Source organism: Mycobacterium sp. NGS57, assembly GCF_059812405.1.
This window is the reverse complement of the sequence record NZ_JCALCP010000008.1, coordinates 1-230686: the sequence shown is the minus strand read 5'-3', so window position 1 is coordinate 230686 and position 230686 is coordinate 1. Positions and strand designations below refer to the sequence as shown.

Sequence of the window (230686 nt, the reverse complement as noted above, 5' to 3'; positions counted from 1 at the left end):
GGCGATGCCAGCGGCACCTGTTCGCGCAGCGCGTCGCCGGCCAGCGCGGTGACATACACTGCCTGTCCGGCGTTTTCGAGTTCGCCAAGCTTGCCCAGCATGCGCTGCGCCTGCTGGGCGTCGCGGAACACCGCGGTGATCGGTGCGTCGGTCACCGGCGCGTCGATCCCGTTGGCGACCAGCACGTCCGACGCCTCCAGGCATTCCTCGTTGAGCGCCACGGTTCCCCTGCAGCCGGCGATCGGAAAGATCAGTCCCGGGGCGATCCACCCGGCGTTGGCCCACGAGGCGCCCGCGGCCATGCCACTGCGGTCCACCACCGTCACGTCGACTCCGTGCTCCTGCAGGAACCACGCCGTCGACAACCCGACGATGCCGGCGCCGACGACGATCACCGACTTGGGTCCGCCGTCAATCCGCCCGACGCCGCCCATCGCACACCTCCGTAACTGAACTTTCGCTTGGCACTTCCCATGGTGGTGCGCGCCGGCACCGGGGGGTTTGCCGAAACCGGACAACCGCGAGGTGGCCCGTTGTCCGGACTCGACAAGCTCGCTCAGGCGCCTCTCAGGTGCTCTCAAGGCTGCCCGACGAGCCTGTCGAAGTCCTGTTGCCATTGGGAGTCGCGCCGCCGGTCCAGGGCGATCCGGGCACCGGCGTACACCGCCACCGCGGACAGCGTCACGGCACACCAGATCGCCATCGCGGACGACACCGCCTCGTCAAGCGCCGTCATCGCCGGCCGTCCGATCGCGGCCCCCTCGTCGTCCACCCAGATCTCGACCTCGTCGCCGGCCTTGACGGGCCGCTTGGCGAGGACGTCGCCGCCGTGTTGGGCCCCGGCGGCAAACCAGCGCGCCGGAACCATAGCCGTTGGGCTCTCCGGGTTTTCGCGGCCGTCATCGCCGATGACCGTCGCGATCGCCGTGCTGCGTGATTGGGCCTGCTCGGCGTAGAGGCGGGTGCGCGAATCGTAGGTCGCGGTGCCGACGGCGGCGGCGATCGGCACGGTCAGCAGCGATACCGCCACGGCCAACGCCAAAATCAGCGCCTCCACCCGGTCACTGCCGCGGATCAGCGGGCTACGACCGAACAGCCGCCCAAATAGCCTGCGCGGCAACGGGACTGTGAAGGACTCCATCGCGGCGTGGTCGGGACGTGGGGTAGTCATTGGACATTCCTGCGCTCTCTCGGTCACCCCAATGGTGGCGCGGGCGGGCGCCGCATCGTTTGGCCGCACCGAACAACGGCACCGCCGCCCGTTGTGGTGATTCGACAGCGTCTCGGCTAATCGGCGTCGAGAGCTGCGAGTTCGATCATCATGGCCAACCGCTTTCGGGCGTCGTCCAAGGGGAGGTCGGTGATCTCGGCCATTTTGCGCAGCCGGTAACGCACGGTGTTCTCGTGCACGCCGAGGTGCTCGCCGGCCGCGATCGGGTCGCCCTGAGCCTCCAGCCAGGCCCGCAGCGTCGCCAGGTAGTCGGTCGCGTTGGCGTGGTCGTGGCGGCGCAGCTCGGCCACCGGTCCGCGGGTCGGGGATCGACCCGCGCGCGCGGCGGCGCGCAGCCGCTGCATCAGGATGTTGTCCCACGACTCGTCGTAGGCCGGCGGCGTGGCCGCGGGCGACGTCTCGTCGAGCCCCAGGCATTCGTCGGCTTCCCGGCGCGCCGCGGCGAGGTCGACGACGTCCGCGACCCCGCTGATGCCGGCCAGCACCGTCACCCGTTCGGGCAGGGCCGTCCGCAGATCCGCGATCCAGCGCCGCGCCGCGGCGGGCTGCTCGCCGGGAAGCACGGTGTAGACGGTGTTGCCCGCCAGCGCGCTGCGGCCCGGGCGCGACCAACCGAATCCGCTGGTGGCGCGTTCGAAGGCCAGCAGCAGGGCGGCGTCGCGGTCGTCGCCGATGAATGCCTGCAGCGCGATCACCCGCAGCCGGCCGCGCGGCAGGCCCAGCCTGCTGGCCAGCGTGGCGGCGTCGGCGGCGCCCTCGAGCAACCGGATCACCAGGTCGGATTCGACCTGCCGCTCCAGGTCGGCGCTGGCCTGCGACCGCAGTAGATGCAGGGCCACCGTGTGCGCCCCGTCGGAAAGGGCGCCGCGGGCGGCGCCGTCCAGCGCCGCCGAACACGCCACCCACACCGAGCCCATGAGCTGTCGTCCCGAGCGCACGGCCACGACCATGCGCCCGGCCAAGCCGGCTGCGGCGTCCTCGGCCACGAACAGCGGATCGTCGGACGCCGCCAGGTGCTCCGGTACCCCCCGCGCCTCGAACAGGGCACGCAACTGCTCCGGTGCCTGGCGGTCCATGATGGTGGCCGCCCACGCCGGGTCGGCGTGCTGCTGCAGCCGCGAATACGCCAGTACCCGCAGCAGGCGGTCCTGGATCGTCACCGCGCCGCCGATCGACTCCGCGAGGCTGTCGGCCAGCGCGAACAGGTCGGTGGGACCCCGGCCGGATTCCGTTTCGCGGCCCTCCAGCACCAGCCCGTAGACCACCGCGGCCACCTCGCTCCACGACACCGAGCCGTCGACGACCAGCACCGCGCCGGGCTCGCTGTCACCGTCGAACGTGATCGGCTCCTCGCCGCCGCGCGTGACCACCACGACCGCACGCGCGGCGGCCGCCCACCGCACCGCTTCGTCGAGTGAGCCGGCGCCGATGGCCAGCAGCACATCCCCCAGCACGGGGGTCTCGGGCTCGTGGATCACCACGCTGCGCAGTTCGGTCGACCGCGGCAGCGAGGACCAGCGCAAACGGACGTCGTAACCACCCAGCACGTTGACCAAGCGGTCCAAAGTGATCACTGACGCTCCCAGTCCGGCTGATGCGCTCGCTTCCAGGCTAGAAGGGCGGCGGCTCGTCACGCGCGGCGATGCGTTCGGCGCGCCGTTCGGCCGCTACGGCGAGGCGGGCTTCGTTGACGGCGCGTTCCCAGCTGACGCGGGCGGCGTGTTCCCGGGCGCGGGTTTGCTTGCGGGTGGGCATCATCATTCCGCGGTTTTCTCCCGGCGGCGGCATGCTCTCGGGCAACACGAGCGTCCCCGTCGGGACGGCCAGCGCCGGGAACAGCAGCGTCCCACCGGGTTTGGTGACGTATTCATGCCCCGACGGGGATGTCCATACCACGGTGCCGTCGGGCTCCTGGCGATCGTGCCATCCGCCTACCCGGGCGTAGAAAGTCTTGAGCAGGTGGTGATAGCCGCAGAGCAGTTTCAGGTTGGACGGATGGGTGGGGCCCAACGGGAACGGAACGGTGTGGTCGATATCGCAGACCGCAGCCGGCTCGTCGCAACCGGGGAACCGGCACGTCAAATCGCGAAAGCGAACGAACTCGGCCAGCGCCGCCGACGGGCGGTACCCGGCCTCTGCCACGTCCGGCGGGATCACCAGCGGCTTGATCTTCGCGAACGGGGCCACCTCGCCCAACAGTGGCGCGGGCAACGGGCCGTACCCGGCCAGATAGCCCGGGGTTGACGAGCAACCGTTGACGGCGGCCTTTTCGGCGAGCAGGTGGATGACAACGTTGGTGCTCGGCGGCCGTTGCGGCGCTGGGCAATTGGGCTCGCCACACTGACACCCCAGCACCTCGGCCCCGGCGACGAGCGCCCCCACCGCGTCGGCGCGGCGTTGGGCCTTGGTCCGCGGATCGGCTCCGCACACCGTGGCCGCCAGCGCATCGAGCCTGTGGTCCAATGCCGCCCCGTCGGTGGCGTGCAGCTGCGCCCACACCCCGGCCATCCCGGGTTCGGTGCAACCGATGTCGACGTAGCGATTCTCGTTGCGCTCCTCGGGCAGGCGCACCCCGGCCGGATCAAACCGCGCCACCCACATGTCAATGCGCTCGGCGGTTTTAGGACCCGACAGCCGCATCCAGTTCGCCGCATGGCGGGCGATGGCGGTGTCGATCTTGGCCATCACCGCTTCGTCGTCGATCAGCTCGGTGCGCGTCACCAGCGCGGCCACCAGCCGGAAATCGATCTCGCCGCGCCCGAACACCTCGGCCACCTTCGGCAGCCGCTCGCGCAGCGCGATTGCATGGCGCAACCGCCCGCGGGCCCGCCCCCGGCTGATCCGCAACGCGGCGGCCACCTCGGCCACCACGTTCTCGTGCCCATCGACGACCCAGGAGAACCGCTCCTCATCGTCGGCCGGAGCCCGTCGCGCGTACAGCTCGCCGATGGCCGCCATTTCCCGCGCGCATTGCACGCGTTGGCCGCGGCCCGCCTCAACGAGCGCGTCGACCACGCCGGCGGCATCGAGCGCATCGAACATATGTTCGAGTATACACCACTCCGGGGATAATTTCCCGGGATAATTTCTTTCGTCGCCGCGGCGGACTGGAGTCATAGGGTGGGTATGCGCTGCAGGGACTTCCAACAGAAGGGAATGCGTATGTTGCGCCATCGGGTCGTCATCATCGGAAGCGGGTTCGGGGGGCTGACGGCGGCCAAGTCGCTGAAACGAGCCCCCAAAGGTAGCCAAATCGACGTCACCCTGATCTCGAAGACGACCACTCACCTTTTCCAGCCACTGCTCTATCAGGTGGCCACCGGGATCCTCTCGGAGGGCGATATCGGGCCGACCACCCGGCTGGTCCTGCGCAAGCAAAAGAACGTTCGGGTGCTGTGGGGCCAGGTCAGCGATATCGACCTGAAGGCGAAGACGGTCACGTCGCACCTGATGGGCATGGACACGGTGACGCCCTACGACAGTCTGCTCGTGGCCGCCGGCGCCCAGCAGTCCTATTTCGGCCACGACGAATACGCCGCGTTCGCACCGGGCATGAAGTCCATCGACGACGCCCTCGAGCTACGCGGCCGCATCCTGGGCGCGTTCGAGGCCGCCGAGGTCGCCACCGACCCGGCCGAGCGACAACGCCGCCTGACCTTCGTGGTAGTGGGAGCCGGGCCGACGGGCGTCGAACTGGCCGGCGAGATCGTCCAGCTGGCCGAGCGCACCCTGGCCGGGGCGTTTCGGACGATCACACCCAGCGAGTGCCGCGTCATCCTGCTCGACGCCGCGCCCGCGGTGCTGCCGCCGATGGGCGAAAAGCTGGGCCTCAAGGCGCAACGGCGCCTGCAGAAGATGGATGTCGAGATCCAGCTCAACGCGATGGTGACCGCGGTCGACTACATGGGCATCACGGTCAAGGACAAAGACGGCGCCGAGCGCCGCATCGAATGCGCGTGCAAGGTGTGGGCCGCGGGCGTGGCGGCCAGCCCGCTGGGCAAGATGATCGCCGAACAGTCCGAGGGAACCGAAACCGACCGCGCCGGACGGGTGATCGTGGAGCCCGACCTCACCGTCAAGGGCCACCCGTACGTCTTCGTCGTCGGCGACCTGATGTCGGTGCCCGGCGTGCCCGGGATGGCCCAAGGCGCGATCCAGGGCGCGCACTACGCCACCACGCTCATCAAGAACGCGGTGAAGGGCGACGACGATCCGGCAAACCGCAAGCCGTTCAAGTACTTCGACAAGGGCAGCATGGCCCTCATCTCCCGCTACAGCGCGGTCGCGAAAGTGGGAAAGCTGGAGTTCGGAGGCTTCATCGCCTGGCTGGCCTGGCTGCTGCTGCACCTGTACTACCTGATCGGACATCGCAACCGCATCGCCGCCATGTTCGCCTGGGGGATCTCGTTCCTGGGACGCACGCGCGGCCAGATGGCCATCACCAGCCAAATGATTTACGCACGCCCGCTGGCGAATTGGGTGGAGCAGCAAGCCGAGGAAGGGGCGCTGGCCGCCACTCAGGCCGAGGCCGCCGAAAAGCAGGCCGGCTAACGCGCGCTAGTTCAGGGCCTGGTCGATATCGGCGATCAGATCGTCGGCGCCCTCGAGCCCGACGGAGATGCGAACCACGTTGTCGCCCAACCCGATCGCGGCGCGGCCCTCGGGTCCCATCGCGCGGTGGGTCGTGGTGGCCGGATGCGTGACAAGCGATTTCGCGTCGCCCAGATTGTTGGAGATGTTGATCAGCCGCAGCTTGTCCAGCACCTCGAAGGCCCGGCTCTTGGCGGCACTGCCGGGACAGTCGAGCGCGAAGGTGATCACGGTGCCGCCGCCCGCCATCTGACGCTTGGCCAAATCGTATTGCGGGTGCGACGCCAGATACGGATAGCGCACCCAGCTCACCGCCGGATGACCCTCCAGGAACTCCGCGATACGGTTCGCCGCGGAATTGCTGTGCTCGACCCGAAGCGCCATGGTCTCAAGGCCTTTCAACAACACCCAGGCGTTGAAGGCGCTCATCGCCGGACCGGTGTGCCGCATCAGCTTCTGCACCGGACCGTCGATGTACTCCTGGTCGCCGAGGATGGCGCCGCCCAGCACCCGGCCCTGCCCGTCGATGTGCTTGGTGGCCGAGTACACCACCACGTCCACCCCGAGCGGGAAGCCCTGCTGCAGCAGCGGTGTGGCAAAGACGTTGTCCAGCACCACCTTTGCACCCGCGGCGTGCGCCAGCTCGCTCACCGCGGCGATGTCGACCAGCGACTGCATCGGGTTGGACGGCGTCTCGAAGAACACCGCCGCGGTGGGCACCGAGAGTGCCTGCTCCCATTGCGCGAGGTCGTCGCCGTCGACGAAGACGGTCTCGACCCCCCAGCGCGGCAGGACCTCGTTGCACACCACGAAACACGACCCGAACAGGCTGCGCGCCGCGACCAGCCGGTCGCCGGCGCCCAGCAGCGCGCCCAGCGAGACGAAGACCGCGGCCATGCCGCTGGCGGTGCCGAACGCGGCCGGCGCGCCCTCGATCAGGCGCAGCCGTTCCTCGAACATCGTCACGGTGGGGTTGCCGTAGCGCGAGTACACGAAGTGGTCCACCTCGCCGGTGAACGACTGCTCCGCGACGGCCGCCGAGGAGTAGACATAACCGGACGTCAAGAACATCGCCTCGGCGGTCTCGTCGAAGCCGGAGCGCAGTATTCCGCCCCGCACGCCGATGGTGGCCTGGCTGACGCCGTCGGGCAGCGCCTCGGGTGATCGGACCGAGTCGCTCATCCGTGCTTCAACCCTGTTTCCAAGGCAAACCGACCGCGCGCCAGCCACTTTCACCGCGGTGACCGCCGGCATCGAGCTGGCCCTCGAAGCCGTCCAGCACGTTGTAGGCCGGGGTGATACCCAGCTCGGTCGAGACCTCGGCGGCGCCGATGGAACGGTTGCCCGAGCGGCACAGGAAGATCACCGGCCGCTCCTGGTCGGCCGGCGCGGGCGGGACGTTGTCCTTCAGCTCGTCGGCGAAGTTGCGGTTGGGCGCCCCGGCGCCGGTGTTCCACTCGATGTACACGGCGTCGCGGCCCAGGCTCGACAGGTCGGGCACCCCGACGAAGCGCCATTCGGCGTCGGTGCGCACGTCGACCAACACAGCGTTGGGGTTGTCGCTGAGTAGCTTCCACGCCTCGAGCGGGGTGATGTCTCCTGCGTAGCTCACCCGCGTGAGTCTCGCACATTCAAGCTGTTCGCCACCTGTCGGGCACGGTCACGCGCGGTCGCCACCTCGGGTGCGGTGGCCAGCGCGACGCCGGACCCGGCCCCGCCGTCGAAGATGCGCAGATCGCTTTCAGGCACCCGCAGGGCGCCGCTCAGCGCGCCGGCGGACGGGGACCCGCCGTCGGGAGCGATCGCGTGGGCGGCGGCCGGCGACATCATCATGGTGTCCACCGGCAAGCCCAGGATGGTCCGGGCGTGCAGCTCGAACGCCGAAAGCCGCTGGCTGCGCAGGGTCACCCAGACGCTGGCGTGCGGGCACGCGGTGACGTCGGCGAAATACACTTCGTCGCCCTTGATCATCAGCTCGACGGCGAAGACGCCGCGCCCGCCGAGCGCCTTGACGATGCGCGCGGCGATCGACCTTGCCGCGTCCATCGCCGCCGGGCTCATCTGCTGGGGCTGCCAGGATTCCAGCACGGCGCCGTCGGCGTCGCGATGGCCGATCGGCGAGCAGAATTCGATGGCGGGACCCTTCGGGCCGTCGCTGCGCACCGCGAGCAGGGTGACGTCGAAGTCGACCTCGACCACGGTTTCGGCCATCACCCGCCCCCCCGTACTGCCCTGCGCGCGCTGCCAGGCCGCCTCGAGGTCGCCGGCGCCGGAGACCACCGAGTGGCCGCGCCCCGACGCCGGCTTCACCAGCAGCGGATACCCGGCGTGCGCGGCCACCGCCTGCAGTTCGCCGACCGACCCGACGAACCAGAACGGCGCGGTGGGCAGCCCCAACTCGTCGGCGGCCAGCCGGCGCAGGGCCTCGCGGTCGGTGGTGAGCCGGACGGTGCGGGCGCTGGGCACGAGTTCGGCGCCGTCGGCGCCCAGCGCCTCGAGGGCCTGCACGGCGTCGGCGCCGAGGGTGCCGGTGGCGGTCACGACGAACTGCGGCCGCGCCTCGCGCGCCGCGTCGGACGGCTCGTCGGCGCCGGTCACCGCGGCGCCCAGGTGCCGCAACGCGAGCGCCAGCTCCCGGCTGAGTGCGCCGGAACCGAGCAGCAGCACCTTCGGGCGGCCCTCTTCCGGGGTTTGCTCGGGCACGACGAGCGCCGTCGTTTCGTCGTCCCGTCCTTCGGTCACGCCGTCAGTCACCGCTCAAGGATAGGTCGGCTGCGAGTGTTCTACGGCTGGCCGGGAAGTAGCCGCACCATCAGGCCGTTGCCTTCGGCCAACACGGTCTCGTCCCCGTCGACCAATTCCGCCGACACGAACGCCTTGCGGCCCTCGGCGCTGGTGAGGCGCCCCCGCACCAGCAGCGGCGCGTCGATCGGCGTGACCTTGCGATAGTCGACGTGCAGGAAGGCCGTGCGGCTGATCGGCCGGCCCGCGGCGTGGGAGATCATCCCGAACATGTGATCAAACAGCAGCGGCAGCACGCCGCCGTGCACTGCGTGGTTGCCCCCGACGTGAAACCGGCTGAAGTGTCCGGTCATCTCGACGCCGTCGGGGCTGAACCGTGTCAGCGTCCAGGGCGGCAGCAGCAGACTGCCCATGCCGGGCAAGTCGGGCGTGCGTCCGGCCGGCGCCGCGCCCTCGTCGGCCACGAACGGGGCCAGCGTCTGCGCCAGGGCCTCGGCCCGGTCGGCGGCGTCGTCCCAGACGCCTTGAGCGTCCGAGCCGGGGTCGGCGGACACGGCCAGGTCCTGCAGCCGGCGCATCGCCGCGACGAACCGGCCGAATCCCGGGCCGGGGGTGGCCGGCGCGTATTCCGGGAAGCCGCCGTGATGTTCGTAGTCGGGATCGAGTTGGGTGGGATCGAAATCCGTCACCGGCGGGCCGCCAGGACGTCGCGGCGCACGATGGTCTCGTCGCGTCCGGGGCCCACCCCGATGCACGAGATATGGGCTCCGGCAAGCTCTTCCAGCCGCAACACGTAGTCGCGCGCCTTGGCGGGCAGGTCGTCGAACTCCCGCGCGTCGGAGATGTCCTCCCACCAGCCCGGCAGTTCTTCGTAGACCGGCTCGGCGCGGCCCAGGTCGCTCTGGGTCATCGGCATGTCGTGGATGCGCTCCCCGTCGATGCGGTAGCCCACGCAGATCGGCACCGTTTCCAGGCTGGACAGCACGTCGAGCTTGGTCAGGAAGAAGTCGGTGATGCCGTTGACCCGGGTGGCGTAGCGCGCGACGACGGCGTCGAACCAGCCGCAGCGCCGGCGCCGCCCGGTGGTGACGCCGAATTCGCCGCCGGTCTTGGACAGGTACTCGCCGTGCTCGTCGAACAACTCGGTGGGGAACGGGCCGGAGCCCACGCGGGTGGTGTAGGCCTTGAGGATGCCCAGCACGGTGGTGATGCGGGTCGGGCCGATCCCGGAGCCGACCGCCGCGCCGCCCGCGGTCGGATTCGAGGACGTCACATAGGGATACGTGCCGTGGTCGACGTCGAGCAGCGTGCCCTGCGAGCCCTCCAGCAGCACCGTCTCGCCCGACTCCAGCGCGGCGTTGAGCAGCCGCCGGGTGTCGGCGATGCGGTGCCGGAAACCCTCGGCCTGCTCGAGCAGGGCCTCGACCACCTGGTGCGGGTCCAGCGCCTTGCGGTTGTAGATCTTGACCAGGATCTGATTCTTGAGTTCCAGCGCGGCCTCGACCTTGTGGGTCAGCTGGTCTGGATGCAGCACGTCGGCCACCCGGATGCCCATCCGGGCGATCTTGTCCTGGTAGCACGGCCCGATGCCGCGGCCGGTGGTGCCGATCTTCTTGCTGCCCATGTAGCGCTCGGTCACCTTGTCGATGGCGACGTGGTAGGGCAACAGCAGGTGCGCGTCGGCGGAGATCAGCAGCCGGGACGTGTCGACGCCGCGGTCCTCGAGGCCCTTGAGCTCGTCGAGCAGCACGCCGGGATCGATGACCACGCCGTTGCCGATGACGTTGGTGACGCCGGGCGTCAGCACCCCCGAAGGGATCAGGTGCAGCGCGAAGTTCTCGCCGCTGGGCAGCACCACGGTGTGGCCGGCGTTGTTGCCGCCCTGGTAGCGCACCACCCACTGGACGCGCCCGCCGAGCAGGTCAGTGGCCTTACCTTTGCCCTCGTCGCCCCATTGGGCGCCGATGAGGACGATTGCCGGCATGACTTGCTCCCGCCTGGTCTCGCCTATCTATTGTGGTCCAGCCGGTGACCCACCCTATCCCAGCAGGTTGCGAGGAGCGTCGTGAATTACAGCGTGGCGGTGTTGGTGTTCGGCGATCGGCGCGTGCCGCGGACCCTGAGTAGCCTGCCGGCCCACACGGCTATCGACGCCGCGATCGGGGACTGCTCGCGGCTGGTGGTCGTCGGCGCCGACGCCGACCTGGCCGCGGTGCTGGGCCGGTTGCTGCGCGCCGAGCGGCTCGACGTCGAGGTGGCATACGCGCCGCCGCGCCGCACCCACGCGACGCGGGTCTACCGCGCCCCGGCGGGGCGGCGGGCGGCGCGGCGCGCGGTAAGCGGGTCGGCCGAACGGGTGCCGCTGATCCGCGACGAGACCGGGTCGGTGATCGTGGGCCGCGCCGCCTGGCTGCCGCCGGAAGACGGGCAGCTGTTGCGCGGCGAGGCCGTCGTCGACGACACCACGCTGTTCGACGGCGAGGTGGCCGGGGTCTGGGTCGAGCCGACGCTGGCCGTGCCGGGTCTGCGGGCGCGTGTCCGCGGCGGGTGGCGCCGCTGGGTTCCCGGCCGCGCGGCCCAGCTGGGCAGCACCGGTGTCACCGTCGTGCGCGACGGCGTCGCCGCGCCGCGCAGCGCGCGCCGGTCGACGTTCTACCGCCACGTCGAGGGGTGGCTGCTGGTCCGGTAGCTTCGACCGGTGAGCTTCCCCGCCCGCCAGCACGAATCGGTGCGGCCCAGCCCGATCTTCCTGGGCCTGGTCGCGCTGACGGCGGTCGGCGGCGTGCTGGCCTGGCAGGCCGGCACGAGCGTGCGGCCGCTGTCGTATGCCGGGGTGTTCGTCTTCGTGATCGCCGGCTGGCTGGTCTCGCTGTGCCTGCACGAATTCGGGCACGCGGTGACCGCCTGGCGCTTCGGCGACCACGACGTCGCCGTCCGCGGCTATCTGACCCTGGACCCGCGGCGCTACAGCCACCCCGCGCTCTCGCTGCTGCTGCCGATGGTGGTCATCGCGCTGGGCGGGATCGGCCTGCCGGGCGCCGCGGTGTACGTGCGGACCTGGTTCATGACGCCCGCCCGCCGCACCCTGGTCAGCCTGGCGGGACCGGCGGCCAACCTGGTGCTGGCGGTGCTGCTGCTGGTGCTGACGCGGCTGCTGTTCGATCCGGCCCACGCGGTGCTGTGGTCCGGGATGGCGTTTCTCGGGTTCTTGCAGATCACCGCGTTGTTGCTGAACCTGCTGCCGATCCCCGGCCTGGACGGCTACGACGCTTTGGAGCCGCACCTGAGCCCCCAGACGCAGCGCGCGGTGGCGCCGGCCAAACAGTGGGGGTTCATTGCCGTGCTGTTCCTGCTCCTGGCGCCGGGGCCGGGCCGCTGGTTCTTCGGGCTGGTTTTGTGGCTGTTCGACTTCTCCGGGGTGCCGCACGCGCTGGTTGCCTGGGGCAGCGCGCTGACCCGCTTCTGGAGCGCCTGGTTCTAATGGGCGCCGGCCACAGCCACACCCCCACCGGGACCGGCGAGTCCCGGCTGATCCCGCGCATGGTCGTCGCCGCGGCGGTCCTGGCGGCGTTCTTCGTCGTCGAACTGACCACCTCGCTGCTGATCAACTCGATCGCGCTGCTGGCCGACGCCGGGCACATGCTGACCGACGTCGTGGCCGTGTTCATGGGGTTGGCCGCGGTGATGCTGGCCCGCCGCGGCAGCTCGTCGCCGGCGCGCACCTACGGGTGGCACCGCGCCGAGGTGTTCACCGCGGTCGCCAACGCCGGGCTGCTGATCGGGGTGGCACTGTTCATCCTGTGGGAGGCGATCCAGCGGCTCCGGGAAACCCCGTCGGTGCCCGGCGTGCCGATGATCGTGGTCGCGCTGGCCGGGCTGCTCGCCAACCTGGCGGTGGCCCTGATGCTGCGGTCGCACTCGGCGGCCAGCCTGGCGGTCAAGGGCGCCTATATGGAGGTGGTCGCCGACAGCGTCGGCAGCCTGGGTGTGCTGATCGCGGGCATCGTCACGGTCACGACGCGCTGGCCGTACGCCGACGTCGCGGTCGCGGTGCTGGTCGCGCTGTGGGTGCTGCCCCGGGCCATCGCGCTGGCCCGCGACGCGCTGCGCATCCTGTCGGAGTCGTCACCCGCGCACATCGACGTGGACGAACTGCGCAGCGCGCTGGGCGCCGTCGACGGCGTGACCGAGGTGCACGACCTGCACGTGTGGACGCTCTCACCGGGCAAGGACATGTGCACCGCGCACCTGATCAGCGACGGCGACTCCGCGCGGGTGTTGCGCGACGCGCGGGCGGTGCTGGCGGCGCGCGGCGTGGACCACGCCACGGTGCAGATCGAGCACCCGGGGCGGGACTGCACAGAGAGCTTCTAGAAGCGTTACAGGCCCAGCGCGGCGCGCGCGGCCGGGTCGCAGTCGTCGAGCAGGTCCAGGCAGCGCTGGTGTTCGTCGGTCTCGCCGATGGCGTCGGCCGCCTTGGCCAGCGCCGCCACGCACCGCAGGAACCCGCGGTTGGGTTCGTGCGCGTAGGGCACCGGGCCGAAGCCCTTCCAGCCGTGCCGGCGCAGCTGGTCGAGGCCGCGGTGGTAACCGGTGCGGGCGAACGCGTAGGCCGTGACGGCCTCGCCGTTGGCGAGCGCCGCCTCGGCGAGGGCGGCCCACGCCACCGACGCCGACGGGTGCGCGGCGGCGACCGCGTCGGGTTTCTCGCCCGCTTGCAGTCGCGTTTCGGCATCGCCGTCGCCGGACAGCAGGATCGGGTCGGGTCCGAGGAGATCTCCCATCGACGTCATGGCGTCTATTTTGCAGTCTCCCGGGTTCGGGTAGTTAAGCTCCTGTCATGCCCAATCCACCGGAACCCGACCGCGGGGGCGCGCCGAGGCGGCCGGGCGATGAGAGCGGCTTCGAGAACGGCGAACCGGGAACCGAGGGCCAGCCGATGGTGCCCAACGACCCCGAGACCGAAACCGTGGTGATCAACAAACCGGATCAGGACAACGACGCCGAGGCCAATCTCGAAGGCCTGCAGCGCGAGCGTCGTTTCACCGCACCGGGGTTCGACGCCAAGGAAACGACGATCATCGCGACTCCCGCCGAACCCGCGACCGAGGTATTCGCCTCGGCGCCGGGGACCGGGGGCGCTGCGGGGCCCGCGGGGTCCGGGGGACCGCCGGTGGCCGGCAAAGCCGCTGTCCCGCAATCCATTCCGCCGCGACTGGGCGCAAAGCTGCGGACCACCCGGCAGGTCAACTGGGGCTGGGTGCTGGCGCTGGTGGTGGTCCTGCTGGCGTTGGCGGCGATCGCGATCCTGGGCACCGTGTTGCTGACGCGCGGTAAGCACTCGAAAGCCTCTGAGGAAGACAAGGTTCGGCACACCATCGGCCAATACGACGTCGCCGTGCAACGGGGCGACCTGACCGCGCTGCGCACCATCACCTGCGGGACCTCCCGCGACGGCTACGTGGACTACGACGAACACGCGTGGCAGGAGACCTACCAGCGGGTGTCGGCGGCCAAGCAGTATCCGGTGATCGCCAGCATCGACCAGGTCGTCGTCAACGGCCAGCACGCCGAGGCCAACATCACCACGTTCATGGCGTACGACCCGTCGCTGCGTTCGACGCGCAGCCTCGACCTGCAATACCGCGACGACCAGTGGAAGATCTGCCAGTCCCCCAGCGGCTAGTAGGCGGCCACCGCCGGTATGTTGGGGCATCATGAGCACCGCCGTGCTGGCCCTGCCCAACATCCTCGACCCGATGACCTGGATCGGTCCCAGGGGTTACTTCGCGTCGGCGGTGCTGCCGACGATCCTGGCCATCGTCTTCGTCGAGACCGGGCTGCTGTTCCCACTGCTCCCCGGGGAGTCCCTGCTGTTCACCGGCGGGCTGCTCGCGGCCAAGGGGACGCTGGACATCTGGGTGCTGGCGCCGGCCGTCGCCGTCGTCGCGATCCTCGGCGACCAGACCGGCTACTTCATCGGCCGCCGGATCGGGCCGGCGCTGTTCAAGAAGGAAGACTCCCGGTTCTTCAAGAAGCACTACGTGACCGAGTCACACGCGTTCTTCGAGAAATACGGCGCGTGGGCGATCATCCTGGCCCGCTTCCTGCCGTTCGTGCGGACCTTCACCCCGGTGGTCGCCGGGGTCTCCTACATGCGCTACCCGGTCTATCTGGCGTTCGACATCGTGGGCGGCGCCCTGTGGGGTGGCGGCGTGACCCTGATCGGCTACTTCCTGGGCAACGTGCCGTTCGTCCACCAGAACCTGGAAAAGATCATCCTGGCGATCTTGTTTGTCTCGATGATCCCGGCGTTCATCGCGGCCTGGCGCGGGTATCAGCGGCGCCGCCGCGCGACCGACGAGGACCAGGAGCCGCTGCCGGTTCGCGACTGACGGCTCGACGTCACGCGAGGCGTCACGCGATGACGAAGTCGCAGCCGGTCTTCGCGCGGACGTCGTCGATCGACACCCCCGGATGCAGTTCGGTGAGCACCAGCCCGCGCTGCGGGTCGACGTCGAAGACGCACAGGTCGGTGATGACCATGTCCACCACGCCTTTTCCGGTCAGCGGCAGCGTGCACTGTTTGAGAATTTTCGGGCTGCCGTCCTTGGCGACGTGATCCATCACGACGATCACCCGCTTGACCCCCGACACCAGATCCATCGCGCCGCCCGGGCCCTTGACCATCTTGCCGGGCACCATCCAGTTGGCCAGGTCGCCGTTCTCGGCCACCTCCAGCCCGCCGAGGATCGACAGGTCGATGTGGCCGCCGCGGATCATCGCGAAGGAGTCGGCGCTGCTGAAGAAGCTGGAGCCGCCGATCGTGGTGATGGTCTGCTTGCCGGCGTTGACGAGGTCGGGATCCACGTCGTCGTCGGCCGGATACGCCCCGATGCCCAGCAGCCCGTTCTCGGATTGCAGGGTCACGTTGATGTCGTCGGGGATGAAGTTGGCCACCAGCGTCGGAATCCCGATGCCGAGGTTCACGTAGTAGCCGTCGCGCAGTTCCTTCGCGGCGCGCCTGGCCATGAGCTCGCGGATGGGGCTGTCCTTCTTGACCGCGGCGCCGCCGCTGGTGGTGCGGAATTCGATCCGCTTCTCGTAGCGCGGCCCCTGGATGATGCGGTCCACGTAGATGCCGGGGGTGTGGATGAGGTCGGGATCGAGCTCGCCGACCTCGACGAGTTCCTCGACCTCGGCCACGGTCACCTCGCCGCAGGTGGCGATCATCGGGTTGAAGTTGCGCGCCGTCTTGCGGTAGACGAGGTTGCCCGCGGTGTCGCCCTTCCACGCCTTGACGATCGCGACGTCGGCGCGGATGCCTTCCTCCAGCACGTATTCAGTGCCGCCGAAGACCCGCATGTCCTTGCCGTCGGCGAGTTGGGTGCCGAACGCGGTGCGCGTGTAGAAGCCGGGAATCCCCGCGCCGCCGGCGCGCAGCTTCTCGGCCAGCGTGCCCTGCGGGGTGAGCGCGAGGTCCAGCTCGCCGGCCAGCACCTGGCGCTCGAATTCCTTGTTCTCCCCCACGTAGGAGGCGATGACCTTCTTGACCTGCCGGCCCTTGAGCAACAGCCCCATGCCGAAATCGTCGACGCCGGCGTTGTTTCCGACGATCGTCAGGCCCGTGATGCCGCTGTCCACCAGCGCCTGGATCAGGTTCTCGGGGATGCCACACAACCCGAATCCACCGGCGGCGATGGTGATGTCGTCCTTCAACAGGCCGCTCAGCGCCGACTCGGCGTCGGGGTGGACCTTGCTGCCGGAGTGTTCGCTCATTGGTGGTTGCCCGTCGTCACGGCGGTGACGTTACAGGCGGCCTCCATCAGCATCCAACCGGAGAGCTGGACCGACAGATCCCGCTCGGCGACCTCCGACGCCGTCACCGCGCCCTCGACGAACTGTGCCTGCTGCCCGCCGGCGCTCGGCAGCTCGGCGTCGCGGTCCCAGGACGCGCCGAACAGCGGCAGCCCGTCCACGGTCTGCCGGTAGTCCCACGCCGACTTCGCCGACGCCAGCACGATGTTGCGGGCGGTGTCGCGGGCGACGGCGTCGTCGGCGGACTCGCCCGCCAGCGCGGTGGCGACCAGGGCGAGGTAGCGGGCGGTGATGCCGGCGAACAGGCCGCCGTCCCCGCCGCCGGAGCCCTTGAGCACGCCCGCCGGCGCCATGTGTTCGCCGACCGCCGCCACCAGCCGATGCACCCGTCGCGCGTGGCGGGTCCTGGCCTCGGCGCCGGTGCGGGCGGCCAGCTCGGTTTCCAGCCCGAGCACGACGCCCTGGCAGTAGGTGTACTGCGCGCGCACCAGCGAGCCGGCCTTGATGCCGTCGAACACGAGGTGCGTCTCGGGGTCGATCAACGTGCGGTCGATCCAGTCGCTCATCTGGTCGGCCCGTTGCAGGTGCTCCCCGGTGGAGGGGTAGCGGGCGAGGAAGATGCCCGCCGGCCCGTTGGCCGGGGCGTTGAAGAACCGGTCCTGCTTGCGCCACGGGATGCCGCCGCCGTCCTCGGGCGCCCAGGCGTCGACGAACTGGTTGGCGAGCTTGGGCAGCGCGCGGTGGCGCTCGACGCCGGCGATGCGGGCGGCGCGCTCCAGCGCCAGCGCCAGCCACGCCATGTCGTCGTAATAGCTGTTGATCCACGAGAAGTTGTTGCGCAGCCGGTGCGAGCGAACCTGACGGTTGATCATGGTGCGGCGCTCGGGCCGCGGGTCACGCAGCTGCGCGTCGACCAGGCAATCCAGCAGATGCGCCTGCCACCAGTAGTGCCAGGTGCCGAACGAGCGGTCCTTGCGGGTCGACGGCCAGGCCACCACCCCGAGCTGGGTTCCCGGCAGCGCCCAGAGTCTCTTCAGGTGCCGTTGCGCGACAGCCGCTTCGGCGCTGGCCGCGCGGTTGGCCCAGAGCTGATCCATACTGCCGATCCTGCCCTAACCGGCGGCGCGATCACCGGTCAGGGCGAGCAGCAATTGGCGCAGCCCGGTCAGCGAGTGCGCCGGCAGGAACAGGTCGCACTGGGGCAGCGCCGCCGCCATCGAGCCGGCCAGCGGCTGGAATTCACGTTGCGCCGCACGGGGATTGAGCCACACCAGCAGCGCGGCGCGGCGGCGCAGCCGGGCCATCGCGTGGGCGAGGATCTCCGGCGGGTCGGCATCCCAGCCGTCGGAGGCGATGATCACCACCGCGCCGCGCAGCGCGTTGCCGTGCCCGGAAAGGCCGGGCGCCAGCAGGGCGCCGATGCTGCGGCCGATGAATGTGCCGCCGTAGCGGTCGGTGACCTTCGCGTTGGCTTTCTGCAGCGCCACCTCGGCCGAGCGGTGCGAGAGCACCGGCGTGAGCCGGGTCAGCGACGTCGAGAACGCGAAGACCTCCGGGCGCATGCCCGGCTGGCGCATCAGCGCGCGCATCAGGTGCAGATAGACCGCGGCATACGGCTGCATCGAGCGGCTGACGTCGCAGGCCAGGACGACCCGCCGGGGCCGGCGGCGGGGCCGGGTTCGGGCCAGCAGCACCGCTTCCCAGCCGGTCGCGCGCGACGCGTTCATGGTGGCCCGCAGGTCGATGCGCTTGCCGGCCGCGCTGGGCTCGAAGCGCATGCTGCGGCGCCGCGGCCAGCGCGCGACCGTGGCCTCCAGCCAGGAGCCGAGCAGGCGCAGGTCGTCGGGGTCGAAGCGGTCGAACGGTTCGTCGGCGAGCGCGGCCAGGCGGCTGGGCAGCGGATCCGGCAGCAGGGCGCCCGCCTCCGCGGCCGCATCGGCGGTGGCGCGGGTGGCCCACGGCAGCTGTTGGCCGCCGGTGTTCGATGGGCCGCCCGCCCGTCGCAGCGTGCCGGCCGCGGGCGTCTTGGGACCGGGCAGCGGCAGGGCGGCGTCGGCGGGTACAGCGCCGGACCCACCGAACACCGAGGCGAACACGGCGTCGAAGGCGGCGAGGTCCTCCCTCCGGTTGACCAGGGTCAGCCGGGCCGCCCAGTAGAGCGTCGACGTGGTGTCGGGCACCAGCAGTCGCAGCGCCCGCACGAAGCCGGCCTGCCCGTTGGCGGACACCAGCACCCCCGCGCCGCGCAGCCGCGCCACCATCGCGGCGGCGAACGCCGCCAGGTCGACGCCCCGCAACAGCAGTGGGGTGCTCACGAGCCGCTAGCGCCGCCGGCGCAGCACCCAGATCAGGGCCAGCACGGCGAGCACCGCCGCGGCCGCGGCGCCGTACTTCTTGAGCTGGTCACCACCGGCGAGCTCGAGCAGATCGATCGGCTCCGGCTCGGCCGCGGGGGCCGCGTGGCGCGGCCCGGCGGCTTCCGGCTCAGTTGGGCCCGCCGGGCTCGCGGCCGTCGGCTGCGCGGGCGCCTGCTGGGCGGCCAGCTCGGCCTCCAGCGATTCGACGAACTGGCCCAGCAGCTTCTCCGAAACCTGTTGCAGCATTCCGCTGCCGAACTGGGCCAGCTTGCCGACGATCTTCAGGTCGGTGTCGACGGTGACGCTGGTGCGCTCCCCGTCCTCGTGCAGCTGGGCGGTGACCGTGGCGGCCGCGTTGCCGGTGCCGCGCGCCTCCTTGCCCTTGGCGTCGATGACGGCGCGGTGCGCGGTGCGGTCCAGCTCGACGAAGTGGACCTTGCCACTGAACTCGCTGGTGACGGGCCCGACCTTGACCTTCACCTTGCCGAGGTAGTCGTCGCCCTCATGGCCGGTCAGCTGCGCCCCGGGCATCAGCGGGATCACCTGCTCCAGATCGCTCAGCACGTCCCAGGCCTTCTCGATGGGCGCGCTGACGGTGAACTGGTTGGCGATCTTCATGCTGTGGTCCTCTCAGGTACGGCTGTAGTGGATGTACGCATCGCGAATCAGAGTACGGTCGTCCGGGGTCTTGGCCAGCGCCCCCAGGGTGGTTACGGCCGCATCGCCGGATTCATCCAGCAGGTCCGCGACGCGCAGCGACACCAGGGCGGCGACCCAGTCGATCGTCTCGGCGACGCCGGGCGGCTTGTCCAGGTCGAGTTCGCGTGCGCGGCCGACGAACTGGGTGGCGTGCTCGATCAGCGGCGCCGTCGCCCCGGGCACCGTCCGGCGCACGATCGCGGCGGCGCGGGCCGGCTCCGGGTAGTCGATCCAGTGGTAGAGGCAGCGACGGCGCAGCGCGTCGTGCAGGTCGCGGCTGCGGTTGGACGTCAGCACCGCGATCGGCGGGCGCTCGGCGACGAAGGTGCCCAGCTCGGGCACGGTGACCGACGCCTCGCCGAGGAACTCCAGCAGCAACGCCTCGAATTCGTCGTCGGCGCGGTCGATTTCGTCGATGAGCAGCACCGGCGGCGCCGACCCGCGATGGCGCACGCACCGCAGGATGGGCCGGTCCACCAGGTAGGCCTCGGTGTAGAGATCGGATTCTTCGAGGGTGTCGCCGCGAGCCTCGGCGAGCCGGATGGACAGCAGCTGACGCTGGTAGTTCCAGTCATAGAGCGCCTCGCCGGCGGTCAGCCCCTCGTAGCACTGCAACCGGACCAGCTCGGTATTCAGCACGCCGGCAAGGGTTTTCGCCGCCGTCGTCTTGCCGACCCCGGGCTCGCCCTCCAGCAGCAGCGGCCGGCCGAGCGTGACCGCCAGGTAGATCGCCGACGCGGTCCCGGTGTCCAGCAGGTAGTTCTGCGCGTCGAACCGGCGGACCACATCGCCGGGATCCGCGAATGGCGCGGTCATTCGCCGGCTAGCCGGTCCGCGAACGCCGTCCGGCAGCCCGCGCCGCAGAACCAGTAGTCCGCGCCGGCGACCCGCAGGTGCTCGGAGGCGGGCCCGATCGTCACCGTCATCCCGCAGACCGGGTCGACGGCCTCGCCCGGCGCGTCGGGAACGGCGGTGCGGCCCAGATCGCCGCCGCGAATGCCGGCGACGAGTTCGGCGGCGATCGACACCGCGATCTCGGCCGGGGTCTTGGCACCGATGGACAATCCGACCGGGGTGTGGATGCGGGCCCGCTCGGCATCGGACAGTTCGAGCTGCCCCAGAATCGAGGCGCCGCGCACCCTGCTGGCCACCAGACCGATGTATCCGACGCCGTGATCGATTGCCGCGCGGACGATTTCGGCCTCCGGTCCGCCGTGGCTGGCGATCACGACCGCGGTGGCGGCGGCGTCGGACGGGTCGGCGTCACCGTCCTTGCGTTCGACGTCGTAGCCCAGCACCGCGCACAGTTGGGCCAGCGCGTCGGCGATCGGGGTGGCGCCGTGGATGCGGATCAGCGGCGCCGGCAGCTGCGGGGTCAAAAAGATCTCCAGCGATCCGCCCGACAGGCAGGGGTTGACGACGACACACGCACCGGGGGCCTCCGGGAAGTGCACGTCGCCGTCGGGGAGCACGCGCAGCAGCACGCTTTCGCCCGCCTGCAGCGCGCCCAACCCCGCCTTGCGCACGGAGTGCTGCGCGCACTGGCCACCGACGAAACCCTCGATCGTGCCGTCCGCCAACACGATTGCCTCGTCGCCGGGGAAGGACGAGGTGGGCGGCTGGGCACGCACCACCGTCGCGTGCACGAACGGCGTCCGCGCCGCCAACAGCTGCTCAGCCCGCTCCCGAATGGTCATGGCTAGATCGGTGGCCGCGCTCTGCCCTGCATGGCCTCCCACACCCGAGACGGCGTCAGCGGCATGTCGGCGTGGCGAACCCCGAACGGCGCCAACGCATCCACCACCGCGTTCACCACGGCCGGCGGCGACCCCACGGTCGCCGATTCGCCGATGCCCTTCGCGCCGATCGGGTGGTGCGGCGACGGCGTCACGGTGTGCCCGGTCTCCAGGTGCGGTACCTCGAGCGCGGTCGGAATCAGGTAGTCCATCAGCGATCCGCCCAGGCAGTTGCCGTCGTCGTCGAACGCGATCATCTCCATCAGCGCCATCCCGATGCCGTCGACGATACCGCCGTGCACCTGGCCCTCGATGATCATCGGGTTGATCCGCGTGCCGCAGTCGTCGACGGCCAAAAAGCGCCGCACCTTGACCACCGCGGTACCCGGGTCCACGTCCACCACACAGAAATACGCGCCGTAGGGGTAGGTCAGGTTCTCCGGGTTGTAGCAGACCTCGGCGTCCAGCCCGCCCTCGATGCCCTCGGGCAGGTCGCCGGCGCCGTGCGCGCGCATCGCGATGTCGGCGATGGTCACCGACGCCGACGGGTCGCCCTTGACGTGGAAGGTGCCCTTCTCCCACTCCAGGTCGGCGACGGAAACCTCGAGCATGCCCGACGCGATGATCTTCGCCTTGTCGCGGACCTTGCGGGCGACCAGCGCCGCCGCCCCGCCCGACACCGGGGTGGAGCGGCTGCCGTAAGTGCCCAGCCCGAACGGGGTCTGGTCGGTGTCGCCGTGCACCACCTCGATGTCGTCGGGCGGGATGCCCAGCTCCTCGGCCACGATCTGCGCAAACGTCGTCTCATGGCCCTGGCCCTGGCTCTGCACCGACAGCCGCACAACGGCTTTGCCCGTCGGGTGCACCCGCAGCTCGCAGCCGTCGGCCATGCCCAGGCCCAGGATGTCCATGTCCTTGCGCGGCCCGGCGCCGACGGCCTCGGTGAAAAAGGACATGCCGATGCCCATCAGCTCGCCGCGCGCGCGCCGCTCCTTTTGCTCGGCGCGCAGCGCGTCGTAGCCGATCATGTCCATGGCCTTGCGCATGGTGGCCTCGTAGTCACCCGAGTCGTAGGTCCAGCCGGTCTTGCTCCGGTACGGAAACTGCTCGGGCCGCAACAGGTTTCGCAGCCGCAGCTCGGCCGGGTCCATCTTCAGCTCGAAGGCCAGGCAGTCCACCAGCCGCTCGACGAGGTACACCGCCTCGGTGATCCGGAACGAGCACGCGTACGCCACCCCGCCGGGCGCCTTGTTGGTGTACACCGCGGTCTGGTGGCAGTAGGCGGCCTCGAGGTCGTAGCTGCCGGTGAACACCCCGAAGAACCCGGCCGGGTATTTGGTGGGCGCGGCCTGGCCGTTGAACGCGCCGTGGTCGGCCAGCACATTGGTGCGTACCGCCAGGATTTTGCCGTCGGCGGTGGCGGCGATCTCACCGACCATGATGTAGTCGCGCGCGAAGCTGGTCGACGTCAGGTTCTCGCTGCGGTCCTCCATCCACTTCACCGGCTTGCCCAGCAGCAACGAGCCGACGATCGCGCACACGTAGCCCGGATAGATCGGCACCTTGTTGCCGAAGCCACCGCCGATGTCGGGCGAGATGACCCGGATCTTGTGCTCGGGCAGGCCGGCGACCAACGCGTACAGGGTGCGGTGGGCGTGCGGTGCCTGCGAGGTGGTCCACAACGTCAGCTTCCCGGTCACCGGGTCCAAATCGGCTACGGCGCCGCAGGTTTCCATCGGTGCGGGGTGCACCCGCGGGTAGACGATCTCCTGCTTGACGACGACGTCCGCCCGGGCGAACACCGCCTCGGTGGCGGCCGCGTCGCCGGTCTCCCAGTCGAAGATGTGGTTGTCGGTCTTGCCGTCGAGGTCGCTGCGGATCACCGGCGCCGACGGGTCGAGCGCCGCGCGGACGTCGACGACGGGGTCCAGCGGGTCGTAGTCGACGTCGATCAACTCCAGCGCGTCGCGGGCGGAATAGCGGTCCTCGGCGACGACGAACGCCACCTCCTGGCCCTGGAAGCGCACCTTGTCGGTGGCCAGCACGGCCTGCACGTCGCCTGCCAGCGTCGGCATCCAGGCCAGGCCCTTGTCGGCCAGGTCCGCGCCGGTCACGACGGCCTTGACCTTCGGATGCGCAAGGGCCGCAGTCACGTCGATGCCCGCGATGCGGGCGTGCGCGTACGGCGAGCGCAGGATGGCCAGGTGCAGCATGCCGGGCAGCGCGACGTCGTCGACGTAGATGCCGCGCCCGCGGATGAAGCGCGGGTCCTCCTTGCGCAGCATCCGGCCGTGGCCGCACGGCTTCTGGTCGTTGTCGGCGGTGTCTTCGGGTGAGGGCGGACGGGATTCGATGGTGGTCATGACGTGACCTCCGCCCCGCTGTGCTGCGCGGCCCACTGAATGGAGCGCACGATCGTGGTGTATCCGGTGCAGCGGCAGATCTGCCCGGAGATCGCCTCCCGGATGGTCTCCTCGTCGGGGTCGGGGTCGCGGTCCAGAAGCGCGCGGGCGGTGATCATCATGCCCGGCGTGCAGAAGCCGCATTGCAGGCCGTGACAGCGCATGAACCCCTCCTGGATCGGATCCAGGGATCCGTCAGCCCCCGCCAGTCCCTCGACGGTGCGCACGCTGTGGCCCGAGGCCATCACGGCCAGCATCGTGCACGACTTCACCGGCACCCCGTCGACGTCGACCACACACGTTCCGCAGTTGCTGGTGTCGCAGCCCCAGTGGGTTCCGGTGAGCCGCAACTGATCCCGCAGGAAGTGCACCAGCAGCATCCGCGGTTCGACGTCGGCGCTCACCTGCTCGCCGTTGACGGTCAGGTTCACCTGCATGGTGTCAGTTCCCTTCCGACTTGGGCGTGTCGCGCACACGCTCGGCGGCACTGCGCAACGTGCGGATGGTCAGCTCGGCGGCCAGATGCCGCTTGTACTCGGCGGTGCCACGGACATCGGTGACCGGCTCGCAGGCCTCCGCGGCGCGGCGGCCCGCCGCGGCGAAGGTTTCCTCGGTGGCCGGCCGGCCGACCAGGTCGGCGGCCAGTTCGGCCAGCGCGCCCGGGTCGGGGTTGACCGCCGTCAGGCCCACGCGCGCGGCGGCGATCGCATCGCCGTCCAGCGTGAGGCTCGCACCCGCCGCCGTCACCGCCCAGTCGCCGACGCGGCGCTCCACCTTGGCGTAGGCGCTGGAGGTGTTGAGCCGCACCGGGATTCGGGCCTCGACGAGGATCTCGTTGTGCGCCAGGGTGGTCTCGTAGGGGCCGGCGACGAACTCGTCGATCGGGATCTCGCGTTCCCCCGACGGGCCGCGGGCCAGGCACGTCGCGCCCAGCACGGTGCAGACCGTCACCAGGTCCTCGGCCGGGTCCGCCTGGCACAACGAGCCGCCCAGGGTGCCGCGGTTGCGGACCACCGGGTCGGCGATCACCCGTTCGGCGTCGCGGAAGATCGGGCACACCGCGGCCAGGGTGTCGGACTCGAGGATCTCGCGGTGCCGGGTCATGGCGCCCACGCGCACCAGGGTCGGATCGGTGATCACGTAGCCGAGCTCGGGTGCCAGGTCGTTGATGTCGACGAGGTACTCCGGGTTGGCGATGCGCAGCTTCATCATCGGCAGCAGGCTGTGCCCGCCGGCGATCACCCGCGCGCCCTCGCCCAGCCGATCCAGCAGCCCGACGGCGTGATCGACGCTGGTTGCACGTTCGTATTCGAAGGGTCCCGGTACTTGCATTGCAGCAGTGTCAGCCGCTGCCCAACACGCGTCAATAGCGAGTTAAGTAATCGTTTAAGTCGCTCTTGACGTGGGTGTCGTGGTGGATCCGCCCGGCCGTCTCGGTCAGCGGGCGGCCCCCGCCGCCCCAGCGCTTGGCGATGATGTCGGCGGCAATCGACACCGCGGTCTCCTCGGGGGTGCGGGCGCCGAGATCCAGCCCGATGGGGCTGTACAACCGGCCCAGCTCGGCATCGGTCAGCCCCGCGGCCCGCAGCCGGGTCATCCGGTCGTCGTGGGTGCGCCGCGATCCCATCGCCCCCACGTAGCCGACCCGGGGCAGCCGCAGCGCCACCTCGAGCACCGGGACGTCGAACTTCGGGTCGTGGGTGAGCACGCAGATCACCGTGCTCTCGTCGACGGCGCCGGCCTGCGCCTGCGCGGCGAGGTAGCGGTGCGGCCAGTCGACGACGACGCGGTCGGCCGTCGGGAAGCGCACCGGCGTGGCGAACAGCGCGCGGGCGTCGCACACGGTGACCCGATAGCCGAGCAGCGAGCCCTGCTGCGCCAGGGCGGCGGCGAAGTCGATGGCGCCGAACACCAGCATCCGCGGGCGCGGTGCGTAGCTGGACACGAAGACCTCCATGCCCTCGCCCAGCCGCTGCCCGTCGGGCCCGTACTCGAGGACCTCGCTGCGGCCCACCGCCAGCAGGCCGCGCGCGTCGTCGGCGACCGCGGCGTCGGCGCGCGCCGAGCCCAGCGAACCGGCCGTCCCGTCCGGCCGGATGACGAGACGCCGCCCGACCCACGCCGCGTCGGGGTGCGCGATGACGGTCGCGACCGCCACCGGGCGGTGCTCGCCGACGTCGTCGGCGACCGCGCCGAGTTCGGGAAACGTCGCCCGCGACAGCGACTCGACGAAGACGTCGATGACGCCGCCGCACGTCAGCCCGACGGCGAACGCGTCGTCGTCGCTGACACCGTAGCGTTCCAGCCGCGGCGTCCCGGTCTTGGCGACCTCGGCGGCCAGGTCGTAGACCGCGCCCTCCACGCAGCCGCCCGACACCGACCCCGTCACCGAGCCGTCGGGCGCCACCACCAGCGAGGCGCCCGGCGGCCGCGGCGCGGACCGGAAGGTCCGCACCACCGTGCCGAGGCCCGCGGTGTTCCCGGCACGCCAGATCGCCATCAGCTCGGCAAGCACGTCGCGCACGCATTAAACGTAAGCTCATGGCGTGACTCCGGCTCAACTTCGGGCCTATTCGGCGGTGGTGCGGTTGGGTTCGGTGCGGGCCGCCGCCGCGGAACTGGGTGTTTCCGACGCCGGGGTGTCGATGCTCGTGGCGGCGCTGCGCAAGGAGCTCGACGACCCGCTGTTCACCCGGACGGGCGCGGGCCTGGCGTTCACGCCCGGCGGGCTGCGGCTGGCCAGCCGCGCGGTCGAAATCCTGGGCCTGCAGCAACAAACCGCGATCGAGGTCACCGAGGCCGCCCACGGGCGCCGGTTGCTGCGCATCGCGGCGTCCAGCGCGTTCGCCGAGCACGCCGCGCCCGGGCTGATCGAGCTGTTCTCGTCGCGGGCCGACGACCTGTCGGTGGAGCTGAGCGTGCATCCCACGGGCCGGTTCCGCGACCTGATCGCCTCGCGTGCGGTGGACATCGCGATCGGACCGGCCGCCGACAACGGGGCGAACCCGGCCGGCCACGACGACGCGATATTCGTGCGGCCGTTTCTGAGATACCAGATCATCGCCGTGGTGGCGCCGAACAGCCCACTGGCCGCGGGGGTTCCGGCCCCGGCGCTGTTGCGGCAGCAGCAGTGGATGCTCGGCCCGGCCGCGGGCGGCCCAGTCTTTGGTGACGGCGAGATCGCAAACATGTTGCGCGACTTGGCGATTCCGGAGTCGCAGCAGCGGATCTTTCAGAGCGACGCCGCCGCGCTCGAAGAGGTGCAGCGCGTGGGCGGTGTCGCGCTGACGATCGGTTTCGCCGTCGCCAAGGACCTGGCGGCCGGGCGGCTGGCGCATGTGACCGGCCCGGGGCTGGACCGCTCGGGCGAGTGGTGTGCGTCGACGCTGGCGCCGTCGGCGCGCCAGCCCGCGGTGTCCGAGCTGGTCCGCTTCATCACCACGCCGCGATGCACGCAGGCGATGATCCGCGGCTCCGGTGTCGGGGTGACGCGGTTCCGCCCGAAGGTGCACGTCACGCTGTGGAGCTGATGCCGTTACCAGGCCCGTGACAGGTCGGCATGCCGGCGGACCCAGGCGTGCATGGCGATCCCGGCGGCGACGCCGGCGTTGATGCTGCGCGTCGAACCGAACTGGGCGATCGACACCGTCAGCGCCGCGCCGGACCGAATGTCGTCGGTGATGCCGGGCCCTTCCTGACCGAACACCAGCAGGCACTCGCGCGGCAGCGCGGTCTCTTCCAGCCGCGCGGCGCCCGGGACATTGTCGACCGCGATCACGGTCAGGCCGGCGGCCGCCGCGAAGGCGAGCAATTCGGCGGTGCTGTCGTGGTGACACAGCCGCTGGTAGCGGTCGGTGACCATGGCGCCGCGACGATTCCAGCGCCGGCGCCCCACGATGTGCACGGTGTCGACCGCGAACGCGTTGGCGGTGCGCACCACCGAGCCGATGTTGGCGTCGTGGCCGAAGTTCTCGATGGCCACGTGCAGCGGGTGGCGGCGCCGGTCGATGTCGGCGATGATCGCCTCCCGCGTCCAATACCGGTAGGCGTCGACGACGTTGCGAGAATCGCCGTCGCGCAACAGGTTCGGGTCATACCGCGGGTCGCCGGGCGGCTCTCCCGGCCAGGGCCCGACGCCGCCGGCCGTCGTCCCCCATTCGGTGGGCCCCGGTTCGCTCACCGCTGCGTCCACACGCCGGCGTGGGTGCCGTCGACCGCCACGGTCGCATACAGCAGCGCGTCGTTGATCTCCCCCTGGGTGCACAGCGACGCGTTGACGTGGACCGAATCCAGCGACGCGTCGGGCAGGATCAGCACCGACGACCCGTACGCCGCGCAAGCCGGGTTCAGCCCGCGGCCGGGTTGTGTCGGCGACGCGAGCAGCATCATCGGCCCGCCGCGCGCGGCGGAGTCGTCGCGGTACCGGGCCGCCACCGCGTCGGCCTGCAGGCCCAGGAGCATGTAGCCGTTGCCGTTGAACGCGGCGGGGTCGCCGAGCTGGGCCTTGGTCACCGGCGCGCCGTCGGCGCGCCAGGCCGACAGGTTGACGGTCCTGACCACCAGGCCGGTGTCGTTGGCGTTGGTCGGCGGCAGCCCCACCGGGAACGCCGCCGGGTACGCCGCCGAGGTGTTGGGGATCCGGTCGCGCGGCGAGTAGGCGTACACGCCGCGGACCTGGCTTCGATCCTTCAGCGGCCCAAGGCAAACCGTGCCCGTGAGCCGGTCCGGCGGAGCGGTCAGCGGGTGCTGGATGTCGCGCACGGACGTCATCGCTTCATCACAGCTGCCCAGGGCGTTCGACTCCATCGGGTGCGCCAGCGCGCCGTAGAGCCCGAACCGAATGTCCTCGGGCCTGGCGTGTCCCCCATGCGGATCCGCCGGCGACGCGTCAATGTCGGCCAGCACGTAGTCGCCGCCCCAGCGCAGGTTCGACACCGAGACGTTCCAGCCCAGCAGCGCCAGCGACTCCCCGAGCCGCGCACCCTGCGCGCCGTAGGGGCCCGCCGCGCCGTGCGATCCCGAGCAGCCGGTCAGGAAAAGGGCCACGCAGGCCGCCAGCGCAACGAAAATCCGCACGGCTATGACGGGCTCTAGCCCAGCCCCAGATCGGCCAGACCGAGCACGCTGCGGTAGGCCAACCCCTCGGCCTCGATGGCCTCGGCGGCGCCGGTGGCGCGGTCCACCACGGTGGCCACCCCGACCACCTCGCCGCCCGCCTCCTGCACCGCGCGCACCGCGGTCAGCGCCGAGGCGCCGGTGGTGCTGGTGTCCTCCACGACCAGGGCCCGCCGGCCGGCAACCTCGCAGCCCTCGATGAGGCGTTGCAGCCCATGGGTTTTCGCCGATTTGCGCACGACGAACGCGTCAATGGGCCGCCCGGGCGCGTGCATGACGGCCGTCGCCACCGGGTCGGCGCCCAGGGTCAGGCCGCCGACGAGCGCGTAGTCCCAGTCGCCGGTGAGGTCGCGCATCAGCCTCCCGATCAACGCGGAGGCGCGGTGGTGCAGGGTGGCGCGGCGCAGGTCGACGTAGTAGTCGGCCTCCTTGCCCGACGACAGCGTCACCCGCCCATGCACCACGGACAGCCGCCGCACCAGCTCGGCCAGCTCCTCGCGGGGGGCAAGCTCGTCGAGCGGCATCACCGCTGGTATTTGGTGGCCTGATGGCCGTTGCGCCCGGTCGGCGGCGGGCGGCGGACGGCGTCGCCCTGATCGCGGCGCACCGGCTCGGGGTTGCGGCGGGGCGCCTGAACGTCGGAGCCGAGCAAACCGGACACGTCCTGCTGCGGCCGCCGGGACGGCAACTCGACGCGGCCGGCGGGCGCCAGCGGGCGGCTCGGCGCCGCGCTGCGAACGGCGGCCGGCGCTCCGGCCTCCGCGGCGGGTTCCTGAGGCACCGGCGGCAACACCCGCAACAGGTCGTTGAACTGGCGCACGGTGCGCAGGCCTTCGTCCCACTGGGCGCGTGTGCTGGACATCGGCATGGCGACCAGCGTCCAGTTCTGCTCGTTCCACATGATCTCGGCGCAGTCGGGCGCGGTGTGCGCGAAGGTGACCATGCGGCGGTCGCAGGCCCGGCGCGCCGCGTCGAGGTTGGTCGAGTACACCATCCGCGGACCGATCGCGCCCAGCAGCCAAATGTCGCTCTCCCGTGGCTCTTTGAGCCCCTTGAGGCGCAGGTCGACGACGACGTTGGTGCCCACCTTGCGGTGCAGCGCGATCACGGTCGCGACTTCCTCGACGTCGAAGATGTAGACCGCCTCGCCGCGGATCTGGCCCAGCACGACGTTGTGGGCGGGGACGTCGCCCACCGTCGAGATCACGCCGCGCTTCCAGCGCTTGAGGACGTCGGTGGACTCACGCTCGTAGTCGAATCCGTGCGACCGCGCCCACGATCTGCGCCGCCTGCTGCGCCCGCGCCGCCGATCGATGTCGACGTACAGCAGCACCCCGGCGCCGACAAAGCACAGCGCGGAGAGCGTGAACCAAAGGGGGACCATCCCACACAGGGTATCTGCTGTTGCGCCGGAATGAAGAAACCGACCAGGTCACAACCCCGTCACAGGACGTGACGGGGTGCCACCATCTGGCTCAGCCGAGGATCAGCGCGTCGCCGTCCGGGCTGACGTTGACCGGCACGGTGTCGCCGTCGTGCACGTCGCCGGCGAGCAGCAGCTTGGCCAGCTGGTCGCCGATCGCCTGCTGCACCAACCGGCGCAGCGGCCGGGCGCCGTACACGGGGTCGAACCCGCGCTGCGCCAGCCACTTCTTGGCCGGCAGCGACACCTCGAGCGTGAGCCGGCGCTGGGCCAGCCGCTTCTGCAGCTGGGCCAACTGGATGTCGACGATGGCCACCAGCTCACCGGGCTCGAGGCCGTGGAAGATGATGACGTCGTCGAGCCGGTTGATGAACTCCGGCTTGAACGCCGACCGCACGGCGGCCATCACCTGCTCCTCGGTGCCACCCGATCCCAGGTTGGACGTCAGGATCAGGATCGTGTTGCGGAAGTCGACCGTGCGGCCCTGCCCGTCGGTGAGCCGGCCCTCGTCGAGCACCTGCAACAGCACGTCGAACACGTCCGGGTGCGCTTTCTCGATCTCGTCGAACAGGATCACCGTGTACGGGCGCCGCCGCACCGCCTCGGTCAGCTGACCGCCCTGGTCGTAGCCGATGTAGCCGGGCGGGGCGCCGACCAGCCGGGCCACCGAGTGCTTCTCGCCGTATTCGCTCATGTCGATGCGGACCATCGCGCGTTCGTCGTCGAACAGGAACTCCGCCAGCGCCTTGGCCAGCTCGGTCTTGCCGACACCGGTCGGGCCGAGGAACATGAACGATCCGGTCGGCCGGTTGGGGTCGGCGACCCCGGCCCGGGCACGCCGCACGGCGTCGGACACCGCCGTCACCGCCTCCTTCTGACCGATGACGCGCTTGCCCAGCTCGTCCTCCATCCGCAGCAGCTTGGCGGTCTCGCCCTCGAGCATCCGGCCGGCCGGAATGCCGGTCCACGCGGACACCACGTCGGCGATGTCGTCGGGGCCGACCTCCTCCTTGAGCATCACGTTCTCGCGGGCTGCGCCGCCGTCGGCGGCCAAAGGCACTGCGGCGTCGAGCTTCTTCTCCACCTCGGGGATGCGGCCGTAGCGCAGCTCGGCGGCCTTGGCCAGGTCGCCGTCGCGCTCGGCGCGATCGGACTCGCCGCGCAGCACCTCGAGCTGTTCCTTGAGCTCGCGCACGACGTCGATCGCGTTCTTCTCGTTCTGCCAGCGGGTGGTGAGCTCGGCCAGTTCTTCCTTTTTGTCGGCCAGCTCGGAGCGCAGCTTCTCCAGCCGCTCCTTGGACGCCTCGTCCTCCTCCTTGGCCAGCGCCATCTCCTCGATCTCGAGGCGGCGCACCAGCCGTTCGACCTCGTCGATCTCGACGGGCCGCGAGTCGATTTCCATCTTCAGCCGGCTGGCGGCCTCGTCGACCAGGTCGATGGCCTTGTCCGGCAGGAACCGCGCGGTGATGTAGCGGTCGCTCAAGGTGGCCGCGGCGACCAGCGCGGAGTCGGTGATGCGCACGCCGTGGTGCACCTCGTAGCGGTCCTTCAGCCCGCGCAGGATGCCGACGGTGTCCTCCACCGACGGCTCGCCGACGAACACCTGCTGGAAGCGGCGCTCCAGCGCGGCGTCCTTCTCGATGTACTTGCGGTACTCGTCGAGCGTGGTGGCGCCCACCAGCCGCAGCTCACCGCGGGCCAGCATCGGCTTGATCATGTTGCCGGCGTCCATCGCGCCCTCGCCGGTCGCGCCGGCCCCGACGATGGTGTGCAGCTCGTCGATGAACGTGATGATCTGCCCGGCCGAATTCTTGATGTCGTCGAGCACGGCCTTGAGCCGCTCCTCGAACTCGCCGCGATACTTCGCACCGGCCACCATCGAGCCGAGGTCCAGGGCGACGACGGTCTTGTCGCGCAGGCTCTCGGGCACGTCGCCGGCCACGATGCGCTGGGCCAGGCCCTCCACGATCGCGGTCTTGCCGACACCGGGCTCGCCGATGAGCACCGGGTTGTTCTTGGTGCGCCGGGACAGCACCTGCACGACGCGGCGAATCTCGTTGTCGCGCCCGATGACCGGGTCGAGCTTGCCCTCTTTTGCGCGGGCGGTCAGGTCGGTGGAGTACTTCTCCAGCGCCTGATAGGTGCCCTCCGGGTCGGCGCTGGTGACGCGCGCGCTGCCGCGCACCTTGACGAACGCCTCCCGCAGCGCCTGCGGGGACGCGCCGTGGCCGGTCAGCAGCTTGGCGACGTCGGAGTCGCCGGTGGCCAGGCCCACCATCAGGTGCTCGGTGGAGACGTACTCGTCGTCCATCTCGGTGGCCAGCTGCTGGGCGGTGGTGATGGCGGCCAGCGATTCGCGCGACAGCTGCGGTTGCGAGCTGGCGCCGCTGGCCTGGGGCAGTTGGTCGAGGATCCGCTGCGTTTCGGCGCGGATGGTGGCGGGCTCGACGCCGACGGCCTCCAGCAGCGGCGCGGCGATCCCGTCGTTCTGCGTCAGCAGCGCCAACAGCAGATGGGCCGGCCTGATCTCCGGGTTGCCGGCTGCCGAGGCGGCCTGCAGGGCCGACGTGAGCGCGGCCTGCGTCTTGGTTGTCGGATTGAACGAGTCCACGACGTGCCTCCATCGAGGTTAGAAACGGGGTAAGAGAAAATGCTTGTCGCGTTGTTCAACGCCGTCAAGGTTGAGTCTGTTCCGCTCAACCCTGACGAATTTTCACGTACCCGCGCGGGGTTAGAAGGACGCCCCGTTCTTCCCGTTGGTGCCGTAGAACAGCCCCGCGGTGCCCCCGATGCCGGGAATCCCGGCACCAAACGCAGTTCCGCCGGTGCCGCCGTTGCCGATGAAGCCGAGGGCGTTGCCGCCGTTACCGCCATGGCCGTCCAGAGCCGGCGTCGTGGAAAAGCCGCCGGCGCCGCCGTTGCCCCCGGCTCCGGCGAGGCCGCCACCCGGGCCGCCGTTGCCGCCGTTCCCGGCCTTGCCGAACCCAAGGCCGCCGACGCCGCCGTTGCCGCCGGGGCTCAGCAGGCCGCCGCCCCCGCCGTCGCCGCCGTCCCCGGCGATCGCGCCCAAACCGGGTTGACTTTGGGTGTTGCCGCCGTTGCCGCCATCGCCGCCGATGCCGACCAGGTAACCGCCGTGGCCGCCGGCACCGCCCTTGCCGCCGCTGCCCCCGCCGGCGTCGGCGTAGCCGCCGTTGCCGCCGTCGCCGCCGTGGCCGAACAGCACACCCGAACCGCCCACGCCGCCCATCGCGCCGCTCACACCGTTCAGGCCGTTACCGCCGGCCCCACCGTTACCACCGGCGCCATACAGCACGCCGCCCATGCCGCCGTTGCCGCCCCCGGTGGGCAGCACGCCGCCCGCGCCGTTGAAGCCGGGCCCGCCGTTGCCGCCGTTGCCCCAGAGGCCGGCCGCGCCCCCGTTGCCGCCGGCCGAGGTGGCGGTGCCTTGTCCGCCGTTGCCGCCGTTGCCGAACAGAAATCCGCCCGCCGAGCCGTTCTGTCCCGGCGCGCCGTTGGCGCCATTGCCGATCAGCGGGCGGTTGAACAGGGCCATGGTGGGCGCATTCACCACGTTCAGCAGATTCTGTTCGAAGCTGCCGAGCCCACTCAGCAGGACCTGTTGCACATTGACGTTCTCGGCGCTGGCGTAGGAGGCCGCGCCCCCGCTCATCAGCTGCACGAATTGGTCGTGAAACGCGGTGGCCTCGGCGCTGATGGCCTGATACGCCTGGCCGTGCGCCCCGAAGAACGACGCGACGGCCGCCGACACCTCGTCGGCCGCCGCCGGCAGCACGCCCGCTATGGATGACGCCGCGGCGGAGTTTGCCGCGCTGATCGTGGAGCCGAGATTCGCCAAATCCGAGGCTGCCGCCACAACGAATTCGGGCGCCGCGACCACATACGACATTCCATACCTCCGCATTTAGCGTGAACAAAAGTCATTTGGTACTGAAAACGGGCGATACGGGGATGATAGGCAAAAGTCAACGTTTGGCATAACCGTTTCAGGACGATTACCTGGGCCCACCTCCCCGCCCGGCGGGGCTGGCGTGACGCTCGGGGCTGATGGGGTTTGTGGAGCGGGGGCCGTCTTCCGGCGCGAGCCTAGAATCGGGGCCCGTGAGCCTCGAGGACCGGGACGCGTTGCGGGTGCTGCGCGACGCCTTCCGGCCGGACGGGCCGGGGGCGCCGCTGGTCCACCGCTTCTATACCGATTGGTTTGCCCTCGACGTCACGGTGCGCGACCTGTTTCCCCCCGAAATGGACGGCCAGCGGGCCGCTTTCGCGCACGCCCTGCACTGGGTGTACGAGCAGCTGGTGGCGCAGCGCGCCGCAGAGCCGGTGGCCTTCCTCGCCCAGCTCGGCCGGGATCACCGCAAATACGGGGTCCAGGCGGGCCACTACGACACGCTGCACCGCGCGCTGTACGCGGCCTTGCGCGCGCACGTCGGCGACGGGTGGACGGCCGCCGTCGACGCCGCGGCCGGCCAGTCGCTCAACCTGATCACCGGGGTGATGAGCGGGGCGGCCGACGCCGAGGAGGGCCCCGCCTGGTGGGACGGCACGGTCATCGAGCACATGCGGGTTTCGCGCGACCTCGCGGTGGTGCGGTTGCGGCCGGACCGGCCGATGCCCTACCACCCGGGCCAGTACGTCAACGTGCAGGTGCCGCAGTGCCCGCGCCGCTGGCGCTATCTGTCCCCCGCGATCCCGGCCGACCCGGCCGGCGTCGAGTTCCACGTCCGCCAGGTGCCGGGCGGCCTGGTCAGCACCGCGATCGTCGACGAAACCCGCCCCGGCGACCGGTGGCGGCTGTCCAGCCCGCACGGCGGCCTGCGGGTCGACCGCGACGGCGGGGACGTGCTGATGGTCGCCGGCAGCACCGGCCTGGCGCCGCTGCGGGCGCTGATCATGGACCTTTGCCGCTACGCGGTGAACCCGCGGGTGCACCTGTTCTTCGGCGCCCGCTACCGCTGCGAGCTCTACGACCTGCCCACCCTGTGGCAGGTCGCCCAGCACAACCCGTGGCTGTCGGTGTCGCCGGTGGCCGAGTACGGCCGCGACCCGTCGTGGGCCGCCGACTATCCCGACGCGACGCCCCCACGGGGGCTGCACGTGTGCCAGACCGGCCGACTGCCCGATGTGGTGACCAAATACGGCGGCTGGGGCGACCGGCAGATCCTGATCTGCGGCGGCCCGGACATGGTCCGCGCGACCAGGGCCGCCCTGATCGCCAAAGGGGCCCCGCCCGAGCGCATTCAGCACGACCCGCTATCGAGCTAATCAGGAGGCAGGCATGCGCGTGGTCACCCTGCGCGACCCGGCGGCACCGGTGGCGGCGCAGTTCGTGCCCGGGGCGGGCATGGTCGGCACCTCCCTGACCGACGCCGGCACCGAGCTGCTCGGGCAGCGGCGCGGCCTGGAAGCCTACCTGTCGGCGGCCAAGACGATGGGAATGCCGATCCTGTACCCGTGGGCAAACCGGTTGGGCGCCAACACCTATACCGCGCAGGGCGTGACGGTGTCCCTGACCCCGGGCGACAACCGGGTGCGCGCCGACCCCAACGGGCTGCCCATCCACGGCACCCTGGCCGCCTACCCCGGGTGGCGGGTCGCCACGGAGACCGACAACGAGCTGACCGCCGAGCTCGATTTCGCCGCCGACCCCACGCTGCTGGCGGCGTTCCCGTACCGGCACGTGCTGACGGTGGCCGTGCGGCTGGCCGACCGGGCCCTGACGGTGCGCACCACCGTCACCGCGACCGGCGACACGGCGGTCCCGCTGTGCTTCGGGTTCCATCCCTACCTGCACCTGCCGGACACGCCCCGCGCCGAGTGGGTCCTCGAGACGCCGGCGCTGCGCCATCTGCGCCTCGACGAGCGAGGGTTGCCCACCGGCGAATCGGAACCATGGCCGGCGCGCGAGGAAGCGTTGGGCGACAACGCCTTTGACGACGCCTACGACCAGGTGGCCGATGGCGCGGTGTTCGCGGTGTCCGGTGGCGGCGAAAAAAGCAGGCGCATGGAGGTGCGCTTCGAGCGGGGGTACCCCGCGGCGCAGATCTTCGCACCGCACGAAGACAGCGTGGTCTGCTTCGAGCCGATGACCGCCCCGACCGACGCGCTGCGCCGCGGCGGCTACCGGTGCGCGCGCCCCGGGGAGCCGGCGGTCGCGGCGTTCTCCATCCGGGTCTGATCACGAATCGCGCCGATCCGGCGTGTGACGGCCTGACCACGTTTTAAGGTGGTGCATCTGGCTGCCCGCCAGGAGGGACGGGGCCGCCACTGCGGCGGTCGCCTGGGTCCAGTTGGGACGCGTGATGAGTTTCGTTGTCTTACCGCCGGAGCTCAATTCGTGGCAGATATTCGTCGGCGCGGGTTCGGAACCGATGCTGTCGGCCGCGGTCGCGTGGGACGCGCTGGCCGCCGAGCTGAGTTCGGCCGCGACCTCGTTTTCGGCGTTGACCTGGGGCGTGGCCGGTTCGGCGTGGCAGGGCGCGTCGTCCAAGGCGATGGCGGCCGCCGCCGCGCCCTACCTGGGCTGGCTGCAGGCGGCGGCGGACGGCGCCGAGGAGACGGCCGCGCAGGCCCGGCTGGCCGCCGCCGCGTTCGAAGCGGCGCAGGCGGCCACCGTCAGCCCGGCGGTCATCGCGGCCAACCGCACCCGGCTGGTGTGGCTGGCGCTCTCGAACCTGCTCGGGCAAAACGCCCCCGCGATCGCGGCGGCCGAGGCGGAGTACGAGCAGATGTGGGCCCAGGACGTGGCCGCGATGTTCGGCTATCACGCCGGGGCTTCGGCAGCGGTGTCGGCGCTGACGCCGTTCGACCAGCCGCTGCAGGCGCTGGCCGGCCTGCAGCGGACCGCCGACACCCTGGGCAACCGGGGCGTGGGCAACATCGGGCTGGGCAACCTCGGCAACTTCAACATCGGCTTCGGCAATTCCGGTCCGGGGGCGTTGACCGCGGGGCTGAACAACATCGGGTTCGGCAACACCGGCAGCGGCAACATCGGCATCGGCAACACCGGCAACAACAACGTCGGCTTCGGCAACACCGGCAACGGCAACCACGGCATCGGGCTCAACGGCACCGGACTGTCCGGTTTCGGCGGCTGGAACTCGGGCACCGGCAACGTCGGGCTGTTCAACTCCGGCACCGGCAACGTCGGCATCGGCAACTCGGGAACCGGCAACTGGGGCATCGGCAACTCGGGCAACAGCTACAACACCGGCATCGGCAACTCGGGCGAGGCCAACACGGGCCTGTTCAACACCGGCATCGCCAACACGGGCATCGCCAACTCCGGCAACTACAACACCGGTAGCTTCAACCCGGGCAACAGCAACACCGGCGACTTCAACCTGGGCAAGTACAACACCGGCTACTTCAACAGCGGCAACTACAACACCGGCATCGGCAACTCGGGCAACGTCGACACCGGCGTCCTCATCTCGGGCAACTACAGCAACGGGTTCTTGTGGCGGGGCGACAATCAGGGCCAGTTCTTCGGGCAGGGTCCCGGCTACGGCAACACGACCACCATCCCGTCGTCGGGCTTCTTCAACAGCGGAACCGGCGCCGCGTCGGGCGTCTTCAACTTCGGCGCCAACAACTCCGGCTTCTTCAACACCTCCCTGGGCGTGATCGGGAACTCGGGTTTCGGCAACACCGGCGTGCTGGAGTCGGGCCTGATCAACTCGGGCAACACCGTGTCGGGCGTCCTCAACACGAGCCTGGCGGGGGTGGGGACCGCGGGCTTCGTCTCGGGCGTGTTCAACACCGGGACCAACCTGTCGGGCTTCTTCCAGGGCCCGACGACGTTCAACCTCGGCCTCGCCAACGACGGTGTCGGCAACATCCTCGCCAACGCCAACGTCGGCAGCTACAACATCCTGGGTAGCGGAAACCTCGGCAGCCACAACATCTTCGGCAGCGCCAACGTCGGCAGCGACAACATCTTCGCCAGTGGAAACCTGGGCAGCGGCAACATCTTCGGCAGCGGCAACATCGGCAGCCAGAACACCGGCAGCGCCAACATCGGCTCCTTCAACTTCGGTTTTTCAAACCTCGGCAGCTACAACGTCGGCTTCGCCAACGCCGGCAGCTACAACCGCGGGTTCGCCAACGCCGGCGGCAACAACATAGGCTTCGCCAACAGCGGCAGCGGAAACATCGGCATCGGCCTGTCCGGAAACGGCCAGATCGGTTTCGGCGCACTGAATTCCGGCGTCGGCAACACCGGGCTGTTCAACTCGGGCACCAACAACATCGGGCTGTTCAACTCGGGCACCGGCAACGTCGGAATCGGAAACGCCGGCATCGGCAACTGGGGCGGGGGCAACCCGGGCACCGGCAACACCGGCCTCGGCAACGCGGGCACCTACAACACCGGGCTGCTCAACGTCGGAAACTTCAACACCGGCTGGGCCAACCCGGGCAGCTACAACACCGGCGGCTTCAACGTCGGCAACACCAACACCGGCAGCTTCAACGTCGGCAACACCAACACCGGCGATTACAACCCCGGCAACATCAACACCGGCTTCTTCAACACCGGCGACGTCAACACCGGCGCGTTCGATTCGGGCAGCTTCAACAACGGCTTCTTCGTCTCGGGCAACAACGAGGGCCAGGTCGCGATCGACCTGTCCTACACCACCCCGTACGTCCCGATCGACGTGCACATGGACTACCCGGTGAACGAGGTAATGACCTTGGGCGGCATGACCATTCCGGTCACCCAGCCCCAGACGGTATTCCCGCGGACCTACTACCTGGGCGGACTGTTCTACGTCGGCCCCATCAACCTCACCGCCTCTTACCTCACCGTTCCCACGGTGACGCTGGCCATCGGCGGCCCGAACGTCAGCATCCCCCTCGACATCGTCGGCGCGCTGGAGAGCCGCACCATCACCTTCCTCAACATTCCCGCGGCGCCCGGCCTGGGGAACTCGACCACCAGCCCGTCCTCGGGTTTCTTCAACTCCGGACCCGGCGGCACGTCGGGGTTCGGGAACTTCGGCGCCGGCATGTCGGGAATGTGGAACAGTGGGCTGGCCAACGCAATTGGGAACTCGGGCTTCCAGAATTTCGGCTCGCTGGAGTCGGGCTGGGCGAACCTGGGCAACAGCGTGTCGGGCTTTTTCAACACCAGCACGGCCAACCTGTCGACGGTGGCCGACGTCTCGGGGCTGTACAACATCGGCACCGGCCTGTCGGGCGCATTCAGCGGCAACGCCGGCACCGTCTTCAACGCGGGCCTGGCCAACGTCGGCCACCTCAACCTCGGCAGCGGCAACATCGGCGACTTCAACGTCGGCAGCGGCAACATCGGCAGCTCCAACTTCGGCAGCGGCAACATCGGCGGCCTCAACATCGGCAGCGGCAACATCGGCAGCTTCAACTTCGGCTTCGGTAACGCCGGCCCGGGACTGACGGCCGCGCTGCACGACATCGGCCTCGGCAACACCGGCTCGCACAACTTCGGCTTCGGCAACACCGGCGACGGCAACATCGGCTTCGGCAACACCGGCAACAACAACATCGGCATCGGACTCACGGGCGACAACCAGCGCGGCTTCGGCGGATTCAATTCCGGCAGCGGCAATATCGGCTTCTTCAACTCCGGCACCAACAACATCGGCATCGGCAACTCGGGCAGCGACAACGTCGGTATCGGCAACTCGGGCAGCTTCAACACCGGCGCCGGCAACGCCGGCAACGTCAACACCGGCCTGTTCAACGCCGGCTCCGTCAACACCGGCATCGCCAACGTCGGCTCCTACAACACCGGGATGTTCAACGCCGGCAACACCAACACCGGCATCGCCAACCAGGGCAACTACGACACCGGCGCCTACAACACCGGCAACCTGAGCACCGGCTTCGCCACTCAGGGCAACATCGACACCGGCGCCTTCATGACCGGCAACATGGCCAACGGGTTCTTCTGGCGCGGCGATGAGCAGGGCCTCGGGGGCGCCACCTACGTGATCCACGTGCCCCAGATTCCCGGGCACGCCACGGTGACGGCCCCCATCAACATTCCCATCACCGCCGGCTTCACCAGCACCCTCTACAGCGGCATCACCCTGCAGCAGATCCCGTTCGGGCTGACGATCAACATCGGGCTGCCGCTCTTCACGGGCACGGTGAATTCGCTTACGCTGCCGCCGATCACGGCGACCGGGCCCGCGGTCACGTTCAACATCGGCGACCCCGGCGGCACCACGCTGGTCTCGATCCCCGCCACGTTCACCATCGGCCCGGTCGACTGGACGCTGTTCAACATCCCCAGCGGCACCGGCTTTTTCAACACCACCGCCAACCCGTCGTCGGGGTTCTTCAACGGCGGCACCGGGAGCCTGTCGGGCATCTCCAACATCGGGGCCAACCTGTCGGGCTTCGCCAACACCGGTTCCGGGCTGTCGGGCTTCGTCAACTACGGCGCGCTGCAATCCGGGCTGGCGAACCTGGGCAACACGGTGTCGGGCCTGTTCAACACGGGCATCGGGACACCCGCCAATCTCTCGGGCGTCTACAACGTGGGCAGCAACCTGGCGGGCGCGTTCTACAGCCAGCTGCCGGGGACGTCGACGTCGACGTTCAACATCGGCCTGGGCAACGTCGGCCACAACAACATCGGCTTCGGCAACGTCGGGGACAACAACATCGGCTTCGGCAACGTCGGCAGCTACAACCTGGGCAGCGGCAACCACGGCATGTTCAACGCCGGTTCCGGCAACACCGGCAGCTACAACCTCGGTCCCGGAAACCTGGGCAGCTACAACATCGGCGCGGGCAACCTGGGCAGCTTCAACGTCGGCTTCGCCAACGCAGGCGACTCCAACCAGGGCTTCGCCAACACGGGAAACTTCAACCGCGGCCTGGCCAATACCGGCGACTACGACGCGGGCATCGGGCTCACCGGCGACCGCCAGCAGGGGTTCGGCGGCTGGAACTCGGGCACCGACAACAGCGGCCTGTTCAACTCGGGCAGCGGCAACAGCGGCCTGTTCAACTCGGGCACGTCCAACACCGGGATCGGGAACTCGGGCTCCGGCAACTGGGGCATCGGCAACACCGGCATTACCAACACCGGCCTGTTCAACTCCGGTTCCGTCAACACCGGAATGTTCAACTCCGGCAACCTCAACACCGGCGTCGGCAACGCCGGCAGCTACAACTCCGGCAGCTTCAACACCGGCAGCTTCAACACCGGCGACCTCAACGCGGGCGCCTACAACACCGGCTACCTGAACACCGGCAACTTCGACACCGGCCTGGCCAACTCGGGCAACGTCGACACCGGCGCTTTCATCGGCGGCAACTTCAGCAACGGGTTTTTGTGGCGGGGCGACTACCAGGGGCTCTGGAGCGCGAACTCCAGCAGCATCATTCCCGACACCGCCATCCCGGTACACGTGGATGTGCCCATCTCCCTTGACATCCCGGTCACCGGCAGGCTGGGTGTCGTCAACATCCAGGGGTTCCGGATCCCGTCGCTCACCGTCGACCTGCAGATCGTCGGCTTCGGTTTCACCGCGGTCACGGTCAGCCCGATCAACATCCCCAGCATCTCGATCGCGCTGCCCGCCATCGGCGGCAACATCGGCACCGGCCCCGGACCGCTGATCCACATCATCGGCGACGGCGGGCTGCTGCCGATCACCATCCCGCTGCTGAACACCCCTGGCGGGCCGGGCTTTTGGAACACGACCACCAGCCCGTCGTCGGGGTTCTTCAACTCCGGCCCCGGCAGCGGGTCGGGCTTCGGGAACGTCGGCGGGAACCTCTCCGGGTTCTTCAACCTGGGTTCGGGCATGTCGGGGCTGTCGGGCTACGAGAACTTCGGCGAGCTGGTGTCGGGCCTGTCCAACTTCGGCAACAGCGTGTCGGGTTTCTTCAACACCAGCGCGCTGGGGCTGTCGATGCCCGCCAACATCTCGGGCCTGGAGAACATCGGCTCCAACATCTCGGGGCTGTTCAACAACAACCCGATCGTCAACGCGGGCTTCGCGAACATCGGACTCGGCAACGTCGGGGGCGGCAACACCGGCAACGCCAACTTCGGCTTCGGCAACCTCGGCAACGCCAACGTGGGCGACGGCAACCTCGGCAGCTCCAACTTCGGCAGCGGCAACCTCGGGCTGGGCAACGCCGGCTTCGGCAACCTCGGCAACGCCAACAGCGGCTGGGGCAACCTGGGCAACTACAACGTCGGCTTCGGCAACCTGGGCGACTACAACCACGGCTTCGGCAACGCCGGCGTCAACAACATCGGATTCGGCAACACCGGCAGCAACAACATCGGCATCGGCCTGTCCGGCAACGGCCAAATCGGTTTCGGCGCGTGGAATTCCGGTGCCGGAAACACCGGCCTGTTCAACTCCGGCACCGACAACGTCGGCTTCTTCAACTCGGGCACCGGCAACGTCGGGATCGGCAACTCCGGCACCGGCAACTCCGGCCTGTTCAACTCGGGTGTCGCCAACACCGGCATCGCCAACGCCGGCACCGGCAACTGGGGGATGGCCAACCCCGGCACCGGCAACACCGGCGTCGGCAACGTCGGCACCTACAACACCGGCGCCTACAACACCGGCAGCACCAACACGGGCGTCGGCAACCCGGGCGACTACAACACCGGCAGCTTCAACACGGGCGAGGTCAACACCGGCGACTTCAACACGGGCAACTACAACACCGGCGAGTTCAACTCCGGCAACTACAACACCGGCGTGGGCAACTCCGGCAACGTCGACACCGGCGCGTTCATCGCGGGCAACTACGACAACGGCATGTTGTGGCGCGGCGACTACCAGGGCCTGTGGGGCGCCCACGCCGAGATCGACATCCCGCAGTTCCCGGTCCTGACCTACGACATCAACATCCCGATCAACATCCCCATCCACTTCAACCTGGGGACCCTCGGGCTCAGCGGCTTCACCATCCCGGCCCTCACGCTGAACGCGTTGTCCATCACCAACTTCAGCCTCGGGCCCATCACGGTCCCGACCATCACCGGCACGCTGCCGATCGTGGACGTCACCATCGGCGGGCCGACCACCTCGATCCCGATCTCCATCCGCAGCGGCGCCGGCGCCATCAACATCCCGCTCTTCGACATCCCCGCCGCCCCCGGCTTCGGCAACTCGACCACCACCCCGTCGTCGGGATTCTTCAACTCCGGCACCGGCACCGCGTCGGGCTTCGGCAACCTCGGCGGCAACAACTCGGGGTTGTGGAACAGCACCCTGACCGCGCTCGGCAGCTCGGGCATGCAGAATTTCGGCTCGCTGCAATCGGGCTGGGCGAACCTGGGCAACACCGTGTCGGGCTTCTTCAACACCAGCACGGCCAATCTGGCCACGCCGGCGCACATTTCGGGCCTGCACAACGCCGGCACCGACCTGGCCGGCGCGTTCGCCGGCAGCAACGGGACGGTCTTCAACGTCGGCCTGGCCGACCTCGGGCAGCTGAACCTGGGCTTCGGCAACATCGGCGATCTCAACCTCGGCAGCGGCAACCTGGGCAGCTCCAACTTCGGATTCGGCAACGTCGGCAGCTTCAACATCGGCAGCGGCAACATCGGCAGCTCCAACTTCGGGTTCGGGAACGCCGGTGCCGGGCTGACGGCCGCGCTGCACAACATCGGCATCGGCAACACCGGCTCGCACAACGTCGGCTTCGGCAACACCGGCGACGGCAACTTCGGCTTCGGCAACACCGGCAACGGAAACATCGGGATCGGGCTGAGCGGCAACAACCAGATCGGGCTGGGCCCGCTGAACACCGGCATCGCCAACATGGGCCTGTTCAACGTGGGCGACCACAACGTCGGGCTGGCCAACGCGGGCAATTTCAACCAGGGACTGGCCAACACCGGCAACAACAACATCGGCGTGTTCAACTCCGGCTCGGGCAACGTGGGCATCGGGCTCACCGGCGACGGACTGGTCGGGTTCGGCTCGCTGAACTCGGGGCTGGCCAACACCGGCTTCTTCAACTCGGGGGTCTCGAACACCGGGCTGTTCAACTCCGGCACCGGCAACATCGGGCTGTTCAACTCCGGCACCGGCAACGTCGGGATCGGCAACATGGGCACCGGCGGCATGGGCATCGGGCTGTCCGGCGTCAACCAGGTGGGCATCGGCGGCACGAACTCGGGCAGCTTCAACGTCGGCCTGTTCAACTCGGGCACCGGCAACGTCGGCATCGGCAACTCCGGCACCGGCAACTGGGGCATCGGGAACTCGGGCAGCCACAACACCGGCATCGGCAACTCGGGCACGTTCAACACGGGCCTCTTCAACACCGGCACCTTCAACGCCGGCGTCGCCAACCCGGGCAACTACAACACGGGGCTGTTCAACATCGGCAACTTCAACACCGGCGCCGCCAACCCCGGCAACTACAACACCGGCAGCTACAACACCGGCGACTACAACACCGGCATGGCCAACGCCGGCAACCTCGACACCGGCGCCTTCAACACGGGCAGCATGGACAACGGCTACTTCTGGCGCGCCGACAGCCGCGGCCTGCTGTCGGCCAACTACACGATCACGGTCAAGGAGATCCCGGCCTTCCTCAACGTCGACATCCCGATCAACATCCCCGTCAGGGGCACGATCACCGACGTCAACATCCCCGCGCTCACCATCCCGGCGATCCCCGCGAGCGGGACGGTCGACCTGGCGATCGTCAAGGGCACCGTCTTCGCCCCCATCGGCCCGATCACCATCCACGGCGGCGACGCCAACGCCCCGTCGAGCACGCCCATCGTCATCGACTTCGGCGCCCAGCCCGCGATCAACATCAACATCGGCGCCCCCGACGGCTCGACGGTCATCCACATCGTCGGCACCGGCGGCTTCGGGCCGGTGATCGTCCCGCTCGTCAACGTGCCGGCGATGCCGGGGCTGTTCAACACCACGCTCAACCCGTCGTCGGGTTTGCTCAACTGGGGCGCCGGGCCGTCGTCGGGCTTCGGCAACTTCGGCCCCTACAACTCCGGGTTCCTCAACTACGCCCTTGGGGCCCTTGGAAATTCGGGCTTCCAGAACTACGGTTCGCTGCAATCCGGGCTGGCCAACCTCGGCAACACCATCTCCGGGCTGTTCAACACCGGCACCGGGACGCCGGCCAACATCTCCGGCTTCGACAACGTCGGCACCAACCTGGCCGGCTGGTTCCAGGACGGCGTCAACCAGACGACGAGCTTCAACGTGGGCCTGGCCGACCACGGGTTCTACAACCTCGGCGGCGCCAACTTCGGCAGCTTCAACCTGGGCGGCGGCAACCTCGGCAGCTTCAACCTGGGCGCCGGCAACCTCGGCGACTACAACGTCGGCGGCGGCAACGTCGGCGGCAACAACATCGGGTTCGGCAACTTCGGCAGCGGCAACATCGGCTTCGGGAACGTCGGCCCGGGCCTGACGGCGGCCCTGCAGAACCTCGGATTCGGCAACACCGGCAGCTTCAACGTCGGCTTCGGCAACACCGGCAACGGCAACATCGGCTTCGGCAACACCGGCAACGGCAACATCGGCATCGGCCTGTCCGGTGACACCCTGACCGGGTTCGGCGGCTGGAACTCCGGCAGCGGCAACATCGGGTTGTTCAACTCGGGCACCGACAACATCGGATTCTTCAACTCCGGCAACGCAAACTGGGGCATCGGCAACGCCGGCAGCTACAACACCGGGATCGGCAACACCGGCAGCACCAACACCGGCCTGTTCAACACCGGACTGGTCAACACCGGCATCGGCAACGCGGGCAACGTCAACACGGGCTTCTTCAACGTGGGCAACGTCAACACCGGCAGCTTCAACCCGGGCAACTACAACTCCGGCGACTTCAACTCCGGCAACTACAACACCGGCTACTTCAACACCGGCGACTCCAACACGGGCATCGGGAACTCCGGCAACGTCGACACCGGCGCCTTCATTTCCGGCAGCTACAGCAACGGCCTCTTCTGGCGGGGCGACTACCAGGGTCTGGGCGGCTTCTCCTACTCCACCACCATTCCCGAAATCCCTTGGCACTACGACGTCAAGTCCGACATCGAGATCCCGATCCAGGGCACCATCAACGCCGTCACCCAGGACCTGTTCACCATCTCGCAGTTCCCGATCCCGATCAGCCTCGAGACGACGATCTGCCTGCTCTACATCCCGTTCGTCGGGTGCGTGCTGCCGGTCTCGTTCACGGTGCCGATCACCACCGTCAACGTCGGCCCGTACACGATCGGTTCGAGCCAGATCAACCCGCAGACCCCGATCGACATGATGGTCACGCAGAACATCGACTTCCCCGGCAACGGAACCCTGGGCCCGTTCACCTTCGGCTTCGACTGGCAGCCGGGCCCCGGGTTCTTCAACACGACGACGACCCCGTCGTCGGGCTTCTTCAACTCCGGGTCCGGCGGCGCGTCGGGCTTCCTCAACGACGCCGGCGGGGCCGTGTCGGGCTTCGCCAACAGGTTCGCCGAGGAGTCCGGGCTGTTCAACAGCCTCGGCCAAGGGATTTCGGGCCTGCAGAACGTCGGGACGCTGGAGTCGGGCTGGGCGAACTTCGGCAACTTCATGTCGGGCTTCTACAACACGACCATGCTCAACCTGGCGACGCAGGCCTTCGTCTCCGGCCTGGCGAACTACGGCAGCCAGCTCTCCGGACTGTTCAACGCCACGCCGTAGCGGCGTGCCTACCCGCGCCCACGGGACGGCTTGCGCGGCTGCCACACCACCAGCGCGGTGCTCTTGGGCACCACCGCCACGTCGCGGCGCTGCCCGGCGCGCAGCACCGCCACCTCCTCGGTCAGCTCCTTGACGCGCTGCTGCAGCGCGTCGACCTGGTTGGTCAGCTCGATGATGCGTTTGATGCCCGCCAGGTTGACGCCCTCGTCCTGCGAGAGCCGCTGCACCTCGCGCAGCAGGTCGACGTCGTGTTCCGAATAACGGCGTCCCCCACCGGAAGTGCGCCTCGGGCTGACCAGCCCGAGGCGGTCGTAGGTGCGCAGGGTCTGCGCGTGCATGCCGGCCAGCTCGGCGGCCACCGAAATCAGGAAGGTGCGGGCCTCGTCGTGGGCCCGGTTTCTCGGGTTCCTGGCCATCAGCGATTACCTGCCCATCCCGCGCGCGGATTGAAACCACTGGACCGTTCGGCCGCCGCATAGGCCTCGAGCGCCTCCTGGGCGCCGCCCTCCAGGTTCGGCGGCACGGCCACCTTCACCGTGACGAGCAGATCCCCGCTGCCGCCGCCACGCTTGGGCACACCGCGCCCGCGCACCCGCAGGATGCGGCCGTCGGCGGTGCCCTTGGGCACCCGCACACCGACCTTGCCGTCCAGCGTGGGGACCGAAAGCGTTGAGCCCAAAGCCAATTCGGTGAAGCTGACCGGCACGGTCACCGTCAGGTCGTCGCCGTCACGGCCGAAAACCTTGTCCGGCCGCACGTGCACCGTCACGTACAGGTCACCCGACGGCGCGCCGCGCAACCCGGCCTCGCCCTGCCCCGGCAGCCGGATGCGCTGGCCGTCCTCGACACCGGGCGGGATCCGCACGTTGATGGTGCGGGTGCGGGTGGTCACGCCGGTGCCCTTGCACTCGTCGCAGGGGTGCTCGATGATCGAGCCGCTGCCCCGGCAGTCGGTGCAGGGCTCGGAGAAACCGAACGCACCCTGGTTGCGGTTGATCACGCCGGAGCCGTTGCAGCTGGGGCACACCTTCGGGCTGGTGCCCGGGCGCGCGCCGCTGCCATGGCAATTCGTGCACGGCGCCGGGCTGGTCAGCCGCAGCGGCATCGCGACGCCATTGGCCGCCTCGACGAAGTCCAGCTCGGTCTCGGTCTCCAGGTCGTTGCCGCGGCGCGGGCGGCTGGGGCGGGGACTGGCGCCGCGCCCGAACAGCCCGCCGAACAGGTCGCCGATGTTGCTGCCGCCGCTGCGGCCGGCGGCGTCGAACAGGTCGCTCAGGTTGAAGTCGGCGCCGTCCCCACCGACGTTGAAGCTGAAACCCCCACCGCCGCCGTCGAACCGGCGACCGCCGAACCCGCCGCCGGCGAACAGGCGGCGGGTTTCGTCGTACTCTTTGCGCTTGGCCGGATCCGACAGCACGTTGTGCGCCTCCGAGACCGTCTTGAAGCGTTCGCCGGCGGCCGGGTTGTCGGGGTTCGCATCCGGGTGCAGGTCGCGCGCCAGCTTGCGGTAGGCGCGCTTGATCTCTTCGGGGCTGGCGTCAGAGGAGACGCCCAGCTCCTTGTAGAAGTCCTTTTCGACCCATTCACGCTGGGCCATGTCGCGTCACCCCCTCTCGCTTTCTCTATCCATTTGTGTTGATTCTGGGCCTATTTACCTGCGGTGTCGGGCTTATCGCCCGTGTCGGGCTCGATTTCGGCGTCGCCGGCCCCGGGGACGCTGCCCGGGATGGTGTCTACGACGGCGACCATGGCGTGCCGCAGCACCTGCTCGCCCAGCTTGTAGCCCTGGCGCATGACCGTGCCGATCACCGGCGTGGAGCCGTCGGCGCCGTCACCCTCGTGCTGCACGGCCTCGTGCAGGACCGGATCGAACGCCTCGCCCTCCTCGCCGAACGGCGTCAGGCCCAGGCCCGTCAGCGTGCCCATCAGCTTGTCGGCCACCGACTTCAGCGGACCCGACTCCAGATCGCCGTGCTGGCGCGCCCGGTCGAGATCGTCGAGCACGCCGAGCAATTGGCTGACGACCGACGCCTTGGCCCGATCGGCCGCGGCCTGCTGGTCGCGCAGCGCCCGCTTGCGGTAGTTGGTGAAATCGGCCTGCACGCGTTGCAGGTCGGCGGTCAGCTCGGCCACCTTGCCGGTATCGGCACCGGCCGGCGCGGCCCCGCCCGGGTGAGCTCCGGGCTCAGCGCCGGGGGGGGCCTGCCGTACTTCGCCGGTCTCGGGGTCGATGCGCCGCTTGTCGGTGATCGTCACCTGTTCCGGGTTCGGGTTGCCGTCTGTCACTTGGCCTCCCGGTCGTCGTCGACCACCTCCGCGTCCACGACGTCATCGGCCGAACCGCTCGGGCCCGCGTCGCCGCCGGGGCCACCGGGCGAGGCGCCCTCGGCCTGGGTGGCCTCGTAGATCGCCTGGCCGAGCGCCTGGGACTCCTGGCCCAGCTTCTCCATCGCCGACTTGATCGCGGAGATGTCGCTGCCGCCCAGCGCCGACTTGGCCTCGGCCACAGCCTCGTCCACCTTGTTCAGGGTGTCCTCGGGGACCTTCGAGCCGCCCTCGGCTTCCCTTTGCTCCTTGACGAATTTCTCCGTCTGGTAGACCAGCGTCTCGGCCTGGTTGCGGATGTCGGCCTCCTCGCGGCGCTTGCGGTCCTCCTCGGCGTGCGCCTCGGCGTCCTTGATCATCCTGTCGATCTCCTCCTTGGACAGGCCGGAGCCCTCCTGGATCTTGATCGTGTTCTCCTTGCCGGTGCCCTTGTCCTTGGCGGTGACGTGCACGATGCCGTTGGCATCGATGTCGAAGGTGACCTCGATCTGCGGGACGCCGCGCGGGGCCGGTGGGATGCCGGTCAGCTCGAACGAGCCGAGCAGCTTGTTGTGCGAGGCGATTTCGCGCTCCCCCTGGTAGACCTGGATCTGCACCGACGGCTGGTTGTCGTCGGCCGTGGTGAAGGTCTCCGACCGCTTGGTCGGGATCGTGGTGTTGCGCTCGATGAGCTTGGTCATCACGCCGCCCTTGGTCTCGATGCCGAGGCTCAGCGGCGTAACGTCAAGCAGCAGAACGTCTTTCACCTCGCCCTTGAGGACACCGGCCTGCAACGCGGCACCCACGGCGACGACCTCGTCGGGGTTGACGCCCTTGTTGGGCTCCTTGCCGCCGGTGAGCTCCTTGACCAGCTCGGTCACCGCGGGCATGCGGGTCGAACCGCCCACCAGCACCACGTGGTCGATCTCGGAAACCGAGATCCCGGCGTCCTTGATCACCGACTGGAACGGCTGACGGGTGCGGTCCAGCAGATCCTGGGTGATCTTCTGGAACTCCGCGCGGGTCAGCTGCTCGTCGAGGAACAGCGGGTTCTTGTCCGCGTCGACGGTGATGTAGGGCAGGTTGATCGACGTGCTCTGGCTGGAGCTCAGCTCGATCTTGGCCTTCTCGGCGGCCTCACGCAGCCGCTGCATCGCCATCTTGTCCTTGGTCAGGTCGATGCCGCTGGTGCCCTTGAACTTGTCGACCAGCCACTCGACGACGCGGTCGTCCCAGTCGTCGCCACCGAGGTGGTTGTCACCGCTGGTGGCGCGGACCTCGACCACGCCCTCGCCGATCTCGAGCAGCGAGACGTCGAAGGTGCCGCCGCCCAGGTCGAAGACCAGGATGGTCTGCTCCTTCTCGCCCTTGTCCAGGCCGTAGGCCAGGGCCGCGGCGGTGGGCTCGTTGACGATGCGCAGCACGTTCAGGCCGGCGATCTGGCCGGCCTCCTTGGTCGCCTGACGCTGGGCGTCGTTGAAGTAGGCCGGCACGGTGATGACCGCGTCGGTGATGTCCTCACCGAGGTAGGCCTCGGCGTCGCGCTTGAGCTTCATCAGCACGCGGGCGCTGATCTCCTGCGCGGTGTATTTCTTGTCGTCGATCTCGACGGACCAGTCGGTGCCCATGTGCCGCTTGACCGACCGGATGGTGCGGTCCACGTTGGTGACGGCCTGGTTCTTGGCGGGCTGACCCACCAGTACCTCGCCGTTGCGCGCGAACGCGACGACTGACGGCGTGGTCCGCGAGCCCTCGGAGTTGGCGACGACGACGGGGTCACCGCCCTCGAGCACTGCGACGACGGAGTTGGTGGTCCCGAGGTCGATGCCGACCGCACGAGCCATAGTGATTCCTCCTGAGTGTGTAGAGCTTCTTTGGTGGCACTATGCTGAGTGAACCACGCTCAAGACTGCCCTGGCGAGCTCCCTGGTGTCAACCCAGGGTTGAGCCTTGTTCACTCAACTTGTTGACCATGCTAACGGCGGGCGCGGCGATCTTGTTCCCGGGGGGTGCATCGGGTGTGAATCCACGGCTTCGGGTGTGAACCCCGGGCGGAAAAATCGGCCTGGGGCCGCCACTGGTACACACTCGACGCCCTGCGCTCACACTCGACGCCCTGGGCTCACGCTCGGCGCACTGTCGCCGCGCCACGCTCGGGGATCATCTCCTCGATCAGCGACAACACCGCCCGGGTGGCCGCGCTGGTCGGCCGGACCGCGGACGTCGCGACGTAGAGGCGCCAGGTGAGGTCGCAGTCGGAGACGCGGACGGTGGCCAGGCCCGAGTCGCCGATCTCGTCGAGGATGAATCGGCTCAAAAAGCCGATGCCCAGGCCGTTGCGGATGTGGGTCGCGGTGGTGGCGATGTCGGCGACCTCGAGGGCGATCGTGCGCGACACCCCGGCGGCGGCGAACGCCCGGTCGACCACGGCCCGGTTGCCGTAGCCCGGCGGGCCGTCGACGAACGCCATCCCGGCCAGCTCGGCCAGGGTCACCGACTCCCGCCCCGCCAGCGGGTGGCTCGCCGGCACGACGAGCAGCAGCTGGAAGGCGGCCACCAGCCGGGTGTGCAGGTCGGCCGGCGGCCCGTCGGGAAACACGACCAGGGCGACGTCGAGGCTGCCGTCGCGCAGCTGCTGCGCCAGCCCCGCGGAACCGGCCCGCGCGGAACGCAATTGGACCAGCACGCCGGGGTGCCGGGCATGCAGATCGGCCAGCAGGGTCGGCAGGTCGATGACGTTGATCGACGTCAACGTCCCCAGGATGACCGAGCCGCGGATGGCCCCGCCGGCGGCGGCCACGGCCTCCCTGGCCGCGCGGGCGGCGTCGATGGTCGCGCGGGCATGGGGCGCCAGCTCCCGCCCCGCCGGCGTCAGCGCCACCCCGCCCGGCCCCCGGACGAACAGTTGCGCGCCCAGTTCGCGTTCGAGCGCCTTGATCGTGGCGGACACTCCGGACTGCACGACGTGCAGCCTCTTGGCGGCCCGGGTGAAGCTGAGGGTGTCGGCCACCGCGAGGAAGTAGTCCAGCTGGCGAAGCTCCACCGAGCCATTATCACCGTCGGTGATAAGCGCCATCAAAAAATGTTGTTGGCGCGTGACGGCGCCGTTAATTTAACGTTTGTCTAACTAACTTCGCGACCACCCAGCGTCAGTCCCACTCCCCCTCACTCGGACGGTGCGCCCTATGGATTTGTCGGCATCCACCCTCACCAAGACCCGGACCCGCTGGTCTTCGGCGTCCACCGACGATCAATTCGTCGTGGAAAACCCGGCGACGGGCCAGACCGTCACCGTCGTCCAGGGCGCCGGGCCGGACGAGGTGGACCAGGCCGTCCGCCGGGCCCACGCCGCGCACCTGCGGTGGAAGCAGCGCCCGGCGCGGGAGCGCGGCCGCCACCTGCGCCAGGTCGCCGAGGTGCTGCGCGCCCACGCCGACGAGATCGCCGCGCTCGAGACCCTCGAGATGGGCAAGCCCATCACCCAGGCGCGCAACTTCGACGTGGAATCGGCGATCGCCATCTTCGAGTACTTCGGCAGCCTGGTGGAGGTGCTGCCCAGCCAGGCCCGCGACTACGGCCCGGTGCTGGACCTGACCACGCTGGAGCCCTACGGGGTGATCGCGGCCATCGTGCCGTTCAACTGGCCCCCCATCCACACCGCGGGCAAGATCGCGCCGGCGCTGGCCGTCGGCAACGCCGTCGTGCTCAAACCCCCGGAGCAGACGCCCTCGGTGGTGTTGCGCATGGTCGAGCTGATCCAGTCGGTCCTGCCCGACCGCGTGGTGGAGGCGGTGCCGGGCAGGGGCGAGGTGGGCGCCGCGCTGGCCGGGCACCGGCTGGTGGGCAAGGTGTCGTTCACCGGATCGCCGAGGACGGGCGCGGCGGTGCTGCGGACCGCGGCGGGCAACCTGACCCCGACGCTGATGGAGCTCGGCGGCAAGAACCCGCTGGTGGTCTTCGACGACGCCAGCCTGCACGAGGCGCTGCTGGCCGCCGTCGACGGCGGCTTCTTCAACCAGGGCGAGGCCTGCACCGCGTCGTCGCGAATCCTGGTGCAGGACAACATCTATGCGGAGTTCGAGGCGAAGCTGTGCGCGGCGGTCGGCCGGCTGCGGGTGGGCGACGGCGCCGACCCCGCCACCGACGTCGGGCCGCTGGTCACCCGCCGGCAACAACACCAGGTGCTGGACTACCTCAGGGTCGGCGAGGCCGAGGGCGCCCGCATCGCGGCCCAGGCGCCGTTGCCCGACGATCCGCGGCTGGCCGAGGGCTTCTACGTCGCGCCGACCGTCCTGACCGGCGTCACGCCGGCCATGCGGGTGGCGCGCGAGGAGATCTTCGGCCCGGTTGTCACCCTGATGCCGTTCGCCGACGAGGACGAGGCGGTGCGGATCGCCAACGCCACGCCGTTCGGACTGGTCGCGGCGGTGTTCACGCAGGACAGCGACCGGGCGCTGCGGGTGAGCCGGCGCATCCGGGCCGGCGCCGTCTTCGTCAACAACTATCACCGGATCTCGCTCGGCACGGGCTTCGGTGGGGTCGGCCACAGCGGATTCGGCCGCGAGCACGCCCAGGAGACCCTGGCGGAGTACGGCTACACCAAGACGATCCGGCTGGCCGCCAAGCGCGACGAACTGCCGTACTGGAGCGCCGCCGCCCGGGTGCTGGCGGGCTAGTGCGCACGATAGCGCTTGAAGAGCATTACGCCACAACGGAATTCCTGAACGGCCCCGGACGCTGGCTGGCGTCGCGAACCGAAATCGCCGCGCCGATCAGCGATCTGGGCGACGGCCGCATCGCGGCGATGGACGACGCCGGCGTCGACGTGGCGGTGCTGTCGCTGGCCGCGCCGGGCGTCGAACAGCTGGACGGGCCGGAAGCCGTTCGGCTGGCCCGCGAATGCAACGACGAGCTGGCGACGGCGATCGCGCGGTACCCCGACCGGCTGGCGGGCTTCGCGGCCGTGCCGATCAGCGCGCCCGAGGCGGCCGCCGACGAACTCGAGCGCGCCGTGCGCGGCGACGGCTTCGTCGGCGCGGTGGTCAACGGGCACGGCCGGGGCCGCTACCTCGACGACCCCTTCTTCGACCCGGTCCTGTCGCGCGCCGCCGGGCTGCGGGTGCCGGTCTACCTGCACCCGACCATGCCGCCGCCGCGGGTGATCGAGGCCTGCTACGCGGGGTTCGCCCCGGAGGTGACGTTCGCGCTGTCCACGGTGGGCTGGGGCTGGCACATCGACACCGCCACGCACGTGTTGCGCCTGATCCTCGGTGGCGTGTTCGACCGCTACCCCGACCTGCAATTCATCATCGGGCACATGGGGGAGGCGACGTCGTTCATGCTGCCGCGGTTCGACGCGACGCTGAAGCCGGAATTGACCGGGCTGCGGCACCCGGTCAGCGCGTATCTGCGGCGAAACCTGAACTACACCTTCGCCAACTTCAACGACGAGGCGACCTACGCCAACCTGATCGCACAGGTCGGCGTTGAGCGCGTGTGCTTTTCGGCCGACTACCCCTTCGGGTCGATGCGCGCAGCCCGCGAGTTTTTCGACGGCCTGCCGCTGAGTGAGCACGATCGGGCGCTGATCGGCCACCGCAACGCCGAGCGGCTGCTGGGCCTCTAGCCGAATGGTCTGCGCCACTGCAGAATTGGAAACCTGGCGTAGCCGCGGTCGTTGGTTATCCAGGTGGCGCCGTTTTCGATGGCGAGCGCCGCGTGGTAGGCATCGGGAACCAAATTGGCCGTGGCGGACACCTCGCTGCACAACCGGGCAAAGATCCCCCAGTGTCTGACACCGGGCCGTAGCGGGACGGCGGCCGGGCCGCTCCGCACCGCCTCGCAGAACTCGAGGACGTCGGCGGTGCGGCTGGGCTGCCGATAAATCCGGTGGTTCGTGGCCAGGCGGACCACCGCCGAAAGGACCAGCTCGCTGACTCCGATGGGCTCATGGCCGGTCATCGAGCGTTGGAGCCAGTCGACGTATTGCGAGTGCGCTGTGCTGTCCCGACGGAACGCATAGAGCAGGACGTTGACGTCAGGGCACAGCATTGTCGCCCAGCAAATCCGCCAGCGCTTCGCGGTCCTCGAGGTTCACCCCGGGCTGCAGCCCGCCGTCGCCGCCAGTGGGAAACGACCACGCCGACGGCGGGGCGGCCGCCGGTTGACCCTTGAGCAGCACGCGCAACGCATCGTCGATCACGTCCCCGAGCGAGCGCCGAGTTTTGGTGGCCATCAGCTTCGCCTCGGCCAGGAGCTCATCGGAAATGTTCACGGTCGTGCGCATGGGTCATCATAGCATCATGGTTCTGCATCATGATGCGTCTCAGGCCGGCCCGAGGGGCTCGGCTCAGGGCTCGTCGATGTCGGCGCCGCCGGCGAGGTCGGTGCAGTCGACGGCCTCGACGTCACCCCGCTCGCGCAGGTACGCCCCCGCACCCTGATCCCCGGACAGCCGGGCCAGCACCCCGGGCCAGTGCCGGCGCGCCAGCACCACCGGATGCCCGGGCCGGCCGCCGAAGTACGCGCGCGCCAGGCCGGTGGCCGACTCCGCCGCACGGGCCAGGACCCGCGCCACCACGGCCGGGCCGACGTCGGGGGTGTCGATGACGTGCAGAGCCGCCAGATCCGCCTGCCCGCGGCCCGCCTCGGCCAGCCCGGCACGCACCGACGCGCTCAGCCCGTCGCGCCAATCCGCGGCGAGGACCGTGGTCGCTCCCGGCGGGGCGGCGACCTCCGCAGCGCCCAGGACCACGACGACGTCGGCGCAGCCACCGTCACGCAGCGCGCCCACCGCGGTCTCCAGCCAGCCGTCTACCAGGACTTTCGGCTTGCCGTAGCGGCGTCCCGCCCCCGCCGCGAGCAGCACGCCGACACTGCGCGGCACGAATGACGCCGAACCCGTCGACTGCGATAACGGCACTCTCCTATGATGACATTCAGCTTCTCATCCAGCGACAACCGATGGAGCGACATGACCCAGGACGTGCAAGGGGCCCCCGCGGCCGCCACAGCCCCGGCGCCGCGGTACGCCGGCACCCGCGTCCAGCGCGTGGAGGACCTCCGGCTGCTCACCGGACGCGGCGGCTTCGTCGACGACATCTCGCGGCCCGGCATGCTGCACGCCTGCTTCGTGCGCAGCCCGTTCGCGCGCGCGAAGATCAACGGCATCGACGCCTCCGCGGCCCTGGCGCTGCCCGGGGTGCGCGCGGTGTTCACCGCCGCCGACCTCAACCCCGACGTCAAGGAGGCGTGGCACGCCGTCGCGGGCAAGGACGTCGCCGACACCCCGCGCCCGCCGCTGGCCGAGGGCGAGGCGAAGTTCGTCGGCGACCCCGTCGCGCTGATCGTCGCCGAGAGCCGCTACATCGCCGAGGACGCGCTCGAGCTGGTCGACGTCGACTACGACCCGCTGCCCGCGATCACCGACTTCACCCGGGCGCAGTCCTCCGAGGTGCTGGTGCACGACACCTATGCCGACAACGTCGCGGGCGGGATGGGCGGCGCGCCGCCGGACGAGGAGCTGTTCGCATCGGCGGCGTGCGTGGTGAAAGAGAACATCTACCAACAGATCTACGCGCCGGTGCCGATCGAGACCCGCGGTCTGGTCGTCGAGTGGGAGGCCGCCTCCGGCGAGCTCACCCTGTGGGCGTCCACGCAGACCCCGCACGAGCTGCGGGCCTTCTGCGCGCGGCTGTTGGGCATTGCGGCACAACGGGTTCGGGTCATCATGCGCGACACCGGAGGCGCCTTCGGCCAGAAGGTGGTCCCGATGCGCGAGGACATGTGCATCATGCTGGCCGCCCGCAAGGTGCCGGCGGCGCTGAAGTGGATCGAGGATCGCCGCGAGAACCTGATGTCGGCGGGCCAGGCCCGCCACGTCGACGGGACCGGGCGCATCGCGTTCGACGACGACGGCAACATCGCGGCGGTCGACATCGACTTCGTCCAGGACATCGGGGCCTACCCGACGCCGTATCCGGTGCTGACGACGGCCGCGATCGGCATGTTCTTCCCGGGGCCCTACCGCGTGCCCAAGGCCAGCTTCAACTACAAGACGGTGTTCACCAACACCAGCGGCCTGCACGCCTACCGCGGCCCGTGGCAGTACGAGACGCTCGCGCGCGAAATCCTGCTCGACATCGCCGCGCGCAAGATGCAGATGGACCCCGTCGAGCTGCGCCGGCGCAACCTGTTGCGCCGCGACGAGATGCCCTACTTCAACCCCAACGGCATGCCCTATGACCACGTCGCCCCCAGCGAGACGTTCGAGCAGGCCGTGAAAATCCTTGACCACGAAGGGTTTCGCAAGGAACAGCGCGAAGCGCTCGCCCAGGGCCGCTACCTGGGCCTGGGCTTCTCGGCCTACATCGAGCCGACCGGCGCGGCGACGGGCCACCTGGCCACCGAGGGCTGCACCGTCCGGATGGAGCCGACGGGCAAGATCAACGTCTACGTGAACGGCGGCTCGAGCGGTAACAGCCTGGAAACCACCGTCATTCAGCTGACCGCCGACGCGCTGGGCGCCGACATCGACGACGTGTCCACCATCCAGGGCGACACCGCGATCACCCCGTACGGCGCCGGGACCCAGGGCAGCCGCAGCGGCCCGATGACCGCCGGGGCGGTCGAGGAGGCCGGCGGGATCCTGCGCAAGAAGATCGTCGCGCTGGCCGCGCACCATTTGAAGGTGGCCGAATCCGAAGTGGAGCTGGCGCATTCGGCCGCGGCGGTGCGCGACGACCCGTCGAAGCAGGTGAGCTTCGGGGAACTGGCCTACGTCGCGTACTACTCGCCGCAGGCGCTGCCGCCGGGGATGTCGCCCGAGCTGGAGGCCACCGCCCGCTACGTCGCCAAGGCACCCATCCTGTGGGCCAACGCCACCCACGCCTGCACCTGCGAGGTGGACGTGGCCACCGGCAAGGTCACCCTGTTGCGCTACATCGTCAGCGAGGACGTGGGGCCCATGATCAACCCGGCCATCGTCGAGGGCCAGATCGCCGGCGGCACCGTGCAGGGCATCGGCGGGGCGCTGATGGAGGACATGGCCTACGACGACGACGGCAACCCGCTGGCCACCACGTTCGTCGACTACCTGCTGCCGACGACCACCGAGGTGCCGCCCATCGAGTTCGGCCACGTCGAGATCCCCGGCCCCGGGCCCGGTGGGTACAAGGGCGCCGGCGAGGGCGGGGCCATCGGCTCGGTGCCCGCGGTGATCAACGCCATCAACGACGCGCTCGCGCCGCTGGGCGTCACGATCACCCGACTACCGGCCAGCCCCGCGTCCATCGCGGCGCTGCTGAACGAGGCGGCCCGATGAAGCCCGCCGCGTTCGACTACCACCGCCCGGACACCATCGAGGACGCGGTGCGCCTGCTCGCCGAGCTGGGCGAGGACGCGAAAATCATTGCGGGCGGCCAGAGTTTGGTCCCGATGCTGTCGATGCGCCTGGCGTACTTCGACCACCTCATCGACATCTCGAGGCTGAGCGAGCTGCGCGGCATCGAGGCGCGCGGCCAGGAGCTGTGGATCGGCGCGGGCACCACCGAGGCCGCCGTCGGCGTCGATACCCAAGTGCGCCAGGCGGTTCCGCTGCTGACCCGGGCGACGCCGTTCGTCGGACACTTCCAGATCCGCAACCGCGGCACCCTCGGCGGCTCGGTCGCCCACGCCGATGCCGCCGGCGAATACCCGGCGGCCGCGCTGGCGCTGGACGCGGTGATCGAGGTGCTGTCGCCGCGCGGGACCCGCGAGATCGCCGCCGCGGACTTCTTCGTCGGGCTGTGGGAAACCACGATGGCACCCGACGAGGTGCTGACCGGGGTCCGGTTCCCGGTGTGGAACGGCAGGTCCGGGTTCGCGATCCACGAATTCTCGCGCCGCCACGGCGATTTCGCGATCGCGGGCGCGCTGGTCGCCGTCTCGCTCGGCGACGACGACCGGGTGTCGCGCTGCGGGATCGGGCTGCTGGGCCTGGGCTCCACGCCCCGGCGCGCGACGGCGGCCGAGGCCGCGGTGATCGGCAAGCCGGTCAGCGAGCTGGTGCCCGAGGAGATCGGCCGGGCCGCGATGACCGGGCTCGACGACATTCCGACCGACCTGCAGGGGTCGGCCGACTATCGCACCCAGGTGGGCGCCGCCATGGCCGCGCGCGCCTGGTCGCAAGCCATCGAGGAAGCGAGGGCGCGCAATGCCTGAACAACCGGTCCAGTTGTCGGTCAACGACACCCCGATCACGGCCACCGTCGAACCGCGCATGACGCTGGCGGACTTCCTGCGCGACAAGTGCGGGCTGACCGGAACCCATCTCGGTTGCGAGCACGGGTCGTGCGGCGCCTGCACGGTCCTGGTGGACGGCGCGGCCGTGCGGTCGTGCCTGATGTTCGCCGTGCAGGCCGACGGCCTGGAGGTGACGACGGTGGAGGGCGTCGCATCGCCGGACGGCACCCTGTCGCCCGTGCAGTCGGCGCTGCGGGAGTGCCACGGGCTGCAATGCGGTTTCTGCACGCCGGGTTTTGTGATGTCGTTGACCGCGCTGCTGCGCGACAACCCCGACCCCACCGACGAGGAAATCCGCGAAGGCCTGTCCGGCAACTTCTGCCGCTGCACGGGCTATCAGGGCATCGTCGCCGCCGCGCACCGGGCCGCCGAGCTGCAATCGGTCACGCAGCGGTAAACCTGCGCCATCGACTCGGCATCGATAAGCCCGCGGTTGCAGCAACTTTCGCGCCGCCACGCGTACCCTATCCGCTGAGATCCGGGATTTCTCAGGAGTGGCGGGTGCAGGTATCGCGACAGGTACGGCGAAGTCTGGCCGGGGGCTCGCTGCTGCTGGCGAGTCTGGCGTTGGTGTCCGGCTGCAGCTCCGTGATCGAGGGCAAGCCCGTAGCCACGCCGGGGACCGGGCCGACCGAACCGGCCTTTCCCACGCCGCGACCGAGCACGGCGATGCCGGCGCCCGGCGGCCCGACCTCCGCCCCGCCGCCGGCCCCGGGTGCCCCGACCACGCCACCCGCGGGTTCCATCCCGCTGCCGCCCGACCACAACGGCTACGTCTTCATCGAGACCAAGTCCGGCATGACGCGCTGCCAGATCAACAAGGACGCCGTCGGCTGCGAGGCGCCCTTCACCAACTCCCCCCTGCAGGACGGTGAGCACGCCAACGGCGTCAGCATCAGCGCCGGCGGCAACGTGCAGTGGGTGCTGGGCAACCTGGGCGCCATCCCGACCGTCACGATCGACTACCACACCTACGCGGCGCAGGGCTGGACGATCGACGCCTCGGCCGACGGCACGCGGTTCACCAACGACCACACCGGCCACGGCATGTTCGTCAGCGTCGAGAAGGTCAACACGTATTAGCCGCATTTAAGACATTTGCGGCGGTGAATTCCCGCGGATTTGGGTCCGGTGGCGTTTAGCAGGCGGGCGCGATAGTCTTTGCCGTCCCGAATACGATCCATGACGCGTCAGGAGACGGCAATGTCGGAAGTGTTCGCGGCGCCGGAACTGATCGCGACGGCGGCAACGGATTTAACGAATATCGGCTCGACGCTGAGCGACGCGCACACGGCGGCGACGGCCTCGATCGCCAGCGTGGCGGCCCCCGCCGCCGACGCGGTGTCGGCGGGCGTGGCGCAGCTGCTGTCCGCGCACGGCCTGGACTACCAGGCAGTGGCCGGCCAGGCGGCGGCCTTTCATCAGCAGTTTGCGCAGAATGTCAGCGCCGGCGCGACCGCGTTCGCCAGCGCCGAGGCGGCCAACGCCGCGGCATTGCAACCCTTGAGCGCGATCGCGGGTTCCGTTGCCGGCGTCGCCGCGGCCGTCACCGATCCGGTGACCGCGTGGTTCGGCGCAGTATTGACGCAGTTGCAAAATGCGATAGGCGCCGCGATCTGGTTCGTGTTGTCACCAATTCTGACGCCAATTATCAACGCCATAGTCGGCGCGCTCGTCGGGGCGATTATCAAAGCGCTCTTCGGCACGCTCTGACCCAGCCGCCGGCGAAATCGGCATTTGCTCCCGGTGCGCCGCGGCCTGGGTCCGCGAGCTCGGCGCCCACGTAGCGCGCTGGCCCCCAGGCGGGGTCAGTACCATCGGGTCCGTGGCACGCAACGGCCCACCGGAGGACTTCCACAACCAGCAGACGCAGTACGCGAACTACGGCGCCCCGGGCGGACCCCCACCGCCCGGCGGAGAGCGTCCGCCCGCGTCCCCGCCACCCGGAGAACCGCCGCCCGGGGAGATCCCCCCCGACCAGGCGCCACCCGAGGAGCCCGACACCTTCGGGCAGGAACCCGAGCCCACCCCGTGGTACCGGCGGCCCGCCGGGATCGTCGCGTGGGTCCTCGCCGTGCTGGTGCTGCTCGCGCTGATCGTCTACGGCCTCATGCAGCTCACCCAGGGCGGTCAGGGCACTTCCCCGAGCACCAGCAGCACCACCCCGACGACCACCACGACGACGACGGCGCCGAGCACCACGACGACCAGTCCGTCAGAGGAGCCGCCCAGCAGCAGCGCCGTCGAGCCGCCCGCGCAACAGCCGACCCACCAGCCGACGCACGCGCCCACCCAGCAGCAGCCGACGCACCGGCATCACCTGCCGTCGCTGCCGCCGGTGATCACGATCCCCGGGGTGCCCAATCCGGTCACGCTGCCTCCCGGCCTGTCGTAACCGGCCGACGAGCGGGTCGCGCCCATAGACTCGCTGGGGTGGGGTGTGGAATATGAGCGATTCGCTCGGATTGTCGATCGGTGCCGCCAACCTGGTTGCGGCGCGCGCGGGCGGGGCGCCGGTGGCCCGCAGCGCCGTGCTGACGCTGTTCGAGCACCGGGCCACCGAAATCGGCCTGCCGGAAGAAAACCCGGGCCTGAGTGAACCGGGTCTGGTGCTGCGCGGATTCGTCGAACGGGTCGGGGACCCCGCGCCGTTGGTCGCGGCCGACGGGACGAAGTACCTGGGCGAGGTCTTGACGGTCGAGGCGATCGAAGCCATGGCGCGCACGGTCGGCTACGGCACACCGGTCACCGTCGCGGTCCCCGTGTACTGGTCGCAGGCCCAAACCACCGCGCTGCGTGAGGAATTCTTCGCCCAGCGGGATCTGACCCGCGGTGGGGTCGCGCCGGCCCTGGTCTCCGACGCCGTGGCCGCGGTCGCCGCCCTGCGCACCGGCCCGGGATTCCCGACCGGCGGCGTCGTCGCGGTGTGCGACTTCGGCGCCAGCGGCACCAGCCTGACCCTGATCGACGCCGGGAACTCCCGGCAGATCGGTCCGTCCGTGCGCGACACCGCCCTCTCGGGCGACGCGATCGATCAACTCGTCCTCGATCACGTCCGCGCCGCCTCGGACGCCGAGACCCGCGACGTGGCCAGCACCACTCGGATCGGGGCGGGGAGCCGGTTGCTCGGCGAGTGCCGTCGCGCCAAGGAACGGCTGTCGGCGGCGACGGCGGCGACGGTCGCGGCGGACTCGGGCGGCCAGGTCCGGCTCGCCCGCCTGGAACTCGAGCAACTCGTCGCCCCGCCGCTGGAGCGATTCCTCGACCGCGTGGACGACACCTTGCGGCGCAACGGGATTCAGCGGCCCGGCCTCGCCGCCGTCGCGGCCGTCGGCGGGGGCGCCGCCATCCCGCTGATCAACACGCGCCTGTCCGAGCGCCTGCGGGTGCCGGTCCACGCCGCGCCGCAGCCCGCGTTCGCCGCCGCCCTCGGCGCGGCCGTGCTGGGTCAGCAGCAAGCCGCGGCGGGCGTCGCGACCGCCGCGAGTCCCGTCGTCGAGAACCCGACCGAGGCGGTCGAGACCTCCCGGGTCTCGGGGGGCGATCAAGCCCTGGCGTGGTCCCAGGACGCCGACGACGCCGACGAGCCGGTGCCCTACACGGGACCCGACATGACCGGCGAATACCGGCGGGAGCCAACGGGACTGGGCCCGGCGCGCCGGGACGACGCCGACATCGCGCCACTGCCGTGGTACAAGCGCAGCGCGCTGGTTTTGAGCGTCGTCGGCGCGGCCGCGGCCGTGCTGGTCGCGGTGGTGCTCGCGCTGACCCTCGGCCACACGAAGACCAGCCCCGCCAACACCACCCCGCCCGGCCAGCCCGGGCCGCCCCCGACGTCGGAAACGGTGACCATCACCGGCCCGGACAACAGCACCACCGTCACCGTGGTCCCGCCGCCGTCGTCGTCGCCGCAGCCGCCCGCGCCGACGACCACCAGCGAGGCCGCCACCACGGCCACCACCACCAGCCAGGCCCCGACCACCACGACGGCGACCACCACGAGCGCCGCGCCGACGACGACGTCGCAGGCGACCACCACCGCGGCGCCGACGACCCGGTCCAGACCGCTGCCCCTATTCCCGCCCCAGCCGCCCCGGCCTTGAGTTAGGGCAGCCTTTCTCGCGGCCGAATGCGCGGTGATGTCACTATGAGCAGGGCCTAAGCAGGCAAAAGATGGGGGTCGAGTACCCCGAATGACTAGGCATTGGAGAAGTGTTCTGTGGACACCCAGATGCTCATCAGACTGGTAGTGGGCGTGGGCATGACGGCCGTCGTGCTCCTGTTCGCCGCGCGGCGGGTCCTGTGGCTGTTCAAGCTGGTCACCTCCGGCAAACCGGCCCCGGGGCACACAGACAACGTCGGCGAGCGGATCTGGACGGAGATCGCCGAGGTCTTCGGGCAGCGCCGGCTCCTCAAGTGGTCGATCCCCGGCCTGGCGCACTTCTTCACGATGTGGGGATTTTTCATCCTGCTCACGGTCTACATCGAGGCCTACGGGTTGCTCTTCCAGGACAACTTCCACATCCCGTTCATCGGCCGGTGGGACGCGCTGGGCTTCCTGCAGGACTTCTTCGCGACCGCCGTCTTCCTCGGCATCGCCACCTTCGCGATCATCCGCTTGCGGACCGAGCCGAAGGAATACGGTCGCTCGTCGCGGTTCTACGGCTCTCACACCGGGGGCGCCTGGCTGATCCTGTTCATGATCTTCAACGTCATCTGGACCTATGTGCTGGTTCGCGGGTCGGCCGTCAACAACGGCACACTGCCCTACGGCAAGGGCGCGTTCCTGTCGCAGTTGTTCGGCGTGATCCTGCGTCCGCTGGGCCACACCGGAAACGAAGTCCTGGAAACGGTGGCTCTGCTGCTGCACATCGGCGTGATGCTGGCGTTTTTGGTCATCGTGCTGCACTCCAAGCATCTGCACATCTTTTTGGCGCCGATCAACGTCATCTTCAAGCGGCTGCCCGACGGGCTGGGCCCGCTGCTGCCGATCGAGGCCGACGGCAAGCCCATCGACTTCGAAAACCCGCCCGACGACGCCGAATTCGGCCGCGGCAAGATCGAAGACTTCAGCTGGAAGGCAATGCTGGACTTCGCCACCTGCACCGAGTGCGGGCGCTGCCAGTCGCAATGCCCGGCGTGGAACACCGGAAAACCGTTGTCCCCCAAGCTCGTAATCATGGACCTCCGCGATCACTGGATGGCCAAGGCGCCCTACATCCTGGGCGACAAGCAATCCCCCGCCGAGAGCACGCCGGAGGGCGGGGTGGGCGAGAAGCTTTCCGGTGAGAAGCACGCCGAGGAGCACCACGTTCCCGAGTCGGGCTTCGGCCGCGTCCTGGGCTCCGGGCCCGAGCAGGCGACCCGGCCCCTGGTCGGCACCGAAGAGCAGGGCGGCGTCATCGACCCCGACGTGTTGTGGTCGTGTGTGACGTGCGGCGCGTGCGTCGAGCAGTGTCCGGTGGATATCGAACACATCGACCACATCGTCGATATGCGCCGCTACCAGGTGATGATGGAGTCGGAGTTCCCCTCCGAGCTGTCGGTCCTGTTCAAAAACCTTGAGACCAAAAGCAATCCGTGGGGGCAGAACGCCTCCGACCGGACCAACTGGATCGACGAGGTCGACTTCGACGTCCCGGTCTACGGTCAGGACGTCGAGAGCTTCGACGGCTATGAGTACCTGTTCTGGGTGGGCTGCGCGGGCGCCTATGACGACAAGGCCAAGAAGACCACCAAGGCCGTCGCCGAGCTGCTGGCCGTCGCCGGCGTGAAATATCTGGTGTTGGGGACGGGCGAAAGCTGCAACGGCGACTCCGCGCGGCGCTCGGGCAACGAGTTCTTGTTCCAGCAGCTGGCTCAGCAGGCCGTGGAAACCCTGGACGGGGTGTTCGAGGGCGTGGAGAGCGTCGACCGCAAGATCGTCGTGACCTGCCCGCACTGCTTCAACACCCTGGGCAAGGAATACCGGCAGCTGGGCTCCGACTACAGCGTGTTGCACCACACGCAGCTGCTCAATCGGCTGGTGCGCGACAAGCAGTTGGTTCCGGTCACCCCCGTCTCCCAGGACATCACCTATCACGACCCCTGCTACCTGGGCCGGCACAACAAGGTCTACGAGGCGCCGCGGGAGCTGATCGGCGCCGCGGGCGCCAACCTGACCGAGATGCCGCGGCACGCCGAGCGCAGCTTCTGCTGCGGCGCCGGCGGTGCCCGCATGTGGATGGAAGAGCACATCGGCAAGCGCATCAACCACGAACGCGTCGACGAGGCGCTGGCCACCGGGGCGACCACCATCGCGACCGCGTGCCCGTTCTGCCGGGTGATGGTCACCGACGGGGTCAACGACCGTCAGGAGGAGGCCGGCCGCAGCGGCGTCGAGGTGCTCGACGTGGCCCAGATCCTGCTCGCGTCCCTCGAGTACGACAAGGCGACGCTGCCCGAAAAGGGCACGGCCGCAAAGGAAGCCGAGAAGCGGGCGGCGGAAAAGCCTAAAGCGGCGCCGAAGGCGAGCGCTCCCGCCGAGGCACCGCCGCGCACCGAGGAGCCCGCGCCCGCCCCGGCCGCCGAGCCGGAGAAGGCCGCCAAGGCCGCCCCGGCCCCCGCCAAGGGGCTGGGCATCGCCGGCGGCGCCAAGCGACCGGGTGCGAAGAAGGCGGCCGCGGCTCCCGCGGCTGAGGCGGCTCCCGCGGCTGAAGCCACCGAGGCGTCCGCGGCTCCGGCCGCGCCGGCCGCCCCGGCCAAGGGGCTGGGCATCGCCGCCGGCGCCAAGCGGCCCGGCGCCAAGAAAGCCGCCCCGTCGGCCCCGGCGGCCGAGGCGGCCGAGGCGAAGACCGAGGCGCCCGCTGAGGCGGCCGAGGAGCCCAAGGCTGCGGCAGCGCCGGTCAAGGGGCTGGGCATCGCCGCCGGCGCCAAGCGGCCCGGCGCCAAGAAGACCGCCGCCCCGGCGGCCAAGGCGGAACCCGAGGCCAAGCCGGAACCCGAGGCCAAGCCGGAGCCCGCCGCGGAGTCCGACGGGGATCCGGCACCGCCCGCGGCGCCCGTTAAAGGGCTGGGCATCGCTCGCGGGGCGCGTCCGCCGGGCAAACGCTGACCGACCGCTTCACCGAGCGTGTTCTCAGGGCGCAAAAATCACGGCGGATCGCTAAATTCTCGCCCTGAGATCACGCTCGGCGAAGGCCGGCCTCGGGCCGGGGCCAATGTTGCACGAAAGGCACGATTTGGCGCCAACAGGGAAATTCGATTGGACACCGATGGCACCATAGGTGGGTGACCACGCACCACCTGCCCGCCCATAACGTCGGCCATCACCGGCAGCGGGCCTTCGCGCAGTCGTCCAAATTGCAGGACGTGCTGTACGAGATCCGCGGCCCGGTGCACCAGCACGCGGCGCGGCTGGAGGCCGAGGGCCACCGCATCCTCAAGCTCAACATCGGCAACCCGGCGCCGTTCGGCTTCGAGGCGCCCGACGTGATCATGCGCGACATGATCCAGGCCCTGCCGTACGCCCAGGGCTACTCCGACTCCCAGGGCATCCTGCCGGCCCGCCGCGCGGTGGTGACCCGCTACGAACTCGTCGAGGACTTCCCCCGCTTCGACGTCGACGACGTCTACCTGGGCAACGGCGTCTCCGAGCTGATCACGATGACGCTGCAGGCCCTGCTGGACAACGGCGATCAGGTGCTGATCCCGTCGCCGGACTACCCGCTGTGGACGGCCTCGACCTCGCTGGCGGGCGGCACGCCGGTGCACTACCTGTGCGACGAAACCCAGCACTGGCAGCCCGACATCGCCGACCTCGAGTCCAAGATCACCGAGCGCACCAAGGCGCTGGTCGTGATCAACCCGAACAATCCCACCGGCGCCGTCTACAGCCGCGAAATCCTCACCCAGATGGTCGATCTCGCCCGCAGGCACCAGCTGCTGCTGCTCGCCGACGAGATCTACGACAAGATCCTCTACGACGACGCCAAGCACATCAGCGTGGCCTCCCTGGCCCCGGACGTGCTCTGCCTGACCTTCAACGGCCTGTCGAAGGCCTACCGGGTGGCCGGTTATCGGGCCGGGTGGCTGGCCATCACCGGCCCGAAGGACAACGCCGGCAGCTTCATCGAGGGCATCAGCCTGCTGGCCAACATGCGCCTGTGCCCCAACGTCCCCGCGCAGCACGCCATCCAGGTCGCCCTCGGCGGCCACCAGAGCATCGAGGACCTGGTCCTGCCCGGCGGGCGCCTGCTCGAGCAGCGCGACACCGCCTGGACCAAGCTCAACGAGATCCCGGGAGTGTCCTGCGTCAAACCCGAGGGCGCGCTGTACGCGTTTCCCCGGCTGGACCCCGAGGTCTACGAGATCGCCGACGACGAGCAGCTCGTCCTCGACCTGCTGCTGTCGGAGAAGATCCTGGTCACCCAGGGCACCGGGTTCAACTGGTCGCAGCCCGATCACCTGCGCATCGTGACGCTGCCGTGGTCGCGTGACCTTGCCGCCGCGATCGAGCGGCTGGGTAACTTCCTGGCCAGCTATCGGCAATAAGCACGGCGACCGGGCGCCTCTACCCTCAACCGGGTGACGCACGCACACACGCACAACTTGCGCAGCTCGTCCCCCACGCCGCTGGGCCCGCTGCCCGCCCGGGTCGTCGTGGGGCTGCTGGCCGCCATCGGTGTGGCCGTCATCGCCGGGGCGGCGCTGCTGTGGCCGAGCCGCCAGCACGTCGAGATCCCGCTGCCGTTCCAGAACGCGGCCGGTGGGCCCGTCACCACGGTGACCGGCCACGTGCTGTCCAGCGCGCTGAGCGACTGCGGCAGCCCGTCGGCCAGCCAGGTGCTCACCGCCCCGCCCGAGCCGGCCCAGCCCGGCGCCGGGCGGTGCACACAGACCCTCGTCGCGATCGATTCCGGGCCCAACGCCGGCGCCAGGACGCTGTTGGAGTCCTCCCCCGGCCCGGGACAGCCGCACTTCGCGCCGGGCGACCGCGTCCGGCTCGTCCGCCAGGTCGACGACCAGGGCGCGACCAGCTACGCGTTCTACGACTTCGAACGGGGCTGGCCGCTCGTCGCGCTGGCGGTCGCGTTCGCGGTGGTGATCGTCGCCGTGGCCCGCTGGCGCGGGCTGCGCGCGCTGGTGGGCATCGCGGTCGCCTTCGGCGTGCTCGTCGTGTTCCTGCTGCCGGCGCTGCGCGACGGCGCGCCGGCGGTTCCGGTGGCGCTGGTGGCGTCGGCGGCCATCCTCTACGCGGTGATCTACCTCGCCCACGGGATCAACCTGCGCACCAGCGCCGCCCTGCTGGGCACGCTGTCGGCGCTGCTGCTGGCCGCCGGATTGTCTTGGGCCGCAGTGGATTTGGCGCACCTCACCGGCCTGTCCGACGACCAGAATTCCCGAGTGTCGGCGTATCTGGGCAACGTGTCGATCAGTGGGCTGCTGCTCGCCGGGTTCATCATCGGGTCACTCGGCGTGCTCAACGACGTGACCGTGACGCAGGCATCGACGGTGTTCGAGTTGGCGAACCTCGGCGGTGACACCTCCCGGCGGGCCATCTTCTCAGGCGCGATCCGGGTGGGCCGCGACCACATCGCCAGCACGGTGTACACGCTGGTGCTGGCCTACGCCGGGACCTCGCTGCCGTTGCTGCTGCTGTTCAGCGTCGCCAACCGCTCGCTGGGCGACGTGCTGGTCAGCGAGAGCGTGGCCATCGAGCTCGCCCGCTCGGCCGTCGGCGGCGTCGCGCTGGCGCTCTCGGTGCCGCTGACGACCGGGATCGCCGCCGTGCTGGCCAAACCGGCCGCTACCGCGGGTGTTCCAGCATCTGCAGCAGGTAGTCCCCGTAACCGGACTTGACCAGGGTGCGCGCCCGCTCGGCCAGCTCCTCGTCGCCGATCCAGCCCTGCCGCCACGCCACCTCCTCGGGGACGCTGACCTTGAGGCCTTGCCGGCGTTCCAGCGTGCGGACGTAGTCGCTGGCGTCGAGCAGCGAGTCGAAGGTCCCGGTGTCCAGCCACGCCGTCCCGCGGGCGAGCACCTCGACGGCCAGCCGGCCCCGGTTCAGGTAGATCTGGTTGACCGCCGTGATCTCGTACTCGCCGCGCGCCGATTTCTTCAGGCCCCTGGCGATCTCGATCACGTCGTTGTCGTAGAAGTACAGGCCCGGCACCGCGTAGTGGGACTTCGGTGTCTCGGGCTTTTCCTCCAGCGACAGCGCCATGCCGTCGGCCCCGAATTCGACGACACCGTAGGCCGACGGGTTGGCCACCCAGTAGGCGAAAATGGCTCCGCCGCTGATGGATTGGAAGCGGCCCAGGTTGGTGCCCAGGCCGGGGCCGTAGAAGATGTTGTCTCCCAACACCAATGCCACCGAGTCGTTGCCGATGTGATCGGCGCCCAGGACGAAAGCCTGTGCCAGCCCGTCGGGTTGGTCCTGTGTGACGTAGGTCAGGTTGATGCCGAACTGCGAGCCGTCGCCGAGCAGTCGCTGGAAGCCGGCCGCGTCGTGCGGGGTGGTGATCACCAGGATGTCGCGGATGCCGGCCATCATCAGCGTGGTCAGCGGGTAGTAGATCATCGGTTTGTCGTAGACCGGCAGCAACTGCTTGCTGATGCCGATGGTGATGGGATGAAGACGGGTGCCCGACCCGCCGGCCAAAATGATCCCGCGCATGAATGCTTCTCCTAGTTCGGGCCCCTACCGGACCCTAATTGACGAGGTCGGCCTCGGTGAGTTCGGTCGCCGCCAGCGCCGAGGCCAGATCGTCGTGCCGGAACACCGCGGTGACGTGATCGTGGACCACCCGGAACGCGGACGCGGTGTTGTGGACGCCCCCGTCCGGGGTGCCGACCTTCTGCTCGACGACCACGACGCCGTCGTGCACATACATCCGGCCCGGCTCGGCCGTGCCCTCGCGGGAGGCCGCCCACCTGCGCAGCGCCTCGTGGCCCTGCGCGGCGCCGTGCGCCTCGGCGATTTCGACGTCGTCGCTGGACAATGCCACCAACGTGTCCAGGTCGGCAGCGTTGAGGGCGTCATGCCACGCCAGAACGGTGGCGATCTCCGATGTGGTCATGGTCAGCAAGGTACCGCGTCCGGCCGAATTAGAAAGGGGTACGGTCCAGCCAGTTCTGCCACACCGCGTCGTCGCCGAACAGCTCGATGCCGGTGCCGGCCAGCGGGACCCGGCGGACGAAGGCCAGCAGCAACTCGGTGGCGCCCCCGCGCAGCGCCGCGCTGCCCTTGCCGTGCGCGTGCGACCAGGTGATCGCGCCGCCGTCGACGGCGATGGTCCATTCGCCGGCGTCGGCCAGCCCCGGATCGGTGGCGTGCAGGTGCAGCGTGTGGCCGTCGGCCAGCGGCAGCGGCGCCCCGTCGCTGCCGGCTTGAATCGCCACTCGCTCAAGCCATTCCGTGATCGCGTCGGCGGCAATGTGCGCGTCGAGCGGGAACTCGCCGCCGGTGGCGAGGGCGGCGTCGGCGCGGTGCACCACCGTTTCGTGCAGCCGCCGGCGGATCCACCAGTTCGCCGGGCGCGGGCCGAGGAAGGTCCACACCGGCGTTTCCACGCCCGCCAGCTCGACGGCGTCGACGAGGCGCTGCGCGCCGCCGTGCAGCCAGGAGATCACGTCGGCGGGATCCGGTGGCGGCTTGCCGCCCTCGACGGCGCGGGGGTCGAGGGCGTGATCGAGGTGGTCGCGCACGATCTGCGCGGCCCACCGGTCGCCGCGCCCGACGTGGCGCACCAGCTGGGTCAACGTCCAGCCCGGGCACGTCGGCACCGGCGTGGACTCGTCGGCGTCGCGGAAGAGTTCCGCAAACGCCCGGTTTTCCTCGAGGAACGCGGCCGCATAATCCACGCGGTCAGGCTACTCGCCGGGCCGTTGGGGCCGTGGCGCTCCCAGGCGAAACACCCGCCACCCGGCCCGCGTCCAGCGGGCGGCGTCCAGGCAGTTGCGGCCGTCGACGATCACCCGGGCCCGCACCCCGTCGGCCAGGTCGTCGGGGTCCAGCTCGACGAATTGCCGCCACTCGGTGAGCACCAGCACCGCGTCCGCGCGCTCGCAGGCCTCCTCGACCGAGACCGCGTAATTCAGCGTCGGGAACATCCGCTGCGCGTTGTCCAGCGCCTTGGGGTCGTACACGTTGACCGCGGCGCCGTTGAGCTGCAGCTGGCCGGCGACGTTGAGCGCGGGCGAGTCGCGCACGTCGTCGGATTCGGGCTTGAACGCCGCGCCCAGCACGGCGATGTTGGCGCCCAGCAGCGAGCCGCCGCAGGCGCTGGTGGCCAATTCGACCATCCGGGTGCGGCGGCGCATGTTGATGCTGTCCACCTCCCGCAGGAACGTCAAGGCCTGATCGGTACCCAGCTCGCCGGCGCGGGCCATGAACGCGCGGATGTCCTTGGGCAGGCAGCCGCCGCCGAAACCCAAACCGGCGGTTAGGCATTGGCGACCGATCCGCGGGTCGTGACCGAGCGCGTCGGCCAGCACGCTGACGTCCGCGCCCGTGGCCTCGCACACCTCGGAGATCGCGTTGATGAACGAGATCTTGGTCGCCAGAAAGGCATTGGCGGACACCTTGACCAGCTCCGCGGTCTGCAGGTCGGTCACCAAAAACGGGACACCGGCCTCCAGCAGCGGGCCGTACAGCTCGCGCACGGCCGCCTCGGCACGCATCGAATCCTGTTGCACCCCAAGGACGATGCGGTCGGGGTGCATGGTGTCGTGCACGGCGAGCCCCTCCCGCAGGAACTCCGGGTTCCACGCGATTTCGACGTCCACCCCGCGCGGTGCCAGCGCGGCGGCGCGCCGGCCCAGCTCGGCGGCGGTGCCCACCGGGACCGTCGACTTGCCGACCAGCACCGAGGGCCGGCTCAGCCGCGGCACCAGCGAGTCGATGACGGCGTGGACGTGGCGCAGGTCGGCACCGTATTCACCCTTCTTCTGCGGGGTTCCGACCCCGAGGAAGTGCACGTCGGCGAACTCGGCGGCCATGTCGTAGTCGGTGCTGAAGGTCAGCCGCCCGGCGGCCAGGTTGTCGGTCAGCAGCTTGCGCAGGCCGGGCTCGTAGAAGGGGATGTCGCCGCCGGCGAGCTTGGCGACCTTGCCGGGATCGATGTCGATCCCGACGACGTCGTGCCCGAGTTCCGCCATCCCGACCGCGTGGGTTGCGCCCAGATAGCCGGTGCCGAAGACGGTGCATCGCATACCACCGGTGTAGGGAGCCGCGATGAGCTGACTGCGTCGCAGCACTGAGCGGCAGACGAACGGCAGATGACAGGTGGCCGCCGGGTCTAGATACCGGGGATGCCCGGGATGCCGAACCCGCCGTGACCGTGACCGCCGCCACCGCCGAACGGGCCGTGGCCGCCGCCGGGGAAGCCGCCGCCGCCGTGACCACCGCCGTGGCCGCCGCCGGGCCCCCAGCCGCCGCCGGGCGGGCCGCCGAGGCCCGGGATCGGCAGCGGGATGGGCACGGGGACCGGCGCCACCGGCGGCGGCGCGGGGGGCGGGGCGGCCGGCACCGGGATCGGCGCGGGTGCGGGGGCCGCCGGGACCGGGGCCGGCGCGGGGGCCGGAACCGCCGCCGGCGGCGGGGCGGGCGCGGGCGCTTCGGGAGCCGGCGCCGGTGCGGGCGCCGCGGGCGCCGGCGCGGGGGCGGCGGGCGCCGGAGCCGGGGCGGCGGGCGCCGGGGCCGCCTGCGTGGGGGCGACGGCGTGCTGGCCGGGGTCGGGGCGCACGTTGGCGGTGGGCCGGATGGCAATCGCCAGGGACACCACCAGCGCCGTCACCCCGACGACGAAGGTCGCGGCCAGCGCACTGCCGACCAGCCGGAAGGACTTGCGGTCGCGATAGCCGCCGACGAGCTGGGTCGGCTGCGCGCCGGTGTAGGTCTCGTCGAAGTCGTCGGGCACCGCGCTGTAGGCCAGCGCGTTCGCCCCGGCCTCCGGGGTGTCGAAGTAGCCGGGGGCCACCGCGAACGGGTTGATGGCGCCGGTGCCCGGGTCCTGCGCATAGGCCAGCGCCGCGGTCGACGACGCGAACAACGGGGCGTGCGCCGACGCCAGCGCCGCGCCGCGGGCCAGCGCCGTGTCCGGTTCCTCGGGCGCCGCCAGCGGAAGCGTGGTGGCGGCCTCGAGTGCCGGCTTGATCATCGGGATGTCGATGCCGTTGCCGACGACGAACACGGCGTCGGGCCGCGTCTCCAGCGCCTCGGCGCCGGAGACCATGGAGGCCAGCTGGCTGACGGCCGCCTCGTCGTCGGCGGGAAGGGCCTGGCGGTACACGTCGGTGACCGAGCCGTCCGCGCTGTCGACGACCGCCAGGGTGGCGGTGTCGGGCTCGATGTAGAGCAGGGCCGTGCGCCCGTAGTTGGTCTGGTGACCGACGGTTTGGGCCAGTGCGGCCGCGGCCAGAAAAGCCGAGACCAACATCACGTTCTCGACCTTGTGGGCGGCCAGCGCATCGCGCAGTGCGGCGGCCTCGATGGGGTCGGTGAACGTCACGCCGGTCGAGGCCAGTTGGTAGCCGCCCTCGGCCGCGCCCTCGCGGGTGCCGAGGATCGCCGAGACTACCTGGTCGGCCGCGGTGACGGTTGCCACATCGTCCTCGGCCGCGACGTCGAAATTGTCCTCGTCGACGGTGGCGCCGTCCGCATTCTCGCCTTCGACCAGCACCATACGGACTGCCGTCGGCGCCATCGACACGCCAAGTACGGTGTCCAAAGCTCCTCCATCGTCGTTTGCTTGCCGGTGAGGGCAGAAACGTCATCGCCGCAAGTGATCGCAAGCCTCAACCGGCTGCCGCGAGTTGACAGTCCCCACCCGGATTCCCGTGCTTCCCAATTTTACGCCGGTCGGGCCGTGCCGCTACCGCCGCGCAGGGCGACGCCCGGTCATCAGCGCAGGGCTATCGGTGCCCGCCGCCCCCGCCGCCGCCGTGGCCGCCGCCGCCGCCCAGGCCGCCGCCGCCCAGGCCGCCGCCGCTGTGGCCGCCGCCGAAGCCGCCGCCCCCGCCGCCAAAGGGACCGCCACCGCCGTGACCGCCGCCGCCGAAGGGTCCGCCACCGCCGCCGAACGGACCGCCGCCACCGCCGTGACCGCCGCCGCCGAAGGGTCCGCCACCGCCGAACGGGCCACCCCCGGCGGGGCCGCCGGGCGTCGGGATGTGGATGGGCCCGCCACCGCCGAACGGACCGCCGCCGGCGGGGCCACCGGGCGTCGGGATGTGGATGGGCCCGCCACCGCCGAACGGACCGCCCCCGAGCGGCCCGCCGGGCGTCGGGATGTGGATGGGCCCGCCACCGCCGAACGGACCGCCCCCGAGCGGCCCGCCGGGACCGCCGGGACCGTTACCCGGCGCCGGGATGTGGATCGGCCCCCCGCCACCGAGCGGCCCGCCGGGACCGCCGGGACCGTTGCCCGGCGTCGGGAGGTGGCCGCCGCCGGGACCGCCGGGGGTGCTGGGGTTGGGCAGCGAGCCGTGCCCGGGTGGGTGCGGCGGCGAATGCGGAAGCGTGCCAACACCCTGCGGTGGTGACGGCGGCCGCGGAATGTGCACCGGCGCTGGGGGCGTCACGGGTTTCGGCGGCGACAACAGCGGGGGGACCGGGAGCACCGGCGGGTTCACGACGGGGTTGGGGACGGGCACGCGGAGCGGTGGCGCCGGGATCGGAGCCAACGGCGGAAGCACCACCGGGACCGGGACCGGCACCGGAATGGGAGCCGCGGGAATCGGCGGGGCGGCCGGAACCGGGGGCGCAGCCGCGGGCAATGGCGCGGGCGGCAGGTTCACCGGCCGCGGTGCCATGAGCGGCTGCGGGATGCTGACGTTCGGCTTCGGAGGGGACGCCTGAACCGGCGCGGGCGCCGGTGCCTGTTGCGTTGGGACGATGAGGCTTTGGCCCGGCGTCGGCCGCAACCCGACTGCCCCCGTCGTGCGGATGCCAACCGCCAGCGCGATCTCGAGCGCCAGCACCGCGCTGATGCCGACGACCGCCAGCCCGCTGCCGATCAATAGCGCCGCCCGGCGACGCGGCTGTTCCGGCTCCTGGGCAAACAGCTTTTCGATGACGACGGTTTGGGCGTCGGCGTCATCGTCCCCCAGGGCGCTGTAGGCGACGTCGTCGTCGCCGAATTCGGCTCCGACCCTGAGGTATTCGGGCAGGGCGTACTGGTCGACGACGCCGGTGCCCGGGTCCTGGGCGTAGGCCAGCGCCGCGGTCGACGACGCGAACAGCGGCGCGTTCGCCGACGCCAGGGCCGCGCCGCGGGCCAGCGCGGTATCGGGCTCCTCGGGCGCGCTGACGGTCAGCGACGTCACCGCCTCCAGTGCCGGTTTGATCGGGGCGATATCGACGCCCGAGCCGACCAAAAACAGCCCGCCGGGAGCCAATTCCGCGTGTTCCAGCCCGGCGACCATGCCGCTGAGTTGCGTGATCGCGTCGTCGTAGGACTGGGCATGGATCTGTTGCCTGCGGACGTCGACGATGGAGCCGTCGGAGGTCTCCACGACGGCCAGCGTCGCGGTGTCGGGCTCCACGTACAGCACCGCGGTGCGCTCGTAACCCACTGCCCCGCCGACACTTTGGGCCAGCGCCGCCGCCGCCAGAAACGCCGACACCAGCATGACGTTCTCGATCTTGTGGGCGGCCAGCGCGTCGCGCAGGGCGGCCGCCTCGAATTGATCGGTCCACGTCACGCCGATGGCGGAGAGCTCCAGGCCGGCATCCGCGGCGCCTTCGCGCGTGCCCAGGATGGCGGCGACGACTCGATCGGGTCCGGTCGCGGTGGTCGCGTCGTCGGAAGCGGTGACGTCGAACTCGTCCTCGTCCACCGTGGCGCCGTCGGCGTTTTCGCCTTCCAACACCACCATCTGGATCGATGCCGGTGCCATCGACACCCCGAGCACGATGTCCAAAACAAACGCCTCCAAAAGGTAAATGCATGGTGAACCACGGGCAAACAGGAGGTTAAAACCATGACTATCTAAGTATCGCGCAGAACGGAGGCGTGCGGGTCCCGCGGAACCTATGTAGACGTTATGAAGTTCTGGTAGGAGCGTGACGGTGTCGGCCCCCGCTGGCCCTGATACTTCGACCCCGCCCGGGAACTGCCGTAGGGGTGCTCCGCCGGGCTGGTCAGCCGCAGGATGCACAGCTGACCGATCTTCATGCCCGGCCACAGGGTGATCGGCAGGTTGGCGACGTTGGACAACTCCAGCGTGATGTGACCGCTGAAGCCGGGGTCGATGAACCCGGCCGTCGAATGCGTCAGCAGACCCAGGCGCCCCAGCGACGACTTGCCCTCCAGGCGCCCCGCGAGGTTGTCGGGCAGGGTGATCAGCTCCAGCGTCGAGCCGAGCACGAACTCGCCCGGGTGCAGCACGAACGGTTCCCCGTCGACCGGTTGCACCAGCGTCGTCAGCTCGTCCTGCTGCCGCGCGGGGTCGATGTGGGTGTAGCGGGTGTTGTTGAACACCCGGAACATGCTGTCGAGGCGAACGTCGATACTCGAGGGCTGCACCAGGGCGTCGTCGTACGGGTCGATGCCCAGCAGGCCGGCGGAGATTTCGGACCTCAGGTCACGATCGGAGAGCAGCACCGGATGAGCGTATCCGCTGGGCGTCTTCGGTCGGCTTCAGTCGGCTAAGTACGCTTCGCCGCCGGTGGGGTACCCACCGCCGGTGGTGGTGACGTGGACGTGGTCGTAGTGGCCGAGCCGGCTGGGCTGCGCGCTGCCGGGCGTGTAGTAGACGCCCCGCCAGATCGCGTCCTGGATCGCGAACCGCTTCGCGTTCTGCATCACGTAGGCGACGATCGCGTTGCCCAGCGCGATGCCGTCGGTGCTGCCGGGGTTGGGGATCATCACGTCGAGCGCCAGGCCGCGCGGGTGCCACGGCAGCGCATCCGGCCGCACACCGCCGATCTCGTGGATCTGGGGGAACGCCGCGCTGATGGCGCGTTCGGCCAGGATCGTCCTGACCTGAAGCCCCCGCTCCGACGCGACGCCGACGGGCAGGAACCGGGACCGGGTGTGGTACCTAGACGCCACCGGCTCGGCGTCGACGACACCCGCTTTAATGGGGGTATTGCGCGCCGCGGTGACGACTTCCAGGCAGCACGGCGTGCTGTCTTCGATAACGGGCTTGGCGACCTCGTGGGTGGGCATCGGGCGGTCGTCGCCGGCGGCCGCGAAGAAGATGGCGGCGGGAGCGAGCACTGCAGCCAGCACACCTGGGGACTTTCGCCGCTTCCTGGCTAATTCGTGCCGACCCACGGCAAGCACATTACGGGCAGATCACGAAATAATAAAATAGGCATTGTCTAAAAATGCTGCGCGGCATTTAATCGCGTTGCTTACGTCACATCTGCCGCGGCCGCGGCCGCGCCCGCATCCAGTGTGAAGCCATGGCGTCGAGCGTGAGCCCAGGGCGTGATCCGGGCCGCGAATCGCGCCCTGGACGCACAGCGGGAGCCGTGGACTCACAGTCGATCGGCCGGGCCGCCTCCCGGCGCTGGATGCTAGCCTTTCGAAGCAACCGCGCCGATGTAGTTCAATGGCAGAACATCAGCTTCCCAAGCTGAATACGCGGGTTCGATTCCCGTCATCGGCTCCACTCTGACCAGGGCATAACCGCCTTGCGGCCTGCGCTCGCGGCCCGGTGGTCCCCTAACGGTCCCTTGCATGGCCCGGCAACACGGCTCGCGCCACACGCCGGTGCGGCCCTGTGGTGCGCGACCTGGCGATGGCACTATCGACGCCATGGAACGGCGCACGTCGAGGCAGAGGCTTGAGCAGCTACCCGCCCTTCTGCGGATGAAGCTGGACAAGACCGGCCAAACCAGGGGCGCCACCCCTAATGAGATCTACCAGAATCGCGTCGGCCGCTACAGCACCGTGTTGATACCCCAAGGCCAATACCGCAACTGCGCCAAGCCAGACGACGGTTCCGATGGATACCAATGCGGCTTTATCGTCCTCATCGATCCCGATTGGTACATGTCGGAAAGTGCGGCCGATCAACAACTCGCCGCAGATGGTCTGATCATCGGCGAGAACGCCTTGCTCTACTTCCAGCAACCGGAGCAGTGGGAGGCCTATGGCAACCGACGCCGCTTGCGATCCGGGAAGGCACTCACGCCCGCGACTTCCCGACTGTCCCCGCTTGGCGGCACATTCGTCGCACGCGTGCCTGCCACCACCGCCCACGGTGTCGCGGTGATCGAGGGCTACGCGATGACCAACATGCGCGGTGCAGGCATTCGCGTCTACGAATACGCTTCTTCGACGACCGTCGCTGCCACCAAGCTGCAACTCGAAGCATTGGTCTGGATGTGTGCCGATAGCTTTAAAGTTGTTGTTCAAGCAGGCATGTCGAAGGCTGGTGCGCATGAACGCGCCCAAGCAAAGCTTGCGGAAGCTGAAGCGCAGGGATTGCTCGATGTTGAACGGTTGCGGCTCGTCCGAGCGATAAACGACGACAACCAAACAATCTGCCCCCTATGCCTGGAACTAGTTTCTGCCGGTGGCTTGATGAAGAGCAGCGAACAAGCCGAGGGAAGAGAAACATGGAACATCAGGATTACGCCCATCAATCTGTTCCACATCGAGGAGCTCCGTTACGGCACGCTGCTCCACCGACCGTACAACCTAGGCTGGGGGCACCATCACTGCAACGTGGTTGTCGGAGACAAGGGAATTCCAGAAACTCTAGACTGGATGAAAAGCGTAATCGAGAACAACGGCGGCATCGAAAAGATTGCCCACGAGAAGAAACTAATCGAAAAGGCCGTCGAGCGGTAACGCACCGTCGTGGAGGCCGTCGAGCGGTAATGCAAGGTTTTTACCTTTGGCGTGGTGGGTTCGTTTTGGCGGCTGGTAGTCAGCGTCCAGCCGCGCTTCTGTGATTTCCTTCGCCGCCCGCTTGACCCAGCGCTCGTCCAGCTCTATGCATACGGTTCGCCGACCAAGTCTCAGTGCCGCGACACCGGTCGATCCTGACCCAGCGAAACAATCGAGCACGATATCACCCGGATAGCTCGACGCCTGAATGATGTGCATCAACATATCTTGCGGCTTCTCCGCAGGATGCTTGTCTTTGAACGGTCGCACACTCATAAAGTTCCAGACATCGGTGAACTCGACGTCTTTACTAACGATCATGGGTCGGATCAGATCGTTGTAGTCAAGCATGTCGGTGACACCGTAGCCTTGGAGCGCGTCAACTAGTTTCCGGTACTGCTCTCGGCTCGGGATATTGCGCCCCGCCTCCCAGTTCGCCACCGCCCCACCGCGATTGATGTTTCCGTACTCACCGATATCTTCGGTCAGCTGGACCATTGAGACGCCCGCGCGCTTTCGGCAGTCGAGCAGATACTCCCCCATCGGTGACCGACGGTAGGCCTCCCATGTCCCATATCCGCCATGCTCGAATACGAGAATCCGTTCAGAATGCGGATACCAGGTCCGCAAAGACTCCTTTTTCATTTTGCCCTTCCAACCGTCATAACCCGGTTCGTTGGGCTTCGTCCATGTGACGTGATTGATCGGGCGAAGGTACTTCGCCATCATCACTTCAAGGCGGGCCGACATTTGCGCAGAGCAGAAGAGATACAGCGTTCCGCTGCGCTTAAGAATGCGCTTCCATTCGACGGTGTAGTCCTCTATCCACTGCAAGAACTCATGGTCTTCTTGAAAGGCAGTGTCGTTGTGGATGTTGCTCTTTTTGGTGCTGTGGTACGGCGGGTCAGTCACGATCAAACTCACGGACTGGTCGGGCATCCTCCGCAGCAGCTCTAAAGAGTCACCCATGCAGACAAGTGCCTCCGACGCCTCGTCGGCAACCGCACCGGCGAGTGCTCCGCGGATGCTCTGAAGGTCGATGCTGCGATCTGTCATGTTCTTCCTTCTCAAGGGCTGAACATTGTTTGAGTGAGAGTAACCCGTAGCGCCGTTGGAGTGAGGGAGACGCGCCCCGCCTGATTCGCACATGTGTTCGATTCTACGATTCGGCCCGACAACGGGCAGTGAACGACAACTCCGCCGGGCGCCCGCCTATCGCAGCAGCGGGATCACATTGGCGCCGTAGCTCGGCGTCGCGGGGGTGGCCAGCGCGCCGAGCGCCGCCATGTTGCCGGTGTGGTCGTCCGTGTCGATGAGGTGGGCGTAGACGGTCAGCGTCGTCTTGACGTCCCGGTGCCCCATCAACTCCGCGATGTCGATGGGCCGGATACCCGCCGCGAGGCACAAGCTCGCGTACGTGTGGCGCAAGGAGTGGAACGACTGGTCCGGGGACAGCTTCGCGGTTGGCGTTAGCCTGTTGGCGCGCAACACCGCTGGTCGGTAGACGGCTTTGTAGAACGTCGCGTGGCGTAGCGGCGAGGTCCAGTCGAGCACCAGCCGCTTCTCGGCGTCCTCCACCGACAGTCCGGCCACGGCGTCGGCCTGCCGCCGCGCGCGGGCCTTCGCGCCGGTGCTCGGTGGGGCAACTTCCACACCCGTAGTCGCCGCTCCTGTGTTGGCTGGTGTCGCCCGCACTCCGGTAGGCCGGGGCCGCGTCAGCGACATACCCGGCCAAAGCGGCGCGTCGAGTTCGTCGCGGCGCGGGTGCTGGGCGAGGTAGTCCCGCAGCAACGCCGTCGTCTCGGCGGTCAATGGCACACGGCGGTAGCTCTGCTTGGTCTTCAGCGGGCCGTACTCGACTACGGAACCGTTGGGCCGCACGGCCTGCTGGACGCGCAGCACGCCTGGCTTCGCTTGGACATTCGGGTTCAGCGGCGCGTCCGGCAGTTCGACGTTCCCGATGGTGAGCCCGCCGAGTTCCGCCGCGCGCAGCCCCGCCCATGCCGCGACGTGGACCAGGACGTTGTACGGCCAAGGCGTCGCGGTTACGAGCGCGGAAACTTGTGCGGGAGTGAGGAACATGGACCGGTCCACGACTACCCCAGCTTGGCCGCCGTTGGTGCCGGTCTCAGTGGGCAACTTGATGTATTCGGCGGGGTTCTTCGCCAGCCGGCCATCCACCACCGCCTGCTCCAACACCATGCGCACCGTCCAAAACGCGTGCCGCACGGTGGACGGCTTCTTGCCTGCGCCGGTGAGCCGGTTCACCCAGACCTGGATGTACTCGCGGGTGATCTTGTTGAGCGGGTAGCCGCCGAACACCGCGTCAATGCCGAGGGACTTGCCGTCGCCGCGCCGGGTTGCGGCCGGGGCGAGCGCATAGCGGTGGTTCTCGGCGTTGTTGCGGGTATCGGCCTTCCGGGACTCCAACCAGATAGCCGCCGCGTCGCGGAACAACATCTTGCCCTTGCCGGGGTCGAACTCCATGCCCGTCAACATCTCGGCATCGGCCTTCGCGGCGAACGCCTTGGCGTCTTTACGGCTGCGGAAGCCGCCCTTTGTGCGCTGAGCACCATCCGGCGTATACCAGCGAACGACGAATGTTGTTGTCCCGCTGCCGCGGATGCGTTTTTGAATACTTGCCATCAGCTTGCGTCCGTTTCTGTTGCGGCGGTGGCGCTCGCATAGATGCGCCGCACCGTCGAGGTCTGCCAGGTGGGGAGGCCAGCTGGACTCAAGATGCCCTCGGTCGCCAAGGTGGTCGCGATCTTGGCGAAGCTGAGACCGGTGTTGCGGTCCATGACGATTCGTCGCACGACGCCCGGTGGCGCCTGCCTGGGCCGGCCAATGCGCTCGCCGCGCGCCCGCTTCGCCGCGAGACCGGCCTTGGTGCGCTCGCTGATCAGCTCCCGCTCATACTCAGCGAAGTTGACGACCGTGCGGGCCATCATGCGACCCGCAGCGGTCGACAGGTCCAGGTTGATGTCGAGCACGACCAGCGACCAACCTTGCGCTTGCGCTGCGTCAATTATGTTTGCAGCGTGAACTATTGATCGCGCGAGCCTGTCGAGCTTCGCCACGATCAGGCCGTCGCCTTGCCCAGAGGCCAAGAGCTGCAGCACTTCTCGCAGATGCCCGTTGATGTACTTCCCGCTGGCGCCTGCGTCGGCATAGTGCTCCAGGGTCCAGCCTCGGCGCTTCGCCTCGGCGTCGATGGCGGCGCGCTGCGCCTCCAGTCCGTTGCCGCTGGCGGCCTGCTCCTCAGTGCTGACGCGGCAGTAGCCGAACATGAGCGTGCTCTGTGGATTTCGTGCCGCACTCATGCTTCTGGCTCCAGGTCCGCGTCGGGGAAAGCCACGGTCTCCACGAGGTGGTCTAGGCGAATGTTGTTGCGCGTCTGCCGGTCCGCGAACACGTTGGTCACAACGCCCACCGCGCCGATCAGCGGTGTTCCGGTCCAGTCGATTGCGTCGGGGTGTGCCGCGTCAGTGATTGGCTCGCGGCGCTCGTTGGTCACCGAGACCACGCGTACGCGGTCGCCGGGTTTGAATCTGCTCAACTTCGGTTCCTCTCGTAGGGGCGGAAACGACCGTCACCGCCTTACGCCCCGAACGCTACGCCAGCTAGCACACTCATATCTGCCCCTCACCTGCGCCTTCGTCTACGTTGGCTAACCGCTCCTGCTAGCCGGTTCGCCCGCGCTACGTCGGCCAGGGCATCTTCGGCTGTGCTTAGCTGGCGTCTCGGCGGCTCCGTAGGCTCTGCGAACACCGGTCGTTGAAAAGCGGGCCGCTCGACAGGCTTCATAGGCTCTACGGGCCGCTCGGGGGGCGCTACGGCAGCCTCGCCGAGCTTAGGCGGCCCTGCTGGCCGCGTAGCGGCGCGGCGGATCGGCTTCCCCGCCCGCTTGGCCACAGCATTCGCCAGCCGCTTGGCGGCCGGCGACACGCGCGGGTCAGGTGCTATACCACGTACCGCGCGCTCAAGCATGAGGGCCTTGGCGAAATCCAAGCGCTGCTTTGCTTTCCGTTGCGCTTGTGGCGATGCCCCGCACGGTTCACCATCGCGTTGTCTTCGCGCGGTACAGCGTGGCTACCCGGGTGAGCAGGTGGCCCCATGAGTCGTGGCCGGGGCGGGTTTGTGTACCCAGCGCCCGCCCTGGCCACCCAATGCGCCAGTGCCCGCCGAGCTGCTGATGCCCGGCGCACACGGCTACGGCCCCGCTAGGCCGCAGAACGGCACACCCGAGACGGCCCGCCGGGCGGGCACTCCACCGAGCCCCCACTGAGCAAGCCCGAATCCATCAACTGTCCCGAAGGCGCTCCAAGCATTCCTCGATGCGACGCATCCAGCCTGATTGGTCAGTCTTGAGTAAGCACCTGGACAAGAGCTCGATGGAAATTTCACGTAGTTCGTTTGTGCGACAGACATCTTCGTGCTCAATCAGAAGCCCGGATAGTCGCCGCCGCGCCCCAATTTCAGTGAGATCGAGGTTGACGGCGGCTCGAATAGCAGCGGAAACATCCAGCGCGAACAGCGATGGAATAAGGCGTCGCACCAGGCCAGTATCGTCCGAGTCATTGACGTAGCGAATACAATCGTCAAGGAAAGCAGAATCTGGCGGCCGATGAGGGTAGAGTTCCGCGAGCTTTTCAACAGTAAGTCGGCGGACGCCCTGCTCCCAGCTGCCCATTAAGGCAAGAACTGTTTCCACACTTGCTGAGCCGTGAGCAGCAAGCCTTTCAATCGCAAGCTTTCGCGGCGCTTTGTCCGCGAATTCGTCCAGTGCCAGTTTTTCGACTTCGACAAGGTCCTTGGTCGTCAGCAGAGCATTATTTTGCATCAGCATCGCGACAACGGATTCCCTCTGGGCCTGAGCCTTCAGAGCCTCCAATCCTCTGGCGAAGTAGTTCGCTGCTGCCGCCCGATAGACATCTGAGAAATATTCGATGTCGAATGGGATAACGGTCAACTGACGAGTTGCCGAGAGGAGTTCAGACAGCGTTTGGACGAGGTTACGTTCCCCCGGGTCCTTGATCGCCTCATCAACATCGTCCACCCACCGCGTTAGTGCCAGGTAGGCGTTGAACGTATCATCCAGACATAAGATTATGAATGGTATCCCGGCCGATAAGGCCTGCTGAAATTCCACAGTCCAAGTAATCTCGCCATAATGCTCAAGAATAACAAAGACGCATAAATGGGCATCCTTGACCGTATTTTCCGAGTTGATAGCCCAACTTGAAGTCGCCTTATTCTGAAACCAGATGCGACCGGAAAGGTAGTGCCACGGTTCGCCCCCGAGCTCATGTGTGATCCGGGCGAACCGGTTTCGCACAGACTTCGTGTCAGAGGCTCCGCACAGCATGATGCCCATCACCGACTCAGCATCTCACGGTGACGTTCGTCAGCACGCTCAAATTTTGCCGACGGCGCTCCGCGGCGTAGGAGACAGGCGCTACGTCCTATCGGCGAGGTTAGCTCGCGCTGCGCCGTGTCCGCCCACGCGCCGGGATACGCCGTCGTACTCGAAGCGACACTGGGCGAATTTTAAGAACGGATGTTCCAGCGGTCCCTTATCGGCCCCTTGAACGCAGCCGAACTGTGGGCGTACCGACGCCGTACCGGAGGCGTCCGCTAGCCGTACCGAATTTGCATCTGACCAGTGTCAACGCTGGGTCTCGGCAGCCCGCCTACCAGCCGCTTTCGCTCACCCGTTCGGGCGTCGAAAATACTTCCCAAGCTGAATACGCGGGTTCGATTCCCGTCATCGGCTCCACGACGACGTGCGCAGCCAGCTTGTGCAACCGGTCGCTCACAGGCCGGAAATATCGGCAAAACCCCTCGACGCTCCACCCGGCGCGAGATGATGAATTCATCCCGCTCGATCACCGGCGGTTTCCGGGGGGGCATGGCGTAGTCGCCATGGCTCACTGGGAGGTGTCCGATGTCATTTGTGAACGCGGTGCCGGAGGCGTTGGCAGCAGCAGCAGCGAATTTAAGCCAAATCGAATCGGCATTCAGCGCGGCCAACGCGGCAGCAAGCGCTCCGACGACGGCGGTGCTGGCGGCGGGCGCCGATGAGGTGTCGGCGGCCATCGCGGCGGTGTTTTCCGATCACGCGCAGCAGTATCAGGCGCTCAGCGCGCGGGCGGCGGCGTTTCAGGCCCAATTTGCCCAGAATTTGACCGGCGGTGCGGCGTCGTATGCCAGTGCTGAGGCCACCGCCGCGACGGTGCTACAGCCCGTTCTCACCGCAATCAATGCGCCCTTCCTCACACTGACTGGGCGCCCGCTAATCGGCAACGGCGCCAACGGTGCTCCGGGCAGCGGGGCCAATGGCGGGGCCGGTGGAATCTTGTTCGGTAGCGGCGGCAATGGCGGGTCCGGCGGGGTCGGCCAGAACGGCGGCGCCGGCGCGCCCGCGGGGTTGTTCGGTGTGGGCGGCGCCGGTGGCGCTGGCGGGCCCGGCACCACCGCCGGCGGCGCCGGCGGAGCCGGCGGGCTGCTGTTCGGGGCCGGCGGCAGTGGCGGTGCCGGTGGATTCAACGCCGCCGGCAGCGGGGGGAACGGCGGGGCCGGCGGAGCCGGCGGACTCTTCAGCTCTGGCGGCACCGGCGGCCCCGGCGGCAGCGGTAACGGCGCCGGCGGTAACGGCGGCGCCGGCGGCGCCGGTGGCACTGCGGGGCTGTTCGGCGTCGGCGGCGCGGGCGGCAACGGCGGGTTCACCGGTACCGCGGTCGCGGGTCCCGGTGGGGCCGGCGGAGCCGGTGGGCTGATCGGCAGCGGCGGCCCCGGCGGCTTCGGCGGCGCCGGCGGTGGTGCCGGTGCTATCAGCGGGAATGGCGGCGCTGGGGGCCAGGGCGGCATCCTCGGCGGCGATGGCGGGGCCGGCGGCACCGGCGGCGGCGGCGGCGCAATCAACGGCAAGGGCGGGGCCGGCGGCGCGGCGGGCATGTTCTTCGGCGATGGCGGGGACGGGGGCGCCGGCGGTGGTGGCGGCTCGATTGCCGGGGATGGCGGGGCCGGCGGCGCGGCAGGCTTATTCGCAGGCGCCGGCGGCGCCGGCGGGGCAGGCGGCACCGCGGGCGCCATTGGCGGGAAGGGCGGCGCCGGCGGCCGGGCCGGAATGCTCTTCGGCACCGGCGGCAGCGGCGGCGGCGGCGGTGCCGCCTCGGGCGCCGCGATAGGCGGGGACGGCGGAGCCGGCGGCAACGCAGGCATGCTCTTCGGCGACGGCGGTTCCGGTGGCGCCGGCGGTATCAGCGCCATCATCGGCGGGAATGGCGGGGCCGGAGGCATGGCCGGGTTGATCGGCAACGGCGGGCACGGTGGTGACGGCGGGATCGACGCCACGAACAACGCGAGCGGCGCGGGCGGGAACGGTGGTCGAGGTGGCAACGCCGTGCTGGTCGGCAATGGCGGTAACGGCGGCAACGGCGGGTTCGCCGTGACCCCGGGCAAAGACGGAAAAGCCGGAGTTGGTGGCACGGGCGGGCAGCTGCTAGGCCTGGACGGGTCACCCGGGCTCCCGTAGCCGCGGTCCGTAGACCAGCAGTCAGACGCCGCACGGCCGGCGCCGAGGGCGCCCGCATTCTCGACCGCTAAGCATCACAGGTGTGCCGGTCAAATGGTTCACCAAACCCTGAATGAACGTCTCCATCGACCGCGCCTTCTCGCGTACGGCCACGTCCTCCTGCACTGTTCCCACAGCGAGAGCATCATCTCCTGGCTCGCACAGCACGCGGGGCGGCGATGTCTACCGCGCTCAGCGTTGCGAGCCCCCCGGTCCACAGCGATCGCTCAGCTCTCCGCGCTGCACATCGGGCCGGCCGTTGGGCTGACCACTCATCCACGTTGACATGATCCCGACCGCATACGTGCCCTCCTGACCGTTCTTCTCGTAGAACCCCTGGGGGTCGTAGATCTTGGCCTCCGGATACGGCCAGGGGCATGCGACCGAGGTGGACAGATGGGCCGACTTGACGATCGCGAACAGGCCGCCGTAGCAGAAGTAGGCGACGTTCAGGATCACCAGCATCACGAGGAATGTGCCCAGTCGCGGGCGGCTCACCAAGATGCGGGCCCGCTGCGCGAGCCTCTCCGCGACCGCCTTGCCGGTGTCGTCGCGGTAGAGCAGCACGCCGGCCGGAACCATCACGAAGTTCACCGCCACCACTTCCCAGATGAGCGGGAACTGGTACGTCTCCCCCACGAACGCCGAAGCAAACGAGGGCACCTGGGAGTAGATGTACATCCCCGTGCGAACCAGCGTGATCTCCAGCGCCGCATCGACGATCACCCCGATGGGGAAGATGATGGCGGCCAGGCTTATCAGCGGGTGTCGCCAGAGGAACGAGTCAGCTGTTTTGCGCGCCTGCAGCTTTCGCAGAATCCAGATGGCCGGGAAGTACGGCCCGAGGTAGAACATGACGTAGCCGAGCACGACAAACGGCTCGACGGTCGGTGACAACGACACCAGTGGCCAGTCCTCGGGGAGATGCCACAGTTGCGGGTTGTAGACCGCGAACGGCGACCAGTTCATGATCGGGTCCTGCCACACAATCAGAGTGGTGACGATGGCCATCAGCAGCGCCGGGTTGCGCGGGTTCCGTCGCCAGTGCACCACCCACAAGATGACGATCGCGGTCATCGTGACGACTGTGAAGACCTCCAGGATGGTCAACCAGTTGGTCCAGCCGAACAGCGGCTCGACTGGACGCGGTGTGCCCTCGACTCCCGGGTTGGCGACGCGTGCCGACCCAATTCCCTTGCGCGCGTTGACCCCGAAGAGCACCGCAACCCCCACGACGGCCGCGAGGGCCAATCCCGCGCCCAGCCACGACCTCTTCTCGGGCCGCGCCAGATCCGGGCTGTTCTCGACTTGCGTTTTTGCAGTGGTCACTGCTTACCCCTCACCGGTGCGATCGACGCGATGCGAATTGACACTTTTGGCTGCCGGGCGGCGAGCTGGCCGGCCGGCCAGGCGCGGCGAGCCCACTTGCCGAACAACGGAATTCGGTTGCTCGCCAGCTGACCGGACTTGATCGGCCCGGCGGTGCTCTCGTAGGACATGTGACCCCCCATCGGCGTGCCACGTTTGGCGCTGCCCGAGATTTGTAACCTAATAGTTGTTCCGACCATAACCAGGGCGGGCGATACCGTCAATCATCCGGCCTGCGAATCATTCCGAATACATATCCATCATGGCGAACCGATCTACGGTGACCGGCGATCCGGCTGGTGGCCGATCGACCAAACATCTGTTCCGTTTTCCGCGGTGCTGGCCACGATTTCCTCAGCCACTCCCAGGAGCAACCGCTTCCCGTCGGCTCGCCTTGGTTCACGCCGGTGTCAACCCATTCGGACCGTTCAGGCCGCCGATGTAGTAGCCGCCGAAGCCGCCGGGGCCGCCGACCCCCGGGTTGACCCCGACGCCGCCGTTGCCGCCGGCCCCGCCGATGCCGAACAGCAGGCCCCCGTAGCCGCCCTGGCTGCCGTTGCCCCCGAACGCCAGGCCGGCCGCGCCGTAGCCGTTGCCGCCGTGGCCGCCGAGCCCGAAGAGCAGACCGCCGAGTCCGCCGAGCCCACCCGTGCCGCCGTGGCCGCCGCTCTGGGCGGCCCCGCCGTCGCCGCCGGCCCCGCCGATGCCGAAGAAGGTGCCGCCGTCGCCGCCGTAGCCACCGACCCCGCCGGTGCCGCCGGCGGAGTGGGCGGCCCCGCCGGGTCCGCCGTTGCCGCCGATGCCGAACAGGGTGCCGCTGCCGCCGCCGCCCTGGCCGCCCTGCCCACCGATGTTGGTGGCGCCGACGGCCGACCCGCCGGCGCCGCCGTCGGCCCCGGTGCTGACGAGGTTGAAGAGGATGTTGCCGCTGCCGCCGTTCCCGCCGAGGCCCGCGACCCCGACGTTGCTGGTGGCGGCGCCACCGGTGCCGCCGGTGCCACCGGCGCCGTAGAGCATGCCGAGGCCGTCGCCGCCGCTGCCACCCCAGCCGGCGACGATGTTGCTGGCCCCGCCGGTCCCGCCGAAACCGCCGTTGCCGAACAGGATTCCGCCGCTGCCGCCGAAGCCGCCGTCGCCGGCGACGCCGTTGGGGCAGGCCCCGCCGGTCCCGCCGGCGCCGCCGTTGCCGAACAGTCCGGCGGCGTTGCCGCCGTTACCGCCGAACCCGGCGAAGCCGGTGCCGATGGCCCCGCCGGTTCCGCCGCGGCCGCCGTTGCCGAACAAGAATCCGCCGCTGCCCCCGTTGCCGCCGTTCTGGCCGGGCGCGCCGGAACCGCCGGCACCGCCGTTGCCCCACAGCAACCCGCCGTTCTGGCCGTTGGCGCCGGTTCCGTTGGTGCCGTCGACGCCGTCGCCGATCAGCGGCCGGCCCAGCAGCGCCTCGAAGGGCGCATTGATCTGGTCGAGGAGATTTTGCAGGGGGTTGGCATTGGCGGCCTCGGCCGCGGCGTAGGAGCCCGCACCGGCATTCAGCAGCTCGACGAACCGCTGGTGAAATGTCGCCGCCTCGGCGCTGATCGCCTGGTAGGCCCGCGCGTGCGCGCCGAACAGCGCCGCGACGGCCACCGACACCTCGTCGCTACCCGCCGCCAGCACACTCGACGTCGACGACGCCGCCGCCGCGTTGGCCGCGCCGATCGCCGACGCGACGTCCGCCAGGTTCGAGGCCGCCGCCGTCACATACTCCGGGACCGCGATGACAAACGACATGACGACCTCCGCCCTATCGGCCGCCCAATGGCCGCCGAGTGGCGAAACCGTATCGATGTGTCCCGGCTACCGATCCCAAGTTTCAATCAACTCAACCCGCGAAAGTGCAACTGCCGACGCGTTTCTCGAGAACGGGCGTCGCCAGTTGCACCCTCGCGGTCGTGGGTTACGCCCTAGAACCAGCCGTTGGGCCCGGGGAGGCCGGGCTGGCCCGCGGTCCCGACGACAGTGCCCGCGACTCTAAAGAAAGTGACGACGCCGCTGGTATTACCACTGATAATGACGATTGTCACCGGGGTCGTGCTGCCGAAAGAGCCGGCCGCGCTCGGCGGACTCACGGAGTAGACGTTGGAGGTGGGCAGGAAGTTGACGATGTTGCCCGCTCCGGGGGCGTTGTTGAGGATCGTGAAGTCGCCGCCGACGGTGAGGTTCACGGCCGTGGATGGACTGCCGGTGCCCCCTTGCCCGCCGGCCCCGCCCTGACCGTGGAGCCACCCGCCGCGCCCGCCGTCGCCGCCGTTGCCGCCGTTCAGGACGAAGGGTGTGGTCTGTCCGGCGGACAGCGTCCCGGTGTTGGGTCCGGCGTTGCCGCCATTCCCGCCGCTCCCGCCGGCGCCCCACAACCCCGCCGCCCCGCCGGCCCCGCCCGTGCCGCCGGTGAAGGCGCCGACGCCGGCGTCCCGCAGGGCTAGCCCGCCGGCACCGCCGCCCCCGCCGTTGCCGTAGAAGATCCCGCCGGTGCCGCCGGCCCCGCCCGCCGCGCCGGCCCCGCCGGCGCCGCCGAGGCCGCCGTTGCCGACCAACCCCGCGGCTCCCCCGGCGCCGCCGGTCACCCCGGGGTTGCCCGTTTGCGCAAAGCCGTTGCCGCCGTTGCCGATCAACAACCCGCCGGCCCCGCCGTTGGGGCTGGCCGCCGTCCCGTTGGCGCCGTCACCGATCAGCGGGCGCCCGAGCAGCGCGTTGGTGGGTGCGTTGATGACCGCCAAAATGTCTTGCTCCACGGTCTGCAACGGCGAGGCGTTGGCCGCCTCGGCGGCCCCGTACGCGGCGCCCGCGCCGCTCAAGGCCTGCGCGAACTGGGCGTGAAACGCCGCGGCCTGGCCGCTGAGCGCTTGATAGACCCGCGCGTAGCCGGAGAACACCGACGTGATGGCCGCCGATATCTCGTCACCGGCGGCGGGCGCCAGCGCGGTGATCGGGGCCGTCGCCGCCGCGTGCGCCGCGCTCAGCTCCGAGCCGATATTGGACAGGTCCGATGCCGCCCGGGCCAGGAACTCCGGGGCCGCCGCCAGATACGACATCGCGTCCTCCCGCCGTCGGGTGAACGCCCAGCGTACGCGGCCAATTCAGCAGACGGGCCGAAAAACGGGCAGGACCCGGTACTTCACCACGAAGCGGGCCTCGTCGTACTCCTCGCCGATCTCGCCGTCGTGGGCGACGACGGTCGGGCCGTCGACGGCGGAGAAGCTGAACTCGGGCACCTGCAGCTCGTGGTAGAGCGGGCTGCGCCGCAGGCGTCCGAGGGCCAGCGCGGCCAGGATCCGCGTGCGCGCCCACGGGCGCCCGGCCTCGAGGATGCGCACGTCGATCAGGCCGTCGTCCATGCGGGCACGAACCGACGGGGCGAATCCGGCCGGCAGGTAGACCGAGTTGCCGAGGAAGAACAGCGACGTCTGCAGGGCCTTGTTGTCGTAGCGGATGGACACGGGCCGCTCGTTGCGCAGGGTGCGCAGCATCGCGTAGAAACCGGCGACCGCCTTGCCGACGCGCTTCTCCATCTTCTCGCGGCGCCGCACGAACGCCGGGTAGGCGCCGATGCTGGCGGTGTTGAGCACCATGCGAGTTTCGTTGAGGCACATCAGGTCAACGCGCGCCACGCTGCCGCGCCGGATCGCGTCGACCGTCTTGGCCACGGCGTCGCAGCCGATGTCCTTGGCGAAGTGGTTGAACGTCCCCGCGGGAAACACCGCCAACGGCAGCCCGGCGTCGATCGCGGCCGACGCGGCCGCCGCCACGGTGCCGTCGCCGCCGCCGACGGCCAGCACCTCGGCGCGCTCGGCGGCGCGGCGCAGCGCCGCCTCCGGATCGTCGTCGGGACCCAGTTCGACGATCTGCACCTTCGGCAGCGCGGCGCGCACCTCGTCGACGACGCGCGCCCCGGTGCCGCTGCCCGACGACGGGTTGATGACCAGGACGACGCCGGCCCCGTCGGGCCGGGGCGGCGTGTCGACCATGAGCGGCTCGGTTCTGGGCAGCGTGGTCGCGGGGATAGGCGGGACGACCCGCCCGCCCAGCACGGCCAGGCCCGCGCCGATGCCGAAGCCGGCGAGGACATCCCCGGGATAGTGCGCGCCGGTCGCCACCCGCGACAGCCCGACCATCCCGGCGAGCAACGCCAGCACGAAACCCAGCGGCGGATTCTCCAGCCCCACCCCGACGGCGAACGCGGCGGCGCTGGCGGAGTGTCCCGACGGCAGCGAATTGGAGACGGGACGGCGGCGCACCCGCCGGATCAGCGGCACCGAGTCGTAGAGGGGCCGCGGGCGCCGGCGGATCCGCTTGGCGAGCTGATTGGTGATCAGGCTGGTGGCCCCGAGCGTCACGACACCGCGAGTCGCGCCGCGCTGCGCGGACGGCTTGCGCGACGCCAGCAACGCCGCGGCAATGGCCAGCCACAGCTTGGAGTGGTCGGCGGCCCGGGTCAGCGGCGGCATGACGGTGTCGAGCAGCGGGGTGGGGGTCTCGGCGATCGCCTCGAACAGCTCGCGATCCAAAGTGCCCAGCCCGCGGGTGATCTGGTTAATGCCGCGCGGGCGTCGCCTGTTCATTACCTACACCCTAAATTGACAGCCATGCGCTACTCCACGGCGTGGCGGGAAAACGCCCGACGTCGCGGCGTGCCCGCCGAGGTCGTCGCCGAGATCGCCCGGTGGAACGCCCTCACGCCGGAGAGCTTCGCGGTCCTGGACGACACCGAGGAGATCACCGACCCGCACGGCAAGTCCTACTTCCTGCTGCCGCCCGACGTCGGTGGGCTCGACGCGCGCCGGGCCACGCTGCTGACCTACGTCCTCAACGCGGGCACCGACTACGGCAAACCCGGCCGGCGCACCGACTTTCCCCCCACCCCCTACCGCGCCGCCGAGGTCGCGCGGATCATGCACCGGCAGAACGCAAATCGCTGGAGCTACTCCCGCGACGTCGGGTTCGTGCACCGCAACGGGGCGCGCCTGGTGACGACCCCGCACGGCATCCTGATGGGCCTGGGCGGCAACTGGCTGCAGCGCCAGTTCAGCCGGCGCGGCGGCACCAACTGGGGCGACATCTTCATGGTCAACGGCGGCAAGCGCGCCGACCCCACGGAGCGGCTGCGCCGGATCGTGACAACCAGCCACGACCTGGATCGGGTGCTGCACCACGAGGAGCGCCACTGCCGGCAGTGGGCGGCCAGGGGCTACGCGGGCATGCTCGCGGCCTATGGCTGGGAACTGGTCCGCGAGCTGGGCTTCGGTGCGACCAACCGGCTGGAGGCCGACGCCGGGTTGTCCGACGGCGGCTACCGGTGATGCAGGCCGCGGATCCCGTTGTAGAGCACCATCAATCCGATCACGAACAGCAGCGCCGCCATCAGCGCGGCGTTGTTGCGGTCCATCCAGTCCTTGAGCCGCGCCAGCGGATCGTCGAGGCGCTCGCCGGCGGCCGCGTAGGCCAGCACCGGGACCGCGACCGTCGAGGCGGCGACGGCGACGAAGAACCCCGCCGCCACCCAGGCGCCGGCCGCGCCGAGCCCGGCCGCGCCCACCGCCAGCCCGGCCGGCACGCAGATCAGCAGCACGTCGGGCCTGATCACCACCAGCGCCAGCGCCATGGCCCCCGCGCGGGGCGGGGTGATGGTGGCGAACGAGCGCATCCAGCGCGGCGACTCGGTGTGGCCGTGCCGGGTCAGCCACCGGTAGATCCCGAGCGCGATCAGCGCCGCCCCGAGCACCACCCGCAGCCACGACGACCACCGCGGCGGCGAGCGGTCCAGCCCGCCGAGCAGGCCGGAGGCCGCGACGGCCAACGCCGTCACCGCGGCCAGGCCCAGCACCCAACCGGCGAGAAACGCCAGCCCGCTCGGCCGCGGCCGCGGCGCTTGGAGCACCAGCACCGCCGGGATGACGGTGATCGGCGAAAGCGAGACGACCAGCCCGAGCGGAATGAGCCCGGCCAGCGCGGAGCCCCAGCTGCCTGCCATGGGCGCCAATCCTTGCACGCCGCGGCGCGCTACAGCGCGCGAATGCCGTTGTAGAGCACCAACAAACCGATCAGGACCAGGATGACCGCGAGCATGGCGGCGTGGTTTTCCTCCATCCACACCTTGAGCCGTTCCAGCGCGTCGTCGAGGCGGCCGCCGGAGCCGACGTAGGCCAGGATCGGCGCGGCGACCGTCGACGAGGACACGACGACGAACACGGCCCCGGCTATCCAGCCGGCCGTGGCGTCGAGCCCGCCGGTGCCGATGGCCAGCCCGGCGATCGCGCTCAGTAGCAGCACCTCGAGGCGCACCACCGTCAGCACCACGCCGGTCACCCCGGCGCGCAGCGGGGTCAGCCGGGAGAACGAACGCATCCACGCGGGGGACTTGCCCTGCCGATGCCGGGTCAGCCAGCGGAACACGCCGAACGCGATGAGCGCCAGGCCCATCCCCACGCGCAGCCACGACGCCCACCTCGGCGGCGTCTGGTGCAAGCCGCCCAGCAGGTCGGAGGCCCCGACGAACGCCGCGGTGAGGACGCCCATGCCCGCGAGCCACCCACCGAGGAACGCGAGGCTGGCCGGGCGCGGCCGGGGCGCGTGCAGGACGAGCACCGCCGGGATGACCGTGATCGGTGAGACCGCGATGACCAGGCCGAGCGGAATGAGCTTGGTCAGCACCGAAACGAAGTTGCCTGCCACGGGCAGCAATCATCGCATTGCCGCTACCCTTTGCGGCGCAGCGTCCAGGCCGGCACCCAATGGGTCACGGTCTTGCGCTTCGAGCCGTACGCGATCGGATAGGTCACCAGCCCCCACCAATCGCCCTGCTCGCAGATGCCCCAGCAGCTCAGCCGGCCCTCGACGACCTTGTGCAGCTGCAGGCCGTTGGGCTGATAGCGGCCCGAACGGTGCGGTTCGCGGGGGAAGAGCACCGTCAGGTCGACCAGCACCGCGACCGGCGGGCGCACCGCCCGGAACGGGCTGCGCACCGGCTGACCGTTGTATCCGATCGACGCGAGCTCGCCCATCGATCGATCATACGTTCGAATAGATCGGGCTCTGGCAACATAGCGCTGTGCCGCGGCGTCTGGACCCGTTGATCGTCGGCGTCCTGGCCGCCGCGATAAGTCTGGGCGGCGCCGCCCGCCCGTCGTTCTGGTACGACGAGGCCGCCACGATTTCGGCGTCCTACAGCCGTTCGCTCGGCCAGCTGTGGCACATGCTGGGCAACGTCGACGCCGTGCACGGCCTGTACTACGCGCTCATGCACGCGTGGTTCCTTCTCGCCCCGCCGACGGAGTTCTGGTCGCGCGCGCCGAGCGGCCTGGCGGCCGGCGGCGCCGCGGCGGGGGCGGTGGTGCTGGGCCGGCAGTTCTCGTCGCGCACCGTCTCGGTGGCGGCCGGGGTCTTGTGCGGAATCCTGCCCCGGAGCACCTGGGCGGGCATCGAGGCCCGCCCGTACGCCCTGTCGATGCTGGCGGCCGTGTGGCTGACCGCGCTGCTCGTCGTCGCCACGCGCCGCAACTCGGCATGGTGCTGGGCGGCGTATGGCGTCGCGCTGGTCGTCTCGGTGTTGCTCGACGCCTACCTCGTGCTGATGGTGTTGGCGCATCTGGTCTTCGTCGGCGTCTGGTGCCGCACGCGAAACGTGCTGGCGCGATTCGCCATTGCGTCGGCGGCCGCGCTGGGCGCCCTGGCGCCGTTTTTGGCCACGGTCGCCGGGCAGTCGCATCAGATCAGTTGGGTCCCGGCGATCGGGCACCGCACGATCGAAGACGTGGTGGTGCAGCAGTATTTCGAGCGAAGCCCCCCGTTCGCGATGTTGTCGGCGATGGTGATCGTGGCGGCGATTGTCTTGTGGCTCAGCCGATCCGCACGGCCGGCCGAACCCGAACGGCAACTGTTGACCATCGCGGTCGCGTGGCTGGTGATCCCCACCGCCCTGATCGTGGCGTGGTCGGCGCTGGCCCACCCGATCTACACGCCGCGCTATCTGGCCTTCACGGCACCGGCGATGGCGCTGATCCTGGCGGTCTGCACCGCCGCGGTGGCCCGCAAGCCCTGGGTCGCGACGGCACTGGTCGGACTTTTCGCCGTCGCCGCCGCACCGAATTACGTTCGGGCCCAACGCAACCCGTACGCCAAGTACGGGATGGACTACAGCCAGGTGGCCGATCTGCTCACCGCGCAGGCGGCCCCGGGGGATTGCCTGCTGGTGAACGACACGGTGACGTTCATGCCCGCCCCGATGCGCCCGCTGCTGGCGGCGCGCCCGGATGCCTACCGCAAGCTGGTCGACCTGACGCTGTGGCAGCGGGCCACCGACCGCAACGACGTCTTCGACACCAACCTGATCCCGGAGGTGGTCGCCGCGCCGTTAAGCCAGTGCGGCGTCGTGTGGATCATCACCCAGGCCGACGAGACGGTGCCCGCCCACGAGCGAGGCCCGGCGCTGCCGCCCGGCCCGCGCTACGGGGCCACCCCCGCGTTCGCGGTCCCGCGCGAGCTCGGCTTCCGCCTCGTCGAGCGCTGGCAGTTCAACCTGGTCCAGGTGCTCAAAGCGCGGCGATAGTCACCAGATGCGGATGTAGTCGACGAGCATCGACGCCGGGTAAGTGCCCCCGGCGGGATCGCCGGCCCCCACCCCGCCGACCGCGAGCGTGAACATCGGCGTCATCCAGTAGCCGGGATTGTTGAACGGCCAGCGGAAGTCGTCGGGTGCGCCGCCGTGGACGTGGATGGGTTTGTTCGGCACGCTGAAGTACTGCGCCCCGTCGCGGGCGAACTGGAAACCTTCCTCGCCCCAATGCATTCGCCAGGTGTGCCAGCCGCCGTCCACCAGACCGGGGATGGATTTCCCCTCCCAGGTCTTCCCGTTGGACGCGGCGTGGACCGTGGTGCCCGGGGGCCAGCTGCCGTTGCCGTACCACTCGAAGATGTCGACCTCGCCGTCCGGCAGCGGGTCCTCGTTGACGCCCCAGAACGCCGACCACAGGCCGGGGAACAGGCAGTCCAGCTTGATGCGGGCTTCCCAGGTCTGGTTGATCATGCTGCGGAAGTTGCCCCGCAGCTTGCCGGTGTAGTACGTGCCCATCTCCTGCGTGGCGCACAGGACGAGGTTGGAGTTGCCGTCCAGGAACACGTTTCGGCGGTCGTCGCGGTAGATCCCCTCGACCGGCGGGAACACGTCGTCCTGCCAGGTCTGGATGGTCCACTTGCCCGGGTCGGGGGGCGCGCCGGCCGGGCCGTCGAACTCGTCGGAAAAGAGGTAGCCCCCACCGCCGGCCGACGGCGCCTCCTTGAGGGACGGGTGGGCGTCGGCCTCGGGGATCGGGATCGCCGTCCCCGCTGCCGCGGCCGCCAGCATGCCGAGGCCCGTGGTCAACAACATGCTGCGACGATCCATTTGCACTCCACCCATCTCTTGAAAGCCAGGACTCTTATGTCCCACGCACCCCCCTGGGGGCCCCTCGGCAACTCTCGCAAACGGTGTTATGAAACCACGCGCCGGGGGCCGTCCGCATCTCTGCCGGCGGCGCGTCCGGGACCCATTTCGGGGCAATATCCGCTGCTCGCGGCTCGAAGCCGCCCCAGCGGCGGCGGGGCGCCCGCCCGCCGCACGCCGGCCATCAACCTTCTTGACATCCGCGACGGCGGTAGTATCAAGGAAGTTGATACTCCGATGTGGAAAGGACGGCAGCGATGTCTGGAGGACTCTTTGGTGGCCCCGGCTTTGGCGGTTGGGGCGAAAAGGGCTGGGAGCACGGCGGGTTCGACGGTCCCGGCCGCACGGGCGGCTCGGGCTTCCAGGGCCCCGGCGGCCGGCACCCTCGGCACTTCCTCAAGCGGGCCGCGTTCGTGACCGCGGCGCTGCTCCTCGACGGGCCGGCCGACGCCGCGCAGGTCGTGCAGCGGGTCTCCGACGCGACCGGAGGCGCGTTCACCCCGCCGCAGGACGTGGCGGAGCTCGCCATCGGGCTGCTCGCCGGCCGCGGCGTCGTCGCGGTCGACGACGGCGTGGCGACCCTGACCGAACTCGGCCGCAACCTGCTGGCCTGGCGCGGCATCAGCAGCGAGACCGCGCACGCCTTCCTCGGGCGCGCGGCCAAGTTCGGCGACGTGGTCAAGATCCGTCGCGAGCTCTTCGAGATCGCCGGGCTGGCCCGCACCATCACCTGGACGGGCACCGACGAGCAGAAGCAGCGGCTCGCCGAGACCCGGGCCACGGTGCTCGAGGCGCTGACCGACGCGAAGAAGGCGCTGCACCGCGTCCTGGGCGAAAGCTAGCCGGCCGCCGGCTCGCTCAGCTTGACCAACATCTTGCCGATGTTGGCCCCGGTGAACAGGCCGTTGAGGGCGTCGACGCAGGACTCGACGCCCTCAAACACGGTCTGGCGGTGCCGAATCCGGCCCTCGTGCTCCCACTGGCGCAGCGCGGCGAACGCCTCCTCGAAGCGGCCCCAGTCGTCGAGCGCGTTGAACCCCCGCATCGACGCGGTCTTGGACAACAGATTGACGTAGTTGGCCGGTCCCGGGTGCTCCCCGCTGAGGTAGCTGGAGATCACGCCGCACAGCACCACCCGCGCCTTGGTCGCGAGCCTGCCCAGCACCGCGTTGAGGATCGGGCCGCCGACGTTGTCGAAGTAGACGTCGACCCGTTTCGGGCAATGCTGCTTGAGCGCGGCCGCCACGTCGTCGTTCTTGTAGTCGATGCACGCGTCAAACCCGAAGTCCTCCACCACCGCCCGGCACTTCTCCGGGCCGCCCGCGATGCCCACCACCCGGGCACCGGCGATCTTGGCGATCTGCCCGGCCACCGATCCGGTGGCCCCCGCGGCGGCCGACACCACCACCGTCTCCCCGGGTTGCGGCCGGCCGATGTCCATCATCCCGATGTAGGCGGTCGCCCCGGTCGGGCCGTACACCGACATCACCGCCAGCTGGTCGACCGCGGCTTTGCCGGGGATGGGCGTGCTGAACACGTCGTCGCGCACGATCACGTACTCCTGAAAGCCGGTCAGCGTGGTGATGACGTCGCCGACCTCGAAGGCGTCGCAGCGGGTGGCCACCACCTCGCCGATCCCGGCGGCCCGGATGACCTCGCCCAGCTGCACCGGCGGCAGGTAGCCGGGCTGGTCGTTCAGCCAGGTGCGCACGGCGGCGTCGAGCCCGACGTAGGTGGTCCGCACCAGCGCCTCGCCGTCGGCGGGCTCGGGGGCCGGCGTGGTGACCAGCTCGGTGTCGCCGGGCTGGACCAGCCCGGTCGGGCGGCGGCGCAACAGGATCTGGCGGTTCGGCAAGTCGGGCACGGTGCTGAAACTACCCATACGACGCGCGCCGCGGTGGGAGCATCACCTCATGAACTCGCAGGACGACCCGGAGGAACGCATCCGGGAACTCGAGCGCCCCCTGGCCGACGCCGCCCGCGCGTCGGAGTCCGGCCAGGCGCCGCCGCCCACGCCCAGCCCCTGGATGTACGGCGGGCCGCCGCAAAGGTCGTCGTCGGGCAACCGCGTGTGGTGGGTGGTGGGCACGTTCATCGTCATCGCATTCCTCGCCCTCGCGGGGGGCATCGCGGCCTTTGCGGCACACCAGCTTTCCGGTGTCCGGCCGATCATCAGCTCCCCGCCGACCGTCTCCGGGACGTTGGGCCCGCCGAGCACCCGGACCAGAACATTGGCGCCGCGGTCGACGTCACCCGCGCCACCGCCGGGCGGCAAGCTCAGCGTCGCCGGCGTCAACCAACACCGCACGATCGCCTGCAACGACAACGTCGTCGACGTGAGCGGCGTGTCCAACACGGTCGTGATCACCGGCCACTGCACCGGCCTCACCGTGTCCGGGGTGCAGAACGCCATCACCGTCGACGCCGTCGACAGCATCGACGCCTCCGGCTTCGACAACACGATCACCTACCACTCGGGCAACCCGAAGATCAGCAATGCCGGCGGTTCGAACGTGGTGCAGCGCGCGCCCTGAGGACACGCTCGGCGTGACGGAATCAGTCGCCGCCGGCTTCTTCCTCCGAATCGTCGTCGAGCACGCCGACCGCGATGCCGTAGGGCAGGAAGCGGACCTTGCGCTTGGGGTCGACGTTGTTCTTGTTGGCGCGCAGCGCGTCGAGCTCGGTCGCGTGGACCTGTTCGACGTGGGCGCCGCCGTCGGCGTCCACGGTGTAGATGGCCCACACCCCGTCACCGGCCTCGCCGGCGGTCTCCGGCGCCGGCCGGGGCCGCCGCGAGAGGTCCTCGAAGATCGCCGACCAGCCCGTCCGGACGCCGGGCCCGCCGACGAACCTGCCGACCCGCTCGAACACGTCGCGCAGACCCTCGCTGCCCTCCCTGATCAGGCGGTCGAACTCGTCGGGATCGAATCCGAACGCACCGTGCTCGCCCACGTAGGCCTCCTTGCTCACAGCGTCAATGCCCAGTGTGCGCTCGGGAGCGGCGTGTCGCCACCGCCGGGCCTAGGGGGCAGGCGGCGGGGGCGGCGGTGGCGGGTTGATCGGGATCGGCACCGTGACGAAGGGCAGGTGCAGGTACATGGTCAGCGGGGGCCGCGCGGGCGCCTCGGCCGGCGGCGGGGCGTCCGGCGGCGGGACCGGTGCCTGCTGCGGCGGCGGAGCCTGCTGCGGGGCCGGTGCCTGCGGCGGCGGCGCGGCCTGCTGCACGGGCGTGGGCACCGACGCCGGTGCCCGCCACGTCGACGCGTGGCGGGGCGGGGGCGCCGGCTCGGGGGACGGGGCCGCCACCTCGGGCGCGGGCGCGGCCACCGCGGGTGTGGGCGGCGGCGCGGGCGGGGCCGGGCTGGGGGCGGGCGGCTGCGCCGACGGCGGCGGCACCACATTCTGCGGGGCGGCCGCGTGCGGGCTGGGCTGCGGCGCCTGCACCGGCCGGACGTCCGAGGTCAGCGACACCACCACCGCCCCGGCCGCGACGGCCGCGATCCCCGCCAGTGCGCCTCCGACCAGCACGGCGGGCCCGCGGCGCCGCATTGCGTGCCGCGCGTCGTCCGCGCTGTCGGCCTCGTCGTTCAGGGCGCTGTAGGCCAGCGCGCCGGTGTCCGGGGCGGCGCCCCCGGAGACGTCGAGGTAGGTGGGGCTGAGCCCGCGCGGATGCACCTCGCCGGTGCCCGGATCCAGCGAGTAGGCCAGGGCGGCGGTCGACGACGCGAACAGCGGCGCGTTCGCCGACGCCAGCGCCGCCCCCCGGGCGAGGGCCATTTCCGGCTCCTCGGGCACGCTCACCTCGAACCCGGTCGCGGCCTCGAGCGCGGCCTTGATCGCGACGATGTCACCCCCGCGGCCTGCGCCGCTCCCCACCACGAATACGCCGTCCGCGCGCGACGTGGGCGCGTCCAGACCGGCGACCATGGCCGCCAGCTCGGCCGCGGTGCCCCCGAGCAGCTGTCGCCGGTGCAGGTCGACGATGGAACCGTCGGCGACGTCGACGACGGCCAGCGTCGCGCTGTCGGACTCGACGAACAGCAGCGCGATGTGCTTGTAGCCGATGGAAAGGCCGATCGCCTGCGCCAACGCTGCCGCGGCGAGCAACGGGGAGACCAGCATCACGCTGCCGACGTCGTGGGACGCGATCGCGTCGCGCAGCGCGCCGGACTCGGCGGGGTCGGTCCACGTCACGCCCGTCGCGGCCAGCCGATAGCCGCCCTCGGCCGCGCCCTCCCGGGTGCCGACGATCGCGTCGATCACCCCACCGGGCCCGCTCTCCGTCGCGGAGAGCGCGAATTCGTCCTGCTCGACTGTGACGCCGTCCGCATCCTGGCCCTCAACGAGCACCAGGCGGACGGCGGTCGGAGCCAGCGACACTCCGAGCACGATGTCCACGTTGCGCCTCCAAGGTTCCCCACGGGGGCATCACAGAATCGGCCCCCGCCCGAACTGGGTGACCACCACGCTACCCGCGTGCCACCCGGCGTGCTCGTGCCGGGACTCAGTAACCCGGGCTCAAGAACGGGTTCTGCGGGTTCTGCGGATACTGCGGATACTGCGGGACCGGCGGCGCCTGGGGCGCCTGGCTGGCGGGCACCGGCACCGGTATCGGCACCGGCAGCAACGGAACATGGATCCACTGCGTCGTCATCGGCACCGTCGTCGTGGGCGTCGTCGGGGGCGCGGTCGTCGTCGGCTCCGGTGGGGTGGTCATCGCGGTCGTGGTCGGCGGCGGCGGGGTCGTCATCGCGGTCGTGGTCGGCGGCGGGGCGGGGCGCCGCGTGGTGACGACCGGCGGCGCCGTGGTCACGACCACCGGCGGTGGCGGCGGTGGCGGAGACGGCGGGGGCGGCGGCATCGGGCTGGGCTCCGGTTGCGCGCTGGGCGGCGCCGGGGCCGGCGTGGGGGGCGGGGGCGGCGGGCTGGGCGCCAGGGAGCTGACGGGTGGCAGCGGCAGGGGCGCGACCGTAGGCGGCGGGGCCTGGCGGTTTTCGATGCCCGTCAACGTGTAGGCCACCCCGCCCACGGCGGTCATCGCGACCACGGCGCACATCCCGACGATCAACTGTGACAGCCGCAGCCGCCGCCACGGCTTTTCCCTGGGCGGGTCGATGATGTTCAGGCGCATCGACCAGCCGGCCGGGCCGTCCTCCTCGAAGGCGGCGGGGCTGTAGGGCACCCGGATGTCGCCGGGGAATTCCGTTTGCGACCAGGCCAATTCGCGGTCGGTGAGCGCCTCGTCGTCGATCACCAGCACGTCGCCGGCCGGCAGCTCGACGATTTCACCGGCGGCCGCCGTGAGCAGGCCGATGGACGTGCGGGTCCGCAGGTCCAGCTCCTCACCGCGGGAGGCCAGCGCCAGTGCGCCCAGGGCGGCGGCGTGCCCTGGCTGCGACGGGCTCACCACCGGTCTGCGGCCGTGCACCGAAAGGCGTTCGGTGACAAGCGGAATGCTCGCCCCGCCGCCGACGGTGACCACCGCCGACAGGTCCGCCCAGCCCCGCTTGTGGCGCACCAGCATCTCGTCGAACGCGTAGATGAAGCCCGACAACCGGTCCTGGATCAGGTCGCCCAGCTCGTCGCGGGTGAGCTTCATGGTGCACCGGCGTCCGCCGAGCTCGGCGGCGAATTCGGTTGCCGTTTCGGTGGACAGCCGTTCCTTGGCCGCGCGGCATTCTTCCCGCAGCAGGCCGAGTTGTCCGACGCCCGCGGTGGTGGCCGGATCGATGCCGCTGCCGTGGCCGAGTTCCTCGAAGACCTTCAGCAGCACCGCCTGGTCGATCTCGTCACCGGAGAACGCGGCGTAACGCATTGTGGGGCTGACGAGTTCGAAGTCGCCCTTGAGGCTGATCAGGGTCGCCGACGTGCCGCCGCCGCCGAAGTCGACCAGGGCCACGACGCCCGTCGCCGCCAGGCACAGCTCCGCGTTGGCCGCCGTCAGCGCCGCGATCGCGTCCGAGACCAGCGTGGGTGCCATGCCGCTGCGGACGAAGCCCAAATGCGTTCGCAGCGCGTTGCGCAGCGCCTGCACCGTGCCGGGTTTCCAGTATGCGGGGACGGCGATGGAGATCTCCGACGCGCCCGCATCCGCGCCGGCCGCCACCATCATCGCGTCCAATGCCTCGACCATGAGGAGGTCCGGGTCGTGCGCGGAGCCGTCGGGTGACACCAGCGCGACCGAGTCACCGATGCGCTCCACGAAGCCGCGCATGAGCACGCCGGGTTCGGACAGGGCCGGACCCTCGGTGCTGTTCGAAGGCAGGCCGATTTTCGGCGCACAGTGCGGGTAAAGCGTCAACACCGCACGCCGTGCAACCGGCGGACTTTCGTTACGCGCAGCGACCAGGTTCGTGGTCCCGATCGACAACCCCACTGGGTCGTACATAGAGCGAAAACCTTCGTCTACTGAGGGTATACAGAGGGTCTAGAGGGTCGATGGCCAGCGTTAACCATAGCCGCGGACACGCGCAAAGCCGATGGCTTGCAATGCCATTGGTATAGCCTCGATGTGATTGTGTCACCGAAGCGGTATCAAATACCCCTTGACAAAAGGGTTTACACCACGGTGAGCGGCAGCGAACGCCTCGGCTCGAACTGGAACGTCGATCCGCCGCTGACTTTGGCCACCGACACCTCGGGCAGTTCGGCTGCGGGGGCGTCGGTTTCGACAACTTCCGCGGTCCACTCGCTGCCCGTGCCGCTGATGCGGACCTCAAGGCGCGGGTCCACCGCGGTGGCGATCGCCTGCAGCGGCTGCACGGATTCCGGCGAGCACAGCGCGATCCAGGCGCCGTCGTCGTGCGCGGGCGAGGGATGCACGGCGATCCGGTTGTCCGCGAGCTCCGCGAACTCCGCGACAACATAGCCCGCGGGGTTGAGCAGCGGGTGCAACTCGAGCACCCGTCGCGCTCCCTCGATCCCGCCGGGCAGGCCCAGCGCGCGGTGGATCCGCTGCGCCCCCAGCCCGGCCAGGCCGATCAGGCCGCGGGTGCCTATCGAGATGGCCTCGGCCTCATCGGCGGCGCGTGCGCGCACCGCGATCGCGAACGACAAATACAGCAGATGCATCTGCAGGCAGACCTCGTCGGCCATGCGGACCAGCGCCGAATGCGAGAAGGCGGCGAAGTCGAGGTCGGACAGCAGCGGACCCGAGTAGTCGGCCAGGCCCTCCTCGGATCGGTCGATCGTGTCGAGTTCCCATGTGGCAGCACGGGTTTGACGAACGAGGTCCAGCGCGGGTATGCCCTTTACCGGCGGATAGGACTCGTCGATGATGACGGTCCAACAGCAGTGCGGTGTGCGATCGGCCGGTTGGCGGGGCGGGCGGTGGATCGGCCGGCACTGCGCGCGCGGGTTGGTCGCGACCGCGGTGGCGTCGAACGTCGGGTCTTCGATGGTGTGGCACATCCCGAAGACGTACTCCTCGCCCATCGGCTCCACGTCGAGCAGGGCACCGCAGGATGCCAGCTCGAACTGACCGTGCCAGCGGTCGAAGACGGTGTAACGGAAATCCATGAACTGCGGCGGTGCCCCGATGTCGAGCTGGAGGCCCTTGAAGATGGTCGGTACGTCGACACCCTCGAAGTCCAGCGCGCGCTGCATGCGCTGCGTGTACACGGGGCTCGCACCCGCCCATTCCTCGATGGCGATCTGCACCATCTCCTCGCGACCGAACGAGCTGATGCACCACGCCATGCCCGAGCGGTCGATCATGTGACCGATCAGGAGCAGTTCGGGGACCAGGACGGCCAGCTGCTCGCGGGACAGCTGCGCGTATCGGGATGGGCTCACCCGACCAAAAATAGATGGCTTTATGTTATAAAGTCAACAATGACCCTTTCTGCAGGTGCCGCCCCCACCCGCCGGACCCGAGCGCCGCGCAAACGGGGCGATGACACCCGGGCGAAGATCATCGACGAGACGGTGCGCTGCATCGTCGAGGAGGGGTTCCCGGCCGCGACCGCCAAGCACGTGGCCGAGCGGGCGGGCGTGACGTGGGGCGTGATCCAGTACCACTTCGGCGACCGCGCCGGGCTGTTGATGGCCGTCGTCGACGACGGCGTGGCCAAGCTGCTCGAGTCGTTGTCGTCGGCCGACGTGGGCGATCTGCCATTGCGCCAGCGGATCGAAGTCGTCGTCGACACCGCGTGGAGCTGTTACAGCAGCCCGACGTCGATGGCCGCCTTCGAGATCCTGCGCGCCACCCGCGGCGGATCATCGCGACGCCACCTGCTCGAGATGAACTCCGCGATCGGCCAGCTGGGCCGGCTGATCACCGATGATCCCACCAAAGCCGGTGTGGCCGAGGTGATCTGGGCCACCCTGCGCGGTGTGGTGCTGGCGCAGATGATCACCGGGATCGAGGTCGACTGGAGCCTGGAACGACGCGCGCTGATCGACATGGTGACCCGTGTGCTGCAATGACGGGATGACCCCCACCGATCTCGCCGACATCGAAGCCATCAAGCAGGTCAAGTACCGCTACCTGCGCGCGCTGGACACCAAGCACTGGGACGACTTCGCCGACACGCTGGCCGAGGACGTCAAGGCCGACTACGGCCCGTCCCTGGGTAACGAACTGCACTTCACCAATCGCACCGAGTTGGTGGACTACATGCGCTCATCGCTGGGCCCGAACGTCATCACCGAGCACCGCGTCACCCACCCCGAGATCGTCGTGAGCGGCGACACCGCTTCGGGCAGCTGGTATTTGCAGGACCGGGTCATCGTCGCCGAGTTCAACTTCATGCTGATCGGCGCGGCCTTCTACCGCGACACCTATCGGCGCACCGACGCGGGCTGGAAGATCAGCGGAACCGGTTACGACCGCACCTACGACGCCACGATGTCGTTGACGGGCTTGGACTTCAAGGTCAAACCCGGGCGCGCTCTGGCGTCGGAGGCCTAGTACCGACCGAACGCCATGGCGACGTTGTGGCCGCCGAACCCGAACGAGTTGTTGATCGCGTAGTTGAAATTGCCGCGCCGCGGCGTGCCCGCCACCACGTCCAAATCGATTTCCGGATCGAGGTTTTCCAGGTTCAGCGTGGGCGGGATCACCTGATCGCGCAGCGCGAGCACGGTCAGGATCGACTCCACCGCGCCGACGGCGCCGACCGAATGGCCCAGCGCCCCCTTGGGGGCGTAGACCGCGGCGTTCCCGCCGTGCGGGCCCAGCGCGTTGTTGATGGCCTTCCCCTCGGCCACGTCACCCACCGAGGTGCCGGTGGCGTGGGCGTTGACGTGGCCGATGTCGCCCGGCGTCAACCCGGCAAGCTGAATCGCGCGGCTCATCGCGTGCCCGGCGCGCTCGCCGTTGGGGTCCGGCGCCACCATGTGGTAGCCGTCGGAAGTGATGCTCGCCCCCATCAGCCGGGCCAGGATCTTCGCGCCGCGGGCCTTGGCGTGCTCCTCGGTCTCGATCACCAGCAGCGCGCCGGCCTCGCCGAACACGAAACCGGTCCGGTCGCGGTCGAAGGGCCGGCAGGCGCCGGCCGGGTCGTCGTTCTTGGTGGACATCACGATGCGCATCTGGGCGAACGCGGCGAGCGCCACCGCCTCGATCTTGACCTCGACGCCGCCGCAGATCGCGATGTCGGCCTCGCCGAACACGATGCTGCGCCACGCCTGGGCGATGCCCTCCGAGCCCGACGCGCACGCCGACACCGGCGTGATCACCCCGGCCTTCGCGTGCCGCTCCAGCCCGACCGCCGCCGCGGCCCCGTTGGGCATGTATTTCTGCACCGCCAGCGGCGAGACCGCCTTCATCCCGCGGGCGCGCATGTCGTCGTAGCTGAAGACGATCTGCTCGGCCGAGCCCAGGCCCGTGCCGATGGAGACCAGCAGCCGGTTGGGGTCGACCTCGGGCGAGCCGGCGTTCTCCCACACCCGGCGGCTCAACGTGATGGACATCCGCGGCAGGTAACCCATCCGGTGCCGCTCGGCGCGCGTCAGCCCTTCGTCGAATTCCTCGAGCAAATGCCCACCGATGCGCACTGGCAGGTCGTAGTGCTCGATGAACGAATCGTCGAGGGTGCGGATGCCGCTTTGGCTGTCCAGCAACAACTTCCAGGTGTTCTCGGCGTCGGTTGCCAGGGCCGTCGTCATGGCGATGCCGGTGACGACGACGTTGGGCAGCGTTTTACCGGTAACCAGCTGTGTCATTGCGAAGGCGCCTTTCGTCCTTCGTAAGACTACTTGGTGATCGCGATCACCGCTCCGGGCCGCAGCCAGCGGATGATCTGCACCAGCGTGGGATCGTCGATGGCCACGCAGCCCTCGGTGGGGGCGCCGTCGGTGGTGTGGAAGAAAAACGCGGAACCGCCGCCCGGGGTCTTGTTCTTGTTGACGCCCATCACGACGGCGTGTTTGTACTGCGGGATCTGCAGGTTCTCGCTGGCGGCCGTGCTGAACGGGCACTGCGCCTTCTGACAGACCTGCATGCTGTTGAAGGTCGGGCTGTGGTCGTCCCCGCTCCACCAATGGTTGGGTCCGACTTGCGTATACGGCAGTCCCCCACCGGGATTGGGCGCCGTGCCGAAGGCGGAGTCGAGGGTTAACACCCCCATCGGAGTGGCCGGCACCCCGCTGCGGGCCTGCGGCGCCATGCCCGCCGAGCCGACGTGGGTCGGGATGGCGGTCTTGAGTGCCTGCCACCCGGCGGTGGTGCGCTGGTAGATGTCCATGGTCGCGTTGGAGCCGCCGGTGCTGACGACCGAAACCACCTGGGTGGCGTTGCCGACGGAGTTCGCGAACCACGGGACGGCCGCACCGCTCACCGGTGCCGCCACCAGCGCCGCGACGATCAGGCCCGCCGCGGCGCACAGCGAAGCTAGCAGTCGGCGCATGGCTTCAATCGTCCGGCGGCCAGGACCTCAGGGTCAAGTAAAGCTTCAGCCCCGGTTGGGTAACTGCGCCGTGACCACGCGGACCGGCGCACCCGGCCGAAACACCAACAGGCACAACAGGAAATAGAGGGAGCCCAGCGACCAGCCGGCGAACACATCAGACGGATAGTGCACGTTCAGCGACACCCTGGCGATCCCCACCGACAGCAGGCACAGCGCCGCCAGCGCCACCGCGGCGCGGCCCAGCGACCGGCTGATCATCGGCGCCGCGAAGGCCAGCAGGGCCAGCAGCGCGGCCGTCGTTTCGAGCGCGTGCCCCGAGGGAAACGACGACGACGGCGCCGCCACCAGCATGGTCGGCGGTCGCGGCCGGTCCACCAGCGCCTTGGCCGCCAGCGTCAGCAACCCGGCGAGCGGCCCGCAGGCCAGCAGCACCAGCGCCGCGCGCACGTTGCGCACGGCCAGCGCGCCGACCGCCGCCACGGTGCCCAGCAGCCGCAGCGGCACCGGCCCCAGCACCAGCGACACCCCGTCCCAGAACCGCACCCACGCCGGGTGCTCGACGGCGACGTCGCGCGCGGCGTTCAGCAGCGCCCAGTCGACGCGGTGCAGCCAGCTCCAGTGCTGGCCGTAGCCCACCCACAGGACCGCGTAGGCGACGGCGGCCGCGAGCGCGACCCACAGGGCCGGGGCGGTGCGTGGGCGGATCACCGGTACACCGATACCAGCTGCCGGGCCGCGCGGGTGCCGCGGGAGGTCATACTGGCGTGCATGGCGGTCTTCGTCCGCAGGTTGTTCGGCATCGGCAAGCTCCCCGCCGATCTGCACGCTCAGGTCGAGGCGGAGGGGCTGCTCTACCTCGCCGACTACGTCGCGGTGACCCGGCGGTTCAGCGGTGTGCTGCCCGGCGTGCGGCTGCCGCACAGCGTCGCCAGCTACGCCGGCTCGCTGGTCTTGACCTCCGAACGGGTGCTGGCGACGCTGTCCATGCTGCCCAGGCTGGCCGGGCCCACCGTCAACGCGCGCTGGGACGCGCCGCAGACCGGCGCGGCGAAGGTCGAGATCTCGGCGACCGGAGTCCAGGTCGACGTCGACGTGGCCGCGGTCGACCCGAGGTTCAGCGGCGAGCTGTCGCTGCACTACAAGGCGAACATCCCGCCCGACGTGCTCGCCGGCCTGCCGCGTCTGTCGCTGGCCTTCGACATGCCGCCCGACTACGTGTTTCGGGCGGTCGGTGTCACCTACAGCCCGTGACGGGTCTCCTACCATGACGGGCGTGACCGATCAGGCGTACAGCCCCGAGGAGCGGCGGGCCGTGTATCGGGTGATCTCCGAGCGGCGCGACATGCGCCGGTTCGCGCCGGGCGTGGTGGGTGAGGACGTGCTGGCGCGGTTGTTGCAGGCCGCGCACGCCGCGCCCAGCGTCGGCCTGATGCAGCCGTGGCGCTTCGTCCGGATCACCGACGACGCGCTGCGCCGGCGCATTCACGCCCTGGTCGACGAGGAGCGCCCGCTGACCGCGGCGGCCCTGGGCGAGCGGTCCGAGGAGTTCCTGGCACTGAAGGTCGAGGGCATCCTCGAGTGCGCCGAGCTGTTCGTGGTGGCGCTGTGCGACAACCGCGACGCCCATGTGTTCGGCCGGCGCACGCTGCCGCAGATGGATCTCGCGTCGGTGTCGTGCGCGATCCAGAACCTGTGGCTGGCGGCGCGCTCGGAAGGCCTTGGCATGGGCTGGGTTTCGCTGTTCGACCCGCGGCGGCTGGCCGACCTGCTGCAGATGCCCGCGGGCGCCGAGCCGGTGGCCATCCTGTGCCTGGGCCCGGTTCCCGGGTTTCCGGATCGCCCGGCGCTGGAGCTCGACGGGTGGGCCTATGCGCGGCCCCTGCCGGAGTTCGTCTGCGAGAACCGCTGGCGCGAGCCACCGGCGTGACGCGACGGTGAGCCGCCGGCGCCGGCACGGGCTGCGGTATTGTCGCCGGTCGAGGTGACCGTATGACAGAAAACCTGCTGATCGTGCACTGGCACGACCTGGGGCGATATCTCGGCGTCTACGGCCACCCGGATGTGTCCAGCCCGCGGTTGGACCGGCTCGCGGCAGAAGGCATCCTGTTCACCCGCGCGCACGCCACCGCGCCGCTGTGCTCACCGTCGCGCGGATCGCTGTTCACCGGTCGCTACCCGCAGAGCAACGGGCTGGTCGGGCTGGCCCATCACGGCTGGGAATACCGCAGCGGGGTGCGGACCCTGCCCCAGATATTGTCCGAATCCGGTTGGCACTCGGCGCTTTTCGGCATGCAACACGAGACTTCGTATCCCAAGCGACTGGGCTTCGACGAGTTCGACGTCTCGAACTCCTACTGCGACTACGTGGTCGACAAGGCATCCGAGTGGCTGCGGGGCAGCGCCGAAAACCTTGCGGGACAACCGTTTTTGTTGACGGCGGGGTTCTTCGAAACCCACCGGCCCTACCCGCGCGACCGCTACGAGCCGGCCGACGCCGCCGCCGTGGATCTGCCCGGCTACCTGCCCGACACCCCCGAGGTGCGTGACGACCTCGCCGAGTTCTACGGGTCGATCGCCACCGCCGACGCCGCCGTGGGCCGGCTGCTGGACGTGCTGGCCGAGACGGGCCTGGACGCCACCACCTGGGTGGTGTTCTTCACCGATCACGGCGCCGCGTTCCCGCGCGCGAAATCCACGCTGTACGACGCCGGAACCGGAATCGCGATGATCGTTCGGCCCCCCACGGCGCGCGGCGCGGCGCCCCGCGGGTACGACGAACTGTTCAGCGGCGTCGACCTGGTGCCGACGCTGCTCGGGCTGCTGGGCCTGAACCCACCGGCCGACGTCGAGGGCGTGTCCCACGCCGGCGCCCTGCTCGCGCCGCAGCCGCGATCCGAGCCCGTGCGCGAGCAGGTCTACACCATGAAGACCTACCACGACTCCTTCGACCCGATTCGCGCGATCCGCACCAAGGACTACAGCTACATCGAGAACTACGCGCCGCGCCCGATGCTCGACCTGCCCTGGGACATCGAGGAGAGCCCGTCGGGGGTGGCGGTCGCGCCGTTCGTCACGGGCCCGCGCCCCGAGCGCGAACTCTACGACCTGCGAACCGATCCCGCCGAGACCAACAACCTGCTGACAGGCCAGGTGGCCGCCGAGGTGGACGCGGTCGCCGCCGATCTGGCTGTCCGCCTGGATGATTGGCGCCAGCGCACCGGCGACGTCATCCCGTCGGATTTCGCCGGCTCCCGCATCGCGCAGCGCTACACCGAAACGTACCTGCGGATCCACCACATGACGCCCACCAGCCGGTCGGCGATCGCCGCCGACCGCGGCATCGAGGAATAGCTCAGCCGCCGCCGACCTCGGCGACGATGAACACCCGCCGGAACGGGAAGATCGTCGTGCCGTCGGCTCGGGGCGGGTACGCGTCGTCCAGCAGCGGGATGAGCTCCTGGCGAAACTGCTCCCAGCCCTCGTCGTCGAGCCGCTCGCGCACCGGGACCAGCGCCGTGCCGGTGATCCATTCCAGCACCGGGTTCTCACCGGTCAGCTGATGCAGATACGTGCTCTCCCACACGTCGACCTTGCAGCCGGCGTCCAGCAGCAGGTTGGCGTAGTTCATGGGCGGTTGCACCACCGCCCCCACCCGAAACGGTATGTCGCGCATGATCTGTGCGTACGGCTCGCGGCGGGCCAGGGCCCGCACGGTGGCGTGCGACGGCGTCTCGAAGTTCCCCGGGATCTGGACGCCGATCCACGAGCCCGGCGACAGTTCGCCGGCCCAGCGCACCATCAGATCGGCGTGCTCGGGCACCCAGTGCAGGGCCGCATTGCAGACCACCACGTCGGTGTCCGGCTTGGGCTTCCAGTCGCGCAGGTCGCCGATGGCGGCGTCGATGCCGCGCTCCTTGGCCGCCGCCACCATCTCCGGGGAGCTGTCCACCGCCTCGATCACCGCGTCCGGCCAGCGCCGGGCCAGGTACTGCGTCAGGTGCCCCGGACCGCAGCCCAGGTCGACCACCCGGCGCGCCCGGTTGGCGCCCACCCGCGACAGCAGGTCGTAGAACGGGCGGCTGCGATGGTCGGCAAAGGCCAGGTAGACGTCCGGATCCCACATGTCGGTCCTCCTGATCATCCCCGTCGCACAACCGCTGCTAGACAAACCGTATTACCGCATGCCGCCCCGGCGCAGACCGGCCGGGGGATAACATCGCGCTCGTGACACCCGACTCGGATCCGGTCGGCACCCCGGTTCCCCTTCCGGATGTCCCCGGCGCCGACGTGCCCTCCGGCGCCGAGGGATTGCCGCCGCGCTCCGCGCTGTCAGCCCGCCAGCGCATGGTCGTCGAGGCGGCGGCCGTCTCGGATCTCGCGCTGCGGACCGCGGTCGCCTCGGTGCTGACGACGACGGTGACGCCGGCCGTGCTCGCCGGCGCCGTGCGCTCCGGCAATGAACGCGACGGCCTGGGCTTCTACGCCGAGCTCGGCGCCGAGCGGGATCCGGCGAAGTCGTTTCCCGCGCCCACCGAGCTCCCCGAGGTGTCGTCGCGCCCGGCCGGCCGGCTCGCGAAATGGGTCGCGCACGGCACGGTCGACAACATCTCGTTCCCCAGCAGCTTCCGCGCGATCAACCCCGCGATGCGCACCCGCTGGAGCGCGTGGAAGTCCAACAACGTCGTGCACGCCCAGCACTGGCGCCACGACGACGGGCCGCACCCCACGCTGTGCGTGATCCACGGCTTCATGGGGTCGTCGTATCTGGCCAACGGCCGCTTCTTCACGCTGCCCTGGTATTACCGGTCCGGCTACGACGTCCTGATGTACACGCTGCCGTTCCACGGCGCCCGCGCCGAAAGATGCTCGCCCTTCAGCGGTTTCGGCTTTTTCGCGGGCGGCATGAGCGGCTTCGCCGAGGCCATGGCGCAGGCCGTGCACGACTTCCGGTCCATCCTCGACTACCTACGCCACACCGGCGTCGAGCGCATCGCCCTGACCGGAATCTCGTTGGGCGGCTACACCTCCGCGCTGGTGGCCTCGGTCGACGACCGGCTCGAGGCCGTCATCCCCAACTGCCCCGTCGCGACCCCGGCGACCATGTTCGACGAATGGTTCCCGGCCAACAAACTCATGGCGCTGGGGCTGCGGATGTCCGACATCGGCCGCGACGAGCTGCTCGCCGGGCTGTCCTACCACGGCCCGCTGAACTACCGGCCGCTGGTGGCCAAGGATCGCCGCATGATCATCACCGGCCTCGGTGACCGGATGGCGCCGCCGGGTCAGGCCACCATGCTGTGGGAGCACTGGGATCGGTGTGCGCTGCACTGGTTTCCGGGCAGCCACGTCCTGCACGTCAGCCAGCTGGACTACCTGCGCCGGATGACGCAGTTCCTCAACGGGGTCATGTTCTAGCCAGTGGCGCCCGGTGCGCGCCGGCCCCCGGGGCGGGCCAGTCCAGCCGCTCCAGCAGGCCGGCGGGCTCGTCGCGGTGTCCGTCGAGCCGCTGCGTCGACAACAAATCCAGTGCGGCGAGCGCGCGGCGGTGGTTGCCGCGTTGCGGGGTCAGCCCCGCCACCGGGGCCGCCCCGCCGGGGGGCGCCTCGGTCAAGAACGCGCACGCGGCCGCGACGGTCCGCTGACTTTTCTCGCCGGCGATCTCCAGCGCCGTGCAGGTCTCGCGCGCCGGGTGCGACCGGATCGCCTCCAGGGTTTCGGCCAGCCCGTCGTCGACGTGAACCTGGTATGCCGCAACGTAATCCGAGGCGCCGCGTTGAACTCCGCGCCAGGTTTCGCGGGCGCCGGGAGCCACCAGCCGCGGCACGTCGTCGGGCGCGACGCCGGCGGCGTCCCAGCCGATCTCGCGCAGGTGGTCGACCAGCCGGCGCGCGGCCACCCCGACCGTCTCGTGCAGCGGGATCCGCGCCGAGCGCGCCCGCAGCGCCGCCAGGTTGTCGGCCGCCGATAACGTCAGCCCGATCCAGGTCTCCCGCCTCGACGGGTCGGATGGGTTGTCGCGGCTGGTGATCCGGATCCGGTCGGCGCGGACGCCGTAGCGGTCCAGGTAGCCCGCGATCAACGGCAGGGGCACCACATCCGAGTCGCCGACCGGCGGTCCGAGCCGCAGCAGCGCGGTAGCCCTTGTGGCGGAATCGAATTCGGGGACGAAACCACCGCGGCGCAGCATCGTCAGCCGGCGACGCAGGATCGTGGTGAGATACAGGCCGCGCCACCAGGCCAGCAGCACGACGACGACGCCCGCGGCGACGCCGAGCACCCACTGCTCGCGGGTCGTTCGCCAGGGGAAGGCCATCGCCGCGGGCACCACGGCCAGCAGCGCCAGCGTGATCCGGCCGGTGCCGGGGGTCGGTATCGAGCGGCTCACGGGGTGGTCTCCTTCTTTCGGGCCAGAGCGGCTACCGCGGCCGCGACCGCGACGACGACGGCCAGCGCGGCGGTTCCGGCGAACGCGACGGTGCGCGGGGCGGTGTCCCGGGGCGCGGGCGCCGGCGGGACGGGGACCGGCCGCCCCGGCGGCGGCGCGGGCGGGGTGCCGGCCGGCAGCTCCCAGGTGAGCGCGGCCATCGGGTCGACGCTGCCCGCGCCGACGACGTTGGAGGGCGCCCGGGCCCCGTTGTGGGCGGTCGCGGTGATGCGCTGCACCACCTGGGTGGCGCTGAGCTGCGGATACTTGCTGCGCACCAACGCCGCGACGCCCGACACGTAGCCGGCGGCGTAGCTGGTGCCGTTCAGCGGGGTCACCCGCTGGTGGTCGTCGGGCAGCCCGTTCGCGAGGCCGCCACCGTCGCGGTTACTCACCGACACGATGCCCTCCCCGGGCGCCGCGATGCCCACCCACGGGCCGGTCATGGTGAATTTGGACGGCTGCGCGTCCGGGGTCAGCGAGGCCGCCGACAGCACATAGGGCTGCCACCACGACGGAATGGACACCGTCTTGACGCCGGCCCAGTTGCGCGGGTCGTCGGGGCGGCTGAGGTCGGTGAGCGGGTTGGAGTCGCAGGACGTCCCGCTGCCGACCGATCCGGTCGCGCCCGCGTCGCCCGCCGCGGCCACGATCACCGCGTCCTTGTCCACCGCCGCGTACCGGATCGCCGCGCCGAGCGCGGCCTGGTCGACGGGCCGGTCGACGGGCAGGCAGGTGATCGCGGAAATGTTGATCACCCGGGCGCCGAGGTCGGCGGCGTGCACGATCGCCCGCCCGAGCGTCGCGACGTCGAGCTCGGCCCGCGCCACCTGCGGATCGCCGCCCGCCGGCGTGCGCGGCGAGAAGCGCGCGGACGCCATCCTGATCGACAGCACCCGCGCCGCGGGCGCCACCCCGGAGAACCCGTCGTCACCGGGCTGACCGGCGATGATGCCGGCGACCAGCGTGCCGTGCCCGTCGCAGTCGGTCAGGCCGTCCGTCGCCTCGACGAAATCGCCGCCGGCATCGACGTTGGGTAGCCGCGGGCCCGGCCGCACCCCGGTGTCGAGGACCGCCACCAGTTGGCCTTCGCCGCGGGAAAAACCCCACGCCGCAGGGAGATTCAGCATCGCCTGGCCGGGCGTCGCCACCGCCGGGTCGCTACCCGGGATGACACCGGAGACGCCGCACGCGCCGCGCTGCTCCATCGGCTGCCCGGGTCCCGGGGTCCCGCTGGGCGGCGGCACGTCCGCGTCCACCTTCGGCTGATCGATCGCGAACGCCGCCGGACAGGCCCACAGCATCGCCGCCAAAGTGGCGGTGGCGCAGGCCAATCCGGTCCGGGCACCGCTGCGGATCATCGATTGAGCACCCAGGCGAACAGACCGACGAGGTAGGCCATCACGGGAATCAGCGATGCGTCCAGGCCGGCCGCCGCGAAGCCCAGCAGCCGGCGCAGCGGCAGCGAATAGGTCTCCGGCGAGGCGATGGCCGGGTTCAGCGCCACGACCGCCCACACCAGCGTCAGCGCGGCCAGCGCCAGCGCCGCGCCGAGGGCGGCGCCGTAGCGCCCGGTCGCGGTGTAGAGCACCAGCAGCACCCCCGCCGTCAGGTAGGGCTGGGCGAGCAGCCACGCCTTGCACGCAGCCGAATCCCAGACCCGCGCGCGCAGCACCGAAGTCGCCGCGGTGGCACCGACCACGTACCACCCGAAGCCGCCCAGCGACTCCGGCCGCAGCGCGATCGCCACCGACCCCAGCACGCTGAGCACCACCGCGGCGGCGATGAATCCGCTCTGGTGCGCGTCACCGATGCGCACCCGCCGCGGCAGGTCCTCGAGCACCCGCAACGACGGCGCCGACGGGGCGGGATCGCCGGGCGCCGGAATGACCGGCAGCGGGAAGCGCGCCCACAGCGCCGACAGCTGGGCGGCCTCGATGGTGACCAGCAGGGCCGCCACGATCAGCCCGCAGCCGACGGTCAGCATCGGGAAATGCCAAAGCAATTCGGCGCCGGCGGCCAGCAGCACCCCGGCCCCGACCACGGCCGTGGTGGTGAAGATCCCGGCGACGCGCTCGCGTTGCGGGCCGGGAACCATCAGCGCGATCAGCGACCACGCGCTGACGCCCGCCGCGGCCAGCATCAGCTGCGCCGGCCCGAACCTGCCCGGCACCGCCAGCACCAGGGCGGCGGCGATGGGCGCCAGCGCCGCGATCGTCAGCGCCGTTCCAATGCGCGCGGAACGGGCCTCGGAACGGGCCATGGTCAGCAGGCCGGCGACCGCGGTGAGCGCGGCGATCGCGGCGACCGCGACCAGCCCGGCCAGCGCGCCGGTGGCCACCCGGTAGGTGACGCCCAGCCCGGTCGCCAGGTAGGCCACGGTGATCGCCGCGGCCAGCGCCCCGCGCTGGAGATGCGCCGTGCCCCAAGGCCTCAGCCGCGAGGTCGAGAAGATCATGGCCGCGTCGGCGATGTCCTCGACGATCCCCGGGGCGGCCGGGCCCGCGGGCACCGGCTGCAGCGCCAGCAGGTCACCGTCGACGACGCCGACGGTGTCCAGGCTGGCGTCCAGGCTGAACGGCGCTCCGCCGATGGGCGCCAGGCTCAGCTGGGCGGCCGCGTCGAGTGCGGCGGTGTGGTCACCGTCGCCGTTGCCGGTCGCCGGCGCCGCCAGCCGCTGGACCGCGGGCAGAATCTCGCGCAGCGGCAACTCGGCGGGCAGCGCCATCTCCGTCAGCCTGCTGTCGGTGAGGATGGCGACGCGGACGATCGGCATCACGGCGGTCATCGGGCCCTCGACAAAAGCTGCAGCCATTCCAGGGACATTGCTCTCTCTCTTCTCTATCTCGTTGTTACGGAAAAGTCTCGGGACAGCCGCTGGCCGGGGAACCACGTGCCGTCGGGCAGCAGGGCGGTGAGCTGTTCGATTGCGACGGCGATCGCGAAGGGCGTGCCGGGACTGAACGTCGAGACCCACTCGCCGTCGAAGGCGCGCGACGGGCTGACCAGCACCCGCCCCGCGGCGGCGTCGACGATGCTCAACCCGACCTCGGTGGTGGAATGACGGCCGTCGCGCCGGCAGCCCGCGACGATCTCGACGTAGCTGCGGGGCCCGGTGAAGACCGACTCCACCACCGGTCGCGCCGACGCCGGGATACCCAGGTAGTCAACGACTTCCGCCAGCGTGGCGCCCGAGCGCAGCCGCTCGTCGGCCCGCGCCCCGACCCGCGTCGGCATGCTGAACCCGTCGAAGCGCGCCGGCGGTCGCTGCGCCAGCCCGACGCCGAGGACCGGGACCAGCCCCCGCGCGTCGTCGATGTCCATGGCGGTGAAGGTGACCAGCTGCGCGCTGCGCAACGCGACGACCGTGCGGGTTTTGCCGGCGTCGCCGGGGGCGGCGCGCTGCGCGACCACGCCGCGCAGCAACTCGCCGGTGCCGGCGTCCGCGCCTGATCCCACGAAGCGCAGGTCGAGCCACCGGTCCGGGAAGCACACCGCCTTGATCCATCCGGCGACCGCCGCGTTGACGGGTCCCTCGTCCGACACCAGGCCCATCCGGGTCAGCTCGGCGCGCTGGCGTTCGAAGAACTCAGCGCGCTGCGCGGCGTCGCGATAGGGCGTGGTGATCGCCAAAACCCACGGGAAGCTGCCGGCCCCAATGGTTTCGGCGATGAACCACGCGTGATCGACCGTCAGCTCGACGGCGTTGGGAGCTGCACTCATCAGCCCAGGATCAGCCGCCCCACTTGGCGGCCTCGGCCTGGTCGCGGGCGAGCATGGCCGTGGTGTTGGCCTCGTGGGTGCTGGCCATCGACTGGTAGGCCCGGACCATCGACTCCATGGCCTGGTTCCACTGGGCCTGCCACGCCTGGTAGGTCATCCCGGTGTCGCCCTGCCACGCGTTGGACAGCGTGGCCTGCTCGCTGGCGATGTCGGCGCCCACGCCCTGCAGGGTGCCGGCGTAACCCGACATGTCCGCCGCGTGGCTGAGCATCGCGGGGTAGTTGTACATGATCTGTGACATAACAAGTCCTTTCGCTGCTGGCGGTCTGATCAGAACGCGTTGTAGCCGGAAGCGGCCGCGGCGTCGGCGGCCACGTAGGTGCCCGCCGCGTCCCCGAGGTTGGCCTGGGCGATGTCGAGCAGGGTGTTGACCCGGGCCGCGGCCTCCACGAAGCGGGCGTGCGCGGCCTGGAACGCCGCCGACGACTCGCCCTGGTGGAATGCCTGCGCCGACATCGCCTCCTGCTCGGCCTGGCTGATCGTGCTGCGCATCAGCGCCGCCTTGGCGCTGAACGCCGACTGCGCGGCCACCAACTGCGGAATATGAGCGTCCAACATACTCATGGTGCTTGGTTTCCTTTCGCTCTCTTCGGATTTCGGTTGCTGACTTTCCCGTTACGAACCGTCGTCTCCCCCTTTCTCCGGCTCCTTCTCCAGCTCCCACGTGCCCGGCACCATCGGCATCCGCGGGCCACCGCCGAACTCGTCACCCGTCAGCTTGGTCAGCCCGGCCGCGCCCATGGCGGCGTCCTTGCGCACCGTGCCCGCGAACCCGAGCGCCCCGCCCCCGTTCCCGGAGGCCATCGCGGAAACCAGTTGCTCCTCGTCGTCGGGGCCGTAATCCGGGATGACGCCCGAATTCATGTCCAGGAACTCGTCGCCGTAGTCGTGCAACGCGGCCTTCTTGCGCCGCCGCGCCCGCGCCTGCGCGCGGCTGGGTGCCGCCGCACCGGCCGCGGGAATGGTGGCCGCCGGTGCCTTGACCCCGCTGCGTCCCCCCACGGTCGGCCCGAGGCTGGGGCCCGAATCGGCCCGAATCGCAACGGCATAGGCGAAACCCGGTGCCGCCGGCGCCGCGGCCGGCGCGGCGGCGGCGGGGGCGGCGGCCGGCGCCGCGGTCGCCGGGGCCCCCGGCGCCGGACTCGGCGCGGGCGTGGAGATGCCTGCGGCCGGCCAGCCGTGCTGATCGGCAACCCCCGAGATCGGCGCGTCGTCGGGCATCGCATCGGGCACGGTGTCCAGGTTGATCGTGCCGATCAGGGCCAGCGGAATCGACAGGCCGGTCGCGAGCAGCACCGGCACCCACAGCGGCGAACTGAGCATCACCCCCCAGGTGCCCCAGCCCACCGGCTGGAAGAAGGCCTGATAGCCCAGCGCGAAAAGCAGCGGCCCCCACGTCACCATGGCCTGGGACGGGTTGGTCGCGAAATCGATCAGTATCTGCTGGGTTTCGCTCACGGGATTCATCAGGAAATTCCAGATCAAGTCGCCCTGCGGCAGCGACTGCACGTAGGACTCCAGCATCTGGATGATCGGGTTCGCGGCGTCCAGCGCCGAACCCGAATTGGCGGCCGGCACCGCCGAACCCGCCTGCGCGGATTCAGCCGCCGTCGTCGCCTCCCCGCCGGGCGTCACCACCGTCGGCGCCGGCGCGGTGCGGGGCGCCGAGGCCAGCGCGGTGCCCGAGGCCGCCTGGTAGGCGCCCATCGTGGTGGCGGCCTGCACCCACATCCGCAGATAGTCGGCCTCGTTCAGCGCGATCGGAATCGTGTTGATCCCAAAGAAATTCGTCGCGACCAGCACCCCGTGAATGACGTGGTTGGCGGCCAGCTCGAACAGCGTCGGCATCGCCCCCAGGGCGGTGGTGTATGCCGTCGCCGCGACGTCGTGTTCCGCGGCCACGCCGGCGCTGTCGGCGCTGGCCTGCTGCAACCACGCCAGATAGGGCGCGTGCGCCGCCACATACCGCTCGGCGCTCGGCCCCTGCCAGGCCCCCGCCTGTACCGCCCCCAGCAGCCCACTGAGTTCGGCTGCCGCCGAGGCGTATTCGGTGCTGAGCGACGACCAGGCCCCGGCGGCCGCCAACAGCGACCCCGGTCCCGGACCGGCGCTCAGCAACGCCGAATGCACCTCCGGCGGCGATGCCATCCAGATGGGCGAGCTCATTGTCAGCCGGCCGCCATCCCATAGGTCGCGGCCGCCGCGCTGTCACCGGCGAGATAACTTGTGCCCGACTGACCCACGCCCACCCCGGCGCGGCCCAGCTCCTCTACCCCCTGGGCCGCGACGGCGGCGTGCTCCTGGCCCTGGGCGCTGAATCCGGCGGCCGTCTGCAGCGACACGGGGTCCGCCGCCGGCGGCACCACCGCGGTAATCGCCGGGGCCGCCGCCGCGTGCGCGGCCGCCAGCCGCGCCGTCAGCGCCTCCACGGCCGCGCTGGTCGCGGCCAGGCCCTCGGGAACCACTCGCAACGTCATGACTAACTCCCCTTCTGTCGCGTTTCACCAAACATCGCGGTCTCCCCCACCAGCGGGTTGACCAATTGCACGTACGTCGGACTATCGCTGTCGCCCAACAGGATCGCGCGCCCGGCGGGCAGCCTCCCGAACCGCTGACCCCGGATCTTGCCGCTGTCCTGCGGGTTGCCCGACAGCATCAGGGTGGTCGCCTGCAGGTCGTTGAAGCGGCGCAGCAGGGGGCTGGTCATCAACACGTGCCCCGATCCGGTGGCCCGCGCGGTGACGATGACCCGCAGGCCCAGATCCGCGGCCTGCGCCAGTTGCGGCAGGAGCGGGGTCCACGGCCGCTGCCCGACGTAAGGGCCGCTCAGCGCCGGCGTATCCGGTATCTGGTCGACGTCGTCGATGATCAGGTAGTGGGTGTGGCCGTGGTAGGTCCAGCGGGACAGCTCCGCCGGCGACAGGCCCGCCGGCGGCCGCCGCGACTCGATGAGGTTGGCCAGCCCCAGCATCGCCGGGGTGACCCGGTCGATGTTGGCGGTGTATTCGTTGTCGGGGAACAACGGCTCGTCGACGAGGTGCAGCCGCCGGTCCAGCACGGTGAAGGCCACCTGGTCGGCGGTGGAGTGCTCCCGAATGGTGCGGATGATGTGGCGCAGCAGCGTGGTCTTACCGGACTTGCTGTCGCCGAACACCATCAGCAGCGGGTTCTCGGTGAAGTCGAGGACGACGGGCGCGAGGTCCTCCTCCCGCTGCCCGATGACCACACTTTCGCCGCCGTGATGGAGCCGCCCCAGCGCGTCGGGCGCGAGGGTGGTGGGCAGCAACCGAACCGGCGGCGCGGAGACCCCGGGGTAGCGGGCGTTGATCGCGGCGATCTGCTCCAATTCGGGTGCCGCGAAAAGGAAATGCTCGGCGGCCATGGTCAGGCCGCGGCCCGGCTGGTCGTGCGGGACGGCGTCGGCCGGGCGGCGCAGCGCGCCGACCAGCCGCACGTTGCTGTCCCGCGCGTCGTGCAGCTTGAGCTCGAGCCGCAGCCCGAGGCCGTCGCGCATCGCCAGCGGCACCTCCAGCCAGCTCGGGGTGGTGATGACCACGTGGATCCCGTAGGCCAGCCCGACGTTCACCAATTCGGTGACCTTGGCCAGCAACGGATTACGGGTGTTGAACTGGTCGGTGTTGTCGCGGCCGAACGCGTAGAGGTTGTCGATGACCAGGAACACCTCGCCGTAGCCGTCCCCATAGGCATGGTCGGGGGCCGAACCCTGCCGCTCCCGGAACGCCTGGCGCTGCTGGCGCGACAGCAGCAGCTGCTCCAGCTCGCCGAAAGTGCGGCGGATGCGCTCGGGTTCCAGCGCGGACGCGACGCCGCCGACGTGCGCCAGGTCTTCCAGCGCGCGCAGCTTGCCGCCGCCGTAGTCCAGGCAGTAGAAGGTGACCTCGCGCGGTGAGTGCAGGCTGGCCGCGGACATGACGAACGTCTGCAGCGCAGTCGATTTGCCGGACTTCGGACCACCGTGGATCACCACGTTGCCGGCCGCGGACGTGGCGTCGAACACCAGCGGGTCGCGGCGCATCTCGAAGGGTTTGTCGATCTCGCCGAGCGGCCATTGCCACTGTCCCTGCGGTATCGCCGCGCGCGCCAGCGCCGCGGTCAGCGGGATCGGCTCGTCCAGCGGCGGCAGCCACAACTGCGGTGCGCGCGGCCCGCAGCGGGCCAGCTGTTCGCCGATGGTCGCGATGAGCTTGCGCGGCGGCCCGGCGTATTCCTCGTCCTCACCGGTGGATATCACGGTGCCGTGGTCAGGATCCACCATCCCGGCCCTGAACAGCTTGGGCTCCGGATTGGCCTGCACCACAAGGGTCTTGGCCGCCTGCGGCGGCTCGTAGATGCCGTCGACGTAGGTGCTGCGGAACTTGACCGGGGTGGCACCGGGGGCGGGCACCAAAAAGCCCACGCCCTTGTGCTCCTTGCCGGACTCGATGTGGTAGGCGTCCTCCACGCCGATGATCTGGCGGGACACGCTGGGGCTGGCCACCTTCAGCCCGATGCGATACGAGGTGTTCTTGTCGATGTCCTTGATCTTGCCCACGTCCAGCGTCTGGGAAGCGAACAGGATGTGGATGCGGAACGAGCGGCCCTTGCGGGCCACGTAGTCGAACAACTCGGCGTATTCCGGGTGGTCGGCCAGCATCAGGGTGAACTCGTCGGCGACCACGAACAGCGTGGGGATCGGCGGCAGGTCGGACGCGCCGGCCGCTCCGGATTCGCGAGCGCTCTCGTATTCGGTCACCGAGTTGAACGCACTGCCCTGCACGCGGCGGCCGGTTTCGCGCAGCAGCGTCTCACGGCGGGCCACCTCGCCGCGCAGCGTGTCGGCGAAGCGGTCGGCCAGCGACTTCTTCTCGGCCATGTTCGAGATCACCGCGACGACCTGAGGGAAGTCCCGGAAGCTGTCGGCGCCGGCCTCGCCCTTGAAGTCGGCGTAGATGACGATCAGCCGCTCCGCCGAGTGGGTTGTCAACAGTGCCAACAGGATCGACATCAGGGTCTGCGACTTGCCGGATCCGGTCATACCGATCATCAGGCCGTGCGGACCCATTCCGCCCTCGGCTTCGTCCTTGAGGTCGAAGATCAGCGGCTCCCCGGTCGCGGTGACACCGATCGGGACGCGCAACTCGTCGTCGCGGCGGCGCGGCGCCCACAGCGTCGGCACGTCGAGCTGCGAGGCGTCGCCGATACCCAGCAGCGTGGTGAAGCTCGCGCCGCGGGTGGCCGCCGAGCGCAGCCCGGCGTGGGTCGGGTTGGAGTCCCACCGCGACAGCCGGCGGGCCAGGTGCGCCGCGTCGTCGGCGCCGAGCGCATCCGCGCTGTCGACGTAGGGCTGCCAGCCGCCGGTCTGCCAGCGTTCCAGGGCCTCGCCGGTGATCCGCAGGATCGGCTTTTCGGGATCCGAATACTGCTCGCGGTGCGGGGGCGTGGCGGAGAGGACCACGACGGTGACGCCCGCCCGGCCCATCGCCAGCGGCGAGGCGTTCACGTCGTAGTCGGGGTCGTCGACGACGATCAGCAAGTGCCGCAACGCATCCGCGGGCTCACCGGTGAACGCGGGGCGGTCGGCGAGCGCCGACCCCAGGGTCGCGACCAGCTCGTCGCCGTTGGTCGACAGGTAGCGCGCGGGGCCGACACCGTCGAGCGTGCCGGGGATGTCGACGTGCGGCAACCACTTCAGCCAGGACCAGTCCGGGCCCTCCAGGTCGCGGGCGATCAGCGCCACTCCGAGCACCGTCGGGTCGTGCCATGCCACCGCCTGGGCGATCCAGGCGCGTACCGCGGCGCGCAGGTCGGCCGCGTCGCCCACCACGGTGATGCGCGAGACCTTGGCCAGGTCGATGCCCGCCGGCACGTCGCGGACGGTGCGCTGGGTGTCCAGCAGGCTACGTAATGCGCTGTGCGACACCGGCTCCAGGTCGATCTCGTCGGCGGTGTCGTTGACCCGCAAGGCGGTGGCCAGGGGCACCTCGTGACGACCGGCCCGCAGCACCAGGAAATCCGGGTCGTGCGGGTCACGCTCCCACTGGCGGCGGGAACCGGGCACCGTCGCCAAAGCGGCCGGGTCCGGATGCGACCACTCCGCTGCCGCGCGCTGCTGGTTGGCCTGGGTCCGGATGTTGTCCCGGACCACCGACAGGTAACGCAGGTAGTCGGCCCGTTCGGCGTCGACCTCCTCGGTGCGTGTCTTGTTGTCGTTGCCCCGGTAGAGCGCGGTCGCCGCCAGCAGCAGCACGAACGGGAAGAACAGCGTCTGGGGCGAGATCACCCGCATCCCCGTGGCCACCAGTGCCACCACCATGCCGACGATCAGGATCACCAACACATAGGGCATCGCCCGCCGCAGAAACGACGGCGGAATCACCCGCGGCAGCTCCGGCGGAGCCTCGATGGTGATGCTGCCCTTGCGGGTGGCCGGCGGCGTCAGCCGGCGCCGGGCCTCGAAGATCAGTCGGCTCATCGGCCCTCCCCTTCCGCCACGACCGGACGGCCGGGCTTGGCGTCGGGCGCCAGCCCGTCGTGTGCCAGCAGGGCGTCGGCGCGCGACAGCACCGGGCCGGAAGCGAACAACGAAAGCACCGGCCACGGAATGGGGACCGCGGGCGCGTTCAGGCCAAGGGCCTCAACGGTTTTCCCGCGTCCTGCCGTGGCGGATCCGCTCTCGGACTCATTGTCGACGCCGTAGCGGACCCCGGTGTCGGAAACCCAGTACAACGAGCCGGCGGGCGGCGCCGCCGACCCACCGCCGACGGTCTGGGTGAAGTAGCCGGTGCCGGGGGCCAGGGCGACGCGGGTGGCGGTGCCCGCCGAGCCCCCGCCCACCAGGTCGACGGTGCGCATGCCCTCCGGCACCGGCAGCACCGAGCCGGACAGCAGGCTCAGTGAACTGGTGGCGGCGCCGGCCGGCTTGCTCCAGTGCGCGCACGTGACGGGATCCTTGGCCGCGTCGACCAAGGCGACCTGCTGGTCGGGATAGCGGCCGGTGTCCAGCATCCGCGACACCGGCAGCTTGGCCACCTCGTCGGCGCCGAGTCGCGGCGGCTGGTCCAGGCCATAGGAATTGGAGTTGCGCAGGATCGCGGCGAGCACCGGAGAGATCGGCTGCAGGCCGTCGGGCAGTACCGCGTAGTAGTGCAGGGTGCCCGACGAATTCTGCTCGAGGCCGTAGGAGACGACCACCGCGCCGATCGGGGCCGGCACCGAAAAGCCCGCCGGGCCACCGGCGTTCGGGATCGGCGGGGCCTCCAGCGCCGGGGACTCGGGTATGGCGTTGAACAGTCCCGGCGCGATCGGCCGCGGCGCGGGCGTGGTGGGCACCTCGGTGACCCCCAGCCCCAGCGCGTTGGTGACGGCGTGGTTGGCCAGGTCGATGCGGCTGCGCTTGCCCTGCCACAGCAGCCAGGCGCTGTTGCCGTTATCGACCAGGACGCCCTGGTTGGGATGGATCGCCGCGGCGCGGGCGCCGCCGCCGTCGGGCGGGCCCGCGATCACCGTGACGCCCGTGCTGTGGGCGCCGTGGGTGGGGCCCCCGCGAAGCTGGGGAGTGCCGCTGACGGCGTCACACACCGTCCAGTTCGCGTCGCGCGCGGCGTTCTGCACCATGCGTTCGGGTGCGCCCGGGATACCGATCAGGTTTCCCCGCGGAAATCGGTCCAGCTCAGTGCTTTTCACTGTGGTGGGGTTGACTGGCCGTCCGACGATCAGCCGGGCCGAGGTCAGGTTGAGCACCGGGTGCAGGTCCTCGCCGACCCGCACATACAGCGCGGCGGTGGACCGGTCGGCAAGCACCGCGTTGTTGCCCGCCGAGCCGCTGGGACGGATCAGCGAGAACACGAAACAGCCCGCCACGCCGGTGATCAGGATGACGACACCCATCAGCACCGCGCGCGACTGGGTGCGCAGCGGGTCGACGAGCATTCTGGTGTCGTGCAGGGCGATGCCCGACGCGATCCGGCGCATCACGAACCGCCAGCCGCTCACCTGGTGGCGGGTGACGAAGCCGCGGCGGTATTCAACCTTGTCGGGATTCTCGTTGACCGGGGTCCGCGAGGAGAACGAGCGCCGAGCCCCGTTGCTTTCGGAGCCCCAATCGCGGTCGGGCTCATGGTTGTTCGTCATGCCGGCACCGACAGCCCGAGGCCGCGCAGCAGCGGCTCGACCGACTTCTCGACGTCCTGGTCGGTGATCGTCATCAGCTCCTCGTCACTGAATTCCCCGGTTCCGGCGTGTTCCGAATGGTCGAGCCGGAACTCGCGTTCCTCCTCGGAGCGCTCGACGATGTTGCGCACGAACCGGCCGTTGCCGGCGATGTCGAGGCTGCGCCGCGAGATGCCGTTGGAGTCGGGCGTCGACTCGGTGGCCAACCTCGAGAACAGGCCCTCCATGTGCCCGAGCGCGGCGGGTTCGAAGACGCTGTCGCGCTGCTCGGCCATCTTGTGCGCGATCTCGGTCAGCTCGCCCGGCGTGTAGGAGGGGAAGTCGATGTTGCGGGTGAACCGGGACCGCAAGCCCTCGTTGGTGTCGAGGAACTTGTCCAGGTCCGCCCGGTAGCCGGCGATGATGACCACCAGCCGGTCGCGGTCGTTTTCCATGCGGGCCAGCAGGGTGTCGATCGCGACGAGACCGAAGTCGTTCTTGGCGCCGGTGGCCACCAGGGCGTAGGCCTCGTCGAGGAACAGCACCCCGTCCAGCGCGCTGTCGATGATCGCGTTGGTCTTGGCCTCGGTCTCCCCGATGTGCTGGCCGATGAGGTCGGCGCGGTGGACCTCCCTGATGTTTTCCCGCTTCAAAAGCCCGAGGCCGCAATAGATTTTCGCGACGACGCGCGCGATCGTGGTCTTACCGGTCCCGGGAGGCCCGGCGAACACCAGGTGGTGGGTGCGCTGCGCCACCGTGAGCCCGCGCTGCTTGCGCACCAGCTCCATGGCCACCGAGCTCTTCAGCCGCGACACCTGGTTTTTGACCTCGTCCAGGCCGATGAATTCGGCGAGCTGGCGCTCGGCCTCCTGCAGCAACGCGGCCTTGCGCTCGTGGGCCGCGGGGTCGACGAAGTCCTCCGCGGTGGGCTCCGTGCCCGGGTCCCAGGGATCGGTGCGCGCGTCGATGCGGGCCGCGGTCGTGGTCACGATCCCGAAGCTGGTGTCGGACAAGGCCTGTTCGACCTGGTCGTTCTCGGGGTGTGCCGCGTACAAGTCCTGCAGCACTTCGCTGGCCGAGTCCTCGTCGACGTGCGCGCGCAGCACCAGCCCCTTGGCCAGCGCGCCGTCGACGGACGCGACCGCGACGGGGCCGTCGGGCTCCTCGAGATACGACAGCGCGGGTGCGAACATGCCCAGCCGGGCCAGCGCGGTGCCCAGGGTGACCTTCACCGCGTGCGCGAAGCTCTCGTCGAGGTCGGCGTCGTTGACGATCGGGGTCAGCAGCTTGACGACGTCCGACCAGCGCTCGGCGCGGTAGTTGACGACGACGTCGACCCACCGGGCCTCCCGCCAGCCCGGGCGGCGTTCGGACAGGGCGCCGACGATCTGGTGCGCCTCGGCAAACCGCCCCTCGGTTGCCAGCGCCGCCGCGTAGGCCAGGTGGAAGTCGTCCGGGGTGTCGGCGCGGAACTGCAAGTACAGCCCGGTGTCGTAGCGGAAGCCCAGGGCGCCGGGCGCCAGCTCCACCTGGCGCTGCAGCGTGCCCGCGGTGCCCGCGGTGCGCGACACCGCCTCGAGCACCCGCAGGGAGACGTCACCGGCGGCGGCCAGGCCGGTCCACGCGTCGCACTGCTCGTGCGCGATGCGCGTCAGCGCCGTGAACCCGGAGCGGGCGGCGGGCAGGTCGGCCGGGCGCTGGCGCTCGTAGACGGCGATGCCGAGCGCGCGGCAACACGTGGCGAACCGGCTGACGGTGTCGCCGTCCACCTTGCCGTCCGACCGAGAATTCACAGACCGCGCTGCGAGCACGCCGGCGTCACCGCGTTCCACGGCCACTTCCCATCTATGTAGCCTCCCCTTACCTAACCGACTGAAGTTAGCATTACCTAAGCAACGTTGTCGAGGCGCCCCGGGCCTCCCCGCGGCTCACGCCTTCGCCCGCGCTTTAGCACCGCTTATGAGGGCGTTGTAAGCAATCATTGCCGCACTTTCGGATTTTGCGCCCGGCGCGGGCAATTTGACAGACGTCTCCCAGATTCGGCTCAGCCCGGAGCCTACTGAAAACCATTTTCATTAGCAATTCCGTCGATCTCGTCGTGCTCCCAGGTTCCCGGCACCATCGGCACCGACGGGCCGCCGCCGTACCCGCCGGCGCCCAGCGTGGCCAATCCCGCGGCCCCGGGGGCCTGCTTGCCCGCCGTTCCGGCAAAGCCGAGATCCCCGGCGCCGCGCCCGGTGGCGACCGCGGCCGCGGCGGGGGGTTCGTCGTTCGCGGCGGGGTCCGAATCCAGGAATTCGTGGCGATGGGCGCGGTGGTGGTCGTTCATCGCCGCCCGGCGGCGCCGTCGCGCCCGTTCCTGCTGTCGCGCCGCCACGCCGGCCGCCGCGGCGGCCGCCGCGCCGTCGGGCTCGGGTGCCGTCCGCCGGGCGCGCGCGCCCATGCCCGTGGCGGACCCGATGGTCGGGCCGCCGACCAGGTAGGGGTAGGCGCCCCCCGCGACGGCGGGCGGCGGGGCCGGCGCCGCGGCGGTCGCCGGCGCCGGGGCGGGCGCGGGAGCCGAGACCGGCGCCGAGGAGCCGGTCACCGGCATGGTTGGCGCGGGCGCCGCGGTGCCGGCGGCGGCCGGCACGCCGGGCGCCGCGGGCAGCGGCGCCGCCGTCGCGGCGGGGGCCGGGCCGGCCTGGATCCCGGCCAGCCCGCCCAGGCCCCCGAGGCCGCCGAGCCCGCCGGTGGTTGCGAGCGGCGCGGCGAGCGCGAGGGCCTGGATCGCGGGGGCGAACGCCTGGTATGCCTCGGCCGCGTGGCCGGCCTCGTCGGCCACCAGCAGCGGGGCATCGGACTCGACCTGCGCGACGGCCTGCGCGGGATTCTCGGGAAATTCCTCGATGTCGCGGCTCAGGGTCTGGAAGATTTCGAGCACGCGATTTTCCCACCAGCTCAGCTGGTACGGATCGCCGCCGTCGTTGTCGACGATGCCGCCGTCGTCACCCCCGCCGTCATCCCCGTCGCTCTCGTCGTCGGCGTGCAGGATCTGGGGCGCCGGGTCGGCCTGCGCCGCCCCGGCCGCGGGAGCGACGGCAGCCCCGGAGACCGCCTGATAGGTGGCCATCGTGGTGGCCGCCTGGATCCACATCCGGACGTAGTCGGCCTCGTTGAGCGCGATCGGGATGGCGTTGACGCCGAAGAAGTTCGTCGCCACCAGCACCGCGTGCAGCGCATGGTTGGCGCCCAGCTCCAGCAGGGTCGGCATGGTGGCCAGCGCCTCGGTGTAGGCGGCGGCCGCGGTCTCGTGCCGGGCGGCCGCCGACGCGCTGTTGACGCTGGCCCGCCGCAGCCACGCGAGATAGGGCGCGTGCGCGGCCACGTACCGCTCGGCGCTGGGCCCCTCCCACGCGCCGGCCTGCGCCGCGGCCAGGACGGCGGTGAGCTCGTCGGCCGCCGACGCGTAGGTGGCGCTGAGCGAACTCCAGCCCGCCGCGCCGGTCAGCAGGCCGCCCGGGCCGGGACCGCTGCTCAGCAGGGCCGAGTGGACCTCCGGCGGCGACGCCATCCACACCGGGGCGGTCATAGCGGCGACTCCTTCGCGATCGGGCGGAAGAGCCCGCAGCTAGTAGTCGGCGGACGACGCGCGAAAGTTCCCCGGACCCGGTTCGGGTCAGCCCTTGACGGCGCTGACCAGCGTGTTGCGGGCGATCATCGGCCCGGCCTCGGTCTCCGGGCCGGGCACGGGCCGCCCGAGTTGGCGCAGGTAGTCGGCCAGCGGGGTGCCGACGGCCGTCCACCCGCGCCGGCCGAACCATTCGGTGGCCGGGGCGCACTGCTCGTTGTAGACCAACTGAAAGAACGGGCGCTCCTCGGTGCCGTCGGCCATCGCGGCCCGTTCCTCCTCGCGCTTGGCCTCGAATTCGTCCGGTTCGAGCGGGGCGCCGTCCTCGATCGCGACGTGGCTGCCGGGCCCGGCCAGGCCGTCGACGCCGGTGAACAGCTGCTCCTGCGCGCTGGCCGGCAGATAGATCAGCAGGCCCTCGGCGATCCACGCGGACGGTTTGGCGGCGTCAAACCCGTTGTCGCGCAAGGCTTGCGGCCAGTCGTCGCGGAGGTCGACGGCGATCTCGCGGCGCTCGGCGCGCGGCTGGGCGCCGTGGCCGGCGAGCACCTCGCGCTTGAAATCGAGCACCTGCGGTTGGTCCAGTTCGAAGATCGTCGTCGCGGCCGGCCAGTCCAGCCGATAGGCGCGGGAGTCCAGGCCGGCCGCCAGGATCACCACCTGCCGGACGCCGGCGGCGGCGGCCCGCCGGAAGTATTCGTCGAAGTAGCGGGTGCGGGCGCCCTGGAAGTTGACGAAGTTCTCGCCGAAGTCGGGGGTCTTCAGGGCGTGCTCGGGATCCTTGCCGTCGAGGACGTCGGCCGCCGGACCGCCGACGGCGCGGCAGAACAACTCCGCGTACGGGTCGACGGCCAGGGGGTCGGGCTTCTGCGCCTCCAGCGCCCGCGCGGTGGCCACGAACAGCGCCGTCGAGCCGACACTCGTGGTGATGTCCCAGGTATCGCCTTCGCTACGCACCCGATGAACCCTACGCCGCGCGGCTACGGCGACCCGCGATCGGGATCCCGGCCGCCCGGCAGCATCGGGACCACGGGGCCGCCGAACTCGTCACCGCCGAGCGTGGTCAAGCCGACCGCCGCACCCACCCGTTGCCTGGGTGCCGTGCCGGCAAACCCCAGCGCGGCGCCGCCCCGCTGCGACGCCGCCGTCGGTGTCTCCCAGTCCGGGTCGACACCGACGTTCATGTCGAGGAATTCGTCGCCGTGGTCGCGCTCGCGCCTTTTACGCGCACGGCGACGCTGTCGCCGTGCCCGCGCCGCCTCCCGCGCGCCGGCCGTGGCCGCCGCCGCGGCCGAATCGGGTTCGGGCGCTTTCTTCTTGGCGACGGCGGCGGCGCCGGCGCTGATGCCCGAGCCGAACCCGATGCCGGGGGGTGCGGCGGCGTAGGGCGGGAAGAAGCCGGCGCCGCCCGCGGCCGGCGGTGCCGCCGGCGCCGCGGCGGAGGTGACCGCGCTCGCGGCCGGAGCGGGCGCCGACGGTGACGCGGGCGCCGCGGCCGACACGGAAGCAGCGGGGGCCGCCGCGGGGACGGGAATCGGGTTGGGCGCGACCGGGGTTGGCGCGACGGCGGGAACGGCCGCCGGATGGATGCCGGCCAGCCCCGACAGCCCCGCGAAGCCGGCCACCGCCCCTACGTTGGCGATGGCGCCACCGAGCGCGACCGCCAGCAACTGCGGGGACTGGCTCAGCCAGGTGGCGATCTCGGCGATATGGGTCGGCCAATCGAACAGCTCGAGCTCCACCAGATATTGAAGGGCCGCAACGGGATTCGTCGTCAGCAGCTGCGAGAACTGTTGGAAGTCCTGACTGAGTTCCAGGGACCGCACGACCCACCACATCGGGTCGCCCGGGTTGGTGTACGAGTCGAACGGTATGCCGTTGACGGTGCCCTCCAGCGGATTCCAGTCGACGCGCCCGCCGGTGAGGGTGCGCAAGACGTCGGCGACGAAGTTGTCGATCGTGCTCGCGGTGCCCCCATGATCGTGGCCGTCGTCGGCGGCCTCGGTCTTGAGGATTTGCGGCGCGGGTGTGCCCGGCGACGCCGCGGACGCGGGAACCAGCGCCGCATCCGAAATCGCTTCGTAGGTCTGCATCGTGGTGGCCGCCTGGATCCACATTCGGACGTAGTCGGCCTCGTTGAGCGCGATCGGGATGGCGTTGATGCCGAAGAAGTTCGTCGCCACCAACACGCCGTGGACCGCATGGTTGGCGGCCAGCTCGGCCAGCGTCGGCATGGCCGCCAGGGCGGCGGTGTACCCGGCGGCGACGGTTTCGTGCCGCGCGGCCGCTTCCGCGCCGGCCGCGTGGGAGTGCATCAGCCACGCCAGGTACGGCACGTGGGCGGCCACATACTGTTCGGCGCTGGGCCCCTGCCAGGCCCCGCCCTGGGCCGCCGCCAGCACCCCGACGAGTTCGTCGGCCGCCGCCGCGTATTCGGCGCTCAAGGACGTCCACGCGCCCGCGGCCGACAACAGCGAGGCGGGCCCCGGCCCGCCGCTGAGCAAGGCCGAATGCACTTCCGGCGGCGACGCCATCCACAGCGTCATGTGCGATACCCCTCCGCTGGTGACTTACCAGCATCGGAGCCTACTGAACGTGAAAATCATTTTCAATAGTGGCGGCGCAACGCGGCGCGTGCACTCAGACCAGGGGACGGCCCGTCCTGATCCGGCGGTCGACGTCCCACAGCAGGACGTTGAACGGGAACTGCCGCACGACGCGCGGCAGCATGCGGTTGACCGTGCGCAACACGGCCATCAAACGATCGAAGCGCCGCTGCCTGGCGGCGTCCCACGGCAGCCGCATCTCGTCGCGGAACCGCTGCGGCAAAAAGCCCGTGGTGATCAGCAGGTTGAAATCGTCCGACATGCGTTGCAGCCGGCGCGGCAGCGAGACGCCCCGGATGCGGCCGGCGGCAATGGGATACAGGTAGTCGCGGATGGCGTCGTCGATGTGCACCTGGTCCAGCGACTCCTGCCAGTACCGGTCGAAGGCCGCCCGGTCGGCCGGCCACCGCTCCGGCGGCACCTGCAACGTGGTGGCCAGGGTGATGCCCTCGCGGTAGTGGCGCTCGGCGTCCTCGCCGTCCAGTTCGCCGATGAAGATGCGGTAGATGTCGACCCCGCCCTTGTACAGGCATGCCCCCACCCACAACTGCAGGTCGATGTCGAACGCGTTGTAGGCCACCGGGCTCTCCTCGGTGGAGTACACCTGCGCGTGCGCGCGGTTCACCGCCCGGCGGAAGGCGTCCTTCTGGGCATCGCTGCCGTTGCTCGCCACCGCGAGATAGGTGAAGGTGGTGCGCGCCCGCTTGATCGGGTGCCGGTCGACCCGGCCGCTCTCGACGCGGCTCTCCAGCACCCCGTAGCCGACGCCGGGCCGCGCCAGCTGCATGATCACGTTCGCGGGCCCGGCCAGCAGGGCCACGCCCATCAGGCCCTCGTCGACGCCGAGGGATCGCCGGCGGCGGCGACGGGGGGCGGGCCGCGGCGGGTCGGTGACCGGCCGCTCCACCTGCCCAACCGGCTGATGAACGACTTCGTGCGTGGCCATGCTGAGTCCTCCCTGACACCGGCCGCAAAATCTGCGAACGCTTGTTTCCTGATGTTGTCTCCTCGCCGGGCCGGTGTCAAGATGGGGGCATGCCCGAAGCGTCCAGCGTGCGGCCCTACCGCGGCGTCGAGCCTGCCCAGCGGCTGGCCGAGCGGCGCCGGCGGCTGCTGGCCGCCGGACTGGAACTGCTGGGCGCCGAACGGCAGGACATCGCCGCGCTGACCGTCCGCGGCATCTGCGCCCGGGCCGGGCTGGCGGCCCGCTACTTCTACGAAAGCTTCGCCGACAAGGACGAGTTCGTCGGCGGGGTGTTCGACTGGGTGGTCGCCGAGCTGGCCGCCACCACCCAGGCCGCGGTGGCGGCGGTCCCGGCCCCCGAGCAGACCCGCGCCGGGATGGCCAACATCGTGCGCACCATCGCCGGCGATGCCCGCATCGGGCGCCTGCTGTTCAGCACCCAGCTGGCCAACCCGGTGATCGTGCGCAAGCGCGCCGAATCCAGCGCCCTGTTCGCCATGCTGTCCGGCCAGCACGTCGGCGACGTGCTGCGCGTCCCGGCAAACGAACGCATCAAGGCCGCGGCGCATTTCGTGGTCGGCGGCGTCGGGCAAACCATCAGCGCCTGGCTGGCCGGCGACGTCCGGCTCGAGCCGGAGCAGCTGGTCGATCAGCTGGCGGCGCTGCTCGACGAGCTCGCCGAGCCGAACCTGTACCGGATCACGGAAACAGCGGCAGGTCCCACAGCCGCATCCCGGGGTCGAGCAGCCACAACCGCATCATCGTGAACCGCATCATCCGCACGGCGGAAAAGATCATGAACGCGGCCAGCGGCAGCTCGATCAGCACTGCCGTGACGACCGACAGCGTCACGTCCCGCGGCCCCGCGGTCATCAGGTCGAACCACGCGTCGCAGATCAGCAGCACGCCGGTGGTGAAGGCGGCCGGCACCAGCAGCTGACGGCGCAGGTACCCCAGCACCGCGGTCGCCGACATGAACACCACCAGCAGGACGTCGAACCCGATCCACGTGAGGGGCCAGTTGTGGGCGACGTAGTTGGCCGGCAGCGTCACCGCGAGGTAGCTCAGCCACGGGATCATCGCCAGCGAGCCCCCGACCATCAGGCCCAGGCGGATGCGGCGGATCCGGTGCAGCAGCGCCGGGTCGATGACGTCGCTCAGGGGTTTTTCCAGCCGGGTGATCAGCTCGCGCCGCTGCTCGGGCGTCAGCGCGGCGATCTGCGCGTCCGACAACATGCCCTCGGTCATATCGCGCTAGCGTACGGCCCCCGCGGCGGGCCGCCGGTCGGCCGCGGTCCTGGGCACCGCCTTGTTGTCGCCGGCACCGAATTCCTTTACCCAGCAGGCGAATTCGAGGGTGATGCCGTCGGGGTCCTGGAAGTAGAACGACCGCACGTAGACCCCGGGATGCACGGTCGCCGACACCTGCCGGTCGCTCTCGTCGTGGTTGAGCACCGGGCCCACCCGCACGCCCTTGGCCTTGAGCCGCTGCCGGTAGTCGTCGAACTTCTCCGCGGGCACGTGGAAGGCCAGGTGGTTCATGGTGCTCACGGCGCTGGTGATGTCGCCGATGCCCGGGATGGCGCCCGGCGACGAGATGCCCGGCACCCGGTCGGGGGCGTCGGCGAACCAGAAGAACGCGACGCAGTCGCCGTTGCCGGCGTCGAAGAAGAAGTGCTGCCCGGCGCCCTCGGGCAGGTCGAGCGACTTGATCAGCGGCATCCCGAGGACTCCCGAGTAGAAGTCCACGGTGCGCGCCATGTCGGCGCACACCAGCGCGACGTGGTTGATCCCGCCGAGCTCGAATTCGGTGTTGGTGTTGTGCGGCTTGATCATCGTGCGGCTCCCGTGGGCATGGCCAAGATCCAAATCTGAATCTAACATCAGATTCAGTTTTGCTCTAGGGAGGTGCGCACGGATGTCGACGACGGCGCCCGGCTTCCCGACCCATCGCGGCCGGCGCACGCAGGCCGCGATCGACTCGGCCGCCCGAACGGTGGTGGCGCGCAAGGGCATCCTGGCGACGACCATCGCCGACATCGCCGCCGAGGCGGGCCGCTCGGCGGGGTCGTTCTACAACTACTACGACTCCAAAGAGGCGATGGTGCGCCAATGGGCCGTGCGGTTTCGCGACGAGGCCAACGAGCGCGCGCGCTCGGTGACCGGGCACGGCCTCTCGGATCGCGAGCGGGCGCACGCCGCCGCCGCCGCGCACTGGCAGACCTACCGCAACCGCCTCGCCGAGGTGATCAGCGTGTCCCAGCTGGCCATGGTCAGCGACGACTTCGCGCAGTACTGGGCCGAAATATGCGCCGTGCCCATCTCGTTCATCAGCGACACGGTCCGGCGGGCCCAGGCCGAGGGCCACTGCCCCGACGACGACCCGCAGCTGATCGCCGAGGCGATCGTGGCGATGTTCAACCAGTTCTGCTTCGTCCAGCTCACCGCGCAGACCGAACCCGACGACGCGGCCTGCATCCGGACGCTGGCCAACATCTACTACCGCGCCATATACGGCGGGGGTGGCCCGGCGTGACCGGTCAACCCGGCGTGATCCGCGAGTTCGTGGGCCTGCCGTCGCCCACCGCCGGGCGCGCCGGGGCCGGCGGGCATCCCTGTCAGGGGCTCTATCACCGCGCGCAGGGGGCCAAGCCGAGGGTGGCGATGATCGCCGCCCACTACCAGATCGACTTCTCCGAGCACTATCTCGCCGACTACGCGGCCGCTCGCGGCATCGGGTTTTTGGGCTGGAACACCAGGTTCCGCGGTTTCGAAAGCAGCTTCTTGCTCGACCACGCGCTGGTCGACATCGGCGTGGGCGTGCGCTGGCTGCGCGAGGTCGCGGGCGTGGATACCGTTGTGCTGCTGGGTAATTCGGGTGGAGGATCGTTGATGGCCGCCTATCAGTCGCAGGCGGTCGAACCGAACGTGAGCCCGCTGGGCGGCATGCGCCCGGCGGCCGGGCTCACCGAGCTGATCCCCGCGGACGGCTACGTCGCGACCGCCGCGCACCCCGGCCGCCCGGACGTGCTGACCGCCTGGATGGACGCCGCCGTCGTCGACGAGAACGACCCGGTGGCCACCGATGCCGGGCTCGACCTGTTCGACGAGCGCAACGGCCCGCCGTACTCGCCGGAGTTCCTCGCCCGCTACCGCGACGCGCAGGCCGCCCGCAACCACGCCATCACCGACTGGGCCGAGGCGGAGCTCAAACGCGTTCGCGCCGCGGGCTTCTCGGATCGCCCGTTCACCGTGATGCGCACCTGGGCCGATCCGCGCATGGTGGACCCCGGCATCGAGCCCACCACGCGCAAGCCGAACACGTGCTACGCGGGCGTCCCGGCCAAGGCCAACCGCTCCGCGCAGGGCATCGCGGCGGCCTGCACCCTGCGCAGCTGGCTGGGCATGTGGAGCCTGCGGCTGGCGCAAACCCGGGCCGAGCCACACCTGGCCCGCATCAGCTGCCCCGCCCTGGTGGTCAACGCCGAGGCCGACACCGGCGTCTTCCCGTCCGACGCCGGGCGCATCTTCGACGCGCTGACCGGCTCCGACAAGGAGCAGGCCTCGATCGACACCGACCACTACTTCACCACCCCGGGCGCGCGCGACGCGCAGGCCGATGCCATCGCCGGGTGGATCGCCGAACGGTGGCCCTGAGCCAGGCGTGCGAGTTCTCGCCCACTTCGTTCCGGGCCACAAAGTCCTGGACTTCGTTGCGCCGGAATCGGATTGGCTCGACGTGCGATGGTGCGCCGAGGACGACGACACGCAGCTTTACCGGGACCTGCCGCACGCCGACGTGATCTGGCACGTGCTGCGGCCGCTGTCGGGCGACGACGTGCGGCGCGGGACACGGCTGCGGCCGGTGCACAAGCTCGGGGCCGGGGTCGACACCATCGACGTGGCGGCCGCCGCCGAGCGCGGCATCGCGGTGGCCGACATGCCGGGCGCCAACGCGGCGTCGGTGGCCGCGGGCGCAGTGCCGCTGATGTCCCCCGCAAGCGGGAGGTGCCCCCAGCCCGCTGCGCGACGGCGAACGCCTGGCCAATGTGGTCAACCGAGTGGCCACGACCGGTTTTTGACCGATTTGGTCAAGGCGCTCCAGGCGGGTCCGGGCGGCAATATGCTTTCCCCGTCGGCCGAACGCGCGACGTTCGCCGAGGCGCCGTTTGCGGTGGAGGGCAGACGATGACGTACCTGACGGTGGCACCGGACGTGGTCGGCACGGCGGCCGGGGCTTTGGCAAGGATCGAGGCCGACATCCGCGCCGCCCTCGCGGCGGCGGCCCCCACGATGGAGTTGGCACCGGCGGGCGCCGATGAGGTGTCGGCGGCCGTCGCGACGTTCTTCGGCGGGTACAGCCGGGCATTCCAGGCGATCAGCGCGGACGCGTCGGCGTTTCACCACCAGTTTGTACAGGCCATGACGGCCGGCGCGGGGTGGTATGCGGGCGCCGAGGCCGCCGGCGCTGCGCTGTTGCAGAACCCCGCCGGGACCGTGCAGGGTGCGGTCAATGCGTTCACCGAGGCGCTGTTGGGCCGCCCGCTGTTCGGTTCCAGCGGGGGCACCGGCAGCGCGGGCAGCAGCGGCGCCGCCGGCACCGCCGCGTCAGCGGCGCAGTCGCCGGACCCGAGTCCGACCACCACTTCCACCACTTCCGGCACAGGCGGCATCGCGCTCGTCATGGGGCCCACGGGAATTCCGCAGCCGAGCGCCGGCTACGTAGCAACCGTCGAGCGGCTCTACCTTGCGCCGCTCGGATTCCACGGCCACGCGGAATCGCTGTACACACCCGAGTTGGGATACAACACGGACGCCAACTTGCCCACGGACGTAGCGAGCTTGATGGCCGCCATCAACGCACAGATGGCAACCGGGCAGGTGAGTGCCCAAAACCCGATCTGGGTTTTCGGCTACTCACAAAGCGCCGCTGCCGCTTCCGCGGCAATGATGCAACTCCACGCCGAAGGGGTGCCGGCGACCGACCTCCACTTCGTGTTGGTCGGAGACCCCGCTTCCGCCTCCGGGGGCATATTGAACACACTGCTGCCCTCGCTCGGTCCGGTCGGCGACCTGGTCAAGCCGCTACTCCCGTTCGCCGGTTTGAGCCAGACGATGGGGCTCACGACGCCGAACTACTACCCGACCGACGTTTACACGCTCGCGGGCGACGGTTACGCGGCCTGGCCGACGAACTTCCTCAGCAACCCGATCGGGGACATCACCGCCGTCGCAGGCCTTTTCAGCACGCACGAGGAATACCTGGGATTGAGTCCCGGGCAGATCCAGGCTGCCACCCCGACCTATACGGACGGCCTGGCCCACTACTACACGATCGACAACACCAGCCCGCTGTTACCGACGCTGGTCAACGCCGCGGTCAACGTGGGCTGGATCAGTCCCGCCACGGGCCAAACTCTCGACTGGTTGTTCGGACCCCTGGCCGCTCTCGGTGACCGCTGACCCCTATGGTCAACCAACCCACCGGTTGTTAGCTTGGAGAGTGCTCCGCGGAAGCGGACCCGAACCTCGGAAGGCGGCCAATGCCGATCGCAATAACTCCTGAGCATCAAGCCCTCGCCGACTCGGTGCGATCACTGGTGGCGCGGGTGGCGCCGTCGGAGGTGCTACACGAGGCGATGGAAACCGCGGTCCAGAATCCCCCGCCGTACTGGCGGGCGGCCGCCGAACAGGGGCTGCACGGCGTGCATCTCGCGGAATCTGTTGGCGGACAAGGCTTCGGCACCCTCGAGCTGGCGGTCGTGCTCGCCGAGTTCGGCTACGGCGCGGTGCCAGGGCCATTCGTGCCGTCGGCGATCGCCAGCGCACTGATCTCCGCGCACGACCCCGAGGCCAAGGTGCTCGCCGAGCTGGCCTCCGGCACCGCCATCGCGGCCTACGCGCGCGATTGCTGCGCCCTCACCGCCACCCGCCACGGCGACTCGCTGGTGATCCGCGGCGAGGTCCGCGCGGTTCCGGCCGCGGGGCAGGCGTCCCTGCTGGTGCTGCCCGTCGCGATCGACAGCGGCGAGGAATGGGTGGTGCTGCGCGCCGACGAGCTCGAGATCGAGCCGGTCAAGAGCATCGACCCGCTGCGTCCCATCGCGCACGTGCGGGCCAACGCGGTCGAGGTGGCCGACGACGTCGTGTTGAGCAACCTGAGCATGGCCACCGCGCACGCGCTGATGACCACGCTGCTGTCGGCCGAGGCGATCGGCGTGGCGCGCTGGGCCACCGATACCGCGTCGCAGTACGCCAAGATCCGCGAGCAGTTCGGCCGGCCGATCGGCCAGTTCCAGGCCATCAAGCACAAGTGCGCCGAGATGATCGCCGACACCGAGCGGGCCACCGCCGCGGTGTGGGACGCCGCCCGCGCGATCGACGAGGCGCGCCAAAACGATTGGGACATCGCCACTCCCAAGGTCGAGTTCGCCGCGGCCGTCGCCGCGACGCTGGCGCCGGCGGCCGCCCAGCGATGCGCGCAGGACTGCATCCAGGTGCACGGCGGGATCGGCTTCACCTGGGAGCACGACACGAATGTCTACTACCGCCGCGCCATGCTGCTGGCCGCCTCCTTCGGGCGCGGCTCGGAATACCCGCAGCGGGTCGTGGACACCGCGACCACCACCGGCATGCGCCCGGTCAACATCGACCTGGACCCCGACACCGAGAAGCTGCGCTCCGAGATCCGGGACGAGGTTTCCGCGCTCAAGGCGATGGAGCGCGATCCGCGCACGGTCGCGATCGCCGAGGCCGGCTGGGTGCTGCCGTACCTGCCCAAGCCGTGGGGGCGCGCCGCCGGCCCGGTGGAGCAGATCATCATCGCGCAGGAGTTCGCCGAGGGCCGGGTCCGCCGGCCGCAGGTCGGCATCGCGGCGTGGATCATCCCGTCGATCGTCGCGTTCGGCACCGAGGAGCAAAAGCAGCGGTTCCTGCCGCCGACCTTCCGGGGCCAGATGATCTGGTGCCAGCTGTTTTCCGAGCCCGGCGCCGGTTCGGACCTGGCCGGGTTGAGCACCAAGGCGACCAGGACCGAGGGCGGCTGGCGCATCACCGGGCAGAAGATCTGGACCACCGCCGCGCAGTTCTCGCAGTGGGGCGCACTGCTGGCAAGAACGGACCCCTCCGCACCTAAACACAATGGCATCACGTACTTCCTGCTGGACATGCAGAGCGAGGGCGTCACCGTCAAGCCGCTGCGCGAGCTGACCGGCAACGCGATGTTCAACACCGTCTACATCGACGACGTGTTCGTCCCCGACGACTGCGTGCTCGGCGAGGTCAACCGGGGCTGGGAGGTCAGCCGCAACACCCTGACCGCGGAGCGGGTGTCGATCGGCAGCAGCGACGCCAATTTCCTGGCGACCCTGCCCGAGTTCGTCGACTTCGTCCGCGACGGGCAGCTCGACCAGGTCGCCCAGCACCGGGCCGGGCAGCTGATCGCCGAGGGTCACGCCGCCAAGGTGCTGAACCTGCGCTCGACGCTGTTGACGCTGGCCGGCGGTGACGCCATGCCGTCGGCGGCGATCTCGAAGTTGCTGTCGATGCGCACGGGGCAGGGCTATGCCGAATTCGCGGTGTCGTCCTTCGGCACCGACGCCGCCATCGGCGACACCAACGAGTTGGCGGGCAAGTGGGGCGAGTACCTGTTGGCCAGCCGCGCCACCACCATCTACGGCGGCACCTCCGAGGTGCAGCTCAACATCATCGCCGAACGGCTGCTGGGCCTGCCGAGGGACCCGTAGAGACGCTCATGCCGACCCGGGGGCCGGTCCCAGGTCGGCATGGCTGTAACCCTCGGCCCCCGGCTTGTGCCGGTGGTCGCTCAGCGGCTCACCACCACCAGTTCCACCAGTTGTGGTGCCACAGGAAGTGTCCGCCGTGGCCCCAGTGGTGTCCCCACCCGTGGTGCCACCAGTGATGTCCCCAGCCCGCGGGGATCACGTCGGCGCCGTGCGGCCCGGCGGTGGCAAAACTCGTGGCCGGGGCGGGCGCGGGGGCGGCGTTGGCCACGGGCACGCCGCCGAACAACAGCGCGCCGGCCAGCGCGCCGGTGCCGACCGCGCCGGCGGCCGCGTTACGCAGGGATCGCGGTGAAATCTTCATTAGGGAGCTCCTTCCAGGGGCCGTCGCACTACCACTTTTAAATTACTCACTAATGCGCGGGCAAACAATATCTACGGCCCGAATTAGTGTGTGAAATAGGCGACAATTCCGCCTGAGAATTGCGCACAAATGCTGGGAATCCAATTTTCGGATGTACTGGGATCAGTACTTGCGGATACCCGCTGTGAACAGCTGTGTTATCCGGCTGAACACGTGTACTGAGATGTCGGATTCCGCAAATCAGTATCAGCAGATTCCGTATTTACCAATTCTGCCTTAATGCCGTCATTCGAAATATCTTCCTGGCTATCTTCCTGGAATTGAACGGGAAAGCGAGCGGGAATGCGAGCGGCGCCAACCCGCCGGCGGACCGGCGCGCCCGGATCCGGCGCGGCAATTTGCGCTGAGCGAGACAATCAGTATCGTCAGACGCACGGCCGAGTACTGAGTTACTGACCGGCCGCCGACGGGAGGGACGATCGCCGCAGTGAACCTCAACCCTGGCCCCAGCGCCGCCGCGTTCCGCGCTCAGCCGCCGTCCGGCAGGCCCGCCGGAGACGCCGCCGCCACCGAGCGCATCACCCTGCGACCACCGGCTGTCCAGCGAGAAGCGAAGTCGCGGTCCGGGGACGGATCGTCACGCGGCCAGCGGACACGGCGAACCGTCGACCTGCCGCTCGCCACCCACCGCGCGCTCGACGTCTGGCAGCGCGAGGCCGCCGACCGCATCGGGGTCGCCCGCGTCACCGGACAAGAGGTCCTCACCGCGCTCATCGACCAGCTGCTGGCCGATCCCAAACTTTCCGCGCAAGTCATCCGCGCCATTCAAGTCCGCAAGTAAGCCGGTTGCCGGGAGCCGCGGGCGTCGCCGAACGACGTTCCCTCCGCGCTGATCCGGGTATGCGTAGGTCGTCTGACCGGCACCCAGCGGAGGACCAGCGGAGGAGGAGCCCCCATCATGCCCAAGGTTTACATCGAACCGCGGCCCAAAGGCCGCGAGGGAGACGCCATCTCGCACTACGTCGTCGAAGACCAGGCCGACAGCGAGCTGCACCGCGCCGAAACCCAGCAGGCGGCCATCGACTGGGCGAAACAGCGGGGACACTCGCCGCTCGTCGCCCGCGTCCGAACTCTCACTGACAAAAAGAAGCCCGATCAGTGGCGGGCCGGCTGAGACGGCGCTAGTCGCCGTCGATCTTCATCTCGCGCAGCTCGCGCTTGAGGACCTTGCCGGTGGGGTTGCGCGGTAGCTCGTCGAGGAAGACGACCTCGCGCGGCACCTTGTAGCGGGCCAGGTGGTCGCGCACGTAGTGCTTGACGGTGTCCTCGTCGAGGTCGGCGTCGGACTTCTTGACCACGAACGCGCGCAGCCGGTGGCCCCACTCCTTGTCCTCGACGCCGATCGCGGTGGCCTCCACGACGTCGGGATGCCCGGTGAGCAGGTCCTCGACTTCGGCGGGGAAGACGTTTTCGCCGCCGGAGACGATCATCTCGTCGTCGCGCCCGCTGATGTAGAGGAGGTCGTTCTCGTCGAAGTAGCCGACGTCGCCCGAGGACAACAGCCCGTCGATGACCTGCTTCTTGCCGCCGCCGGTGTAGCCCTCGAAGGGGAAGGCGTTGCCGACGAAGATGCGGCCGACCTCGCCCTGCGGCAACTCCTTGCCGTTGTCGTCGTAGATCTTGACCTTGACGCCCTTGACGACGGGCCCCACGGTCGACGAGTTGAATTCCAGGTGTTTGGGCTCGGCGATGGTGGCGAAGGCGATTTCCGTCGAGCCGTACATGTTGTAGATGACCGGACCGAGGTCCTTCAGCGACCGTTCCGCGAGGTCGGCTCCCAGCGCCGATCCGGATACGAACACGATCTTCAGGCTGGACAGGTCGGGCTTCTTGTCCATCTTCTCCACCGCGTCGAGGATCCGCGACAGCATCACCGGCACCACCACCATCGCGGTCACCTTGTGCTTCTCGATGTCCTCGAGCACCAGCGGCGGCTTGAACTTGCGGCGCAGCACCAGGGTCGAGCCCAGAAACATCGCGATCGTGCCGTGCAGGAAACCCAGCGCGTGGAACATCGGCGCCGGCAGCGAGGTCACCTCGCCGGCCTTGAAGGGAACGTGCGACAGGATGCCGCCGACCGGCGCCAGCGTCGGCGGGGTGCTGCGGTTGGCGCCCTTGGGGGTGCCGGTCGTGCCGCTGGTCAGGATGATGATCGACGCGTGCCTGCTCGCCTTGGGCGCCGGCTTCTTGTCGCTGCGCTCGATCAGGTCGGCCAGCGTTTCGTCCTTGCTTCCCGACGGCTCGTCGGTGTCCGGGTTGGTCCCCAGCGCGCGCAGCATGCCCAGCTCCGGCTCGGCCTTGCTGACGGCCTTGGTGTACTCGTCGTCGTAGATGATCAGCTTGGCGCCCTCGCGCTCCGACACCTCCTTGATCTGCGGGCCGGAGAACTCGCTGTTGAGCAGGATGATGCGGGCGCCGACCCGGGCGGCGCCGAAATAGGCGATGAGGAACCAACGGGTGTTGCGGGCCAGCAGGGCCACGCCGTCGCCGCCCTTGACACCCTTCTCGATCAGCGCGTTGGCCACCGCGTGCGCGGCCTCGTCGAGCTCCTGGTAGCTGAATTCGCCCTCTTCGTCGATGCACGCCGCGCGGTCGGGATGGCGCCTGGCGTTGAGCGACGGCAGCATGCCGAACTCGCCCCACTTGTAGATCTCGGCGGCCATCGCGGCGTAGTTCTGCGGCGCCTCGATCCGGAAGGCGCCCGCCTCGAAGATCTTGCGCACGTAGTGCAGTTCTGCCGAGCCGCGTTCGAGGTACTGCTGAACTTTGGTGACGGCCTGACCTGGCAGGCCAATCAGGTTTGGCATGGATTCCACCCTATGTGACGTCCGTCGCAGTGCCACTAGTTAATACCCCCCGACCTACGATGATGAACATGACCGGCCCGGCGTCACTGGAAGCGGCCGGGCGCGAGGTCACCATCACCCATCCGGACAGGGTCGTCTTCGAGCGGCACGGCGGCACGGGTCCGCACACCAAGCTCGACCTGGTCCGCTACTACCTGTCCGTCGCCGACGGGGCGCTGCGCGGCGCGGCCGGCCGGCCGATGATCCTCAAGCGCTTCGTCAAGGGCATCACGCAGGAGGCCGTGTTCCAGAAACGGGCGCCGGCCAACCGGCCGGACTACGTCGACGTCGCCGAATTGCACTATGCGCGTGGGACTTCCGCCGCCGAGGCCGTCATCCACGACGCCGCCGGGCTGGCCTGGGTGATCAACCTGGGCTGCGTGGACCTCAACCCGCACCCGGTGCTCGCCGGCGACCTCGACCACCCCGACGAACTGCGCGTCGACCTGGACCCGATGCCCGGGGTGACGTGGCGGCGCATCGTCGAGGTCGCGCTGGTGGCCCGCGAGGTGCTGGAGGACTACGGCCTGGTCGCGTGGCCGAAGACGTCGGGGTCCCGCGGGTTTCACATCTACGCCCGGATCGCCCCGCGCTGGGGGTTCCGCCAGGTTCGTCTGGCCGCGCAGACCGTCGCCCGCGAGGTCGAGCGGCGCGCGCCCGACGCGGCGACCAGCCGCTGGTGGAAGGAGGAGCGCGAGGGGGTGTTCGTCGACTTCAACCAGAACGCCAAGGACCGCACCGTCGCGTCCGCTTATTCCGTGCGGGCGACCCCGGACGCCCGGGTGTCGACGCCGCTGCACTGGGACGAGGTGGCCGGCTGCTCGCCCGGGGCGTTCACCATCGACACGGTGCCCGCCCGGCTTGCCGACATCGGCGATCCCTGGGCGGGGATGGATGACGCGGTCGGCGAGCTCGACCGGCTGTTGGAGCTGGCCGAGGAGATGGGGCCGCCCGAGCGCGCCCCGAGCGGCGCGAAGAAGGGCTCGGGCAGGCGGGTGTCGTCGAAGCCGCTCATCGAGATCGCCCGCACCAAGACCAAAGACGAGGCGCTCGCCGCGCTGGACACCTGGCGCGAGCGCCATCGCGCCGCGGCCGCCCTGCTGCGCCCGGCCGACGTCCTGGTCGACGGCATGCGCGGGCCGAGCTCGATCTGGTACCGGGTCCGGATCAACCTGCAGCACGTGCCGGCCGGCGAGCGCCCGCCACAGGAGGAGCTGATCGCCGACTACAGCCCGTGGGACACGCGCCAGGACCGCTAGACGCCCAATCCGCCCAACCGAGATTCCTTGCGCAAGTACGCAAACCACGTCACGGTCAGCAGCGCGGCGAAGAAGCCGAGGTAGCACCGCAGCGCGGGCTCGATGCCGCCGAAGTGCGACGTGGACCAGGCGTAGGCGAGCGGGACGGCGAACCCGCCCGCGGCGCCGACCGAGGAGATGACACCCAGCGCTCCGGCGGCCTGGCGGCGCAGGTGCGCCATCGTGTCCGGGTCGCCGCCGGCGAGCTCGCCCTTGACCGCGAAGATTCGCGAGATCATCCGGTAGGTGGAGCCGTTGCCGATGCCGGCGGCGACGAACAGGAACATGAAGCTGGCGAAGAACGCCGGCAGGCTTCTCGCGTTGACCGACCACAGCGCCGCCGCGGCGCCCGCGGCGAGCATGACGAAGCCGGCCGCGGTGACGCGGGCCCCGCCGATCCGGTCGGCCAGCCGGCCGCCCAGCGGACGGACCACCGACCCGATCGCCGCCCCGGAAAACGCCCACGCCAGCGCGATGTCGCCGCGCCCGAACGCGGTCTTGAGCAGGCTCGGAAACGCCGCGGAGTAGCCGATGAAGGACCCGAACGTGCCGAGGTACAGCAGCGCCATGAGCCAGGTGTCGCGGTGCCGCAGCGACTGCAGAACGGGCCCCGGGTCGGCCCGTGCTTCGGTGAGGTTGTCCATGAACAGGAACGCGCACACCGCGGCCGCGACGGCCAACGGCACATAGAACAGCCCGGCGCGCGACAGGGCCAGCCCGCCGCCCGCGACCACGATCGGCGGGATGATCTTCTGCACGACGGCCACCCCGAGGTTGCCGCCGGCCGCGTTGAGGCCCAGCGCCCACCCCTTGTCCCTCTCGGGGTAGAAGAACGAGATGTTGGCCATCGACGAGGCGAAGTTGCCGCCGCCGACGCCCGCCGTCGCCGCGATCGCGACCAGCGCCGCGAACGGGAGGTGGGGGTGGTCCACCGCCCAGGCCAACAGCAGACACGGGATCAGCAGCAGGGTCGCCGAGACGACCGTCCAGTTGCGGCCGCCGAAGATCGGGACCGCAAAGGTGTACGGCAGCCGCATCACCGCGCCGACGCCGCTGGGGACGGTGACCAGGCACAGCGCCCGGCCAGGGGTCAGCGCCGGCATCTGCACGACCACGATGCTCCACAGCATCCAGACGCTGAACCCGACGTGCTCGGCGAAGACGGAGAAGATCAGGTTGCGCCGGGCGATCGCCTTGCCGCTCGCCGCCCAGAACACGGGGTCCTCGGGCCGCCAGTCGTCGATCCAGTGCCGCCGGCGCCGTCGGGGGTGCGGCGCGCGCGTCGGCGCGGGCGCTGTCATGGTCACCGGCCCGACGCTAAGGACGCGCTGTTACCGGTCGTGGCGTGCGCCGTTACGCCGGAGCTACGCGGGGATACCAACGGCGGCCGGCCGGTTGTCAGAACTTTCGCGCGGCGCGGCGGGGCCCGGGCACCGGACGCGATAATCTCACGCGATGACCGGATGGAGTCGCCGGGGATTCTTGCAGCTCGCGGGGGTGAGCGGGGTGGTCGCGGCGTGCTCGTCGCGCAAGCCGGGGCCGGGCGGCGCGGCCGCCGGGTCGGTGACGGTCACCCACCTGTTCGGGCAGACCGTGATCGCGCAGCCGCCCAAGCGCGTGGTCAGCGCCGGCTACACCGAGCAGGACGACCTGCTCGCGGTGGGCGTGGTGCCCGTCGCGGTGACCCACTGGTTCGGGGACCAGCCCTTCGCGGTGTGGCCGTGGGCGCAGGCCAAGCTCGGCGCGGCCCAGCCGGTGGTTCTCAACCTGGACAACGGGATTCCGGTCGACCAGATCGCCGGGCTCAAACCCGACCTGATCGTGGCCGTCAACGCCGGCCTGGACGCCGACACCTACCAGCGGCTGTCGGCCATCGCGCCGACCATCGCGCAATCCGACGGCGACGCGTTCTTCGAGCCGTGGAAGGACCAGGCCACCTCGGTCGGCCAGGCGGTGTTCCAGGCCGACCAGATGAAGTCGCAGATCGACGCCGTCGACAAGCAATTCGCCGCCGTCGCCCAGAAGAACCCGCAGTGGCAGGCCAAGAAGGCGTTGCTGATGCAGGGCACGCTGTTTCGGGGAACCGTGGTGGCGACCCTGGCGGGCTGGCGCACCGACTTCCTCAACCAGATGGGGCTCGTCATCGCCGACAGCATCAAACCCTTCGGCACCGACCATCGCGCCGTCATCCCTCGCGAGCAGATCAAGGCGGTGCTCGATTCCGCCGACGTCGTGATCTGGACGACCGAAAGTCCCGACGACCAGAAGGCGCTGCTGGCCGACCCCGAGGTGGCGGGTTCGCAGGCGACCGCGCAGAACCGCCACGTCTTCACCACCAAGGACCTCGCCGGCGCGATCGCGTTCGCGTCCCCGTTGAGCTACCCGGTGGTCGCCGATCAACTGCCGCCGCTGATCGCCAAAGTCCTGGGTTAGCCTTCGACTGTTTGAGCGTTCGTTAAGGCAGCTCTGGCAGTGCTCGAAAATCCCGCGAAACCCTCCCGCCCGCCCGGATCCCGGAGTTACCGTCGAGTAATGAGCGTGACGGACATGGGGAGTGTCCCCGGGGGTGGGGTTTCCAAAGAGCTGTCGACCGACCTGGTCGGCAATACCGTTCTGGACTACGGCGACCGGGCGCTGGTGCTCCAATGTGGCAGCACGGCAGAGGTTTTGGCGTGGGTCGAGGTCTTGTCCGGGACGGCGCTGCCGGGCGTGCTCGACCTGGTCCCGGCCGCCCGCACCGTGCTGGTCAAGCTGGACAGCCCGCGCCTGCAGGGCGTCGTCCGGCAGCGCCTGCGCATGATGCGGGCGCCGACGGACATCGCCGCGCCCGAGCCCCCGGCCGAGGGCCACGCCGACGTGGTGATCGACGTCGTCTACGACGGCCCGGACCTCGCCGGGGTCGCCGACGCGACGGGGCTGAGCACCGCGCAGGTGATCAACGCCCACACCGCCACGCCGTGGCGGGTCGGATTCAGCGGCTTCGCACCGGGTTTCGCGTACCTGGTCGACGGCGACGCGCGGCTGCGGGTGCCGCGGCGGGCGGAGCCGCGCACCGCGGTGCCCGCAGGGTCCGTCGGCCTCGCCGGTGAATTCAGCGCGATCTATCCGCGCCGCTCGCCCGGTGGCTGGCAGCTCATCGGTCACACCGACGCCGCGCTGTGGGATCTCGACCGGCCCAACCCGGCGTTGCTGACGCGGGGCATGTGGGTCCAGTTCCGGGCCGCGTGAAGGAGAGACCCATGACGACGTTCCTGGAAATCCTGCGCACCGGGCCGTTCGCGGTCGTCCAGGACCTGGGCCGGCCGGGGCTGGCCCATCTGGGCGTCAGCCGCTCGGGTGCCGCCGACCGCCGCGCCCACAAGCTGGCCAACCGGCTGGTGGCCAACCCCGACGACCGCGCCACCATCGAAGTGACGTTCGGCGGATTGTGCGCGCGGGTCTGCGGCGGCGACGTCGACATCGCGGTGACGGGCGCCGACACCGATCCCACCGTCAACGGAATCACGTTCGGCACCAACAGCATTCACCATGTCCGTGACGGCCAGGTGATCTCGCTGGGTGCCCCGCGCGCCGGGCTGCGGACGTACCTGGCGGTGCGCGGCGGCATCGGCGTGCAGCCGGTGCTGGGTTCCCGCAGCTACGACGTGATGTCGGCGATCGGCCCGGCGCCGCTGCGGGCCGGGGACCGGATGCCGATCGGCGAGCACACCGAGGCGTATCCCGAACTCGACCAGGCGCCGGTGGCCGCGATCGCCGCGCACCTGGTGGAACTCCAGGTGGTGCCGGGCCCGCGCGACGACTGGCTGGTCAATCCCGACGCGCTGGTGCACACGATCTGGATGGCCTCCGACCGCAGCGACCGCGTCGGCATGCGGCTGGAAGGTCGCGCGCTGCAGCACCGCTACCCCGACCGGCAGCTGCCCAGCGAGGGCACCATGCGCGGCGCGATCCAGGTGCCGCCCAACGGTTTACCGGTCATCCTGGGTCCCGATCACCCCGTCACCGGCGGCTACCCGGTGGTCGGCGTGGTCACCGACGAGGACGTCGACAAGATTGCCCAGGTACGGCCAGGCCAGTATGTGCGGCTGCACTGGGCGCGGCCCCGCGGCGCGCTGGGGGCCCGGCCGGTGTCGAGCGCCGTGGGCCTGCCGTTCTCCTAGCGCAAGTGCGGTGCGGGCCCCTGGACAGGGCTGGTAGACAAAGAGTGTGCAAACCCAGGTCCCCGCGCAAACCCAGGTCCACACCGCCCGGCTGATCCACACCGCCGACCTCGACGGCGAGGCCCGCCAGCGCGTCCGCGAGATGGTCACCACCGCGTTCGCCGGGGGTTTCACCGACCACGACTGGGAGCACACGCTCGGCGGCATGCACGCCCTGATCTGGCAGCACGGCGCGATCATCGGCCACGCCGCCGTGGTCCAGCGCCGCCTCCTCTACCGGGGTAACCCACTGCGCTGCGGCTACGTCGAAGGGGTCGCGGTGCGCGAGGACCTCCGCGGCCAGGGCCTGGCGCACGCGCTGCTCGACGGCGTGGAGCAGGTGATCCGCGGCGCCTACCAGGTGGGCGCCGTGCGGTCATCGGACATCGCCCGCCGCGCCTTCGTCGGGCGCGGGTGGCTGCCCTGGCGCGGCGCGACGTCCGTGCTCGCACCGACCGGCCCGGCCCGCACGCCCGACGACGACGGCGCCATCTTCGTCCTCCCGGTGGGGATCACCCTCGACCCCGCCGCCGACCTGACGTGCGACTGGCGGGCCGGCGACCCCTGGTGATCGGCGTGTGCGAAATCACCTGCCGCGGGCGCTAATTCGCGTGCCAGACGCGCCCTCGTCCTGCGACGGGCCTGACGACAGCACGGGTGTGACGACGGTCGCAACAAGGGCAATGCGCCAGCAATTGCGCGGTAACGCCGCGGAAACCTGCCGGGCATACACAGGTCATATGGCTCAGCCGAGGTCCGCGCCCCTGACCGGCTACCGGGTCGCCGTCACCTCGGCCCGGCGCGCCGAGGAACTGTGCGCGCTGCTGAGCCGGCAGGGCGCCGAGGTCTGCAGCGCCCCCGCGATCAACATGATCGCGCTGCCCGACGACGACGAATTGCACCGCAACACAGAGGCATTGATCGCCCAACCGCCCGACATTCTCGTCGTGCACACCGGCATCGGCGTCCGCGGCTGGCTGGCGGCCGCCGAGGGCTGGGGGCTGGCCGGCGAACTCGTCGAGGCGCTGTCGTCGGCGCGGATCGTGTCACGGGGCCCCAAGGCCACCGGGGCACTGCGTGCGGCCGGCCTGCACGAGGAGTGGTCGCCCGAGTCCGAATCCTCACAGGAGGTGCTCGAGTACCTGCTCGACTCGGGCGTCTCCGGGCTGCGCGTCGCCGTCCAGCTGCACGGCGCCGCCGACCCCTGGGACCCGTTCCCGGAATTCCTGGGCGGCCTGCGCTTCGCGGGAGCGCGGGTCGTGCCCATCCGGGTGTACCGGTGGAAGCCGACACCGCTGGGCGGCGACTTCGATCAGCTGGTCACCGGGATCGGGCGCCGGCAATTCGACGCGGTCACCTTCACCTCGGCGCCCGCGGCCGCGGCGGTGCTGGAACGCAGCCGCGAGCTCAGCGTCGAGGACCAGGTGCTGGCGGCCCTGCGCACCGACGTGCACGCGATGTGCGTCGGTCCGGTGACGTCCAAACCCCTGATCCGCAAAGGCATCCCGACGTCGGCACCCGAACGCATGCGGTTGGGCGCCCTGGCCCGGCACATCGCCGAGGAGCTGCCGCAGCTCGGGTCGTGCACCGTGCGCGTCGCCGGGCACACCCTCGACGTCCGCGGAACCTGCGTGCTGGTGGACGGATTCATCAGGCCACTGTCGCCGACCGGGATGTCGGTGCTGCGCGTGCTGGCGCAACGGCCCGGCGACGTCGTGGCGCGCGCCGACCTGCTGCGGGCGCTGCCCGGCAACAGCAGCGACCCGCACGCCGTCGACACGGCCGTGCTTCGGCTGCGAACGGCACTGGGGGACAAGAACATCGTCGCGACCGTGGTCAAGCGGGGTTACCGGCTCGCCGTCGACGACGCGGCGGGGGCGACATGGACCTGATCCTGGCCGCGCACGGCACCCGCCGCCCGGGCGGGGTCGCCATGATCGGGGACGTCGCGGCGCGGGTGGGCGCCCTGCTGGACCGCCGGGTGCAGGTCGCCTTCGTCGACGTGCTGGGTCCCACACCCGGCGAGGTGCTGTCGCGCGCGGCGCCCGGCGGACGCCCCGCCGTCGTGGTGCCGGCGTTCCTCTCGCGCGGCTACCACGTGCGCATCGACCTGCCGGCCCATGTCGCGGCCAGCGGGCACCCCGACGTCACCGTCACCCCCGCCCTCGGGCCCGACGGGCAGACCGCGCGGATCGTCGCCGACCAGCTGGCGAAATCCGGCTGGCGTCCGGGCGATTCCGTGGTTCTCGCCGCGATCGGCACCACCGCCACGACCGGCCCCGGGGCGCGCGCCGACCTGCACGTCACCGCGACGACGTTGTCGGCGCTGGTCGGGTCGCGGGTGCGGCTGGGCTTCGCCGCCACCGGAGGCCCGTCCGTGGCCGACGCGGTCGCCGCCGCGCGCCGCGCCGGCGCCGGCCGCGTCGTGATCGCCTCCTACCTGCTGGCCGACGGGCTTTTCCAGCAACGGCTGCGGGCTTGCGGTGCCGACATCGTCAGCCCGCCGCTGGGCACCCACCCCGGGCTGGCCCGGCTGATCGCGAGCCGATTCCGCAGGGCCGCACCCGGACTCGCGCTGCGACGGGCGCACGGGTCCCACCTGAGAAGGCACGCGGGCACCCGCGGCGCTTGATCTTTGGCCGCATACCGGCAATCCTGGCTGCATGGCTCGTCGCGAAGAGCCCTCGCGGGGGATTCTCGACCCGGTGGCTAAGATGCTGCGGTTCCCGTTCGGCACACCGGAGTTCATCGACCGGATCGTCACCGGCGGGGTCAACCAGGTGGGCCGGCGGACGCTGCACCTGCTGATCACCACCTGGGACGCGGCCGGCGGCGGGCCGTTCGCGGCCAGCGCCGTCGCGTCGACCGGGATGGCCAAGACCGCCGAGATCGTGGAGAGCATGTTCATCGGACCGATTTTCGGCCCGGTCCTCAAGATGCTGGGCGCCGACAAGGTCGCGGTGCGCGCATCGCTGTGCGCCTCCCAGCTGGTGGGGCTGGGCATCATGCGTTACGGGGTCCGGTCCGAGCCGCTGCACTCGATGTCGGTGGACACCATCGTCGACGCGATCGGCCCGACGATGCAGCGCTACCTGGTCGGCGACATCACGCGCTGAGGGCCACCGGCTCGGCGATCCGCCCGACCTGGATCTGGCCCGCGGGCGTCACCCGGACCCGGTACACCGGCACCGAGACCCGCGGGTCGTCCAGGCAGGTGCCGTCCTCGAGCGCGAAAGCCTGCTTCAGCAACGGGGATTGGACCGTGGCGCGCCCGCCCCGGTCGCCGACGATCCCCCGCGAGAGCACCGCGGCCCCCGAGAACGGGTCGACGTTGCCGACCGCGTGCACCGACCCGTCGTCCAGGCGGAACAGGGCCGCCTGGGTGCCGTCGTCGAGGAGCACCCCGACGCCGCGGCCCGGGGTGAGGCGCTCGTAGGAGCAGGCGGTCGTCCACACCTGAAGGTCGTTGAGCAGCGTCATGCTTCCTCCCTGAATCTCGGCATGCCAATGGGCACAGGCACTTTGCGCCCGGCGCGCTCGGTGAAGGTCACCGTCGAGTCGACGGCGTCCGGGGCGTTGACGAAGGACACGAACCGCGACAGCTTGTCCGGATCCTCCAGCACGCCCTTCCATTCGCACTGGTAGTTCCGCACATGCCGCCCCATCGCGGCCTCGAATTCGCCGGCCAGGCCCAGCGAGTCGTCGCACACGACCTCGCGCACGTGATCCAGGCCGCCGTCCAGCGCTTCGACCCACGGCGCGGTGCGCTGCAACCGGTCGGCGGTGCGGATGTAGTACATCAGGAACCGGTCGATGTAGCGGACCAGCGTCTCGGTGTCCAGGTCGCCGGCCAGCAACTGGGCGTGCCTGGGCGTCATGCCGCCGTTGCCGCCGACGTAGAGGTTCCAACCCTTTTCGGTGGCGATGACGCCGACGTCCTTGCCGCGCGCCTCGGCGCACTCCCGCGCGCATCCCGAGACGCCGAGCTTGAGTTTGTGCGGGGCGCGCAGGCCGCGGTACCGCAGCTCCAGGTCGATGGCCAACTGCACCGAATCCTGCTGGCCGTAGCGGCACCAGTCGCTGCCCACGCAGCTCTTCACGGTGCGCAGCGCCTTGCCGTAGGCGTGACCGGATTCCATGCCGCCGTCGACCAGCCGCTTCCAGATCTGCGGCAGCTGGTCCACCCGGGCGCCGAACAGGTCGATCCGCTGGCCGCCGGTGATCTTGGTGTAAAGCCCGAAGTCCTGGGCGATCTCGCCGATCAGGATCAGGTGCTCCGGCTTGATGTCGCCGCCGGGAACACGAGGGACCACGGAGTAGCTGCCGTTGCGCTGGATGTTGGCCAGGAAGTGGTCGTTGGAGTCCTGCAGCGCGGCCTGCTCGCCGTCGAGGATGTGCTCGGAGCCGGTGGACGCCAGGATGGACGCGACGACGGGTTTGCAGATGTCGCAACCCATTCCGGTGCCGAAATGCTCCAGCAGCCCGGAGAAGGTCCGGATCTCGGTGGCGGAGATGATTTCGAAGAGCTCCGCGCGCGACTGGGCGAAGTGCTCGCACAGCGCCTTGGACTGCGCCACGCCCTCGGCTTCGAGCAGCTGCTTGAGCAGCGGCACGCACGACCCGCACGAGGTGCCTGCCGCGGTGCACGACTTGAGCGCCGGCACGTCGGCGCAGCCGCCGGCGATCGCGTCCTTCAGGTCGCCCTTGGTGACGTTGTTGCACGAGCAGATCTGCGCCGAATCAGGTAGCGCCCCAACGCCCAGGGCCGCGGCGCCGTCGGCCTGCGCCGGGGCGATCAGGGCGAGCGGGTCGCCGGGCAGCTCGCTGCCGACCATCGGCCGCAGCACCCCGTACGACGAGGCGTCGCCCACCAGCACCCCGCCCAGCAGGGTCTTGGCGTCGTCGGACAGCACCAGCTTGGCGTAGGTGCGGTTCACCGCGTCGTTGACGACGACCTCGAGGCAGTTATCGGTGACGCCCATCGCGTCGCCGAAGCTGGCCACGTCGACGCCGAGCAGCTTGAGCTTGGTCGACAGGTCCGGCTCGGGGAATTCCGCGGCGCCGCCCAGCAGCCGGTCGACGACGACCTCGGCCGAGGTGTAGCCCGGGGCGACCAGACCGTAGCACCGCCCGTCGATCGCGGCGACCTCCCCGATCGCGTAGACGTCGGGATCGCTTGTCCGGCAAGCCAGGTCGGTGAGCACGCCGCCGCGGTCGGCGAGCGTCAGCCCCGCGGCCGCCGCCAGCTCGTCGCGCGGCCGGATCCCGGCCGCGAAGATCACCACGCCGGCGTCGATCAGCTGGCCGTCGGTGAGCCGCACCCGCGCCGCGGGCGAGCCGTCCGGTCGCGCAACGGGTTCGATCGATTCGGTGCCCGTGCCGACGTGCACCGCGATGCCGAGGTCGGTGATCATCCGGGCCAGCAGCGCGCCGCCGGCCTCGTCGATCTGCTGGGCCATCAGCCGCGGCATCATCTCGACGACGTGGGTCGGTAACCCGAACTGGCGCAGCGCATTAGCGGCCTCGAGGCCCAGCAGGCCGCCGCCGATCACCACGCCGGCCGCGCCGCGGGCGCTGTCGGCGCCGGCGCGGATGGCGTCGAGGTCGTCGAGGGTGCGGTAGACGTGGCAGTGCGGCAGGTCGTGGCCGGGCACCGGCGGGACGAAGGCGTAGGACCCGGTGGCCAGCACCAGCGCGTCGTAGCCGTGCCGCTGTCCGTCCGCGGTGGCCACCGATTTTGTGCCGCGGTCGATCTCGGTGACCCGGGCGCCGAGCAGCAGCCGGACCCGCTCGTCGCCGGCGTAGTCGTTGCCGGGCAGCGCGAGCAGCCCGCGCTCCCAGCCTTCGGTGTAGGAGGTCAGCCCGACGCGGTCGTAGGCGGCGTCGGCCTCCTCGGCCAAAACCGTGACGCGCCATAGCCCTTCGGTGTCGCGCGCGCGCAGCGCCTCCACCAGCCGGTGGCCCACCATGCCGTGCCCGACCACGATGACGTGACGCGCAGCACAGTGCTCGCCCGGGGTTTCGGATGCGGCCATGCCATGAGGGTAGGGGCGCCAAATTAAGGGGAAATCGCGAAATGTGACGTCCACATGACGGCGCGCTCACACCTCACCGCGGGGGGCGTGAATCTGTTCGCCGCGGGCGAACACCCAGGTGGAACTTAAGCGGGGTCCACTCAGGTTTCTACATATAGCGAACCGGTGAACCCGCCGGTCACAGCTAACTCACAAGGAAACGACAAGGAAGCAGGAGGAAAGCCCCATGAGCAACCTCGCATTGTGGTCGCGGCCGGCTTGGGACACCGACCGGTGGGTGCGCGACTTTTTCGGGCCCGCCGCCACGACGGACTGGTTCAAGCCGGTGCCGAGCGGATTGCGGCCGGCCGCGGAGATCGTCAAGGACGGCGACGACGCGGTGGTCCGCGTCGAACTGCCCGGCGTCGACGTGGAGAAGGACGTCAACGTCGAGGTCGACAAGGGCCGCCTGGTCATCCATGGCGAGCACCGCGACGAGCACGCGGAGGAGGAAGACGGCCGGACCCTGCGCGAGATCCGCTACGGGTCGTTCCGCCGGACGTTCCAGCTGCCCGCGCACGTCACCGGCGAGGCCATCGCGGCGTCGTACGACGCGGGCGTGCTGACGGTGCGGGTCACGGGTGCCTACTCGGGCGCGCAGGCGCAGCGCATCGAGATCACCCGGTAATCCGGCGTAGTCCCCCGCAATCCGGCGGGGCCGCAGCCACTCTCGGCGGCCCCGCCGGTTCGCGTGCGAAGCCCCCGCTTTGGGGGGCCCTAACTCCAGCGGGCCAGCAGCTCGTTGGCCCGGGTCCCGAGCGCGGCCTGGAAAAACGGCCCGAAGCTGATCCGCGCGACGCCCAGCGGGCCGAACGAGGCCGGGTCGTCCTGGTCGGGCAGCGCGATCGCGTTGATCGGCAGCGGCAACTCGGCGGCCAAGCGCCGCAACGTTTCCGGGTCGTGGCGGCCGACCGGGTACAGCACGTCGGCGCCCGCGGCGGCGGCCTCGGTCAGCCGCGCCACCGCGCGTTCGACGCGATCCGCGTCGTCGCCCTCCTTACGCAGGAACAGATCGGTGCGGGCGTTGATCACGACGTGCACGTCGGCGGCGTCGGCGGCCGAGCGCAGCGCTGCAACCAGTTCGGCGTGTTCGGCCGCCGACCGCAGCCGCTTGCCCTCCGAGTGCACGGTGTCCTCGATGTTCAGCCCGACGGCGCCGGCGCTCAGCAATCCGTCGATCAGCCGCGCCGCCGGCTGCCCGTAGCCGGATTCGACGTCCACCGACACCGGCACGTCGACGGCGGCGGTGATCTGGGCGACGCGGGCCAGCGCGTCGTCGAACGACATGCCCTCGCCGTCCGGTTTGCCGATCGAGTCGGCGAGCGGGTGGCTGCCGACGGTCAGCGCCGCAAACCCGGCGCCGGTGGCCAGCCGGGCCGACCACGCGTCCCACACGGTCGGCAGGATCACCGGATTGCCCGGCTGGTGCAGCTCGAGCAGTGCCGTGGCCCGCTCCGCAATGTTCTGAGTTGTCATGGCGTGTTTGCTCCCTGGGTCCCCCGACGTGAGTTTCTGACATTAGGGCCAAGCCGTGGATAGTATCGGGGGCGTACTGTGATCCGTGACACCCCGGCCCTAGGAGATCCTTTGTCCACCACCACCGAACTCGCCGAACTGCACGACCTCATCGGCGGCTTGCGGCGGTGCGTGGGCTCTTTGAAGGCTCGCTACGGCGACAGCCCGGCGATGCGCCGCATCGTCATCGACGCCGACCGGATCCTGTCCGACGTCGAATTGCTGGATACCGATGTCTCCGAATTGGATCTGGCGCGCGCCACCGTGCAGCAGTCCGGCGACAAGATCGTCATTCCCGACACCCAGTACGACAGCGATTTCTGGCGCGATGTCGACGACGAGGGTGTCGGGGGTCACAACAGGTCCTGACCGACATCTGACAACCCAAGCCCCCCGCAAAAGGGAGGGTTCTTCCTGTGTACCCTTCGACCAACAGCCCGTTCGAAGAGGAACACTTGATGAGCGCACCCACGGCGAACCGTCCTGCGTCCGGTGTTTTTTCACCGACACGCGCCCGCCTCTCGCAGCGGACCCTGCGCACCGACCGGTGGTGGATGTCGCCGCTGCGGATCGACCTGGGGTTCGCCGCATTCCTCATCTACGCGACGGCGCGCGCGTTCCAGCAGAACTACTTCTTCGTCGGCAAATACCACTACCTCACGCCGTTCTACTCGCCGTGCGTGAGCAAGGCGTGCGGTGAGGCCGGCGACATCTGGCCGCAGTTCCTGCCGAACTTGTGGTGGCTGCCCTACGCGGCGGTGTCGTTGCCGTTTCTGCTGCTCTTCCGGCTGACCTGTTACTACTACCGTGGCGCCTACTACCGCACGGTGTGGCAGTCGCCCACCGCCTGCGCGGTGGCCGAGCCGCGCGTGCACTACACCGGCGAGACCAAATTCCCGCTGATCGTCCAGAACACCCACCGGTACTTCTTCTACATCGCGGTCATCATCTCGCTGATCAACAGCTACGACGCCATCGTCGCCTTCCATTCCGACGAGGGGCCGGGCGGATTCGGCTTCGGTCTGGGCAATCTGATCCTGCTCGGCAACGTCATCATGCTGTGGATCTACACGCTGTCCTGCCATTCCTGCCGGCACGTAACCGGCGGGCGGCTCAAGCACTTCTCCAAGAACCCTGTGCGGTACTGGATTTGGACCCAGGTCAGCGTCATCAACACCCGGCACAAGCAATTCGCCTGGATCACGCTGGGCACGCTGATGCTCACCGATTTCTACGTTGCCCTGGTGGCCAGCGGAACCATCAGCGACCTGAGATTTGTTGGCTGACACGCCATTCGGGAACGATCAGAATTAGCTAGCGAGGTTTCATGGTTGAGGTCGAACGGCACTCCTACGACGTGGTCGTGATCGGTGCCGGCGGCGCGGGCCTGCGCGCGGTCATCGAAGCGCGGGAGCGCGGTCTCAAGGTCGCGGTGGTGTCGAAATCCCTGTTCGGCAAGGCCCACACGGTGATGGCCGAGGGCGGCTGCGCGGCGTCGATGGGCAACACCAACCCGAAGGACAACTGGCAGACCCACTTCGGCGACACGATGCGCGGCGGGAAATTCCTCAACAACTGGCGCATGGCCGAACTGCACGCCAAGGAGGCCCCGGACCGGGTCTGGGAGCTGGAGACCTACGGCGCGCTGTTCGACCGCCTCAAGGACGGCAAGATCAGCCAGCGCAACTTCGGCGGGCACACCTACCCGCGGCTGGCGCACGTCGGCGACCGCACCGGGCTCGAGCTAATCCGCACCATGCAGCAGAAGATCGTTTCGCTGCAGCAGGAGGACTACGCCGAGGTCGGCGACTACGAGGCCCGCATCCGGGTGTTCGCCGAATGCACGATCACCGAGCTGCTCAAAGACGGTGACCGGATCGCCGGCGCGTTCGGCTACTGGCGCGAAAGCGGCCGGTTCGTCGTGTTCGAGGCGCCCGCGGTGGTGCTGGCCACCGGCGGGATCGGCAAGTCGTTCAAGGTGACCTCCAACTCCTGGGAGTACACCGGCGACGGGCACGCGCTGGCGCTGCGCGCGGGCGCGTCGCTGATCAACATGGAGTTCGTCCAGTTCCACCCGACGGGCATGGTGTGGCCGCCGAGCGTCAAGGGGATCCTCGTCACCGAGGGCGTGCGCGGGGATGGCGGGGTGCTGAAGAACTCCGACGGCAAGCGGTTCATGTTCGACTACATCCCGTCGGTGTTCAAGGGTCAGTACGCCGAGAGCGAGCAAGAGGCCGACCAATGGCTCAAGGACAACGACTCGGCCCGGCGCACCCCGGACCTGCTGCCGCGCGATGAGGTCGCGCGCGCGATCAACTCGGAGGTCAAAGCGGGCCGCGGCAGCCCGCACGGCGGGGTGTTCCTCGACATCGCGTCGCGGCTGACGCCGGCGGAGATCAACCGGCGGCTGCCGTCGATGTACCACCAGTTCAAGGAGCTGGCCGGCGTCGACATCACCAAGGAGCCAATGGAAGTCGGGCCCACCTGCCACTACGTGATGGGCGGCGTCGAGGTCGACGCCGACACCGGCGCGGCCACGGTGTCCGGGCTGTTCGCGGCCGGCGAGTGCTCCGGCGGCATGCACGGCTCGAACCGCCTGGGCGGCAACTCGCTGTCGGACCTGCTGGTGTTCGGCCGCCGCGCCGGCCTGGGGGCCGCCGACTACGTGCGCGCCCTGAGCAGCCGCCCTGGCGTCGCCGAGGAGGCCATCGAAACCGCGGCCAAACGGGCGCTGGCCCCCTTCGAAGGGCCGACGAACGGCGCGCCGGCCGAGAACCCCTACACCCTGCAGCTGGAACTGCAGCAGTCGATGAACGACCTGGTGGGCATCATCCGCAAGGCCGACGAGATCTCCGAGGCCCTGGCGCGGCTGGACAAGCTGCGTGAGCGGTTCAGGAACATCAAGGTCGAGGGCCACCGCCAGTACAACCCCGGCTGGAACCTGGCCATCGACCTGCGCAACATGCTGCTGGTCAGCGAGTGCGTCGCCAAGGCCGCGCTGCAGCGCACCGAGAGCCGCGGCGGTCACACCCGCGACGACCACCCCTCGATGGAATCGACGTGGCGCAACGTGTTGCTGGTCTGCCGCGCTGCCGGCGGCGACGAGGTGGTCCCCGACATCACCATCACGCGGGAAGACCAGACGCCGATGCGGCCGGATCTGCTGGAGCTCTTCGAGATCTCCGAGCTGGAGAAGTACTACACCGACGAAGAGCTGGCCGACCACCCAGGACGGACCCCCAGGACGGAGAGCTGATGACCTACAACGCCACGATGCGGCTGTGGCGCGGCGACGAGGCCGGCGGCGCGCTGCAGGACTTCACGGTCGAGGTCAACGAGGGCGAGGTGGTGCTCGACATCATCCATCGCCTGCAGCAGACCCAGACGCCCGACCTCGCCGTGCGGTGGAACTGCAAGGCGGGCAAGTGCGGATCTTGTTCGGCCGAGATCAACGGCTACCCGCGGTTGATGTGCATGACGCGGATGTCGACGTTCGCCGAGGACGAGGTCGTGACCGTGACGCCGATGCGGACGTTCCCGGTGATTCGCGACCTGGTCACCGACGTGTCGTTCAACTACGAAAAGGCCCGCGAGATACCGTCTTTCGCGCCACCCAAGGACTTGCAGCCCGGCGAGTACCGGATGGCGCAGGCCGACGTCCAGCGCTCGCAGGAATTCCGCAAGTGCATCGAGTGCTTCCTGTGCCAGAACGTCTGCCACGTAATTCGCGACCACGAGGACAACAAGAAGTCGTTCGCCGGGCCGCGCTTTTTCATTCGGATCGCGGAGTTGGAGATGCATCCGCTCGACACGGGAGACCGGCGCGACCTCGCCCAGGACGAGGCGGGTATCGGAATGTGCAACATCACCAAGTGCTGCACCGAGGTCTGCCCCGAGGGCATCAAGATCACCGACAACGCCATCATCCCGATGAAGGAGCGCGTCGCCGGTCGCCGCTACGACCCCGTGGTGTGGCTGGGCAACAAGCTGTTCCGGCGTTAAGCCCGCGGCGGCATCGGGTACCCGGGACCCATGCGAGGAACCACCAGCATCAACGAGATCCGCACCGCGATCCACGAGTTGTCGGTGCGGGCCGAGCTCGCGCACAAAGAGGGCCGGCACGACGACGCCGCCGAGATCGAGCGGCGCATCGCCGGCTACCGGGAAGAGCTCAGCCACCGGCCGTAGCTCGGGCCTAGCCGGTCACACCCCGAGCCGGCGGAACGTACTGCGGTGAAACACAATGGGCGCCACCTCGGCGTCCACGGTCACTTCACTCACCCGCAACACCACGATGGTGTGGTCCCCGGCGGGGATCAGCTGCTCGATCGCGCTCTCCAGCCACAGCCCGGTGCCCTTGATGAAGACCGCCCCGCTGGTGCGCGACACCGTCTCCAAGCCCGCGAACCGGTCCCCCGTCTTGGCCGCCAGCGTGCGCGCCGCCGCGTCGTGGACCTCGCCGAGCACGCTGATGCCGAGCATGGGCACGCCCTTGAGCTTCGGCCATGTCGTCGAGGTGTTCTGCACGCAGAACGACACCAGCGGCGGTTCGAGCGAGACGGGGACGAACGTGCTGGCCGCCAGGCCTTCCCGGGCCCCTTCGACCTCGGCGGCGATCGCCACCACGCCGGACGGGAAGTGTCCGAAAGCCTCGCGCAGGGACGACGGTGTCAGCTTGCTCGATGAGTTCACCGGACCTGATTCGCCCCTCGACGTCGAAGACGGTTTATCCTGCAGCGACCCTACCCAACCGGCGACGGGCCGTCGCCGGAACCCGCCGGGTGCCCCCCCGCGCGACGCTGTGACGGGCCCCACGTCCGTCATCGTCGTTTATTTCCGCAGGTCAGCCGGATAATTCCACGCTCCCCAACCGGTTGGTTAGTTAGCTGATGGAATTTAGCTCACACTCGCTTGCGTCCACCGGATAACGGATATATTTTAGGGTAGTTACTGGTGGGTAACTTAGCCCTAGTACCCAACCACGAGTGGCATTCTCAACGAGGAGGACCGTAGTGAGCCACTACAAGAGCAACGTCCGTGACCAGGTGTTCAACCTGTTCGAGGTATTCGGCGTTGACAAGGCTTTAGGACAAGGCGACTACGCCGACCTGGACGTCGACACCGTCCAGGAAATGCTCACCGAGATCAGCAGGCTGGCCGAGGGGCCGGTCGCGGAGTCGTTCGTCGACGGTGACCGCAACCCGCCGGTGTTCGACCCGGAGACCCACTCGGTGACGCTGCCCGAGCCCTTCAAGAAGTCGGTGCAGGCGGTCGTCGAGGCCGGCTGGGACAAGGCCGGCATCGACGAGGTGCTGGGCGGCATGCCGATGCCCAAGGCGCTGGTGTGGGCGCTGCACGAGCACATTCTCGGCGCCAACCCCGCGGTGTGGATGTACGCCGGCGGGGCCGGGTTCGCCAACATCATCTACCACCTCGGCACCGAGCAGCAGAGGAAGTGGGCGGTGCTGTGCGCCGAGCGCGGCTGGGGCGCCACCATGGTGCTCACCGAGCCGGACGCCGGTTCGGACGTGGGCGCCGGCCGGACCAAGGCCGTCCAGCAGGAGGACGGCTCCTGGCACATCGACGGCGTCAAGCGGTTCATCACCTCCGCGGACTCCGGCGACCTGTTCGAGAACATCGTCCATCTGGTGCTGGCCCGCCCCGAGGGCGCCGGCCCCGGCACCAAGGGCCTGTCGCTGTTCATCGTGCCCAAGTTCCTGTTCGACCCCGAGACCGGCGAGCCGGGCGAGCGCAACGGCGTCTTCGTCACCAACGTCGAGCACAAGATGGGCCTGAAGGTCTCGGCGACCTGTGAGCTGTCGCTCGGCCAGCACGGTGTGCCCGCCAAGGGCTGGCTGGTCGGCGAGGTGCACAACGGCATCGCGCAGATGTTCGAGGTCATCGAGATGGCCCGGATGATGGTGGGCACCAAGGCGATCGCCACGCTGTCGACGGGTTACCTCAATGCGCTGGAATACGCCAAGGAGCGGGTCCAGGGCGCCGACATGACCCAGATGACCGACAAGGCCGCGCCGCGGGTGACGATCACCCACCACCCGGACGTGCGCCGGTCGCTGATGACCCAGAAGGCCTACGCCGAGGGTCTGCGCGCCCTGTACCTCTACACCGCGACCTACCAGGACGCGGCGGTCGCCGAGGCGCTGCACGGGGTGGACGCCGCCCTGGCCGTCAAGGTCAACGACCTGATGCTGCCCGTGGTCAAGGGGGTGGGCTCCGAGCAGGCCTACGCCAAGCTGACCGAGAGCCTGCAGACTCTCGGCGGGTCCGGCTTCCTGCAGGACTACCCGATCGAGCAATACATCCGCGACTCCAAGATCGACTCGCTCTACGAGGGCACCACGGCCATCCAGGCGCAGGACTTCTTCTTCCGCAAGATCGTCCGCGACAAGGGTGTGGCGCTGGCCCACGTGTCGGGTGAGATCCAGAGGTTCGTCGACAGCGAGTCCGGCAACGGCCGGCTGAAGACCGAGCGCGAGCTGCTGGGCAAGGCGCTGGCCGACGTGCAGGCCATGGCGGCCACCCTGACCGGCTACCTGATGGCCGCCCAGGAGGACGTCAGCAGCCTCTACAAGGTCGGCCTGGGCTCGGTGCGCTTCCTGATGAGCGTCGGCGACCTGGTGATCGGCTGGTTGCTGCAGCGCCACGCCGCGGTGGCCGTGCAGGCGCTCGACGACGGCGCCAGCGGCGCCGAACGGTCCTTCTACGAGGGCAAGATCGCGGTGGCGTCGTTCTTCGCGAAGAACTTCCTGCCGCTGTTGGCCGCGACCCGTGAGGTGATCGAGACGCTGGACAACGACATCATGGAGCTCGACGAGGCCGCTTTCTAACGGTTCCCAACGCAAAAACCCCGCTTCCAGGTGGAAGCGGGGTTTTTGTCTGCGTCGAGCGTCCTAAAAAGACCGCCGCTGGATCCCCTCACTCCAGCGGCGGCCCTTTTCGTACGCCCGCGCGCTGACCCTCGGTTCAGGGATGCCCCGTATTGTCGTCGGGGTCGGGGGGTCAGACCACAACACGGGGCTATCCGGTCGCACGGATACCCCTCGGACCGCGTTAGTAACCTCTTGTGACACAAATCATGGGCGTCTGCGCGGCCATCAGGCCTCCAGGATCGCGGCCACGCCCTGCCCGCCGGCGGCGCAGATCGAGATCAGCGCCCGCACCGGGCCGGACTTCTTTTCCTGCTTCTTTTCGAACAGCTGCTTGGCGGCCTGGGCGAGGATGCGCCCGCCCGTCGCGGCGAACGGGTGACCCGCGGCCAGCGACGAACCGTTGACGTTGAGCTTGGACCGGTCGATCGGGCCGAGCGCGGCGTCGAGGCCGAGCCGCTCCTTGCAGTACTCCTCGGACTCCCACGCCTGCAGGTGTGAGAGCACCACCGACGCGAACGCCTCGTGGATCTCGTAGAAATCAAAGTCCTGCAGTCCCAGCCCATTTCGCGCCAACAGCCGGGGCACCGCGTAGGTGGGCGCCATCAGCAGCCCGTCGCGCCCGTTGACGTAGTCCACCGCCGCGGTCTCCGCGTCCACCAGGAAGGCCAGCGGGGGCAGCGAGTGGGCGGCCGCCCAGTCCTCGCTGGCCAGCAGCGCGACCGAGGCGCCGTCGGTCAGCGGGGTGGAGTTGCCCGCCGTCATGGTCGCGTCGCCGGCCTTCACCCCGAACACCGGGCGCAGCGTCGCCAGCTTCTCGGTGCTGGCGTTGGGGCGCAGGTTGTCGTCCCGGTACAGGCCCAAAAACGGCGTGACGAGGTCGTCGAAGAAGCCGCGATCGTAGGCCGCGGCCATGTTGCGATGGCTGGCCACGGCCAGCTCGTCCTGGTCGACGCGCTTGATGCCCATCTGCTTGGTGGTGATGGCGGCGTGCTCGCCCATCGACAGCCCGGTGCGCGGCTCGCTGTTGGCCGGGATCTCGATCCCCAGGGTGGCGGGCAGCGTGCCCACCAGCTTGAGCCGCTGCAGGTTGGACTTCGACCGGCGCAGCTTGAGCAGCTGGCGGCGCAGGTTGTCGCCCAGGCCGATCGGCGGGTCGGAGGTGGTGTCCACCCCCCCGGCGGCGGCGACCTCGTAGCGGCCGGAGGCCACGCCGTCGGCCGCCGCGATCGCCGCCTGCAGCCCCGTCCCGCAGGCCTGCTGAACGTCGAACGCCGGCGTGTACGACGACAGCGCCGAACCCAGCACGCACTCACGCGTCAGGTTGAAGTCCCGGCTGTGCTTGAGCACGGCGCCGCCGGCCACCACGCCCAGCCGTTCACCGGCCAGCCCGAACCGCTCCACCAGCCCGTCCAGGGCCGCGGTGAGCATGTCCTGGTTGGACGCGTCGGCGTAGGCGCCGTCGGATCTCGCGAACGGGATGCGGTTGCCACCCAGCACGGCGACTCGCCGCCGGGTCTCTGAACTTGCAGGGGCCACTGTCTTCTCCGGGGGTATCAGTTTTGGGCAGGCCGTCAACGGCCATACTACTCACGGTTCTTACTCCAAAGTAAGTTCGCTCCCGATACGGTGGCTTCATAACGACAACGGAAGGCAGTTCAGTGGCCCCCAAGCTCTCGCCCGACCTGTTCTCGCAGGTCGTCAACTCCGGTCCCGGATCGTTTCTGGCCAAGCAACTCGGGATCCCGCAGCCCGAGCCCCTGCGCCGCTACTCACCCGGCGACCCCCCGCTGACCGGCTCCCTGCTGATCGGGGGCGAGGGCAGGGTCGTCGAGCCGTTGCGCGCGGCGCTGGACAAGGACTACGACGTGGTGGGCGCCAACCTCGGCGGCCGGTGGGCCGACCGCTTCGGCGGCCTGGTCTTCGACGCCACCGGCATCACCACGCCGGCCGGCCTCAAGGATCTGCACGAGTTCTTCACGCCGGTGCTGCGCAACCTCGGGCACTCCGCGCGCGTCGCGGTCGTGGGCACCACCCCCGACGCCGCGGCCGCCAGCGACGAGCGGATCGCGCAGCGCGCGCTGGAGGGCTTCACCCGCTCGCTGGGCAAGGAGCTGCGCAACGGCTCCACCGTGCAGCTGGTGTACCTGTCACCCGACGCCAAACCGGCCGCGACGGGGTGCGAGTCGACGCTACGGTTCATCCTGTCGGCGAAGTCGGCCTACGTCGACGGCCAGGTCTTCTACATCGGGGAGGCCGATTCCACCCCGCCGGCCGACTGGGACCGGCCGCTGGACGGCAAGGTCGCCGTCGTGACCGGCGCCGCGCGCGGCATCGGCGCGACCATCGCCGAGGTGTTCGCCCGCGACGGCGCGCGCGTCGTCGCGATCGACGTGGAGTCGGCCGCCGAGGCGCTGGCCGAGACCGCCAGCCGGGTCGGGGGCACCGCGCTGTGGCTGGACGTCACCGCCGACGACGCCGTCGACAAGATCACCGAACACCTCGCCGACCACTACGCCGGGCACGCCGACGTGTTGGTCAACAACGCCGGCATCACCCGCGACAAGCTGTTGGCCAACATGGACGACGCCCGCTGGGATGCCGTGCTGGCCGTGAACCTGCTTGCGCCGCAACGGCTTACCGAAGGCCTGATCGGCAACGGCAGCATCGGCGAAGGCGGCCGGGTGGTCGGTCTGTCGTCGATGGCCGGCATCGCGGGCAACCGCGGACAGACCAACTACGCCACCACCAAGGCCGGAATGATCGGCCTGACCCAGGCGCTGGCGCCGGAGCTCTACGGCAAGGGCATCACGATCAACGCCGTCGCACCGGGGTTCATCGAGACCCAGATGACCGCCGCCATCCCGCTGGCCACCCGCGAGGTGGGCCGGCGGATGAACTCGCTGCTGCAGGGCGGCCAGCCGGTCGACGTCGCCGAGGCGATCGCCTACTTCGCCAGCCCGGCCTCGAACGCGGTGACCGGCAACGTCATTCGCGTCTGCGGCCAGGCAATGCTGGGGGCGTGACCACCATGAACCAGCCAAGCGGCCTGAAAAACCTGCTGCGCGCGGCGGCCGGGGCGCTGCCGCTGGTGCCCCGCTCGGACCAGCTGCCCAGCCGCACGGTGACCGTCGAGGACCTCCCCGTCGACGCCTCCAACGTGGCCGAGTACGCGGGCGTCACCGGTCTGCGCTACGGCAACCACGTGCCGCTGACCTATCCGTTCGCGCTGACCTTCCCGGCGCTGATGTCGCTGGTGACCGGCTTCGACTTCCCCTTCGCCGCAATGGGTTCCGTGCACACCGAGAACCGCATCACGCAGTACCGCCCGATCGCGGTGACCGACACCGTCGGCGTCCGGGTGCACGCCGAGAACCTGCGCGAACACCGCAAGGGGCTGCTGGTGGACCTGGTGACGGACGTCAGCGTCGGTAACGACACCGCGTGGCACCAGGTGACCACCTTCCTGCACCAGCAACGCACCAGCCTGTCCGACGAGCCCAAGCCGCCGCCGCAGAAACAGCCGAAGCTGCCGCCGCCCAGCACCGTGTTGCGCGTCAGCGCCGGCCGGATCCGCCGCTACGCCGCCGTCGGCGGCGACCACAACCCGATCCACACCAACCCGGTCGCGGCCAAGCTGTTCGGGTTCCCGACCGTCATCGCGCACGGGATGTTCAGTGCCGCAGCGGTATTGGCCAACATCGAGGCCAGGCTGCCCGACCGGGTGCAGTACACGGTGCGGTTCGGCAAGCCGCTGATATTGCCGGCCACGGCGGGACTGTACATCGACCAGGGCGACGAGGGCTCCGGCGGTGGCTGGGACCTGTCGCTGCGCAACATCGCCAAGGGTTATCCGCACCTGACCGCCAGCGTGCGCGCGCTCTAGTTAGCCGGCTTTTACCGCTTCGCGGTCCTCCGGGGTGCCCTTGAGGCCGTACCAGAACAGGTCGATCATCAGCTCGGCCGCCTCGTCGACGTCGATGTCGCCGGTGGTGAGCCGGGTGGCCATCGCCTCGCCCGCGCCCACCAGCGCCACGGCCATCATCTCGTACTGGGCGTCGGTCCGCGGGCTATGGCTGCCGGCGCGCATGAGCCCGGCGACCAGTTCGATGATCTGCTCGCGTCCCTCCCGCACCGTCTGCGCGAACGTCTGCGAGCTGGTGGCCTGGGTGTACATCACGATCCACGACGCGCGGTTGGCGTCGATGTAGCGCATGAACGACCCGATGGCGTTGCGCAGCAGGTCTTTCGCGCCCTGATGGAAGTCGATGTCGGCGCGCACGTTGTCGATGAACCGGCTCAGCTCGCGGTTCAGGCAGGCGCCGAACAGGTCCTCCTTGGAGCCGTAGTACAGGTAGAGCATCGGCTTGGAGATCTGCGCCTCGGCGGCGATCGCGTCCATCGAGGTCTCGTGGTAGCCGTTGACGGAGAACATCTGCACGGCGGCGTCCAGCATCTGCTGTTCGCGGACCGCACGCGGTAGCCGCTTGGTGCCACCCGCCATCGTCGTGCCTCTCTAGCTCGGCTATCTGACTACAGAGTAACGACGACGCGGCGCCTTAGTGGCCACATGCGCGATTGACGCCCTTCATCGCCGCGACCCGCACCACCGACTCGTCGACCGCGCTCATCGCCAATTCGCCGCCGTTGACCGCCTTCTCCAGCCGGTCCAGGACGGCGGGCACCTCGTCGGTGGTGACCCACAGCGCGACGTCGGTGCCGGCCTGCAGCGTGCGCAGCACCGCCTCCGGCACGCCGTAGCGATCCGAGATCGCCGCCATGCTGGACACGTCGTCGCTGAACACAGGGCCGTTGAAGGGCGGGGCGCCGTAGCCGGTGCCGGTGCGCAGCAGCTGGACCGCGGCCCGGCTCAGGCTGGCCGGCTCGTCACCGGTCAGGTTGGGAACCTGCAGGTGACCCACCATCACCGCGACCGGCGCCGCGGTCACCAGCGTCCGGTACGGCACCAGGTCGACGCGCTGCAGGTCGCTCAGCGGGGGCGTGACCACCCCGCCGGTGTGCGAGTCGCCGGAGCCGTGACCGTGGCCGGGGAAGTGTTTGAGGACCGGCAGCACGCCGGCGTCGCGCAGGCCCTGCGCGTAGGCGCCGGCGTATTCGGTGACGGTCTGCGGGTCCGCGCTGAACGAACGGTCCCCGATGGCGTCGTCGGCGGGGGCGTCGGTGACGTCGACGACGGGCGCGAAGTCGATGGTGATGCCCAGGTCGCGCATCTTCTTGCCGCGTTCGGCCGCCAGGTCGTGGACCTGCTGGGGCGTTTGCGTGCGCGCCAGCACCCGGGCCGACGGGGCCGTCCCGATCAGCGACTTCAGCCGCGACACCCGGCCGCCTTCCTCGTCGACGCTGACCGCCGGCGGCAGCGGGCCGGCGGCGCGCTCGAGGTCGGCCAGCGGGCCCTTGAAGATCGACAGGTCCGTCCAGCCGCCGATGAAGATGCCGCCGACGTGCGAGGTGGTGACGACGGCCCGGGCGTCGTCGGCGTCTTTGACCCCGACCATGAGCAGCTGGGCCAGCTTGTCGCGGAGGGACAGCTTGGCCGGGACGGCCGCCGGGTCGGCGCACACCGGTGGCGCGGCCGCCGGCTTGCCGGCCGGGGGCTTGGCGGCTTCGGGCGGGGCGGCGGGGTGGTGCCCGCAGCCGGCGATCAGGGCCGACACGGCGGCGAGGACGGCCAGGGCGCGCGGGAAAGCCATCGGGCCATGTTGTCACGGAGCGAACGACGGCCGGGGACGCAGCCGCGGTTCTGCTAGGTTGGCGCTAGATCGGAAGGAGCCGTCGATGAACCGGATCGTTGCGCCCGCCGCCGCGAGCGTGGTGGTTGGTCTGCTGCTGGGCGCGGCCGCGATCTTCGGGATCACCTTGATGGTGCAGCAGGACACGAAGCCGCCACTCCCCGGGGGCGATCCGCAGTCGTCAGTGCTCAACCGGGTCGAGTACGGCAACCGTAGCTAGCCGCGCGGCGGGGGTCCGGGCCGGTACGCAGGCCCACTCGCCGGCCGCGCCGCTGTCGCGCCGGTGGTTGTGGTTGGTCGGCGCCGTCGCGCTGGCGTTGGCGTTCGCGCAGTCCCCCGGCCAGGTCTCCCCCGACACCAAACTCGACCTCACCGCCAACCCGCTGCGCTTTTTGGTCCGCGCGACGAACCTGTGGAACAGCGAGCTGCCGTTCGGGCAGACGCAGAACCAGGCCTACGGCTACCTGTTCCCGCACGGCACCTTCTTTCTGGTCGGCCACGCGCTGGGCGTCCCGGGCTGGATCACCCAGCGGCTGTGGTGGGCGTTGCTGCTCGGCGTCGGGTTTTGGGGGCTGTTGCGGGTGGCCGAGACGCTGGGGATCGGCAGCCCGGCGTCGCGGGTGATCGGCGCGGCGGCATTCGCGCTGGCGCCGCGGGTGCTGACCACGCTCGGCTCGATCTCGTCGGAGACGCTGCCGATGATGCTGGCGCCGTGGGTGTTGTTGCCGACGATCCTGGCCCTGCGCGCCGCCACGGACCGGTCCGTGCGGGTGTTGGCCGCGCAGGCGGGGCTGGCGGTGGCGTTGATGGGCGCCGTCAACGCCATCGCGACGCTGGCCGGCTGCCTGCCCGCGGTGATCTGGTGGGCGTGTCACCGGCCCAACCGGCGGTGGTGGCGCTACACCGCCTGGTGGGCGCCGGCCCTGCTGCTGGCCACGCTGTGGTGGGTCGCCGCGCTGGTGTGCCTGCGCGACGTCAGCCCGCCCTTCTTGGACTTCATCGAATCCTCCGGCGTGACGACGCAGTGGTCGTCGCTGACCGAGATCCTGCGCGGCACCGACGCCTGGACCCCGTATGTCGCGCCGGCGGCCACCGCCGGCGCGCCGCTGGTGACCGGTTCGGCCGCCGTCCTGGGCACCTGCCTGGTCGCGGCCGCCGGGCTGGCCGGGCTGGCCGGGCGCGGGATGCCGGCGCGCGGACGGCTGGTGACGATGCTGCTGGTCGGCGTGGTGTTGATGGCCGCCGGTTACAGCGGCGGGCTGGGCTCGCCGGTGGCGCACGCGGTCCAGGCGTTCCTGGATGCCGCCGGCGCGCCGGTGCGCAACGTGCACAAGCTCGGCTCGGTGATCCGGATCCCGGTGGCGCTGGGCATCGCGGCGCTGCTGGGCCGGGTGCCGATGACGCTTCGCGCGTTCGCCCACCCCGAACGCGACAGGCGGGTCGCGGTGACGGTCGTGGTGCTGGCGGCGCTGGCGGTCAGCACGTCGCTGGCGTGGACCGGGCGGCTCGCCCCGCCCGGCGCGTTCAGCGCGATCCCCCGGTACTGGCACGAGACGGCCGACTGGCTCAGCGCGCACAACACCGGAACACCTACGGCGGGAAGGGTTCTCGTGGTTCCGGGCGCCCCGTTCGCCACCCAGGTGTGGGGCACCAGCCACGACGAGCCGCTGCAGGTACTGGGCAGCAGCCCGTGGGGGGTGCGCGACTCGATCCCGTTGACCCCGCCACAAACGATCCGGGCGCTGGATTCGGTGCAGCGGCTCTTCGCCGCGGGCCGGCCGTCGGTCGGACTGGCTGATACCCTTGCCCGCCAAGGAATTTCGTATGTCGTGCTGCGCAACGACCTGGATCCCGAGACCTCCCGGTCGGCGCGCCCGATCCTGGTTCACCGCACGATCGAGGGGTCGCCGCGGCTGCGGAAGGTGGCGCAGTTCGGCGCGCCGGTGGGCCCCGGCACGCTGACCGGTTTCGTCGCCGACGGGGGGCTGCGCCCGCGGTACCCGGCGGTGGAGATCTATCGCGTCGGCGTCGACGGCGACCCGGGCGCCCCGTACTTCGTCGACGCCGACCGGCTGGCCCGGGTCGACGGCGGGCCCGAGGTGTTGCTGCGCCTCGACGAGCGGCGACGGCTGGTGGGCGCACCGGCGCTGGGGCCGGTGCTGCTGACGTCGGACGCGGGCGCCGCGCTGCCCGTCCCGCTCGTCACGGTCACCGATACCCCGGCGGCCCGCGAGACCGACTACGGCCGTGTCGATCAGCATTCGTCGGCGATCCGCGCCCCCGGCGACGCCCGGCACACCTACAACCGGGTGCCCGACTACCCGGTGCCGGGCGCCGACGTCGTGTTCGGCGCCTGGAACGGCGGCCGGATCACGGTGTCGAGTTCGTCGTCGGACTCCACCGCGATGCCCGACGTCGCGCCGGCGACGTCGGCGGCCGCCGCGGTCGACGGCGACTCCGGGACCGCGTGGGTGTCCAACGCGCTGCAGTCCGCCGTCGGGCAGTGGCTGCAGGTGGATTTCGACCACCCGGTCAGCAACGGCGCCCTCACCATCACGCCCAGCGCGACCGCCGTCGGCGCCCAGGTGCGCCGCATCCTGATCGAGACGGTCAACGGCAGCACCACCCTGCGGTTCGACGAACCGGGCAAGCCGCTCGCGGTGGCGCTGCCCTACGGCGAGGCCCCGTGGGTGCGGATCACCGCCGCCGGCACCGACGACGGGTCGCCCGGCGTGCAGTTCGGCATCACCGACCTGTCGATCACCCAGTACGACGCGTCCGGGTTCGCCCACCCGGTCAACCTGCGCCACACCGTGGACGTGCCCGGCCCGCCGCCGGGCTCGACGGTCGCGGCCTGGGATCTGGGATCGGAGCTGCTCGGCAGGCCGGGCTGCGCGCCGGGGCCGGACACCGTGCACTGCGCGGGGTCGATGGCGCTGGCGCCGGAAGAGCCGGTCAATTTCAGCCGCACCCTGACCGTGGCGGCACCGGTGTCGGTGACGCCGACGGTTTGGGTACGGCCCCGGCAGGGACCCAAGCTGGCCGATCTGATCACCGAGCCGAATACCACTCGGGCCCAAGGGGATTCCGACGTGGTCGACATCCTCGGCTCGGCATATGCGGCCACCGACGGCGACCCGGCCACCGCGTGGACGGCGCCGCAGCGCGTCGTGCAACACAAGTCTCCGCCGACGCTGACCCTGACCCTGCCGCGGGCCACCGAGGTCGCCGGGCTGCGCGTGGTGCCCAGCCGGTCGGCGTTGCCCGCGCACCCGACCGTGGTGGCCGTCAACCTGGGCGATGGCCCGCAGGTCCGGATAGTGAAGGCCGGTGCGCCACAAACGCTTTCGCTCAAGTCGCGGGTGACCGACACCGTCAGCATCAGCCTGCTCGACTGGGAAGACATCATCGACCGCAACGCCCTGGGCTTCGACCAGCTCAAGCCGCCGGGGCTGGCCGAGGTCGCGGCGCTGGGCGCCGACGGCAACCCGGTCGCACCCGCCGACGCCGGCCGCAACCGGTCGCGCGAGATCACTGTCGGCTGCGACGGCGATGTCCGGGGGCCTGTCATCGCGGTCGCCGGCCGGTTCGTGCACACCTCCATCCGCACCACCGTCGGCGCGTTGCTGGACGGCGAGCCCGTCGCCGCGCTGCCGTGCGAAGCCGACCCGATCGCGCTGCCGGCGGGCCATCAGGAGTTGTTGATCAGCCCGGGCGCGCAGTTCATCGTCGACGGGACCCAGCTGTCGACTTCGGTTGCCGGTCAGGTTCCCAACGCGAATCCCGTTGCCGCCCAGGCCGGTACGTGGAGCGCGAGCCGCCGCGAAGTGCATGCGCCCGCATCGCCGACCGCCCGGGTGCTGGTGGTCCCCGAAAGCATCAACCCGGGCTGGGTGGCGCGCACCGGTGCCGGGGTGCGGCTGACGCCCGTGGCCGTCAACGGCTGGCAGCAGGGCTGGGTCGTGCCGGCCGGGAATCCGGGGACCATCACGCTGACCTTCGCCTCCAATTCGCAGTACCGGGCGGGCCTGGCCGTGGGGCTGGCTCTGCTGCCGCTGTTGGCATTGCTTGCGCTGTGGCGCACGCGACGGGCGGCTGGTGGCGACCCACCGGCGCGACCGTGGGCGCCGGGGCGCTGGGCGGCGGTGGCCGTGCTGGCCGCCGGGGCGGTCGTCGCGGGCGTGGTGGGCGTCGCGGTCGTCGGCGCCGCCCTGGGGTTGCGGTATGCGCTGCGGGATCGGGGGTGGCGCGATGGGGTGACCGTCGCGGCCAGCGCGGGCGGACTGATTTTGGCCGGGGCGGCGCTGTCCCGGCACCCCTGGCGGTCGGTCGACGGCTACGCCGGGCATTCGGCGACCGTGCAACTGCTGGCGCTGATTTCGCTTGCGGTGCTTGCCTCTTCGGTCGTGACGGTGGCGGCGCGACGCGACGAATGACGGCCGGGGTGTTGGCTACCGGTTTTGTAGCTGGTTGACTGGCTATACGGCTGTGTGATCGCCACCGCCCGAGGAGTTGCGGCCATGGGATGGTTTTCGGCACCGGAATACTGGCTGGGCAGGCTGGTCCTGGAGCGTGGCGTCGCGGCCATCTATGTGTTTGCGTTCGTCGCGGCCGCGCTGCAGTTCCGGGCGCTCATCGGGGAGCACGGGATCCTGCCCGCACCGCGGTATCTGGCGCGGCTGTCGTTCTGGCGGGCGCCGAGCCTGTTTCAACTGCGCTATTCGGACCGGCTGTTCGCCGGTGCGTCCTGGCTGGGCGCGGCGCTGTCGGCGGCTGTCGTCGCGGGGGCGGCCGACGCGGTGCCGCTGTGGGCCGCGATGGCGATGTGGCTGACGCTGTGGGTGCTCTACCTGTCGATCGTCAACGTCGGGCAGACGTGGTACGGGTTCGGCTGGGAGTCACTGCTGTTGGAGGCGGGCTTTGTGATGGTCTTCCTCGGCAACGACGACGTGGCGCCGCCGGTGCTGACGTTGTGGATGGCGCGGTTGTTGCTGTTCCGGGTCGAGTTCGGCGCCGGGCTGATCAAGATGCGCGGCGATCCGTGCTGGCGCGACCTGACGTGCCTGTACTACCACCACGAGACCCAGCCCATGCCCGGGCCGTTCAGCTGGTTCTTCCATCACCTGCCCAAGCCGCTGCACCGCGTCGAGGTGGCGGGCAACCATTTCGCCCAACTGGTCGTGCCGTTCGGGTTGTTCGCGCCGCAGCCGGTGGCCAGCGTGGCCGGGGCCATTGTCGCGGTGACCCAGCTATGGCTGGTGGCGTCGGGCAATTTCGCCTGGCTCAACTGGGTGACGATTCTGCTGGCGTTCAGCGCCATCGACGACTCCGCGCTGTCTTTCGTATCCGCGCATCCGGTGTGGTCGGGGCCGCCACCGTGGTTCGCCGGGCTGCTCATCGCGTTCGCCGCCGCGGTGTTGGTCATGACCTACTGGCCGGTGCGCAACATGCTCTCGCCGCGCCAGCGAATGAACATGTCGTTCAACCCCTTTCACCTGGTGAACACCTACGGCGCGTTCGGCAGCATCGGCCGCGTGCGCCGCGAGGTGGTGATCGAGGGCACCGCCGAGGAGCGCCTCACTCGCGAAACCGTCTGGAAGGAATACGAATTCAGGGGCAAGCCCGGTGATCTGCGCCGGCTGCCGCGGCAGTGGGCGCCCTATCATCTGCGCCTGGACTGGCTGATGTGGTTCGCGGCGATCTCGCCCGGCTACGCGCAGCCGTGGCTGAAGCCGTTCATGCAGCGGCTGCTGCGCAACGATCGCGCGACCCTGCGCCTGTTGCGGCACAATCCCTTCCCGGATTCGCCGCCGCAGTACGTGCGCGCGCAGCTCTACGAGTACCGGTTCACCACTTTTGCCGAGTTGCGGCGCGACCACGCCTGGTGGCATCGCGACCTGGTGGGTGGGTACGTGTTCCCCATGTGGCAGAGCGACGTGCCCGCCTCACGGGGCTTCCTGTGAGCCTCATATGAGGTACGAGATTTGGTCCCGCCGGGCGCCGGCGCCTTTCCTATGCTGCACAGCATCGTTGACGGAAAGGTTTGAAGCCGATGGGTTTTCGTTACAGTTTGGCCGCAGTGGGTGCAGTTGCCGGGATCGTCGGCATCGGGGTTCTTGTCGCGCCCGCAGCCCAGGCCGGACCGCCATACGCCAACTGCACCCAGGCCCATCAGGACGGCCGATACAACATCCCCAGGGGAGATTCGGCCTACCGGCCGAAGCTGGACCGCGACAATGACGGGATTGCCTGCGAAGGGTAGCGCCGGGCCCTAGAAGGGCGGCGGCTCGTCGTCGTCGGTGCCGGGTGGGACGGGATCAAAGTAGCTGGGCCAGGCGACCCGGCGGGCCAGGCGGGCCTCGCGGTTGTGGTGGCGTTCGGTGGCCACCCGGGTGGCGCGGTCTTGGGCGCGGGTGCGCCGGCGCCGCGGCATCATCGCGGTGCGCTGCCCGCAGTAATCCTGGGGCTCGGTGTCGGCTTCGGGGGCGGGCATGCCCCCGACGGCGCGACACAGACTCGGGAACAGCAGCGCGCTGCCCGGGGTGGTGACATAGGTGTGCCCGGACGGGGCGGTCAGGATCAGCGTCCCATCGGCCAGCTGCTTTTCACTCCAGCCCAGGAACGTTTTGATCAAGTGATGCAGCGTGCAGTAGCACTTGAGGTTGGCGGCATGGGTGGGCCCGCCCTGGGCGTAGGGGATCGTATGGTCCAGCTCGCACTTCGCCGCGGGCGCATCGCAGCCGGGAAAGCGGCACGTCAGATCCCGGCACCGCACGAAATCGGCCAACGCCTTCGACGGCGCATACCCGTTCTCCGGCGGGGCGTCGCACGGGTGAAACAGCGGCATCAGCGTGGCCGACTTGGCCAACTCGGCCACCACCTCCGGCGGGATCAACCCATCAGCACCCCACTCCGATCCCGGGGTGTCACCGGTGCCCTCGATGGTGGCCGGGTCGGCGATCACGTGGATGGCCACCGGCCCGGCCGCGCGGCGGGCGCCGGCGGTGCACTCGGTGCGCGCGCAGCGGCAGCCGAGCCGATCGGCGCCGGCGGCCAGCGCGCCCAGCGCGTCGGCGCGGCGCTGCTCGCGGGTGCGCGGATCATGGCCGCACACCGTGGCCGCCAACGCGTCCAGGCGCTGGTCCAGGGCGTGGGCATCCACGCCGAACACGGTGCCGCTGATGTCGGCCAAACCCTCACCGACATCACCGATCCACACCTCGCGATCGCGCTGATGCTTTTCGCGCCGGCGCACCGCATCGCGATCCGCGGTGGCCACGATCTTGTCCACCTGCCCGGCCAGCCGGCCCCGGGTCATCGACGGCCAGCGCGCCACATTCGCGGCGAGTTGTTTGTCCACGGTGGCCAGCACATCGGGATCCACGATCAAATCGGTGCGATACACCACCGTCTGAAACAACCGCAAATCGATATCGCCGGCGCGAAACACATCAGCCACCCGCGGCAGACGCTCACGCATCGCCCGCGCATAGCGCAACCGACTCGACGCCAGACCCTGGCTGATCCGCAACGCCGCCCCCACTTCCGCGGCGACGGCCTCCATCGTGTCGATCGCCCAATCCTCGTCCTCCGCACAGCGCGAGAGCCGGTACCGAAACAACTCCCCGATCGCCACCAGCTGCGCCGCGGCCTCCCGATTCTCCGCCCGCGACGCCGCCGCGATCCGGTTGACCAACGCCGCCGACTCCACTGTCTTCGACGGATAGCGACGCTCAAACTCCTCGTCGAAGCGCGCGATCACCTCAGCGGGCGAACCGGCACCGCATCCATCGAACATACGTTCGAGTATGCCACAGCCCGCCGACAAACGCCCTTGTCAGGTGAAGAAGCCCGCTTGACCAGTGCCTTTATGGAATCCGCCCGAGTTCGAGGAGCCCTCGTTCGAGATGCCCGACGCCAGGAAACCGGAGTTGTTGAACCCGACGCTGCTGCCGTCACCAGTGGCGTTACCGCCGGAATTGCCGAAGCCGATGTTCTGGAAGCCGTAGTTCAGATAGCCGACGTTTCCCATGCCGGTGTTCGCGATGCCGACGTTGCCGCCCTTACCGCTGGTGTTATAGAAGCCCGCCGTGACACCGTTGGCACCGCCGCCACCACCGCCTCCGCCACCTCCGCCGCCCCCGCCGCCCCCGCCGCTCACATTGTTGAAGGCACCGGAGGTGTGGCCGCCGTTGCTGGCGTTGTAGAAGCCCGAGCTGCTCGAGCCGGTGTTCCCGTAGCCGGAGTTGACGGCGTTGACGTTGGTCGCGCTGCCGAACCCGGTGTTGACGTTGCCCGCGTTGAAGGCGCCCGTGTTGGTATCGCCGGAGTTACCGACGCCCGTGTTGACGTTGCCCGAGTTGAAAAACCCCGTGTTGCCGCCGAACCCGGCGCCGGAGTTGTAACTGCCGAAGTTGAATCCGGCCCCGGAGTTGAAATCACCCGAGTTATGGCCGGAGCCGGAGTTGAAGCTGCCCGCGTTGTGCCCGAGGCCCGAGTTGAAGAAGCCGAAGTTGCTGCCGGCGCCGGAGTTGAACATGCCCATGTTCAGGGCGCTGGAGTTGGCGAGGCCGGTGTTGACGCTTCCTGAGTTGAAGGCACCGGTGTTGGTATGGCCCGAGTTCGCGAAGCCGAAGTTGCCGATGCCGGAGTTGCCGAAGCCCACGTTGCCGGCGCCGGAGTTGAAGAACCCGATGTTGTTGGTGCCCGAGTTCCCGAAGCCGATGTTCCCGGTGCCCGAGTTCAGCCCGCCCACGTGGAACTGGCCGGTGGTCCTGTCGAAGTAGAAATCGCCGACGCCAACCCTGTTGTCGCCGGTGAGCCCGAATCCGACGTTGTTGTTGCCGGTGTTGCCGCCACCGACGTTCCCGTTGCCGACGTTGCCGCCGCCGGAGTTCCCGCTGCCGAGGTTGCCGCTGCCGAGGTTGCCGCTCCCGGTGTTCCCGGAGCCGACGTTGGAGGCGCCGGTGTTGCCGCTGCCGAGGTTCATGTTGCCGGCGTTGCCCGATCCGACGTTGAGGTTCCCGGTGTTGCCCGACCCCAGGTTCTGGTTGCCGGTGTTTCCCGAGCCGAGGTTTTGGGTGCCGGTGTTGCCCGAGCCGACGTTGGTCGCGCCGGTGTTGCCGCTGCCGAGGTTGGTGTCGCCGTGGTTGCCCGATCCCAGGTTGCTGTTGCCGGTGTTGCCGGCGCCCACATTGGAATCGCCGTGGTTTCCGGAGCCGAGGTTGAGGCTGCCGTTGTTGCCGATGCCGAGGTTGATGCCCAGCGCCTGGGCGGCCGCGGCCGGCAGTTGCTGCCACGACGACAGCTGCGCGGCCACCGCCGACGCGCCGGCGTGGTAGTCCACCATCGCCGTCACGTCCTGGGCCCACATCGCCTCGTACTCGGACTCCATGGCCGCGATCGCCGGCGCGTTCTGCCCGAAGAGATTCGACACCACCAGCGATACCAGCTGAGACCGGTTGGCCGATACCAGCATCGGGTGAACGGTCGCGGCAAACGCGGCCTCATAGGTGGCCGTCATGGTGCGCGCGGATGCGGCCGCGGTCCCGGCGCGCGCGGCGGCGGCACCCAGCCACGCCGTATACGGGGCCGCCGCATTCGCCATTGCCCCGGCCGCGGCGCCCTGCCAGGCCTGCCCGATTAGTCCCGAGGTCACCGACCCGAATGACGCTGCCGCGGAGTCCAGTTCAGCGGCCAGCCCGTCCCAGGCCACCGCCGCGGCCGCCATCGGTTCCGGGCCCGCGCCCGCGTGCATCAAGGCCGAATTGATCTCCGGCGCCCATACCGAGAAGTTCACTACCACAACCCTTCACATACGAAGGCGGCCCCGCCGGCCGCCTTGGGGATCGCTATTCGTCGGTCCATGTTCCTGGCACCATCGGTAGCGGCGGGCCCCCACCGAACGCGTCGCCGACCATCCTGGTCAGGCCCGCCGGCTGCGTGCCCGCCTGCCGCACGGTCCCGGCGAAACCCATTGCGCCCCCGCCGTGTTCGGACGGCAGGCAGCGCTCCGCCTCGGATTCGTCATCGGCCTCGAGGTACTCGTAGCGGTAGCCACGGTCGACGATCGCCTGCCGGCGCCGGACGACCCGCGCCTGTTCCCGGCGCGCCGCCGTGGCCCCGGCCGCCCCCGTCGCGGCGGTATCCGAGGCCGGTTCCCCGGCGCGGATGCGGGCACCGAGCGTAGGTCCGAAGCCGGGCCCGGGGCCACCGACGAGGTACGCGAAGCCCTCGACCGCGCCCGCCTGCACCGGTGCGGCGGGCGCCGGGGCCGGGGCCGGGGCGGTGGGGGCGGGCGAGGGCGCCGGCAACGGTGCGGACCCGGGCGCCAGGGCGGGCGCGGCCAGGAACGCGACCGCGGGCACCTGCGGTGACGCGACCGGGACGGGCGCCACCGGGGCGGGCGCGACGGGCTGGCCCACTGCGGCCAGTCCCGACAGGCCGGCCAGACCACCCAGGCTGCCCGCGGCGAGATTGAGGACGGCCGGCAGCAGCAGCGGGGCGATCTGAACGATGAAACGCAGCGTGCGCAGCGTCCAGTTCACGGCCCGGAAGGTTTGCCACGCAACGAAATACGAGAGTAGGGCGGGAAGCTGCGCGGGATTCGTCAGCAGCTGCGGGAGGTTGGTCTGCAGATAGGTCAGGGCTTGCTCGTTGCCGCTGACGAAGTTGGGCAGGTTCTGCAGATATTCCAGGGGGCTCCAATTGGGTTGGCCCTGGCCCGGGAACCGCTCGCCGTCGGCGCCGAAGATCATCGCCCAGATTTCGGCGGGCGTCGGCAACTGGAACCCACCGCCGCCACCACCGCCGCCGCCGCCACCGCCACCGCCACCGCCGCCTTTGCCGGTAGCCGCCGCGGCTTCGGTGGTGGCCTGGTAGGTGCTCATCGTGGTGGCGGCCTGGGTCCACATCCGCGCGTAGTCGGCCTCGTTGAGCGCGATCGGGATGGTGTTGACGCCAAAGAAATTCGTCGCCACCAGCACGCCATGGATCGCGTGGTTGGCGGCCAGCTCGGCCAGGGTCGGCATCGCGGCCAGCGCGGCCGTGTACGCCCCGGCCACGACCTCGTGCCGCGCGGCCGCCTCGGTGCTGACGATGCCGGCCAGCGCCAGCCAGTCGAGATACGGCCCGTGGGCGGCGACGTAGGCCGCCGCGGTCGGGCCCTCCCACACCTGCTCCGCCTGGGCGAGCACCGCCCCGAGTTCGGTTGCGGCGGAATGGTATTCGACGCTCAGCCCGGTCCAGGTCTGCGCGGCGGCCAGCATCGGGCCCGGCCCCGGGCCCGAGCTCAGCAACGCCGAATGCACCTCCGGCGGGAACGCCATCCAGACCGGCGCGAGCACGATCAGCCGTCCACGACCGGGAAGGTCGAGGCGGCGGCCGCGTCGCCGACGGCGTAGTTGTCACCGGCCGCTTCGACGCCGACGCCCGCTCGTCCCAGCACCTCGACGCCGCGGGCCGCCGCCGTCGCGTGTTGCCCGCCGGACGCGCTGAATTCCAGCGCCGCCTGCACCGAGACCGGGTCGGACCCGGGTGGGGGCACCGCGCAGATCACCGGGGCAGCCGCCGCGTGCGCCGCCGCCAGGCGGGCGGTGATCGCCTCGACCGCCGCGCTGGTCGCCGCCAAGCCCTCGGGCACGACGCGCAAAGTCATGACAGTCGCCCCCTGGTCGTGCCGCATGCGATCGCCCAGCCCAGCAGCCCCGCGGCCATCCCAAAACCCAAGTGGAACAACGCCTTCTCCCCCAGCAGCGCACCAACGGAGACCACTCCCGAATCGAACAGGGCGACCAGATGAATCGGCGCGGCCGCGAGCACCACCGGCCACCGCCGCGCCCGCGCCACGGGTGTGGCGGCCACCGCGTACAACAGGACGGCGGCGGCCACGTAGCGCACGCTGCCCCCCGCCCCGCCCGGGAAATGCATCGCGACGGCCGCGACCGTCGACGCCGCCCCGACCGCAATCACCGTCGCGCGCCGGTGCGTCGTCAACACGACCGCCACCAACAGGCTCAGCCAGATCAGCCCCCGGTGCCCGGGCAATCCCAGCGGGATGCGGACGTCCGCGTAGGCCACGATCGCGAGCAGGGCCAGCGCCGGAAAAGCGGCCTCACGAGCGAAAACACTGGTCGTTGGACGGGCGCTGAGTGTAGACATCACCTGCGGAACCTTACTCCATTTCGGTCCTTGTATACGGCGATTTACCTGCACTAATTTGTGTACATGCGGTCCAGTCGCTTGTCCGTCGCGCTCGTGGCCTCGGTGGTGCTGAGCGGTGGGGTCACGTCGTGCGCGGGGCCGGGCACCGATGGCGCGGGGCCGCTCGTCGTGCGGCAGGGCGAACGGGACCTCGACCGCTTCACGCTCGCGCAATTGCGCGACCTCCCGCAGGTGCAGATCGCCACACCGGAGTCGCACGGCGCACAGGTCCAGCGGGGGCCGACCGTGCGCTCGGTCCTGCAATCCGCCCACGCCGCCGGCGTCGACCGGGTGCGCGTGGAGGGCCGGGACCCGGCGCAGACGCTGACCGCCGCCGAGCTCACCGACCAGGTCATCCTGAACGTGACCAAGCGAAACACGCTCAAGCTCACCGGAACCCAACTCGGCCGCGACCGCTGGGTGCGCGACGTCACGACGCTGGTGGTCAACCCATGACCGAACAACGGGCGCTGGCCGGGGTGGACCTGCTGATCGGCATCGACGATACCGACGACCTGCGCAGCCCCGGAACGGGCCGCCGCGCGCGGGCACTGCTGGTCGAGCTCGCCGACGCCGGCCTGGGCGCCCCGGCCGGGGCCACCCGCCACCAGTTGCTCGTCGACGACCGCATCCCCTACACCTCGCACAATTCCAGCGCGTGCCTGGCCTGGCGCAGCGCCGGCGGAAACCCGCACGCCGTGCTGGCCCAGGTCACCGAGCTGTCCGCGCGGTTCCTCGAGCGCGTCTGCCCGCCCGATGCCGACCCTGGCCTCGTCGTCGCGATCCCGGGTGACCTGGACGGCGCGGTGCCGGCGCTGACGGATTTCGGTCGCCGCGCCAAGCGAGAGGTGTTGCGCACCAACGAAGCCCGGGAACTCGCGGCATCGCTCGGCATACACCTGTCCGGCCACGGCGGCACCGAGGACGGGGTGCTGGGCGCCCTGGCCGCCGTCGGCCTGCACCTGTCGGGCAACGACGGCCTGTTCATCACGCTGCCGGGCCTGTATGAGCTGCCGGACGAGGCCACCCTGGACGAGTTGCGTGGGCTGATCCCGCTCGATCACGCCCGCGACGGCGAGTACCGCCGGCCGGCCGCGGGCGAGCCCATCGAGCTGGGCGACTGGGTGCACCCCGTGTTGCTCGACGGCCGCTCCGTGTTGCTGCTGGATCCACCCGCCGACGGCCCGGACGGCCGGCGCGTGTGGCGCACGGCGCCGCGGTGGATCGTCAAGCAGCACTGAGCGCGGGGACTACTTCTGGTAGGACAGCGCTCCGGTGCCGGCGAGCTTTCCGCCCTCGACGATGAGGTACTCCGGGCGAATCGGCGTGCCGGCGAACCAGCATTCCAGGATTTCGCGGGTACCGGCGGCGTAGCGGGCCTGGGCCGACAGCGTGGTGCCCGAAACGTGCGGAGTCATCGCGTTGTTGGGCATGGTCCGCCACGGGTGATCGGCGGGAGGCGGCTGCGGGTACCACACGTCACCGGCGTAGCCCGCGAGCTGACCACTGCGGAGCGCGGCCGCGATGGCGTCGGGGACGGTTTCTTCGGCGCGGGCGGTGTTGACGATGTAGGAGCCGCGCCGCATCGTGCTCAGCAGCCTCTCGTCGAACATCCGCCGCGTCGCGTCGTACAGCGGCGAGTGGACGGACACCACGTCGACCGCGCGCACCAGCGACTCGACGTCGGGATGGAAAGTGACGTTCAACGCCTTTTCGACCTCCGGCGACAGCCGACGCGTGTCGGTGTAGTGGAGGTTGACGTCGAACGGCGCGAGGCGACGCAAGACCGCGCGGCCGATCCGGCCCGCGGCGATCACCCCGACGTCCATGCCCTCCAGGTCGTAGGCGCGCTCCGCGCAATCGGCGATGTTCCATCCGCCTCCGGCGGCCCACCGGTGCGACGGGACGAAATTGCGGACCAGCGCGAGGATCTGCATCACCGCGTGCTCGGCGACGCTGATGCTGTTGCTGTAGGTCACCTCGGCGACCGTGATGCCGCGCTGCTTGGCCGCGTCGAGATCCACGTGATCCGAGCCGATGCCCGCCGTCAGCGCCAGTTTGAGTTTGGGCGCCTTGGCGATGCGCTCCTTGGTGAGGTATGCCGGCCAAAAGGGCTGGGAGATGACGATATCGGCGTCGGGCAGCTCGCGTTCGAACTCCGAGTCGGGGCCGTCTTTGTCCGCGGTCACCACCAGCTCGTGTCCACCGTGCGTGAGAAACTTCCGCAGCCCCAGCGCACCCGAGACACAGCCGAGCAGTTCACCGGGAGTGAAGTCGATGCCCGACGGGCTGGGGACGGTACTTCCGTCGGGATAGTTGTGGATCGTCGGGACGTTGTCACGGGCGTACGCCGGCGGGTACCCGTCGACCGGGTCCGGGTAGAGCACCATCACGCACTTGGCCATTGGTTCCTCCTCGTTGGACTGCTTCAGTGTTGACGGACCGCACGGCCGGCGTCCAAGACGCAAATCCGACCGGGCGATAGGCCGGGCCGATCACGCCTGGTCGAGGCGGTCAGCGGCGTCGCGGGCGGCCTGCACCAGCGCGCGGGCAATCACCGATCCGGGCTCCGCCGCGGTGGTGACGAGCGCCATCGTCGCGGTGACGGTCGGCTCGTGCAGCCGCAGCACGGCGACCCCGGCCGGCACCCCGAGGGCGCGAATCCAGGTCTGGGGGACGATGCTGGCCCATCGGCCCGCTCCCACATGCGCTAAAAGCGTTGCAATGGAGTCGGTTTCGAGTTGTGGTTGCACCGCGAGGCCTTGGGTGAGCAGCGCGTCATCGATGACCTGGCGGCCGCGCATTCCCTCGGTCAGCAGACACAGCGGCAATCCCAGCGCCTCCGGCCAACTCATGATGTCCGATTTGCCGGCGAGCAGCTCAACGCCGGCGATGAGCACCTGATGCTCTTGGTACAGCGGGGTGACCAGCAGGTCGCGGGTGTCCTGTCGATCCGGATAGAGGATGCCCGCATCCAACTCGAATTGTCCGATGCGTTCGACGATCTCGGCCGACCGCAGGTTCGTCTCCAGCTGAACGCGCACCAACGGGTGCGCGGCACAAAACGGATCCGTAAGCAACGCAACGGTGGTGGCGGCGGCCGGAACCACCCCCAGCCGCAGCTCGCCGGTGAGGCCGGTCTGCAGCGCGCTGACTTCGTGGATGAGCGCGTCGTGGTCGGCCAGGATGCGCCGCGCCCAGTGCACCAGCCGCTCGCCCTCGGGGGTCAGGCCCTCGAATTTCTTGCCGCGCCGTACCAGCGGCACCTTCAGCTCGTGTTCGAGCTTGCGGATGGACTCCGACAGCGCCGGCTGGGAGACGTAACAGGCGCTCGCGGCGCGGGCGAAGTGGCGCTCCCGGGCCAGCGCCACGAAGTACTCGAGCTGCCGGAACTGCATGGGTTCAATTCGACCACGTCGGCGCCTACTCGCGGCTACCCACTTCGGCGACCGACGACCTTTGACGATTCCGCGCCATGATTGATGAAACGACGTACAACGCACGCGAAGGAGGCGCCCGGTGCCGAAACATTTCGAGGTCGGAGACCACGTCAGGTGGAATTCGGAAGCGGGTCACGTCAGCGGGGTGATCGTCAAGAAGCACACCAGTGACACCGAGTACAAAGGCCACCTACGGCATTGCACGAAAGACGACCCGCAATACGAGATCAGAAGCGACAAGACCGACCACGTCGCGATGCACAAGGGCGACGCCCTGGAGAAGATCGACAGCTAGTCGGGACTCGGCGCGACCACGACGCAACACCGCCCCGCTGTCGGCTGCAGCCGGGCATGTAGGCAATGTGGGGGCAACGCGTCGACCATCCCGCTGACGAGCGCATGATTCATGCCGCAGGCCAATTCGGTCTCTTCCTGAGCCAGCGCATGGAAGGGACAGTTGACCACATACACCCCGTCGTCGCCATGACGAGGTTCATAGCCGTACTCCCGCAGCATCCGCGCTACCACCTTGAGCGCTGTCCGCGCGTCGGACGGGGGCCGCCGGGCCGCGCTCAGCGCGGCGTCCGCGATGCCCCGGCCGTAGTCGTGGGCGATGCGGTGCAACAGTTTTACTACGGGCGCACCGCTGCGCTGGGACTCGGCGATGGCTTGACCCATCAGCCGCCCGGCCAACTCGTATTGACGCTGCGGCAAACTCACCGCGATGTCGCGACGGACTCGCCGATAGAGTTTCGACGGGCGTCCCGCCCCCGGGCCTGACCGGCCGGTCAACCGGGCGTAGTCACATTCCAGCAAGCCCTCAGCCGCCAACCGGTCCAGGTGAAACTTGGCCTGGTGCCGGGCGATTCCCACCTCGTCGGCTGCCTGATCACGGCTCACCGGTTCCGGTTGCGAACACACGAACTGGTACAGCTCGTAGCGCACCGGGTCGGCGAGGGCGCCGATCCCGGCGGCATCGCGTCGCAGCTGGTTCATCGCGCCCATTTCTCGTTCACAAGAGCCTTGACGTTACCGCCAATAATTTCTAAAGTATAATGACTTATCCGTTAGTTTCAGGAGCAGTCGTGGTCATCTTTCAACCCAGCGCCTCCCTCAGTGAACGGTTCGACGATCAGGCTACGCGCGCGCATCGCCGGCCGCGATGCGATGTCGCCGCAGTGAAGCCGTCGGCGTCGTGAACCACTTCGTGCTGCGAACCGCCGCGCGGTCGGCAACATGGGCGATCGGGCTGACGTTGGCGGCGAAGACCGTTCCCCACGTTGCATTGTCGGTGTCGGGCCTCATTGTCGCCGTGGTGTTTTATTCGATAGTGCAGACAACGCTGTCACTGAAGCTCTTGAAATTACCTGACGGCTACGCGTCGCTCCTGCTGGGAAGCACCGCTCTGATCCTGACCCTCGTCGCAATGAGCCTTGCCTCGGTATCGACGCACGGCCTCAGCATTCACGGGGCCGCGTCCTGGCTCGCCGCGACGGTCATGGTGTGGCTCGTGACCACGATCGGCACGATCCTCTTGTTCGACGTCTACGTACCGCGATACCAATCGCCGGCGCGGGTCGTCAACCTCTACTAGGGAATCGACCGTCGAAAGGGCGCCATGGGAGACACACACCACGATCCGACCGATCGTCATCGGACCGCACATGCCCGCGCCGGCCTCACCATGAAAGACAATTTCCTATGGCCCGGGTTCGTTCTGCTGGGCGTCGCGTTGTCCGCCATCATCGCCACCGTGGCGGTCGCCGCCTATAAGCACTACGAATGGCTCACCACGATGGCGCTCATCGCACTACTCGCCACCGCGGCGGCGATCTTGTGGTTCGTCCTGGAACTTCGCCGGCTCACCGTTTTGGAGAAGCGACAGGACTAACACCGGGCACCACCGCCGCCGCTCCCGGCTAATCGCCGCCTCCGGCCACCAGGCGGGGCCGTAGCCGCGACGGGACGATATCAACCCCACGGGCGAGGTCGTTGATCAGCGCTTCGGCGAAGTCCACCAACCCGGCGACGTCGACAGCGTGCGGCACCGGCCGGTCCTCGCGGGCAAGATGGGCGGAGGCGCGGCGCAGCAGCGCCGTCGCGCCGGTGAGATTGCCCCGCTGGACATGGGTGATTCCCACAGCGAGCTGCGTCAGGCCTCGCCACAGCGCCTGCTCGTTGACCGGACCGTTCTTCCACGCGGCCTCGAGCACTTCGTGAGCGTTGAATGCGAGACCTCGATCCAGCAGATCCTGGGCGTAGGCGAGGGTCTCGGCCGGCGCCAGCGCCAGGTCATCCGGGACGCGTGGAACGCCCACGCTCCCCGGCGGGAGTGGCCGCCCCAGAGCGTCGCGCGGTCGGGCACTTCGCGGCCGGCCCGATTCGTCGCGATCACGCTGCGTCATCTCTCCACTACAGCGTTTCGTCCAACTCGCCGAGCCGGTCGGTCAGCCGCAAGTTCTCGGAGTAGTCGACCGGGCAGCTGATCAGCGAGACGCCGTCGTCGTCCAGCGCCGCCTTCAGCGTCGGCAGCAGTTCCTCGGCACTGGTGATCCGGTATCCCTTGGCGCCGAAGCTTTCCGCGTAACTCACCACGTCGGGGTTGGAGAACGTCACGTAGTAGTGTTCCCCGAGTTCGAGGTCCATCTTCCACTCGATGAGGCCGTAGCCGCCGTCCTCCCAGATCAGCACGACCAGCGGTATCCGCTCCCGGACGGCGGTCTCGATCTCCTGCGAATTCATCATGAACGCGCCGTCGCCGACGACCGCCAGCACCTTCGCGTCGGGCCGCGCCAGCTTGACGCCCAGCGCGCCGGGCAGCGCAAAGCCCATGGTGGACAGGCCGTTCGACACCAGGCAGGTGTTGCACTCGTAGGTTGGGTAGAGCCGGGCCATCCACATCTTGGTGGCGCCGGTGTCGACCAGCACCACGTCGCTGCGGCCCAGCGCCTCGCGGGTGTCGGCGACTACCCGCGCGGGGGCCAGCGGAAAGCGCGAATCCTGTTGCCCGCGAGCGAATTCCTCGGTGAGCAGCCCGCAGCCGGGAACCTCCGGCTCGGCTTCGAAGGCGTGGCCCTCGAGCGCATCGGCGAGGGCGTCGAGCGACGCACTGATGTCACCGACGATCCCGACCTCGACCGGGTAGTGGGCGTCGACCTCGGCCGGGAACCGGTGGATGTGGATGATTTTCTTGTCGGCCTGCGGGTTGATCCGGACGGGGTCGAATTCCTGCAGCTCGTAGCCGACCGCGATCACCACGTCGGCGTGGTCGAACCCGAAGTTGACGTAGTCGTGGCGCATGAAACCCAGGGTCCCGATGCTGTTGGGGTGGTCGTCGGGCATGACGCCCTTGCCGTGGAAGGTGTTGGCCACCGGGATGCCGAATTCGTCGGAGAACCGCACCAGCGCCGCGGTCGCGCCGCCGCGGGCGGCGCCGTGACCGGCCAGCACCACCGGCCGCCGCGCGTTACGCAGGATGTCAACGGCCCGCGCGACCTGGCGGGCCGCGGGCGCCTCGGCGCGAACGACGTTGCGCGGCAACGGCGCAAGATCGGGGTAGTCGGTGTCATCGGCATCGATGTGTTCGGGCACCGCCAGGTAGACCGCGGCCGGGCGTTCGCTCTCGGCGAGCTTGAACGCTTTGCGGAACATCTCCGGGATGGCGCGCGGGGTGGGGATTCCGGCGGCCCACCGCGTGATCGGGGCGAACATCGACACCAGGTCGACGTACTGGTGGGACTCCTTGTATTCGCGGTCCTGGCCCACCTGCGCGGAGATCGCGACCATCGGGGTGCTGTTGGTGGTGGCGTCGGCGACGCCGAGTTGCATGTTGATGGCGCCGGGGCCCAGGGTGGCCGACACCACCGCGGCCCGGCCGGTCACGCGGCCGTACATCTCGGCCATGAACGCCGCCGCCTGCTCGTGGCGGGTCAGCACGTAGCGGATGTGTGATGCGGCCAGCGCCTGCACGAAGCGGATGTTCTCCTCGCCGGGCAGCCCGAAGACCACGGAGACGCCCTCGTTTTCCAGGCACTTGACCATCAGCTCGGCGGCTTTGCTCATCCTCAGACCTCCCGCTTGCCACAGTAGTGGCAGGCTGGACAGCGGACGCCGCTCAACGACAAAGGAGGGCCCCGTGCCCATCGCCACGATCAACCCTGCCACCGGCGAGACGGTCAAGACCTTCACCCCCGCCACCGACGACGAGGTCCAGGCGGCGATCGCCCGCGCCCACGAGCGCTTCCTCGACTACCGCCGTTCCACGACCTACGCTCAGCGCGCCGAGTGGGCGAACGCGACGGCCGACCTGCTGGAGGCCGAGGCCGACGAGACCGCCGCCCTGATGACCCTGGAGATGGGCAAGACGCTGGCGTCGGCCAAGGCCGAGGCGATCAAGTGCGCCAAGGGTTTTCGCTACTACGCCGAGAACGCCGAACAGCTGCTGGCCGACGAGCCGGCCGACGCGAAGAAGGTGGGCGCCGCCAAGGCCTACACCCGGTACCAGCCGCTGGGGGTGGTGCTGGCCGTGATGCCGTGGAACTTCCCGCTGTGGCAGGCCGTGCGGTTCGCCGCGCCGGCGCTGATGGCGGGCAACGTCGGCATCCTCAAGCACGCGTCCAACGTGCCGCAGTGCGCCCTGTACCTCGCCGACGTCATCGCGCGCGGCGGCTTCCCCGAGGGCTGCTTCCAGACGCTGCTCGTGCCGTCCAGCGCCGTGGAGACCATCCTGCGCGATCCCCGCGTGGCGGCGGCCACCCTGACCGGCAGCGAGCCGGCCGGCCAGTCGGTGGCGGCCATCGCCGGCGACGAGATCAAACCGACCGTGCTCGAGCTCGGCGGCAGCGACCCGTTCATCGTGATGCCGTCGGCGAACCTGGACGAGGCGGTCAAGACCGCGGTGACCGCCCGCGTGCAGAACAACGGCCAGTCCTGCATCGCCGCCAAGCGGTTCATCGCCCACGCCGACGTCTACGAGCAGTTCGTCGACAAGTTCGTCGAGCGGGTCAAGGCGCTGCGCGTCGGCGACCCCACCGACCCGGACACCGACGTGGGCCCGCTGGCCACCGAGTCGGGCCGCGACGAGGTCGCCAAGCAGGTGGAGGACGCCGCCGCCGCGGGCGCGGTGATCCGTTGCGGCGGTGAGCGTCTCGACCGGCCGGGGTGGTACTACCCGCCGACCGTGGTCACCGACATCACCAAGGACATGGCCATGTACACCGAGGAGGTGTTCGGGCCGGTCGCCTCGGTGTACCAGGCCGCCGACATCGACGAGGCCATCGAGATCGCCAACGCCACGACGTTCGGGCTGGGATCCAACGCATGGACCGCCGACGAAGCCGAGCAGCAGCGCTTCATCGACGGCATCGAGGCCGGGCAGGTCTTCATCAACGGGATGACCGTCTCCTACCCCGAACTGCCGTTCGGCGGCGTCAAGCGCTCCGGCTACGGCCGCGAACTCGCCGGGCTGGGGATCCGCGAGTTCTGCAACGCCAAGACCGTCTGGATCGGGTCGCCCGACACCGGATCGTCCGGCGGCGGCAAGAAGGTCGAGTAGCGCTCGCGCGTCACACCGCGGCGGAGGCCAGCGCCTTCTCGTCCTCGTCCGCGAAGGTGTCCTCCAGCTGCACCGGCGAGTAGTCGAGGTCGATCTCGGCGACCGGGCGCCCCCGCGCGCTGGAGATCGTGCCGAAGCGCCGCATCCCCTTGTCCGCGGCGTAGGTCATGAACTCCTCGGTCGACAGGCCGAAGGGCATCGGGTCGTAAAGGGCGAAGCCCTCTTCGATGAGGCGCAACCCGAGCGGCATCAGTTCGTTCATCCGCGTTTCGAACACCCCCCAGTTGGCGTCGTCGGCGGCGACGTGGCGCCGGCAGGTGAAGGTGCCCCAGGCCATGTGGCGCCGCTCGTCGTCGCCGATGCGCCGCACCAGCTCCTGCATGCCGGGCAGGATGCCGCGTTCGACGCAGATCTTGTGCCAGCCGAAGTAGCCGGTCAGCGCCAGCATCCCCTCCACCATGTGGTTGTAGGTGACCGAGGCCCGGACCTGGGCGGCCGGGGACGGATCGGTGGTCAGCGCGTTGAGGCAGGCCGGCAGCTCCTCGTAGAAGATGGTGCGGTAGGTGGGGATGTCGTCGAGGTAGCGGTGCAGGTCGTCGGTGACCCCGACGGCGTCCAGCCACATCCGGAACACCTGCACGTGCTTGGCCTCCTCGAACGCGAACTGGGTCAGGTACATCTCGTCGCCGAGGCGGCCCTCGGCGCGCATCGCGGCCATGAACGGCTGGATGTCCTCGGTGACCGCCTCCTCCCCGGCGATGAACTCCGCGCACAGCCGGGTCGCGTAGTGGCGCTCGTCGTCGGTGAGCCGTTCCCAGTCCGCGCGGTCGCGGGAGAAGTCGATGTCGGCCGGATTCCAGAACTTGGCGTTGCCGCCGGCAAAAAGCTTGAGCGGCAAGCTGTCCCAGTTGAGGCCGCCGTGGACCATGGAAGAAGAACTTGTGCGCGTCATGGCGACCTCCTGGTGATCATTTCCGGAATACGTTGGGCGGCCGGCACCTTCGCGAAGGCCGCCTTCAGCGCCGCGATGAGCCGGCGTACGGCCAGCGCGGGCTGCTCGGGCGTGGGCTCGTCGAGCCCGAGGATGGGGTCCAGGCCGCGCATGTAGGGGGCCAGCGCCAGGTGCGGGAAGATCAGCAGCAACAGCGACAGCAGCACGTCGGTGTCGGCATCGGGGCGCAGGTCCCCGCGGGTGTGCGCGGTGTGCACCAGCGGCCGCAGCACTTCCAGGTAGTGGCGGTGGATGACGTTGCGGACGCTGACGCGGGCGTCGGTGTCGACCTCGAGGGTGGCCGCGGCGTGCAGCGCGCGCTCGCGCGGGTGTTCGGCGTAGTAGGCCACCCAGCCGTCGAGCAGGTCGGTGAGGTGGTCGAAGAACGGGCGGCTCGGGTCGAGCTCGACGATCAGGTCCTCCATGTAGGCGCGCACCCGCTGGCTGCCGATGTCCGCGATGAAGGCGTACAGATCCCGCTTATCCGCGAAGTACTGGAAGAGGCTGCCCTTGGCGACCCCGGCGCGGCGGGCGATGACGTTCAGGCTCCCGCCGGAAAACCCGTGCGCCCCGAACTCGGCTTCGGCGGCTTCGATCACCGCCGCGCGCCGCGCGGGATCCACGCGTCCCCACGTCACAGTCGGCATGACGGCCTCCTACCCTCGATGACCACTGGTCATTCTACTGTGAGCCGCATCACAGTCAAGGGTCAAGGGCGGCCAGGTGCTCGAGTGTGCGTCCAGCCGCACGCCGGTAGTCCAGTGTGCGGACAGGCGCACGCTCGGGACGGGCCAAGAGGTCAAGGGCGCATCTGGTAGGCGCCGCTGATGGGCAGCACGCGCTCCGTCCAGATCTGGTCGTAGCGCGCGGGGTCGTGGACGGGGCGCCGGATCATCCGCAGTGCCAGCCGGGCCTGCTCGTCCGTCGTCACGGCCTTGTCGCCGAGTTCCACGGCATAGCCGTTGAAGTCGCGCACCAGCACGGCGAAGATCTGGTCGACCAACGCGTCGTCGACCTCCGACAGCGCGGCTTCCTCGAGGATGAGCTGCGCGTAGGGCACCGTCGCGAACAGCTGGCCCACGGCGAAGGCGAAGTCAATGTCCTTCTGCTGCACCGCATCCGGCGTCGCGCTGGCCAGCATCTCGGTGAGCACGTCGATCTGTTCGCGCAGCCGCGCGACGTTGGGCAGGTGGGCGAACGCCGCGAACGGGCCGCGCCAGTCGTGGAACCGCACCTTGCCCAGGCCCCCGGTGGGTCCCTGGGCGAACAGGAAGGTGTCGTCGGCGGCGTCGTCGCGGCGGCCGAGCACGGGCAGGTCGCCGCTCGGCGCGAACAGGAAGTTGGGCATGAACTTGCCCAGCAGCCCGATGTTGATGTGCACGGTGCCCTCCAGCCGGGGCAGCAGGCCGATCTCGCGGGTCATGGCCTCGAAGATGGTGTCCTTCTCGACGCCCTTGGCGGCGATGACGTCCCACAGCGCGGTGATCACCCGCTCGCCCTCGCTGGTGATCTTCGCCTTGGTGAGAGGGCTGTAGAGCAGGTAGCGGCGGTCGGCCGCCGATGCGCTGCGCATGTAGTCGCAGGCGCGGGTGGCGACCAGCCTCATCGCGATCAGGCGCACGTAGGCGTCGGTGAGCAGCCGCCGCACGTGGGAGAAATCGGTCACCAGCGTCCCGTACAGGGAGCGGTTGGCCGCGTGCGTGACCGCCTCGTACATGGCGTGGGTGCACATCCCGATGGCGCCCCAGCCCAGGTTGTACTTGCAGACGTTGACGGTGTTGAGGGCGGCGTGGAAGGCCCCGATGCCGCGGTGCAAGAGGTCGGCCTCGGTGACCGGGTAGTCGCGCAGCGCGTAGTTGGCGACGAAGTTCTGCGAGTTCACCACGTTCTTGATCAGCTCGTAGCGGTCGTGGCGGGAGTCGGCGGCGAAGAAGACGTACTCGGGGTCTTTTGAAGAGCCTTCGATCTTGCCGAACGTGGAGACCATCCGCGCGACGTTGGCGTTGCCGATGTAGTACTTCTCGCCGTTGGCCGTCCAACCGTGTTCCGAAGGCGTGAGGATCATGTCGGTCTGGTAGACGTCGGCGCCGTGGGTCTGCTCGGAGAGCCCGAAGGCGAACACCTCGCCGGCCTCCAGCTGGGCGGCGGCCTTGCGCTTGGCGTCCTCGTTGTCGCTCATCCAGATCGGGCCCAGGCCCAGCGCGGTGACCTGGAACGGATACCAGTAGTTGAGCCCGTAGAAGCCGACGATCTCGGCGAACTCGCTGATCCGGTAGGTGTCCCAGCGGCAGTCGCCCGTCCCGTAGGCGCTCGGGGTGAGCAGCGAGGCGAAGATGCGCTCGCGCCCGATGTGGTCGAGGAACTCGGAGTACCAGACCCGGTTGTGGTCGTCGGCCTTCAGCCGGGCCTTGCCGCGGGACTCGAAGAAGTCGACCGTCGCGGCCATGATCTCCCCCGAGCGGCGGTCGGGGTAGCGGCGTTGCAGGTGGTTCGGATTGAGCAACATGGGGGCAACGTAGCGCACACAGCCCTGTCGGTGAACCGGCATTCGACCTAGCATCGAGGCCGTGTCAGAACTCAATACCGCACGCGGCCCCATCGATACCGCCGACCTCGGCGTGACGCTGATGCACGAGCACGTGTTCATCATGACCACCGAGATCGCCCTGAACTATCCCGAGGCGTGGGGCGACGAGGAAAAACGGGTGGCCGACGCCATCGACCGGCTCAACGAACTCAAGGCTCGCGGCGTGGACACGATCGTCGACCTCACCGTGATCGGGCTCGGCCGCTACATCCCGCGCATCGCGCGCGTCGCCGCGGCCACCGAGCTGAATATCGTTGTGGCGACCGGGCTTTACACCTACAACGACGTCCCGTTCCGATTCCACTACGAGGGCCCGGGCGGGATGCTGGACGGCCCCGAGATCATGACCGAGATGTTCGTCCGCGACATCGAGCAGGGCATCGCCGACACCGGCATCAAGGCCGGCATCCTCAAGTGCGCCACCGACGAACCCGGCATCACCCCCGGGGTGGAGCGGGTGCTGCGCGCCGTCGCCCAGGCGCACAAGCGCACCGGGGTGCCGATCTCGACGCACACCCATGCCGGGCTGCGCCGCGGGCTGGAGCAGCAGCGCATCTTCGAAGAGGAGGGTGTCGACCTGAGCCGCGTGGTGATCGGGCATTCCGGCGACAGCACCGACGTCGGCTACCTGGAGGAGCTGATTTCGGCCGGCTCCTACCTCGGCATGGACCGGTTCGGCATCGACGTGATCCTGCCGTTCGAGGAACGGGTCAACATCGTGGCGACGATGTGCGAGCGCGGGCACGCCGACAAGATGGTGCTCTCGCACGACGCCAACTGCTACTTCGACGCGCTGCCCGAGGCGCTCATGCCGCAGGTGGCGCCGAACTGGCACTACCTGCACATCCACAACGACGTGATCCCCGCCCTGAAGGAGCGCGGCGTCACCGACGAGCAACTGCACACCATGCTCGTCGACAACCCGCGGCGCATCTTCGAGCGGCAGGGCTCGTATGAGTGAGCCGATCCCGCCGATCAGCACCCAGATATCGGCGCTTGCCGCAGCGGCGCCCGACGCACCGGCGGTCAGCTGCGAGGGCCGCACCATCACGCGCGCCGAACTCGACAAGTCCACCAACCGCCTGGCCCGCGCCTACGCCGGGCGCGGCGTCGGCGTCGGCGACTACGTGACCATCGTGCTGCCCAACTCCATCGAATGGATTCAGGCGGCGGTGGCGTGCTGGAAGCTGGGCGCGGTGCCGCAGCCGCTGTCGGCGCGGTTGCCGGACGCCGAGCTGCGGGGGCTGCTGGAGCTGCGGCCGCCGGCGCTGCTGGTGGGTCGCGAGCACAGTGAAATACCCAGTGTGCCAGCGGGTTTCGTTCCCGGCCCGGCGACCCCGGACGCGCCGCTGCCCGAGGCCGTCTCGCCGGTGTGGAAGGCGATGGGATCCGGCGGCAGCACCGGCCGGCCCAAGCTCATCGAGTCCGGCGGTGACAGCCGCATACCGGCCGCCATCGGCTATCCGCTGGGCGCTCAGGAGGGCGATACCACCCTGGTGCCGATCCCGCTGTCCCACAACACCGGCTTCACCACCGCGACGATCGCGCTGCTGATGGGCCACCACCTGGTGGTGATGAGCCGCTTCGACCCGCACCAGTTCCTGCGGCTGATCACCGACCACCGCGTGACGTTTTTGACCACGGTGCCGACGATCATGCAGCGGGCGCTGCCGGTCTACCACTCCGACCCCGGCTCCTACGACCTGTCGTCGCTGCGCCGGTTCTGGCACATGGGGGCGCCCTGCCCGCCGGCCATCAAGCAGGCCTGGATCGACCTGCTGGGCCCGGAGAAGGTCTGGGAGCTCTACGGCGGCACCGAATTACAGGCGCTGACGTTCATCTCCGGTGACCAGTGGCTGGCCCACCGCGGCTCGGTCGGCGTCGTGGTGGCCGGGGAGATGAAGGTGCTCGACGACGACGGCAACCCGTGCCCACCCGGCGTGGTCGGCGAGATCTACATGCGTCCGGCGCCCGGCAGCGCGCCGACCTACCGCTACGTCGGCGTCACCGCCAAGAGCCGCGACGGCTGGGACTCGCTGGGCGATCTGGGCTACTTCGACGAGGACGGGCTTTTGTACCTGTCGGACCGCCGGGTCGACATGTTCACCGTCGGGGGCCGCAACGTCTACCCCGCCGAGATCGAGAACGCGCTGTCGGCCCACCCCGAGGTGATGTCCTGCCTGGTCGTCGGTGTTCCCGACCCCAACGCCGGGGACCTCGGCCAGGTGCCCTACGCCGTGGTGCACGCCGCCGACGGGTCGGCCCTCGACGACGCGGCCGTGAAAGTTTTTCTGCGCGAACGCATCTCGGGCTACAAGGTGCCCCACACGGTGGAATTCGTCGACACTCCCCTGCGCGACGACGCCGGCAAGGCGCGGCGCTCGGCGGTGCGCGCCGAGATCATGGCGCGCCTGCCCGCCGCGGAGCGGCACTGATCGAAAAAAGCGCTCAACGCGCTGCTCGGGTCGCGATATGCTGAGCTCGATATATTCCTCGACGCGTCGACCGGTTGTTCGCCGGTGAGCCGATGAGGGGGCATGCGCCATGTCATTTGTATATGGGATACCGGACCAATTGGCCGCCGCGGCAACGGATTTGGCCGATATCGAATCGGCGGTGAGCACCGCCCGGGCCGCGGCGGCGGGTCCCACCACCGCGGTGCTGGCCGCCGGGGCCGACGAGGTATCCGCGGCAATCGCCGCGCTGTTCGGCTCATACGGCCAGGCGTATGAAGCGCTGATCGCCCGGGCGGCGACGTTTCACCAGCAGTTCGTGCAGGCTCTCGGTGCCGGCGGGAACGCGTACGCCCTCACCGAGGCCGCCAACAGCTCGCCCCTGCAAGTCCTGCAGCAAGACCTGCTGAACCTGATCAACACGCCCACCGAAGTGTTGCTGGGGCGCCCGTTGGTCGGCAACGGCGCGAACGCCGCACCGGGAAGCGGAGCCAACGGCGGCGCCGGTGGCATCTTGTGGGGCAGCGGCGGCGCCGGCGGTTCCGGCGCCGACGGCCAGAACGGCGGGGCGGGCGGCGCCGGGGGCCTGTTCGGCAACGGCGGGCCCGGCGGGGCCGGCGGGCTGGGCGCCACCGGCGGAGCCCGCGGCGGGGCCGGCGGGTCCGCCGGGTTGTTCGGCAACGGCGGGGCCGGCGGCGACGGCGGAATCGATAACGGCGGCGCGGGAACCGGCGGGGCGGGCGGCGCCGGCGGGGCCGGCGGGCTGCTGGTCGGCAACGGCGGCCCGGGCGGCACCGGAGGATTCGGCCTCGGCAACCCCAACGGGGGTACCGGCGGGGCCGGCGGGGCCGGCGGCCTGCTCTTCGGCCTCGGCGGCGACGGCGGCGTCGGGGGACAGAGCGGCAACGGCACCGGCGGGACCGGGGGGACCGGCGGGGCCGGCGGCCTGTTCTTCGGTGCCGCCGGCACCGGGGGCACCGGGGGAGCCAGCATCAGCGGGGTCGGGGGTCTCGGCGGGAACGGCGGCACCGGCGGCGCGCTGTTCGGCATGAGTGGGGACGGCGGGGACGGCGGGACCGGCGCCACCACCGGGGGTGACGGCGGGGCCGGGGGCGCGGGCAGCGTGTTGTTCGGCGGCGGCGGGACCGGCGGCACCGGCGGGACCGGACAAACCAACGGCGGCGCCGGCGGGGCCGGGGGCGGCGGCGGCCTCCTGTACGGCGACGGCGGGACGGGCGGGGCCGGCGGAACCGGGTTCAGCGGCCTTGGTGGAGCCGGTGGCAACGGCGGTCACGCGGGCCTGCTGATCGGTAGCGGCGGGCTGGGCGGACGCGGCGGCGTCGGTGACAACGGCGGAACCGGCGGCGCGGGCGGCGCTGCCGGCTTTCTGATCGGCAACGGCGGTAACGGCGGCGTGGGCGGAGGCGGCGGCAACAGCGGGGGCTCCGGTGGCCATGGCGGCGGAGCCGGGCTCGTCGGCGATGGCGGCTTCGGCGGCGGGGGCGGACTGAGCTTCACGATCGGGGGCGGAGGTAATGGTGGGAGCGGCGGCGACGCGCAGCTGATCGGCAACGGCGGCAACGGCGGCAACGCGGGAACCCCGGGCGCCACCGGGGGCGCCGGCGGCACCGGCGGGCAGCTGTTCGGCCTGAACGGGCTGAACGGGGCCTGAAACGGGGCGAGTAAGCCCGGCCCGGGACTCACGGCGCGATCGCGTCCGCCTCAGCGTCGGTGACCCGCTCCCGGGCCGGTTCGTGGCGTTTCTCCCAGCGGCGCAACGCTTCCCGGCACGGCGACTCGACCAGGCCGTAGCTCACCGCGGCGATCGCCCACCCGAAGATCAGCGTCCACACCAACACCATCGGCATGTGGCCCGTGAACGGGAAGACCCCCAGCACCGGGAAGACCATCGCCAGCGCGGCCAGATGCCACACGAACAGCCCGTAGGACCAGCGCCCCAGCGTCACCATGGCGGTGCTGCCCAGCAGCCGGTGCGGCGTGTCGGGCCGGTCCAGCACCAGCGGCGCGACCAACGCGAACGCCACCACCGAGCCCGCCGCCGTCTTCACCGCGAACTGCGCGGCGGTGCCGGGCACCAGGCCCTCCGGGCCGGCCAGCGGCGACGCCGCCAGCAGGTAGGCCGCCGCCGCGACGACGGCCATCACCACCCGTCGGCGGGCCAGCCGGTGCGGCAGGCCGATGCCGCTGTGCACCCATTCGGCCAGCAGCATCCCGGCGGCGAACCAGGAGAAGAACGCCGGCGGCCAGTTGAGCGGGTTGGTGCCCGCCCCCGAGTGCACCGGCGCCCAGCCCCACGCCCAGCTGAGTGCCGCCAGCGCGGCGATGGCCGGCACCCGGGCGCCGGCGGGAAGGCGGCGGGCCAGCAGCGCCAGGACGGGCAGCGCCAGGTAGAAGGTGACCTCGACGGACAGGCTCCACATCTGGGTCAGACCGCCGGTCAGGGTGAGCGGCACATAGATCTGGGTGAGCGTCAGGTTTGCCAGCCACACGGTCGGGCCGGCACTGCCGGCCGCATCGGGCAGCAAGGTCAGGATCACCACCACCGCCACCAGGTACGCGGGCATGATGCGGACCACCCGCGAGCGCAGGTAGTGCCCGGTGCGCGGGCGCGACCCCAACCCCCGTGCCGCCGCGGCGTGCCCGCGCCACAACAGGAAGCCCGACAACGCGAAGAACACCGCCACGGCCAGGTCGAAGCGGCCGAACAGCCGGCCGGCGGCGCCGCTGGAGTGCCCCGTCTGGAACGCGACGTGGGTGACCACCACGCCCATGGCAGCGCACGCGCGCATGCCCTCCACGGCGGGCAGGAAGCTGCGGATCCCGCCGGCCCGCTGGCCATCGATCACGCTCAACAGTGTGCCCTCGAACGTCGACTCGTGTGGTAGCGGGCGAATTGGGTATAAGGCGCGGGGCGGGCGTCGGGTTCAGCGGGTTCGTAAGCCGGCGCCTTACATTCTGCTGTTAGGGTCGAACGGGCTTGCCACGCTGCTTGATCAGGCCGTAGCCGCCACAAGGGATCCATGAGGAGGACACAGCAACGTGAACCGAGCAGTCATGTTGCGGTTCGCCGCATGCGCGATCATCGGACTCGGAGCCGCACTGCTGATCGCCGCGCTGCTGCTGTCGACGTACACCAGCGGCAGGATCACCAAAATTCCGTTGAACATCGATGCCACCCTGATCAGCGACGGCACCGCGATGCAAGCCCTCGACGCGGCGTCGCTGTCCACCGACCACCTCGTCGTCAACCAGAACGTGCCGCTGGTGTCCCAACGGCAGCTGAGCGTCGAATCCCCCGCCAACGCCGACGTCGTCACGCTGCAGGCCGGCACCTCGGTCCGGCGCACCGACAAACAGAAGGACAGCGGGCTGCTGCTCGCGATCGTCGACACCGTCACCCTCAACCGCAAGACGGCGATGGCCGTCTCCGACGACACCCACCCCGGCGGCTCGCTGCAGAAGCCGCGTGCCGTCAACGACGAGAACCCGCCCACGGCCCAGCCGCTGCGCCACGACGGGCTGTCCTACCGGTTCCCCTTCCACACCGAGAAGAAGACCTACCCCTACTTCGACCCGATCGCGCAGAAGCCGTTTGACGTCAACTACGACACCGAGGAAGACGTCAACGGGCTGACCACCTTCAAGTTCACCCAGAACATCGGGTACAACGCCGACGGAAAGCTGGTGGCACCCGTCACGTACCCGTCGCTGCTGGCCGGCCAGGAGGACGCCAAGCAGACCACGTCGGCGTCGATGTGGGGGGTGCAGGGCGGTGACCCGAACGAGCAGATCACCATGACCCGCTACTACGCCGCGCAGCGGACCTTCTGGGTGGACCCGGTCTCCGGCACCATCGTCAAGCAGACCGAGCACGCCAACCACTACTTCGCCCGCGATCCGCTCAAGCCCGAGATGACGCTGGTCGAGTACAAGGTGAAGTCCAACGAGGACACCGTCGAAGGGCAGGTCAACACCGCCCGCGACGAGCGCGACCGGCTGGCGCTGTGGTCGCGGGTGCTGCCGATCACGTTCACCGCGGTCGGCCTGATCGCGCTGATCGGCGGCGCGGTGCTCGCGTCGTTCAGCCTGCGGACCGAAAGCGCGCTGACCGACCCCGGCCTGGACCGATCCGACCAGGAATTCTTCGGCCGCGCCGGGCTCGAGGAACCGGTTCCCGGCGCCGAAGCCGAGACCGAGAAGCTGCCGACGCAGCGCCCCGCGCAGCGCGAGGATCCCGGCCCGCCCGCGCCCGACGCGCCCACCCTGGGCCATGGGGAGCCGGCCGAGCCGGTGGAGCCGGTGGAGCGGCCCGAGCCCGGGCCGCCCGAGGCGGGGACGCCCGAGGCGGGGCCGCCGGCGCCGCCGGGCCCGCCCGAACGGCCCTAGCCCCCCGGATGCGCTGGACCCGGCCGGGGTACGCGCTGTTGCTGGCGCTCCTGGTGGTCGGGCCGCTGCTGGCGCCCGGGTACCTGTTGGTGCGCGACGCGGTGTCGACGCCGCGGTCGTATCTGTCCGATACCGCGCTGGGGCTGACGGCGGCGCCGCGGGCGACGCCCCAGGATTTCGCGGTGGCGCTCGCCTCCCATGTGCTCGACGGCGGCGTGGTGGTCAAGGCGCTGCTCGGGGCGGGGCTGTGGCTGGCCGGATGGGGCGCGGCGCGGCTGGTCGCCGCGGCCCTGCCCGACGCGGGGCCGCCCGGCGAGTTCGTGGCCTGCACGCTGGCGATCTGGAATCCCTATGTGGCCGAACGGCTTCTGCAGGGCCACTGGAGCCTGCTGGTCGGCTACGGTGGCCTGCCCTGGGTCGGGGCCGCGATGCTGCGCCTGCGCGGGGGTGCCGGCTCGTTCTTCGGGTTGGCGTTCTGGATCGCGCTGGCCGGGCTGACCCCGACCGGGCTGCTGCTCGCCGCGACGGTGGCGCTGGTGTGCGTGGCCGCTCCCGGCGCGGGGCGCTCCCGCCTGCGGTGCGCGGCGGCGACGCTGGGTACCGCGGTGGTGGCCGCGGCGCCCTGGCTGGCCGCCTCGCTGCTGGGCTCGTCGTTGCGCGCGCATGCGGCCGGCGCCGCGCTCGGGGTGACCGCGTTCGCGCCGCGCGCCGAGCCCGGCCTGGGCGCGCTCGCCAGCCTGGCCAGCCTCGGCGGCATCTGGAACGGCGAGGCCGTACCCGGTTCGCGGACAACGCTTTTCGCCGTGTCGTCGGCCGTGGTGCTGCTGGGGGTGGTGGCGGCCGGGGTGCCGGTGCTCGTGCGTCGTCGCGCCGCGGTGCCGCTGCTGGTGCTGGCGGCGGTCTCGGTGCTGGCGCCGGCCCTGTTGGCGACCGGGCCGGGCCTGCACGCGCTGCGCGCGGTGGTCGAGGCGGCGCCCGGCTTCGGGGTGCTGCGCGACGGGCAGAAGTGGGTGGCGCTGGCGGTGCCGGGATACACGCTGGCGGGCGCCGGTGCGGTGGTGACGCTGCGGCGGTGGCTGCGAGCCGCGGCCGTGGCGGCGGTCTGCTGCCTCGCGCTGATCCTGGCGCTGCCAGACCTCGCGTGGGGGGTGTGGGGCAAGGTCACGCCGGTGCGCTACCCGCCCGGGTGGGCGGCGGTGGCGTCGGCGATCAACGGCGACCCGCGGCCGGTCGCGGTGTTGCCCGCCGGCACCATGCGGCGGTTCGGTTGGGCGGGCACGGCTCCGGTGCTGGACCCGCTGCCGCGCTGGGTGCGCGCCGACGTGCTGACCACCGGCGACCTGGCCATCTCGGGGGTCTGCGTGCCCGGGGAGGGCGATCGCGCCCGCGCCGTGCAGGGGCTGCTGCTGGCGGGGGCCGACCCCGCCGCGCTGGCGCGGGCGGGCGTGGGCTGGCTGGTCGTCGAGTCCGGCAGCGCCGGGGACATGGGCGCGGCCGCGCGCACCCTGGCCGCCCTGACGCCGGTGCACCGCGACGGCGGGTTGACCCTCTACCGGATCGGCGGCCAGAGCGCGGGGGTCTCCGGCACGCGGCGCGCCGCGACGCTGATCGCCCACCTGGCGTGGCTGGCGATGCTGGTCGTGGGGGCTTTCGGTGCTCTGGTGGCTACACGACGCCGCTGACGAACTCGCCGGCCCGGACCGCCTGCAGGACGGTGCGCATCGCGTCGGCGCTTTGCGTCCAGGAGAACTCGCCGCTGCGCGTCTGCGCCTTGGCGCCGAGCTGATCGCGCAGCACCGGGTCGGCGAGCAGCTCTTCGAGGCGGTCCTCCAGTTCCGCGCGGCTGTCCACCAGGATCCCGGTCACCCCGTCGACGATGGAGTCGGACAGGCCACCCGAGGAGCGGTAGCCGATGGTCGGCACCCGGTGCTGGGCCGCCTCGACGACGGCCAGGCCCCAGCCCTCCTTGCGTGACGGCAGCACGTGCACCCACGAGCCTTGCAGCACATGGTGTTTGGTGAGGTGGTCGACGTGGCCGTGGAAGGTCACCGCGTCGGACATGCCGAGCCGTCGCGCATGGTCGACGAGCCGCCGGCGCCACCAGCCGTCGCCGACGATGTCGAGGTGCAGGGCGGCCAATTCGGGGTTTCGTTGCCGCAGGGCGGCGACGGCTTCCAGCGCATCCTCGATCTGCTTGTGCGGCACCAGCCGCGACAGCACCACCACCCGCGCCGCGTCCGAGCGCGGGCCGGACAACGACTTGGGCGGCGCCTCGTCGAGGCCGTTGCGCACCACCGCGATCTGGTGCTGGGCCACCCCGAGCGCGACGAGATCGCGCGCCGACGGCAGCGACACCGTCACGTACTGGTTGCGCCGGTTGAGCCGCGGCGACAGCCGCGACTCGACGAACCAGCCGATGCGGCCGAGCACCGGCCCCGCCACCGGCCACTGCTCGCGGTGGCAGTGGTGCACCAGCACCGCCACCCGCCGGCCGTACACCAGCCGGGCCAGAAACGGCAGGCCGTTCTGGGTGTCGACGACGACGTCGGGCCGCACCTTGCGCAGCGGGCCCAGACCGATGCGCGCCGCGGCCATGGCCAGCAGCGCCCACACATATACCGAATACCGGCCGCCGGCGCGGTGGATGCGCACGCCGTCGACGACTTCGCGGCGCGGCGCACCCGGATAGCGCGCGGTGCGCAGCGTGACGGCGATCCCGGAGGCGGCCAGCTGCCCGCCGACTCGCTGCAAGTATGTTTCGCTGCCGCCGCCCTGCGGGTGCCCGGTGTCGCGCCAGCACAGCAGCAGGACCGAACGGAGAGCGGACATCACTCGCCAGCCTAGTGGGAATCGACGGGGGGCCGGCTACTGCGCTTTCCCTCGGCCGCGGGCACGTCGGCGAATCCACCGGATCAGTTCGATGCTTCCGGCCAGCGCCAGCGCCGCGCCGAACGACACCGCGAACGCCGCGATCGTGTTCTCGGCGAACGCGTTGCCGCCGATGTAGCCGATGAACGTGTTGAGCGTGGCCCACAGGACGGCGCCGACCGCGTCGAACACCACGAACTGGCGATAGGGGAAGTCCAGCACGCCGCAGGCGATCGTCGTGGCGGTGCGACCGCCCGGCAGGAACCGCGCCACGATCACCAGCGGGCCACCATGCCGGTCCAATTCCCGGTGCGCCCACGCGAGGCCGCGCTTGCCCTTCTCTCCGCGGGTGATCCAGCGGCGGGCCCAGTCATCGGCCGAGTGACCGATCCAGTAAGCGAGGTTGTCGCCGACGAACGCCCCGATCGCCGCCATCGCGATCACCCATCCCAGCAGCATTGAGCCGTTTGCTGCGAGGATGCCGCCGGTGAGAAGCGCCGTCTCGCTCGGCAAGACCGGCAGCAGGGCGTCGAACGTGCAGGAGAGCAGGATCAGCGGATAGGCCCACCAGGAGTGGCCGAGCGCGTCGAGCAGTGAGTCGAACACCAGAGCCCAACACTACCTAGCGACCCGCGCTCAGGAGGTCAGCCCCATCCTGATGAATGGCTCGGCCTCGCCGCGGTCGACGGCTTCGTCGTGTTTGGCGGCCGCGCGGTCGAGCAGGTCGATGAGGGCCGGCTCGTCGCGGACCAGTCGGCGGTACTTCGGGCCCAGGGCGAGTATCTGATCGCGCTCGCCCAGCAGCATGTGGAAGATGCGTTCGCGTTCGGCGGGGTCGTGGGTGTATTCGGAGTCGAGGTAGGCCGTCGCGTGGCGCCGGGCGTTGGCGATCGCCATGCGGGCTTTGCCCAGGGGGCTGAGCAGCGAGGCGAGCACGGTCACGACGAGAACACCGACGATTACCACCAGCGACACGTAGGTGCTGATCTCGACGAGCGATACCGGTTCGCCGTCGTTGATGAACGGGACGTTGTTCTCGTGCATGGCATGCAGGATCAGCTTCACGCCGATGAAGCCGAGGATCGCCGCGAGCCCGTACGAGAGGAAGACGAGCCGGTCCAGCAGCCCCTCGATCAGGAAGTAGAGCTGGCGCAGGCCCAGCAGCGAGAACGCGGTCGCGGTGAACACGATGTAGACGCTCTGGGTGAGGCCGAAGATCGCCGGGATCGAGTCGAGCGCGAAAAACATGTCGGTACCGCCGATCGCGACCATGACCAACAGCATCGGCGTCATCGCGCGCCGGCCATCGACCGTCGTGAACAACTTGTCGCCGTCGTAGTGCTCGGTGGTGTGCAGGAACTTCTTGGCCACCCCGATGACGAAGTTGTCGGCCCTGCGGGACTTCTCGTCGCCGTCGGGCTTGAGGATGCCGCCGGCGGCCACCAACAGGATCAGCCCGAACACGTAGAAGACGCACGCGAAGGCGTTGATCAGCGCGGCACCGAGAAAGATGAAGCCGGTACGGGCGATCAGGGCGAAGACGATCCCGAACAACAACACCTTCTGCTGATCCTCACGCGGGACCCGGAAGCTGCCCATGATCACCAGGAAGACGAACAGATTGTCGACCGACAACGCCTTTTCCGTGACGTAACCGGCGAAGTACTCCGGGCCCGCCTCGTTGCCGCCGAACAGCAGCATGCCGACGCCGAACAGCACCGCGATGCCGACGTAGGCGCCCGACCAGACCGTCGCCTCCCGCAGCGTCGGGACGTGGGCCCGACGGACATGGAAGAAGAAGTCGAAGGCCAGCAGCCCGGCGACGCCGAAGACGGTGAGGGCCCACACCCAGCCGGGGACGTTCATTCGCTGTCTGAGCCACCTTCGTCGGAGCCGTCTTCTGTCTTGGACGGTTCCGTACCCTCTTTGCCGCAACAGTATGTGTGCTCGCGGCCGTAGGGTTGGCCGGTGGCCGTGACCGACTTGTTTGCGCGGCGCGCGACGTTGCGCCGCTCGGTGCGGCTGCTGTCGGAGTTTCGCTACGAACAGTCCGATCCGGCCCGCTTCTACGGCGCGCTGGCCGCCGACACCGCGGCGATGGTGGGCGATCTGTGGCTGGGCGCCCACGGCGAACCTCCGGTCGGCCGCACGTTGCTCGACGTCGGCGGCGGACCGGGGTACTTCGCTCCGGCGTTCCAGGATCTCGGGGTCCGCTACCTCGGGGTCGAACCGGATCCGGGCGAAATGCATTCGGGCACAACGGCTGTCGCTTGTGACCGGGGCACCTTTGTGCGGGCGTCGGGCATGGCGCTGCCGTTCGCCGACGACTCGGTGGACATCTGCCTGTCGTCCAACGCGGCCGAGCACGTCCCGCGGCCCTGGCAACTCGGTGCCGAGATGCTGCGGGTGACCCGCCCCGGCGGGCTCGTCGTGCTCTCCTACACCGTGTGGCTGGGCCCGTTCGGCGGCCACGAGATGGGCCTGACGCACTACCTCGGCGGCGCCCGGGCCGCCGAGCGCTACGCCCGCAAGCACGGCCACCGGGCCAAAAACGACTACGGGTCGTCGTTGTTCGCGGTATCTGCCGCCGACGGCCTGAGCTGGGCGGTGAGCACGGGCGCGGCGGAGGCCGCATTTCCCCGCTACCACCCACGATGGGCGTGGTGGCTGACGTCGGTGCCGGGGCTCCGCGAGTTCACGGTGAGCAATCTCGTGTTGGTGCTGTCGCCCCGAGAATGAAACATGTTCTCGTTTTGCCCCGGCTTGGGTAGGGTGGCGCCATGACCGACGTTAAGACCGAATACGACAAGCTTTTCATCGGTGGCAAGTGGACGGAACCGTCGACGGACGAAGTCATCGAAGTGCACTGCCCGGCCACCGGCGAGTACGTCGGCAAGGTGCCCATGGCGGCGGCAGCCGACGTGGACGCCGCGGTCGCCGCGGCGCGCGCCGCGTTCGACAGCGGCCCGTGGCCCACCACCGCGCCGAAGGAGCGCGCGGCCGTCATCGCCAAGGCCGCCCAGCTGCTCGAGGAGCGCAAGGAGCTGTTCGCCAAGCTGCTCGCCGACGAGACCGGCCAGCCGCCGATGACCATCGAGACCATGCACTGGATGGGCTCGATGGGGGCGATGAGCTTCTTCGCCGGGCCCGCCGTCGAGCAGGTCAAGTGGCGCGAGATCCGCAACGGCTCCTACGGGCAGACCATCGTGCACCGCGAGCCGATCGGCGTGGTGGGCGCGATCATCGCCTGGAACGTGCCGCTGTTCTTGGCGGTCAACAAGCTCGGCCCCGCGCTGCTGGCCGGTTGCACGGTGGTGCTCAAGCCGGCAGCCGAAACCCCTTTGACGGCAAACGCTTTGGCGGAGGTGTTCGCCGACGCGGGCCTGCCCGAGGGGGTGCTGTCGGTGGTGCCCGGCGGGATCGAGACCGGGCAGGCGCTGACCTCCAACCCCGACGTCGACCTGTTCACCTTCACCGGCAGCTCGGGCGTCGGCAAGGAGATCGGCCGGCGGGCCGCGGAGATGCTCAAGCCGTGCACCCTGGAGCTGGGCGGGAAGTCGGCGGCCATCGTCCTCGAGGACGTCGACCTGGCCGCCGCGGTCCCGATGATGGTGTTCGCCGGGATCATGAACACCGGGCAGGCGTGTGTGGGCCAGACCCGCATTTTGGCGCCGCGCTCACGCTACGACGAAATCGTCGATGCGGTAGGCGCTTTCGTGCAGGCGCTGCCCGTCGGTCCGCCGTCGGACGCGGGCGCGCAGATCGGGTCGCTGATCAGCGAGAAGCAGCGCGCCCGGGTCGAGGGCTATATCGCCAAGGGCGTCGAGGAGGGCGCGCGGTTGGTGTGCGGCGGTTCGCGCCCCGAGGGGCGCGAGGACCTGGCCAACGGATTCTTCGTGCAGCCCACGGTTTTCGCCGACGTCGACAACAAGATGACCATCGCCCAGGAGGAGATCTTCGGGCCGGTGCTGTCCATCATTCCCTACGACACCGAGGAGGACGCGATCAAGATCGCCAACGACTCGGTGTACGGGCTGGCCGGCAGCGTGTGGACGTCCGACGTGGCGAAGGGCATCGAGATCTCGGAGAAGATCCGCACCGGGACCTACGCGATCAACTGGTACGCCTTCGACCCGTGCTGCCCGTTCGGCGGCTACAAGAACTCCGGCATCGGCCGCGAGAACGGGCCCGAGGGCGTGGAGCACTTCACCCAGCACAAGAGCGTGCTGATGCCGATGGGCTACACGATCGACTAGCCGGCGGCTTTTTACGCCGGCGAACAGCGCCGTCGCTTCTGGACGCGGAGGCTCGCTCGCGGGTGGCGCGCCGACACATCGCGCCGCCTCGTCGTCGACCACTTCTCCACGTTCGTAGCTCCATCGGGACAGTGCGTCGCAGGATTAGTGATTATGCAATACAGCATAGAAACCGGATCGTTACGACCGCGCTGACCAGGACCCCTTCCCCCGCCCGTATGCCGTTTGCGGTGCTGCACGGGTTACTTAGGGAATAAAAGTTGCTTACTGGACTTCTGTCTTATATGCTTCTCAGCATAATCATGGGCCTAACACAGGCCGGGAGAGAATAATGTGGATCATCGAGCTCAACGTCGCCGGTTACCAGTTCACTCGGCAGATGCGGGACTTCAAACGCCGGCCGTTCCGGCTCAGCCGTAATATGCACTGGCCAATGGCGCGGCACTCGCAAGTTGCATGACGCCGGCCACGGGAGGTACGACAGTGCCGACTGGCACCGCCAAGGCTGACACCGCGCGCACCAGGCGCGGCGACACCCGCACGAAGATGTTGGTCAGCGCCGCCGAGGTGATGCGTGAGCGCGGTGCGGCCGGGGTGACCATCGACGAGGTGCTGGCCCGCAGCGGCGCGCCGCGCGGCTCGGTGTACTACCACTTTCCCGACGGGCGCAATCAGCTTCTCGCCGAGGCGCTGCGGTATTCGGGCGACTCGATCACCACGATGATCGACGACGCCGCCGGCTGGGGCGCCAGGGCGCTGCTGCGTGAGTTCGTCGAGTTCTGGGTGCGCGTGCTGACCGAGGGCGGCTTCGCCGCCGGATGCGCGGTGGTCGCCGCGGCGATCGGCTCCGACGACGCCGACCCCAAGCTGTCCGCCGAGGCCGGTGGCATCCTGAGCCGCTGGTGTACCGCGCTGACCCGGGCGTTCTCCAACGACGGCTTCGACGACGCCGACGCCGCCTCGCTGGCGGTGATGGCGATAGCCGCGCTGGAGGGCGCCGTGGTGCTGTCGCGCTCGACCCGCAGCGCCGACCCGTTGCGCCAGGTTGGTGAGCAGCTTGAATTCCTGATCAAGGCAAAGGAATTCGTCATCCGCAACGGAATCCCCGGCTAGCGGTCCGCGCTTTCGCGCATTTGCTGCGCCGTCGCGAACATCGCGATACGATTTTGCTCCTTATCGATGATCGCCCGGTCCCAGCGAGCGAGCCGTATTTCGCTGGAGGTGCCGAGATGTCTTTCGTCATCGTGCAATCCGACCTGGTGGCGGCTGCGGCCGCGGATGTGGCCGGGATCGGTTCGGCGCTTACCCAGGCGAACTCGGCGGCGGCGGCCCAGACCACGCAGGTGCTGGCCGCGGCCGGCGACGAGGTGTCGGCGGCGGTGGCAGCGCTCTTCGCCGCTCACGGCCAGGGGTATCAGGCACTGAGTGCCCAGGTGGCTGCCTTTCACCACCAATTCGTCCAGGCCCTCAACGCCGGCTCAGGCGCCTACGCCGGCGCCGAGGCGGCCAACGCCGCGGCGGCGGCCAACCCCTGGCAGGCCCTGCAGCAACAAGTGCTCAACGCGATCAACACGCCCACCGAACTGCTGTTGGGCCGCCCGCTGATCGGCAACGGCACCGACGGGCTGCCCCGCACCGGGCAGAACGGCGGCGCCGGCGGACTGTTGTGGGGCAACGGCGGTAACGGCGGCTCCGGTACGCCCGCAAATGGATTTGGTCCCGGAGGGCCCGGCGGTAGCGGCGGGGCCGCCGGGCTGTTCGGCAATGGCGGCGCGGGAGGCACCGGAGGGCCCGCCGTCGGCTTCCAGTCCGCCGGCCCGGGCGGCGCCGGAGGCACCGGCGGAATGCTGTTCGGCAACGGTGGCCCCGGCGGCGCGGGCGGGTTCGCCCTCACCCCGACCACGGGAGGCACCGGCGGCAGGGGCGGCGACGCCGTCGGGCTGTTCGGCAGCGGCGGCGCCGGCGGCGACGGCGGTTCCGGTCAGCTCGGCGATCTGCAGAACAGCATCGCCGGCGCAGGCGGTCAGGGCGGCCACGGCGGCCTGTTGCATGGCGACGGCGGTCACGGCGGCAACGCCGGATTTGCCACCCGCGGCAACTTGGGTGGCAATGGCGGTGCCGGCGGGATGTTCGGCGGCAACGGCGGCGACGGCGGCAACGGCTCGGGCGGCAAGGTCGGCGGCAGTGGCGGGGCCGCGGGCTTCATCGGCGACGGCGGCGCCGGCGGCACCGGCGGCGCCGCTGACAATTCGGTCGTCAACGAAGCCGGTGGGTCCGGCGGCGCCGGGGGCACCGGCGGCACGCTGTTCGGCAGCGGCGGTCACGGCGGCGCGGGCGGCCAATCCGCCTACAGCGCGGGCGGCGCGGGCGGCGCGGGCGGCAATGCCGTCGGGCTGTACGGCGACGGCGGGGTCGGCGGGCAGGGCGGCCAGGGATTCGGCAACGGCGGTCGCGGGGGCAACGGCGGCAACGCCGGCCTCACCGGCGGCGGCGGGAGGGGCGGCGACGCCGGATTCGGCAGCAACCCCTTCGGCGGGTCGGTGGGCGGCAACGGCGGCAACGCCCAGCTGATCGGCAACGGCGGGGCCGGCGGCACCGGCTTCGGCCCCAGCTCGAGCCAGTTCGGCGGGATCGGCGGCACCGGCGGGATCTTGCTCGGCGTGCCCGGCGCCGACGGAGGGCAGGGGTTCTAACTCGCGCTAATGCGCTGATCTAGTGGAGGTGTACATGTCTTTCCTGATCACACAACCCGACCTGGTTTCGCTGGCGGCGACGGAACTGGCTGGTATCGGTTCGACGCTCAGCCATGCGAACGCGGCCGCCGCCGCCCAGACCACCGGGGTGCTCGCCGCGGGCGCCGACGAGGTGTCGGCGGCGGTGTCCGCGCTCTTCGGTGCGCACGCGCAGGGCTACCAGGCCGTCAGCGCCCAGGCCGCCGCGTTTCATCGGCAATTCGTCCGGGTGCTGAGCGCGGGCGCCGACGCCTATGCCGGCGCCGAGGCGGCGAATGCCGCCGCCACGGCCAACCCCTGGCAGGCCCTGCAGCAAGACGTCCTCAACGCGATCAACGCGCCCACCGAGTTGCTGTTGCAACGCCCGCTGATCGGCAACGGCACCAACGGGATCGCGGCACCGGCCAGAACGGCGGGGCCGGCGGGTTGCTCTGGGGCAACGGCGGCAACGGCGGATCCGGCGCGCCAAACCAAACCGGCGGCACCGGCGGGGCCGCCGGCCTGTTCGGCAACGGCGGCGCGGGCGGGGCGGGCGGCTTGAGCGTCGCCAACTCGGTAGCGGCCGGCAAGGGCGGCGCCGGTGGCGCCGGCGGCCTGCTGTGGGGCAACGGCGGACCGGGGGGCGCGGGAGGCGTCTACAACGGGGCCACCGTCGGTGGGGGCGGCGCCGGCGGCGCGGGCGGCGACGCGGTCGGGCTGTTCGGCAACGGCGGCGCCGGTGGCGCCGGCGGCATCGCCCCGGGCGGCCTGGTCGGCGGCGCCGGTTCCGGGGGTCACGGCGGTCACGGCGGTTTGCTGCACGGAGACGGCGGCGCCGGTGGCGCCGCGGGTACCCAAGGCTCCTTTCCCGGCGTGGGCGGTGACGGCGGCGACGGCGGGCTGCTCAGCGGCGACGGCGGCGACGGCGGTGCCGGCTTCGGCTCGAAGGCCGGCCACGGCGGGAACGCCGGCCTCATCGGCAACGGCGGCGCCGGCGGTTTCGGCCAGGCCGGCGGGCTCGGCGGCGACGGCGGCCTCGGTGGCACGTTGGCCGGCGACGGCGGGCGCGGCGGCAACGGCGGGCAATCCACCTTCGGCAATGGCGGCCGCGGGGGTGCCGGCGGCAACGCCGTCGGGCTGTTCGGCAACGGCGGGGCAGGCGGCACCGGAGGCGAGAGCGCCTTGGCCGCCGGCAACGGCGGCCAAGGCGGGCACGGCGGCAACGGCGCCATCTTCGGCAACGGCGGCAGCGGCGGCGACGGCGGGCCCAGCCCGAACAAGGGCAACGGCGGCGACGGCGGCAACGCCCAATTCGTCGGCAACGGCGGCACGGGCGGCAGCAGCGTCGGCGTCGGCGCCGTGATCGGGCTGGGCGGCAACGGCGGGTTGCTGCTCGGGGTCCCCGGAGCCAACGGGGACGCCGGACCCTAGGCGGGCCCGGTGCCGGTCAGTCGCTGGCCGGAAGCGGCTTGACCTCTTTGAGCTGCAGCGCGGTCTGTCCGACGCTCAGGCTGCCCGCTCCCGGCTTGGTCACCAGCACCTCGGCGCCGGTCTCGTCGACGTAGCGCTTGCCCATCACGGTGCCCCCGGCGAACGCCGGGTCCAACTCGCCGGACCGCTCGCCGCCGATCGGCACCATCGGCGCGCCGCCGCAGCGCAGGTCGTCGAGGCTGTCCGCGCTCCTGACCACGATGACCTGGGTGTCACACACCTGGCTGGCGAGGCGGGTTCCGTTCTTGATCATGCACTCATCCTTTAGCGTCCTGCTAGCTCATCGATGATCTCCCGGCGAAGGACCTTGCCGGTGGGGGTCGTGGGCAGCTCGTCGCGGAACACTACCCGGTCGGGGGTACGCGAGCCGCGCAAGCTTTTCCGGACATGCTCGCGGAGTTCGTCCGCATCGGGATCGACGCCGTCGGCCGGCACCACCACCGCGACGATGGCCTGGCCCCATTGCGGATCCTCGACGCCGACCACGGCGACGTCGCGCACTCCGGCGTGCTCGATGAGCACCTCCTCCAGCTCGGCGGGCGCGATGTTCTCACCGCCGCGGATGATGGTGTCGTCGCTGCGCCCGCCGATGAACAGGTAGCCCTCGTCGTCCAGCATCGCGATGTCTTTGGTTGGGAACCAACCGTTTTCGTCCAGCACCGAGCCGATTCCGGTGTAGCGGCCGGAGACCTGCTCGCCGCGCACGAACAGCTCACCCGTCTCCCCCGGGCCGAGCACCCTGCCGTCGTCGTCGCGGATCTCCAGCTCGATGCCCGGCACCGGCCGTCCGACCGACCCCAACCGCTTGACGACGTGAGCGGCGGCCCCCGCCTGCGCCTCCCGGTGGTCGTCGGGCGTGAGCACCGCGATGGTCGAGCTCGTCTCGGTCAGCCCGTAGGCGTTGACGAACCCCACCTGCGGCAGCAGCTCGAGCGCCCGGCGGACCAGCGGCAGACCCACCCTCGAGCCGCCATAGGCCAGGTTGCGCAGCGACGGCAACTCGTGACCGCCGGTCTCGAGCGCGGTGACGATGCGGTCCAGCATCGTGGGCACGACGGTCGCGGTCGTCACCCGCTCGGCGTTGACCAGCCGCACCCATTCCCCGGCGTCGAAGTTCGACAGGTACACCATCTTTCGGCCCGCGTACAGGTTCGACAGCGCGGCGCCGACCCCGGCGATGTGATAGGGCGGCACGCAGATCAGCGCGGCGTCGCTCTCGGCCGCCGACTCGAACTCCACCGTCCCGGTCACGTAGCTGGTCAGGTTGTTGTGCGAGAGCTCGACGGCCTTGGGCTGCGACGTGGTGCCCGACGTGAACAGCACGACGGCCACGGACTCCGGGTCGGGAAATTCGCTCGCGGGCTCGGCGTCACGAGCGGCCGCCAAGAACTCGTCGGACGACATGACCCGGTCGGTCACACCCCCGAGCATGTCGCGGTAACGGCCGTCGACGATCACCAGCGGTTCGGGCAGCCGCTCGATCAACGCCTGCAGGGCGTCGGCGGACAGCCGGTAGTTGAGCGGCGTGAACGGCAGACCGGCCCGCGCCGCGGCGAAGATCAGCGTCGGCAGCATCGCGCCGCCGGTGCCGACGTAGGCGACGTGCTTGGCGCCCGATGCCGCGATGACGCCGGCGCCGCCGTCGGCCAGGTCGCTGAGCTGCTGGGTGGTCAACCGCAACGCTCCGTCGACGACGGCCGTGCGATCGGGGTTGCTCGACGCCGCCATCTCGAGCAGCAGTGAAATGCTCATCCCTGATCTTCCTGAAACCCGGCCCGTTACAAATCTCGTCCGTAGTGTAACCCGCTCAGGTACCGGTCCAGCGGGCCGGGCGCTTCTCGGCGAACGCGATCGCGCCTTCCTTGGCGTCGTTGGACGAGAACACCGGCATCAGGATTTTGCCCTGCTCGGCGAACATGGTCTCCGGGCTCCAGCTGCGGGACTCGACGATGATCCGCTTGGTGGCGGCCACGGCCAGCGGCCCGTTGGCGGTGATCTTCTCCGCCAGCTCGATCGCGGCGTCCAGCGCGCCGCCGGGCTCGGCGAGCACGTTGACCATGCCCAGGGCGTGCGCCCGCTCGGCGCTGAAGTTCTCCCCCGTCAGCGCCAGCTCCATGGCGATGGCCGGCGGGATGCGCTCGGGCAGCCGCAGCAGGCCGCCGCCGCCGGCCACCAGGCCGCGCTTGACCTCGGGGATGCCGAACGCGGAGTCCCGCGACGCCACGATCAGGTCGGTCGCCAGCGCCAGCTCGGTGCCGCCCGCCAGGGCGAAGCCCTCGACCGCCGCGATCAGCGGCTTGGCGGGCGGGCGCTCGGTGAAGCCCATGCCGCGCCCCTCGACGATGGGGACCTCGCCGCGGGCGAACGCCTTGAGGTCCATGCCCGCGCAGAACGAGCCGCCCGCGCCGGTCAGGATGCCCACCGACAGGCCCGCCTCGCCGTCGAGCCGGTCCATCGCGTCGGCCAGGCCCCGGGCCACCGCGGCGTTGACCGCGTTCTTGGCCTTCGGCCGGTTGATGGTGATGATCAGAATGCGGTCCCGTTGCTCGACGAGAACTTCGGGTTCGTTGGCGTCTTCGCTCCCATTGCTCATGGGACCCGATGGTAACGGCCGATCAGAATGGCATTAGCAGCAGCCGAGAGTGCGGTTACCCCCGCCGCCCGCCGCGACGGCTCAGGCGGGCGCCATGGCGGTCTCGACGACGGTGAGATCCTCGGAAAGCCCTGCGGCCCTTCGTATTTCGACGAAGTCGGCCACCATGGCCTCGGTGACCTCGTGCGGGTCCTTGAGGGTGGCGCCGTCGGAAAGCACCGAGATGTTGAGCTGGTCGACGTAACTCCACACGGTGATGTTGAGGCCGCTGCCCGCGGTCAGGGGCCCCACCGAGTAGATCTCGGTGACCAGCGCGCCGCCGACGCGGCCGCGTTCGCGGGGCCCCGGCACGTTGGAGATGTTCAGGTTCAGGATCTTGTTGTGCCCGTCGCGGCCGGACGCCCAGCGGAAAAAGGCCTCCGTGCCGGCGGGCGGCATGTAGGCCGCCCACCGGCTGACCAGTTCGGGGCCCATCAGCTGGTTGCTCTCCTTGGCGGCGATGGCGTTCTCGTGGCTGCACCGCACCCGTTCCAGCGGGTCGTCGGAGTCGGTGGGAAGTCCCACCAGCACGCCGGTGAAGCGATTGCCGGAGATCCGCTCGGGCGAGAAGTCGAAACTCATCGGCACCGACGCCAGCAGGGGCTCGGCCGTCCCGTCGTAGCGCAGCAGCAGCGTGCGCAGCGCGCCGCTCGACATGGCCAGCACCATGTCGTTGATCGTCGCGCCGAGCCGCTTGCCGGTCTCCTTGACGTCGGCCAGCGCCAGCGTGGCGGTGGCGAACCTGCGCTCCGGGGTGATCATGTGGTTCATGAACGTGGGCGGGGGGCTGAACGGCCGGGTCAGTTCCGGGGAGAGCTTGCGCGCGCTGCGGCGCACCCGGCCCAGCCCCTGCGCGGTGTAGCGGACCGTCGCGGGGATGCGCCCGATGTGGCGCAGGTGGTCGGCGAAGGCCGAGCCCCACAGCTGCCCGCGGGTGGGCGCGGGGTCGCACATGTACGGGACGTCCTCGGGCCCGGTCTGCAGGTCCATGCCGCGGGCCATCAGGTTGGCCGAGGCGACGCCGTCGGCCAGCGCGTGGTGAATCTTGGCGACCACCGCGATCCGGTGATTGGCCAGGCCCTCGACGAAATACATCTCCCACAGCGGGCGTTCGCGGTCCAGCGGGGTGCTGGCGATCCGCCCGATCGCCTCGTCCAGTTCGCGCCGGCCGCCCGGCGCGGGCAGCCGCCACGGGCGGATGTGGTAGTCGAGGTCGAGGTCACAGTGTTCCCGCCACATCGGGTGGTGGAACTTGAACGGGATCTCGACGAGCTGATAGCAGAACGGCTCGAGCTTGTTCAGCCGGCCGCCGATCACCTGGCGGAACGCGTCGATGCCGAAATCACGCCGGTCCGGCGCGAGTTCGATCACGGCGGCCTTGATGGTGTGCATGTGCACGTTGGGGGCCTCGCTGTACAGCAGTACCGCGTCCCAGCCGCTGAGCCTTTTCACCGCTGCGCCTTACCCATAGAGGGACCATACTCAGCGGCGCGAGCTCAGATAACCTCTTTGGCGCCGATCCGTGTTTTGGTCCGGTAGACCTGGTTGAGGAACAACGACGCGGCGTGCGCCGCCGCGCCGGCGCGCTCGCCGTCGACCAGGTCGTAGCCGTGGCCCGCGCCGGGCAATTCCAGGTAGCCGACCGGCGAATGCGACACGTCTCGCAGCCGCTCGACGAAGCCGCGCGCCTGCGCGACCGGGATGACGCTGTCCTTGCTGCCGTGAATCACCAAGAACGGCGGCGCATTCCGGTGCACCCGCGCGATCGGCGACGCGTCGCGGAACACCTCGGGGTGACGCTTGAGCGACTTCTTGACCACCACCCGCTCCAGAAACTCGACGAACCGCGCGCGCTCGGGCGTGGAGCGGTCCTCCCAGTCGTAGCGGCCGTAGATGCCGACCACCGCGTCGACCGAGGTGTCGGCGCCCTCCGGCAGCTCAGCGCGGTGCGCCGGGTCGTCGGGCGTCAGCCCCGCGAGCGCGGACAGGTGCCCGCCGGCCGAACAGCCCGCCACCGCAACGAAATTGCGGTCGCCACCGAACTTGTCGACATTGGCGCGCGCCCAGGCGATGGCGGTCTTGACGTCGGTGATGTGCCGCGGCCAGCGGTGGTGCGGCGAGACACGGTAGTCGATCGCCAGGCACACCCAGCCCTGCTCGGCCAGCCGCGACATCAGCGCGGAACCCTGTCCCATGCACCGGCCGTGCACCCACGCGCCGCCCGGCACGAAGACGAGCACCGGCGCCGGTTGCGCGGGCAGGTCCTTGCGGCGCCAGACGTCGAGCACCTGCGCAGGGTTGTCGCCGTAGTGCACGGCGCGCCGGTAGAGGAAGCGGCGCTGGCGCAGCGCATCCCAGATCGGCGGCGTCCGCTCCGCGGCGGGCCATTCGGCGTCCAGGTCCGCCGCGGACACGACGCCGCGCAGCGCGGCCAGCGAGGCCTCCCGGGTGCCCGCGCGGTCCCGCCGGCGGGTGTCGTTGATGCCGGGCGTGAACCAATCTCTGGTCATGGTGGACAGGGCCTGCGGCGCGTGCCGGGCGCCCCAGACGCCCATCGCGGTCAGCCCACCCAGCGGTTCGAGGCTCTTTCCGACGACGGGCAGCGAAGCGCCGGCCGCGCTCAGGGCCAGCATGTAGTCGCCGGGGCCGGCCCGCAGCAACCATTTCATCCAGGGCGTCATGCGGGGTCCCTCGCAGTCATGTACGGGACTGTACCCCCGGGCGCAGCCGCAAAACTGACGATTGCGTTAGTAGCGGCGGTCTTGGTGCCGGGCGGTTGCGGCAGTGGTTTGCTACGACTGCGCGGGTTCGTGTTCAGTGGGCTTTGGCCGTTTGCCTCGGTGTTCGCGGACGGTGCGGTGGCGGGCCACGGCGAGTCGCGCGGTGTAGCAAATAGCGCTCAGCGCGAACATCGCCGCGGTGAGCAGCAGCCACCGGCCCAGAAATGGCTGCTGGGTCTGCCCGGTGGCCGCCCGGTACGTCGGGGCGCCCTGCTCGATGATGCCCGGCAGAAAGATCAGCAGCGTCAGCCCGGCGCCCAACGCGGGCACCCGAATGTGGTTGCGGGCGCTGACTTTTAGCCGGGTCGCCGACAGCGCCCGGTCGGCCAGCGCCGAGAGCGGGTAGAGCAGCAGGTCGTGGGCGATCACCGCGGCGGCCAGCCAGACGGCGATCGACTGCCACCAGGTGCCGGGGTTCCACAGCGTCGCCGGGCCGAAGGTGGCCAGCAGATAGCCCAACAGGGCGAACCCGGACAGCATCGTCAGCAGGTGCCGGGGGCGGGAACCGTAGATGGTAGCGAAACGGGTTGCGAATCCAGGCATCTCAGCTCGGCTCGAATTCGATGGACGTCACCCATTTGGTGTTGTGCACGCCGGGCAGCGCCGGGACGATGATCCGGGCCGGATACCCGTGGTCCAGCGGCAGGTCGGCGCCGTTGACCCGCAGCGCCAGCAGCGCGCCGGGATCGCCGATCTGGTTGGCCTGCAACGTCGCCGAACCGAACGCGCCGCCCCGCTGCAGCGACGACACCCGCGCCGCCCGCGGCGCGGGCACCCCCGCCAGCCGGGCCAGGTCGGCCAGCCGGACCCCGCTCCAGCTCTGCACCGTCGACCACCCCTCGACGCAGGCGATCGGCAGGCGCGCGCCTACTTGCGGCAGGCCGGCCAGCGCGGCCCGGTCCAGCACCACCTCCGCCGGCCCGCCGCGCAGGGTCAATCGCCAACCGGCGCCGACGGTTTCGGGCGCGATCCCCGCGGCAGCGGCGGTCTTGTTGACCGGGAAGCCGCCCGGGGAATCACGCGCTCCCCGCCCCCGGGGCAGCAGGAGGGCCGCCCCGCGGGCGGCCCCGCCGAGCGTCTGGCCCACGGTCAGCACGCCGACGAGCAGCGCACCCGATCCGACCAGCGCCAGGGCGCCGCGGCGGCTGATGGTCGGTTCGGCCGGGTCGGCCGCCACCAGGCCGTCGGGGTCGGGCGGCTGCGGGACGGTGTCGCTTCGGTTGGTGCGCAACACTTCTCGCAGCGACAGCGACCGCAATCCGGTGGCCATGCGCGGAATCTTGATGGCGATGTGCATCAGGAAGCCGGCGATGAACACCCAGGCCCCGAAGTAGTGGGCGGTGTAGAAGCTGAAGCCGAAGACGTAGTCGTACTGGATGTTCAGCACCCCGGTGACGATCTCGAACAGCGCCCCGCCGACGAGCGCCAGCAGAGACAGCCGCTCGAGCGCCTGGGCGATCGAGCGGGCCGGGGGCCGGGCGAACAGCCGCGGGATCACCGACCACAGCTTGGCCAGCACCACCGGGATGATCACCAGGCCGAGCCCCACGTGCACGCCCTGGGTCAGCCGGTACAACCACGAGGGCCGGACCGGCCAGGTGAACGCGGGCAGCCGCAGCCAGCCGACGTCGGCGGGGATGGCCTGGCCGAATTGCGGCGCGTAGGCGAGGTAGGACAGCAGCCCGGTGAGGGTGACGATCGGCAGCGCGACCAACAGCACCAGGCCGAACACCGACGTCAGCCACGGACCGCGCAGGGGGCTCCGAAACCGGCTCAGCAGGCTCACAGAGCCGCCAGGCTCGCAATCACCCGTCCGCAAATCAGCCGGACGCCGGCCAGCGTCAGGCCCACCTGCGCGGCCAGCGCGGCGGCGCTGTCCACCCCCACCGTTGCCCAGCGGAACCAGGGCCCGATGTCGGCGGCGGTCTCCAGGCGCACCCAGCGCGACCGCACGCCGATGACCTCGGCGTCGAACTCGGCGATGCAGCACCCGCCGCTGACCAGCAGCTCGGCGGCGCGTCCCAGGATTCGCCGCGGGTCGCCGCCCAGCCCGACGTTGCCGTCGACCAGCAAGACCGTCTGCCACAGGCCGGTTCCGGGCAGCGGTTCGAACACGTCGCCCAGTAGCGCCGGCGCACCGCCGCGGCCGGCCAGCCGGATGGCCGTCGCCGACCGGTCGATGCCCAGCGCGGGGACGCCGCGCCGGATCAGCTTGGCGACCAGCCGTCCCGGGCCGCAGCCGAGCTCGATCGTCGGCCCGGCGCACATCCGGGTGACCGCGTCGTCGAAGACGTCGTCCCGGGCGTCGCGGGAGGTGCTGGGCGGACATCGGTCGCCCAGCCACCGGTGGGCCGGCAGGGGCCGGACCTCGCCATCGTCGTGGCGGACCCAACAGCTCTCGCCACCGAGCGCCCGATCGTAGAGATGACCCAGCATGTCACGCCTCTCGCATCGGTGGGGATGGTGAGCCCGCGTCGCCGACATGCTGATATCCACGAGATAGGCCAGCATTTCGATCAACCCGATCGATACCCCGAACTGCGGTCGGCTAACCCAGCCCGGCGGCGTGGATACTGGGCCGATGCGCATCGACGACGTCCACCCCGACCTGCGCCGCATCGCCCGCATCGCCCCGCGGCACATGATCGGCCCGCGCAGCCTTCCGGTGCTGCGGGCCCTGAGCGCCTTCCTCGCAGGGCGCGCCCCCGACGCGGCCGATGTCGAGGTGATCACGCTGGAATCGGGGGCCAGCGTGCGGCTCTTCCGTCCCACCGGCGTGGCCGGGCCCACTCCCGCGCTGTTGTGGATCCACGGCGGCGGCTACGTGATGGGCTCCGCCCGGCAGGACGACGGGCTGTGCCGCCGGTTCAGCTCGCGGCTCGGGATGACGGTCGCGTCGGTGGAATACCGCCTGGCGCCCGAACATCCGTATCCCGCGCCGCTGGAGGACTGCTACTCGGTGCTGACCTGGCTGGCCGGCCTGCCCGCCGTGGACGGCGACCGCATCGCGATCGGCGGCGCCAGCGCCGGCGGCGGCCTCGCGGCGGCGCTGGCCCTGCTGGCGCGCGACCGCGGCGAGGTCAGCCCGGTGTTCCAGGTGCTGGCGTACCCGATGCTCGACGACCGCAGCGCGGCCGGCGCCGCCGACCCGAACCACCGGCTGTGGAGCGCGCGCAGCAACCGGTTCGGCTGGGAGTCCTACCTCGGCGGCGCCGACCCGCAGCTCGCCGTCCCCGCGCGCCGCGACGACCTGAGCGGGCTGCCGCCGGCGTGGATCGGCGTCGGCACGCACGACCTGTTCCACGACGAGGACCTGGCCTACGCCCGGCGCCTGACCGAGGCCGGGGTGCCCTGCCACGTCGAAGTGGTCCCGGGCGCCTTCCACGGCTTCGACGTCGTGGTGTCCAAAGCCCAAGTGTCGCGGGGCTTTTTCGACAGCCAGTGCGACAGCCTGCGCGCCGCGCTCGATCACATCGCGAAGTAGACCAGCTCGCCGCCGATGACGGTGGCGGCCACCATGCCGGCGTCCAGCTCGGCCAGGACCGTCGCGGGTGGCTCGGTCAGCACGCACAGGTCCCCCGGTTGCCCGACCGCAACGGTCCGCGGCTGGGCCGGCCGGTCCGCGCGGCCCAGGAACATCGTCAAAGCCGTTGCCGCCGAGACGCATTCGCGGTGGTTGAGGACGGCGCCGCCGGGCGTGGTGCGGTACACCGCGGCGCGCATCGCCGTCCACGGGTCGCCGTGGCCGAACGGCATGTCGGTGGACAGCGCCACCGGCACCGTCGCGTCCAGCAGGGAGGCCACCCGCCACAGCTCGCCGTGCTCGGCGGCGGGGACGTCGGCGAGGTATTGGTCGCCGCGCTCGGCGACGAAGTTGGGCTGGGTCACCACCGTGACGCCGAGCCCGGCCAGGTCGCCAAGGGTGTCGTCGGGTACCACGGCGGCGTGCTCGATGCGATCGCGCGGGTGGCCGCCGGCCGCGCGCAGGGCCGCGATCGTAACCACGAGCTGCGCCGCGGTCACGCAGTGCACCGCGACCGGGTGCCCGTCACCGTGCTGCCCGGCGATCCACGCGGTCAGGGAGTCCAGGTCCAGGCGGTCGTCGTGCAAAATCTTCTTGCCGGGCGCCAAAAAGCTTGGCCGCGGGCGGAACTCGCCGCGGCGGTGGGCTACCAACAGCGCCACCATGTCGTCGGCGTCGAGGTCGGGGGTGGCGTCGGTGACACCGGTGACGCCGGTCGCGGTGATCCGGCGGCCGAGTTCGGCCAGGTCGGTCTCGCGCTGCTGCAGCGCGTCCGACCAGCCGCGGTCGGCGCTGCGCAACCGCCCGTCGGGGTGCTCGGCCAGGCCGACCCGGCCCAGGGCCTCGGAGTTGAGCATCCACAGCACGCCGCTGCGGTGCTGGACGCGGACCGGGACGTTGCGCACGACGGCGTCCAGCGCGGTCCGGTCCAGCTCCCCGGCGACCGACTCGTGATAGCCGACGGCGCGGATCCACCCGTCGGGACCCGGCGTGGCGTTCGACAGCAGTTGGGCCAGCTGATCTTTGGTGGTGACCCCGGGCGGCCCGACGTAAAACGAGTTCAGCGCCGAGGCCGCGGAACGCAGGTGCACGTGGTGGTCGTGCAGCCCCGGCAGGACGGTCCCGCCGCCGGCGTAGAGCACGCCCTCCCCGGGCCGGGCCGCCAGATCGTCACCGATCTCGTCGATCTGGGCGCCCACCCGGATATCGACCGTCCTGCCGCCCAGCAGGGTGGCACGGTGAATCAGCATGCCAGACAACGCCTTTCGGAGACCAACCGGCGCACGGCGGCGTTGTCGGCGCCGAGGGCCGGCGCCTGGCGTGCGGGCGGCGGCGGTTGCGGGGGTGGCGCCGGGACCCGCGCCGCCGGGGGCAGTGCCGGCAGCGCCGCGTAGCTCGCCGCGACGGCGGCCATCGACACGTGGATCAGCTCGCCCCCGCCGCGGCCCAGCGATTCGGTCAGCGCCAGGGCCGCCTGAAGCCCCGTCAGCGGGTCGGCGATGGCGTCGCCGCAGAACACCGGCCCGGCCCCGACGAGGCCGCCGGCCACCGCGGCGTCGTCCCCGAACGCCGGCCTCGGGTCGTCGTGGCCGGTGATCCGCAGCCAGATCCGGCCCGCGCGCGGCGCGACTGCCGCCGGCCCGAGCCCGCGCCGGGCCAGCGCAGCGGGGCGCGAGCCCTCGATCACGACGTCGGCGACGGCCAGCAGCTCGCGCAACTCGTCGGCCTGGCCGTCGAAATCCACGCAATAGGAGAGCTTTTCGCCGTTGACCCAGTCGAAGAAGGCGCGTTCGCCGCCCCGGGTGCCGTCCGGGCGGCGCGGGCTTTCGACCTTGACCACGGTCGCCCCGGCGCGCGCCAGCAGCCCGCCGCACAGCGGTCCCGCCCACATCGACGACAGGTCGGCCACCAGCAGGCCGGCCGGCCCACGCGCGCCCACCGTCGGGCCCAGCCAGGCGCTGCGCGGCGCGCGGGGCGCGGCCTCGCCGAGCCCGGCCGCCGGGATGTCGAGCAGGGCCGACCGTTCGACGATGGCGGACACGGAATGCGCTGCGGCCCAACGCTCTAGCGCCGGCCACGGGTCGGGTTGGTCGGCCTGCACCAGGGCGGGCACGGCGGCGACGTCGTCGGGGCGCGACAGCGTGATCGCGCACCAGCCGTCGCGGGCCGCCAGCAACCGGGTGGCGCCACCGGCCGACACCCGGCCGCCGCGCGTCAGCCCGAGCAGGGCGGCGCGCCCGGTCAGCAGGCGGGACGCGTCGACGCCGACGCCCAGCCGGTGCCCGACGGCGGTGGCCACTTCTTCGGCGCGGGCCAGCACGCCGGCGCGGGAGAAGTCGGGCGGGCCGTTCGGCGGGCCCGTCAGGTGGGCCAGCCCGCTGCTACCCCACTTCTCGACCGACCCCGCCGCGCTCACCCCACCATGGTGCTCGCCGCGGCGGGCGGGCGGCACGCTGCGTCCGCAGGCGGTTCGTGGTCGAGTGTGAATCCTGGGCTTCGGGAGTGAATCCAGGGCGGAAAAATCGCGACGACGCGCCACCAGCTCACAGTCAAAGCCGCCAGCTCACACACCCAAAGCGGACAAGCCGCCCCGCGGGGGGCGTACGGGGGCGCATCTGCCGCGCCATCTACGAAACTTTTGGAATCGACTATGCCGAGTTTCCAATAATTTAGTTTGTTGGCGCCGGGTGGTCTATCCTTCGAAATCGCCGATTCGTCGGCAGCTTTGGGGGGCCAAAGCACGACTCCGTCGTGACCGAGCGAATTTGGTGGTCCCGCATGTCTTACCTGGTCACAGCGCCGGAAATGCTGATGTCGGCGACATCGCAGCTGGCAAGTATCGGCGAGACGATCACCACGGCCAGCACCTTCGCGGCCGCGCCCACCGCCGGCGTGGTGGCGGCCGCCCAGGACGAGGTCTCCACCGCCATCGCCGCGCTGTTCGGCAACCACGCCGCGCAATTTCAGGCCATCAGCGCCCAGGCCTCGGCGTTCCACGACCAGTTCGTCCAGACCATGAACGCGGCCGCGGGGTCCTATGCCTCCGCCGAGGCCGCCGGCGCCTCGCCGCTGCAGGCGCTGATCGACGCGGTGAACGGGCCCACCGAGGCTCTGCTGGGGCGCCCGCTGATCGGCAACGGCGCTGACGGGGCCAGCGGCACCGGTCAGGCCGGCGGCGCGGGCGGGCTGCTGTGGGGCAACGGCGGCAACGGCGGATCGGGCGCTGCCGGCCAGGCCGGCGGCGCCGGCGGTAACGCGGGGCTGATCGGGCTGGGCGGGGCCGGCGGCGCCGGCGGCGCTTCGCCGACGGGAACCGGCGGTGCCGGCGGGATCGGCGGCAACGGCGGGTGGCTGTACGGCGCGGCCGGGGCCGGCGGCGCCGGCGGGGCCAACACCGGCCTGGGGAGCGGCGGGGCCGGCGGGCTCGGCGGACACGGCTGGCTGCTGGGCGACGGCGGCGCCGGCGGGGCCGGCGGGTCCGGCGTCAGCGGCGCCGGCGGCACCGGCGCCGCGGGCGGCAACGGTGGATTGTTCTACGGCGCCGGCGGGACCGGCGGGGCCGGCGGCACGGTCACCGGCGGAGCCGGGGCCGGCGGGGTCGGCGGGACCGGCGGCAGCGCCGGGCTACTGGGCAATGCCGGGGCCGGCGGGGCCGGCGGCGACGTGACGGGCGGGACCGGAGCGGGCGGGGCCGGCGGGCACGGCGGCACCGCCCTGCTGGGCAACGGCGGCTTCGGTGGCGCCGGCGGCGCCGGCTCGGGCGGCGACGGCGGAGCCGGCGCGGCGGGCGGGGCATCCTGGCTGGTGGGTCACGGCGGCTTCGGTGGCGCCGGCGGCGCCAGCATCGGCGGTGAGGGTGGCGCCGGCGGGAGCGGCGCCACCGGCGGCCTGCTGTTCGGCAGCGGCGGCCACGGCGGGGCCGGCGGCGCCGTCACCGGCGGCGGCGCCGGGACGGGCGGGGCCGGCGGGACCGGCGCCAGCGCCTGGCTGCTCGGCAACGGCGGCGGCGGCGGCAACGGCGGCGCCGGCGCCAGCGGCGACGGCGGGGTCGGCGGCGCCGGCGGCAGCGGCGGAATCCTGATCGGGTTCGGCGGCAGCGGCGGCAACGGCGGCGCCACCACCTTCCTCAACGCCTCCGGCGGCAACGGCGGTACCGGCGGACACGCCTGGTTGCTGGGCAGCGGCGGGCACGGCGGTGCCGGGGGCAGCAACACCAACGCGGTCGGCGGCGCCGGCGGCAACGCCGGGGACGGCGGCAATGGCGGTGTGCTGCTCGGCAACGGCGGTTACGGCGGCGCGGGCGGCACCGGGGTGTCCAGCGACGGCAACGGCGGGGCCGGCGGCAACGCGCTGCTACTCGGCTGCGGCGGCGACGGCGGCAACGGTCTGATCGGCGGCGCGGCCGGCAACGCCGGCGCGCTGATCGGCAACGGCGGCGCCGGCGGGACCGGGCGCGCGGGCGCCAACGGCGGGTTCCTGCTGGGCAACGGCGGCAACGGCGGTAACGGCGGCATCGGCGGCAGCGCCTGGTCCACCGAGGGTGGCGGCGGCGGGCGCGCCTGGCTGATCGGCAACGGCGGCGCCGGCGGCGCGGGCAGCACCGGGGTGCTCAGCTTCGCCGACGGGGTCGGCTTCCATGGCGGCGCCGGGGGTAGCGGCGGGCTGCTGTTCGGCTTCGGCGGGCACGGCGGGGCCGGCGGGGCCGGTGCGCCGACCGACATCTTCGGTCCCGCCGCGGGCGGCGCGGGCGGCGCCGGCGGAAACTCCGGATTGCTGTTCGGCGGCGGCGGCGACGGCGGGACCGGCGGCTCCGGCGGGCTCGGCACCGCGGCCGGCGCGGGTGGGACCGGCGGCGCCGGCGGTGCCGGCGGCCGCGCCGCCATGCTGCTCGGCAACGGCGGCACCGGCGGGGCCGGCGGAACGGGCGGACTCGCGGGCGTCGGCCCGTCGGCCGGGGCGGGCGGTCAGGGCGGCAGCGGCGGCGGCAGCGGATTCCTCGCCGGCGACGGCGGGGCCGGCGGAGCCGGTGGCAACGGCGGCGCCGGCGGCGCCGCAACCCCCGGCGGGGCCGGCGGCAACGGCGGCAACGGCGCGTCGGCCACGCTGTTCGGCGGCGGCGGCACCGGCGGCGCCGGCGGACAGGGCGGATCCGGCGCCAACGCGACCGGCGCGGGCACTACCGGCGGGCACGGCGGCGGCGGCGGCAACGCCGGACTCATCTTCGGTGCCGGCGGGGGCGGCGGCGCCGGCGGGGCGGGCGGCGCCAACACCGGCAACGACATCGGCGGGACCGGCGGCGACGGCGGCGGTGGCGGTGGCGCCACGTTCATCGGCAACGGCGGCGCCGGGGGTGGCGGCGGCCCTGGCGGCAGCGGCCAGCCCACCGGGACCGGCGGGCACGGCGGCCCCGGTGGCGGCGGCGGCCTGATCGGTCAGGGCGGGGCACCCGGGCCCAACGGCTGACCGGGCCTCCCGATCGGGGCCGTCGCCGAAGCGCCGCCACAAGCTACAGGACGCAAGACTGCATAAACGGCCCTGTCGGGACCTAGAGGATGAATTCACACAAATCTCCGTATTTGTGGTTTGGTATGAGCAGTTTTCATTTATCGTTCGTATCGTCGAGCAGTCGACACATGACGGGGGCCATGTGCACACGACCTGAGTCGTGCGCTAGCAAGTTGGGTGGTCCCGCATGTCGTACCTGGTCACTGCACCGGATCTGCTGTCGGCAGCGGCATCGGATCTGGCGGGAATCGGCGCGACGATCCAAACCGCCAACGCCGCCGCGGCCGGCCGCACCACCAACCTCATCGCCGCCGCCCAGGACGAGGTGTCCACGGCCATCGCGGCGCTGTTCGGCGACCACGCGGCGGAATTCCAGGCCCTCAGTGCGCGGGCATCGGCGCTGCACAACCAATTCGTGCAGACGCTGAATGCCGGCGCGGGCTCCTACGCCCTCACCGAGGCGGCGAACGTCTCGCCGCTCCAGACCCTCGAGCAGGACCTGTTCAACCTGATCAACACGCCCACCGAAGTGCTGTTGGGGCGTCCGCTGATCGGCGACGGCACCAACGGGGCCAACGGCACCGGGCAGGCCGGTGGACCCGGCGGCCTGCTGTGGGGCAACGGCGGCAGCGGCGGATCGGGCGCTGCCGGCCAGGCCGGCGGCGCCGGCGGCAGCGCGGGCCTGATCGGGCAGGGCGGTTCGGGCGGGGCCGGCGGGGCCTCGACGATCGGCGCGGCCGGTGCCGGTGGCGCCGGCGGCAACGGCGGGTGGCTGTTCGGCCCCGGTGGCGCCGGCGGCGTCGGTGGCGCCAACACCGGTGGCCTCGGGACCGGCGGATCGGGCGGGATCGGCGGCCACGCCTGGCTGCTGGGCAGCGGCGGGGCCGGCGGGTCCGGCGGCGCCAGCGTCGATGCCCAGGGCGGCACCGGCGCGGCCGGCGGCCGTGGCGGATTCTTCTACGGCGACGGCGGTGTCGGCGGCGCCGGCGGCGCGAATTCAACCGGGATCGGGTCCGGCGGGTCCGGCGGCGCCGGCGGCGACGCCTGGCTGCTGGGCAGCGGCGGAACCGGTGGCACCGGCGGGGCCAGCGCCTCCGCCGGCGGCAGCGGCGGGACCGGCGGCCACGCGGGGCTCGTGTTCGGCGCCGGCGGGGCCGGCGGCACGGGCGGCGTGGGCGGCACCGGCGGTGCGGGCGGATCGGGCGGCGACGCCGGTTGGCTATCCGGGTCGGCCGGCGGAGCCGGCGGCGCGGGCGGACTGGGCCAGGCCGGCAACGGCGGCGCCGGCGGGCACGGCGGCACCGGTGGCCTGTTCGGCGCCGGCGGCGGCGGCGGTAACGGCGGCGCGGGCCAGGCGGGTGTCGGGGGCGGCGGCGGCGCCGGTGGCCACGCCGGCCTCCTGTTCGGCGCCGGCGGCGTCGGCGGCAGCGGCGGCTCGTCGACCATCGGCAACGGCGGGACCGGCGGGACCGGCGGCGACGCCGGGTTCCTCTACGGCAGCGGCGGCGCCGGCGGCAACGGCGGCAGCGGCGGGACCGGCGCCACGGGCGCGACCGGGGTGGCAGGCCTGAACAACGGCCTGGGTGGCGTCGGCGGCACCGGCGGGTCCGGCGGCGCCGGCGGCGCGGGCGGCAAGGGCGGGCTGCTGTTCAGCAACGGCGGCAACGGCGGCAACGGCGGCCTCGGCGGCGCCGGCGGGTCCGGCGGCAAGGGCGCCGACGGGCTTCCCGGCGTCGTGCCCAGCGGGACCGGCGGCAACGGCGGCGACGGCGGCGGCGCCGGCAACGGCGGCAACGGCGGGACCGGCGGCGCCGGCGGCAGCGGCGGCTGGTTCGGACACTCGGGCACCATCGGCCGGGGCGGCGCCGGCGGTACCGGCGGCATCGGCGGGATCGGCGGCAACGGCGGCGCCGGCGGGATCGGCGATGCCACCAGCCTGCAGGGCGGCGACGGCGGCAACGGCGGAAACCCGGGCACCGGCGGGCTGGGCGGCAGCGGCGGCACCGGCTCCATCAACGGTGCGCACGGGACGAACGGGGGCGCAGCGACCTCCGGCGGCAACGGAGGCGCCGGCGGCGCCGGCTACAGCCAGCCGGCCAACGCCACCGATGCCAGCGGCAACGGCCTCGCCGGCGGCAACGGCGGTAAGGGCGGGGCCGGCGGCGCGGTCGGCAACGGCGGCCAGGGCGGGGCCGGCGGCTCCGGATCGAACGGCGCGGCCGGCGCCAACGGCGTCAATCCCGGCGATTCGGGGAGCAACGGACACAACGGCGGCGCCGGCGGCCGCGGCGGCGACGGCGGTGCCGGCGGTTCGATTTCGGGCGACGGCGGCGCCGCGGGGAGCGGCGGTATTGGCGGTTCGGGCGGCGCGGGCGGTCAGGGCGTGGCCGGCGCCACCGGTGTGGCCGGATCCAACCTATACGGCACCGGGCTGGGCGGCGCCCAGGCCGGCGGTAACGGCGGCACCGGCGGAAACGGCGCTGCCGGCGGGGCCGGCGGGGTCGGCGGCACGGCCGCTCACGGCAACGCG

Annotated in this window: 196 protein-coding genes, 1 tRNA gene and 5 pseudogenes (1 of these 202 cut by a window edge); 83 read left to right on the top strand and 119 right to left on the bottom strand. The window is 70.4% G+C overall.

Going from position 1 to position 230686, the window contains the following annotated elements; translation table 11 throughout:
• From AC5Y43_RS17115 to AC5Y43_RS17100, 4 genes are all read right to left on the bottom strand, one after another.
• Positions 1 to 434: the 5' end (the start) of an NAD(P)/FAD-dependent oxidoreductase gene (locus AC5Y43_RS17115; protein WP_499974339.1), read on the bottom strand. Its footprint begins 775 nt before the window's first position; only the first 434 of its 1209 coding nucleotides appear in the window; its start codon is at positions 432 to 434; its stop codon lies beyond the left edge, outside the window.
• Between the two features lie 143 nt (positions 435 to 577).
• A complete protein-coding gene (locus AC5Y43_RS17110) occupies positions 578 to 1171 on the bottom strand; it encodes an Rv1733c family protein (protein WP_499974337.1) in 594 nt (197 codons plus the stop codon).
• A 116-nt stretch (positions 1172 to 1287) separates the two neighbouring features.
• Positions 1288 to 2805: a PucR family transcriptional regulator gene (locus tag AC5Y43_RS17105; RefSeq protein ID WP_499974336.1), complete on the bottom strand. Its 1518-nt coding sequence runs from the start codon at positions 2803 to 2805 to the stop codon at positions 1288 to 1290.
• A 37-nt stretch (positions 2806 to 2842) separates the two neighbouring features.
• On the bottom strand, positions 2843 to 4273 hold the full coding sequence (locus tag AC5Y43_RS17100; protein WP_499974335.1) for an HNH endonuclease signature motif containing protein: 1431 nt from the start codon (positions 4271 to 4273) through the stop codon (positions 2843 to 2845).
• 120 nt (positions 4274 to 4393) lie between these two features.
• Here AC5Y43_RS17100 and AC5Y43_RS17095 point away from each other — a divergent pair, with 120 nt between their 5' ends.
• Complete coding sequence (locus tag AC5Y43_RS17095) at positions 4394 to 5782, top strand: NAD(P)/FAD-dependent oxidoreductase (RefSeq protein ID WP_499974333.1); 1389 nt, start codon at positions 4394 to 4396, stop codon at positions 5780 to 5782.
• 6 nt (positions 5783 to 5788) lie between these two features.
• Here AC5Y43_RS17095 and AC5Y43_RS17090 read toward each other — a convergent pair whose 3' ends face one another.
• From AC5Y43_RS17090 to AC5Y43_RS17070, 5 genes are read right to left on the bottom strand one after another with little or no spacing between them, the layout of a single operon-like run.
• Positions 5789 to 7003, bottom strand: coding sequence for an O-succinylhomoserine sulfhydrylase (locus tag AC5Y43_RS17090; RefSeq protein WP_499974332.1), 1215 nt, complete (start codon positions 7001 to 7003; stop codon positions 5789 to 5791).
• 7 nt (positions 7004 to 7010) lie between these two features.
• Entirely contained in the window at positions 7011 to 7433 is a 423-nt protein-coding gene (locus AC5Y43_RS17085) for a rhodanese-like domain-containing protein (protein WP_499974330.1), read from the bottom strand.
• Positions 7430 to 8575, bottom strand: coding sequence for a formate-dependent phosphoribosylglycinamide formyltransferase (purT, locus tag AC5Y43_RS17080; protein ID WP_499974329.1), 1146 nt, complete (start codon positions 8573 to 8575; stop codon positions 7430 to 7432). Before purT ends, AC5Y43_RS17085 begins: the two co-directional genes overlap by 4 nt.
• Before the next feature lie 29 nt (positions 8576 to 8604).
• Positions 8605 to 9252 (bottom strand): PaaI family thioesterase, encoded by a 648-nt coding sequence (locus AC5Y43_RS17075; RefSeq protein ID WP_499974327.1) that lies wholly within the window; start codon positions 9250 to 9252, stop codon positions 8605 to 8607.
• The gene (locus tag AC5Y43_RS17070) at positions 9249 to 10547 is read right to left on the bottom strand and encodes an adenylosuccinate synthase (protein WP_499974326.1); all 1299 of its coding nucleotides are present in this window, start codon (positions 10545 to 10547) and stop codon (positions 9249 to 9251) included. The genes AC5Y43_RS17075 and AC5Y43_RS17070 overlap by 4 nt, the downstream gene beginning before the upstream one ends.
• 81 nt (positions 10548 to 10628) lie before the next feature.
• Here AC5Y43_RS17070 and AC5Y43_RS17065 point away from each other — a divergent pair, with 81 nt between their 5' ends.
• Genes AC5Y43_RS17065 through AC5Y43_RS17055 form a run of 3 tightly spaced genes read left to right on the top strand, consistent with a single transcriptional unit; the run spans position 10629 to position 12937 of the window.
• A complete protein-coding gene (locus AC5Y43_RS17065; RefSeq protein WP_499974324.1) occupies positions 10629 to 11252 on the top strand; it encodes a peptidase M50 in 624 nt (207 codons plus the stop codon).
• 9 nt (positions 11253 to 11261) lie between these two features.
• A complete protein-coding gene (locus tag AC5Y43_RS17060; protein ID WP_499974323.1) occupies positions 11262 to 12044 on the top strand; it encodes a site-2 protease family protein in 783 nt (260 codons plus the stop codon).
• Positions 12044 to 12937 (top strand): cation diffusion facilitator family transporter, encoded by an 894-nt coding sequence (locus AC5Y43_RS17055; protein WP_499974321.1) that lies wholly within the window; start codon positions 12044 to 12046, stop codon positions 12935 to 12937. Before AC5Y43_RS17060 ends, AC5Y43_RS17055 begins: the two co-directional genes overlap by 1 nt.
• 5 nt (positions 12938 to 12942) lie before the next feature.
• On the opposite strand, the gene AC5Y43_RS17050 is transcribed toward AC5Y43_RS17055, so the two are convergent.
• Entirely contained in the window at positions 12943 to 13356 is a 414-nt protein-coding gene (locus AC5Y43_RS17050; RefSeq protein ID WP_499974320.1) for a DUF3151 domain-containing protein, read from the bottom strand.
• A gap of 47 nt (positions 13357 to 13403) precedes the next feature.
• Here AC5Y43_RS17050 and AC5Y43_RS17045 point away from each other — a divergent pair, with 47 nt between their 5' ends.
• Positions 13404 to 14249, top strand: a complete 846-nt coding sequence (locus AC5Y43_RS17045; protein WP_499974318.1) for an Rv0361 family membrane protein — start codon at positions 13404 to 13406, stop codon at positions 14247 to 14249.
• Positions 14250 to 14280: 31 nt separating this feature from the next.
• On the top strand, positions 14281 to 14958 hold the full coding sequence (locus AC5Y43_RS17040) for a DedA family protein (RefSeq protein WP_499974317.1): 678 nt from the start codon (positions 14281 to 14283) through the stop codon (positions 14956 to 14958).
• A gap of 22 nt (positions 14959 to 14980) precedes the next feature.
• Here AC5Y43_RS17040 and AC5Y43_RS17035 read toward each other — a convergent pair whose 3' ends face one another.
• The 10 genes and pseudogenes from AC5Y43_RS17035 to AC5Y43_RS16990 form a co-directional block, all read right to left on the bottom strand.
• A complete protein-coding gene (locus AC5Y43_RS17035; protein ID WP_499974316.1) occupies positions 14981 to 16342 on the bottom strand; it encodes a 3-oxoacid CoA-transferase in 1362 nt (453 codons plus the stop codon).
• The gene (locus tag AC5Y43_RS17030; protein WP_499974313.1) at positions 16339 to 17478 is read right to left on the bottom strand and encodes a glycoside hydrolase family 76 protein; all 1140 of its coding nucleotides are present in this window, start codon (positions 17476 to 17478) and stop codon (positions 16339 to 16341) included. The genes AC5Y43_RS17035 and AC5Y43_RS17030 overlap by 4 nt, the downstream gene beginning before the upstream one ends.
• A 15-nt stretch (positions 17479 to 17493) precedes the next feature.
• Positions 17494 to 18696 carry a vWA domain-containing protein gene (locus tag AC5Y43_RS17025; RefSeq protein ID WP_499974312.1) on the bottom strand — a complete coding sequence of 401 codons (1203 nt, stop codon included), beginning with the start codon at positions 18694 to 18696 and terminating at the stop codon, positions 17494 to 17496.
• Between the two features lie 6 nt (positions 18697 to 18702).
• On the bottom strand, positions 18703 to 19356 hold the full coding sequence (locus AC5Y43_RS17020) for an SRPBCC family protein (protein WP_499974311.1): 654 nt from the start codon (positions 19354 to 19356) through the stop codon (positions 18703 to 18705).
• Positions 19357 to 19368: 12 nt separating this feature from the next.
• A complete protein-coding gene (locus AC5Y43_RS17015) occupies positions 19369 to 20253 on the bottom strand; it encodes an AAA family ATPase (RefSeq protein ID WP_499974309.1) in 885 nt (294 codons plus the stop codon).
• A 128-nt stretch (positions 20254 to 20381) separates the two neighbouring features.
• Positions 20382 to 21134 (bottom strand): annotated as a pseudogene (locus AC5Y43_RS17010) (XdhC family protein); the annotation flags it as partial.
• A 2-nt stretch (positions 21135 to 21136) separates the two neighbouring features.
• Positions 21137 to 23536: an aerobic carbon-monoxide dehydrogenase large subunit gene (locus AC5Y43_RS17005; RefSeq protein WP_499974307.1), complete on the bottom strand. Its 2400-nt coding sequence runs from the start codon at positions 23534 to 23536 to the stop codon at positions 21137 to 21139.
• A complete protein-coding gene (locus AC5Y43_RS17000; RefSeq protein ID WP_499974306.1) occupies positions 23533 to 24012 on the bottom strand; it encodes a (2Fe-2S)-binding protein in 480 nt (159 codons plus the stop codon). The genes AC5Y43_RS17005 and AC5Y43_RS17000 overlap by 4 nt, the downstream gene beginning before the upstream one ends.
• Before the next feature lie 4 nt (positions 24013 to 24016).
• A complete protein-coding gene (locus tag AC5Y43_RS16995) occupies positions 24017 to 24907 on the bottom strand; it encodes an FAD binding domain-containing protein (RefSeq protein ID WP_499974304.1) in 891 nt (296 codons plus the stop codon).
• Between the two features lie 31 nt (positions 24908 to 24938).
• On the bottom strand, positions 24939 to 26099 hold the full coding sequence (locus AC5Y43_RS16990) for an XdhC family protein (RefSeq protein WP_499974303.1): 1161 nt from the start codon (positions 26097 to 26099) through the stop codon (positions 24939 to 24941).
• A gap of 22 nt (positions 26100 to 26121) precedes the next feature.
• Here AC5Y43_RS16990 and AC5Y43_RS16985 point away from each other — a divergent pair, with 22 nt between their 5' ends.
• Positions 26122 to 27105 (top strand): LysR family transcriptional regulator, encoded by a 984-nt coding sequence (locus AC5Y43_RS16985; protein WP_499974302.1) that lies wholly within the window; start codon positions 26122 to 26124, stop codon positions 27103 to 27105.
• A gap of 5 nt (positions 27106 to 27110) precedes the next feature.
• Here the strand turns inward: AC5Y43_RS16985 and AC5Y43_RS16980 are convergent, their stop codons facing one another.
• From AC5Y43_RS16980 to AC5Y43_RS16955, 6 genes are all read right to left on the bottom strand, one after another.
• Positions 27111 to 27755: a TrmH family RNA methyltransferase gene (locus AC5Y43_RS16980; RefSeq protein ID WP_499974300.1), complete on the bottom strand. Its 645-nt coding sequence runs from the start codon at positions 27753 to 27755 to the stop codon at positions 27111 to 27113.
• Positions 27752 to 28651, bottom strand: a complete 900-nt coding sequence (locus tag AC5Y43_RS16975; protein ID WP_499974299.1) for a hypothetical protein — start codon at positions 28649 to 28651, stop codon at positions 27752 to 27754. The genes AC5Y43_RS16980 and AC5Y43_RS16975 overlap by 4 nt, the downstream gene beginning before the upstream one ends.
• Before the next feature lie 14 nt (positions 28652 to 28665).
• On the bottom strand, positions 28666 to 29214 hold the full coding sequence (pyrE, locus tag AC5Y43_RS16970; protein WP_499974298.1) for an orotate phosphoribosyltransferase: 549 nt from the start codon (positions 29212 to 29214) through the stop codon (positions 28666 to 28668).
• Positions 29214 to 30074 (bottom strand): trehalose monomycolate transport factor TtfA, encoded by an 861-nt coding sequence (ttfA, locus tag AC5Y43_RS16965; RefSeq protein WP_499974296.1) that lies wholly within the window; start codon positions 30072 to 30074, stop codon positions 29214 to 29216. The genes pyrE and ttfA overlap by 1 nt, the downstream gene beginning before the upstream one ends.
• Positions 30075 to 30165: 91 nt before the next feature.
• A complete protein-coding gene (gene clpB, locus AC5Y43_RS16960) occupies positions 30166 to 32724 on the bottom strand; it encodes an ATP-dependent chaperone ClpB (RefSeq protein ID WP_499974294.1) in 2559 nt (852 codons plus the stop codon).
• A gap of 120 nt (positions 32725 to 32844) precedes the next feature.
• The gene (locus tag AC5Y43_RS16955; RefSeq protein WP_499974292.1) at positions 32845 to 34023 is read right to left on the bottom strand and encodes a PE family protein; all 1179 of its coding nucleotides are present in this window, start codon (positions 34021 to 34023) and stop codon (positions 32845 to 32847) included.
• Positions 34024 to 34235: 212 nt separating this feature from the next.
• On the opposite strand from AC5Y43_RS16955, the gene AC5Y43_RS16950 reads away from it, so the two are divergent.
• From AC5Y43_RS16950 to AC5Y43_RS16940, 3 genes are all read left to right on the top strand, one after another.
• On the top strand, positions 34236 to 35399 hold the full coding sequence (locus tag AC5Y43_RS16950) for an FAD-binding oxidoreductase (RefSeq protein WP_499974289.1): 1164 nt from the start codon (positions 34236 to 34238) through the stop codon (positions 35397 to 35399).
• 13 nt (positions 35400 to 35412) lie between these two features.
• Entirely contained in the window at positions 35413 to 36312 is a 900-nt protein-coding gene (locus AC5Y43_RS16945; RefSeq protein ID WP_499974287.1) for an aldose 1-epimerase, read from the top strand.
• Between the two features lie 124 nt (positions 36313 to 36436).
• The gene (locus AC5Y43_RS16940; protein WP_499974286.1) at positions 36437 to 46822 is read left to right on the top strand and encodes a PPE domain-containing protein; all 10386 of its coding nucleotides are present in this window, start codon (positions 36437 to 36439) and stop codon (positions 46820 to 46822) included.
• Between the two features lie 8 nt (positions 46823 to 46830).
• Here AC5Y43_RS16940 and AC5Y43_RS16935 read toward each other — a convergent pair whose 3' ends face one another.
• The 5 genes from AC5Y43_RS16935 to AC5Y43_RS16915 all read right to left on the bottom strand — a co-directional run bounded on the left by AC5Y43_RS16935 (position 46831) and on the right by AC5Y43_RS16915 (position 52202).
• Complete coding sequence (locus tag AC5Y43_RS16935; RefSeq protein WP_499974285.1) at positions 46831 to 47238, bottom strand: heat shock protein transcriptional repressor HspR; 408 nt, start codon at positions 47236 to 47238, stop codon at positions 46831 to 46833.
• Positions 47238 to 48419 carry a molecular chaperone DnaJ gene (gene dnaJ / locus AC5Y43_RS16930; protein ID WP_499974282.1) on the bottom strand — a complete coding sequence of 394 codons (1182 nt, stop codon included), beginning with the start codon at positions 48417 to 48419 and terminating at the stop codon, positions 47238 to 47240. The genes AC5Y43_RS16935 and dnaJ overlap by 1 nt, the downstream gene beginning before the upstream one ends.
• Positions 48420 to 48469: 50 nt before the next feature.
• Positions 48470 to 49108, bottom strand: a complete 639-nt coding sequence (grpE, locus tag AC5Y43_RS16925) for a nucleotide exchange factor GrpE (RefSeq protein WP_499974281.1) — start codon at positions 49106 to 49108, stop codon at positions 48470 to 48472.
• Positions 49105 to 50970: a molecular chaperone DnaK gene (gene dnaK, locus AC5Y43_RS16920; RefSeq protein WP_499974279.1), complete on the bottom strand. Its 1866-nt coding sequence runs from the start codon at positions 50968 to 50970 to the stop codon at positions 49105 to 49107. The genes grpE and dnaK overlap by 4 nt, the downstream gene beginning before the upstream one ends.
• 278 nt (positions 50971 to 51248) lie before the next feature.
• Positions 51249 to 52202 (bottom strand): LysR family transcriptional regulator, encoded by a 954-nt coding sequence (locus AC5Y43_RS16915; RefSeq protein ID WP_499974276.1) that lies wholly within the window; start codon positions 52200 to 52202, stop codon positions 51249 to 51251.
• A gap of 109 nt (positions 52203 to 52311) precedes the next feature.
• Here AC5Y43_RS16915 and AC5Y43_RS16910 point away from each other — a divergent pair, with 109 nt between their 5' ends.
• Positions 52312 to 53802: an aldehyde dehydrogenase family protein gene (locus AC5Y43_RS16910; RefSeq protein WP_499974275.1), complete on the top strand. Its 1491-nt coding sequence runs from the start codon at positions 52312 to 52314 to the stop codon at positions 53800 to 53802.
• The gene (locus tag AC5Y43_RS16905) at positions 53802 to 54752 is read left to right on the top strand and encodes an amidohydrolase family protein (RefSeq protein WP_499974274.1); all 951 of its coding nucleotides are present in this window, start codon (positions 53802 to 53804) and stop codon (positions 54750 to 54752) included. The genes AC5Y43_RS16910 and AC5Y43_RS16905 overlap by 1 nt, the downstream gene beginning before the upstream one ends.
• Here the strand turns inward: AC5Y43_RS16905 and AC5Y43_RS16900 are convergent.
• From AC5Y43_RS16900 to AC5Y43_RS16890, 3 genes are all read right to left on the bottom strand, one after another.
• Positions 54749 to 55177, bottom strand: a complete 429-nt coding sequence (locus AC5Y43_RS16900; protein ID WP_499974273.1) for a type II toxin-antitoxin system VapC family toxin — start codon at positions 55175 to 55177, stop codon at positions 54749 to 54751. The genes AC5Y43_RS16905 and AC5Y43_RS16900 overlap by 4 nt on opposite strands.
• Positions 55164 to 55412 (bottom strand): antitoxin, encoded by a 249-nt coding sequence (locus AC5Y43_RS16895; RefSeq protein WP_499974271.1) that lies wholly within the window; start codon positions 55410 to 55412, stop codon positions 55164 to 55166. The genes AC5Y43_RS16900 and AC5Y43_RS16895 overlap by 14 nt, the downstream gene beginning before the upstream one ends.
• A gap of 63 nt (positions 55413 to 55475) precedes the next feature.
• On the bottom strand, positions 55476 to 56048 hold the full coding sequence (locus AC5Y43_RS16890; RefSeq protein ID WP_499974270.1) for a nucleotidyltransferase family protein: 573 nt from the start codon (positions 56046 to 56048) through the stop codon (positions 55476 to 55478).
• Between the two features lie 51 nt (positions 56049 to 56099).
• On the opposite strand from AC5Y43_RS16890, the gene AC5Y43_RS16885 reads away from it, so the two are divergent.
• The 10 genes and pseudogenes from AC5Y43_RS16885 to AC5Y43_RS16840 all read left to right on the top strand — a co-directional run bounded on the left by AC5Y43_RS16885 (position 56100) and on the right by AC5Y43_RS16840 (position 69247).
• The gene (locus tag AC5Y43_RS16885) at positions 56100 to 58448 is read left to right on the top strand and encodes a xanthine dehydrogenase family protein molybdopterin-binding subunit (protein WP_499974555.1); all 2349 of its coding nucleotides are present in this window, start codon (positions 56100 to 56102) and stop codon (positions 58446 to 58448) included.
• Positions 58445 to 59326, top strand: a complete 882-nt coding sequence (locus tag AC5Y43_RS16880; protein ID WP_499974269.1) for an FAD binding domain-containing protein — start codon at positions 58445 to 58447, stop codon at positions 59324 to 59326. Before AC5Y43_RS16885 ends, AC5Y43_RS16880 begins: the two co-directional genes overlap by 4 nt.
• Positions 59319 to 59804, top strand: a complete 486-nt coding sequence (locus AC5Y43_RS16875; protein ID WP_499974268.1) for a (2Fe-2S)-binding protein — start codon at positions 59319 to 59321, stop codon at positions 59802 to 59804. Before AC5Y43_RS16880 ends, AC5Y43_RS16875 begins: the two co-directional genes overlap by 8 nt.
• Before the next feature lie 104 nt (positions 59805 to 59908).
• Positions 59909 to 60490: a hypothetical protein gene (locus AC5Y43_RS16870; protein WP_499974267.1), complete on the top strand. Its 582-nt coding sequence runs from the start codon at positions 59909 to 59911 to the stop codon at positions 60488 to 60490.
• A 120-nt stretch (positions 60491 to 60610) separates the two neighbouring features.
• Positions 60611 to 61120 (top strand): PE family protein, encoded by a 510-nt coding sequence (locus AC5Y43_RS16865; RefSeq protein WP_499974265.1) that lies wholly within the window; start codon positions 60611 to 60613, stop codon positions 61118 to 61120.
• 112 nt (positions 61121 to 61232) lie between these two features.
• Positions 61233 to 61802 carry a hypothetical protein gene (locus AC5Y43_RS16860; protein WP_499974264.1) on the top strand — a complete coding sequence of 190 codons (570 nt, stop codon included), beginning with the start codon at positions 61233 to 61235 and terminating at the stop codon, positions 61800 to 61802.
• Between the two features lie 52 nt (positions 61803 to 61854).
• Positions 61855 to 63510 carry an Hsp70 family protein gene (locus AC5Y43_RS16855; RefSeq protein ID WP_499974263.1) on the top strand — a complete coding sequence of 552 codons (1656 nt, stop codon included), beginning with the start codon at positions 61855 to 61857 and terminating at the stop codon, positions 63508 to 63510.
• Positions 63511 to 63638: 128 nt separating this feature from the next.
• Positions 63639 to 66500 carry a heterodisulfide reductase-related iron-sulfur binding cluster gene (locus tag AC5Y43_RS16850; protein WP_499974553.1) on the top strand — a complete coding sequence of 954 codons (2862 nt, stop codon included), beginning with the start codon at positions 63639 to 63641 and terminating at the stop codon, positions 66498 to 66500.
• A 150-nt stretch (positions 66501 to 66650) separates the two neighbouring features.
• Positions 66651 to 67939: pseudogene (locus tag AC5Y43_RS16845) on the top strand (pyridoxal phosphate-dependent aminotransferase).
• A 33-nt stretch (positions 67940 to 67972) separates the two neighbouring features.
• Positions 67973 to 69247 carry a YibE/F family protein gene (locus tag AC5Y43_RS16840; RefSeq protein WP_499974261.1) on the top strand — a complete coding sequence of 425 codons (1275 nt, stop codon included), beginning with the start codon at positions 67973 to 67975 and terminating at the stop codon, positions 69245 to 69247.
• Here the strand turns inward: AC5Y43_RS16840 and rfbA are convergent.
• The 8 genes from rfbA to AC5Y43_RS16800 form a co-directional block, all read right to left on the bottom strand.
• Positions 69195 to 70064, bottom strand: coding sequence for a glucose-1-phosphate thymidylyltransferase RfbA (rfbA, locus tag AC5Y43_RS16835; protein WP_499974260.1), 870 nt, complete (start codon positions 70062 to 70064; stop codon positions 69195 to 69197). The two genes, AC5Y43_RS16840 and rfbA, sit on opposite strands and share 53 nt — an antisense overlap.
• 34 nt (positions 70065 to 70098) lie before the next feature.
• Positions 70099 to 70467, bottom strand: coding sequence for a nuclear transport factor 2 family protein (locus AC5Y43_RS16830; RefSeq protein ID WP_499974259.1), 369 nt, complete (start codon positions 70465 to 70467; stop codon positions 70099 to 70101).
• 28 nt (positions 70468 to 70495) lie between these two features.
• Positions 70496 to 71251 carry a maleylpyruvate isomerase family mycothiol-dependent enzyme gene (locus AC5Y43_RS16825; RefSeq protein WP_499974258.1) on the bottom strand — a complete coding sequence of 252 codons (756 nt, stop codon included), beginning with the start codon at positions 71249 to 71251 and terminating at the stop codon, positions 70496 to 70498.
• A 9-nt stretch (positions 71252 to 71260) separates the two neighbouring features.
• Positions 71261 to 72601, bottom strand: a complete 1341-nt coding sequence (locus AC5Y43_RS16820) for a UDP-glucose dehydrogenase family protein (protein WP_499974256.1) — start codon at positions 72599 to 72601, stop codon at positions 71261 to 71263.
• An 86-nt stretch (positions 72602 to 72687) separates the two neighbouring features.
• Entirely contained in the window at positions 72688 to 74118 is a 1431-nt protein-coding gene (locus AC5Y43_RS16815; protein WP_499974255.1) for a DUF7159 family protein, read from the bottom strand.
• 184 nt (positions 74119 to 74302) lie between these two features.
• Complete coding sequence (locus tag AC5Y43_RS16810) at positions 74303 to 76312, bottom strand: DUF7159 family protein (protein ID WP_499974253.1); 2010 nt, start codon at positions 76310 to 76312, stop codon at positions 74303 to 74305.
• A 110-nt stretch (positions 76313 to 76422) separates the two neighbouring features.
• Entirely contained in the window at positions 76423 to 76995 is a 573-nt protein-coding gene (gene dcd / locus AC5Y43_RS16805; protein WP_499974252.1) for a dCTP deaminase, read from the bottom strand.
• A gap of 36 nt (positions 76996 to 77031) precedes the next feature.
• Complete coding sequence (locus AC5Y43_RS16800) at positions 77032 to 77670, bottom strand: VldE C-terminal domain-containing protein (protein ID WP_499974251.1); 639 nt, start codon at positions 77668 to 77670, stop codon at positions 77032 to 77034.
• A 266-nt stretch (positions 77671 to 77936) separates the two neighbouring features.
• Between AC5Y43_RS16800 and AC5Y43_RS16795 the strand changes: the two genes are divergently transcribed.
• Both AC5Y43_RS16795 and AC5Y43_RS16790 read left to right on the top strand, forming a co-directional pair.
• Positions 77937 to 78010 (top strand) — tRNA-Gly (locus AC5Y43_RS16795).
• A gap of 200 nt (positions 78011 to 78210) precedes the next feature.
• Entirely contained in the window at positions 78211 to 79197 is a 987-nt protein-coding gene (locus tag AC5Y43_RS16790) for a BstXI family restriction endonuclease (protein WP_499974249.1), read from the top strand.
• On the opposite strand, the gene AC5Y43_RS16785 is transcribed toward AC5Y43_RS16790, so the two are convergent.
• From AC5Y43_RS16785 to AC5Y43_RS16765, 5 genes are all read right to left on the bottom strand, one after another.
• Positions 79171 to 80292 (bottom strand): DNA methyltransferase, encoded by a 1122-nt coding sequence (locus AC5Y43_RS16785; RefSeq protein ID WP_499974248.1) that lies wholly within the window; start codon positions 80290 to 80292, stop codon positions 79171 to 79173. The genes AC5Y43_RS16790 and AC5Y43_RS16785 overlap by 27 nt on opposite strands.
• Positions 80293 to 80448: 156 nt before the next feature.
• The gene (locus AC5Y43_RS16780) at positions 80449 to 81882 is read right to left on the bottom strand and encodes a site-specific integrase (protein ID WP_499974247.1); all 1434 of its coding nucleotides are present in this window, start codon (positions 81880 to 81882) and stop codon (positions 80449 to 80451) included.
• Positions 81882 to 82526 carry a recombinase family protein gene (locus AC5Y43_RS16775; protein WP_499974246.1) on the bottom strand — a complete coding sequence of 215 codons (645 nt, stop codon included), beginning with the start codon at positions 82524 to 82526 and terminating at the stop codon, positions 81882 to 81884. Before AC5Y43_RS16775 ends, AC5Y43_RS16780 begins: the two co-directional genes overlap by 1 nt.
• Before the next feature lie 29 nt (positions 82527 to 82555).
• Positions 82556 to 82753 (bottom strand): hypothetical protein, encoded by a 198-nt coding sequence (locus AC5Y43_RS16770; protein WP_499974244.1) that lies wholly within the window; start codon positions 82751 to 82753, stop codon positions 82556 to 82558.
• Between the two features lie 786 nt (positions 82754 to 83539).
• The gene (locus AC5Y43_RS16765) at positions 83540 to 84613 is read right to left on the bottom strand and encodes a hypothetical protein (RefSeq protein WP_499974243.1); all 1074 of its coding nucleotides are present in this window, start codon (positions 84611 to 84613) and stop codon (positions 83540 to 83542) included.
• 570 nt (positions 84614 to 85183) lie between these two features.
• On the opposite strand from AC5Y43_RS16765, the gene AC5Y43_RS16760 reads away from it, so the two are divergent.
• Positions 85184 to 86773, top strand: a complete 1590-nt coding sequence (locus tag AC5Y43_RS16760) for a PE family protein (protein ID WP_499974241.1) — start codon at positions 85184 to 85186, stop codon at positions 86771 to 86773.
• A 231-nt stretch (positions 86774 to 87004) separates the two neighbouring features.
• Here AC5Y43_RS16760 and AC5Y43_RS16755 read toward each other — a convergent pair whose 3' ends face one another.
• The 5 genes and pseudogenes from AC5Y43_RS16755 to AC5Y43_RS16735 all read right to left on the bottom strand — a co-directional run bounded on the left by AC5Y43_RS16755 (position 87005) and on the right by AC5Y43_RS16735 (position 92778).
• Positions 87005 to 88141 carry a spirocyclase AveC family protein gene (locus AC5Y43_RS16755; RefSeq protein ID WP_499974239.1) on the bottom strand — a complete coding sequence of 379 codons (1137 nt, stop codon included), beginning with the start codon at positions 88139 to 88141 and terminating at the stop codon, positions 87005 to 87007.
• Positions 88138 to 88311, bottom strand: a complete 174-nt coding sequence (locus AC5Y43_RS16750; protein ID WP_499974238.1) for a hypothetical protein — start codon at positions 88309 to 88311, stop codon at positions 88138 to 88140. Before AC5Y43_RS16750 ends, AC5Y43_RS16755 begins: the two co-directional genes overlap by 4 nt.
• 268 nt (positions 88312 to 88579) lie before the next feature.
• The gene (locus tag AC5Y43_RS16745) at positions 88580 to 89950 is read right to left on the bottom strand and encodes a PE family protein (protein ID WP_499974237.1); all 1371 of its coding nucleotides are present in this window, start codon (positions 89948 to 89950) and stop codon (positions 88580 to 88582) included.
• A 587-nt stretch (positions 89951 to 90537) separates the two neighbouring features.
• Positions 90538 to 91251: pseudogene (locus AC5Y43_RS16740) on the bottom strand (PE family protein); the annotation flags it as partial.
• 45 nt (positions 91252 to 91296) lie between these two features.
• Positions 91297 to 92778, bottom strand: a complete 1482-nt coding sequence (locus tag AC5Y43_RS16735; protein WP_499974235.1) for a bifunctional phosphatase PAP2/diacylglycerol kinase family protein — start codon at positions 92776 to 92778, stop codon at positions 91297 to 91299.
• 15 nt (positions 92779 to 92793) lie between these two features.
• Between AC5Y43_RS16735 and AC5Y43_RS16730 the strand changes: the two genes are divergently transcribed.
• The gene (locus tag AC5Y43_RS16730) at positions 92794 to 93516 is read left to right on the top strand and encodes a hypothetical protein (RefSeq protein ID WP_499974234.1); all 723 of its coding nucleotides are present in this window, start codon (positions 92794 to 92796) and stop codon (positions 93514 to 93516) included.
• Here the strand turns inward: AC5Y43_RS16730 and AC5Y43_RS16725 are convergent.
• From AC5Y43_RS16725 to AC5Y43_RS16715, 3 genes are read right to left on the bottom strand one after another with little or no spacing between them, the layout of a single operon-like run.
• Entirely contained in the window at positions 93507 to 94187 is a 681-nt protein-coding gene (locus AC5Y43_RS16725) for a GAP family protein (RefSeq protein WP_499974232.1), read from the bottom strand. The two genes, AC5Y43_RS16730 and AC5Y43_RS16725, sit on opposite strands and share 10 nt — an antisense overlap.
• A 29-nt stretch (positions 94188 to 94216) precedes the next feature.
• The gene (locus AC5Y43_RS16720) at positions 94217 to 94867 is read right to left on the bottom strand and encodes a GAP family protein (protein ID WP_499974552.1); all 651 of its coding nucleotides are present in this window, start codon (positions 94865 to 94867) and stop codon (positions 94217 to 94219) included.
• 44 nt (positions 94868 to 94911) lie between these two features.
• Positions 94912 to 95217 (bottom strand): hypothetical protein, encoded by a 306-nt coding sequence (locus AC5Y43_RS16715; protein WP_499974230.1) that lies wholly within the window; start codon positions 95215 to 95217, stop codon positions 94912 to 94914.
• A gap of 23 nt (positions 95218 to 95240) precedes the next feature.
• On the opposite strand from AC5Y43_RS16715, the gene AC5Y43_RS16710 reads away from it, so the two are divergent.
• Positions 95241 to 96761, top strand: coding sequence for a glycosyltransferase family 39 protein (locus AC5Y43_RS16710; RefSeq protein WP_499974550.1), 1521 nt, complete (start codon positions 95241 to 95243; stop codon positions 96759 to 96761).
• On the opposite strand, the gene AC5Y43_RS16705 is transcribed toward AC5Y43_RS16710, so the two are convergent.
• Positions 96762 to 97595, bottom strand: a complete 834-nt coding sequence (locus AC5Y43_RS16705) for a glycoside hydrolase family 16 protein (protein WP_499974226.1) — start codon at positions 97593 to 97595, stop codon at positions 96762 to 96764.
• 296 nt (positions 97596 to 97891) lie between these two features.
• On the opposite strand from AC5Y43_RS16705, the gene AC5Y43_RS16700 reads away from it, so the two are divergent.
• Positions 97892 to 98476 carry a hypothetical protein gene (locus AC5Y43_RS16700; RefSeq protein ID WP_499974223.1) on the top strand — a complete coding sequence of 195 codons (585 nt, stop codon included), beginning with the start codon at positions 97892 to 97894 and terminating at the stop codon, positions 98474 to 98476.
• Here the strand turns inward: AC5Y43_RS16700 and AC5Y43_RS16695 are convergent.
• A complete protein-coding gene (locus AC5Y43_RS16695; protein WP_499974220.1) occupies positions 98473 to 99498 on the bottom strand; it encodes an NADP-dependent oxidoreductase in 1026 nt (341 codons plus the stop codon). The genes AC5Y43_RS16700 and AC5Y43_RS16695 overlap by 4 nt on opposite strands.
• Before the next feature lie 49 nt (positions 99499 to 99547).
• Between AC5Y43_RS16695 and AC5Y43_RS16690 the strand changes: the two genes are divergently transcribed.
• Positions 99548 to 100168 carry a DUF3060 domain-containing protein gene (locus AC5Y43_RS16690; RefSeq protein ID WP_499974218.1) on the top strand — a complete coding sequence of 207 codons (621 nt, stop codon included), beginning with the start codon at positions 99548 to 99550 and terminating at the stop codon, positions 100166 to 100168.
• Positions 100169 to 100190: 22 nt separating this feature from the next.
• On the opposite strand, the gene AC5Y43_RS16685 is transcribed toward AC5Y43_RS16690, so the two are convergent.
• The 4 genes from AC5Y43_RS16685 to AC5Y43_RS16670 all read right to left on the bottom strand — a co-directional run bounded on the left by AC5Y43_RS16685 (position 100191) and on the right by AC5Y43_RS16670 (position 105428).
• Positions 100191 to 100586 carry an Rv0313 family protein gene (locus AC5Y43_RS16685; protein ID WP_499974216.1) on the bottom strand — a complete coding sequence of 132 codons (396 nt, stop codon included), beginning with the start codon at positions 100584 to 100586 and terminating at the stop codon, positions 100191 to 100193.
• Positions 100587 to 100655: 69 nt separating this feature from the next.
• A complete protein-coding gene (locus tag AC5Y43_RS16680) occupies positions 100656 to 102032 on the bottom strand; it encodes a DUF7159 family protein (protein ID WP_499974215.1) in 1377 nt (458 codons plus the stop codon).
• 106 nt (positions 102033 to 102138) lie between these two features.
• Positions 102139 to 104022 (bottom strand): Hsp70 family protein, encoded by a 1884-nt coding sequence (locus tag AC5Y43_RS16675; protein ID WP_499974213.1) that lies wholly within the window; start codon positions 104020 to 104022, stop codon positions 102139 to 102141.
• A gap of 170 nt (positions 104023 to 104192) precedes the next feature.
• Entirely contained in the window at positions 104193 to 105428 is a 1236-nt protein-coding gene (locus tag AC5Y43_RS16670) for a hypothetical protein (RefSeq protein ID WP_499974211.1), read from the bottom strand.
• Positions 105429 to 105467: 39 nt separating this feature from the next.
• Here AC5Y43_RS16670 and AC5Y43_RS16665 point away from each other — a divergent pair, with 39 nt between their 5' ends.
• The gene (locus AC5Y43_RS16665; RefSeq protein WP_499974209.1) at positions 105468 to 106061 is read left to right on the top strand and encodes a TetR/AcrR family transcriptional regulator; all 594 of its coding nucleotides are present in this window, start codon (positions 105468 to 105470) and stop codon (positions 106059 to 106061) included.
• Entirely contained in the window at positions 106048 to 106545 is a 498-nt protein-coding gene (locus AC5Y43_RS16660) for a nuclear transport factor 2 family protein (RefSeq protein ID WP_499974207.1), read from the top strand. The genes AC5Y43_RS16665 and AC5Y43_RS16660 overlap by 14 nt, the downstream gene beginning before the upstream one ends.
• On the opposite strand, the gene kasB is transcribed toward AC5Y43_RS16660, so the two are convergent.
• The 3 genes from kasB to AC5Y43_RS16645 are packed head-to-tail and all read right to left on the bottom strand — an operon-like array spanning position 106542 to position 109195.
• Positions 106542 to 107801: a 3-oxoacyl-ACP synthase KasB gene (gene kasB / locus AC5Y43_RS16655; protein WP_499974205.1), complete on the bottom strand. Its 1260-nt coding sequence runs from the start codon at positions 107799 to 107801 to the stop codon at positions 106542 to 106544. The two genes, AC5Y43_RS16660 and kasB, sit on opposite strands and share 4 nt — an antisense overlap.
• Before the next feature lie 29 nt (positions 107802 to 107830).
• Entirely contained in the window at positions 107831 to 108484 is a 654-nt protein-coding gene (locus tag AC5Y43_RS16650) for a L,D-transpeptidase family protein (RefSeq protein ID WP_499974203.1), read from the bottom strand.
• Between the two features lie 45 nt (positions 108485 to 108529).
• Positions 108530 to 109195 (bottom strand): phosphatase PAP2 family protein, encoded by a 666-nt coding sequence (locus AC5Y43_RS16645; RefSeq protein WP_499974200.1) that lies wholly within the window; start codon positions 109193 to 109195, stop codon positions 108530 to 108532.
• A 60-nt stretch (positions 109196 to 109255) separates the two neighbouring features.
• Here AC5Y43_RS16645 and AC5Y43_RS16640 point away from each other — a divergent pair, with 60 nt between their 5' ends.
• The 3 genes from AC5Y43_RS16640 to AC5Y43_RS16630 all read left to right on the top strand — a co-directional run bounded on the left by AC5Y43_RS16640 (position 109256) and on the right by AC5Y43_RS16630 (position 111838).
• A complete protein-coding gene (locus AC5Y43_RS16640; protein WP_499974198.1) occupies positions 109256 to 109738 on the top strand; it encodes a hypothetical protein in 483 nt (160 codons plus the stop codon).
• A 13-nt stretch (positions 109739 to 109751) separates the two neighbouring features.
• Positions 109752 to 110414 carry a 5,6-dimethylbenzimidazole synthase gene (gene bluB / locus AC5Y43_RS16635; RefSeq protein ID WP_499974196.1) on the top strand — a complete coding sequence of 221 codons (663 nt, stop codon included), beginning with the start codon at positions 109752 to 109754 and terminating at the stop codon, positions 110412 to 110414.
• A gap of 62 nt (positions 110415 to 110476) precedes the next feature.
• Positions 110477 to 111838, top strand: a complete 1362-nt coding sequence (locus AC5Y43_RS16630; protein ID WP_499974194.1) for a sulfatase family protein — start codon at positions 110477 to 110479, stop codon at positions 111836 to 111838.
• 1 nt (position 111839) lies between these two features.
• Here the strand turns inward: AC5Y43_RS16630 and AC5Y43_RS16625 are convergent, their stop codons facing one another.
• Complete coding sequence (locus AC5Y43_RS16625; protein WP_499974192.1) at positions 111840 to 112610, bottom strand: trans-aconitate 2-methyltransferase; 771 nt, start codon at positions 112608 to 112610, stop codon at positions 111840 to 111842.
• Between the two features lie 101 nt (positions 112611 to 112711).
• On the opposite strand from AC5Y43_RS16625, the gene AC5Y43_RS16620 reads away from it, so the two are divergent.
• Entirely contained in the window at positions 112712 to 113902 is a 1191-nt protein-coding gene (locus AC5Y43_RS16620) for an alpha/beta hydrolase family protein (protein WP_499974190.1), read from the top strand.
• On the opposite strand, the gene eccE is transcribed toward AC5Y43_RS16620, so the two are convergent.
• From eccE to AC5Y43_RS16545, 15 genes are all read right to left on the bottom strand, one after another.
• A complete protein-coding gene (gene eccE / locus AC5Y43_RS16615) occupies positions 113892 to 114872 on the bottom strand; it encodes a type VII secretion protein EccE (RefSeq protein ID WP_499974188.1) in 981 nt (326 codons plus the stop codon). The genes AC5Y43_RS16620 and eccE overlap by 11 nt on opposite strands.
• Positions 114869 to 116272, bottom strand: coding sequence for a type VII secretion-associated serine protease mycosin (gene mycP / locus AC5Y43_RS16610; protein ID WP_499974186.1), 1404 nt, complete (start codon positions 116270 to 116272; stop codon positions 114869 to 114871). Before mycP ends, eccE begins: the two co-directional genes overlap by 4 nt.
• Complete coding sequence (gene eccD / locus AC5Y43_RS16605) at positions 116269 to 117699, bottom strand: type VII secretion integral membrane protein EccD (protein ID WP_499974549.1); 1431 nt, start codon at positions 117697 to 117699, stop codon at positions 116269 to 116271. The genes mycP and eccD overlap by 4 nt, the downstream gene beginning before the upstream one ends.
• Before the next feature lie 53 nt (positions 117700 to 117752).
• Complete coding sequence (locus tag AC5Y43_RS16600; protein ID WP_499974185.1) at positions 117753 to 118634, bottom strand: ESX secretion-associated protein EspG; 882 nt, start codon at positions 118632 to 118634, stop codon at positions 117753 to 117755.
• Positions 118635 to 118644: 10 nt separating this feature from the next.
• Positions 118645 to 118935 (bottom strand): WXG100 family type VII secretion target, encoded by a 291-nt coding sequence (locus tag AC5Y43_RS16595; RefSeq protein ID WP_499967251.1) that lies wholly within the window; start codon positions 118933 to 118935, stop codon positions 118645 to 118647.
• A 29-nt stretch (positions 118936 to 118964) separates the two neighbouring features.
• Complete coding sequence (gene esxG, locus AC5Y43_RS16590) at positions 118965 to 119258, bottom strand: type VII secretion system protein EsxG (RefSeq protein ID WP_067278108.1); 294 nt, start codon at positions 119256 to 119258, stop codon at positions 118965 to 118967.
• Between the two features lie 51 nt (positions 119259 to 119309).
• Complete coding sequence (locus tag AC5Y43_RS16585) at positions 119310 to 120860, bottom strand: PPE family protein (RefSeq protein WP_499974184.1); 1551 nt, start codon at positions 120858 to 120860, stop codon at positions 119310 to 119312.
• A gap of 2 nt (positions 120861 to 120862) precedes the next feature.
• Positions 120863 to 121171 (bottom strand): PE family protein, encoded by a 309-nt coding sequence (locus AC5Y43_RS16580; RefSeq protein ID WP_499974182.1) that lies wholly within the window; start codon positions 121169 to 121171, stop codon positions 120863 to 120865.
• A 2-nt stretch (positions 121172 to 121173) separates the two neighbouring features.
• Positions 121174 to 125166, bottom strand: a complete 3993-nt coding sequence (eccCa, locus tag AC5Y43_RS16575) for a type VII secretion protein EccCa (RefSeq protein ID WP_499974181.1) — start codon at positions 125164 to 125166, stop codon at positions 121174 to 121176.
• On the bottom strand, positions 125163 to 126824 hold the full coding sequence (eccB, locus tag AC5Y43_RS16570; RefSeq protein WP_499974180.1) for a type VII secretion protein EccB: 1662 nt from the start codon (positions 126822 to 126824) through the stop codon (positions 125163 to 125165). The genes eccCa and eccB overlap by 4 nt, the downstream gene beginning before the upstream one ends.
• Positions 126821 to 128674, bottom strand: a complete 1854-nt coding sequence (gene eccA / locus AC5Y43_RS16565) for a type VII secretion AAA-ATPase EccA (RefSeq protein WP_499974548.1) — start codon at positions 128672 to 128674, stop codon at positions 126821 to 126823. Before eccA ends, eccB begins: the two co-directional genes overlap by 4 nt.
• Before the next feature lie 224 nt (positions 128675 to 128898).
• A complete protein-coding gene (locus tag AC5Y43_RS16560; RefSeq protein ID WP_499974178.1) occupies positions 128899 to 130413 on the bottom strand; it encodes a PPE family protein in 1515 nt (504 codons plus the stop codon).
• Positions 130414 to 130500: 87 nt separating this feature from the next.
• Complete coding sequence (locus AC5Y43_RS16555; protein ID WP_499974177.1) at positions 130501 to 131409, bottom strand: class I SAM-dependent methyltransferase; 909 nt, start codon at positions 131407 to 131409, stop codon at positions 130501 to 130503.
• A gap of 23 nt (positions 131410 to 131432) precedes the next feature.
• The gene (locus tag AC5Y43_RS16550; protein WP_499974176.1) at positions 131433 to 132998 is read right to left on the bottom strand and encodes a PPE family protein; all 1566 of its coding nucleotides are present in this window, start codon (positions 132996 to 132998) and stop codon (positions 131433 to 131435) included.
• Between the two features lie 94 nt (positions 132999 to 133092).
• Positions 133093 to 134004 carry an oxygenase MpaB family protein gene (locus tag AC5Y43_RS16545; RefSeq protein WP_499974174.1) on the bottom strand — a complete coding sequence of 304 codons (912 nt, stop codon included), beginning with the start codon at positions 134002 to 134004 and terminating at the stop codon, positions 133093 to 133095.
• A gap of 89 nt (positions 134005 to 134093) precedes the next feature.
• Between AC5Y43_RS16545 and AC5Y43_RS16540 the strand changes: the two genes are divergently transcribed.
• Positions 134094 to 134789: a TetR/AcrR family transcriptional regulator gene (locus AC5Y43_RS16540; protein WP_499974173.1), complete on the top strand. Its 696-nt coding sequence runs from the start codon at positions 134094 to 134096 to the stop codon at positions 134787 to 134789.
• Here the strand turns inward: AC5Y43_RS16540 and AC5Y43_RS16535 are convergent.
• Both AC5Y43_RS16535 and AC5Y43_RS16530 read right to left on the bottom strand, forming a co-directional pair.
• Positions 134722 to 135270, bottom strand: a complete 549-nt coding sequence (locus AC5Y43_RS16535; protein WP_499974172.1) for a hypothetical protein — start codon at positions 135268 to 135270, stop codon at positions 134722 to 134724. The genes AC5Y43_RS16540 and AC5Y43_RS16535 overlap by 68 nt on opposite strands.
• Positions 135271 to 135276: 6 nt before the next feature.
• Positions 135277 to 135858: a VOC family protein gene (locus AC5Y43_RS16530; protein WP_499974171.1), complete on the bottom strand. Its 582-nt coding sequence runs from the start codon at positions 135856 to 135858 to the stop codon at positions 135277 to 135279.
• Between the two features lie 82 nt (positions 135859 to 135940).
• On the opposite strand from AC5Y43_RS16530, the gene AC5Y43_RS16525 reads away from it, so the two are divergent.
• The 5 genes and pseudogenes from AC5Y43_RS16525 (at position 135941) to AC5Y43_RS16505 (ending at position 141767) form a co-directional block, all read left to right on the top strand.
• A complete protein-coding gene (locus tag AC5Y43_RS16525; RefSeq protein ID WP_499974168.1) occupies positions 135941 to 136558 on the top strand; it encodes a TetR/AcrR family transcriptional regulator in 618 nt (205 codons plus the stop codon).
• On the top strand, positions 136534 to 137679 hold the full coding sequence (locus AC5Y43_RS16520) for an alpha/beta hydrolase family protein (protein ID WP_499974546.1): 1146 nt from the start codon (positions 136534 to 136536) through the stop codon (positions 137677 to 137679). Before AC5Y43_RS16525 ends, AC5Y43_RS16520 begins: the two co-directional genes overlap by 25 nt.
• A pseudogene (locus AC5Y43_RS16515) lies at positions 137642 to 138058 on the top strand (hypothetical protein); the annotation flags it as partial. The gene AC5Y43_RS16520 and the pseudogene AC5Y43_RS16515, both read left to right, overlap by 38 nt.
• A 152-nt stretch (positions 138059 to 138210) precedes the next feature.
• The gene (locus tag AC5Y43_RS16510) at positions 138211 to 139485 is read left to right on the top strand and encodes a PE domain-containing protein (RefSeq protein WP_499974167.1); all 1275 of its coding nucleotides are present in this window, start codon (positions 138211 to 138213) and stop codon (positions 139483 to 139485) included.
• Between the two features lie 80 nt (positions 139486 to 139565).
• Positions 139566 to 141767, top strand: a complete 2202-nt coding sequence (locus AC5Y43_RS16505) for an acyl-CoA dehydrogenase family protein (protein ID WP_499974165.1) — start codon at positions 139566 to 139568, stop codon at positions 141765 to 141767.
• Positions 141768 to 141855: 88 nt separating this feature from the next.
• Here the strand turns inward: AC5Y43_RS16505 and AC5Y43_RS16500 are convergent, their stop codons facing one another.
• On the bottom strand, positions 141856 to 142128 hold the full coding sequence (locus AC5Y43_RS16500; RefSeq protein WP_499974163.1) for a hypothetical protein: 273 nt from the start codon (positions 142126 to 142128) through the stop codon (positions 141856 to 141858).
• Between the two features lie 487 nt (positions 142129 to 142615).
• On the opposite strand from AC5Y43_RS16500, the gene AC5Y43_RS16495 reads away from it, so the two are divergent.
• Both AC5Y43_RS16495 and AC5Y43_RS16490 read left to right on the top strand, forming a co-directional pair.
• Complete coding sequence (locus tag AC5Y43_RS16495; RefSeq protein WP_499974162.1) at positions 142616 to 142969, top strand: ATPase; 354 nt, start codon at positions 142616 to 142618, stop codon at positions 142967 to 142969.
• 117 nt (positions 142970 to 143086) lie between these two features.
• Positions 143087 to 143302 carry a hypothetical protein gene (locus AC5Y43_RS16490; protein WP_499974161.1) on the top strand — a complete coding sequence of 72 codons (216 nt, stop codon included), beginning with the start codon at positions 143087 to 143089 and terminating at the stop codon, positions 143300 to 143302.
• A gap of 7 nt (positions 143303 to 143309) precedes the next feature.
• Here the strand turns inward: AC5Y43_RS16490 and fadD2 are convergent, their stop codons facing one another.
• Positions 143310 to 144995 (bottom strand): long-chain-fatty-acid--CoA ligase FadD2, encoded by a 1686-nt coding sequence (gene fadD2 / locus AC5Y43_RS16485; protein WP_499974160.1) that lies wholly within the window; start codon positions 144993 to 144995, stop codon positions 143310 to 143312.
• Positions 144996 to 145054: 59 nt separating this feature from the next.
• Between fadD2 and AC5Y43_RS16480 the strand changes: the two genes are divergently transcribed.
• Complete coding sequence (locus AC5Y43_RS16480; RefSeq protein ID WP_499974159.1) at positions 145055 to 146293, top strand: DNA polymerase domain-containing protein; 1239 nt, start codon at positions 145055 to 145057, stop codon at positions 146291 to 146293.
• On the opposite strand, the gene AC5Y43_RS16475 is transcribed toward AC5Y43_RS16480, so the two are convergent.
• Positions 146290 to 147633: a NarK family nitrate/nitrite MFS transporter gene (locus tag AC5Y43_RS16475; RefSeq protein WP_499974544.1), complete on the bottom strand. Its 1344-nt coding sequence runs from the start codon at positions 147631 to 147633 to the stop codon at positions 146290 to 146292. The genes AC5Y43_RS16480 and AC5Y43_RS16475 overlap by 4 nt on opposite strands.
• A gap of 154 nt (positions 147634 to 147787) precedes the next feature.
• Here AC5Y43_RS16475 and AC5Y43_RS16470 point away from each other — a divergent pair, with 154 nt between their 5' ends.
• The 7 genes from AC5Y43_RS16470 (at position 147788) to AC5Y43_RS16440 (ending at position 153647) form a co-directional block, all read left to right on the top strand.
• Positions 147788 to 148765, top strand: coding sequence for an ABC transporter substrate-binding protein (locus AC5Y43_RS16470; protein WP_499974157.1), 978 nt, complete (start codon positions 147788 to 147790; stop codon positions 148763 to 148765).
• A gap of 99 nt (positions 148766 to 148864) precedes the next feature.
• Positions 148865 to 149560 carry a 5-oxoprolinase subunit B family protein gene (locus tag AC5Y43_RS16465; protein ID WP_499974155.1) on the top strand — a complete coding sequence of 232 codons (696 nt, stop codon included), beginning with the start codon at positions 148865 to 148867 and terminating at the stop codon, positions 149558 to 149560.
• A gap of 11 nt (positions 149561 to 149571) precedes the next feature.
• Entirely contained in the window at positions 149572 to 150492 is a 921-nt protein-coding gene (locus AC5Y43_RS16460) for a 5-oxoprolinase/urea amidolyase family protein (protein ID WP_499974154.1), read from the top strand.
• Positions 150493 to 150538: 46 nt separating this feature from the next.
• Positions 150539 to 151102: a GNAT family N-acetyltransferase gene (locus tag AC5Y43_RS16455; protein WP_499974153.1), complete on the top strand. Its 564-nt coding sequence runs from the start codon at positions 150539 to 150541 to the stop codon at positions 151100 to 151102.
• Positions 151103 to 151271: 169 nt separating this feature from the next.
• A complete protein-coding gene (locus AC5Y43_RS16450) occupies positions 151272 to 152423 on the top strand; it encodes a uroporphyrinogen-III synthase (RefSeq protein WP_499974152.1) in 1152 nt (383 codons plus the stop codon).
• The gene (locus AC5Y43_RS16445; RefSeq protein ID WP_499974151.1) at positions 152414 to 153163 is read left to right on the top strand and encodes a sirohydrochlorin chelatase; all 750 of its coding nucleotides are present in this window, start codon (positions 152414 to 152416) and stop codon (positions 153161 to 153163) included. The genes AC5Y43_RS16450 and AC5Y43_RS16445 overlap by 10 nt, the downstream gene beginning before the upstream one ends.
• Before the next feature lie 31 nt (positions 153164 to 153194).
• Positions 153195 to 153647, top strand: coding sequence for a TetR/AcrR family transcriptional regulator (locus AC5Y43_RS16440; RefSeq protein WP_499974149.1), 453 nt, complete (start codon positions 153195 to 153197; stop codon positions 153645 to 153647).
• On the opposite strand, the gene nirD is transcribed toward AC5Y43_RS16440, so the two are convergent.
• Together nirD and nirB are read right to left on the bottom strand one after the other, a co-directional pair.
• Positions 153637 to 154011, bottom strand: a complete 375-nt coding sequence (nirD, locus tag AC5Y43_RS16435; RefSeq protein WP_499974148.1) for a nitrite reductase small subunit NirD — start codon at positions 154009 to 154011, stop codon at positions 153637 to 153639. The two genes, AC5Y43_RS16440 and nirD, sit on opposite strands and share 11 nt — an antisense overlap.
• A complete protein-coding gene (gene nirB, locus AC5Y43_RS16430) occupies positions 154008 to 156566 on the bottom strand; it encodes a nitrite reductase large subunit NirB (RefSeq protein WP_499974147.1) in 2559 nt (852 codons plus the stop codon). The genes nirD and nirB overlap by 4 nt, the downstream gene beginning before the upstream one ends.
• A gap of 226 nt (positions 156567 to 156792) precedes the next feature.
• Between nirB and AC5Y43_RS16425 the strand changes: the two genes are divergently transcribed.
• Positions 156793 to 157233, top strand: coding sequence for an Hsp20/alpha crystallin family protein (locus AC5Y43_RS16425; protein ID WP_499974145.1), 441 nt, complete (start codon positions 156793 to 156795; stop codon positions 157231 to 157233).
• 89 nt (positions 157234 to 157322) lie between these two features.
• Here AC5Y43_RS16425 and AC5Y43_RS16420 read toward each other — a convergent pair whose 3' ends face one another.
• The gene (locus AC5Y43_RS16420) at positions 157323 to 158081 is read right to left on the bottom strand and encodes an isocitrate lyase/PEP mutase family protein (protein WP_499974144.1); all 759 of its coding nucleotides are present in this window, start codon (positions 158079 to 158081) and stop codon (positions 157323 to 157325) included.
• A gap of 111 nt (positions 158082 to 158192) precedes the next feature.
• Between AC5Y43_RS16420 and AC5Y43_RS16415 the strand changes: the two genes are divergently transcribed.
• The 5 genes from AC5Y43_RS16415 (at position 158193) to AC5Y43_RS16395 (ending at position 162308) form a co-directional block, all read left to right on the top strand.
• The gene (locus tag AC5Y43_RS16415; protein ID WP_499974143.1) at positions 158193 to 158489 is read left to right on the top strand and encodes an Rv0250c family protein; all 297 of its coding nucleotides are present in this window, start codon (positions 158193 to 158195) and stop codon (positions 158487 to 158489) included.
• Between the two features lie 89 nt (positions 158490 to 158578).
• Positions 158579 to 159406, top strand: a complete 828-nt coding sequence (sdhC, locus tag AC5Y43_RS16410; protein ID WP_499974141.1) for a succinate dehydrogenase subunit SdhC — start codon at positions 158579 to 158581, stop codon at positions 159404 to 159406.
• Between the two features lie 41 nt (positions 159407 to 159447).
• Positions 159448 to 161376, top strand: a complete 1929-nt coding sequence (locus AC5Y43_RS16405) for a fumarate reductase/succinate dehydrogenase flavoprotein subunit (RefSeq protein ID WP_499974139.1) — start codon at positions 159448 to 159450, stop codon at positions 161374 to 161376.
• Positions 161376 to 162122 (top strand): succinate dehydrogenase/fumarate reductase iron-sulfur subunit, encoded by a 747-nt coding sequence (locus AC5Y43_RS16400; RefSeq protein WP_499974137.1) that lies wholly within the window; start codon positions 161376 to 161378, stop codon positions 162120 to 162122. The genes AC5Y43_RS16405 and AC5Y43_RS16400 overlap by 1 nt, the downstream gene beginning before the upstream one ends.
• A 30-nt stretch (positions 162123 to 162152) precedes the next feature.
• Positions 162153 to 162308: a hypothetical protein gene (locus tag AC5Y43_RS16395; RefSeq protein WP_499974136.1), complete on the top strand. Its 156-nt coding sequence runs from the start codon at positions 162153 to 162155 to the stop codon at positions 162306 to 162308.
• Between the two features lie 15 nt (positions 162309 to 162323).
• On the opposite strand, the gene AC5Y43_RS16390 is transcribed toward AC5Y43_RS16395, so the two are convergent.
• Positions 162324 to 162812 carry a flavin reductase family protein gene (locus AC5Y43_RS16390; protein ID WP_499974134.1) on the bottom strand — a complete coding sequence of 163 codons (489 nt, stop codon included), beginning with the start codon at positions 162810 to 162812 and terminating at the stop codon, positions 162324 to 162326.
• A gap of 320 nt (positions 162813 to 163132) precedes the next feature.
• Between AC5Y43_RS16390 and AC5Y43_RS16385 the strand changes: the two genes are divergently transcribed.
• Positions 163133 to 164968 (top strand): acyl-CoA dehydrogenase, encoded by a 1836-nt coding sequence (locus AC5Y43_RS16385; protein WP_499974131.1) that lies wholly within the window; start codon positions 163133 to 163135, stop codon positions 164966 to 164968.
• A 267-nt stretch (positions 164969 to 165235) separates the two neighbouring features.
• Here the strand turns inward: AC5Y43_RS16385 and AC5Y43_RS16380 are convergent, their stop codons facing one another.
• Positions 165236 to 166546, bottom strand: coding sequence for an acetyl-CoA C-acetyltransferase (locus AC5Y43_RS16380; protein ID WP_499974129.1), 1311 nt, complete (start codon positions 166544 to 166546; stop codon positions 165236 to 165238).
• A 122-nt stretch (positions 166547 to 166668) separates the two neighbouring features.
• Between AC5Y43_RS16380 and AC5Y43_RS16375 the strand changes: the two genes are divergently transcribed.
• Together AC5Y43_RS16375 and AC5Y43_RS16370 are read left to right on the top strand one after the other, a co-directional pair.
• Entirely contained in the window at positions 166669 to 168033 is a 1365-nt protein-coding gene (locus AC5Y43_RS16375) for a 3-oxoacyl-ACP reductase (protein ID WP_499974127.1), read from the top strand.
• A gap of 5 nt (positions 168034 to 168038) precedes the next feature.
• The gene (locus AC5Y43_RS16370) at positions 168039 to 168893 is read left to right on the top strand and encodes a MaoC/PaaZ C-terminal domain-containing protein (RefSeq protein ID WP_499974542.1); all 855 of its coding nucleotides are present in this window, start codon (positions 168039 to 168041) and stop codon (positions 168891 to 168893) included.
• Here AC5Y43_RS16370 and AC5Y43_RS16365 read toward each other — a convergent pair whose 3' ends face one another.
• Both AC5Y43_RS16365 and AC5Y43_RS16360 read right to left on the bottom strand, forming a co-directional pair.
• Entirely contained in the window at positions 168894 to 169511 is a 618-nt protein-coding gene (locus tag AC5Y43_RS16365) for a TetR/AcrR family transcriptional regulator (protein ID WP_499974126.1), read from the bottom strand.
• Between the two features lie 55 nt (positions 169512 to 169566).
• Positions 169567 to 170718, bottom strand: coding sequence for a glycoside hydrolase family 3 N-terminal domain-containing protein (locus AC5Y43_RS16360; protein WP_499974125.1), 1152 nt, complete (start codon positions 170716 to 170718; stop codon positions 169567 to 169569).
• A gap of 85 nt (positions 170719 to 170803) precedes the next feature.
• On the opposite strand from AC5Y43_RS16360, the gene AC5Y43_RS16355 reads away from it, so the two are divergent.
• The 4 genes from AC5Y43_RS16355 (at position 170804) to AC5Y43_RS16340 (ending at position 177019) form a co-directional block, all read left to right on the top strand.
• Positions 170804 to 170977 carry a DUF2613 domain-containing protein gene (locus tag AC5Y43_RS16355; protein WP_007769006.1) on the top strand — a complete coding sequence of 58 codons (174 nt, stop codon included), beginning with the start codon at positions 170804 to 170806 and terminating at the stop codon, positions 170975 to 170977.
• Between the two features lie 52 nt (positions 170978 to 171029).
• A complete protein-coding gene (locus AC5Y43_RS16350; RefSeq protein WP_499974540.1) occupies positions 171030 to 175193 on the top strand; it encodes an alpha-(1->3)-arabinofuranosyltransferase domain-containing protein in 4164 nt (1387 codons plus the stop codon).
• An 84-nt stretch (positions 175194 to 175277) separates the two neighbouring features.
• Positions 175278 to 176720 carry a lipase maturation factor family protein gene (locus AC5Y43_RS16345; RefSeq protein ID WP_499974122.1) on the top strand — a complete coding sequence of 481 codons (1443 nt, stop codon included), beginning with the start codon at positions 175278 to 175280 and terminating at the stop codon, positions 176718 to 176720.
• 89 nt (positions 176721 to 176809) lie between these two features.
• A complete protein-coding gene (locus AC5Y43_RS16340) occupies positions 176810 to 177019 on the top strand; it encodes an excalibur calcium-binding domain-containing protein (protein ID WP_499974120.1) in 210 nt (69 codons plus the stop codon).
• 9 nt (positions 177020 to 177028) lie between these two features.
• Here AC5Y43_RS16340 and AC5Y43_RS16335 read toward each other — a convergent pair whose 3' ends face one another.
• From AC5Y43_RS16335 to AC5Y43_RS16315, 5 genes are read right to left on the bottom strand one after another with little or no spacing between them, the layout of a single operon-like run.
• The gene (locus AC5Y43_RS16335) at positions 177029 to 178555 is read right to left on the bottom strand and encodes an HNH endonuclease signature motif containing protein (protein ID WP_499974119.1); all 1527 of its coding nucleotides are present in this window, start codon (positions 178553 to 178555) and stop codon (positions 177029 to 177031) included.
• 39 nt (positions 178556 to 178594) lie between these two features.
• Positions 178595 to 180556, bottom strand: coding sequence for a PPE family protein (locus AC5Y43_RS16330; RefSeq protein WP_499974117.1), 1962 nt, complete (start codon positions 180554 to 180556; stop codon positions 178595 to 178597).
• Positions 180557 to 180608: 52 nt separating this feature from the next.
• Positions 180609 to 182084 (bottom strand): PPE family protein, encoded by a 1476-nt coding sequence (locus AC5Y43_RS16325; protein ID WP_499974539.1) that lies wholly within the window; start codon positions 182082 to 182084, stop codon positions 180609 to 180611.
• 20 nt (positions 182085 to 182104) lie between these two features.
• The gene (locus AC5Y43_RS16320) at positions 182105 to 182413 is read right to left on the bottom strand and encodes a PE family protein (protein ID WP_499974116.1); all 309 of its coding nucleotides are present in this window, start codon (positions 182411 to 182413) and stop codon (positions 182105 to 182107) included.
• Positions 182410 to 182916, bottom strand: a complete 507-nt coding sequence (locus AC5Y43_RS16315; protein ID WP_499974114.1) for a hypothetical protein — start codon at positions 182914 to 182916, stop codon at positions 182410 to 182412. The genes AC5Y43_RS16320 and AC5Y43_RS16315 overlap by 4 nt, the downstream gene beginning before the upstream one ends.
• A gap of 66 nt (positions 182917 to 182982) precedes the next feature.
• Here AC5Y43_RS16315 and AC5Y43_RS16310 point away from each other — a divergent pair, with 66 nt between their 5' ends.
• Together AC5Y43_RS16310 and AC5Y43_RS16305 are read left to right on the top strand one after the other, a co-directional pair.
• On the top strand, positions 182983 to 183414 hold the full coding sequence (locus tag AC5Y43_RS16310; RefSeq protein WP_499974113.1) for a hypothetical protein: 432 nt from the start codon (positions 182983 to 182985) through the stop codon (positions 183412 to 183414).
• Complete coding sequence (locus tag AC5Y43_RS16305) at positions 183411 to 184199, top strand: hypothetical protein (protein WP_499974111.1); 789 nt, start codon at positions 183411 to 183413, stop codon at positions 184197 to 184199. The genes AC5Y43_RS16310 and AC5Y43_RS16305 overlap by 4 nt, the downstream gene beginning before the upstream one ends.
• A 9-nt stretch (positions 184200 to 184208) precedes the next feature.
• Here AC5Y43_RS16305 and AC5Y43_RS16300 read toward each other — a convergent pair whose 3' ends face one another.
• The gene (locus AC5Y43_RS16300; RefSeq protein ID WP_499974109.1) at positions 184209 to 185363 is read right to left on the bottom strand and encodes an NAD-dependent formate dehydrogenase; all 1155 of its coding nucleotides are present in this window, start codon (positions 185361 to 185363) and stop codon (positions 184209 to 184211) included.
• 90 nt (positions 185364 to 185453) lie between these two features.
• Positions 185454 to 186356: a LysR family transcriptional regulator gene (locus AC5Y43_RS16295; protein ID WP_499974107.1), complete on the bottom strand. Its 903-nt coding sequence runs from the start codon at positions 186354 to 186356 to the stop codon at positions 185454 to 185456.
• Positions 186357 to 186477: 121 nt separating this feature from the next.
• Here AC5Y43_RS16295 and AC5Y43_RS16290 point away from each other — a divergent pair, with 121 nt between their 5' ends.
• Positions 186478 to 186693 carry a hypervirulence associated TUDOR domain-containing protein gene (locus AC5Y43_RS16290; protein ID WP_499974106.1) on the top strand — a complete coding sequence of 72 codons (216 nt, stop codon included), beginning with the start codon at positions 186478 to 186480 and terminating at the stop codon, positions 186691 to 186693.
• Here the strand turns inward: AC5Y43_RS16290 and AC5Y43_RS16285 are convergent.
• Positions 186690 to 187403 carry a helix-turn-helix transcriptional regulator gene (locus AC5Y43_RS16285; RefSeq protein ID WP_499974105.1) on the bottom strand — a complete coding sequence of 238 codons (714 nt, stop codon included), beginning with the start codon at positions 187401 to 187403 and terminating at the stop codon, positions 186690 to 186692. The genes AC5Y43_RS16290 and AC5Y43_RS16285 overlap by 4 nt on opposite strands.
• Positions 187404 to 187593: 190 nt before the next feature.
• Here AC5Y43_RS16285 and AC5Y43_RS16280 point away from each other — a divergent pair, with 190 nt between their 5' ends.
• Both AC5Y43_RS16280 and AC5Y43_RS16275 read left to right on the top strand, forming a co-directional pair.
• A complete protein-coding gene (locus tag AC5Y43_RS16280) occupies positions 187594 to 187992 on the top strand; it encodes a hypothetical protein (RefSeq protein ID WP_499974103.1) in 399 nt (132 codons plus the stop codon).
• A gap of 90 nt (positions 187993 to 188082) precedes the next feature.
• Positions 188083 to 188289 carry a UsfY protein gene (locus AC5Y43_RS16275; protein ID WP_499974102.1) on the top strand — a complete coding sequence of 69 codons (207 nt, stop codon included), beginning with the start codon at positions 188083 to 188085 and terminating at the stop codon, positions 188287 to 188289.
• Between the two features lie 28 nt (positions 188290 to 188317).
• On the opposite strand, the gene AC5Y43_RS16270 is transcribed toward AC5Y43_RS16275, so the two are convergent.
• Both AC5Y43_RS16270 and AC5Y43_RS16265 read right to left on the bottom strand, forming a co-directional pair.
• Positions 188318 to 188803 carry a DUF309 domain-containing protein gene (locus AC5Y43_RS16270; protein ID WP_499974101.1) on the bottom strand — a complete coding sequence of 162 codons (486 nt, stop codon included), beginning with the start codon at positions 188801 to 188803 and terminating at the stop codon, positions 188318 to 188320.
• Positions 188804 to 188810: 7 nt separating this feature from the next.
• A complete protein-coding gene (locus AC5Y43_RS16265) occupies positions 188811 to 190460 on the bottom strand; it encodes an acetolactate synthase large subunit (RefSeq protein ID WP_499974100.1) in 1650 nt (549 codons plus the stop codon).
• A 73-nt stretch (positions 190461 to 190533) separates the two neighbouring features.
• On the opposite strand from AC5Y43_RS16265, the gene AC5Y43_RS16260 reads away from it, so the two are divergent.
• Complete coding sequence (locus tag AC5Y43_RS16260; RefSeq protein ID WP_499974098.1) at positions 190534 to 191952, top strand: NADP-dependent succinic semialdehyde dehydrogenase; 1419 nt, start codon at positions 190534 to 190536, stop codon at positions 191950 to 191952.
• 10 nt (positions 191953 to 191962) lie between these two features.
• Here AC5Y43_RS16260 and AC5Y43_RS16255 read toward each other — a convergent pair whose 3' ends face one another.
• The 3 genes from AC5Y43_RS16255 to AC5Y43_RS16245 all read right to left on the bottom strand — a co-directional run bounded on the left by AC5Y43_RS16255 (position 191963) and on the right by AC5Y43_RS16245 (position 195449).
• Positions 191963 to 192904, bottom strand: a complete 942-nt coding sequence (locus AC5Y43_RS16255) for a R2-like ligand-binding oxidase (RefSeq protein WP_499974096.1) — start codon at positions 192902 to 192904, stop codon at positions 191963 to 191965.
• The gene (locus tag AC5Y43_RS16250) at positions 192901 to 193590 is read right to left on the bottom strand and encodes a TetR/AcrR family transcriptional regulator (RefSeq protein ID WP_499974095.1); all 690 of its coding nucleotides are present in this window, start codon (positions 193588 to 193590) and stop codon (positions 192901 to 192903) included. Before AC5Y43_RS16250 ends, AC5Y43_RS16255 begins: the two co-directional genes overlap by 4 nt.
• 152 nt (positions 193591 to 193742) lie before the next feature.
• Positions 193743 to 195449 (bottom strand): acyl-CoA dehydrogenase family protein, encoded by a 1707-nt coding sequence (locus AC5Y43_RS16245; protein ID WP_499974094.1) that lies wholly within the window; start codon positions 195447 to 195449, stop codon positions 193743 to 193745.
• Between the two features lie 61 nt (positions 195450 to 195510).
• Between AC5Y43_RS16245 and AC5Y43_RS16240 the strand changes: the two genes are divergently transcribed.
• From AC5Y43_RS16240 to AC5Y43_RS16230, 3 genes are all read left to right on the top strand, one after another.
• Positions 195511 to 196491 carry a phosphotriesterase family protein gene (locus AC5Y43_RS16240; RefSeq protein WP_499974092.1) on the top strand — a complete coding sequence of 327 codons (981 nt, stop codon included), beginning with the start codon at positions 195511 to 195513 and terminating at the stop codon, positions 196489 to 196491.
• On the top strand, positions 196484 to 197965 hold the full coding sequence (locus AC5Y43_RS16235; protein ID WP_499974091.1) for an AMP-binding protein: 1482 nt from the start codon (positions 196484 to 196486) through the stop codon (positions 197963 to 197965). The genes AC5Y43_RS16240 and AC5Y43_RS16235 overlap by 8 nt, the downstream gene beginning before the upstream one ends.
• Positions 197966 to 198074: 109 nt before the next feature.
• Positions 198075 to 199655: a PE family protein gene (locus tag AC5Y43_RS16230; protein WP_499974089.1), complete on the top strand. Its 1581-nt coding sequence runs from the start codon at positions 198075 to 198077 to the stop codon at positions 199653 to 199655.
• Between the two features lie 28 nt (positions 199656 to 199683).
• Here the strand turns inward: AC5Y43_RS16230 and AC5Y43_RS16225 are convergent, their stop codons facing one another.
• Positions 199684 to 200856, bottom strand: a complete 1173-nt coding sequence (locus tag AC5Y43_RS16225) for an acyltransferase family protein (RefSeq protein ID WP_499974087.1) — start codon at positions 200854 to 200856, stop codon at positions 199684 to 199686.
• 187 nt (positions 200857 to 201043) lie between these two features.
• Here AC5Y43_RS16225 and pgfA point away from each other — a divergent pair, with 187 nt between their 5' ends.
• Positions 201044 to 202390 (top strand): cell envelope lipid trafficking protein PgfA, encoded by a 1347-nt coding sequence (gene pgfA / locus AC5Y43_RS16220; RefSeq protein WP_499974086.1) that lies wholly within the window; start codon positions 201044 to 201046, stop codon positions 202388 to 202390.
• A gap of 8 nt (positions 202391 to 202398) precedes the next feature.
• Positions 202399 to 204072: an MmpA family trehalose lipid delivery protein gene (locus AC5Y43_RS16215; protein WP_499974083.1), complete on the top strand. Its 1674-nt coding sequence runs from the start codon at positions 202399 to 202401 to the stop codon at positions 204070 to 204072.
• Here the strand turns inward: AC5Y43_RS16215 and AC5Y43_RS16210 are convergent.
• The 3 genes from AC5Y43_RS16210 to AC5Y43_RS16200 are packed head-to-tail and all read right to left on the bottom strand — an operon-like array spanning position 204056 to position 207124.
• Positions 204056 to 205219, bottom strand: a complete 1164-nt coding sequence (locus tag AC5Y43_RS16210; RefSeq protein ID WP_499974082.1) for a glycosyltransferase family 4 protein — start codon at positions 205217 to 205219, stop codon at positions 204056 to 204058. The genes AC5Y43_RS16215 and AC5Y43_RS16210 overlap by 17 nt on opposite strands.
• A gap of 36 nt (positions 205220 to 205255) precedes the next feature.
• On the bottom strand, positions 205256 to 205864 hold the full coding sequence (locus AC5Y43_RS16205) for a DedA family protein (RefSeq protein ID WP_499974080.1): 609 nt from the start codon (positions 205862 to 205864) through the stop codon (positions 205256 to 205258).
• A 30-nt stretch (positions 205865 to 205894) separates the two neighbouring features.
• Complete coding sequence (locus tag AC5Y43_RS16200) at positions 205895 to 207124, bottom strand: TerC family protein (protein WP_499974078.1); 1230 nt, start codon at positions 207122 to 207124, stop codon at positions 205895 to 205897.
• A gap of 102 nt (positions 207125 to 207226) precedes the next feature.
• On the opposite strand from AC5Y43_RS16200, the gene AC5Y43_RS16195 reads away from it, so the two are divergent.
• The 5 genes and pseudogenes from AC5Y43_RS16195 (at position 207227) to AC5Y43_RS16175 (ending at position 213790) form a co-directional block, all read left to right on the top strand.
• On the top strand, positions 207227 to 207997 hold the full coding sequence (locus AC5Y43_RS16195) for a class I SAM-dependent methyltransferase (RefSeq protein WP_499974076.1): 771 nt from the start codon (positions 207227 to 207229) through the stop codon (positions 207995 to 207997).
• A gap of 41 nt (positions 207998 to 208038) precedes the next feature.
• Positions 208039 to 209514, top strand: coding sequence for an aldehyde dehydrogenase (locus AC5Y43_RS16190; RefSeq protein ID WP_499974075.1), 1476 nt, complete (start codon positions 208039 to 208041; stop codon positions 209512 to 209514).
• A gap of 546 nt (positions 209515 to 210060) precedes the next feature.
• Positions 210061 to 210627, top strand: a complete 567-nt coding sequence (locus tag AC5Y43_RS16185; RefSeq protein WP_499974537.1) for a TetR/AcrR family transcriptional regulator — start codon at positions 210061 to 210063, stop codon at positions 210625 to 210627.
• 116 nt (positions 210628 to 210743) lie between these two features.
• Complete coding sequence (locus tag AC5Y43_RS16180; RefSeq protein ID WP_499974073.1) at positions 210744 to 212207, top strand: PE family protein; 1464 nt, start codon at positions 210744 to 210746, stop codon at positions 212205 to 212207.
• A gap of 34 nt (positions 212208 to 212241) precedes the next feature.
• Positions 212242 to 213790: pseudogene (locus AC5Y43_RS16175) on the top strand (PE family protein).
• Here the strand turns inward: AC5Y43_RS16175 and AC5Y43_RS16170 are convergent.
• From AC5Y43_RS16170 to AC5Y43_RS16135, 8 genes are all read right to left on the bottom strand, one after another.
• Positions 213673 to 213969, bottom strand: coding sequence for a hypothetical protein (locus tag AC5Y43_RS16170; protein WP_055404531.1), 297 nt, complete (start codon positions 213967 to 213969; stop codon positions 213673 to 213675). The pseudogene AC5Y43_RS16175 and the gene AC5Y43_RS16170 overlap by 118 nt on opposite strands.
• Positions 213970 to 213980: 11 nt before the next feature.
• A complete protein-coding gene (locus AC5Y43_RS16165) occupies positions 213981 to 215468 on the bottom strand; it encodes a class I adenylate-forming enzyme family protein (protein ID WP_499974071.1) in 1488 nt (495 codons plus the stop codon).
• 55 nt (positions 215469 to 215523) lie between these two features.
• Positions 215524 to 216309, bottom strand: coding sequence for a crotonase/enoyl-CoA hydratase family protein (locus AC5Y43_RS16160; RefSeq protein WP_499974069.1), 786 nt, complete (start codon positions 216307 to 216309; stop codon positions 215524 to 215526).
• Between the two features lie 81 nt (positions 216310 to 216390).
• On the bottom strand, positions 216391 to 217800 hold the full coding sequence (locus AC5Y43_RS16155) for a WS/DGAT/MGAT family O-acyltransferase (RefSeq protein ID WP_499974066.1): 1410 nt from the start codon (positions 217798 to 217800) through the stop codon (positions 216391 to 216393).
• 44 nt (positions 217801 to 217844) lie between these two features.
• A complete protein-coding gene (locus AC5Y43_RS16150) occupies positions 217845 to 219029 on the bottom strand; it encodes an alpha/beta hydrolase fold domain-containing protein (RefSeq protein WP_499974063.1) in 1185 nt (394 codons plus the stop codon).
• A gap of 111 nt (positions 219030 to 219140) precedes the next feature.
• Complete coding sequence (locus AC5Y43_RS16145) at positions 219141 to 219671, bottom strand: hypothetical protein (protein ID WP_499974061.1); 531 nt, start codon at positions 219669 to 219671, stop codon at positions 219141 to 219143.
• Between the two features lies 1 nt (position 219672).
• Positions 219673 to 221025, bottom strand: a complete 1353-nt coding sequence (locus AC5Y43_RS16140) for a molybdopterin-dependent oxidoreductase (protein ID WP_499974535.1) — start codon at positions 221023 to 221025, stop codon at positions 219673 to 219675.
• Positions 220911 to 221564, bottom strand: a complete 654-nt coding sequence (locus AC5Y43_RS16135; RefSeq protein ID WP_499974058.1) for a class I SAM-dependent methyltransferase — start codon at positions 221562 to 221564, stop codon at positions 220911 to 220913. Before AC5Y43_RS16135 ends, AC5Y43_RS16140 begins: the two co-directional genes overlap by 115 nt.
• A 145-nt stretch (positions 221565 to 221709) precedes the next feature.
• On the opposite strand from AC5Y43_RS16135, the gene AC5Y43_RS16130 reads away from it, so the two are divergent.
• Positions 221710 to 222612, top strand: a complete 903-nt coding sequence (locus tag AC5Y43_RS16130; RefSeq protein WP_499974056.1) for an alpha/beta hydrolase — start codon at positions 221710 to 221712, stop codon at positions 222610 to 222612.
• Here the strand turns inward: AC5Y43_RS16130 and AC5Y43_RS16125 are convergent.
• Positions 222597 to 223901 carry an amidohydrolase family protein gene (locus tag AC5Y43_RS16125; protein WP_499974054.1) on the bottom strand — a complete coding sequence of 435 codons (1305 nt, stop codon included), beginning with the start codon at positions 223899 to 223901 and terminating at the stop codon, positions 222597 to 222599. The genes AC5Y43_RS16130 and AC5Y43_RS16125 overlap by 16 nt on opposite strands.
• Entirely contained in the window at positions 223895 to 225067 is a 1173-nt protein-coding gene (locus AC5Y43_RS16120; protein ID WP_499974053.1) for a CoA transferase, read from the bottom strand. Before AC5Y43_RS16120 ends, AC5Y43_RS16125 begins: the two co-directional genes overlap by 7 nt.
• A 362-nt stretch (positions 225068 to 225429) precedes the next feature.
• Here AC5Y43_RS16120 and AC5Y43_RS16115 point away from each other — a divergent pair, with 362 nt between their 5' ends.
• Both AC5Y43_RS16115 and AC5Y43_RS16110 read left to right on the top strand, forming a co-directional pair.
• Positions 225430 to 228114: a PE family protein gene (locus AC5Y43_RS16115; protein WP_499974052.1), complete on the top strand. Its 2685-nt coding sequence runs from the start codon at positions 225430 to 225432 to the stop codon at positions 228112 to 228114.
• Positions 228115 to 228343: 229 nt separating this feature from the next.
• On the top strand, positions 228344 to 230686 hold a 2343-nt coding region (locus AC5Y43_RS16110; RefSeq protein WP_499974050.1), incomplete at its 3' end, for a PE family protein.

Excerpts from the sequence above, each read along its gene's own strand:
- AC5Y43_RS17110 (WP_499974337.1), bottom strand. The coding sequence starts at position 1,171 with ATGACTACCCCACGTCCCGACCACGCCGCGATGGAGTCCTTCACAGTC.
- AC5Y43_RS17100 (WP_499974335.1), bottom strand. The coding sequence starts at position 4,273 with ATGTTCGATGCGCTCGATGCCGCCGGCGTGGTCGACGCGCTCGTTGAG.
- AC5Y43_RS17095 (WP_499974333.1), top strand. The coding sequence starts at position 4,394 with ATGTTGCGCCATCGGGTCGTCATCATCGGAAGCGGGTTCGGGGGGCTG.
- AC5Y43_RS17090 (WP_499974332.1), bottom strand. The coding sequence starts at position 7,003 with ATGAGCGACTCGGTCCGATCACCCGAGGCGCTGCCCGACGGCGTCAGC.
- AC5Y43_RS17070 (WP_499974326.1), bottom strand. The coding sequence starts at position 10,547 with ATGCCGGCAATCGTCCTCATCGGCGCCCAATGGGGCGACGAGGGCAAA.
- AC5Y43_RS17055 (WP_499974321.1), top strand. The coding sequence starts at position 12,044 with ATGGGCGCCGGCCACAGCCACACCCCCACCGGGACCGGCGAGTCCCGG.
- AC5Y43_RS17050 (WP_499974320.1), bottom strand. The coding sequence starts at position 13,356 with ATGACGTCGATGGGAGATCTCCTCGGACCCGACCCGATCCTGCTGTCC.
- AC5Y43_RS17045 (WP_499974318.1), top strand. The coding sequence starts at position 13,404 with ATGCCCAATCCACCGGAACCCGACCGCGGGGGCGCGCCGAGGCGGCCG.
- AC5Y43_RS17040 (WP_499974317.1), top strand. The coding sequence starts at position 14,281 with ATGAGCACCGCCGTGCTGGCCCTGCCCAACATCCTCGACCCGATGACC.
- AC5Y43_RS17035 (WP_499974316.1), bottom strand. The coding sequence starts at position 16,342 with ATGAGCGAACACTCCGGCAGCAAGGTCCACCCCGACGCCGAGTCGGCG.
- AC5Y43_RS17030 (WP_499974313.1), bottom strand. The coding sequence starts at position 17,478 with ATGGATCAGCTCTGGGCCAACCGCGCGGCCAGCGCCGAAGCGGCTGTC.
- AC5Y43_RS17020 (WP_499974311.1), bottom strand. The coding sequence starts at position 19,356 with ATGAAGATCGCCAACCAGTTCACCGTCAGCGCGCCCATCGAGAAGGCC.
- AC5Y43_RS17015 (WP_499974309.1), bottom strand. The coding sequence starts at position 20,253 with ATGACCGCGCCATTCGCGGATCCCGGCGATGTGGTCCGCCGGTTCGAC.
- AC5Y43_RS17005 (WP_499974307.1), bottom strand. The coding sequence starts at position 23,536 with ATGACCACCATCGAATCCCGTCCGCCCTCACCCGAAGACACCGCCGAC.
- AC5Y43_RS17000 (WP_499974306.1), bottom strand. The coding sequence starts at position 24,012 with ATGCAGGTGAACCTGACCGTCAACGGCGAGCAGGTGAGCGCCGACGTC.
- AC5Y43_RS16995 (WP_499974304.1), bottom strand. The coding sequence starts at position 24,907 with ATGCAAGTACCGGGACCCTTCGAATACGAACGTGCAACCAGCGTCGAT.
- pyrE (WP_499974298.1), bottom strand. The coding sequence starts at position 29,214 with ATGCCGCTCGACGAGCTTGCCCCCCGCGAGGAGCTGGCCGAGCTGGTG.
- ttfA (WP_499974296.1), bottom strand. The coding sequence starts at position 30,074 with ATGGTCCCCCTTTGGTTCACGCTCTCCGCGCTGTGCTTTGTCGGCGCC.
- AC5Y43_RS16955 (WP_499974292.1), bottom strand. The coding sequence starts at position 34,023 with ATGTCGTATGTGGTCGCGGCGCCCGAATTCGTTGTGGCGGCAGCCTCG.
- AC5Y43_RS16945 (WP_499974287.1), top strand. The coding sequence starts at position 35,413 with ATGCGCGTGGTCACCCTGCGCGACCCGGCGGCACCGGTGGCGGCGCAG.
- AC5Y43_RS16940 (WP_499974286.1), top strand. The coding sequence starts at position 36,437 with ATGAGTTTCGTTGTCTTACCGCCGGAGCTCAATTCGTGGCAGATATTC.
- AC5Y43_RS16935 (WP_499974285.1), bottom strand. The coding sequence starts at position 47,238 with ATGGCCAGGAACCCGAGAAACCGGGCCCACGACGAGGCCCGCACCTTC.
- dnaJ (WP_499974282.1), bottom strand. The coding sequence starts at position 48,419 with ATGGCCCAGCGTGAATGGGTCGAAAAGGACTTCTACAAGGAGCTGGGC.
- dnaK (WP_499974279.1), bottom strand. The coding sequence starts at position 50,970 with ATGGCTCGTGCGGTCGGCATCGACCTCGGGACCACCAACTCCGTCGTC.
- AC5Y43_RS16915 (WP_499974276.1), bottom strand. The coding sequence starts at position 52,202 with ATGGCGCTTATCACCGACGGTGATAATGGCTCGGTGGAGCTTCGCCAG.
- AC5Y43_RS16910 (WP_499974275.1), top strand. The coding sequence starts at position 52,312 with ATGGATTTGTCGGCATCCACCCTCACCAAGACCCGGACCCGCTGGTCT.
- AC5Y43_RS16900 (WP_499974273.1), bottom strand. The coding sequence starts at position 55,177 with ATGCTGTGCCCTGACGTCAACGTCCTGCTCTATGCGTTCCGTCGGGAC.
- AC5Y43_RS16895 (WP_499974271.1), bottom strand. The coding sequence starts at position 55,412 with ATGCGCACGACCGTGAACATTTCCGATGAGCTCCTGGCCGAGGCGAAG.
- AC5Y43_RS16885 (WP_499974555.1), top strand. The coding sequence starts at position 56,100 with ATGACCCAGGACGTGCAAGGGGCCCCCGCGGCCGCCACAGCCCCGGCG.
- AC5Y43_RS16880 (WP_499974269.1), top strand. The coding sequence starts at position 58,445 with ATGAAGCCCGCCGCGTTCGACTACCACCGCCCGGACACCATCGAGGAC.
- AC5Y43_RS16875 (WP_499974268.1), top strand. The coding sequence starts at position 59,319 with ATGCCTGAACAACCGGTCCAGTTGTCGGTCAACGACACCCCGATCACG.
- AC5Y43_RS16865 (WP_499974265.1), top strand. The coding sequence starts at position 60,611 with ATGTCGGAAGTGTTCGCGGCGCCGGAACTGATCGCGACGGCGGCAACG.
- AC5Y43_RS16855 (WP_499974263.1), top strand. The coding sequence starts at position 61,855 with ATGAGCGATTCGCTCGGATTGTCGATCGGTGCCGCCAACCTGGTTGCG.
- AC5Y43_RS16850 (WP_499974553.1), top strand. The coding sequence starts at position 63,639 with ATGCTCATCAGACTGGTAGTGGGCGTGGGCATGACGGCCGTCGTGCTC.
- rfbA (WP_499974260.1), bottom strand. The coding sequence starts at position 70,064 with ATGCGCGGGATCATTTTGGCCGGCGGGTCGGGCACCCGTCTTCATCCC.
- AC5Y43_RS16830 (WP_499974259.1), bottom strand. The coding sequence starts at position 70,467 with ATGACCACATCGGAGATCGCCACCGTTCTGGCGTGGCATGACGCCCTC.
- AC5Y43_RS16820 (WP_499974256.1), bottom strand. The coding sequence starts at position 72,601 with ATGCGATGCACCGTCTTCGGCACCGGCTATCTGGGCGCAACCCACGCG.
- AC5Y43_RS16790 (WP_499974249.1), top strand. The coding sequence starts at position 78,211 with ATGAAGCTGGACAAGACCGGCCAAACCAGGGGCGCCACCCCTAATGAG.
- AC5Y43_RS16785 (WP_499974248.1), bottom strand. The coding sequence starts at position 80,292 with ATGACAGATCGCAGCATCGACCTTCAGAGCATCCGCGGAGCACTCGCC.
- AC5Y43_RS16780 (WP_499974247.1), bottom strand. The coding sequence starts at position 81,882 with ATGGCAAGTATTCAAAAACGCATCCGCGGCAGCGGGACAACAACATTC.
- AC5Y43_RS16775 (WP_499974246.1), bottom strand. The coding sequence starts at position 82,526 with ATGTTCGGCTACTGCCGCGTCAGCACTGAGGAGCAGGCCGCCAGCGGC.
- AC5Y43_RS16765 (WP_499974243.1), bottom strand. The coding sequence starts at position 84,613 with ATGGGCATCATGCTGTGCGGAGCCTCTGACACGAAGTCTGTGCGAAAC.
- AC5Y43_RS16760 (WP_499974241.1), top strand. The coding sequence starts at position 85,184 with ATGTCATTTGTGAACGCGGTGCCGGAGGCGTTGGCAGCAGCAGCAGCG.
- AC5Y43_RS16750 (WP_499974238.1), bottom strand. The coding sequence starts at position 88,311 with ATGTCCTACGAGAGCACCGCCGGGCCGATCAAGTCCGGTCAGCTGGCG.
- AC5Y43_RS16745 (WP_499974237.1), bottom strand. The coding sequence starts at position 89,950 with ATGTCGTTTGTCATCGCGGTCCCGGAGTATGTGACGGCGGCGGCCTCG.
- AC5Y43_RS16735 (WP_499974235.1), bottom strand. The coding sequence starts at position 92,778 with ATGAACAGGCGACGCCCGCGCGGCATTAACCAGATCACCCGCGGGCTG.
- AC5Y43_RS16725 (WP_499974232.1), bottom strand. The coding sequence starts at position 94,187 with ATGGCAGGCAGCTGGGGCTCCGCGCTGGCCGGGCTCATTCCGCTCGGG.
- AC5Y43_RS16715 (WP_499974230.1), bottom strand. The coding sequence starts at position 95,217 with ATGGGCGAGCTCGCGTCGATCGGATACAACGGTCAGCCGGTGCGCAGC.
- AC5Y43_RS16705 (WP_499974226.1), bottom strand. The coding sequence starts at position 97,595 with ATGGATCGTCGCAGCATGTTGTTGACCACGGGCCTCGGCATGCTGGCG.
- AC5Y43_RS16700 (WP_499974223.1), top strand. The coding sequence starts at position 97,892 with ATGTCTGGAGGACTCTTTGGTGGCCCCGGCTTTGGCGGTTGGGGCGAA.
- AC5Y43_RS16690 (WP_499974218.1), top strand. The coding sequence starts at position 99,548 with ATGAACTCGCAGGACGACCCGGAGGAACGCATCCGGGAACTCGAGCGC.
- AC5Y43_RS16675 (WP_499974213.1), bottom strand. The coding sequence starts at position 104,022 with ATGTACGACCCAGTGGGGTTGTCGATCGGGACCACGAACCTGGTCGCT.
- AC5Y43_RS16665 (WP_499974209.1), top strand. The coding sequence starts at position 105,468 with ATGACCCTTTCTGCAGGTGCCGCCCCCACCCGCCGGACCCGAGCGCCG.
- kasB (WP_499974205.1), bottom strand. The coding sequence starts at position 107,801 with ATGACACAGCTGGTTACCGGTAAAACGCTGCCCAACGTCGTCGTCACC.
- AC5Y43_RS16650 (WP_499974203.1), bottom strand. The coding sequence starts at position 108,484 with ATGCGCCGACTGCTAGCTTCGCTGTGCGCCGCGGCGGGCCTGATCGTC.
- AC5Y43_RS16640 (WP_499974198.1), top strand. The coding sequence starts at position 109,256 with ATGGCGGTCTTCGTCCGCAGGTTGTTCGGCATCGGCAAGCTCCCCGCC.
- bluB (WP_499974196.1), top strand. The coding sequence starts at position 109,752 with ATGACGGGCGTGACCGATCAGGCGTACAGCCCCGAGGAGCGGCGGGCC.
- AC5Y43_RS16630 (WP_499974194.1), top strand. The coding sequence starts at position 110,477 with ATGACAGAAAACCTGCTGATCGTGCACTGGCACGACCTGGGGCGATAT.
- AC5Y43_RS16625 (WP_499974192.1), bottom strand. The coding sequence starts at position 112,610 with ATGTGGGATCCGGACGTCTACCTGGCCTTTGCCGACCATCGCAGCCGC.
- mycP (WP_499974186.1), bottom strand. The coding sequence starts at position 116,272 with ATGATCCGCAGCGGTGCCCGGACCGGATTGGCCTGCGCCACCGCCACT.
- eccD (WP_499974549.1), bottom strand. The coding sequence starts at position 117,699 with ATGACCGCCGTGATGCCGATCGTCCGCGTCGCCATCCTCACCGACAGC.
- AC5Y43_RS16600 (WP_499974185.1), bottom strand. The coding sequence starts at position 118,634 with ATGAGTGCAGCTCCCAACGCCGTCGAGCTGACGGTCGATCACGCGTGG.
- AC5Y43_RS16595 (WP_499967251.1), bottom strand. The coding sequence starts at position 118,935 with ATGTCACAGATCATGTACAACTACCCCGCGATGCTCAGCCACGCGGCG.
- esxG (WP_067278108.1), bottom strand. The coding sequence starts at position 119,258 with ATGAGTATGTTGGACGCTCATATTCCGCAGTTGGTGGCCGCGCAGTCG.
- AC5Y43_RS16585 (WP_499974184.1), bottom strand. The coding sequence starts at position 120,860 with ATGAGCTCGCCCATCTGGATGGCATCGCCGCCGGAGGTGCATTCGGCG.
- AC5Y43_RS16580 (WP_499974182.1), bottom strand. The coding sequence starts at position 121,171 with ATGACGTTGCGAGTGGTTCCCGAGGGCCTGGCCGCGACCAGCGCGGCC.
- eccCa (WP_499974181.1), bottom strand. The coding sequence starts at position 125,166 with ATGAGCCGACTGATCTTCGAGGCCCGGCGCCGGCTGACGCCGCCGGCC.
- eccB (WP_499974180.1), bottom strand. The coding sequence starts at position 126,824 with ATGACGAACAACCATGAGCCCGACCGCGATTGGGGCTCCGAAAGCAAC.
- AC5Y43_RS16560 (WP_499974178.1), bottom strand. The coding sequence starts at position 130,413 with ATGACCGCCCCGGTGTGGATGGCGTCGCCGCCGGAGGTCCACTCGGCC.
- AC5Y43_RS16550 (WP_499974176.1), bottom strand. The coding sequence starts at position 132,998 with ATGACGCTGTGGATGGCGTCGCCGCCGGAAGTGCATTCGGCCTTGCTC.
- AC5Y43_RS16545 (WP_499974174.1), bottom strand. The coding sequence starts at position 134,004 with ATGGCCACGCACGAAGTCGTTCATCAGCCGGTTGGGCAGGTGGAGCGG.
- AC5Y43_RS16540 (WP_499974173.1), top strand. The coding sequence starts at position 134,094 with ATGCCCGAAGCGTCCAGCGTGCGGCCCTACCGCGGCGTCGAGCCTGCC.
- AC5Y43_RS16535 (WP_499974172.1), bottom strand. The coding sequence starts at position 135,270 with ATGACCGAGGGCATGTTGTCGGACGCGCAGATCGCCGCGCTGACGCCC.
- AC5Y43_RS16530 (WP_499974171.1), bottom strand. The coding sequence starts at position 135,858 with ATGATCAAGCCGCACAACACCAACACCGAATTCGAGCTCGGCGGGATC.
- AC5Y43_RS16525 (WP_499974168.1), top strand. The coding sequence starts at position 135,941 with ATGTCGACGACGGCGCCCGGCTTCCCGACCCATCGCGGCCGGCGCACG.
- AC5Y43_RS16510 (WP_499974167.1), top strand. The coding sequence starts at position 138,211 with ATGACGTACCTGACGGTGGCACCGGACGTGGTCGGCACGGCGGCCGGG.
- AC5Y43_RS16505 (WP_499974165.1), top strand. The coding sequence starts at position 139,566 with ATGCCGATCGCAATAACTCCTGAGCATCAAGCCCTCGCCGACTCGGTG.
- AC5Y43_RS16500 (WP_499974163.1), bottom strand. The coding sequence starts at position 142,128 with ATGAAGATTTCACCGCGATCCCTGCGTAACGCGGCCGCCGGCGCGGTC.
- AC5Y43_RS16490 (WP_499974161.1), top strand. The coding sequence starts at position 143,087 with ATGCCCAAGGTTTACATCGAACCGCGGCCCAAAGGCCGCGAGGGAGAC.
- fadD2 (WP_499974160.1), bottom strand. The coding sequence starts at position 144,995 with ATGCCAAACCTGATTGGCCTGCCAGGTCAGGCCGTCACCAAAGTTCAG.
- AC5Y43_RS16480 (WP_499974159.1), top strand. The coding sequence starts at position 145,055 with ATGATGAACATGACCGGCCCGGCGTCACTGGAAGCGGCCGGGCGCGAG.
- AC5Y43_RS16475 (WP_499974544.1), bottom strand. The coding sequence starts at position 147,633 with ATGACAGCGCCCGCGCCGACGCGCGCGCCGCACCCCCGACGGCGCCGG.
- AC5Y43_RS16470 (WP_499974157.1), top strand. The coding sequence starts at position 147,788 with ATGACCGGATGGAGTCGCCGGGGATTCTTGCAGCTCGCGGGGGTGAGC.
- AC5Y43_RS16465 (WP_499974155.1), top strand. The coding sequence starts at position 148,865 with ATGAGCGTGACGGACATGGGGAGTGTCCCCGGGGGTGGGGTTTCCAAA.
- AC5Y43_RS16460 (WP_499974154.1), top strand. The coding sequence starts at position 149,572 with ATGACGACGTTCCTGGAAATCCTGCGCACCGGGCCGTTCGCGGTCGTC.
- AC5Y43_RS16450 (WP_499974152.1), top strand. The coding sequence starts at position 151,272 with ATGGCTCAGCCGAGGTCCGCGCCCCTGACCGGCTACCGGGTCGCCGTC.
- AC5Y43_RS16445 (WP_499974151.1), top strand. The coding sequence starts at position 152,414 with ATGGACCTGATCCTGGCCGCGCACGGCACCCGCCGCCCGGGCGGGGTC.
- AC5Y43_RS16440 (WP_499974149.1), top strand. The coding sequence starts at position 153,195 with ATGGCTCGTCGCGAAGAGCCCTCGCGGGGGATTCTCGACCCGGTGGCT.
- nirD (WP_499974148.1), bottom strand. The coding sequence starts at position 154,011 with ATGACGCTGCTCAACGACCTTCAGGTGTGGACGACCGCCTGCTCCTAC.
- nirB (WP_499974147.1), bottom strand. The coding sequence starts at position 156,566 with ATGGCCGCATCCGAAACCCCGGGCGAGCACTGTGCTGCGCGTCACGTC.
- AC5Y43_RS16425 (WP_499974145.1), top strand. The coding sequence starts at position 156,793 with ATGAGCAACCTCGCATTGTGGTCGCGGCCGGCTTGGGACACCGACCGG.
- AC5Y43_RS16420 (WP_499974144.1), bottom strand. The coding sequence starts at position 158,081 with ATGACAACTCAGAACATTGCGGAGCGGGCCACGGCACTGCTCGAGCTG.
- sdhC (WP_499974141.1), top strand. The coding sequence starts at position 158,579 with ATGAGCGCACCCACGGCGAACCGTCCTGCGTCCGGTGTTTTTTCACCG.
- AC5Y43_RS16405 (WP_499974139.1), top strand. The coding sequence starts at position 159,448 with ATGGTTGAGGTCGAACGGCACTCCTACGACGTGGTCGTGATCGGTGCC.
- AC5Y43_RS16400 (WP_499974137.1), top strand. The coding sequence starts at position 161,376 with ATGACCTACAACGCCACGATGCGGCTGTGGCGCGGCGACGAGGCCGGC.
- AC5Y43_RS16395 (WP_499974136.1), top strand. The coding sequence starts at position 162,153 with ATGCGAGGAACCACCAGCATCAACGAGATCCGCACCGCGATCCACGAG.
- AC5Y43_RS16370 (WP_499974542.1), top strand. The coding sequence starts at position 168,039 with ATGAACCAGCCAAGCGGCCTGAAAAACCTGCTGCGCGCGGCGGCCGGG.
- AC5Y43_RS16365 (WP_499974126.1), bottom strand. The coding sequence starts at position 169,511 with ATGGCGGGTGGCACCAAGCGGCTACCGCGTGCGGTCCGCGAACAGCAG.
- AC5Y43_RS16360 (WP_499974125.1), bottom strand. The coding sequence starts at position 170,718 with ATGGCTTTCCCGCGCGCCCTGGCCGTCCTCGCCGCCGTGTCGGCCCTG.
- AC5Y43_RS16355 (WP_007769006.1), top strand. The coding sequence starts at position 170,804 with ATGAACCGGATCGTTGCGCCCGCCGCCGCGAGCGTGGTGGTTGGTCTG.
- AC5Y43_RS16345 (WP_499974122.1), top strand. The coding sequence starts at position 175,278 with ATGGGATGGTTTTCGGCACCGGAATACTGGCTGGGCAGGCTGGTCCTG.
- AC5Y43_RS16340 (WP_499974120.1), top strand. The coding sequence starts at position 176,810 with ATGGGTTTTCGTTACAGTTTGGCCGCAGTGGGTGCAGTTGCCGGGATC.
- AC5Y43_RS16335 (WP_499974119.1), bottom strand. The coding sequence starts at position 178,555 with ATGTTCGATGGATGCGGTGCCGGTTCGCCCGCTGAGGTGATCGCGCGC.
- AC5Y43_RS16325 (WP_499974539.1), bottom strand. The coding sequence starts at position 182,084 with ATGGCGTTCCCGCCGGAGGTGCATTCGGCGTTGCTGAGCTCGGGCCCG.
- AC5Y43_RS16320 (WP_499974116.1), bottom strand. The coding sequence starts at position 182,413 with ATGACTTTGCGCGTCGTGCCCGAGGGCTTGGCGGCGACCAGCGCGGCG.
- AC5Y43_RS16315 (WP_499974114.1), bottom strand. The coding sequence starts at position 182,916 with ATGTCTACACTCAGCGCCCGTCCAACGACCAGTGTTTTCGCTCGTGAG.
- AC5Y43_RS16310 (WP_499974113.1), top strand. The coding sequence starts at position 182,983 with ATGCGGTCCAGTCGCTTGTCCGTCGCGCTCGTGGCCTCGGTGGTGCTG.
- AC5Y43_RS16305 (WP_499974111.1), top strand. The coding sequence starts at position 183,411 with ATGACCGAACAACGGGCGCTGGCCGGGGTGGACCTGCTGATCGGCATC.
- AC5Y43_RS16300 (WP_499974109.1), bottom strand. The coding sequence starts at position 185,363 with ATGGCCAAGTGCGTGATGGTGCTCTACCCGGACCCGGTCGACGGGTAC.
- AC5Y43_RS16295 (WP_499974107.1), bottom strand. The coding sequence starts at position 186,356 with ATGCAGTTCCGGCAGCTCGAGTACTTCGTGGCGCTGGCCCGGGAGCGC.
- AC5Y43_RS16285 (WP_499974105.1), bottom strand. The coding sequence starts at position 187,403 with ATGGGCGCGATGAACCAGCTGCGACGCGATGCCGCCGGGATCGGCGCC.
- AC5Y43_RS16275 (WP_499974102.1), top strand. The coding sequence starts at position 188,083 with ATGAAAGACAATTTCCTATGGCCCGGGTTCGTTCTGCTGGGCGTCGCG.
- AC5Y43_RS16270 (WP_499974101.1), bottom strand. The coding sequence starts at position 188,803 with ATGACGCAGCGTGATCGCGACGAATCGGGCCGGCCGCGAAGTGCCCGA.
- AC5Y43_RS16265 (WP_499974100.1), bottom strand. The coding sequence starts at position 190,460 with ATGAGCAAAGCCGCCGAGCTGATGGTCAAGTGCCTGGAAAACGAGGGC.
- AC5Y43_RS16255 (WP_499974096.1), bottom strand. The coding sequence starts at position 192,904 with ATGACGCGCACAAGTTCTTCTTCCATGGTCCACGGCGGCCTCAACTGG.
- AC5Y43_RS16250 (WP_499974095.1), bottom strand. The coding sequence starts at position 193,590 with ATGCCGACTGTGACGTGGGGACGCGTGGATCCCGCGCGGCGCGCGGCG.
- AC5Y43_RS16245 (WP_499974094.1), bottom strand. The coding sequence starts at position 195,449 with ATGTTGCTCAATCCGAACCACCTGCAACGCCGCTACCCCGACCGCCGC.
- AC5Y43_RS16235 (WP_499974091.1), top strand. The coding sequence starts at position 196,484 with ATGAGTGAGCCGATCCCGCCGATCAGCACCCAGATATCGGCGCTTGCC.
- AC5Y43_RS16230 (WP_499974089.1), top strand. The coding sequence starts at position 198,075 with ATGTCATTTGTATATGGGATACCGGACCAATTGGCCGCCGCGGCAACG.
- AC5Y43_RS16215 (WP_499974083.1), top strand. The coding sequence starts at position 202,399 with ATGCGCTGGACCCGGCCGGGGTACGCGCTGTTGCTGGCGCTCCTGGTG.
- AC5Y43_RS16210 (WP_499974082.1), bottom strand. The coding sequence starts at position 205,219 with ATGTCCGCTCTCCGTTCGGTCCTGCTGCTGTGCTGGCGCGACACCGGG.
- AC5Y43_RS16200 (WP_499974078.1), bottom strand. The coding sequence starts at position 207,124 with ATGAACGTCCCCGGCTGGGTGTGGGCCCTCACCGTCTTCGGCGTCGCC.
- AC5Y43_RS16190 (WP_499974075.1), top strand. The coding sequence starts at position 208,039 with ATGACCGACGTTAAGACCGAATACGACAAGCTTTTCATCGGTGGCAAG.
- AC5Y43_RS16185 (WP_499974537.1), top strand. The coding sequence starts at position 210,061 with ATGTTGGTCAGCGCCGCCGAGGTGATGCGTGAGCGCGGTGCGGCCGGG.
- AC5Y43_RS16180 (WP_499974073.1), top strand. The coding sequence starts at position 210,744 with ATGTCTTTCGTCATCGTGCAATCCGACCTGGTGGCGGCTGCGGCCGCG.
- AC5Y43_RS16170 (WP_055404531.1), bottom strand. The coding sequence starts at position 213,969 with ATGATCAAGAACGGAACCCGCCTCGCCAGCCAGGTGTGTGACACCCAG.
- AC5Y43_RS16165 (WP_499974071.1), bottom strand. The coding sequence starts at position 215,468 with ATGAGCATTTCACTGCTGCTCGAGATGGCGGCGTCGAGCAACCCCGAT.
- AC5Y43_RS16160 (WP_499974069.1), bottom strand. The coding sequence starts at position 216,309 with ATGAGCAATGGGAGCGAAGACGCCAACGAACCCGAAGTTCTCGTCGAG.
- AC5Y43_RS16150 (WP_499974063.1), bottom strand. The coding sequence starts at position 219,029 with ATGACGCCCTGGATGAAATGGTTGCTGCGGGCCGGCCCCGGCGACTAC.
- AC5Y43_RS16145 (WP_499974061.1), bottom strand. The coding sequence starts at position 219,671 with ATGCCTGGATTCGCAACCCGTTTCGCTACCATCTACGGTTCCCGCCCC.
- AC5Y43_RS16135 (WP_499974058.1), bottom strand. The coding sequence starts at position 221,564 with ATGCTGGGTCATCTCTACGATCGGGCGCTCGGTGGCGAGAGCTGTTGG.
- AC5Y43_RS16130 (WP_499974056.1), top strand. The coding sequence starts at position 221,710 with ATGCGCATCGACGACGTCCACCCCGACCTGCGCCGCATCGCCCGCATC.
- AC5Y43_RS16125 (WP_499974054.1), bottom strand. The coding sequence starts at position 223,901 with ATGCTGATTCACCGTGCCACCCTGCTGGGCGGCAGGACGGTCGATATC.
- AC5Y43_RS16115 (WP_499974052.1), top strand. The coding sequence starts at position 225,430 with ATGTCTTACCTGGTCACAGCGCCGGAAATGCTGATGTCGGCGACATCG.